The sequence below is a fragment of the Micrococcus sp. IITD107 genome, assembly GCF_041927415.1.
GTDB classification, from domain to species: domain Bacteria; phylum Actinomycetota; class Actinomycetes; order Actinomycetales; family Micrococcaceae; genus Citricoccus; species Citricoccus terreus.
The window spans coordinates 741215-931950 of record NZ_JBHFFN010000001.1 but is presented as its reverse complement, the minus strand read 5'-3'; the positions used below and the strand labels follow the sequence as shown (position 1 = coordinate 931950).

Sequence of the window (190736 nt, the reverse complement as noted above, 5' to 3'; positions counted from 1 at the left end):
GAGTGGAAACCAAACCGTAGGGCAGGTCAGCGTGTCAAGCAGGTGCGCGGCGATCAGCCAAGGGTGTCCGTGGCCGGGCGTAGCGTGGCTACGAGTGGACGCAATGGAGCGAGGGGTAGCAGATGAGCGCGAGCCAGTACCGGGGTCAGCTTGAACGGAAACGCAAGCAGCGGATCGAGGCAGAGAAGAAGGCCGGCGAGTATCGGACGAAAGAGTCCAAGAAACGTGCCGAGGCTGCCAAGGCCCGACAGTCCGCTTCAAAGACCAAGAGCGAGACGACTGCGAAGAGCAAGCTCCGCGAAGCTGATCGTAGAGACCAGGAAGCCGAAGCCGCAGGCAAGGAGGCCGGCCGGTTGCAGTCGAAGGCTGCCGGGCACTCGAAAGAGGAGTCAGCATTGCTGACCAAGCTGACGCGAGCCGAGCAGTCTGAGGCAGATGCCGCGGAGCGCCGCCGTAAACGCGAACAGCAGCAGGCGGACCGGCGGACTGCCGCCGATCGGGCAACGCTGGAGTCACGGATCAGTGGAACCGAATCAGCCGTCGACCAGGTTCTCCGCCAGCTTCCTACCCCCCAGCCGGAGAAACTTCGGGTCCTGATTCTCGGAGCATCCTCGGAAGGAGACCTCCGAGTGGGAAGGGAGCAGAAGCGCATCCGTGCGGCCGTCGAATCCGCTTTGAATCGCGATCAGATCGAACTCGACGTCCGTCCGGCGGCGACCACCCATGACCTCCTCGACGGAATTACCAAGTTCCGCCCTCACGTGGTGCACTTCTCAGGCCATAGCAACGAGGACCTCATCGTGTTCGAGGACGAGCAGGACGCACCGCACGGCGGCGTGATCGTCACGGCCCGCGCGTTTGCCAACGCCATCCGCGCCACCGATGATCCGCCGCTGCTGGTGCTATTGAACTCCTGCAAGTCCGCAGCCCAGATCGATGATCTGGTGGACCAGGTCGTGCCGTTCGCGATCGGCATGGCCGACAGCATCGACGATGCCGACGCGATCAACTACGCAGCCCAGTTCTACGCCGCAATTGCCAACGGGCAGTCGGTCAACTCCGCCCACCTGGCCGGACAGGTCCGTCTCGAACTCGACGGACTGGACAGTGCCGATCTGCCCACGCTGGCATGGGCCCCCGATGTCGACCCGACAACAACCATCCTCGTCAGGCCCACCGGCCCCGCCTAAACCTCACACAGGCCGGCACAGAGGCAACGCGGCGGCCGTAAAGGCCGCCGCCTGCTGACCAACGGGGGGCCTGGTCTCGCAAGAGGCTTGGATCGCTGCCTGTTCAATAGCCGCGACCGCGGCTTCCAGCTCGTCGACGGTAGGGGCAGAGACGCTGATGAGACCGGTGTAGCGCAGTACTCCGTGGCCTGCGGGGAGGTCGGCTTCCTGCTGGAGAACGTCTTGGTACTCGGCAGTGAGGGCGGCGTCCTCGATCTGGCCAATCTTCGCCCTCTGAGCGGCGTCGCTGATGTGCTCGACCTTCTTCTTACGGATGTCCCGGGCGGCTTGGTCCGAGCGCATCGGAGTGCACAGAAGCGAGAACGAGCGCTGGATGCCGGGGGACAGCAGTACCGGCGACAGGAATCCGGGATAGACCATCGAGCGGGGCCACTCACTGATCCACAGTGTCGTGTGGTGGGCGGAGTCGGTGCGCAGCCGTGTCCAGGACTCGTTGACTGCGACCGGGCCGGCGGTGGCGAGGTTCTGTCCCAGCTCGCCGTGGCGTTCGAGGGTGGCGGCGATCGCCGGGTCATAGGCACCGCGGAGGATGACGGCGATCTGCCCAGCGGTGAGCCATCTGGAGGGTGTGAGGTCGGCGGAGCGCAGAGCTGCAACGAGGGTGGACATCTCCTGGCGGGGTCAAGCCCCTCGTGATGGTGTAACGGTCTGATCCTTCGTGGGGTCAGGCGCTGAGGCCGAGGGTGAGTTCGGTGTCGGTGTCCACCTCGTCTCCGGTGTTGGTCACGGTGGTGAGGCGGCAGCGGGCCAGGACTTCCAGGCCGAGGTAGCGGCGGCCCTCGGCCCATTCGTCGGTCTGCTCAGCCAACACCGCACCCACTAGCCTGACGATCGCCGCACGGTTGGGGAAGATGCCCACCGCGTCGGTGCGACGCCGGATCTCCCGGTTGAGCCGTTCGGCCGGGTTGTTGGACCAGATCTGGGTCCAGACGTCCTTCGGGAACGTGGTGAAGGCCAGGATGTCCGCCCGGGCGGCGTCGAGGTGCTCAGCCACGGTGGGCAGCTTCTCGCTCACGTAGTCCAGGAGCCGGTCGAACTGGGCGTTGACGGCCGTGGCATCGGGCTGGTCGTAGACGCTGTGCAGCATAGCTTTCACGGCCGGCCACATGGACTTCGCCGGTGTTGCCCATCAGGTTCGCCGCGTAATGGGTGCGGCAGCGCTGCCACGTCGCTCCGGGCAGGTTCGCCGCGATGGCGTCCTTGAGTCCGGTGTGGGCGTCAGAAGTGACCAACCGGACCCCGGCCAGGCCGCGGGCGACCAGGTCGGCGAAGAACTCGTTCCAGGCCGCACCCGGTCTCGGAGGTGGTGACCCGGAGTCCGAGGACCTCGCGGTGGCCGTCAGCGTTGACCCCCGTGGCCAACAGCGCCACGGCGTTGACGACTCGCCCGCCCTGGCGGACCTTCATGCTCAGCGCGTCGGCGGCCACGAACGTGAACGGGCCGGCCTGGCCCAGGGGCCGGTGTCGGAAGGACTCGACCTGTTCGTCCAGTTCGGTGGCCATCCGGCTCACCTGGGATTTCGATAGGGCGTTGACGCCCAGGGTCTTGACCAGCTTGGGGGTACCGCCCGCTGCGATTATCGCGAAGCGTGCAGCGGGGGAGCCATCCGTCGGGTCGAGACCCCGGCCAGGTAGCAGTCCGCTACCACGGTGATCAGCGCCGACTCCGCTCTCTTCCTGCGTTCAAGTAGCCATTCCGGGAAGTACGTGCCCGATCTGAGCTTGGGGACGGCCACGTCCAGGGTGCCGACCCGGGTGTCCAGGTCCCGGTGCCGGTACCCGTTGCGCTGTGCCGTGCGGGAGGAGCTGGGCTTGCCCCATTCGGCGCCGACCACCGCGTCGGCATCAGCGGACAGCAAGGTGTTGATCATGGTCTGCAGCAGGTGGCGCATCATGTCCGGCGAGGCTTCGGACAGGGCTTCGCCGAGCAGGCCGGCAGGGTCGAGAATATGAGGAGCGGTCATCGTGATGACTCCATTCGAGGATTCTGTGGAAGGTTGACTCGAAGGATCACACGGTGGCCGCGTCCACGTCTGAGACGACATGCCCGACCACCGGGCGCTACACCACTATGCGGGACTCAACTGGTGGCTGCACCTCTTGGTGCTTCCGTTCATCTGGAACGCGCTGAAGTTCGCCTTCACCGGGCCCATCAGCCTCGCGCTGTTGATTCGTGTTCGCCTCAGGAAGGTCTCACGCGCACATGGTGCCGTGGATGTCGGCGCGGCTCAGTAGCCTGATCATCGCCACCGGTAAGATTGGCGAAGGATGTCAGCACTCAACTGAGGGAGGCGAGAGATGGCGCGCGCCGACCTGCTTCTGGACCTCGTTGAGGCCGAGCGTCACGGGGACCGTGATCGGTTCCGCACCCTCGTAGAAGCGGTGATCGCCGAAGAGCGTGCCAACCAGCACCACCTCGTTGCGGACCGTCTTTCTGAGCTGATCACCACGACCGGGCAAGGGCTAGTCCGCGATGATCGCGCCACTGCGATTCGCGACCTGGTTCACGAAGTCGTCCCCAGTCGTCGTCTCGATGACCTTGAACTCGCCCCCGTTCCACTGCGGGTCGTCACAGAATTGATTGAGGAGCAGAAGCGCGCTGAGCTGCTCCGCAGCTATGGGATTGAACCTCGCAACCGGCTCCTACTGTCCGGCCCCCCGGGCAATGGGAAGACCAGCGTCGCGGAGGCTATCGCTTCCGAACTGATGCTCCCCTTCTACGTGATTCGTTACGAAGGCGTCATGTCCAGCTTCCTCGGTGAGACAGCCGCCAGACTCGACAACGCCTTCGAATTTGCTCGCACGCGCCGATGCGTGCTGTTCTTCGACGAACTCGACACCATCGCAAAAGAGCGGTCAGATCAGCACGAGACGGGCGAGATCAAGCGCGTCGTGTCCACCTTGCTGCTCCAGATCGACCGGCTCCCTGCGCACGTACTCTTCGTTGGCGCGACCAACCACAGCGAGCTGCTCGACCGCGCCGCATGGAGGCGCTTCCAGATTCGGGCCGAACTCGAACCCCCGAGCCGCTCCGAAGCAACGCGGTTCCTCGAACGGCTCGCCGCCCGGCTCGGCGGTGACCTCGGATTCGCTCCGCGTACATTGGCAGACAAACTCGCTGGGGCCAGCTACTCCGAACTGGAAGAGTTTGCTCTCGACGTGCGCCGCCGAGCGGTGCTGGAACTGCCGGACAGCAACCTACGGCGGATTGTGCAAGAACGTCTTGAGCACAGGCGCGGTCAGGCCACTGCGTGACCGCGGAGCGCCGCCCGCTCCTGGCATTCGGTCCGCCAGTTGTAGCCGAACGGCCCACGCAGACCCCGCGAGACATGCCGCGCCTATCCAAACCCGGTGCGGGCAGGCAAGGAGAGCGGTTAGCGCCTCAATTCGGTGACCTGACCGCAGCATTTGATGCGGAGCGGGTGCGTCTCTCCGCGGAAACCCCTGACGAAGTGGATCCAGCACTGGTGGTTGTTTTCGACCTCGCAGGCGGCATCAAGGACTTCCGTAACGCGATCGACAAGATTGACGGTCTTGAGTTTCTGTCCGAGTTGCTGGGGGACCGATCCGATCCAGACGACGACTTCTACATGGCCGAACGGGAAGCGGGTCGCACGGATAAACCCGTTGCGCACTCCCTTTACCTCGTGATGTCGAGTGCCAAGGCGATCGAAGAACTTCTGAGATTGTTCGCCCTCTGGCAGCAAGATCCATCGGCCTCCTTCGTGCACGGCCTTGGCAAGTTCAAGTCGGCGTTTCAACAGTTGACCGCGATCCGACGATGGGGACCAGAGGATCGCATCCGTGAGACAGGGCTGCGCGAGCAGTGGCAGGAAACCCTCGACCTCGTCGGACAGTCCGTCAGCACGGTCATGGTGGAAATCGAACTCTGGTACCGACGCGACGCGGTCCAGCGCGTCAGCGCCCAGACTCATGTTGAACAAACCATCACTGCCAGCGGTGGACGAGTCATCGACGAATCACAGATCGGCGACATCGGCTATCACGCGGTGCTGGCGGAACTCCCTATCCAACAAGTTCAATCCGTGCTCAACAATGGCGCGGAATCCATCCGGCTGCTCTCAACCGACGAGGTCATGTTCGTCAGCCCGTTCACGCCCATGAGCGTCGCGCCCCCTACGCTCGAACCCGTCGCAAAAGTCCGACTCCCACCCGGAGACCGAGTGGATGGCCTGCCACGCATCGCGCTCCTTGACGGGCTCCCGTTCCCGAACCACGACGCTCTCGCAGGCAGACTGGTGGTCGATGACCCTGAAGGTCTTGCTGAAAGCTACCCGCTGTCATCACGCAATCACGGCACTGCGATGGCGTCTCTCATCGTGCAAGGCGACCTCTCCAGCGGCGGCGAACCTCTGGACCGCCCTTTGTACGTACGACCCATCATGCGGCCCCACGAGTTCGCCCCAGGGTACGAGCAGATCCTTCCCAACCGACTCCTCACCGACCTCCTACACCAGGCCGTCAAGCGCATTGTCGAGGGCGAAGGGGGAAGGGCAGCAGTCGCACCTAGCGTCCGAATCGTCAACCTCTCCATTGGTGCCCAAGCGAGAGCCCTCGTGAGGAGGATGAGCCCCGTCGGACGTCTGCTCGACTGGCTCGCCCACTCCTACAACCTGCTTTTTATCGTCAGCGCAGGCAACCACAGCGACCCGATTATCATCCCCGCCGCCACCCTTACGGATTCCGATGCCGCGCGGTCAGCGGCAACTCGTTCCGTCTACGACGCTGCGCTCCTGCGGGGCATCTTGCCCCCGGGCGACGCACTCAACGCACTCACCATTGGCGCTACTCACGAAGACGGACTCGGAGACATCGACGTGCCCGACACCGTCTGGGACATCACCCACCCAGGCGCGCCGGCTCACTACGGTGCGACAGGTCCCGGTGTCGATCGATCCGTCAAGCCGGACCTCCACCACACCGGCGGAAGGGTGCTCTACACCCGCCCGATCACCACGCCCGGTGACGAAACAGTGACCATCGAGCCGGCCCATACAGCGATCGCGGGCCCCGGCCTCCAAGTAGCCGCTCCCGGACGAGCTGGCGCGACCAATAACACCGTGTTTACGGTCGGCACCAGCAACGCCACCGCATTGGTGACGCGCGAGGCGAGTCGCCTGTTCGACATCCTGGAAGCAGGCGCACCCGACGCCCAGGACGCAGCATTGCCCGATCCGCAATACCACCCACTGCTTGTACGCGCCCTCCTTACCCACGCAAGCAACTGGGGTGACTGGGAACCGAGACTCCGCCGCGAACTCGGACTCAGCAATCACCTGGCCCGTCGGAGCCTGACGGCGCTTCTCGGATATGGGCGGCTCGACGCCAGCAGGCTCGGAACCGCCGCAACAAACAGAGCTGTACTCGTTGGCGGAGGACTGATCGCGCGGAACCAGCGCCACACGTACGACTTGCCTCTGCCGCCGTCCCTTCGGGCGCGAGCGGAGTGGCACCGCTTCACGATCACCCTCGCATACATGGTTCCGACCGTGGGTCAGCTCACAAGGTATCGAGGTGCCAAGGTCTACTTCGCGACACCCGATACCAGCCTCGCCGGCGGAGACCGAACGGACGCTGAGCACAACGCGGTTAGGCGGGGGAGTCTCCAGCACGAGATCGTCCAAGGGACTCGAACGATGGTCTTCGGCGACGGCGACGCGTTCCCCATCCACGTCGAATGCATGGACGATGCCCAAAGGCTCCGTGCAGGCAAGACCGTCCGCTACGCGCTCGTGGTCTCCGTTGAAACGGCCGAGGAAACTTCCACGACCATCCATGATGAGGTTCGCGCGCAGCTCCGACAGCGGATCTCTGATCGTACGCGCGAGAGAATTCAGGGGAATGGCTAGAGCAACGAGCGCTGTCCAGAGAGACGTAGAGCTCGCGCACGCGGTTGGAATGGTTAGGTCCTTCGGCGCCTTTGTCGTCGTTGGTGCAGGCTTGTCCGCCGGTGGCTACCCCATGACAGCGCAGCTCCCGCCTCTTATCTGGCAGGCAATCGAAGATGTTCCCGACGCTCTCGCGGAGTTGCGGGCACGCACGAGCGCCACAGGAAGCGCGAAAGAAATTCTGCCGTCAGACTCCGCGGCTCTTCAGGTGGGGTGGGAGCTTATTCGAGAGTTTCCTTCCGCCAGGCTGTCCTTTCAATCAGCCTTTGTTGCTCTCGATGCTGACCGAGAACCGTCGAGCGCTCACTTCGATATTGCTCGTCTCGTCAACACCGGACACGTCGAGGCGGTGGTCTCGTACAACTGGGATACCTGCCTCGAGCGGGCCCATGAGCGCATGTACGGAGTCGGATTGCCAGCCGGCCTTCTGCATAAGCCGCACGGGGATGCCGCTCATCCGGAAGGAAACTGGGTGCTTCCGGACGAGGACGGCCAAGTTCCCGCAGGGGTGCTTGACCGTGTCACAGAACTCTCGGATCGGCCGCGAACACTCATGGTGCTCGGCTACAGCGGCAGTGATGCGACTGTCGTCGAATCGTTGCTTGCACCGCTGGAAGAGCGATGGCCTGTTGTCCGCGTCGGACCGTCTGCCACCGGCGACGGAGCGATCGTGGGAAGCGCTGATTGGGCACTCGCGGGATTTGCTACAGCGCTTGCGCCTGTCGACCCGCTAAGAGGGTGGAAGTACGTCACGTTCCTCCGAAGTCGGAACTTTCTGGCGGCGCTGAGGGGAGAGCGTCTTCATCCGACAGATGTGGATGCGTGTCCTGAACTGCCGGCTGCTCCGCGACTCGCGGAGCGGTTGCTCGCGTCGCGGTTCGCGACCTTGTCTGGGTCTAGCGGTACGGGAAAATCTGTCACGGCATTCCACGCTGCTCGTCGGCTCAACCGCGAGGGATGGAAGGTTGTTGAACTGAAGCAGGCGGGCGTTGCTTCAACTGTCGATGTGGAAGAGTTCCGTCGTCTGAAAGGTCCCGTGCTTGCGGTGATCGACGACGCTCAAGCCATTGAGCGCGGGGTGGTCGCTGATTTTGAATCATCTGCGGATGACACGCACGCTGTCCTCTTGGTTTCCACAGAACGGCTGGAGACTCGGGACGATGAGACACTTCTCGCGGCCCAGGCGGTAAGAGTTCTCGATGAGTACTGCCGAGCCAATATCGACATGGTCGCCCCGTTGCTGACGCGACTTGACGACCGGGTGCGATGGTCCGTCTTCTCGGATACGCCCGAGCAACGTCTCGACCTCGCGGCGCGCACGGCTACAGAGCCATGGCTCTACATGTTCGTGGCGTCAGGTGGCGAGCGTCGTATTGTCGGTGCACTGGATCGGGCTGTTGAGGACGTTGATGCTGCCCTGGTGCTCGCGTTCATCTGCACAGCTCAGATGACGTCGAGAGACGCAGGCGTTACACGTGAGGAGCTTGCCTCTATGGCCGCGAAGCAGGCGAGCGCCCGCTTCGGTCCGGAGGGTGCACCGCAAGTGGATCGCATCGACCGGGCACTGTTGCTTCTGACTAACGAGAAACTCATCCGCGAACATGACGGCCGCGTCCGGGCCGCACACATCCGGATCGCTGAGCGGGCTTTGCAGAATCTCGGACAACGCGAAGCCGACGGGATCGGGGCCACAGTACGAGCGGGCGTTCGTGCAGCCCTGCTCGACAACCAAGTTGAAGTCGCGGGCAAGTTTTGGCTTTTTCGAGTATTCGATCGTATGGACGCCTACCGCTACCGGTGGGCCACCTCAATTCTCGATGAGGAGGTCTCCGAGAGTCTTCTCCGCCAGTGCCTCGCAGCGACGCCTGGTAGCGACCGCGGCGTCGCACTGAACCTCCTCTGGGCCTCCGAATGGCTGCTCAAACTGCCCGAATCAGCCGCCGATGAGCTTGCGAGCAGCATCATCCAGTGGCTTCCGTATGTGGCAGCCGAAGAAGTCAACGGCTACCGATGGATGTTGAGTGGGCTTCGTTCAAATCACGAAGCTGCTTACGAGAGAATTCGGGGCACCGCCGCGGCCAGAATGATTGCAAAACGGCTTTCTGTCGCGGGGACCCGCTGGTCGGCGATGGACTGGACCCACCTCATCCAAGAACTCTGCCCAGACTGGCGGAGCGGAAACCTCCTTGCCTGGAGCGACGAGTGTGATAGAGGCGTCGACCCAGATGCCCTCACACGTTGGCTGTCGGAGAGGGACTCGCGATCGCACCCGTTTGAGGTGTACGACCTCATCGACGCGCTCGCCTCCATCGCCCCTCGCACAGCCAGAACGGTCTTCGAGGCCTGCGCCGGTGAGATTCGGGACGCGATGGAACATGACCTCGCGGACGCGGCAAGTAACTTCTCAGACTGGATCTTCGGCACGATGATCCTCGTAGCCATGCTCGCCGATGCGCCATCCGCGCGCGATGACGATGATGACGAACGCGAGCCCCACGAGTCGGACGCCGCTCGCACCGCGTTCATGGAAGCTACCGAACCTGCGCTTCGTGAACTAGCCGCGACCGTTCTCGCAGAGATGCAGGCGGTTGACTGGACCGCCGCTGCTCTCTCGCTAGAACGCAAGAAGAAGTATCAACTCCACAACCTCGACCTGCTGCTCGCGTGGCTCTCGTACCTGTCGACAGATATTACGGACGAGATCGCCAGCAACTTGTCGACGGACTGGCTCTTGCGTGTCGTCGAAGAAGCTCGGGAGGAAGGATGGCCTGAAGGCCGTCCTTTCGGCGCGATCGAGCACATGCTCCACCACCTGAGCTGGGGAGAGCGGGGCAACGGCGTCGTTCGCGGGTTCCTCGAAGAGCATGAGGAGGACATTGAGCCGTTCCCTTCCGTGCTCGTGAGACAGTACCCAGACCTCGCGATACGTTCGATCCGCAGAGGCGTGCGCGTGGAGACTCACGCTCCAGCCGGCTCGGGATGGGGAGCACTCACCGCCGATCTAGGCGCTGTGGCAGGTATCGATCGGGACGCGGCAATCCAATGGCTTAGCCAAATGCGTGGCGACCTCGTGCCGGCGATTACGAAGCCTCAGAACCATGATCTGGCAGGGATAGCGCGATTCATTGCTCTCGCAGATGACCTGGACGCCGCTGTCCTCGACGCTGCCATCAGTCAGATCGACACTGCCGCTGCCGCAGACGTTTGGACGTCAAGATGGGCGGACGCACGCGCCCGTGTTCAGCCTCTCCTTGAACGCGTGTCGAAGACCACAGGTGATGCGGCAGGACTGGCCTTGTCCGTAACCAGCCATGAGTAGTGGACTCCGCAAGCGTCACTGATGGCAGGCTGATCGTCATGGCAGATCAAGACGCTCACTTCCGCGTCATGGATGAGGCGCTGAAACATTCCGAAGGTCGCGCCAAGGGTGGCGAACCCTGCGTCATCTGCGGTGTACCGATACCAGCAAGCGCCCACTGGGTTCAACGTGACAGACACGTGTGCTCGGGACGGTGCAACAGCCGGCTGCGCCGCAGGTACGGACGGGGCAGCGCGAGCATCGACGCCGAGGGGGTGGCAGCGGCGGTCGAAGCCTTCGGGCCCCGACCGAATCCGCGCACCAGCGGCCCTCGCGTGTTTCAAACCCGGCCGGACGCCGTCTTGCCTGAACTACCTATCGAATGGGAGGGATACGGCCCGCGCCCCGGTGACATGGTCGAGCGTTACGGCATCCTGACCCAATACCTCGTCCAGGACATGCCCGACAGCTACTTCACCTCGCGGGTCGTGATAGCCGTTGCCGAAAGCGGCGACATGTTTGTTGCCGGCGCCACCAGCGACGGCTACTACTCATCCTTGGTGATCGGGCCGCACGCCCCAGGAGGCGAGCGGCCCGAAGGGCAGTTGTTCAGCCACACTTTCCGAGTCAACGGCGTGCTGTGTGAATGGCGTCGCGAGCGCATTACGGACCTACAGCCCGACGGCGTGGACTACTTCTTCTGGGAGTGCTACGCCGCCGCCCCCGTCGATTCGCCGCACTATCCTGCGCCGATGCATTCGGCTCGCTACCGAGCGGAAATGGATCGTCGGCGCCGAGTCAGCAGCAACGCGGCCAAGCATGAGCGGAGGGCGCGGGAGGAAGCGGCCATCGAGCGATTCGACCCGTGGGAGGTGTACGAACGAGACCATTGGCTTTGCGGTATCTGCGGACAGGAGGTCGACCCCGAAGTGCTCCATCCCGACGCCATGAGCGCGAGCTTGGACCACGTCGTGCCGCTGTCGAGAGGCGGAGACCACACCCGAGACAATTCAGTGCTCGCTCACCTGATCTGCAACATCCGCAAGTCGGCTAGTTGAGATGACGAACGTGGCAGTCCCGCGGCCCGGAAGTGAAGTGGACCAATCAGGTGACCAACAGTCTGCAAACTGTGCAAAATATGACGCGCAGAGCATGCCGTGGAAGGTGAAACCCCAGGTCAGGTGGCCCGGGAGCCCCGCTCCTGGCACCTGGGGGTCAGGGGGTCGCAGGTTCAAATCCTGTCAGCCCGACGTAAAGGCCCAGGTGAGAGTAGGTTTCTCGCCTGGGCTTCATCACGTCCGGCGGTCGTATCTTGTGGTCCCCCTCTGGTCCCCTGGGGCGGTGTCGGACGGCCGCCTGCGGTTAGCCGGACCGCCTCGTCCGGCCTCTCTGTGGAAAAGGGGACCAGGAGAGTTCCGGGACCGAGAGCACACGATCGACCTCTCGTGTCATGGTGCGCGGTCCCCGGCCCGGTCGTTGAAGGAGCCGTCCCGGAAGAAGCCAGGACGAACCAGAGCAACTACGGCAGAGTGGAACTGCGACCACTGATGTCAAGCGTGCCGAACTCCGAGCCGTGTGGGGCCGGTTGGAGCGTCGACTGAGAGGTCGTCGCGACAAACGCCAACATGGACTTCGGGCACGAGACCTTCCACGTCGAGTTCGGAGAGAAGGACAATCGAGCAGCGAGCCTAAGCTGGTACCTCGATTCCGCAGTCCAGCTGTCGGATAGGAATCTCTACGGTCCGGCGTTCACCATCCCCCGAAGCGGTCTTGAACACGCAGCCTTCGACTGGTTGGTCTTTCTCGGCGACACGTATGAGGAGCGCATGCGTTCGGTTTCAGATGAGACCTGGGAAGAGTGGCAGCGGGATCGAGCGGGCGTGAGGAACGAACAGGTGACAACTGATCGTTAGTGCCGGGGGGCGCTGGCCCGATAGGTCAGGGCGAGCTTGTCGTATCTGGTGGCCAGGGCGCGCTATTGCTTGACTCGTTCGAAGCCGTTTTCGACGACGTGGCGTTTGGCGTACGCGGTGGGGTCGGTCTTGGGTGCGCGTCCTCCCTGGGCCCCGCGGCGTTTGCGGTTGGCTTGCTGGGCCGCGTCTGCTCGAGTCAGCAGCGCGCTCAGGACACGGTCACAGGTGCCGTCCCCGGCGAAGCGGCGGTGGCGTGTCCATACCGTCTGCCAGGGACCGAACTCACGTGGCAGGTCCCGCTACGCGATCCCGGACCGGTGCCGGTAGATGATCCCCTCCACCACCGTGCGGTGATCACGAAAACGTCTACCTCGCTTACCATCCGAGGTCGGCATGAACGGCTCGACCAGTTTCCAGTCGGCATCCGAAAGCGCCCTCATCCGCGACATGCTGGCTAAAATCGCGGGTCACCCCCCCACGCGATGGGGAGACACGCCCTAGCCCTGAGCCTCTCCGAGGCGCGCTTCGGGCGTGAGCTCGGCGCGGAGACCGCCGCCGGTCGCAGCCTGGGCAAGAGCGCGACCTAGCGCAGGTGCCTGCTTGAACAGATTGTGACCGGCCACAAAAAAGACAGAGCCTGCCTCCCACACGGCCACGCCGTCCTCACTCCACGGGAGGTCGGTCACCCAGCAATGAAGGAAGTCCCGCGGCTCTGGGTGGAGACCGGGCAGCGCCCGTGTCACGTATTCGCGTGCGCGTTCGTCCAACGATCGAATCGCCGCCGGGTCAATGAAAGTTCCGTCATCGCGGACGCCGACGGTGTCGCTGAGTCCGACCGAATAGCTGCTGTTGCCCGGTAGCGGCGTCGCGTAGACGCCGACTTCGCCATAGACGCCGCTGCTGTCCTGCAGGCAAGCGACTCGTGCCGGGGCGGCGGCTTTCACGTCGAAGGTCAGCCGGACGTGTGCGGCAAGGCGAACCGGCAGCGACAGGCCGACGCTGCGTGCCAGGCGGGCGGTTTCCCGGCCGGCGCACACGACCACCTTGGAGTAGACAGCCCGGTCGGTGACGCTGCGGACCTCGACCGTCCCGTCGGCGCGGGGATCGATGGAGATGACCTCACCGGTGGTGACCGCACCTGCCAGGGCACCCGTGAGTGCCGTGATCGCGGCGCGGGTGCGGATCGCGCCGCCCGACTCGTCGAGCACCGCCGGCCCCGAGTAGCCAGCGAGCAGCGGCATCCTCTGGGCGACCTCGGCCGCGTCGATCTCGTGCGCTTCCACGCCGCCGACCTGGTCGAGCACCCGCAGCCGCTCCAGGGCGCTGTCTCCGATCGCCAGGACACCGTCTGATGAGACCAGCTCGACGTCGAAGTGTTCGGCCCACTCATCCCATACGCCGCGGCTTTCGCGCGCGAAAGCAACGAGTCGCGGGTCGTCGTGGGCATGTCGGAAGATCCGCGACTCGCCTGCGGACTGACCCGTCCCAGGCAGACCAGCCTCGTACAAACGCACCGGCACGCCCTGCTCCCGAAGAGCGTACGCCGTCGACAGACCGACGATCCCGCCCCCGATCACTGCTACCTCGGGTGAACGCGTCGTGGCAACGCCGTCGTCAGTTCCTGTCATAGCGGTTCCTCGATCTGTTGGTGATGAGCGATAGGCCGCAAGAGAAAGGGTTGCTGCCACGACGTCAGCGGGCTGTGTAAGCCCGAAGTCCCCGCGCGCAGCGACCCCTCCTGTCTGGGCCAGTGCTCCCGTTCTGTGGTGTCAGGCGGGGAGTTTGGAGCCCAGTACGTCGAGCTTCTCGATCGTCGGTTCGGAGAACAACGTGCCGGTCTGCTCGCCGAGAGCTACCGCTACAGGGCCGGACAGGTGGGCGTCGCGTCCGGCGTCATCGGGGAACACGTCGAAGATCCCGAACGAGGTCGGCCCGAGGCGGAACGCGAACCACGCGGTGGTCGCCTGCTCGTCCGCAACAAGCGCACGGCCGCTGTCAAGGAACTCCTTCACGTCGTCCTCCTTCCCGGGCAACGCCTCAAACCTGACCAGCAATCCCTTGGTCACACTCATGACTTCTCCTCTTCCTTTGTCGGGGTGCCCGCGAGTTGGGACACGATCGCCTCGGAGAACGCCGGTAGGTCCTCCGGCGAGCGGCTGGTGATGAGATTCTTGTCGACCACCACGTCCTGGTCGACGACGTCGGCGCCGGCGTTGCGCAGGTCGGTGCGAATGCTCGGAAACGACGTCAGGGTGCGACCGGCGGCCACGCCAGCCTCGATCAACGTCCACGGCCCGTGACAGATCGCCGCCACTGGCTTGCCGCTCTCGACGAAGTCGCGGACGAAGGAAACGGCGTCCTTGTCGACCCGGAGCTGGTCGGGGTTCACCGTGCCGCCGGGAAGCAGCAGTGCGTCGTAGTCGCCCACCGAGGCGTCGGCGACCAGCCCGTCGACGATGAACGTGCCCGCTTCATCCAGGTCGTTCTTACGGGCCTTGATCTCGCCGTCGTGGATCGAGAGGACCTCGGTCTGAGCGCCCGCGCGGTCCAGTGCTTCGCGGGGTTGCTCGAGTTCAACGCGTTCGACTCCGTCGGCGGCGAGGATCGCGACCCTCTTGCCCTGAAGATCTGCTGCCATGTCAGTTCGCCCCCTTTCCGTTTGACATGCCGGGCTTGATGACGACCTCGGTCCAACCCTCGGACCTGGCGTCGAAGTTCCTGTAGGCGTCGGCAGCCTGATCCAGGGAGATCTCGTGGGAGACGATCCAGGACGGCTTCGCCTTGTCAGCCGCGATGAGGTCTCGCAGCCGGCGGTTGTACCTCTTGACCGGGGCCTGACCGTTGCCCATGGTCTGTCCCTTGAACCAGTGGGTGCCGAAGTCGATGGCCACCTTGCCCTGCTTGGCCAATTCGCCCTTGGCCCCCGGGTCCTGGGGCACGAACACGCCGACGGTGCCGATCCCGCCGGTGAACCGGACCGAGTTGATGAGCATGTTCAAGGTGGCAGCCGGATCTTCGTTGCCCTCAGGATCGTGGGCCTGGTATCCGACGCACTCGCAGCCGCGGTCGGCTCCGAGCCCCATGGTCTCGTCCAGCACAGCCTGCACGGGGTCGACCTTGGAGTCGTCGATGGCGATCGCTCCGATCTGCTCAGCCAGCGCGAGCCGGTCGGGGTGGCGATCTACCACCATCACCTTTGCGGCGCCCTTGATCGTCGCAGACAGGGCGGCCATCAGTCCCACGGGGCCGGCCCCGGCGATCACGACGCTGTCGCCCGGGATCACGCCGGCCATCTCGGTGGCGTGGTAGCCGGTGGGGAAGATGTCGGAGAGCATGACGTAGTCGTTCTCCTTGTCCTGCGCGTCTTCACCCAGGCGCAGCGCGTTGTGGTCGCCGAAGGGCACCCGGAGCAGTTCTGCCTGCCCGCCGCCGTACGGGCCCATTTCGGCGAAGCCGTAGGCCGCACCGGCGGCCGACGGGTCAGGTTGCGTCGTCAGGCAGTAGTTCGTGAGCCCTCGCTCGCAGTTCTTGCAGAACCCGCACGAGATGTTGAAGGGCAGCACGACCCGGTCGCCCACCTTGACCTTCTCTACTCCCTTGCCGATCTCCACCACCTCTCCCATGTTCTCGTGACCGAACGTCCGGCCCTTCTCGAAGGAGGTTCGCCCCTCGTACATGTGCAGGTCCGAGCCGCAGATGTTGGTCGTTGTCACCCTGACCAGCACATCGGTGGGCCGCTCGATCTTCGCGTCCGGAACATCCGTGACTGCGACATCGTGCGGTCCCTGATAGACCACAGCCTTCATGGTGAAACTCCAATAGTTGGTTGATGGTCTGACTTTCGAGACGGTACACCCTCCACCCACAACGAACGAGGGGGTCGTAGGTAAATCAGGCCGAACCCGGGGGCTAACCCGGACCGTTCACGACGCCGCGGAGTGATCGGCGCGTAGAAGCACGGCACGACGAAAGTGATCAAGAAGCAGGGGATAGGGGCAGACTGACGGCCGGAATCACGCAGAATCCGGTCTCGCGGGAGCAGTCTGGACGCCTGAGGGTCAAGGGGTCGCAGGTTCAATACCTGTCAGCCCGACCGCATGATGTCTCGTGGCATCGAAAAAGTCGGGCCTGCATTCCTGTAGGTTTAGCTGTTTTCATGGTGGCTCCATCTGGGCGCCCCGGTCAGTGGGCAGTCGCGTGTCGGGTGCGTCTGCGAGAGATCTGCGGCGCAGGACTTGACCCTCACACTGTGGCAGCTGGAACAAAGGACGCATGATGAAGATCGGAGACTTCGCCCGACTCGGTCAGGTGTCGGTTCGGATGCTGCGCCACTACGACGCGATCGGGCTGCTGCGGCCTGCGCACGTGGATGTGGGCACCGGCTACCGCTCCTACGATCCCGAGCAGCTCCACGCCCTCAACCGTCTCGTAGCTCTCAAGGACCTCGGCTTCACTCTCGAGCAGGTGCGTGAGCTGCTCGTCGACGACGTGGGTCCGCGCGAGTTGCGGGGCATGCTTCGCCTCAGACAGGTGGAGTTGGAGGCCGAGGAGCGCGCCGTCAGGACCAGGCTGGCGGCGGTTGAGTCGAGGCTCCGGATGATCGAGAAGGAGAACCACATGCCCACCGACTACGTCATCAAGTCCCAGCCCGCACTGCGGCTGATCGCCCGGACTGCGACGCTCGACCCAGACCGGATGGGCGAGGACATCGGCCCGATATTCGACGCCGTCGCTGATGCGATCGCCCATGCTCCGGGCGCATTGGAGACGCCCGTGGCGACTTACGCGCCCAGCGACGACGGCATGGACGTCGTGGTCGGCTACGCAACCAGCCTCAGCCAGGCACCTCAGGGCACCGAACTCGTCGACCTGCCAGCAGTGCAGGCCGTGTGCGGTGTGCACCTGGGACCGATGACGACCATCCATGAGAGCTGGCAGGAGATGCATCGCTGGATCGTGGACAACGGGTACGAGCCCGCCGGGTCATGCCGAGAGCTGTACGTCCGGGCCGAGGCCGAGGACCAAGCCGACTGGGTGACTGAGCTGCAGCAGCCGGTGTCTCGAAGCTGATTCCGCCGTGCCGCGTCCGCACAGCTGAGCATCGCGGGTGTGCTCAGCTGTGCGGACCGGCTAGGGCGTGTCTCCTAACCGTTTGAGCCACAGGGTGATCGCCCGCAGGACTGCCCCGCCGCGGTAGGCCAGGGCGAGCTTTTCGTACCGAGTGACTAGCGCCAACCCTGCCAGCCAGCCCCAGGCCAGCCACCACCAACACTTACAGGCGATTCAGCCGGATTCTCGGGCCCGTTCTCGCCTCCGAGCGTTTGCGACAGCGTCCTCCGTCAAGCGGGATCTTCATGGAATCTTCAAACACCAACACTTCATCCGGGCCGGGGGGTGAGCCTACGGTAGGTAGCACGGCGGGCCAGTTTCAGTCGGCTCGTTCTCTCGATCGGACCAACGAAGGAGTAAGCCATGACCCATCACGTGAGCTCGATGCTAGAGACCTACCCGAAGGACCTGGGAAATATCGATCGGCAGAAGCTGGCCGAGTGCATCGAGGCCTGTTTCGAGTGCGCCCAGACCTGTACGGCCTGCGCCGACGCCTGTCTGGCCGAGGACATGGTCGCCGAACTGCGCCAGTGCATCCGGTTCAACCTGGATTGCGCCGACATCTGTGAAACCACCGGCCGGGTGCTGTCCCGTCAGACCGGCAATAACGCCGAGACCACCCGGGCCTTGCTCGAGGCCTGCCGCACCGCCTGCAAGGCGTGCGCCGAGGAGTGCGAGAAGCACACCGACATGCACGAGCACTGCAAGGTGTGCGCCGAGGCCTGCCGGCGCTGCGAACAGGCCTGCGCCGAGTTGCTCGCCTCCATGGGCTGAGCACAACCCCGTCCGATGCCGGAACGCCGGTCAGGGCCAGCAGGCGTGGATAACGTGCTTCCGGACCTGACTGGCGCGCTGGTACAAGAGCATCCCCGCAGAAGGAGAACCCGACGTGTCAAAAACTGAACACGGCAGTGACCAGGGTGGTGATCGCGGCGGTGGTCATCAGGCGCCGCACCGCTCCCTGAAGATGTACTTGCGGTTCGCCGCGATGATCCTGACCGGCATGGTGGTCATGTATTGGACGATGTTCGCCGGTTCCTGGGAGTGGGGACATGTCCGTTGGAGTGAGAGCCGGCTGTTCATGGCCTTGACCATGGGCGGGGCCATGGGCCTGGTGATGCTGGCCTGGATGCTGAACATGTACCGGAACCCGAAGGCCAATATTGCTGTGGTGGCGGTCAGCGTATTGCTCCTTGGCGGTGGCATCGCCCTGGATCGCAGTCAGGCGACCGTGGACGACAGCGACTTCATGCGGGCGATGATCCCGCACCACTCACTGGCCATCACGAGGTCCGAGCGGGCCAGTATCGAAGACGTCAGGGTGTGCGAGCTGGCCGTGGAGATCAGCGAAGCCCAGCGGCGGGAAATCTTCGAGATGGACTGGCTGATCCAGGACATCCAAGACAACGGGATCGCCACGACCCCCGAACAGGCGCAAGCACGGCCCGTGCCTGACTACGAGGAGCCGGCCGAACGCCAGTGCCCCACCGACTGACGGATCCCCAGGGCGCACCCCCAGCAATGTCGGGATCCCGAGTTGGATGGACGTCCAACCGATGCGCCAGGACCCACACGGCCCCTTCCGCCAGGGTGGATGGAGCCGTGTGGGTCCTTTCAGTGCAACAGCGGCACGGGCAGAGCCGAGCGAGACGGGGCGGCGGCTCCCGTTTGAGACTTTCGAGCATTTGATGCATCTCGGCGATTTCGGCTTCCTGGGCGTCGATGACCTGTTCTGTCAGTGCCACCGCCTGGGGGTTCTGGCCGCTGTCGACCTCGTCCTGGGCCATATCGATAGCACCCTCGTGGTGGGCGGTCATCTGCTCCAGGTACAGCCGGGCCGCCTCGGTGCCCTGGGCCTGTTCGAGGGCGGCCATGTCCTGATCGGACATCATCCCGGACATCCCGCCGTGGTCCATGCCCTCCATCTCCCCCATCGGTTCCGCGTCCCAGGCGGTGAGCATGGCGTTCATGCGCTCGATCTCCGGACCCTGGGCATCAATGACCTGCTGGGCGAAGTCCGCGACGTCGGCCGGGATGTCGTCCTTGGCCAGCAGCATCTCGCTCATCTGCACGGCCTGCTCGTGGTGGGGGAGCATCATCTGGGCGAACATCACGTCCACGTCATTGTGCTCAGCCGAGATCTCCTCAGCCGAGCCGGTGGCCGTGGCGGACGGGGCCGCGGTGTCCGTGGCCGTGGAGGTGGCAGCAGCCGAGCTGGTGGCCGGGGCGGGCTCAGAGCCGGCGCCGTTGTCCTCGGAGCCGGTGCCGCACGCAGTCAGCGTCAGGGCGGAGGCTAGGGTCAGGGCGGCCAGGGTGGTGGTGTTGCGTTTCATCATGGTTCCTTCCGGTGGGGGTTTCGACAGGGGTCCGGGCCCGCGGTCAGCTGGTGGCGGTCGCGGGCTGGGGTGTGGTGTGCCGTTGCGGGCCGCTGGCCGGGGCCAGTCGGGCGGGGTCCAGGTCGATCCGACGTAGCAGTTGGGCGTTGAGGGCGACCACGATGGTGGAGGCGGACATCAGCACGGCCCCGACGGCCGGGGAGAGCACGAACCCGATGGGGGCGAGCACGCCGGCGGCCAGGGGTACGGAGACCAGGTTGTAGCCGGTGGCCCAGATGAGGTTCTGGATCATCTTGGTGTAACTGGTCCGGGAGAGCTCGATCATGGACAGCACAGCGCGTGGGTCGTTGCCGGCCAGGACGACGCCGGCCGATTCCATGGCCACGTCAGTGCCGGCCCCGATGGCGATGCCGACCTCGGCGCGGGCCAGGGCGGGGGCATCGTTGACACCGTCACCGACCATGGCCACGCGCAGCCCGCGCAACTACGCTCGGTGACCTTGGTGTCCTTATCCTTCGGCAGGACCTCGGCAAAGACCTCGTCGATGCCCAGGTCCGCGCCGACGGCCTCGGCGACCTGGCGGGCGTCGCCGGTGATCATCGCGACCTTCACAGGCGGGCGTGCAGGGCGGCCACGGCGGCCCGGGACTCGGGACGGACCCTGTCCTCTACGGCCACCGCCCCGATGACGGTGCGGTCGCGGACCACGTGCAGCACCCCGGCCCCCCGGTCGGCCCAGGCCCGGGTGTGGCCAGCGAGGGCCTCGGGGGTGTCCAGGGCGAGTTCGCGGAGCATGTTGGGTCCTCCTACGAGGACTTCGGATCCGTTGACGGTGGCCTTCACCCCGCGGCCGGTGGCGGACTGGAACCCGGTGCCGCGCAGTCCCAGTGCGGCGGCGCCGGAGTGGTCGGTGGCGGCGGTGACGATGGATCGGGCCACGGGGTGCTCGCTGTCGGCCTCAGCCGCGGCGGCGTAGGCCAGAAGCTGCGCCTCGGAGGTACTCGGGGCCGGTGCGGTGCCGGTGAGCACGTGTGCGCCCTCGGTCAGGGTGCCGGTCTTGTCGAACAGGACCACGTCGATGGTGCGCATCCGCTCCAGGGCCATCCGGTCCTTGATGAGCACCCCGGCCTTGGCTGCGCGTTCGGTGGAGATCGCGATGACCAGCGGGATCGCCAGGCCCAGGGCGTGCGGGCAGGCGATGACCAGCACGGTGACGGTGCGGGTGACGGCGTCGTCCGGCTGGTCGATGGCCACCCAGACGATGGCGGTGATGATGGCCGCGCCGAGGGCGAACCAGAACAGCAGCGCGGCGGCCCGGTCGGCCAGGGCCTGGGCGCGGGAGGAGGATTCCTGGGCGTCGGCGACCATCCGTTGGATGCCGGCCAGGGCGGTGTCGGCCCCGACTGCGGAGACGCGCACCCGCACGGTGTTGTCGGTGGTCACGGTCCCGGCCACTACTAGCTCGCCCACGGTGCGGGCCACGGCCCGGGACTCCCCGGTGATCATGGACTCGTCGAACTCGGCCGTTCCCTCGGTGAGGGTCCCGTCGGCCGGCACCCGGGCCCCGGAACGGACCAGGACCGTGTCCCCGACCGCCAGCTCGCCGATCGACACCGTGGTGGTGGTGCCCTCGGCGGTGATCTTTTCGGCTTCGTCGGGCAGCAGGGCGGCCAGGGCGTCCAGGGCGGAGGAGGCAGCGCCGAGGGCACGCATCTCCATCCAGTGGCCCAGCAGCATGATGACCACCAGCAGGGCCAGCTCCCACCAGAAGTCCAACATGAACCCGCCGAGACCTAAGGACGTGATCCACGAGGCCACGAAGGCCACCGTGATGGCCATGGCTATCAGCAGCATCATCCCGGGCTGCCGGGAGCGCAGCTCGGTCAGCCCTCCCTTCAGGAAGGGCATGCCGCCGTAGAAGTAGATCACGGTGCCTAGCACCGGGGCGATCCATTCAGAGCCCGGGAACTCGGGGGCCCGGTAGCCGAGCAGATCGGCGACCATGTGGCTGAAGACCACCACCGGGATCGACAGGGCCAGTGAGAGCCAAAACCGGTTCTTGAACATCGCCACCGAGTGCCCGGCATGCTCCCCGTGGTCATGGACCGCGTGGTCCTCATCCACCGCTGAGTGGGCGTGGTCGTGGGGCATGGCCTGACCGTGCGTGTCCTCATCCACGTGATGGCCATGATCGGCGTGCTGGCCAGGGCCGGCGTGATCCCGGTCTGGGTGGTCGTGGTCGGGGGTGTTCATGCTGTTCCTTCCGCACGGGCCCCTCACGCGGGGCCGGGTGTTCCGGTGGGTGGTCAGATGCTCGGTGTGTAGCCGGCGTCTTGGATGGCCGAGTGGACGGTATCGGAGCTCACCGGGCCGGTCACGGTGACGGTGGAGACTTCGCCGGCGACCAGGTCGACGTCCACCGCGGTCACCCCGTCCAGTGCGGAGATCTCCTCCAGGACCGAGGCGACGCAGTGCCCGCAGGTCATCCCCTCCACCCGGTACTCCGAGGCCCCGGCCGGGCGGGGGTCCCCGGCCGGGGCCTCTTGCTCGGCGCCGGAGTCGGGTGCGGGGGCGCAGCAAGCGCATCCGGTGGTGGCCATTGGTAGCGGGGTGCGGGTCGTGTTCTCCATGGGTGTTCTCCTCGGCGGATCGTGAGTGCGGCAGGAATCGGTGCTGCCCTTCCTCTCCTTGGTATATACCCCTGGGGGGTATATACCAAGTGTATGAGTCATCCTCCGGCGGTGTGTGTCCGTGGGCGGGGGATGTCGACGGTGAAGACCGCGCCTCGGCCCGGTCCTGCGGATACGGCGCTGAGGGTTCCGCCGTGGGCCTCGACCAGGGCGCGGGCGATGGCCAGGCCGATGCCGGAGCCACCGTGGTCGCGGTTCCGGGCGGTGTCGCCGCGGTAGAAGCGTTCGAAGATCTGCGGCAGGTGTTCGGCGCCGATCCCCTCGCCGGTGTCGGCGACCATCAGAGCCAGTCGCCCGGGGCGGTGGGCGGTGCCGCGCAGGGTGACGGTGCCGCCGGTTGGGGTGTGGCGTAGGGCGTTGGTGAGCAGGTTGCCCAGCACCTGGCCCATGCGTTGACGGTCCACCTCCACGGACCCGGCGCCGTCCCCGGCTTCCACCTCCAGGCCAACTCCCTTGGCGGTGAAGGCCCCGCGGTGGGCTTCGGCCACCTCGCCGAGCAGGTCCTGCACGGACTGTTCGATGCGGTTCAGGGTGAGATGCCCTTCCTGGGCGCGGGAGACGTCGCCGATGTCCTCAACCAGCCGGCCCAGGCGCCGTAGCTGTCCGGACATCAGCTCCGCGGTGAGCCTGTCCCAGGAGGTGACCCCGTCCTGGAGGGCGTCGACGTAGACGGTGAGCACCGAGACGGGGGTGCGCAGCTCGTGGGCCAAATCCGAGAGCATCCGCCGGCGGGTGATCTCGGTGCGCTGGAGCCGGGAGGCCATGGTGTTGAAGGCCCCGGCTACCGCGTCCATCTCGGTACCGGCCTCCAGAGGCGGGACCCGGGTGTCGTAGCTGCCACCGGCCATGGCCAGGGCCGCGGTGCTCAGTTGGTCCAGGGGACGACGGATGCGCCGGGCGCACCAGGCGCTGATCAGCAGCGCGCACGCCAGGGCGGTGCCCAAGGCCACCGCCAGGACGATGAGGTTGGCGTCTCGGTAGGCCTGCTCTGCGTGCAGCAGGGCGGCCGAGCCCTCGCTGCGCCCGGCCATGAGCAGATGGGTATGGAAGATCGGCGGTCCGGCCACCACCGCCACCGCCAGCGCAGCCAGCAGGCTGACGGCAACCACCAGCAGCTGAGCGGCCAGGAAGCGCGAGGCCAAGCCGTGGCCATGCCGCCGTCTCACCGGGCCACCATCCGGTAGCCGACCCCGCGGACGGTGTCGATATGGCGTCCCGGGTCCTCGTTGAGCTTGCGGCGCAGGTTCCCGATGTGTACGTCCACGAGCCGCTCGTCCCCGACCCAGGCCGGGTCCCACACGGTGTCGATGAGCTGGCGGCGGGTCATCACCTGCTGCGGACGGGCGGACAGGGCCGCCAGCAGGTCGAACTCGGTGCGCGTCAGCCCCACCGGCAACCCACCCACCCGAGCCTCGTGCGCGGCCAGGTCCACGACCAGGTCCCCGAACACCCGGGCAGGCTCGGCCGGGTATAGGCCGGTCCGCGGCCGGCGCAACACCGCGGCGACCCGGGCGACCATCTCGCGCACGCTGAAGGGCTTGGTGATGTAGTCATCGGCCCCGGCCCCAAGCCCGGCCAGTTTGTCCTCCTCGTCCCCGCGGGCGGTGAGCATCAGCACATAGCACTGGGAGAAGGAGCGCAGCCGGCGGCAGACCTCGATCCCGTCCAGTCCGGGCAGCCCCAAGTCCAGGACCACCACGTCTGGGTCATGGCCGCGGGCAGCTTCCAGGGCGTCGGGACCGGTGTGGGCGACCGTCGTGTCGTAGCCGGCGCGGGCCAGGTAGGTTGCCACCATTGCCGCCAGGGGCTTCTCGTCGTCCACGACCAACACCCGACCGGCCGGGAGGGTGGAATCAGTGCCAGGATCCATGCCTCCAGTGTCTCCCCACCATCCCGACCGGCACCCCGACACCGGCCCGTGCCAGGGGAATCTTCGCCAAACCTTCAAACCACCCGCCCCGGGTACGCTGACGCTCCGGGGGAGAATGGAGAGTCGATCCTTGCGATGTGGCGCGAGGCGGAAAGGAACCCGTGACCCTGACACGCAGACACCTGAGCGCTGGCGGCCTCGGCCTGCTCGGCTCCACCGCCCTGGTGGCATGCTCACCCACGATCCCGGACACCGGCAGCGTCGGCACAACCACCGGCGGTACCGCAGACGCCCTCGATCCGAAGGTCCGGCAGATGCTCGCCGCCCACGGCATCGAGGCCGCGACCGCCGAAGACGCCGTCGCCTCCCTGGACCGGGTATCCAAGCCGCGCCCCCTGGCCCTCACCGGTTCCGTCGGCTACGACCAGGTCGCCTTCGCCGACGACTCCGACCAGGTCACCGTCCCCCTCACTGGCGGGCAGTTCTACCTGTCCATGGCGCCCTACCGCACCCAGACACACGAGTGCTATTACCACAACCTCGGCGGGTGCCAGGGTGAGCTCGTCGACACCCCCGTCCACGTCACCGTGACCACCCATGCAGGCCAGAGCCTCCTCGACGAGGACACCACCACCGCTACCAACGGCTTCACCGGCTTCTGGATCCCTCGTGACCACACGGGCACTGTCACCGTCACCGCCGAAGGCACGACAGCCAGCACGCCCTTCGACTCCGGCCCCGACGGACCCACCTGCCTCACCACCCTGCACCTGGCCTGAACCACCGGACATCCACGCAAGCCAGCACCCACCGCTGAAAGGCCTTGAAAAGCTACAGCTTGCGCACAGTCATTCGAGGGCCGCTGTTGACTCCCAATGCCCCGTGAGACAAACCTGCCTTGACACTCACTGCTGATCAGCAGCATCAGACGTCGGCTGCGCGGATGCCAGGATTCGCGAGCACGAGATGCCACCTTGTGGACGCTAGGACTGTCCGTAAGGGGACGGCCTACGGCGGGAGTTCGGAGGTGCTGCCGAGGGCCATATGGGCAACGATGCGATGCCGTAAGAGGATCCCCATCTGACATTGGCTCACCGAAGCCTTGATGTCGCTTACTGCAGACAGCTGCTGGATATGAGCAGCTTGGCCGCAGGAGGTCGGGACCGATCAGCCTTCGGTTAAGTCGGCGCCCAGCTCGGCAGCGAGCCTGTCCAAGTCCTTGGATGCCGCCTGGTGCTCCAGGGCACCTGTCCCGCCCTCGCCGGCCTCGGTAATGTCGGCGACGAACCAATGCGCCGTGCCCACCACGGGTACGGGTGCGACGGCTGAATTTAGCAGCTCGCGGGCGCCCTGGATCAGGGATTGTCCTCGGACCACGCCATGACGATGGTCTCGCCACACTGACGCCCCACGAGTTGTTCACCGCCATCGATCATGAAAAAGTGATCTTCCCCGGAGAAGCCATCTGAGGGATCCGGGCAGTCGAAACGCTCGTCGACGGCCTCGAGCAGCTCATCCAGACTGCCCACAGGAGAAGCCAGCGGGGAGGATCGCGTCGACTCGGGGTTGGTAGACGTCGTCTCACTCGGGGTGGTGGGTGGGGACGGGGTTTCACCCGCACCTTGTCCGGCTTCGCTGCCACAGCCCGTCAGGACGATTCCAGCCGTCAACACCACCACCGCGCCACAAGCCGGAAGCGACCGCATCTTCACCGTCATTTGGGACCCCTCTGCTCGCCGTCTGGTTCCTTCACCCTATTGGCGCACGCGTTCGGCCAGAACCAGCCGCCACAAGGCCGTTCATTCGCCATGGTCTGCAGTTCTAGGCCTCTCAGCCAAGCCGTCATCTAGCTACTCCAGCAGGAGCGCGGCACGAGGTCCCGGGTTCCCGGTGGGGACGAGTCAGCTCCGGGCGGGCTGCCGCTGTTCGGCGCGGACACCGTCAATGCCAGGACTCCGCGCTCAGCCGTCAGCGCCCGATGACCCGCGCACATGACACCGCAGGTCTCCGAACGCTGTCCGGCGCTTCGTCCGGATCCTAAACTGGCCACGTCCCCCACCCCAGAGACACCAGAGGTCTGCCTTGTCCTCCCTCCCCACCGGCACCCCCACGTCCCGCACCCTCGGGGACCGCCTGCTCGGCGGCGTCGAGAAGTGGGGCAACCGCCTGCCGGATCCCCTGATCCTCTTTACCGGACTCTTCCTGATCGTCGCGGTGCTCTCCACCGTCCTCGGTGCCCTGGGCACCACGGTCACCGTGCCAGGTTCGGAGGAGGGCCCGGTCACGGTCAAACCGTTCTTCAGTGGTGAGGGCCTGTCCTGGTTCACCACCACGCTGGGGGAGAACTACATCGGCTTCCCGCCGCTGGTCAACGTGTTGCCCATCATCCTGGCGGTTGGCGTGGCCGAGGGATCCGGTCTGCTCGGCACCTCCATCCGGATGATGTTCGGCTCGGCTCCGCGCTGGCTGCTGCCCTACGCGGTGGCCTTCGTGGGCGTGATGGGCAACTTGATGAGCGACACCGCATTCGTCGTCATTCCGCCTCTGGCTGCGCTGGTCTTCGCCGCTGCGGGACGTCACCCCATGGCCGGCCTGCTGGGTGGATTCGCAGCCGCTGGCGCCGCCTTCTCCACCAACCTGCTGCCGTCCCCGATCGACGGCAACTTCGCCGGCATCACCACCAGTGTCATCGGAGCGTTGCCCTCGGACCTGGCCATCGACCCGGTCACCATCGTCTCCAACTACTGGATCAACATCGCCTCGTCGCTGGTCATCATCCTGGCCACCGGCCTGCTGATCGACCGCGTCCTGGAGCCCCGCCTGGAGCGCATGGGTGTCTCCCGCACGCGGGTGGACACCACAGACCTTCCCGACGACGGCTCCGTCACCTCGGGTGACCAGCCCGCCCCGAGCGGTGCCTCGCCGGGTGGAAAGACCACCGACGAGCAGCAGGACGTGGATGTGGAGGTCACGCCTCAGCAACGCCGTGCGGTCCGGTGGGCGATGATCGCCGGAGCGGTGTTCCTGGCTCTGGTCCTGGTCGCCGTGCTGCCTGCTGGCTCGGCCTGGCGGAACGAGGAGGGGGCGTTCCTGCCCCGCTCGCCCTTCATGAGCTCCATCGTGTTCCTGATCGTGGCGTTCTTCCTGCTCACCGGCATCGTCTACGGCAAGGTCGCCGGGACCATCCAGTCCGGGGGTGACGTCGGACGTCTGATGGGCGAGGGACTGAAAACGATGCTCACCTTCCTGGTGCTGGCCTTTGTGCTGGCACAGTTCCTGGCGCTGTTCACCTGGTCCAACCTGGGCACTGTGGCAGCGGTGAAGGGTGCCGAGGGGCTGGAGAGCATCGGGCTGACCGGTCCTGTGGTGATCCTGCTGTTCATCCTGCTCTGCGCGGGCGTGAACCTGATCATCACGTCCGGCACCTCCATGTGGGGACTGATGGCAGCCGTGTTCGTGCCGATGTTCGCTCTGATCGGCTTTGAGCCGGCCTTCGTCCAGGCGGCGTTCCGGATCGGTGACTCCTCGACCCAGATCATCACGCCGTTGAACCCGTATCTGATCGTCTTGCTGGGCATGGTGCGTCGCTACGAGCCGGCGGCGGGTCTGGGCACCCTGATCTCACGACTGCTTCCCTTCACCATCGTGTTCTTCATCGTCTGGACGGTGACGCTGGGAGTCTTCTACGCCTTCGACCTGCCGATCGGGCCGGGCAACGGCATCCACCTGGACTGACCAGGTGGATGCCGCCACGGATCACCAGCCCCGGAAACGGTAGCCCTGCTTGTTCCAGAACGAGTCGCCCCACGTGCGGGTGAGCTGAGTGGCACCGATGCCGCCGGTCTGCTCGATGGTGCGGAACCGCGTCTTGGTGCTGTCCGTCCAGCCGTTGAAGATGACCACGTGGCCGGCGGCACCGGCGCTGGCCGGATCGCCGAGGTTGCCGATGATGTCCCCTCGCTGCAGGCTGCTCTTGGCGATCGGGTAGAACTTGCTCGTCAGATTCCCGGTGTAGTAGCTCTGATCGCGCAGGTTGTAGGCCATGGCGATCATGCCGGAGCAGTCGGTGCGCCAGCGGTAGCCATCAGCATCCGGTCCGGCGGTGTAGTTGTACATCGAGTAGGGGATGCGCCGGTTCACCCAGTTCATGCCGCGGTCCAGGACGCGCTGCCGGGCGGTGCTGATGTCCGGCGCAGGAGCGCTGGTGGTGCATTCCTTCAGCCCCGTGGCGTCGGGGATCCGCACATAGGCGCGGGAGACGTAGCCGGTCCTGCCACCGTACGTGACCTTGCCCCAGTAGTGGGTGGAGTAGGTGCCGTTGACGGTCTGACCCGGAGTCTGGCATTGGACGGTGATCGCGGCGCCGGAGGGAATGGTGGCCAGCGCGGTGGTGCCGGTGTTGGTGCCGGACCGCACTGTCAGTGACGCGGTGGCGTATCCGGTGACCCCGGTGGTCGGGACGGGAGTGCTGGTGCTGCACGCACCCAGTCCGGTGGCGTCCGGTACCCGGATATAGGCGCGGGAGACGTAACCGGTCTTGCCGCCGTAGGTGACCTTGCCCCAATAGTGGGTCGAATAGGTGCCGTTGATGGTCTGACCGGCCGTCTGACACTGCACCGAGACGGCCACACCTGCCGGAATGGTGGTCAATGCGGTGGTGCTGGTGTTGGTCCCGGATCTGACCGTGACGGATGCCGTGGTGTAGCCGGTGGCAGCGGCGTGGGCGGCCGGAATGCCGAGCAGGCCGGCCCCGGTGATGGTGAGCAACGTGGTGGCTGAGGCCGCCGCGATGCGTCTGCGCAGGGTGGATCGAATGGTCATGAGAATTCCCGTTTCAGTTCAGAGCGACTGAGCTGCCGCTGATGATGATCGCCACCCATCCCCGAGTGATGATGTGCGTCACAGTAGACCCCTTGACCTGGAAGAGCCATAGCAGGGGCTCGATGACCTAGTGTTCTGCGCAGAAGGGGTTGGAATCGCGTGAGTTCACGGTTCGCTCCTGCTGACCACCGACGAGGAGAACCCAGATGAGCCACCAGGCCCCCGGTCCGAACGAGACCCCGAACAATCCCTACGGACAGACGCACGGACAGGACCCCAAAGGACAGGCCCCGCAGGGGTATCCCCAGCAGGGGTATGCTCCGGGCGGCTACCCCCAGGGCGGATACGGCCAGCCCCCGCAGCGGCCGGGAAACGGCTTCGGGGTGGCAGCACTGGTGGTGGGCATCATCGCCCTGCTGCTCGCCTGGATCCCTGTCATCAACATCGGGGCCATCGTGCTGGGCGTCATCGCCGTCATCCTGGGCATCCTGGGGCTGCGCAAGAAGTTCGCCGGCAAGGGCATGTCGATCGCCGGCATCGTCCTGGGTGCTCTGGCCATCATCGGATCGGTGATCGTGCTGATCGCCACGGCTGCCTTCGTGGGGCTGGTGGAGGAGGAGATCCAGCGGACTGAAGGTCAGGAGTTCTCGGTGGAGTACATCGCCACCGTCGACCAGGGCGAGGCGCAGGTGAGCTACGGAAGCGCTGGCGGCTCCTCCACGGAGTCCATCACGGGGGAGTGGACCGAGGAGGCCACGGTGACCGGGTTCAACCTGCTCTCGGTCACCGTCACCGGTGATGCCACGGCCGGGGAACAGCAGCTGGGCTGCGAGATCCGTGTCAACGGAGAGACCGTTGCGGAGGAGACCGGCACCAGCCTGGCAGCCTGCTCAGCGCCGACCCGCTGATCCGGCTGAGCCACCATGCCAGGCGTGCCCGTCCCCACCACCGGGGGCGGGCACGCTCGTGTGATCTGGGCGGATGCAGATCGCCGAATAAACACGGTGAACAGGGGTGTACCTCCGGGACGGCCAGGGACATGATCGGGGTGTCCCCGCAATGAGCGACCCACCCAGGAGCATCCCATGTCGTTGAAACTCTCCCCTGACCATGAGGCGATCGTCGCCCAGACCGCTGGCGTGGTCGCCGAGCATGCCGAAGAGATCACCAAGGTGTTCTACCCGGACATGTTCGAGGCTCACCCCGAACTGCTCAACGTCTTCAACCGGGCCAACCAGGCCATCGGCGAGCAGCCCAAGGCCCTGGCCGCCTCCGTAGTGGCCTTCGCCGTGCACCTGATCGACCCTGACGCTCCGGACTTCACCCCGGTGATGCAGCGCATCGCCCACAAGCACGTCTCCTTGGGCATCAAGGCACCCGAGTACCTGATCGTGGGCCGCTACCTGCTGGGCGCCGTCAAGAAGGTCCTGGGAGACGCCATCACCCCGGAGATCGCCGCCGCCTGGGACGAGGTGTACTGGCTCTTCGCCACCGCACTGATCGCGGAGGAGGCCAAGCTCTACGCCGCAGCCGGGACCGATCCTGAACAGCCGTGGCGTCAGTACCGCGTGGTGGAGCGGTTCGAGGAGTCCGACCACGTCTTCTCCCTGCTGCTGGCACCGGTCTCCGGGCAGGTCCCCGAGCACCGCACCGGTCAGTACGTGGCCATCGCCGTGGACCTGCCCGAGGGCATCCGTCAGCCGCGCCAGTACACCATCTCCTCCGGCCCGGGCGGGAACACGCTGCGCGTGACCATCAAGAAGGTCATCGGGGTGGACGGCAATCCGGACGGTCAGGTCTCCGGTTGGCTGCATGAGAACGCCCAACCCGGCACCGTGCTGGATGTCTCCCAGCCCGCCGGTGATGTGGTCCTGGACGACGGCGACACCCCGCTGGTGCTGGTCTCGGCCGGGATCGGCATCACTCCGGTGGCGGCCATCGTGGAGGATGTCTCCCGGCGCCAGCCGGACCGCACCGTGCGCCTGTTCCACGCGGACAAGTCCCACGCGGACCACGCCCTGTACCAGAGCCTGCGCCGCCAGGTCCTGTCCATGTCCGACGCCAAGGCCCAGAACTGGTATGAGAAGGACGCCGAGACCGCACCGACCCTGCACCCGGCCAGGTCCGGTTTCATGGACCTGGGGGATGTGGAGCTGCCACAGGAGGCCCAGGTGTTCATGTGCGGCTCCCTGCCGTTCATGCAGGCCGCCCGCACGTCCCTGATCAGGCAGGGCGTGCCCAGCGAGAACATCCACTACGAGGTGTTCGGTCCGGACCTGTGGGCCCAGCAGCCGGTGTGATCGGTGGGGTCAGCTGACCCCGTCCTCTCCGGTTCTTGCGAGCTGGGCGCGGTAGGCCTGCACCGCCTCCGCTCCCAGTTCGCTGTCCTGTGCTGAAGGGTCGACGCCGGCCGGCCGGGTCACGCGGGCAGCCTCGCCTCTGCGCCCCAGCACCAGCAGGCAACGCTCGCGCCCGACGAAGGGGTGGAGCCGACGCAGCTCCAGGGGCCCGCCGGCCTGATCCAGCTGTGCCTGCACCAGGCGGGCGTGGACCGAGCAGACCTCGGGTTCGTCTGAGTCCATCAGCGCCTCATAGATGCAGGGGCGCAGCCCGACGGTCAAGTCCTGTTCGTCGACGTGCGGCTCCATGCCGGCATCCTCGAGATGGTCGTAGAGGGCGTCCAGCTGGTGGACGGCCTCCACCCCCAGCGTGTGGCTGTGGTCCAGGTCCGGCTCCAGTCCGCGCAGGATCTCACCCCGTGCCCGGGCGTCCCTCAGCCGGCGCTCAGCAACCGGACTGTGCTCGCTCTGACGGACGGGGGACCAGCCCATGGGCGGGCGGCCCCGGCGGCCGGTCTCCACGGGCGCACTGGCCACCAAACCCTCCTGCTCCAAGATCCTGAGGTGGTCGCGGGCGGTGTTCACCGGCAATCCGGTCTCCTCGGCCAGGTCGTGGATCAGTCGCCCCGGGGCGCGCTGGACAGCGTGCAGCAGCAGCACGCGGCTGCGCTGGGTCAATCCTCGGTAGTCATCGACACGGCGTGGCACGGCGACCATTGTAGAAGGGCGCACTGAGCGTCAGCCTCACTGGGCCGGATAGGTGACCTGGCCGTCGTCGGGGTCCACCACCGCGCCTGGTGTCAGCTCAGCAGGCATCGCCCTGTCCACGCCCATCAGGTGCAGGACCGGATGTCCACGGGCCAGGAGGTGATCGGCGATGATCCGGCGGTGGCACCGCCACCACACCGCTTCCGAACACATGACCACTGCCCGTTGCCGGGTGCCCCATTCGATCAGCTCATCCAGACCCGTGCGGAACGGCTGAGAGAGGGTGTAGTCGGCGTAGTGGTGGAAGCTGCGGTTGTGCCAGAACCCATTGACCTCGGGTGGCACATCCGGGTCGCGGCCTCGCCGCCCACCCAGTGCCTCGGCACGACGGTAGGCGATGGACTGTTCGGGAAGGGAGACCGCCAGGGCGTCCTGGTTGAACTGGGGATAACGGTTCGAACCGGGCAGTCGGCGCACATCCACCACCAGCTCCACCTGCACTGAGTGGAGCATCTGGATGAACTCCTCCAGGGGATGTGTGGTGTGCCCGACCGTCAGGAACTGGGGCGGGGCCGGCTCAGTCATGGATTCGAGTCAGCGTGGAGCCCTTGTGCGCGGCGATGTGGTCGGTCCGGTCGCTGGCGATCTCGTACTGAGGATCCGTGGGAGAGGCGCGGTGGGTGTGGCCTTTGTAGTTGAAGTCGGCGGTATGGACCACGGTGACACGCCCCGAGACCCGGCCCGCCTCCGAGTTCCAGCAGACGTGGTCTCCGACGTCGAAGTGCTCGGCCATGGTGTGCTCCTGAGGGAGAAGGCCCGACGCGTTCAGCGTCCGGTGCCGTGGTCGGGCCCGTTCCATGGACCGACCACGGCACCTTCATTGGCTCACTGCCCGGCCAGGAAGTCAATCTCCTCGATGAGATCATCACGCGTGCCTGCGTCCGAGACGAAGCGCTCCACCCCGGCCTTCGCCCGGGTGTAGTCGCCCTCGTCCAAGGCATTCAGGATTTGACGCTGCTGGCCGGCGGGAAGATCGACGGCGACGATTCGATCACTGAGCGCCTCCACGCTGGTGACCACCGAGAAACGTGCATCATCCGAAGCCGTGCCGCCCGGACCAGTGACCGTGACCTGGAGGACATGCTCGCCCCACGAGAGATCAGCAGCCTGCAGGGCAGCCCCCTCGTCCACTGGTCGGCTATCGAGAGTGAAGGAGACGGACTGTGCATCCGTCCGGGAAGCAGCGATCACAATGTGACCAGCTCGATCGATCTCTGATCCGTTCTCGACGCCGGCCAGGTCGACCGTGGGCTCCGGTGCGGGTTCGGGGCCGACCAGAGACGATTGAGCTTCCTTCCATCCAATGAATGCACCGGCGCGGTCGGTCACGATGCCATCGACGCCCATCTCAGTCAGGGCAGCCCACTGAGCGGGGCTGTTGACGGTGTACGGCAGGACCGCAATGCCTGCCTCGTGCAGACGGTCGACCACCGCGGCTGTGAGACCGTTGGTCGAGGGGTTGTACATGGTGGCGCCCACCGACTGTGCCACTGCCACCGGGTCGGCATCCACAGCACCTCGCAGGACGCCACGGGGGATCTCCGGTGCGTACTCCTGGGCATATCGGACGGCGTCCAGGCTGAAGGATTCGATGACCACGCGCCGCTCCATACCGGCCTCACGGATCAGGTCGATCATGCGCTCGACTTCCTCTCGGGTCTCCGGTCCCTTGATCTCCAGCATCATGGTGCCGGAATTGCCCTTCATCGCCTCCAGCATCTGCTCAAAGGTGGGCACCGGTTCGTCCGCGAAGACGGGGTCCTTCCACGAACCGGCGTCCAGGCCCATCAGCACGCTGTGGAACAGCCTGGCGACATCGCCGGATCCATCAGTGGTGCGATCCACCGTCTGGTCGTGCATCAGGACGGGGACTCCGTCAGCTGTGGCGTGGACGTCCACTTCGAAGTACTCGGCCCCGGTCTTCATGGCGGCGACTTCGGAGAGCAGGGTGTTCTCTGGGAGAATCTCGGAGTAGCCGCGGTGCGCGACAGTCACCGGAAGCTCGTCGGGATCCAGGATGTAGTCGGCCGGTTCGAGCTCAGTGACGGTGATCTCATCGAAGCTGACCGTGGCGTTGTCTGCAGTCAGGCCCAACACGCCGTCAGCCGAGCGCCGGATCTGTCCAGAGAGCACACGGTGACCGTCGAAGTACCAGGTCGCCTTGGTGCCCTGCACCTCCACGGCGACGCGGACATCGCGACCCACGGAGGCATCGTGCGGCGCGGGAGCGGTGTAGGGGACGTTCCAGGCATCGGCAGCAGTCCGGTGAGCCAACTCAATCCCGTTGGCTGCCGTCGTGCCGCTGCGCATGGCCGCCTGCCACCAGGGCGAGGAACCGTCGGCCCCGATGTCCAAGGCCAGGGCGGTCCAACGCCCTGGATTGGCCACGGCCTCGAATCGAACTGTGGCCTCCAGTCGGTAGTTCTCCAGGTGGGGGCCGAAAGTCAGGCGATCGATGGAGCCGGCGGTCACGACCAACCGCCCATTCTCCACGCGCCACTGACCGTCGATGGGGGTCCATCCTGCGGGGATCTGACCGTCGTTGAAGTCCTCGGACAGCACCACGTCACCGGGCGCGGCGGTTGCAGACGGAGCGTCACTCAGCGGGACGATGACGGTCGATGCGAACAGGGCCAGCGCTCCGGCGCTCGCAGCGGCAAGGGTTCGAAAGCTGGAAGGGGTCATGAGGGTTCCTCTACTGAACGGGGCGAGGCCCGTGCCGCGCCCTCTACTTGGAGAGGTTCTCCTGGCTCCGTGACATCCGAGACGAGAACCGGTGAACCACCGATGGAGAGCAGCTGTACGCCAGGAATCTGTGTTGATTTTCACAGAACCCCCGGTTTCATTTGCAATTGTTCGGTGAGAGGAGGAAGGTTCTGCGGGTGAATCGTCAAGAACCGCCCACGATCGAGCCCGCAGCCGTCTCCGGTGCCGGGGCCACACCTCCGCGCGATGCACCCGAACCCGGAGAGCGTGACCTGAACCCGAGCGGCAAGACCTTCCTGGGACAGCCGCGCATGCTCGCGAGCCTGTTCAACGTGGAGATGTGGGAACGGTTCTCGTTCTATGGCATGCAGGGCATCCTGCTCATCTACATGTACTTCCAGACCACCGAGGGCGGCCTGGGCATCCCGGAGCCGGTCGCCGCCGGGATCGTGGGCGCCTACGGCGGCATGGTCTACGTGTTCTGCATCATCGGCGGCTGGACCTCCGACCGGCTGATCGGCTCCGAGCGGACCATGTACATCTCCGCCGTGCTGATCATGCTCGGACACATCGGCCTGGCGCTGGTCCCGGGCATTCCCGGCCTGATCATCGGCCTGGTCCTGGTGGCCCTGGGCTCGGGCGGACTGAAGGCCAACGTGGCCAACCTGGTCGGCAACCTCTACACCCGCGAGGACCCGCGGCGTGATGCCGGCTTCTCCATTTTCTACATGGGCGTGAACATCGGCGGCCTGCTCGGCCCGCTGCTCACCGGGTGGCTGCAGAAGGAGTGGGGCTTCCACTTCGGCTTCGGCCTGGCAGCGGTGGGCATGGCGATCGGTCTGATCCAGTACACGATCGCCCGCAAGAACATGCCCGAGTCCGTCCACGTCGTGCCCGACCCCCTGCCGCGCAGCCAGTACCCCACGTGGATCGGCATCGCCGTGGCAGCCCTGGCTGTGGTCGCCGTGCTGCTGCTCACGGGAGTGGTCAACGCCGCCAACCTGGCCGACGTCGTGGTCATCCTCTCCGCCGTGGCCGCCGCAGGCATCTTCATCCTGCTGCTCTCCTCCACCAAGGTGGACTCCGTGGAGCGCTCCCGCGTGTGGGCGTTCATCCCGCTGTTCATCGGTTCGGCGGCGTTCTTCGCCCTGTTCCAGCAGCAGTTCACCGTGGTGACCATCTACTCGGACACCCGTCTGGACCGGAACATCTTCGGCTGGGAGATGCCCATCCCGTGGGTGCAGTCCATCAACCCGGTGTACATCATCCTCTTCGCTCCGCTGTTCGCCCTGCTGTGGACCAAGCTGGGCAAGCGCCAGCCGAACACCCCGGTGAAGTTCGGCCTGGGCATCATCCTGATGGGCGCGGCGTTCCTGCTGTTCCTGCCGATGGTCTCCACCCCGTCCGTGCCGGTGATGTGGATCGCCCTGGTCCTGTTCTCGGCCACCATGGGCGAGCTGCTGGTGTCCCCGGTGGGTCTGTCCCTGTCCACCAAGCTGGCCCCGGCCGCGTTCCCGGTGATGATGGTGGCCCTGTACAACCTCTCCGTGGCGCTGGGCACCGCGCTGTCCGGGTCCCTGGCCGGGTACTACTCGCGTGAGACCGAGGCCGGCTACTTCGGGATCCTGGGTGCGGTGACGATCGGGATCGGCGTGGTCATGCTGCTGATCTCCAAGCCCGTCCACCGTGCGATGAAGGGCGTGGACTGACCACCTCACCACACCTGGCATGAACGATCCGGGACCCCTGTCCGGCTGACCGCCTGGCAGGGGTCCCGTGCATCTGCCGTGCAGGAGTACGCTCACCGGGTGAGCACCCATCCGGGCCAGATCACGACGACGACGCCACCTCGCCGCACCGCCGCCGAGCGAGCCCGCACCTTCCGCGGGATCCTGGTCAACACCGCCGTGGCGAATCTGACCACGAGCTATCTCTGGTTCTCCCTGACGTTCTGGATCTACCTCGAGACGCGCAATGTGATCGCCACCGGCGTGACCGGCGGGATCTACATGCTGCTGCTGGCCGGGTCCTCCATCAGCTTCGGAACGTTCGTGGACCGGACGCGGAAGCTGCGGGTGATGCAGTTCGCCGCCGCGTTCACGCTGGTGATGTTCCTGATCGCCGGGGCCCTGTGGCTGATCTCCCCGCAGGAGTCCATCTCCGCCCTGGACCAGCCCTGGTTCTGGGCGATGGCCGCCGCCATCCTGATCGGCGCGGTGGTGGAGAACATGCGCAACATCGCCCTGTCCACCACGGTCACCATCCTGATCGATCCCGATGACCGGGCGAAGGCGAACGGCCTGGTGGGCATGGTCCAGGGGATGGCGTTCATGGTCACCTCGGTGCTCTCTGGTCTCTCCATCGGCCTGCTGGGCATGGGTGCCACCGTGGCGATCGCCGTGGTGCTGACCGCCGCGGCGTTCGTGCACCTGCTGACCCTCTCCCTGCCGGAGGAGATCCGTCCCGCGCCTTCGGACTCCACCGGGGCGTTCGACCTCGCCGGGTCCTGGCGCGCCGTGGTGGCCGTGTCCGGGCTGTTCGCCCTGATCCTGTTCTCCACCTTCAACAACTTCATCGGCGGGATCTACATGGCCCTGATGGACCCCTATGGGCTGGAGATGTTCACCGTGGAGCAGTGGGGGATCGCCTTCGCGGTGGCCTCCACGGGGTTCATCGCCGGTGGCGCGGTGATCGCCAAGACCGGGCTGGGCCGCAATCCGCTGCGCACCATGCTGCTGGTGGTGATGGCCATGGGGCTGCTCGGCGCCCTGTTCACCATCCGGGAGTGGGCCTGGCTCTACCTGGTGGGGATCTGGCTGTACATGGCACTGTTCCCCGCGGTCGAGGCTGGCGAGCAGACCGTGATCCAGCGTGTGGTCCCCCTGGAGCGGCAGGGACGCGTGTTCGGCTTCGCCGGCGCGTTCGAGGCCTCGGCTGCTCCGATCACCGCCATCCTGATCGCCCCCGCCGCCGAGCTCTGGATCATCCCGTACGCCCGCTCCGAGGCCGGTGCCCAGGTGCTCGAGCCACTGCTGGGCACCGGCACCTCACGGGGGATCGCGCTGATCTTCCTGTGCGGCGGCATCCTGATGGTCATCGCCGCGGCGATGGCCTTCCTCACCCCGGTCTACCGCCGGGTCTCCGCCGAGTACGCCGAAGCCGCCCGTGCAGACAACCCTGTGTGAGGTGGACAACACCGGGATGATCGGACATCCTACGAAGGCGGGCGGCACAGTGGCCGTTCGCATTCTGCATGCCCCGCGAAAGGACATCCCGTGGACCTGACCAACTCCTCCGCCATCGTCACCGGGGGCGCCTCCGGACTGGGCGCCGCCACCGCAGGCCTGCTGGCCTCCCGTGGGGTGAAGGTCATCGCCCTGGACCTGCCCGCTGGGATCGAGAAGGCCCCTCAGGTCGAGGGCATCACCTATGCCCCTGCCGACGTGACGAATGAGGAGCAGGTGCGTGACGTCGTCGGGAAGGCTGTCCAGGCAGCGCCGCTGCGACTGGCCGTGAACTGCGCGGGGATCGCCACCGCCTCCCGGATCCTGAGCAAGAAGGGAACCCATGACCTCGGACTGTTCGCCAAGGTCATCCAGGTCAACCTGATCGGCACCTTCACCGTGCTCACCCTGGCCGCGGAGGCGATGGCGCAGCAGGAGCCGCTGGATGCCGACGGGCAGCGCGGACTGATCATCAACACGGCGTCGGTGGCAGCGTTCGAGGGGCAGATCGGGCAGGCCGCTTACGCCGCCTCCAAGGGAGGGGTGCACTCCCTGACCATCTCCGCTGCGCGGGACCTGGCCCAGTCCGGCATCCGTGTCAACACCATCGCCCCCGGGATCGTGGAGACCCCCATGATGGCCGGCATCACCGAGGAGTACCGCGAGCGGCTGGCACAGGACGTGCCGTTCCCGCAGCGTCTGGCCCAGCCCGCCGAGTATGCGCAGCTGGTGGAGATGATCGCCGCACACGACTACATCAACGGCACCACCATCCGGATGGACGGCGCACTGCGGATGGCCCCGCGCTGATGTCTGCGGAGACGGGAGCCGCAGGAACGGCCTACATCGTGGACGCTGTGCGCACCCCCGTGGGGCGGCGCGGCAAGGGACTGTCCCAGGTGCACCCGCTGGACCTGGCGGCGGCACCATTGCGCGAGCTCGTGGAGCGTGTGGGCGTGGACTCGGCGGAGTACGACGAGGTCATTCTGGGATGCATCGACCAGTTGGGTCCCCAGGCCATGGACATCGCCCGCAACGCCTGGCTGGCCGCGGGCCTGTCCGAGCAGGTTCCCGGCACCACGGTGGATCGCCAGTGCGGGTCCGGCCAGCAGGCCGTGCACTACGCCGCCCAGGCGGTGATGAGCGGGACCTCTGACCTGGTGGTGGCCGGGGGAGTGCAGTCCATGTCCGCCCTGCCGCTGAGCCACTCCAACGTGGCCGCCGCCGAATTCGGCTTCCCGGACCCGTTCACCGGATCACAGGGCTGGTCCCAGCGGTACGGGGACCAGGAGATCTCCCAGTTCCGGGGTGCCGAGATGATGGCCGAGCGGTGGGGGTTCAGCCGGGAGGACCTGGAGGCCTTCGCTGTCCGATCCCACGAACGGGCGCTCGCCGCCCAGGCCGAGGGGCGGTTCGACCGGGAGATCCTGCCCCTGGCCGGGCTCAGCGCCGATGAGGGACCACGGGCTCCGGACCTCGAGAAGATCCGTTCCCTGGCACCGATCGTCGAGGGCGGACTGCACACGGCGGCCACCGCCTCGCAGATGTCCGACGGAGCCGCAGCCCTGCTGATCGCCTCCGAGGCCGCCGTGGAACGGCATGGGCTGACCCCGCGCGCGCGCATCCATCACCTCTCCGCGCGTGGGGACGATCCGGTGATGATGCTCTCGGCCCCGATCCGCGCCACGCGCCATGCACTGGACCGGGCCGGGATGAGCCTGGAGCAGATGGACCTGATCGAGATCAACGAGGCCTTCGCCGCCGTGGTGCTGGCCTGGCAGTCCGAGCTGGGAGCTGACCCGGAGAAGGTCAACGTCAACGGCGGAGCGATCGCCCTGGGCCACCCCATCGGTGCGACCGGCGCCCGGCTGATGACCTCCCTGCTGCATGAGCTGGAGCGGCGGGATGCCCGGTGGGGACTGCAGACCATGTGCGAGGGCGGCGGTCAGGCCAACGTGACGATCATCGAGCGCCTCGACCGGGTCTCCTGATGCACCCGGCCATCCTCGCCTGGGCCGAGGCCGACCGCCGGCTGGACCTGGAGGCCATGCGCGAGCAGCTGGCCGAGGACGTGCAGCTGGACTCTCCGCTGACGGACGCCTTCACCTTCACCGGTCCGGACCAGGTGATGGCGGTGATGGAGTCGGCGTTCGAGCTGCTCGAGCAGATCGAGATCCACAAGCTCACCGGTGCTGCGCGGACCTACGCCCTGTACGGGACGAGTCGTCTGCGGGGCAGGAACCTCGAGGAGATCCAGTGGCTGGAACTGAGTCCAACGGGAAGGATCCAGAAGATCACCCTGTTCATCCGGCCCGTGCCCGCCGCTGTCTCCCTGCTGGCATTGATCGGACCGGAGCTGGCCCGTCGTGGCGTGCTCACGCGCAGAGCGACCGTGGCCTCTCGGGCTGCAGCACCGATCGCCTCGGTGCTGCGCGCTGTGGAGACCTCGGTCATGCCCCGTCTGCGCCGCCCCGGCGTCACGGGTGGGCCGCACCGGACGGACTGAACCGACGTGCTTGGCCGCTCAGGCCAGCCAGGCCCGCGCGGCCACGATAATCGCCTCGGCGCCGGCCTGCAGAGTCGGCCCGGGCTCCGGTGCGAAGTAGGGGGAGTGGTTCGCGGGAACCCGGCTCCTTCGGTGACCCGGCTGCGGCACACTCGCCCCGGACGATCCGATCGATGGCGGCCAGCACCTGGGCTTCGGTCTCCTCGCTGTACGTGCGCAGGTTCAGTTCCATCACGGCTCGGTCGGCGATGATGTTCGACTGCGTGCCGGCGATGATCTGACCGACCGTGACCACGGCGAACTCACCCGGAGGCAGCTCGCGGGAGACGATCGTCTGCAGTCGACCCACGATCGCCGCCGCCAGCACCACCGGATCCACCGTCAGGTGCGGTGCCGATCCGTGGCCGCCTTCACCGTGCACCGTGATCCTCAGGTTCGCCGCCGTGGAGTAGAACGGGCCGGGCCGCACGCCCAGCTGACCGGCGGGCAGAGCCAGCACATGCTGGGCGAAGGCGATGTCCGGACGGGGCGCCAGCTCCGTCAGCCCGGCGTCCACCATGGACTGCGCACCGGCGCCCTGCTCCTCGGCCGGCTGGAACAGGGCGATGAAGGTGCCCGCCCACTGATCGCGGTGGTCGGACATCCACTGTGCCGCCGAGATCAGGGCCGCCACGTGCACGTCATGCCCGCAGCCGTGCATCACGTGCACCTGCTCGCCACCAGGCCCCGCGGGCCGTCTGGGTGCTGGCGTAGTCCAGCCCGGTCTGCTCCTGCAGGGGCAGGGCGTCCATGTCCGCTCGGACCAGGACCACCGGTCCCTCACCCTGGGAGAGGACCCCCACCACGCCGGTGGTCCCCACGTTCTTGTGCACCTCGAACCCGGCCTCCCGCAACGCCTCCGCCGCGATCCCCGCTGTCCGGGTCTCCTGGTGGCTCAGCTCCGGGTGGGCGTGCAGGTCCTGATAGAGCTCCAGCTGGCGTTCAGCGAGCTCGGGAACGCCGGCCAGGGGAGTGCGGTCGGTGCGTGAGGAATCGTTCATGGAACTCACCCTAGAGACCACGGAACCCCTCGCTGGGACTGGCCGGCCGTCGTCGGGAAGGGAGAGACTGGATACATGGACGCACTCGACCTGCTCAACGACCTGGCCCAACGCCCCCTGGACGCCCTGGGGTACGTGCAGGACCGGTTGGATCCCCGCCGCCTGAACGCCCACCCGGGAGGACACCCGAACTCGCCGGCGTGGCTGCTCTGGCATGCCGCGCGGGAGATCGACGTCCAGGTGGCCCACCTCTCCGGACGAGACCAGGTGTGGACGGCCCAGGGGTTCGACGAGCGCTTCGGTCTGGAGGTGGACCCGGACGACCTCGGCTACGGCCACACCCCCGAGCAGTCACGCGCCGTCACCGTCTCCGAGGATGCCGCCGGTCTGCAGCTGCTGCAGGACCACCTGGCCGCCGTGGTGGCACATGCCCAGGAGTACATCGGAACCCTCAAGGAGACCGACCTGGACGAGGTCATCGACCGCAGCTGGGATCCACCGGTCACCCGGGGCGTGCGCCTGGTCAGCGTGTTCGACGACGCCGCCCAGCACGTGGGCCAGGTCGCCTATGTGATGGGGATGGGCAGGGGCGACTGAATGAGGGCAGGTCAGCTGTAGGCGGCGCGGTGGCGCAGGTGAGTCTGCGGCACTACGCTCAGAGCACGGCATCATCATGACGCGACGCCGTGGACCTGACCACGCCCTCCAGGAGGAACCATGACCTCGATCCCCGACCAGCTGCGCTACAGCTCCGAGCACGAGTGGATCAGCGCTCCGGATGCGGACGGCGTGGTGCGCGTGGGCATCACCGACTACGCCCAGGACGCCCTGGGGGACGTGGTCTACGTGGACCTGCCCGAGGTCGGGGCCGAGGTCACCGCGAACTCCGTGGTGGGCGAGATCGAGTCCACCAAGTCCGTGAGCGACATCTACGCCCCCGTCAGCGGCACCGTGCGCGCCCGCAACGAGGACCTGGACGGCGAGCCCGGTGTGGTCAACTCTGCGCCGTACGAGGCCGGATGGCTGCTGGAGATCACCCTGTCAGACCCGTCTGAGATGGACGGTCTGCTCGACGCCGCAGGCTACCGCGACCAGGTAGGCTAGTCGGGCCGACGCGCACGGGTTTTCGCCCCGGCGTGTCCCCTGCATCGGACGGGCTTCTGAGTCCGCCCACGAACACCTCGGAGGAGTCATGCCACAGGACGGAACCCCCCACCCGGGCGAGCAGCATCAGTGGGAGTCGGACCCGGCCACGGCGACCACCAGCATCGGCCTGCCTGACCTGGGCGATGCCCCGGTCGGCGAGCACCAGCTGGACGAGGACAACCGCGCCGCGGTCAACGCCCTGCCGATCGGCTCCGGGCTGCTGGTGGCACACGCCGGTCCCAACCAGGGAGCCCGGTTCCTGCTGGATCAGGACGTCACCACCGTGGGCCGGCACCCCAACGCCGACATCTTCCTGGACGATGTCACCGTCTCCCGGAAGCATGCCGAGTTCCGCCGCTCCGGCACCGGGTTCCTGGTCGCGGACGCCGGCTCGCTGAACGGCACCTACGTTAATCACGATCGAGTGGACTCCGTGGTCCTGCGTTCGGGCATGGAGGTCCAGATCGGCAAATTCCGCCTGACCTACTACGCCGGGACCCAGCACACCACTGCCTGACGGTCTCGGGTCCGCCCGTTCCGCCCGTCACTGTCCGCCCGTCGTCCACAGCTGAGGTTCACGTGGTCTCATCCGCTTCGTCCGCATCATCTGCATCGTCTGCCCGACTCCCTCTGGCCGCCGCCTCGGCCGCCGGGGGAGCCGGTCGGCGTGCCGTGATGAACATCGGCGAGGTCCTGGGCGAGCTGCAGCAGGACTTCCCCCAGGTGACCGCCTCCAAGATCCGGTTCCTGGAGGAGAAGGGGCTGGTCACTCCGCAGCGCACCGCCGCCGGGTACCGCAAATATACGGATGCCGACGTGGACCGGCTCCGGTTCATCCTCGCCCTGCAGCGGGACCAGTACCTGCCCCTGAAGGTCATCAAGGACTACCTGGACGCCGTGGACCGAGGGGAGCATCCGGAGTCCCTGCCGGGCGGGCTCACGCTCTCGCCCCGCTCGGTCTCGGACCAGCTCGCCCAGGAGATCGCCGGTCACATCCGTCCGCTGACCCGGGCCGAGCTGCAGGGCATCTCCGGAGCCGGCGGTGACCTGCTGGACTCCTTAGAGCAGTTCGGGATGATCCAGGCTGATGAGGACGGCCGTTATGGCGACCATGCCCTCAAAGCAGCGCGCGCCGCCGTCGTGCTCTCCTCCCACGGGCTGGAGCCGCGTCACCTGCGCCCCTTCCGTGCTGCGGCCGATCGAGAGATCGGCCTGGTGGAGCAGGCCACCGCAGCCATGGCCACCCGCCGCGATGCCGCAGCCCGCGCCCGCGTGGCCGAGGCAGCCCGTGAGATCAGCGAGGCCTGCCTGGGGCTGCACAGCGCCCTGGTGGGCGCCGCGATCGCCGACCTGGACACCTGACCGTCCGTCACCGACCACCTCAACCCTGCGGAGGCATCCATGAGTCTTCCCGACATCGAGATGACCGTGCTGGGCATCCGTGTGGAGCTGCCGGCCAACCAGCCGCTCGTGTTGCTGCAGGACCCGGGCGTGGGCACTGTGGTCCCCATCTGGATCGGCGCCCCGGAGGCCAGTGCGATCGCCCAGTGGCAGCAGGGCCTGATCCCGCCCCGACCCCTCACCCATGATCTGGTGCTGTCTGTCTTGGAGGGTGCCGGGACGAGCCTGGAGTCCGTGCGCATCACCTCGGTGGACGAGGCGGTCTTCCACGCCGAGCTGGTCCTGTCGAATGGCTCCCGCGTGGATGCCCGTGCCTCGGACGCCATCGCCTGTGCACTGCGGGCCCAGGTCCCGGTGCTCTGCGCTGCGGAGGTGCTCGAGTCCGCCGGAGTCGAGCTGGACGAGGATGGCGAGGAGGACGATGAGCCAGCCGTGACCGGGTCCGGTGCGCAGGCGACGGCGCCATCCGGCGCAGGATCTCCCGACGACGGCCCGGCCGGTGAGGCGTCGAGGCAGGCCCAGCCGGGCCCTAGGGATCGGCTGCAGGACCAGGAGCTGGACGAGTTCCGCAGGTTTCTCGAATCCGTGGATCCCGATGACTTCGCCGACGGTGAGAAGGGTCAGGGATGACGCGGTTCATCTCCCGAAGCGGAGCGACACGATGGATCCGTCGCCACTCAGGTCTTTGACCCAGGGCCTCCACGGGCCTACCGTCTGTGTCAGAGGTTCCACTCTGTCAGCCGGTTCGACTCGCACCGGCGGTCTCTGTGGTGCAGGTGAAAATCTGCTCCATGCGGTCCGCCAGAGCCATCTGACGACTTCCTTCCCCAGATGGAACCCCAGACCAGGAGGGTATCTGTGACACCCAAGGGAGAGTCCGGTCAGACGCCGGCTTCACCGCGTGAGATCGTGACGCGCCCGGGACAGGGAGTGCTGTTCACCGAAGATCTGCCGGTGCTCGACGAAGAGGCCGGCTACCGCGGACCTACGGCCTGCAAGGCCGCCGGGATCACCTACCGCCAGCTGGACTACTGGGCACGCACGGACCTGGTGGTTCCCACCGTCCGTGGCGCGAGCGGATCCGGTTCCCAGCGTCTCTACTCCTTCCGCGACATCCTGGTCCTGAAGGTCGTCAAGCGTCTGCTGGACACCGGAGTCTCCCTGCAGCAGATCCGCTCCGCCGTGGAGCATCTGCGTGAGCGCGGTGTCGAGGACCTGGCCCAGATCACCCTGATGAGTGACGGCGCGTCAGTGTACGAGTGCACGTCTGCCGATGAGGTGATCGACCTGGTCCAGGGTGGCCAGGGCGTCTTCGGCATCGCCGTGGGACGGGTCTGGCGCGAGGTCGAGGGCACACTCGCAGAACTGCCGAGCGAGCACATGCCCTCTGCAGAGGACTTCCCGGGAGACGAGCTCTCCGCTCGCCGCGCCCGGCGCCGCTCCGCCTCCTGAGTCAGGAGCCGCGGCGCGCGCTGCGGCGGTCGGTCTGCGGCCGGTGGATGGTGGCCAGCAGCTCATCGAACAACGCCGAGGACTGTGCCGCGGTCTCGCCCGGCCAGGCGTGGACAGGCCAGGCCGCACCCTGGATCTGCTGCCAGTTGCTCTGCTCCACCAGGTGGACGGGAAGCAGTCGATCGCCGAACATGCGCTCCATCTCGCCCAGTCGGAACTGATGCTCCGTACTGGAGGGGCGGACCCGGTTGGCCACCACTCCAGTGGCACGCACTCCTTGGGCATACTCCTTGCGGAACAGGTCGAGTGCGCGCAGGGTGCGCTCGGTCCCGGCCACCGAGAAGAGGCTCGGCTCCGCCACCAACAGCACATCGGAGGAGGCCGTCCAGGCCATGCGGGTGACGCCGTTCAGAGCCGGAGGGCAGTCGACGAGCACCAGCGCGTAGCGGGTCACCGTGTCCAGCAGGGAGGCCAAGCGGCGCAGCTCGCGCGGCCGGGTGGACGGACGCTCGAACAGCGAGGTGCGCGAGGAGCCGCGCACCACATCCAGCACACGCCCGGAGCCGGCCTCCGCACCACGAGGCTCAGGCCAGCCTGAGGGAACCACGTGCTCGGAGAGCGTGTAGCGGCGCGGATGGCTGAGCAGGGTGCCCAGATCCTGGACGCCGGACTCCTGTGACACTCCGAGTCCGGTGGTGGCGTCTCCATGCGGGTCCATGTCCACCACGAGGGTGGGGATGCCGGCGGCGCGTGCCGCGGAGGCCAGTCCCAGCGTCACCGACGTCTTGCCGACGCCGCCCTTGAGGCTGGAGATGGAGATGATCTGCACGGAGGATGATCCTGACTCTGGAGGGGTGACGGCCAGAGGCCATTCTACGGGGCCGAACGGACAGGCCAGCCTGTCAGACTCCGGTGCATCCGGGCGGGCCAGGCAGAGGGAGGCGCGACTGGCTGGAGGATCGATCGCGATCTCGGTGTCTGTGATCGATCTCATATGACCAGGATGTCGCGTGTGACACACTCGGAGATGATGGGAGCCACACAGGCGTGGCTCCTTCCCGTCATGCCCTTCACCCCACACCGGACGAAGGGACTGGACACGTCCGGTGGACACTCACCGGCGTCAAGGAGGCACTGTGACCACAGCCCAGGAAACGCCCCAGTCGGAGACCCCCGGGGGACAGCAAGAGAACGATGACCGCGGGCTCGGGCAGGGCATGTTCCGCAAGGTCCTGGTGGCCAATCGTGGTGAGATCGCAGTGCGAGCCTTCCGTGCCCTGTACGAGCTCGGCGCCAAGACGGTGGCCGTCTTTCCGTATGAGGACCGCAACTCCATCCATCGGCAGAAGGCGGACGAGGCCTATCGCATCGGTGAGAAGGGGCACCCGGTCCGGGCGTACCTGGATGTGGAGGAGATCATCCGGGTGGCGGTGGAGGCGGGGTGCGATGCCATCTACCCGGGATATGGATTCCTCTCAGAGAACGCCGGGCTGGCCCGTGCCGCGGCGGAGAAGGGGATCACCTTCGTCGGTCCGCCTTCGGATGTGCTGGAGCTGACCGGGAACAAGGTGGAGGCGCTCCGGGCCGCCAAGCGCGCGGGCATCCCCACGCTGAAGTCCTCCGAGCCCAGCGCGGACATCGACTGGTTGGTGGGAGAGGCCGAGAAGATCGGCTTCCCGATCTTCGTCAAGGCCGTGGCCGGGGGAGGCGGGCGTGGCATGCGCCGGGTCGAAGAGGCCTCAGCGCTGAAGGAGGCCCTCTCTGCGGCGATGCGGGAGGCTGAGACGGCCTTCGGTGATCCGACGGTGTTCCTGGAGCAGGCGGTGCTGCGGCCTCGCCACATCGAGGTCCAGATCCTGGCCGATGGGCAGGGCAATGTGGTGCACCTGTTCGAGCGCGACTGCTCCCTGCAGCGTCGTCATCAGAAGGTCGTGGAGATCGCTCCGGCCCCGAACCTGGATGATTCCATCCGGCAGGCGCTGTACCGGGATGCGGTGAAGTTCGCCCAGGAGATGGGTTATCAGAATGCCGGAACCGTGGAGTTCCTGGTGGACACCGCCGGTGAGCGTGCCGGTGAGCATGTGTTCATCGAGATGAATCCGCGCATCCAGGTCGAGCACACGGTGACCGAGGAGGTCACCGACATCGATCTGGTCTCGGCCCAGCTGCGCATCGCAGCAGGACAGTCCTTGGAGCAGATCGGGATCTCTCAGAACCGGCTGACCCTGCGTGGTGCTGCTCTGCAGTGCCGGATCACCACGGAGGATCCGGCCAACGGTTTCCGTCCGGACACCGGCACGGTCACGGCCTATCGGTCCGCTGGCGGTTCCGGGGTGCGTCTGGACGGCGGAACCGTGTACACCGGGGCGGAGATCAGCCCTCACTTCGACAGCATGCTGGTCAAGCTCACCTGCCGCGGCCGGGACTATCCGACGGCGGTGCGGAGGGCCCGCCGTGCGCTGGCGGAGTTCCGCATTCGCGGAGTGGCCACCAACATCCCGTTCCTGATGAACGTGCTGGACTCACCCGAGTTCATCGCCGCGGATGTGGCCACGGACTTCATCGATGCCCACCCGGAACTGGCCCAGGTCAACCGCAGTCAGGACCGCGGTTCTCGTGCCCTGCAGTATCTGGCCGATGTCACCGTCAACCAGCCCAACGGGCCCCGGGTGGAGGGAATCGATCCCCGAACCAAGCTGCCCCGGTACCCCGGGGACAAGACGGATGAGCCCGATCGCAGCCCCTTCGACGGCCCCTCCCAGGCCGCCCCGCCGGCAGGGTGGCGTCAGGTGCTGCTGGAGCAGGGCCCGGAGGGCTTCGCCCGCGCCCTGCGCGAGCAGACGGCTCTGGCCGTCACGGACACCACCTTCCGCGACGCCCACCAGTCGCTGCTGGCCACCCGCGTGCGCACCCGTGATCTGCTGGCCGCCGCACCGGCGGTGGCCCACACCCTGCCGGGACTGCTCTCGGTGGAGGCCTGGGGAGGGGCCACCTATGACGTGGCTCTGCGCTTCTTGGGCGAGGACCCGTGGGAGCGTTTGGAGCGCCTGCATGCCGAGCTGCCCAACATCCCGATCCAGATGCTGCTGCGCGGACGCAACACCGTGGGGTACACCCCCTACCCGGTCGAGGTCACCCAGGCCTTCGTCGAGGAGGCCGCCGCCACGGGGGTGGACATCTTCCGGATCTTCGACGCCCTGAACGACGTCTCTCAGATCACTCCGGCCATCGAGGCCGTCCGGTCCACGGGCACTGCGGTGGCGGAGGCCGCCCTGTGCTACACCGGGAATCTGCTGGACCCGGACGAGACCCTGTACACCCTGGACTACTACCTGGACCTGGCCCGGCAGATGGTGGACGCCGGTGCGCACGTGCTGGCGATTAAGGACATGGCCGGGCTGCTGCGTCCGCGTGCGGCGACCGAACTGGTCGGGGCACTGCGCGCCGAGTTCGACCTGCCGGTCCACCTGCACACCCATGACACGGCCGGAGGGCAGCTGGCCACCCTGCTGGCCGCCGCTGACGCCGGTGTGGATGCCGTGGACACCGCTGTGGCCTCGATGGCCGGCACCACCAGTCAGGTGCCGATGTCTGCCCTGGTCGCGGCACTGGAGCACACCGAGCGGGACACCGGACTGGGATTGGACGCCGCCGCGGGCCTGGAGCCGTACTGGGAGACCGTGCGCACCATCTACGCACCCTTTGAGTCCGGCCTGCCCGCCCCCACCGGACGGGTCTACCAGCACGAGATCCCGGGAGGGCAGCTCTCCAATCTGCGCCAGCAGGCCATCGCCCTGGGCCTGGGGGAGAAGTTCGAGGCGATCGAGCAGATGTATGCCGCCGCCAACCGGATGCTGGGCAACATCGTCAAGGTGACCCCCAGCTCCAAGGTGGTCGGCGACCTGGCCCTGCAGTTGGTGGGCATGGACGTGGACCCCGCCCAGTTCGAGGCCGAACCCCAGGACTTCGACTTGCCGGACTCGGTCATCGGATTCCTCTCCGGCGAACTGGGCGATCCTCCCGGCGGCTGGCCGGAGCCCTTCCGCTCCAAGGCCCTGCAGGGGCGCACCGTCAAGGTGGCCGAGCAGCAGATCGAGGATGAGGACCGGGCTGCGCTGACAGCGGCGGGACATGAACGTCGCTCCACGTTGAACCGACTGCTCTTCCCCGGGCCCACCCAGGACTTCGAGTCCAACCGTGAGGAGTACGGTGACACCTCCGTGCTCCACACCCGCGACTGGCTCTATGGACTGGTCCGTGGCCATGAGCACGTGATCTCGCTGGGCAAGGGCGTCCGCCTGCTCACCACCCTGCAGACCGTGAGCGAGCCGGACGAGAAGGGCATGCGCACCGTGATGGTGACCCTGAACGGGCAGGCCCGCCAGATCACCGTCCGAGATCGCTCCGTGGAGTCCACCGCACGCACGGCGGAGAAGGCCGACACCTCCCAGAAGGGCCAGATCCCTGCGCCCTTCGCCGGCGTCGTGACCGTCACCGTGTCCGAGGGGGACACCGTAGAGGCCGGACAGGCCATCGCCACCATCGAGGCGATGAAGATGGAGGCCTCCATCACCACCCCGGTGGCTGGCACCGTCTCCCGCGTGGTGCTCTCCGGGGCCACCGCCGTCGAGGGCGGTGACCTGCTGGCCGTCGTGGAGTGATCATGCACACTGCCGGATGAGGAGTGGGTGCCCACTAGGGTTGACCTATGAGCACCCACTCCTTCGATCTGGCGATCATCGGCTCCGGTTCCGGCAACTCTCTGGTCACTCCCCACTGGGACGACCGCCGGGTGGCGATCTTCGAGGCAGGGGTCTTCGGCGGCACCTGCTTGAACCGAGGCTGCATCCCCACCAAGATGTACGCCTACCCTGCACAGTTGGCCGCCTCACCGGCAGAGGCGGCTCGGCTGGGGGTGGACCTGCGCTACCAGGGAACGGACTGGACGGCGCTGCGCGACCGGATCTTCAGCCGGATCGACGCCATCTCCCGCGGTGGACGGACGTACCGGGCGGAGACCCTGGAGAACACCACCCTGTTCGAGGACGAGGTCCGCTTCGCTGACCAGCACACTCTGGTCACCGCCTCCGGCGAACGGATCCAGGCCGAACAGATCGTGGTCGCGGCAGGATCGCGTCCCCGCCTGCCCCAGGTGCCGGGCATCGAGCTGCCGCAGGTGCACACCTCGGACACGATCATGCGCATCGCCCGACTGCCAGAACGCCTGGTGGTCGTCGGCGGTGGGTACATCGCCGCCGAGTTCGCCTCGGTGTTCTCCGCACTGGGGACCACCGTCGTGCAGGTCAACCGCTCGGAGCGGCTGCTGCGCCATCATGATGAGACCATCTCCGAGCGGTTCACCCAGCAGGCCCGCAGTCAGTGGGAGCTCAAGACGGGGTGGGAGCTGGCCGGCGTGGAGGACGGCCCGGACGGGTGGGTCTCTGTGCAGTTCACCGGTCCCACGAACACCGGGTTCAGCGTAGACGCCGACGCCGTGCTGGTGGCCACCGGGCGGATCCCGAACAGTGACCGGCTGGACCCGGAGGCCGCCGCCCTGGACCTGCACGAGGACGGACGCCTGGTGGTGGATGAGTATCAGCGGATCCTCTCCGGCGGCGAGCCCGTCCCCGGGCTGTGGGCGCTGGGTGACATCTCCAGCCCATGGCAGCTCAAGCACGTGGCCAACCACGAACAGCGCCTGGTCTCCCACAATCTGGAGCACCCGGAGGACCTGCGGCGCAATGACCTCGGTCCGGTGCCCGCCGCGGTCTTCGCCCGGCCGGAAGTGGCCTCGGTGGGGCTGACCGAGGCTCAGGCCCTGGAGCAGTTCGGGGCTGACCGGATCACGGTGAAGGTCCAGGGCATGGGGGACGTCGCCTACGGGTGGGCCATGGAGGACAGCCAGGGTCTGTGCAAGATCATCGCCGACCGCCAGGACGGGACGCTGCTCGGCGCGCACCTGATCGGCCACGACGCCTCGAACCTGATCCAGCCCCTGGTCCAGGCGATGAGCTTCGGGCTGACCGCGCACCAGATGGCCCGCGGACAGTACTGGCCCCACCCGGCGCTGTCCGAGGTGGTCGAGAACGCCCTGCTGGGGCTGGCGGTTCCGGACAGCGGGCTGCTCTGAACCACCGGCACGACGACGGCCCCGCACCGATGGCCATCTGGTCACCGAGGCGGGGCCGTCCTGGTGGAGCGTGGAGCCCTCAGTCGCGGCTCACTGCGGCTTGGGCGCGCTGTAAATCTCCTCGACCAGGTCCTTGAAGTCCTCCATGACCACGTTGCGCTTGAGCTTGAGCGAGGGCGTCATCTGACCGGACTCCACGGTGAAGTCCACCGGCGCGATCCGGAAGGCGCGCACGGACTCGGCCTTGGACACGGACTGGTTGGCCTTGTCGATCACCGACTGCACGTGGTCCTTGACGGCCTGGTTCTCGGCCAGCTCCTCCACCGGGGTGTCCGCCGGGATCCCGTGCTGCTGCAACCATCCGCCGATCGTCTCGCCGTCCAGGGTGACCAGGGCCGCCACGAACGGTCGGTTGTCGCCGACCACCATGACCTGGGAGATGATGGCGTCGGCGCGGATCTGGTCCTCGAGCTGGGCCGGGGCCACGTTCTTGCCGCTGGCGGTGACGATCAGCTCCTTCTTGCGCCCGGTGATGGTCAGGAAACCGTCCTCGTCCAGCGAGCCGATGTCACCGGTGTGGAACCAGCCGTCCACGATCTCCTTCTCGGTGACGTCCGGACGGTTGTGATAGCCGCGCATCAGGCACACGCCGCGAGACAGGACCTCGCCGTCCTCGGCGATCTTGACGCCGTTGCCGGGAATGGGCCGACCCACCGTGCCGATCTTGACCTTGGAGGGGCTGTTCACGGTGACAGGGGCGGTGGTCTCGGTCAGTCCGTAGCCCTCCATGATGTCCACGCCGATGCCGCGGAAGAAGTGCCCCAGGCGCGCGCCCAGGGGGCCACCGCCGGAGACCGCGTGGGTGACCTTGCCGCCCATGGCCTCCCGGATCTTTCCGTAGAGCAGCTTCTCGAACAGAGCGTGCTTGAGCTTCAGACCCAGCGGGATCTTCCCGTCCTGCAGGGCAGTGGAGTAGTCGATGGCCGTCTGGGCGCCAGCTGCGAAGATCTTGCCCTTGCCGCCGGCCTCGGCCTTCATCATGGCCGAGTTGTAGACCTTCTCGAACACGCGCGGCACCGCCAGCAGGAAGGAGGGCTGGTAGGACTGCAGGTCCGGCACCAGCTGCTTCACATCCGCTGTGTGGCCCACCTTGGCACCGGCGGCGACCGAGAGGATGGCGATGAACCGGGCGAACACGTGCGCCAGCGGGATGAACAGCACGGTGCTCGAGCCCTGATGGATCGCCTTGTTCAGGTCGCTGTTGATGGTCTGCAGGCTCAGCTCCACGAAGTTGCCGTGGGTCAGCTCGCAGCCCTTGGGCTTGCCGGTGGTCCCGGAGGTGTAGATGATGGTGGCCAGGTCGTCCAGGCCGGCCTGGGCCCGGCGAGAGTCCATCTCGGCCTCATCCGGGCCGTTCTGGGCCTGCGCACGCAGGTCGTCCAGGCCGCCCTCGTCCATGCTCCAGGTGCCCAGCAGGGGCTCGAGCTTCTCCTGACGCACGGCGGTGTCCACGATCTTGCGGTGCCGGGGGTTCTCCAGGATGACCGCACGGACATCGGCATCGGAGACGATCCAGGCGACCTGGCTGGGGGAGGAGGTCTCATAGATCGGCACCGTCACGGCTCCGGCGTACCAGATCGCGAAGTCCATCAGTGTCCACTCGTAGCGCGTGGCGGCCATGATGCCCACGCGGTCGCCGACGTTGATGCCGATCGCGGCCAGACCTCGGGCCAGGGTCTTCACATCGGCCTGGAACTCCTCTGCGGAGACATCGGTCCACTCTCCCTCGGTGAGCTGACGGCCGAAGAGGGGACGGCGGCGGTCCTCCTGGACCTGAGTCTCCAACAGGTCGGTGATGTTCATGTCCCGGGGGACGTCCACCACAGGCGGGACGATGATTTCCTTCACGGTGCGGCTCCTCAGTCTGACGGTTGCCCAGGTCATGGCAGAGTGGATCTGCAGGCGCAGGAGGCCTGCTCGGCAGGGGGGTGCCGGGTTCACTCACACTACCTGGTCTGTTCCTACGGGTGTGTGCTGCACCACACTCTACTGGCCGGTAACTAGCGGTGCCACCGCGACGCACGGAAGTGATCACCCTGTGACCAGAACAGCGCCACCGCACGGACCGGGTCCCATCCCGGACCGTGGCATCGCCGCCGCGGCGATCGGGCTCGATGTCGGAGGGGGGTCCATCAAAGTCGGGGCCGTCCTGCAGGACGCGGCAGGCCGACTCCACGCCGCCCACCGCTGGCCAGGTCTGGAGCACCTGGAACCACGGCGGGTGGGTCATCGTTCCCTCGGGCTCTCCGACGCCACCGACCTCGACCAGCTGTGCTCCACCACAGCACAGCGGATGGCGGCTGAGCTGGAGCGCTGCATCCCCCCGGTTCCGATCGGGTGGGGAGTGGCGGCCGCCGCCTGGATCCGTCCCGACGACGGCCACAGCGTCTTCAGTCCCCACTTGACTGCGTGGCGGAATCACCCGGTGCGCGCAGCACTCACCACAGTGGTCACCTCCCAGCCCGGGCCACTGAGGACCGCCCCGGCTGTGGCGAATGACGCGGACGCCGCAGCCTGGGCCGAGGCACGGCTCGGAGCAGGGGCCGACCCGCTTCCGCACCACGGCACCAGGCCGAGTCGTCTGGTGTTCGTGGCCATCGGCACCGGAATCGGTGGCGCGCTGATCCGAGACGGCGTGCTGGAGACCGGTGCCCACGGCATGGCGGGGGAGTACGGCCACATGACTCTGGACCCCTCAGGTCCGCCGTGTGCCTGCGGCGGAGCCGGCTGCTGGGAGACACTGGTCTCGGCCTCAGCCCTGGCTCACCGAGCTGGACGCACCTCAGCTCGGTCCGTCCTCGATGATGCTCTCGCGGGTGACCGGCGGTGTGAAGAGGCCCTGGTTGAGACCGGCCGGTGGCTGGGCAGGGGACTGTCGGTGCTGACCGCGGCCCTGGACCCGGATCTGCTGGTGATCGGCGGCGGAGTCTCCGTGGGAGGCGAACTGCTGCTGGGGCCGGCTCGGACCGAACTGGAGCGTCTTCTTCCCGGTCGCCGTCACCGCAGCGCACCAGCCGTGGTGGGCGCCCGCCTGGGCAATGATGCCGGGTGGCTGGGAGCCGCCGGGCTGGCGTTCAGACCCGAGCGCCGTCGTCGGGACCCTGATCTCGGCGATCCCTCTCCTGCGGAAGGGTGAGGAACAGACCTGCCGCACCGGCCACGAAGACGGCGATCAGCACCCCGACCATCACGGCCGGCATGCCTCGCCAGAGGACCGACGCCAGCAGCAGCACGGCCGGTGCACCGGCCACGGCCACCATGCTCAGCACCACCGCAGGACGTCCCGACCCCAGTGCGGGGGGATCCGGCGGCACGAAGTCACCGGTGTCCTCTTCCACCGCATAGTCACGTGGTCCCCAGGAGCGCGGGGTCGGCACCGGGCCGGCCGCGGCTTCCGTGGAGTCATCCAGGGTGATCCCCGAGCTGCCCCTGGCGTCTTGCCAGGGGCCGAACCCTGCCACGATCTGCTCGAACTGGCGGTCCACCTCCTCCGGTGTGGGACCCTCCGGGCGCTCGCTCATGCTCTGGGCCCCTGGTCCGCGCGGTGCGCACGTGTGCCAAGCAGTCCGGCGATGAACCGCACGGACTCCTCGTGGATCAGCGGCGCATCCCAGTCCAGGGTGGCCACGTGGAAGGAGTTGTACAGCGGGCGCACCGTCAGCAGCCCGGGACTCAGGCCCTGGCCCAGAGCGGTGATGGAACGTGCGGGCACCACATGATCCGTCCGCGAGGCGAAGGCCAGGACGGGGGAGTCGATCCGGGGCAGGCCGCGCCGTACAGCGGCCTGGATCCGGCCTAGCTGCGCCACTGCGGCCACTGGTGTGCGGCGGTAGGCGTGCTCGCTCACACCGGGCCGGACCAGGTCATCGGCGATCGGGGCGACCGAACGCACCAGATGCTTCAGGGCCGGAGCCAGAGGCGCCAGCGGTGAGGCGAAGCGCAGGCCGGGATTGACCACCACCGCGGCGGTGACCGGTCGATGTGCGGCGGCATCCAGAGCCAGGGCGCCGCCCATGGAGAGTCCAGCCACCGCCACGTCCTCGTGGACACGCAGCAGTTCATCCACCGTGCTGCGCGCTGCGGTCCGCAGGTCCTCGGCGCTCACCGACTCCAGGTCCTCCCAGCGTGTCCCGTGACCGGGCAGCAGGGGGACCTCCACACGGGCTCCGGCCTCGGCCAGGGCCTGTGCCCAGGGAGCCACGGAGTGAGGGCCCGAGGTGAACCCGTGGAACAGGGCGACGGCGGCGCCGGCCAGCGGCATGCCAGCCTGGCCGCGCCGCTCGATCGGGGCGCCCGGGATGGAGAGTGGCTGTTGGCTGACAGGCATGGGCACAGCATAACGGGGTGCTCCGCGCGTGCACTGAAGTCCCTAGAATGTCCGTGGTCCGCCGCACGGACCGCCGCGCCCCCGCCTGAGAGGACTTCACCCGCCGTGTTCTACTGGTTCGCCAAGACCTTCGTGGTGGCACCTGTGACCCAACTGCTGTTCCGCCCCTGGGTGAAGGGGCTGGACAACATCCCCGAGCAGGGCGGGGCCATCCTGGCCAGCAACCATCTCTCGGTCTCCGACTCCATCTTCATGCCGGCCCAGCTCTCCCGTCAGGTGCACTTCCTGGCCAAGAAGGAGTACTTCACCGGCACCGGGGTCAAAGGAGCGCTCACCCGGAAGTTCTTCGAAGCCACCAACCAGCTGCCCATGGACCGTTCCGGCGGTACCGCCTCCCTGGCCTCGCTCCAGTCCGGCCTGGAGGTGCTGCAGGAGGGCGGTCTGCTCGGGATCTACCCGGAAGGCACCCGCAGCCCGGACGGGCGTCTCTACCGCGGCAAGCTGGGTGTGGCCAAGTTGGCCCTGGCAGCCCAGGTCCCGGTCATCCCCATCGCCATGATCGGCACGGACAAGGTCCAGCCGATCGGACGCACCATCCCCAACATCCGCCGCGTGGGCATGATCTTCGGTCAGCCGCTGGACTTCTCCGAGCACTACGGCAAGCTCGGTGACCGGTTCGTGGAACGCCAGGTCACTGACCAGGTGATGGAGGCCATCCGCCGGCTCTCCGGCCAGGAGTACGTGGACGTCTACGCCGCCACCGTGAAGAACGGGGGCGCCGGTGCGCCCACTGCCGTCGTCACCCCGCCGACCACGCCGCCGGCCACGGAGATGCCCGACGGCGACGCCGCGACTCCCAGCGCCGATGACCGGCCGTCGTCGTGACGGGTGTCACCTTCATGACGTGACCGGGCCGGTTCCGCGTCATGCGGGGGTCACGGGACACCCGGCACCTCGGCGATTCCGTAGCCTGGAGCGCATGATCTTCGACTTCACTGCAGACATCCAGGCCTTCGGCACCGCCACGTCCAACGGCGCCGCTGACTATCCCGGCCTGGACCAGTGGCGCGAGCTGCCCATCAGTCAGCAGCCGGCCTGGCAGGACCATCCGGCCTTCGACTCGGCCGTGGCCGAGCTCTCGGCCCTGCCCCCGCTGGTGTTCGCCGGCGAGGTGGATGTGCTGCGCCAGCGACTGGCCGCCGCCGCCAACGGTGAGGCCTTCCTGCTGCAGGGTGGGGACTGCGCCGAGACCTTCGCCGGGGCCACCGCCAACAAGATCAGTGCCCGGGTCAAGACCATCCTGCAGATGGCCGTGGTGCTCACCTACGGTGCCTCCCTGCCCGTGATCAAGATGGGCCGGATGGCCGGCCAGTTCGCCAAGCCCCGTTCCTCGGACACCGAGACCCGGGACGGCGTGAGCCTGCCCTCCTTCCGCGGGGAGATCGTCAACGGATTCGACTTCACCGAGGAGTCCCGCCGCCCCGATCCCCAGCGCATGGTCACCGCGTACCACACCTCCGCGGCCACCCTGAACCTGGTGCGCGCCTTCACCCAGGGCGGGTTCGCCGACCTGCGATCCGTGCACTCCTGGAACCAGGGCTTCACCCAGAACCCGGCTCACGTCCGCTACGAGGAGATGGCCGGGGAGATCGACCGGGCCGTGCGCTTCATGGATGCCGCCGGCGTGGACTTCGAGGCCCTGCGCCGCACCGAGTTCTTCGCCGCCCACGAGGCGCTGCTGCTGGACTACGAGCGGGCGCTGACCCGGCTGGACTCCCGCACCGGTCTGCCCTACTCCACCTCCGGCCACTTCCTGTGGATCGGAGAGCGTACCCGTGACCTGGACGGCGCCCACGTGGACTTCCTCTCCCGCGTGCGCAACCCGATCGGCGTGAAGCTGGGCCCCACCACCACGCCGGACGATGCCCTGGCCCTGATCGACAAGCTGGACCCCGAGCGTGAGGCGGGCCGACTGACCTTCATCTCGCGCATGGGCGCCGGGAAGATCCGCGAGGCCCTGCCGCCGCTGGTCGAAGCCGTCCGGGACTCCGGCGCCAAGGTGGTCTGGGTGACCGACCCCATGCACGGGAACACGGTCACCGCCCAGAACGGCTACAAGACCCGCCGCTTCGACGACGTCATGGACGAGGTCCGCGGCTTCTTCGAGGTCCACCGCGCGGCCGGGACCTTCCCGGGCGGACTGCACGTGGAGATGACCGGGGACGACGTGGCCGAGTGCCTGGGCGGATCCGATCCGGTGGACGAGGCGGCCTTCGCCGACCGTTACGAGTCGCTGTGCGACCCCCGGTTGAACCACCAGCAGTCCCTGGAGATGGCGTTCCTGGTCACTGAGGCGCTCTCCCACCCGGAGCGCTCAGCCCGCTGACGGAGTCCGTGCCGCCCGGCATCCACCGGGCGGCACGGCGGCGGGTCGGTCTGGACGGCTGTGCTCGGTCAGAAGACCAACAGGTGCACGGTGGAGCCCTCTTCGGCCTCCGTGCCGGCATCCGGGTTCTGCGACCGCACCCGGGATCCGTCACCGAAGACATCGCCCAGGATGGTGGTCTCCTCCACCTGGAAGCCAGCATCCTCCAGCAGCTGACGCGCCTGCTCCAGGTCCAGGTCAGTCAGATCAGGCACCTCGACCAGGCGCGGTCCCAGGGACTCGCTCACCTGGACCGTCTCGCCCGGGCGCAGCTGGCCCTCGGCCGGATCCTGCGCGCTGATCCGGCCAGCCTGCACCTCGGTGGAATGCTCCGAGCCGGCCACCTCCAGATCCAGTCCCAGCTGCTCCAGGGCCTGAGTGGCCTGGTCCACGGTCAGACCGGTCAGGTCGGGGACGGTCACCGGCTCGGGGCCGTCCGAGAGGACCACGGTGACCCGATGGTCCCGGCGCAGCTCGGCGCCCGGGGCGGGATCCTGATCGAGCACGAGTCCTTCGTCCACGGTGTCCGAGTGGGCGTGGGTGACGGCTCCGAGCCGCACCCCTGCTGAGCGGAGCCGTTGACCCGCCTGCTGCTGTGTCATCCCGGAGACATCCGGGACGGCGAACAGCTCAGGCCCCTGAGAGAGGGTCACCACCACTGTGGTCAAGCGGCGGACCTCCGTGCCGGCCACCGGGTCGGTCTCGATCACGCTGTCCTCGGCGACGAGATCGTGATGCGCTGCGGTGAGGGTGTAGCCCACCCCGAGGTCCTCCAGCTGCTGGACGGCGGAGACTCGGCTGTGCCCAGCGACATCCGGCACCGTCACGATCCCGCCGGGGCCGGAGCCGAAGTACCATCCCAGCAGAGACAGCAGGGCCGCGAGGATCAGCAGCACGGCTCCCCAGATCCACCACCGCCGAGGCGGGGTCCGGCCCAGGTCCTCCGTGGGGGTCCGCGCCGCCCGAGCCGCCTGGCGTCTCTGCTGCCGCGGTGTGGGAACCCGGTCCGCCCGACCGGTGGCAATGGGCAGCAGCGGCCCTGCGGGCGCACTGTCCTGGGTGCCGTCACCAGTGGCCTCGATGGGTGCGGACCGCGGGCTGTGCTCCGGACGCGCGGGCAGTGGCACGGTCCGTCCGTTCGGCTCCGCTGCAGGCCGAGGGATGGTCGTGGTGGTCTCAGGGTCCAGGGCGACGGTGGAATGCACACCGATCACCTCGGTCTGATCCGGGCCGAAGGCCTCGGTGCGGTCAGGGTCGTCGACCTCATCGAGGTCGTCATCGTCGCGGGGGTGAACCGGTGACGCGCCCAGGGCGACTGTGGTCGCCTCGCCGGCGGGGCCGTCGTCGGGAATCCCCGGAGAGGCCGGTGCGGTGGCGAGCACCGCACCCTCGAAGTCCAGGTCCTCATCGGCCAGGGCCATCCGGATCTGACGCAGCTCGGTGAGCAGAGCACCGGCATCCGCCGGTCGGTCCTGGGGCTCCTGGGCGGTGCACCACAGGACCAGCTCATCCAGATCCTCGGCCAGTCCTGGTGCGACCTCAGACGGCGCCGGGACCTGATCGTTGATGTGCTGGTAGGCCACCTGGATGGGGGAGGCGCCAGTGAAGGGCTGGCGCCCAGTGAGCATCTCGTAGAGCATGATGCCCACCGCATAGATGTCCGAGCGTTCATCCGCCGGAGAGCCCTTGACCAGCTCCGGGGAGATGTAGGCGACCGTTCCCACCAGGGTGGCGCCGGTGCCGGTGTGGTGCGTGGCCGCGCGGGCCAGGCCGAAGTCAGCGACTTTGATCCGGCCGTCCCGGGAGACCAGCACGTTCTCCGGCTTCATGTCCCGGTGCACGAGGCCGGCCGCATGGGCCGCCGCCAGTCCGTCCACGATCGCGTCCAGGTAGGCCAAGGCGATCCGAGGCGTCAGGGCCCCCTGCCGCTGGAGCACCGTGCGCAGGGTGTAGCCGGGCACATACTCCATGGCCAGGTAGGCGATCTCACTGTCCGAGCCGTCCGCGCGGTCCACACCCTGGTCCAGGACGTTGACCACATGCGGGTGCGAGAGCCGGGCGGCGGTCTTGGCCTCCAGTTCGAACCGGGCCACCAGTGCGGGGTCCTCGGCCAGGTGGGGGTAGAGCACCTTCAGTGCGACCTCACGGTCCAGGCGCAGGTCCACGGCGCGGTACACCGTGGACATGCCGCCACGGGCCAGCCGGGCGCGCACATCGTACCGTCCGTCCAGGACGGAACCGATCAGGGGGTCGGTCCGGTGTTCACTCACCGTTCCAGGGTAGACGGGCCGTCACGGCTGGACGGGGAGGCCGAACCGTCAGAACTGCTGCATGTAGCGCTTGACCTTGGCCACGTACTGCCGGGTGTCCGGGTACATGCCGTGGCGGCGCACGCCGGCCGCACCCTGGTAGTAGGAGGCGATGCCGATGTCCATGTTCGGGCTGGTGCGCTGCAGATGACGGATGATGGCCACCCCGGCGGTGACGTTGTCCTGGGGATCGAGCAGATTCAGCTTCCGCCCGACCATCTGGGAGGCCCATTCGCCCGAGGAGGGGATGACCTGCATGGTGCCGATCGCGTTGGCGGGGGAGACCGAGGCATGGTTCAGGCTGGACTCGGCCATGGCGTGTCCCAGCGCCAGCCGGGGGTCCACGCCCATCTTGCGCGCGGTGTCCCGGATCAGGGCCACGGTCTGTGCCCGCGATGGGATGGGGGAGTCCAGCAGGGCGCGCTTGTTCTGATTCGCCGAGGCGACCACATGGTCCGGATACCGGTAGTGGAGGAACGTGCTGGGGACCAGCTGCTCCTTCTGGGGCTTGCTCTTCGGCTTCGCGGACGAGGTGGAGGAGGCGCGTTCCACGGATGCTCCGCCGGAGAGTCGCAGCACCGTGCCCGGGTGGATGATCGCGGACCGCTTCAGACCGTTGGCCGAGAGTAGGTCCTGCAGGCGCATCCCGTGCCGAGAGGCGATGCCGGAGAGGGTGTCGCCGCGCTTGATCGTGTACGTGGCGGGCGCGGCGGCCTGAGGCGAGCGGGTCGTGGCGGCGGCTGCCTTGGCCGGAGAGGCCGCGGCCAGCTTCAGGACCTGGCCGGGACGGATCAGCGAGCTGCGGCCCAGGTCGTTGGCCGACTGCAGGGTCGCGACGCTGACGCCGTGCCGAGCGGCGATGTGCGACAGGGTGTCGCCCGCGCGCACCGTATGGGTCTTGACGGCGGCCTGGGTCGGCGCGGCGGCCGGCCTGCTCCGGTCGGTCTTCGTGGAGCCGCGGGTGGGCGCCGGCTCGGCCAGCTTCAGGACCTGACCGGGGTGGATGATCGAGGTCCGCTTCAGGCCGTTGGCCTTCATCAGGGTGCTCAGGCTCACGTCGGTCCGCAGGGCGATGTGCGAGAGGGTGTCCCCGCGTCGGACGGTGTACGTGGCTCCGCTGCGGGCCGTCGGCACGGGGAGCGCGGACAGGGCTCGCGGAGCGGACAGCTGCGAGGGGATGGAGCCACTGGTGTGGATGGTGTTCGAAGCCACGGTCCGGGGGGCCTGCGGTGCAGCCGCTGCCGGACCCGCCATGACAGCGGAGCCCAGGACGACCAGGGACAGGGTCGATCCGGCGACGGCCGTGGTGAGCAGGCGCGATGCACCCTGGGCGTGGTCAGTCATGTGGTTCCTCTGCGATGGGCGTCACTGTGTGGCTCGACCTGCTGTGGTCCCCGGCCCGCAGGGCTGATCCGGATCGGCGGATGATAACGGGGCATAACCCGGATTCTCCGCCGACACACACTGACTGTGATGTAAATGTGACGTAGGAGAACCTACCGGAGAGTTCGTCGCCATGCTCAGTCGGAAGATAACGATAAGGTCACAATCGGCGCGTCACGCGGCGTGTTGTCGTCATAGGATGCCGTGGGTGCCAGCTGGGCGGACGTCTGTCCGGAATCCTGCCGTGATCGATCTGTGACCGGTGAACATTATGGGTCGGTAGGCTGGAGGCGTGAGTCCTGAACAGAGCAGCGCAGCCGAACCAGTCCATCGAACCGCCGGTCCGGAGGGGGCGGAGACGCCTCTGGCCGACCTGGTCGGAGAGTGGGTCACTTTCCCGGACGTCGCCGAGCGGTGGGACATGCCTGTGACCCGGGTGCACAACCTGGTCGGGGACAGGAGGCTGTTGGCGGCGCGGATCGACGACGTCCGCTCCATCCCCGCCCTCCTGCTCGGCGAGGCAGGGCCCCTGGAGTCGTTGCGGGGAACGGCAATGGTCCTGCAGGACGCCGGGTTCACCGATGAGCAGGCTATCCGGTGGCTCTTCACCCCGGATGACACGCTTCCCGGCCGACCCATCGATGCCCTGAGGGACGGGCGCAAGACCGAGATCCGCCGCCGGGCCTCAGCCCTGGGCTGGTAGTCGCGTCTGCCCCTCGTCGCGGCGGTCAGTGCTGACGGCTCAGGATCCGCTGGGCCAGGTCGCTGAGTCCGTCGTGCACGGTGACAGGGACCTGCAGTTCCGACAGGGCCACCACGGCCTGGCCCCCGAGGTCGCTCACCTCCGCCTCCACGCGTGCGCGCGCACCGCTGTGCTCCAGGAGCTCCTGAAGCCGCGCGACCTGGTCGGCGCTGAGCTGTGGATCACCGAGCCGCGCATCGAGTTCGGCACCCTCGTCGGGGGAGAGCAGTTCCATGGCGTGGGCCACGAGTTCGGTGCGCTTGCCCTCCCGGAGATCATCCCCGGCCGGCTTGCCGGTCACCGCCGGGTCGCCGAACACTCCCAGCAGGTCGTCCTGCAGCTGGAAGGCCTCCCCCAGAGGAAGGGAGAAGGCATCATAGGCGCCCAGCAGTGCCGGCTCAGCGCCGGCGAGGATCCCGCCGAGGGCCAAAGGGTGCACGGTGGAGTAGTGGGCGGACTTGAACCGCAGGACCGTCCTGGCCCGATCCAGCGCGACCTGCGGATCCTGCGAGGGGATCTCCACTTCATCCAGCACATCCAGGTACTGGCCCACCATGACCTCGAACCGCATGGTGTTGAACCGGTCCCGTGCTGCAGGCCCGGTGCCCACGCTCTCGGCGGCCGCAGCGAAGAGCTCCTCGCTCAGGGCCAGGCAGAGGTCTCCGGTCAGGATGGCCGCGGCCACACCGAAGTGGGCGGGGTCCTGGCGCCAGCCTGAACGGCGATGCAGAGACTCGAAGGATCGGTGCACGCTCGGAGCGCCGCGGCGGGTGTCCGAGCGGTCCACCACGTCGTCGTGGATCAGTGCCGCCGCCTGGAACAACTCCAGTGCCACGGCCGCATCGAGGATCCCGGGATGATCGGGCTCGCCGCCGGCTCCCTGCCAGCCCCACCAGCACAGCAACGCCCTCATCCGCTTGCCGCCGGCCGAGAGCCGGGCGATGGACTCGACCATGGGCCGGGCTGAGGAGGAGATCGTCTCAGCTCGCTGCAGATGAACGTCGAGGACTTCCGCCAGGCGCCGTCCGACCGCCTCGACGAAGACGGCATCGGATGAGGTGCTCTGGGACTGCAGGGGGACGGGCACTGGTCTCCTCAGAGGTGGGGTGTACGTTGCCTCCAGCGTAGGCGAGACGCGCACGGTCGCCCACGAGTGTCCGGAGCGGGGCCCGGCGACGGCGCGGGGTCCTAGTCTGGACAGATGCACGACGACGGCCACTCACCTCACGGGGCGGCGCACCCGTCCTGGGGCGCGGTGATCCTGCACGTGGACATGGACGCCTTCTTCCTCTCCGTGGAGCTGCTGGAGCACCCCGACCTGCGGGGGCGCCCGTCGCTGGTCGCGCACCGGGGCGGCCGATCCGTGGTGCTCTCGGCCTCCTATGAGGCGCGGGAGTCAGGGATCCGCTCGGCCATGCCGTTGGCCCACGCTCTGGCCCGGTGCCCCGGTGTGGAGGTGATCGAGCCTGATCACCGGAAGTACACGGCGGCGTCAGCCCGGGTGATGGAGGTCTTCTCCGAGGTCACTCCCTGGGTGGAGCAGCTGAGCATCGACGAGGCCTTCCTCGATGTCAGCGGAGCGAGGCGACGGCTGGGACCACCCGCCCGGATCGGTGCGATGATCCGCGCCGAGGTGCGTCGGCGGACAGGGCTTCCGTGCACGGTCGGTGCCGCACAGACCAAGTCAGTGGCCAAGATCGCCTCCACACGCGGCAAGCCCGATGGGCTGCTGATCGTCCCTCCCGCGCGCACCCAGGAGTTCCTGGACCCGCTGCCGGTCTCCGCCCTGTGGGGGGTCGGACCGGTGTTGGAACGGCGATTGATCGATGCCGGGCTAACGCACGTGGGACAGATCGCCAGACAGGATCCTGCTCGCATGCGACGATGGCTGGGCCGCCAAGGGCCGGCCCTCGTGGAGCTGGCCCGCGGGATCGACCCCCGGCCGGTGACCCCTGACCACGAGACCAAGTCGATCGGGGTGGAACGGACCTTCGAGACGGACGTGACCGAGCCCGATGAGCTGCACCGAGCCCTGCTGGGTCTGGCCGATGAGTGCGCGAGGCGCCTGCGCCGAGCGGGGCTGCGCGCCGGGGGAGTCGCCCTGAAGGTCAAGGCACCGGACCTGAGTGTGCGGACACGCGCAGCCACGCTGTCCGCCACGGCGGACACCGCCGGTCGCCTCGCTGAGGCCGGGCAGCAGGCCCTGGATGAGCTGCTTCGCTCTCGCCGGCATCCCGTGAGGCTGCTGGGCATCCGAGCGGAACGGCTCGCCGCGGACACCGAGCCGTTCCAGGCCAGCCTCCTCGACGATGATGAGGCCGGCGGTGCCGCGGCCTGGAGTGATGCTGAGCGGGTGGCCGATGACATCCGGCGTCGTTTTCCCGGGGCGGCTGTGCGGCCGGCCAGCCTGTTGGGACATGAACTCCCAGAGCGCCCGCGTGATCTGTGACCTCAGCCGCCCCACCCGTCTGGCGGCACCTGCCTCAGGCCCGTATCCTGGAGGTCCGGGTCCACAGAGGAGGCAGCCATGCCATTGTCTGATCGGGAGCAGAAGCTCCTGGAGCAGCTGGAGCAGCAGCTGAGCGCGGATGACCCGCGCTTCGCCAGCAGCATGAGTGAGACGGGACGTGCTGGCTTCTCCACGCGCCACCTCGTCTTCGGTGCCGTCGTGGCCGTGGTCGGTCTCGGCGTCCTGCTCTGGGGTGTCTCCGCTCAGCTGATCTGGCTCGGGCTCATCGGGATGGCCGTCACTGCCACCGGGATCTATGTCGCCACCACTCGTCCCCGCGCTCAGCGGAACCCCGACTCCACGGACGGACCGGCGCGCCAGCCTGCCGGAGCACCGCGGTCCAGCTCCTTCATGGACGGACTGGAGCAGAAATGGGACGAACGGCGTCGGCAGGAGCCCTGACCCCAGGGAGCGGTGACGATTCCGGCGCTGCTCACCACTGGTTGAAACCACTGAACAAGGCCTCGCTTCGGCGGGGCCTTCGTCATGTCTGGATCCTGTCCCGGGACGGCCCTCCTGCGCCTCCACATTCCTCCCTCCACCTCACTCCACCCTCGTCTCCGCCCGCCGAGATGAGGGTGTCTGCGCTGCGACGCACCTGACTCACGGTGGCCCTGATGTCGCGGACAGGTCAAGGTCCCCACCTGCCCTCCACTGTCCTCCACCCCTGCTCTGCCCTGTGATTTCGGGGGAGTGTGGGCACTCCCTCTGCCACGCGTGCCGGCCGTGGTGTTGACGGTGGAGGGAAGTGGGGTAATGTGGAGGACAGCAGAGGACGCTGGTGCAGCGGAGAGGTGCGGGACTCCTCTCAGAGAGTGAAGGCAGGTGGGCCCATGTTCTTGGGCACCTACACGCCGAAGCTCGACGAGAAGGCCCGGCTGATCCTTCCCGCCAAGTTCCGTGACGAACTGGCCGACGGGCTGGTCCTGACACGAGGACAGGAGCGGTGCATCTATGTCTTCAGCGCACGTGAGTTCGAGAGGGTTCACGAGCAGATGAGGTCGGCACCGCTGTCCTCACGCCAGGCACGGGACTACATCCGCGTCTTCCTCTCCGGTGCCTCCGACGAGACGCCGGACAAGCAGGGGCGGATCACCATCCCGGCTCCGCTGCGCAGCTATGCGGGGCTGGACCGAGAGGTGACGGTGATCGGAGCCGGCACACGAGCAGAGATCTGGGACTCAGTGGCCTGGAACTCGTACCTCGAGGAGCAGGAGAACTCGTTCTCCGAGACCGATGAGGATGTCATCCCCGGCATCTTCTGAAATCAAGCCCCTCATAACTGAACAGCACGGACCTTTGAATGAGACCTCCAGCCGCACCGTGGCCGGACCTGACCCGACTTCCCCCGGGCCAGGCACGGACACACCGCGCGGATGGGGATCTGATCCAAGGGTCCTCTGCTTTCCAGGCCCTCACGTCCCTGCCGTCGACCCACCACCCACACTGCCCACACCGCCTCAGGAGCGCGAGATGACGAGCGAACGTCCCACTGCAGACCGCCACGTGCCGGTCATGCTCGAGCGCGTCCTGGACCTGATGGCACCCGGGCTGGAAGCAGCGCGGGCGGCAGGTCGGACACCCGTGGCCCTGGACGGGACGCTCGGCATGGGCGGTCACACGGAGGCGATCCTGCGACGCCACCCGGACACGATCGTGGTCGGGATCGACAGGGACACCCAGGCGCTGCGCCTGGCCACCGAACGACTCAGCTGGGCAGGGGACCGGCTCCGGACCTGGCACGGCACCTATGACGAGGTGTCCGAAGCCCTGGCCGACGCCGGGGTGGAGGGCGTCGACGCAGCCCTCTACGACCTCGGTGTCTCCTCCTATCAACTGGACGAACGTGAACGAGGGTTCGCCTACTCCTACGATGCTCCACTGGACATGCGGATGGACCCCACTGCAGAGCTGACCGCCGAGACCGTGGTCAACACCTATCCCGAAGCCGAACTGCGCCGGATCATCCGCAGCTGGGGCGAGGAGAAGTTCGCAGGACGGATCGCCGCGGCCATCGTCCGGTCCCGGGCAGAGGAGGCGTTCTCGAGCACGGGACGGCTGGTCGAGGTCATCCGTGGTGCGGTCCCGGCTGCCGCCGGCAAGAGCGGCGGGCACCCTGCGAAGCGGACCTTCCAGGCCCTGCGCATCGAGGTCAATGAAGAGCTGGATGTGCTCGAACGGGCGCTTCCGGAGGTGATGTCCCGGCTGAATGTGGGAGGTCGCCTGGTGGTGATGAGCTACCACTCGCTCGAAGATCGCATCACCAAGAGGCAGATGACGGCCTTGGCCATTTCGACGGCGCCCCCCGGTTTTCCGATCGAGCTGGAGGAGCACGCGCCGGTGGTCAAGATGCTCACGCGCGGCGTGGACAAGCCCACACAACACGAAATCGAAGAAAACCCTCGCGCCTCTTCGGCAAAAGTGCGTGCGCTTGAGAAGATCAGAACATCACCAAGGAGCTCAGCATGACCGCACAGCCACATCGCCCTGCCATGCAGCAGCCGAACCTGACCGACGGCAGCGCCGCCCGTCAGCTGACACCGGCTGCTCCTTGGCGACCCGCAGCACCGTCCGAGTCGGGCAGCTCCACGCGTCGTCGCACGCCGCTGTCCGTGGTGCCCGCTCCGCTGCCGAAGACCGGCCGGGGCTTCATCGCCCTGTGCGCCATGATGCTGATCGCAGCTCTGGGCGTGGTGCTGGCGGTGAACATCACCGTCTCCAACCGGCAGTACGATCTGGTGACCCTGCGCGCTGAGCACACGGACCTGACACAGACCAATGAGCGGCTGACCCAGCAGGCCGAACACCTGGCGGCGCCGCAGAATCTGGCGGCCCAGGCCTCGAGCCTGGGCATGGTGATGCCAGGGGACATCGCAGCGATCGATCTGGGCACCGGCGCGGTGACCGGACAGGCCACCGCCGCTGATGCTGAGAACAAGCCCACGGACTTCGTGGCAGCACCCTCGGTGCCGCATGGTCCGAACCAGGCGGGAGCTGAGCCGGACGAGAAGCCCACCGCTCAGGACGAGGCCGCGACGCCGGCTCCTGCTGAACCGGAGTTCGACCCGGCCGAGCTCAACGGCGGCAGCATCCCGGCTCCTCAGCTCCAGACTCCGGGCCGCTGAAGCCTGAGCCGGCAGCGCGGAACCCCCTCCTGACATCCCCTCCAGACCCGGAAGGACGCCCTCTATGGCCCACGCCCCCGTCGCCAGTGACGCGCTGCATCTGAGTGCTCGTCGACTGCGTGTGGGGGTGGCGGTGGCCCTGGTGCTCCTGCTGATCCTGGGCCTGCGCCTGGTGTTCGTGCAGGGCGTGGACGCGGCCGGTCATGCGCAGAAGGCGATGGACGAGCGGCTGCGTTCGATCACTCTGACCCCAGACCGGGGGTCCATCCTGGACCGGGAAGGCCGGGTCCTGGCCTCGTCCGTCCAGCGATACGACCTGGTGGTGGACCAGCGACTGGTGACGGAGGAGTACAAGCGCTGGAACCGCGAGACGAACAGCCAGCAGGTGGTCCGACTGGACGATGACGTGGCCACGCTCGCCCCGATCCTCTCGATGGACCCGGATGAGCTGAAGCAGCGTCTGGTGGGGGAGCGGCCCTACCGCGTGGTGCTGCGAGGAGTCACGCCGGAGGTGAAGAACCGGGCCATGGAGGTGCGCGTCCCCGGACTGCTGGCCGAACCGGTGGCTGAACGGTCCTATCCCAACGGTGCCGTGGCCGGGAACATCCTGGGCTTCATCAGTGATGACGGTCAGCCGCTGGAGGGACTCGAGGTCAGCCAGGACGAGCAGCTGGCTGGTACGCCCGGCACGCGCACCTATGAGATCGGTCGAGATGGCATCCGCATCCCCAACGCCGAGTTCTCTGAGACGCCGGCTGTGGACGGCAAGGACATCCGGCTGACGATCGACCAGGATGTGCAGTGGTTCGCGCAGGAGGCGATCGCCACCAAGGCCGCTCAGTACGATGCGGCCTGGGCGAACGTCGTGGTCCAGGACGTCAAGACCGGCGAGATCCTGGCGATGGCGGACAACCAGACGGTGGACCCGTCCAACCCTCAGGGGACCGACTCCCTCTTCTGGCGTCCGACCTCGTTCACCCAGTCCTATGAGCCCGGCTCCACCGGCAAGGTCGCGACCTTCGCCACGGCCCTGGAGAAGGGCGGTGTGAAGCCCCTGGACGAGTACTCCGTGCCGAACAAGCAGGAGTTCGAGGGACACATCATCAACGATTCCCTGCCGCATGCCACCTACGACATGACCACGGCGGGGATCTTCACCCGTTCCTACAACACCGGCACCGTCCAGGTGGCCAACTCGGTGGACACCGCCACCCGTTTCGACTTCATGGAGAAACTGGGATTCGGCCAGCCGATCGACATCGGGCTGCCCGGAGGCAACCAGGGCATCCTGGCCCCGCCGGATCAGTGGGACGGACGGCAGAAGTACACCACCATGTTCGGGCAGGGGTACACCGTGACCAGCCTGCACACCGCCCAGATGTTCCAGACCGTGGCCAACGGTGGAGTGAAGATGCAGCCGCGACTGATCGACTCCTATATCGACGCCGACGGGATCGAGCACCGCGCCGACTCGGGCGAGGGGACCCGGGTCTACTCCGAGCAGACCTCGCAGGAGATGCTCAAGCTCATGGAGGGCGTGGTCCAGGAGGGCACCGGCGGAGACGCCAGGATTCCGGGCTACCGAGTCGGCGGCAAGACCGGAACCGGCCAGGCCGCAGGAGCGGGTGGCTATGACGGGCACACCACCTCCTTCACCGCAGTGGCACCGCTGGACGATCCCCGGTTCGTGGTCTCCGTGGCGGTGCATCGGCCGCAGGGCTACTGGCGGGACTGGAAGGTCACGGACACCGCAGGACAGGTGATGGGGTACCTGCTGAACAAGTACAACGTGCCCCCAACGGACGCCGTGCCGCAGCACTACGATGTCTTCACCGAGGAACCACAGAAGCGACCGTGGTGACAGCCTCTTGCCCCCACGACGCCCAGGACCACACATGACCACACATCTGAGCCCCGCCGACCAGGATGCCGCGTTCCGACCAAAGCGGACCGCCGCGCTGCCCTGGGACACGCTGCTCCGGGCATTGGAAAGCCAGGGCCAGGGAGCCCTGGTGGCCCGCGGCGGCTCCTCCGGAACCGGCCCGTCGGGGATCTCCATGGACTCGCGCACGGTGCGTGCCGGCGACCTGTACGTGGGCGTTCCGGGCGCGCGCCGTCACGGCGCCGAGTTCGCCGCGCAGGTCGTGGAACAGGGGGCCGTCGGTGTGCTCACCGATGAGGCCGGCGCCGCGTGGTGTGCGGATCTGCCAGAAGGCACCGTCGTGCTGATCGTGCGGGACGTGCGTGACGCCGTCGGGCCTGCCGCCGGAGCGATCTACCGGGGAGTGGAGGACGCAGCGGGGCCTCGGCTGATGGGCCTGACCGGAACCAACGGCAAGACGACCACCAGCTGCTTCCTCACCGCGCTGCTGCGGGAGCTGGGAGAGCGCACCGGGCTGATCGGGACCATCGAGATCCGGGCCGGCGAACGGACCGTCCCCTCCACCCTGACGACTCCTGAAGCCACACAGCTGCACGCCCTGATGGGGCTGATGCGGCAGGAACAGGTGGACACGGCGGTGATGGAGGTCTCCTCGCACGCGGTGAGCTACCGCCGGATCTCCGGCCTGCACTACCGGGTGGCCGGTTTCACCAATCTCAGTCAGGACCATCTGGACCTGCATGGGTCCATGGAGGACTACTTCCAGGCCAAAGCCGGACTCTTCCAGGCCGAGCGCACGGACCGGGCGGTCATCACCCTGGACGGGGGCCCCGAGGCCAGCTGGGGTCGCCGGATGGCGCAGGCGGCCACCTGCGAGGTCTCCACCCTGAGCCTGGGGCCGGTCGCCGAACACGACTCCTCCGACGGCAGTGTGGACCCCGGTGCCGACTGGGCCGTGCAGGAGCTCATGCCCGAGGCGTTGGGCCACCGCTTCACCCTGGTCCACCAGCCCACCGGACGACGCTTCCCCGCCTCGACCGGACTGCCCGGACGGTTCAATGTGGCCAACGCCGCTCTGGCGGCCTGCATGGTCCTGGAGGGGGCGCCCCAGGACTGGGACAGGATCGGCCAGGTGCTGGATGTTCCCGTGGGCCACGGCCCCTTCGCCACCGCCGTGCCCGGCCGGATGGAGGTCGTGGGGCACTCCCCGGCGGCCATCGTGGACTTCGCACACAACCCGGACGGCATGGTCCGTGCCCTGGACTCTGTGCGTGAAGCTCGCCGGGCAGCGGGCAACACCGAGGGACGGACCATCATCGTCTTCGGCGCCACCGGTGACCGCGACGCGACCAAACGCCCCCTGATGGGCCAGATCGCCGCTGAGTGGGCCGACGTCGTGATCGTCACCGATGACGACCCCCATTCGGAGGACCCTGGGGTGATCCGCGCCGATGTGCTGGAGGGCGTGCGGGCGGCTGCCGCGCGGGCCGGACAGGACGGCCGCTCCGTGCAGGTGCACGAGTCCGCGCCGCGCCCGACGGCGATCGAGCTGGCCGTGAGCCTGGCCACGCCCCAGGACACCGTCCTGCTGGCCGGCCGTGGCCACGAGACCTCCCAGGACTTCAACGGGACACGGGTCGAGTTGGATGACCGGGTGGCGCTGCGCGAGGCCCTGCACCGCCATGGACACCCGTTCCTCACCGGTTCCTCATCTGCAGAGCGGTAAAGTCAGTGCGGTCATGATCGAACTCAGCGCAGCCGACATCGCCTCGGCCACCGGCGGAACAGTCACCGCCACCGTCTCCCCGGACACGGTGGTCCACAGTGCGACCACCGATTCACGAGAGATCACCTCCGGGGCCCTGTTCATCGCCAAGCCGGGTGAGCAGGCCGACGGCCATGACTTCATCCCTGCGGCCCGCAGTGCCGGAGCCCGGCTGATCCTGGCCGAGCGGGAGACCACGGACACCTCCGGCACGGTCGATCCTGCCGTGATCGTGGCCGACGTCGTGGTGGCCATGGGGGCTCTGGCCGCTGAGATCGTGCGACGGATCCGTGCGCATTCGCCCACCACGGTCATCGGGATCACCGGCTCTGCCGGAAAGACCACCACCAAGGACCTGCTGGCGGCGCTGCTGAGCACCCAGGGTCCCACCGTGGCGCCCATCGGCTCCTACAACGGGGAGGTCGGCGTACCTCTGACCGTCTTCGGAGCCGATCTGGACACGCGCTATCTCGTGGTGGAGATGGGCGCTGACCACGTGGGCAACATCGAGTACCTGTGCCAGATGGTCCAGCCGGACATCGGCGTGGTCCTGATGGTCGGCACCGCGCACGCCGGAAGCTTCGGGGGAGTGGAGAACATCGCCCGCACCAAGGGCGAGCTGGTGGAGGCGCTGACGTCCACGGGAGTGGCCGTGCTGAACCGGGACGACTCTCGCGTGCGGCTGATGGCCGAACGCACCCAGGCCCCCGTGGCATGGTTCTCCACGGATCCCGGTGCCTTCGCCGGCATCGACCAGGCGCTGCAGGACGGATCAGCCGCCTTCTCCGCCCTGGCCGAGGACCTGACGACCTCCCAGATGGGCGAGCCCGACTTCACCCTGCGCATCGGCCAGGGCACGCACGCCGAGGGTCATCACGTGGTCTCAGGGCTGATCGGCTCTCACCACGCCTCCAACCTGGTGGCGGCCGCAGCGGCAGCCCACGCCGCCGGCATGGACCCGCAGCAGATCGCCGCCACCCTGCACGGTCTGGGCGCGGTGAGCCGTCACCGGATGGAGCGATGCGATCGTCCGGACGGCGTGACCATCATCAACGACGCCTACAACGCCAACCCCGAGTCCATGCGCGCCGCCCTCCAGACGCTGGCCATCCTGGGACGCTCGACCGGACGCCGCACCGTCGCCGTGCTGGGTGAGATGCTGGAGCTGGGCGAGCAACGGATCCGGGAGCACACCCTGATCGGGGAGACCGTGGTCCGGCTGAACATCGACCAGCTGCTGGTGGTCGGAGACGGCGCACGCCCGCTCTTCGTCGGTGCCGTGAACGAAGGCTCGTGGGGTGCGGAGGCCGAGCATGTCTCCACCCTGGATGAGGCCGAGTCCCTGTTGGCCGACCGCCTGCAGCCCGGTGACATCGTGCTGGTGAAGTCCTCGAACGGGGTGGGGCTGAGGTGGCTGGGCGATCGTCTGGCGGCTGCCGGCCACGCCGCGTCCACTCCGGCCCCGGGCCCCGCAGCGTCCGACCACCAAGACCCCTCGGGGATGCAGAAGGAGCAGGTTCGATGATCGGAGTGCTGATCGGCAGCCTGCTCGGGCTGCTCATCACAGTGGCGGGCACGCCCCTGTTCATCAAGGTCCTGGTCAAGCGAGGCTACGGCCAGTTCGTGCGCGACGACGGTCCCACCACGCACAAGACCAAACGTGGCACCCCCACCATGGGCGGGGCGGTCATCGTCTTCGCGCTGATTGTGGCGTACTTCCTGACGCACTGGATCCTGAGCCTGATGGGACTGGACAACGCCGGCCCCACGGCCTCGGGCATGATCCTGCTCTTCCTCACTGCGGGCATGGGCCTGGTGGGCTTCATCGACGACTTCACCAAGATCTCCAAGCAGCAGTCCCTGGGCCTGACCGCCTGGGCGAAGATCGTGCTGCAGGGCGTGGTGGGCATCTCCTTCGCCGTCCTGGCGTTGAACTTCCCCAACGAGAGGGGCCTGACGCCGGCCTCCACGGCGATCTCCGTGGTCCGGGACACCAGTCTCGACCTGGCGTTCGCTGGACCGCTGCTCGGTGCCATCCTGTTCGTGGTCTGGTCCAACCTGATCACCACGGCCACCACCAATGCCGTCAACCTCACCGACGGTCTGGACGGCCTGGCCACCGGTGCCACCGCCATGGTGACCGGTGCGTACGTGCTGATGACCATCTTCCAGGCCAACCAGTCCTGCCGGGTGCTGCCTGGCACGGAGGGGTGCTACGAGGTGCGCGATCCCATGGACCTGGCCATGCTCGCCGCGATCCTCACCGGTGCGCTGGCCGGCTTCCTGTGGTGGAACACCTCCCCGGCGAAGATCTTCATGGGAGACACCGGGTCCCTGGCCCTCGGCGGCGCCCTGGCGGGCCTGGCGATCCTCTCCCGGACCGAGCTGCTCCTGGTCATCCTGGCCGGACTGATGGTCGTCATCGCGGCCTCGGTGATCATCCAGGTGGGCTTCTTCAAGCTCTCCGGCGGCAGGCGGGTGTTCCTGATGGCGCCGCTGCAGCACCACTTCGAGCTCAAGGGGTGGGCGGAGGTCACCGTCGTCGTGCGGTTCTGGCTGATCGGCCTGCTGTGCGTGAGCGTCGGCGTCGCCCTGTTCTACGGCGAGTGGGTGCTGGGCCGATGACCACGTCCACACCGATCGACGCACGTCTGGCCACCCTGACCACCTGGGATGCCGACTGGTCCGGCCTGCGGGTCGTGGTCACCGGCATCGGCGTCTCCGGTTTCGCCATCGCCGACACCCTGGCCGAGCTCGGGGCCGAGATCGTGGTGGTGGACGGCGCGGACACCGAGCAGAACCGGGCCAAGGCGGACACGCTGCGGATCGTGGGGGTGCGCGAGGTGCGGCTGGGTGGCCAGCACGTCCAGTCACTTCCCGACGTCGGCGGCGCACCTGCCGAGCTGGTGGTCACCTCCCAGGGATGGAGACCGGACCAGCCGCTGCTGGTCGCCGCCGGGCAGGCGGGAATCCCGGTGTGGGGCGAGGTCGAGCTGGCCTGGCGGGTGCGTGAACGGTCCGGACGCAGGACCGCGGACTGGCTGTGCATCACAGGCACCAACGGCAAGACGACCACCGTGGGGATGGTCGAGTCCATGCTGCTGGCCGCCGGTCAGCGGGCGATCGCCTGCGGCAATGTGGGCATGCCCCTGTTGGACGCCATCCGCGACCCGGAGGGCTTCGACACCCTGGCGATCGAGCTGGCCAGCTTCCAGCTGCACTGGACCCATCACATGGAGCCGGCGGCCTCCGTCGTGCTGAACGTGGCCGAGGATCATGTGGACTGGCACGGGTCGTTCGAGGCGTACTGGGCGGACAAGGCCAAGATCTACGAGAACACCCGTCTGGCGTGCATCTTCAATGAGCAGCAGGAGCTGACCATGCGGATGGTCGAGCAGGCCGATGTCCAGGAGGGATGCCGAGCGGTCTCCTTCTCCACCCAGACTCCGGGGCTGTCCTCCCTGGGTGTCGTGGATGACCTGCTGGTGGATCGTGCCTTCCTGGACGAACGGCGCCATCAGGCCCTGGAACTGGGATCCCTGCAGGACCTGGGACCGATCGCCCCGCAGCATCTGGTGGCCAATGCCCTGGCCGCCGCCGCGCTGGTGCGGGCCATCGGCGTCTCACCGGAAGCTGTGCGGGACGGTCTGCGCGCGTACCGTCCAGGCGACCACCGCATCCAGCTGGTGGCCCGGGCCGAGGACGTGATGTGGATCAACGACTCCAAGGCGACCAACCCCCATGCCGCCGATGCCTCGCTGTCCTCGTTCAAGGACGTGATCTGGATCGCCGGAGGGCTGCCCAAGGGCGTCACCTATGACGAGCTGGTGCAGTCCCATCGGGACCGGCTGCGCGCGGTGGTGCTGATCGGCGCCGACTCCAGCGAGCTCGCAGGAGCGTTGCGGCGACACGCGCCGGACCTCCCGGTCCTCGGCCCGGGCGTGGGCGAGACTGGTAGCGGCCTCACGGACGGGCACCAGGCCATGGAGCTGGCCGTCCGCGCGGCCGACTCCGTGGCTCGATCCGGAGACGTGGTGCTGATGGCGCCGGCTGCCGCGTCCATGGACCAGTTCACGTCCTATGCCGATCGCGGCACTGCCTTCATCCACGCCGTCGCCCGCCTCATGGACTCCAAGGGGCTGGGCAGCTAAGGAGCCCGTCCATGGTGACCACCCCACATCGGCCCTCGAGCCGCACCCGGGGACCAGCCAGGGCCGGAGGATCCTCCAGCGTCGCCCCGCCGCCGCTGCTGCGCCGGATCTGGGCATGGATCGAGGGCAGCGCCGCCTCCTCCACCTCCTACTTCCTGGTGCTGGGCTGCACGCTGGCGCTGACCGTGATCGGGCTGGTCATGGTGCTGTCCTCCTCATCGGTGGAGAACATCGGCACCCGCGCCGGCTCGTACGACCTGTTCATCAAACAGGGGATCTTCGCCTGTGGCGGCATCGCCCTGATGTTCATCGTCTCTCGATTCCGACCTCACCAGCTCAAGGCCCTGGCCTGGCCGGCACTGGGTCTGGCCATCATCCTGCTGCTGCTGGTGTTCACGCCCCTGGGCAAGGAGGTGGGCGGCAACCGGAACTGGATCGAGATCGGCGGTCAGACCGCCCAGCCCTCAGAAGCGGCCAAGCTGGCCCTGTGCCTGTGGTCGGCGGCCGTGCTGGAGCGCAAGGCCAGACTGGTCGGCAAACTCCAGCACAGTCTGGTGCCGGTGGTCTTCCCCGGCGGGGCCGTCGTCGTCGCGCTGATCCTGCTGGGACGTGACCTGGGCACCTCCCTGGTGATCATGCTCATCCTGGCCGTGGCACTGTTCCTGGCCGGAACCAAGTTGACCTACTTCGCCATCGCCGGTGGCGTGGCCGTCGTCGGGGTGGTGATCCTGGCCCTGGCTTCCGGCAACCGCAACACCCGCATCCTGGCCTGGCTCGGCCAGAACTGCGATGCCCCCTCGGACCCGTGCTATCAGTCGGACCACGGGATGTATGCCCTGGCCTCCGGCGGCTGGTGGGGGGTGGGCCTGGGCCAGTCACGCCAGAAGTGGAGCTACATCCCCGAAGCCGAGAACGACTTCATCTTCACCATCCTGGGGGAGGAGCTGGGCCTGCTGGGCGCTCTGCTCGTGCTGGCGCTGTTCGCCGGACTGGCGGTGGGCATGTTCCGGGTGGCGCGCCGTGCGGACTCGCTGTTCGTGCGGATCTGCACGGGCACCATCATGGCGTGGATCATCGGCCAGGCCTTCGTCAACATCGCCATGGTCACCGGGCTGCTCCCGGTGATCGGCATCCCGCTGCCGTTCATCTCCTATGGTGGATCCGCGCTCACCCTGGTGCTGCTGGCCATGGGTGTGGTGCTGTCCTTCGCCCGGGAGGAGAGGCGTGCGATCCTGGCACGGACGGGACAGCCTCCAGCCCCGACTCCAGCCGACCCCGCCGCCAAGCCCATGGGAGCCACGTCATGACCGCAGCCACAGGTGCCACCGCCTCGCCCGCGGGAGTCCTCAGGGTGGTGCTGGCCGGTGGCGGGACCGCCGGTCACATCAGCCCCATGTTGGCCATCGCCGAGGCCCTGCGCCACCAGGACGGGGACGGCCCGGTGCACTGCACCATGGTCGGCACCGCCTCCGGGATGGAGACTCGATTGGTCCCCGCCGCCGGGTACGAGCTGGACCTGATCGACCGTGTGCCGCTGCCTCGGCGCCCCACCATGGACCTGGTCAGGCTGCCGGGCAGGATGCGCCGGGCCATCCGCGCCGCCGGAGAGATCCTGGACCGCCGGCAGGCAGACGTGGTCGTGGGCGTGGGCGGGTACGTCTCCACACCGGTCTACCTGGCGGCCGCCCGCCGGGGCGTGCCCGTGGTGATCCATGAGGCCAACGCCCGGCCGGGACTGGCCAACCGGGTCGGTGCCCGGCGTGCCGCCTTCGTGGCCACCGCCTTCCAGGAGACCGTGCTGCCCAAGGCCCAGTGGGTCGGGATGCCCATGCGCACCCAGATCTCCTCCCTGGACCGGGCCGTGGCACAGCTGCCGGCGCGCCAGGCGCTGGGGCTGGATCCGGACCTGACCACCCTGGTGGTGACCGGCGGGTCATCGGGCGCGTTGAACATCAACCGGACGGTGACCCAGGCGCTGCCGGCACTGCTGGAGGCAGGGATCCAGGTGCTGCACCTCACCGGACGGGACAAGCCGGTCCTGGATTCCCAGGGCGAGCTGCTCACCGCTGCGGGATACCACCAGCGCGAGTACCTGGACGGCATGGAACTGGCCTACGCCGCCGCCGACCTGATCGTGGCCCGCGCCGGCGCCGGGACGGTCTGCGAGGTGGCCGCCGTGGGCCTGCCCTCAGTGCTGGTCCCGTTGCCGATCGGCAACGGCGAGCAGGCCCTGAATGCCCGCGGACTGGTGGCCGCCGGGGGAGCACTGACCGTGCGAGACGAGTCCTTCACCGCAGACTGGGTCCGCACCCAGCTGGTTCCGCTGCTCTCCGAGCCTGAGCGTCTGCTGCGCATGGCCGACGCCGCGGCCTCCTTGGGAGTGCGGGACGCCGATCAGACCATGGCCCGCCTCGTGACCGAGGCAGCAGGAGGCAAGAGATGACGACCGCACACACCACCCTGTCCGGGGAGCTCCTCAGCCTGGGGCGTGTCCACTTCCTGGGCATCGGAGGCGTCGGTGTCTCCGGCATCGCGCGGATCCTGCTGGAGCAGGGTGTCCCGGTGTCCGGGACTGACGCCAAGGACCTGCCGGTGATGCATCAGCTCGCTGACGAAGGTGCCACCGTGTTCGTGGGATACGACGCCGCCCATCTGGAAGCCGCCGGGCAGGTGGACACGGTCATCGCCTCCTCGGTGGCCGGACCGGGGAATCCGGAGTACGACGAGGCGGTCCGCCTGGGCATCCCCGTCCTGCATCGCTCTCAGGGCCTGGCCGCGGCCATGGCCGGTCATCGGGTGCTCGCCGTGGCCGGGACACACGGCAAGACGACCACCTCGTCCATGGCGGCGATGGCCTTCACCCGGGCCGGAGCCGAGCCCACCTTCGCGGTCGGTGCGGCCGTCGCCGGTCTCGGCACGAACGCCCGTGCCGGGGCAGGGGAGTGGTTCATCGCTGAGGCGGATGAGTCCGACGGCACCCTGCTGAACTATCGCCCCGAGGTCGCGATCGTGACCAATGTGGAGGCCGACCACCTGGACTTCTACGGTTCCGAAGAGGCCGTCCATCAGGTCTTCCGCGACTTCTCCCTGCTGCTGCCGCCCACGGGCACCCTCGTGGTCTGCACGGATGACGCCGGCGGACGTCACCTGGCCGAGTGGATCGCAGCGGAGCGCCAGGCCGGCCGCCCGGCGCCGCAGGTGGTGACCTACGGCTCGCCATCCCTCTCCCTGGAGGCGGACGTGATGCTGGAGGCCAGCGCCTCCGCTGTCCAGGACACCGGACCCGGCCAGCGGGCGCGGTTCCGGTTGCAGGACGGTCGGACTCTGGACCTGGACCTGGCCGTGCCTGGCCAGCACAACGCCTTGAACGCCCTGGCCGTCCTGGCGGCCGGACAGGCGGCTGGGCTGCCTGCTGAGCAGGTCGCCGCCGGCCTGGAGGCGTTCCGAGGCACCGCACGCCGTTTCGAGCACCGTGGCGGTGCCGGCGGCGTCCGTGTCTTCGACGACTACGCGCATCACCCCACCGAGGTGGCGGCCGCCGTCGCCGCGGCCCGGACCGTCGCCGGAGAGCACCGAGTCCTGGTCATGTTCCAGCCACATCTGTTCTCCCGGACCCGGGACTTCGCCGAGGGCTTCGCCCAGGCGCTCTCGGCGGCTGACATGGTGCGGGTGCTCCCGATCTACGCCGCACGTGAGCAGCCGATGGCCGGTGTGGACGCCACCCTGATCACCGACCGGATCGATCCCGCGGTGGACGGCTCCGGGGCGGTGGCAGAGGACACCGCCCGGGGCGTGCGTGATCTCGTCGAGGCCGCGCAGCCCGGTGACGTCATCCTGACCATGGGTGCCGGAGACGTCACCGCTCAGGGGCCGGTGCTGGTGGATCTGCTGCGTCAGCGCGTCACCGAGGACGACCGTGGTCGGTGAGCGCCCTGGCTCCAGCGGGACGGCTGAGTCCACCGACTCGTCGGAGTCGACAGACTCCGACGGGCAGGTGTTGGAGTTCCCGGAGACCGATCACCGGCAGCGGCTGCGCCGCCGACGTATCGGACTGATCACCGGGATCAGCGCTGCCGTGCTGCTGGGCATCCTGGTGGCGGTGCTGTACTTCTCTCCTCTGCTGGCCCTGCGCACCATCCAGGTGAGCGGGACCGATCTGCTGCCGCGGGCCCAGGCAGAGCGGCTGCTCCAGCCTTTGATCGGTCGCCCTCTGCCGCAGGTGGGCACTCGTGAGGTGGAGGAGCTGCTGGCCCAGGAGGCGGCAGTGGACCAGGTGCGGGTGCAGGCCCAGCCTCCGTCCGGGATCGCCGTGAAGATCACCGAGCATGTCCCGGTGGCGGTCGTCCCGCGTGGCCAGCAGGCCACCCTCTACTCCGCCTCGGGCCAGGCCCTGGCCGAGGCGAGCCGGGATGAGGCCGAGTCACGGGGACTGCCCGTGGTCTCCTCGGTGAACGACGTGCAGAACCCCGAGGTGTTCAGTGCGATCACCCAGGTCCTGGGCTCGCTGCCGGCAGACATCCGAGGCCAGATGGTCTCGGCATCGGCCTCCACCGTGGATTCGGTGCGGTTGACCCTGGACGATGACCGCACGGTGCTCTGGGGCAATGCGGAGGAGTCCGAAGCCAAGGTGGCCGTGCTGCGTGCTCTGATGAAGGCCGAAGCCGATGCCGAGGCCCCGGCGGATGAGTTCGACGTCTCGATTCCCGATCAGCCGGTCACCCGCTGATCGGAGGGGTGCACACCGGTGTGTCCCGGCGACACGCGGTGGTGGTCTTTGCGTGATCTCGGTGTGGGCCATAACGTTTCTACAGAGCGTTCAACTTGACATAACACTAACCTTCAACCTGAGGGTTAGACCAGTTTGAACCAGACCGTCCAGCACACCGAACAAGGGACAGACAACGTGGCAGCACCTCAGAACTACCTGGCCGTGATCAAGGTCGTCGGCATCGGCGGCGGCGGCGTCAACGCCGTGAACCGAATGATCGACGTCGGACTGCGCGGCGTGGAGTTCATCGCGATCAACACCGACGCCCAGGCACTGCTGATGAGTGATGCCGACGTCAAGCTGGACGTGGGCCGCGAGCTGACCCGTGGACTGGGTGCCGGCGCCAACCCTGAGGTCGGCCGCCAGGCCGCTGAGGATCACGCCGAGGAGATCGAGGAGGTCCTGCGCGGAGCGGACATGGTCTTCGTGACGGCCGGCGAGGGCGGCGGCACTGGTACCGGCGGCGCACCCGTGGTGGCCCGCATCGCCCGTTCGCTCGGCGCACTGACCATCGGTGTGGTGACCCGCCCGTTCACCTTCGAGGGACGCCGTCGCGCCACCTCGGCTGAGAACGGCATCGACGCGCTGCGCGATGAGGTCGACACCCTGATCGTGATCCCGAATGACCGACTGCTCTCCATCTCGGATCGCAACGTCTCCGTTCTGGACGCCTTCCGCTCGGCTGACCAGGTCCTGCTCTCGGGTGTCCAGGGCATCACCGACCTGATCACCACTCCGGGCCTGATCAACCTGGACTTCGCCGACGTGAAGTCCGTGATGCAGGGTGCCGGCTCGGCCCTGATGGGCATCGGCTCGGCCCAGGGTGAGGACCGTGCGGTCAAAGCCGCTGAGCTGGCGATCGCCTCCCCGCTGCTGGAGGCCTCGATCGACGGCGCGCACGGCGTGCTGCTCTCCATCCAGGGCGGCTCGGACCTGGGCCTGTTCGAGATCAACGAGGCCGCCCGCCTGGTCCAGGAGGTCGCCCACCCCGAGGCCAACATCATCTTCGGCGCTGTGATCGACGACGCCCTGGGCGACGAGGCGCGCGTGACCGTCATCGCCGCCGGCTTCGACCAGGTCGACGCCACCTCGGCGCCCGCCCAGGGATCCCAGGGCTCGCAGCGCCAGAACACCCCGCTGCCGGGATCTCTGCCGGTCAACGACCAGCAGAGCCAGCAGCGGTCTTCCCAGGGGCAGGACCACGGGTACGGGCAGGGTTCCTCCGCGCCTCAAGCAGCCCCGGTGGAGCAGTCCGGCTACCGCCAGGAGCCTGCCCAGCAGGACTTGCCCACCGTGGTCGAGCCCGAGTCCCACGGCTCCGGCCGTGACGACCTGGACGTCCCCGACTTCCTGAAGTGAGCGCCTGATCCCGGTGGTCTTCAGCACCCGTGTGCAGGTCTCGCCGGGCCTGCAGGTGGGCTTCACCACGACGGCGGCCGGGAACCTGGCCTTCCACGTCACCGGTGAGGTCGTCGGGCCCGGCGAACCTGCCCAGGATCCTGCATCCCTGGACCCCGAGGCCCAGGCGCGACTGCGCGATCAGGTGGCCGGCCGCCGTCGGGCCCTGGATGAGGTGATGGGCGTGCCAGCTGGCCGGACCGAATACCTGGACCAGGTGCACTCGGCCCGGGTGGTTCCTGCACGAGGCCGGGGATGGGACGCCGTCGGCTCGGCGCCGGTCCAGGCGGACGCCCAGGTCAGCCCGGCCGGACTGGACCCGTTGGCCATCATGGTGGCCGACTGCCTCCCGGTGGTGTTCGTCTCGCAGCGCGCCGGCGCATCGGAGCGGTCCGACCAGTGGGACGGACCCACCGCTGTGGCGCACGCGGGACGCCGTGGTCTGTTGGACGGCGTGCTGGAGGCCACCGTCGAGCAGATGCATGCGGCGGGCGCCAGTCGTGAGCCGGGGCGGATCCAGGCCTGGATCGGCCCGGCGATCTGCGGCCGGTGCTACGAGGTCCCGGAACGGATGTTCCAGGAGTCGGTCAGGGCACTGCCGCAGGTCGCGGCACAGACGTCCTGGGGAACCCCTGCGCTGGACCTGCCCGCCGGTGCTGAACACGCGCTCTCCTCGCTCGGGGTGCGCGTGCATCGGACCGGGGAGTGCACCCGTGAGGACGAACGCTTCTATTCGCATCGCCGGGCGCCCGGAGCCGGGCGCCTGGCAGGGCTGGTCTGGAGGACCGAGACATGACCGCGTCGACAGAGCAGCCGCGGGTCGATCCAGCCCGCCGAGAGGAGCTGGGGCGGCGTCTGGCCGTCGTGCAGGAGCGTGTGGATGAGGCGTGCCGGGCGGCCGGACGGCAGGATCGCCCCGAGCTGATCGTGGTCACCAAGTTCCACCCGGCCCAGGATGTGCGCCTGCTGGCCGAGCTCGGGGTGCGAGCGGTGGGGGAGAACCGCGACCAGGAGGCGCGGGCCAAGGCTGCCGAGGTGGCCGACCAGGACCTGGACTGGCACTTCATCGGACAGCTGCAGACCAACAAGGCCAAGTATGTGGTGCGCTACGCCTCCGCCGTCCACTCCGTGGACCGCGGCGACCTCGTGGACGCACTGGACTGTGCGATGGGTCGGGAGCAGGCCAAGCGGCGGGATCAGGATGAGCCGGAACGGGCACCCCTGGACTGCCTGATCCAGGTGGACCTGGACCGGCGACCGGCCGAGGAGCGGCCTGCCGGGATCGGGGCCCGCGGCGGCGCTCAGCCGACTGACGTCGCCGCACTGGCGGAGCGGATCGCCGGCTCCGAGCAGCTGCGGCTGCGTGGTGTGATGGCTGTGGCACCCCTGGGGCAGGACCCGGCCCCGGCCTTCGCCGAACTGGCCGAGATCTCCCGCCGGATCCGTCAGGACCATCCTGATGCCGCGTGGATCTCCGCGGGGATGAGCGCCGATCTGGAGCAGGCGATCGCCGCAGGGGCGACACACCTGCGGATCGGCACTGATGTCCTGGGACCGCGTCCAGCGGTGGGTTAACCTCGAAGATGACCGTGGGGCATCTGCTCCACCGGCTCAGCAGTCGGCCCGAAGACCCGGGCAACGTCCACATGGTGAGGAATTTCGATGGCTGGTGCACTCAAGAAGACGATGATCTATCTCGGTCTCGCTGACGGCGACGATCAGTATGAGATGGATCAGCGTGCCGACACGCGGAACGCACGTGAGGAGCGAGAGGCCCCGTCCTACGAGCGTGCCCCGGAGCCGCGTACTGAGCGGGCTGTCGAGGCAGAGCGCGCCGACCGCTCGGTCGGGTCCCGTGCGGTCAGCACCCGGCCCGCTGCCGAGGAGCGCGAGTACCGCGCCCCGGTCACCCCCATCAAGCGTGCAGCCCAGGGGCGGGACGACGCCTCCGCCGTGCGCCAGATCACCACGGTGCACCCGCGCTCCTACAACGACGCCAAGCTGATCGGTGAGTCCTTCCGCAGCGGGATCCCGGTGATCATGAACGTCACCGACATGGGCGAGGCCGACGCCAAGCGTCTGGTCGACTTCTCCGCCGGGCTGGTCTTCGGCCTGCACGGCTCCATCGAGCGCGTCACCAACAAGGTGTTCCTGCTCACCCCGGTCAACGTCCAGGTGCTCGGTGACGACACCGCCCTGGGCGAGGACCAGGCCTCCTTCTTCAACCAGAGCTGATCGCCGCCCCGCCGCCTGGCTCGGCCCTCACCCCGGGCCAGCGGCGTGGAGACGACTGACGTGGACAGGCTGACGTGACACTCCTCTTCTCCCTCATCTACCTGGCCTTGGCGCTCGTCCAGTACCTCCTGGTGCTGCGCATCGTGCTGGATGTGGTCCAGTCCTTCGCGCGCTCCTGGCGCCCCCAGGGACTGGTGCTGGTGATCGCCTCGGCCGTCTACACGCTGACCGACCCGGCACTGCGCTGGCTGCGCTCCAAGATCCCGCCGGTCAACCTGGGGGGCATCGGCCTCGACGTGGCGTTCCTCGTCCTGTTCCTGGCCGTGGTCATCCTCAAGTCCGTGGCTCGAGGCCTCGCCATCTGACCGTCTGAACGCCCCAGAACACCCGGTTCCCGACTCCGGAAGCGCCGGCGGCCAGTGGTAGCCTGAAACCCAGAATGTCCACCGTGCAGCAGAGCTGCCTGTGGACGACGACCGACCTGCCACCATGTGGTGACAGGACCAACGCAGATCACGACGATGGGGTGACCACATGGCTCTCACGCCTGAGGATGTTGTCAACAAGCGATTCCAGCCGACGAAGTTCCGTGAGGGATACGACCAGGACGAGGTCGATGACTTCCTGGACGAGATCGTGGTGGAGCTGCGCCGTCTGAACCAGGAGAACGACGAGCTGCGTCGCAAGGTGGCCCAGCTCCAGGACGGTGGCGCCTCCGAGACTGCCGTGCCGGCACCGGTCTCCGCTGACGGACAGGACCTGTCCGTCGTCGAGGCGGACGAGGACGCCACCACGGCCATCCCCGCCGAGCCCGTCTCCGCAGACCACGCCGAGGACGAGGGCACCCGAGCCACTTCGGAGATCCAGGACGACGAGCTCCGCGCCGAGGACGAGACCGCCACCCCGGCTGCCTTCGCTGAGACCGACTCTGAGGTCCAGGCACCCGTCGAGGCCACGTCCTCCCAGCCGGTCATCACCGAGTCCTCCCAGTCGGCCGCCGCCGTGCTGGCCATGGCCCAGCGCCTGCATGACGAGTACGTGGCCGAGGGCCAGCGGAAGCGCGATGAGATCATCGCCGAGGCTCAGACTGAGGCCACCGGCCTGGTCAACGACGCTCAGGAGACCTCGCGCAAGACACTGGCTGAGCTGGAGGAGAAGAAGACCGTCCTGGAGCGCACGGTCGATCAGCTGCAGGGCTTCGAGCGGGACTACCGTTCGCGTCTGAAGGCCTACATCGAGGGCCAGCTGCGCGATCTGGACAGCCAGACCACCATCCAGGAGGAGACGGCCGTCGAGAAGGCCTGATCATCCTCATCTGACACTGCGCCGATTCGGCGCGACCCTGGCACGGGGCCGACCACGGTGAGCACTGTGGCCGGCCCCGCGTCGTCACCGCCCCAGCGAAACGTGAGCCTCCGCCACCGTGCCATCCACTGCTGCCGCCCCTGATCCACACCGCCCCTCGGCGGACCCGCATGAGCCGGTCCCTGCCGCGCTGCCGCAGTGCAGGCGCCGGTGGGCCTGGTTGGCCGTCCTGGTCCTCGTGCTGGGCTATGCCGCTGACCAGCTGACCAAGTGGTGGGTCGAATCGACCATGGAGCTGGGGCAGATCACCGATGTCCTGCCGCCGCTGCTGCGTTGGCACTACATCCTGAACCCGGGGGCGGCCTTCTCGATCGGTGAGGAGCACACCTGGGTCTTCACCATCATCCAGGCCGTGGTGGCCGTGGTGGTGATCGTGCAGATCATCCGCGTCCGCTCCGCCGTCTGGGCGGTGGCTCTCGGCGGTCTGCTCGGCGGCGTGCTGGGCAACCTCACGGACCGGCTGTTCCGGCCCCCGGGGTTCGCGGTGGGCCATGTGGTGGACTTCATCGCCCTGCCGAACTTCGCCATCTTCAATATCGCCGACTCGTTGATCGTCTGCTCGATCATCGGGATCGTGCTGTTGATGTTCACGGGCCGTCGACCTGACGGGACCCGTGAGCAGGATCATCAGGACGGGGCCGAACCTCCTGCCCAGCCTCAGCGTGCCGGTGACCATGACGCCTGAGCCGGGGGTCGTCGTCGTGCCCGTGCCGGAGGAGGAGGCGGGCAGGCGCGTGGACGCGGTGCTGGCCGGTGCGCTCGGCGTCTCTCGGACGGTGGCCGCGCAGTGGTGCGCGGAGGGGCATGTGACCGAGCGGGCCACCACCGGTCGGCGCGCTGAGCGGATCGTGGCGAAGTCCGCCAAGGTGAGTGCCGGGAGCGAACTGGTGGTCCACGTGCCGGAGACGGCTGACCCTCTGGAAGTGAAGGTGGAGATCGTGCAGGACCTCGACATCCTGGCTGATGACCCGGACTATGTGGTGGTGGACAAGCCGGTGGGTGTCGCCGCCCACCCCTCGCCGGGCTGGGTGGGGCCCACCGTGGTGGGCGGTCTGGCCGGTCTGGGCTACCGCATCTCCACCTCGGGTGCACCGGAGCGCCAGGGGATCGTGCACCGTCTGGACGTGGGCACCTCCGGGATCATGGTGGTGGCCAAGACCGAGCGGGCCTACACGGTCCTGAAGGACGCCTTCCGGGACCGGACGCCGAAGAAGACCTACCATGCGGTGGTCCAGGGGCTGCCGGATCCGCTGGACGGGACCATCGACGCTCCCATCGGACGGCATCCCGGGCATGACTGGCGCTTCGCGGTGATCGAGGGCGGCCGCGACTCGATCACCCACTACCGCACCGTGGAGGCGTTCGGACGCGCCACCCTGGTGGACGTCACGCTGGAGACCGGACGCACCCACCAGATCCGCGTGCACTTCTCCGCCCTGCGCCACCCCTGTGCCGGCGATCTGACCTACGGTGCGGACCCGCGGCTGGCCTCCGAGCTGGGGCTGACCCGGCAGTGGCTGCATGCGCACCGACTCGGCTTCCCGCACCCGGTCACGGGTGAGTGGGTGGAGTACCAGAGCGAGTATCCGGATGACCTGCGCTACGCCTTGAGCGTGTTGCGCGGGGAGTGACTAGGGTGTCCTGGCAGGCGGGGCGAGGGCGCGCCTGCCAGGCGGGCACGAGACGAAGGACAGGCATCAGGTGACCACGACGACGGCCGGTACAGGGACAGCGAACGGCAAGGGAAAGGGCTTCGCTCACCTTCACACCCACACCGAGTACTCCATGCTGGACGGTGCGGCCAAGCTTACCGAGCTGTTCGCCGAGGCCGAGCGGCTGGGCATGGACTCCATGGCCATCACCGACCACGGCTACCTCTTCGGTGCGTTCGACTTCTGGAAGAAGGCCACGGACGCCGGGATCAAGCCGATCATCGGGCTCGAGGCGTACCTGGCCCCGGGGCATCAGCACCGCACGGACAAGACCAAGGTCCGCTGGGGCGAGCAGCATCAGAAGGGCGACGACGTCTCCGGCGGCGGTGCCATCACGCACATGACGCTGCTGTCCAAGAACAACACGGGCATGCACAACCTGTTCCGAGCCGCCTCAATCGCCTCTCTGGACTCGGCCTACGCCAAATGGCCGCGCATCGACCGCGAGCTGCTCTCCACCTATTCGGAGGGACTGATCGGCACCACCGGCTGCCCGTCCGGCGAGATCCAGACCCGACTGCGGCTCGGGCAGTACAACGAGGCCCGCGAGGCCGCCGCCGAGTTCAAGGACATCTTCGGGGCCGGGAACTTCTACTGCGAGCTGATGCAGCACGGGCTGGACCTGGAGAAGCGGGTCATCACCGACCTGCTCAAGCTGGCCAAGGACCTGGACCTGCCGCTGGTGGCCACCAACGACCTGCATTACACGCACGAGCACGACGCCAAACCACACGAGGCGCTGTTGGCGATCCAGTCCGGATCGACCCTGCTGGAGCCCACCTACGACCAGGGCGGTTCCCGGTTCGCCTTCTCCGGCACGGAGTACTACCTGAAGTCCCCGCAGCAGATGCGCTCCCTGTTCTCCGAGCTGTCTGAGGCCTGCGACAACACCCTGGTGATCGCCGAGCAGTGCGAGGTCTCCTTCAACACCTCGGCAAACTACATGCCCAAGTTCCCCTGCCCGCCGGGGGAGGACGAGACCAGCTGGCTGATCAAGGAGGTCACCACCGGTCTGGCCGGGCGGTACCCGAACGGCGTTCCGGACCATGTGCGCAAGCAGGCCGACTATGAGCTCGAGGTCATCATCTCCATGGGCTTCCCCGGGTACTTCCTGGTGGTGGCCGACTTCATCAACTGGGCCAAGGACCACGGCATCCGCGTGGGCCCGGGACGTGGCTCCGGCGCCGGTTCCATGGTGGCCTATGCTCTGAAGATCACCGAGCTGGACCCCCTGGAGCACGGGCTGATCTTCGAGCGGTTCCTCAACCCGGACCGTGTCTCCATGCCCGACTTCGACGTCGACTTCGATGATCGCCGCCGCTCGGAGGTGATCGACTACGTCACCGAGAAGTACGGGGACGAGCGCGTGGCGATGATCGTCACCTACGGGACCATCAAGACCAAGCAGGCCCTGAAGGATTCGGCCCGTGTGATGGGCAAGCCCTTCTCCATGGGGGAGACGCTGACCAAGGCGCTGCCGCCGGCGGTGATGGCCAAGGACATTCCGCTCAAGGACATCGAGGACAAGGATGCGCCGCGTTACGGCGAGGCCGGGGAGTTCCGGGAGCTCGTCGCCTCGGATCCGGAGTCCGCGAAGGTCTTCGAGACGGCGAAGGGCATCGAGGGCCTGAAGCGTCAGTGGGGCGTGCACGCCGCCGGCGTGATCATGTCCTCCGAGCCGATCATCGACGTCATCCCCATCATGCGGCGCCTGCAGGACGGCCAGGTCATCACCCAGTTCGACTACCCCACGGCCGAGGGGCTCGGACTGATCAAGATGGACTTCCTGGGGCTGCGGAACCTCACCATCATCTCCGACGCCCTGGAGAACATCACCGCCAACCAGGGGATCACCCTGGACCTGGAAGGGCTGAACTTCGACGATGCGGAGTCCTATGCCCTCCTGGCCCGGGGCGACACCCTGGGCGTGTTCCAGCTGGACGGCGGCCCCATGCGGTCGCTGCTGAAGATGATGAAGCCGGACAACTTCGAGGACATCTCGGCGACCATCGCGCTTTACCGGCCCGGACCCATGGGTGCCAATTCCCACACCAACTACGCCCTGCGCAAGAACGGCCAGCAGGAGATCACCCCGATTCACCCGGAGCTGGAGGAGCCGCTGCGAGAGATCCTGGACACCACCTACGGCCTGATCGTCTATCAGGAGCAGGTGATGGCGATCGCCCAGAAGGTCGCCGGCTACTCGCTGGGCCAGGCGGACATCCTGCGCCGGGCGATGGGCAAGAAGAAGAAGTCCGAGCTGGACAAGCAGTATGAGGCCTTCCACCAGGGCATGATCGACCGCGGCTACTCTGAGGCCGCCGTCAAGGCGCTGTGGGACATCCTGCTGCCGTTCTCGGACTACGCCTTCAACAAGGCGCACTCGGCCGCCTATGGTCTGGTCTCCTATTGGACGGCCTACCTCAAGGCGCACTACCCGGCGGAGTACATGGCCGCACTGCTCACCTCCGTGGGTGACGACAAGGACAAGATGGCCATGTACCTCAACGAGTGCCGGCACATGGGCATCACCGTGTTGCCTCCGGACGTCAACGAATCGTCGTTGTTCTTCACCCCGGTGGGCAAGGACATCCGTTTCGGCATGGCGGCAGTGCGCAATGTGGGCACCAACGTGGTCACCGCCATGGTGGGCGCCCGTGAGGAGAAGGGGGACTTCACCTCCTTCCAGGACTTCTTCAAGAAGGTCCCCGCCGTGGTGTGCAACAAGCGCACCATCGAGTCGATGATCAAGGCCGGTGCCTTCGACTCGCTGGGCTATCCCCGCCGTGCGCTGCTGGCCATCCACGAGGAAGCGGTGGATGCCACGGTGGTGCAGAAGCGGCAGGAGGCGAACAACCAGTTCGACTTCTTCTCGCTGCTGGACGCCGAAGGCGACGGTGCGGCTGACGCCGGCCTGGGCATCGAGGTTCCGGACCTTCCGGAGTGGGAGAAGAAGGACAAGCTGGGTTTCGAGCGGGAGATGCTCGGGCTGTACGTCTCGGACCACCCGCTGCAGGGACTGGGTGGCATCCTGGACCAGCATGCGGACCACTCGATCACCAGCATCCTCTCCGACGACGGCGCTCCGGACGGCTCCATGGTCACCATTGCCGGACTGATCACCTCGCTGCAGCGGCGCATCGCCAAGAACTCCGGCAACGCCTATGCGCGCTGTGAGATCGAGGACCTCGCCGCCTCGATGGAAGTCATGTTCTTCGGTCAGGTCTACGGGCCGATCGCCACGCTTCTGGCTGAGGACCTGGTGGTGGCGGTGCGTGGCCGGGTCCAGCGGCGCGACGACGGCTCGGTCACCCTCAACGCCCAGGAGCTGACCATACCGGATCTCTCCGACGGTCTGACCGGGCCGGTGACCCTGACCCTGCCCTCGTTCAAGGCCACCGAGGCGATGGTCACCGAGCTGGGCAATGTGCTCAAGGTCCACCCGGGGACCACCGAGGTGCGGATGAAGCTGACCAAGAACCGCTCGGTGGAGATCCTCCAGCTCTCGCCCGAGTTCCGGGTCAACCCGAATCCGGCCCTGTTCGGTGACCTCAAGGTGCTCCTGGGCCCCTCCTGTCTCGACTGAAGAAGTGCTGGCGGCGAACCACAAGATGTAGTTGGATTTCGGTTGTGGTGACGCCATATGTGGGGTTAGGATGAATCCACGTCCTCGATCCGACAGCAGGAAGGCAACGGCACATCCCATGCACTGTCCGTTCTGCCGTCACGAGGACTCCCGCGTCGTCGACTCCCGCTCGATGGACGACGGTTCGGCCATCCGCCGGCGCCGTCAGTGCCAGTCCTGTGGGAAGCGGTTCACCACCATGGAGACCACGTCACTGACCGTGGTGAAGCGCTCCGGGGTGGCAGAGCCCTTCGACCGGACCAAGATCATCAACGGTGTGCGCAAGGCCTGCCAGGGCCGGCCCGTCACCGGAGACGATCTGGCCATGTTGGCGCAAGAGGTCGAAGAGGTCATCCGCGCCGCCGGCAACGCCGAGGTGGACGCCCACGAGGTGGGTCTGGCCATCCTGGATCCGCTGCGTCGGCTCGACCAGGTCGCGTACCTGCGGTTCGCCTCGGTCTATCAGGACTTCGAGAACCTGAAGGACTTCGAGAAGGCGATCGAGGAGCTGCGCACCTCGGACGGCAAGGCCACACGGCCGGAGGCGCTGCAGCCTCGACTGTTCACCCGCTAGGTGAACCGCCCCGTGACGGGGCCCCACAGCTGCCGGTGGCGGCTCCGGAGGGGAAGCCGGAGCCGCCCCCGGCCACCACCCTCAGCAGCCCGTTCCGCCGACCAGATCAGGCATTCGACTCGGCCGCATACAGCGCGGCCCCCACGATCCCGGCGTTGTTGCGCAGCTCGGCCGGCACGATCGGGGTGCGCAGGTTCAGCAGCGGCAGGAAGTCGTCCGGCCGCTTGGAGATGCCGCCACCCACGATGAACAGGTCCGGCGAGAAGATCCGCTCCACGTAGGAGAAGTAGCGCTGCAGACGCTCCGCGTACGCGGGCCAGTCCAGCCCCTCGCGTTCGCGGGCCGAGGCCGAAGCGCGCTTCTCGGCCATCACGCCGTCCAGCTCCAGTGACCCCAGCTCGAAGTTCGGGACCAGGATCCCGTCATGCACCATCGCCGCGCCGATCCCGGTCCCCAGCGTGATGGTCAGCACCGATCCGGCCACACCCCTGCCCGCGCCGAACCGTGATTCGGCCAGGCCGGCCGCGTCGGCGTCGTTGATGACCCGGACCGGACGGCCCAGGTGATCGCTGAAGAGCCCCTGGACGTCCGTGCCGATCCAGGACGGGTCGATGTTGTTGGCCGAGAGGCACACGCCGTGCTGGATGATCGAGGGGAAGCAGACGCCCACCGCGGCGTCCGGCGAGGGTGCACCCTTGCGGGAATCCAGTTCAGCGGCGATCGACTCCAGGGTCTGGGACACCGATTCCGGCAGCGCTGGCTGCGGCGTGGGGATGCGGAAGCGGTCGCCCTTGAGCTGACCGCTCTTGGGGTGATCGCCCACGCGGACGATCCCACCCTTCATGCCGGTGCCACCGATGTCGATGCCCATGATCTTGCGGTAGGCGCCGTCCTGGCCGGTGACCTGATGCTGTCCGGCGGCGTGAGCTCCGGGCTGCTCGGTCTGGGCTGCTCGGTCTGCGGTGACGTGGTCCATGGGATCTCCGGTCTTGAAGGGCTGGGGGTGTGCAGGTGTGAGGCGAGGGGAGGTCAGGGCAGCGTGAGGATGTCTGCGCCGTCCTCGGTGACCACCAGGGTGTGCTCGAACTGGGCGGTGCGGGTTCGGTCCCGTGTGGTGACGGTCCAGCCGTCGTCCCACTGGTCCCAGGCGATCCCACCGAGGGTGATCATCGGCTCGATGGTGAACACCATGCCCGGCACCATCAGTCGGTCGTGCGCGGGTGCGGCGTCGTAGTGGGGGATGACCAGGCCGGAGTGGAACTCCACGCCCACTCCATGCCCGATGAAGTCGCGCACCACGCCGTAGCCGAACCGCTTGGCGTAGGACTCGATCGCCCGGCCGATCACATTGATCTGGCGCCCGGGCTTGACCGCCTTGATCCCGCGCATCATCGCCTCGTGGGTGCGCTCGATCAGCAGGGCCGACTCCTCATCCACCGTGCCGACCGGGAAGGTCATGTTGTGGTCGCCGTGGTGCCCGTCCAGGTAGGCGGTGATGTCCAGGTTGATGATGTCCCCGTCCTCCAGCACGGTGGAGTCAGGGATGCCGTGGCAGATGACCTCATTGAGGCTGGTGCAGATCGACTTGGGGAACTCGCGGTACCCCAGGCAGGACGGGTAGGCGCCATGGTCCACCAGGAACTCGTGGGCGATCCGGTCCAGCTCGGCAGTGGTGACCCCGGGACCGATGTGCTTCGCGGTCTCCTGCATGGCCTGGGCCGCCAGGCGTCCGGCCGCCCGGATCTTCTCGATCCCCTCGGCGTCATACACATCCGAGGCGTTGCCCTCATTCGCGGTCTTCTTCCCCACGTACTCCGGACGCTGGATGTGGGCCGGCACCGGCAGGAGGGGCCCGACGACGCCCGGCGCCAGAGTGCCCAGGGGAGCCTTGGATCCGGGCTCACCCGGGGCAGGGCCGGCAGGACGGGGTGCATTGTGGCTGGAGGTGACGGCGGTGTTCGACGCAGCGGGGGACATGACTCGATCCTATCGCCAGGCACGGACCCGTTCGGTCCTCCGCGCCGGGGTCTAGCATGGCGTCATGAGCGAGTACTGGTTCAACGTGAACACCAAACAGATCGAAGAGGGACCGCAGTCTGACTGGTCTCAGCTGCTGGGGCCCTACGCCACCCGGGAGGAGGCCCAGTCCGCGCTGGCCAAGGTCCAGGCGAACAACGACAAGTGGGACGACTCCGACGCGCAGGACGCGAACTGGGACAACAACCCCACCAACGACACCGACTGAGACCCACCTCAGAGAGCGGCAGGCCCGGGCACCCCTGAGGGTGCCCGGGCCTGTGTGTCAGAGCGTGGGTCTCAGGACTCGAAGCCGTGCGCCGGAGCCGGGAACGTGCCGGACCGGACCTCCTGCACATAGGAGGTGACGGCGTCGTGCACCACGGACCGAAGGTCCGCATACTGCTTGACGAACCGCGGCATCTTTCCGGACCGCAGGCCCAACATGTCCTGCCACACCAGCACCTGTCCGGTGGTGGCGTTGCCCGCGCCGATCCCGATGGTGGGGACTCGCAGTGCCTCGTCCACCTGCCGGGCCACCTCGGAGGGGACCATCTCCATCAGCACGCAGAAGGCACCGGCGTCCTGTAGGGCGGTGGCCTCCTGGATCATCCGAGCGGCGGCATCATCCCCGCGTCCCTGGACCCGGTAGCCGCCCAGGACGTTCTCGGACTGGGGAGTGAAGCCGATGTGGGCCATCACGGGGACGCCGGCTGCCGTCATCATCCGGATGTGCTCGGCGTAGCGCGAACCCCCCTCCATCTTCACCGCATGGACACCGGCCTCCTTGATCAGACGGATGGCCGAGGCCGTGCCCTGCTCCGGGGAGAGCTCATAGGAGCCGAAGGGCAGATCGCACACCACCATGGCGTGCTGGGCGGCCCGGACCACAGAGGAGGCGAAGACGATCATCTCGTCCAGGGTGATGGGCAGGGTGGTGGCATGCCCCATCACGTTGTTGGCCGCGGAGTCGCCGACCAGAATGGTCTCGATCCCGGCCTGATCGAAGATCTGGGCCATCTGGAAGTCGTAGGCGGTGAGCATGGCGAAATGCCTGCCTTCGTCCTTGGCCTGCTGGAGGTGGACGGTCCGGTACCGGGACGGTGCCTTCGGGGTGCCGTAGGGCGCGGTCTCATTCTCAGCCATGGTGCGGAGTCTACCGGCGGGGCCGTGGCCGTCTCCCAGAGGTCCGGGAGGGTCGGTGAAGCTAGAGTGGAATCCATGCCGAACCGGACTGACCGGCGTCCGGCACCGCGATCCCACAGGAGGCCGTCGTCACCATGGACCGTCAACAGGAATTCGTCCTGCGCACCATCGAGGATCGGGATGTGCGCTTCGTCCGCCTCTGGTTCACGGACGTCACCGGGACCCTGAAGTCCGTGGCCCTGGCGCCGGCCGAGGTCGAGGGCGCCTTCACCGAGGGGCTGGGGTTCGACGGCTCCTCGATCGACGGCTTCACCCGCATCTTCGAATCGGACATGCTGCTGCAGCCGGATCCCTCCACCTTCCAGATCCTGCCGTGGCGGGGTGAGGACGAGCCGACCTCGCGGATGTTCTGTGACGTGATGACCCCGGACGGGGAGCCCTCCGCCTCGGATCCCCGCTACATCCTGCGTCGCCAGCTCAACAGGGCGGCGGACATGGGCTTCACCTGCTACACCCACCCGGAGAACGAGTTCTACCTGCTGCGCTCCGAGCAGCTGGGCGCGGACGGCAAGCCCGTCCCGGTGGACCAGGCCGGCTACTTCGATCACGTCCCGGGCGGCGTGGCCCAGGACTTCCGCCGCCATGTGGTGAGCATGCTGGAGTCGATCGGGATCTCGGTGGAGTTCAGTCACCATGAGAACGGCCCGGGCCAGAACGAGATCGTGCTGCGCTACGCGGACGCGCTGCAGACAGCGGACAACATCATGACCTTCCGCACGGTGGTCAAGGAGGTGGCCCAGCTGCAGGGCAGCTACGCCACGTTCATGCCCAAGCCGTTCGGCGAGCACCCGGGGTCGGGCATGCACACCCACTTCTCGCTGTTCGAAGGGGACTCCAACGCGTTCTACGACCCCGCCGCTGAGTACCGCCTCTCCACCACGGCCCGTCGGTTCGTGGCCGGCCTGCTCAAGCACTCCCCGGAGATCACCGCGATCACCCACCAGTTCGTCAACTCCTACAAGCGGCTGTGGGGCGGTGGCGAGGCACCGGCCTATGTCTCCTGGGGCCACAACAACCGCTCCGCGCTGGTCCGGGTCCCGCTGTACAAGCCGGACAAGGCCGGCTCGGCCCGCGTGGAGTACCGCGGGATCGACGCCTCGGCCAACCCCTATCTGACCTACGCCGTGCTGCTCGCGGCAGGCCTGAAGGGGATCGAGGAGGAGTACGAGCTGCCCGAGGCCGCCGCTGAGGACATCAGCGCGCTGACCAACACCGAACGCCGAGCCCTCGGCCATGATCCGCTCCCCGGCACTCTGCATGATGCTCTTCGGCTGATGGAGGAGTCCGAGTTCGTGGCCGGTGTCCTGGGCGAGCAGGCGTTCGAGAACTATCTGCGCAACAAGCGCCAGGAATGGGACGAGTACCGCGTGGAGGTCACTCCCTACGAGCTGCGGCGCTACCTGGGCATCCTGTGACCGGCCCGGGCCGCTCCGAGGAGTCAGGACAGGCCGCACCGAGCCGCCGCGCTCTGGTGGCGGCCGGATTCGGTGAGGTCGAACGGGCCGGCAGACTGCTGGAGTCCCCGGAGCTGGCCTCGGTCCCGGCCGAGGAGATGGCGCGGATCCTCGCCGACGCGCCGAACCCGGACCAGGCCCTGATCCTGCTGATCAGGTTGATCGAGCGGGCACCGTCTGCGGCCACGGCGTTGCAGGAGCCTGATACCGCCCGGCGTCTGGTGCGATTGCTGGGATCCTCCGAAGCCCTGGGCGAGTTCCTGATCCGCCGGACCGAGCACATCGACCTGGTGCTGGACCCTGCCGGGGCGGCCACCACCGCACCGGTGCTGGGCCCGCAACGCTGGGAGGCGGACACCGACGGGCTGCGTCGGCTGCTGCTCGAATCCGTGGGAGCCGACCCGGATCAGACACCGCCGGTCGCCTCGCTGCGGGGCAAGGACGCGGCCACCGCACTGCGGGTGGCCTACCGGCGGCAGCTGACCGCCATCGCCCTGCAGGACCTGGAGGCCGAGGAGCCTGCGGACGCCCAGCCTCGGGTCTCGCTCTGGCTGGCGGACCTGGCAGGGGCGGCGATCGAGGCGAGCCTGGCCGTGGCCCGGGCCGAGGCGGTGGAGCAGCACGGTGAGGATGCGCTGCAGGTGCAGCTGGCCATCATCGGGATGGGCAAATGCGGGGCTCGGGAGCTGAACTACATCTCCGACGTGGACGTGATCTTCGCCCACAGCACCACTCTGGACGACGAGCGGCGGGCTGCGCAGATCGCGGGGGAACTGGCCTCCGGCATCTCACGGGTGATCTCCGCAGCCGCCCCGGAACAGGGACTATGGGAGGTGGACGCCAATCTGCGCCCCGAGGGCAAGGACGGGGCCCTGTCCCGCACCGTGGACTCCCACGCCGAGTACTACCGCCGGTGGGCGCACAGCTGGGAGTTCCAGGCACTGCTGAAGGCACGACCCATCGCCGGCGATCCAGACGTGGGCCGGGAGTACCTGGAGACCATCTGGCCTCTGGTCTGGACCAGCTCCGAGCGCGAGGGCTTCGTGGAGTCGGTGCAGGCCATGCGTCGTCGGGTCATGGAGAACATCTCCCACAAGGAACGGGACCGGGAGATCAAACTCGGCTCCGGGGGGCTGCGGGACGTGGAGTTCACCGCCCAGCTGCTGCAGCTGGTGCACGGACGCGCTGACGAGTCCGTGCGGGTCCGCGGCACCCTGGAGGCACTGCATGCGCTGCAGGAGGCCTCCTACATCAGCCGTCGGGACGGGGATGCCTTCGCCGGCCACTATCGGTACCTGCGTCTGCTGGAGCACCGGATCCAGATGGTGCACATGCGCCGGACCCATCTGATGCCGCACAAGACGGAGGCCCTGCGGGTCCTGGCCCGGGCCATGCGGGGTCCCGGTGCCACCGGGCCGGTCAACGCCGAGGGCCTGGTGGAGGCCTGGAACCGCACCCGCCGCGACGTCCGGGCCCTGCACGAGCAGATCTTCTACCGGCCGCTGCTCTCCACCACGGCTGTCCTCTCGGCCGACGACGTCCGGCTCAGCGCAGAAGCCGTCCAGGAACGACTGGCGGCTCTGGGCTATCTGGACCCGAAAGGTGCCATCCGCCACATCGAGGCCCTCACCGCCGGGGTCTCCCGCAGGGCGGCGCTGCAGCGCCAGCTCCTTCCGGTCATGTTGGGCTGGCTGGCCAACGGACCAGATCCCGACGGCGGCCTCCTCGCCTTCCGCAGGCTCTCCGAGTCCCTGGGGTCCTCGCCCTGGTTCCTGGGCATGCTGCGCGATTCATCGGCAGCGGCCGAGCGCCTGTGCCAGGTCCTGTCCTCATCGCGGTACATCAGCGACATGTTGGAGCACCTGCCGGAGGCCGCCGCCTGGCTGGGCAGCGACAAGGACCTGGCGCCGCGCTCCTTCGAGACGCAGTGGACCGAGATCCAGTCGAAGATGAACCGCCATCCCTCAGCCGATGAGGCCATGCGCCTGATCCGGCTCATCCGTCAGCGCGAGATCCTGCGCACCGCGATCGCCGATGCCTCCGGCCTGCTGGACCAGGAGGCGGTCGGCGCGGCGCTGTCCGACGCCGACCAGGCCGCTGTCCTGGGGGCGCTGCACGTGGCGGAGAAGGATCTGGGGCCAGACCAGGAGGAGATCACCGATCTGCTCGTGGTGGCCATGGGCCGGCAGGGCGGCCGCGAGATCGGGTACGGATCCGACATGGATGTCATGTTCGTCCACAGGCCCCACGAGGGAGCCGACCCGGATGAGGCCCAGCGCCAGGCGGTGGAGCTGGCCAAACGCATCAGCGCACTGCTCAAGCAGCCATGCCGGCCCGCGGTGCTGGGCGAGCGTCCGCTGGAGATCGACGCCGACCTGCGCCCCGAGGGCAAGAAGGGCCCCCTGGCCCGGTCCATGGAGTCCTACCGTGAGTACTACCGCCGATGGGCGGAGATCTGGGAGGTCCAGGCTCTGCTGCGTGCCCGCCCGGTGGCCGGTGACGACGACCTTGCCGAAGAGTTCACCGCCTGGGCTGACACGGTCCGCTATGCGGCGGATCCGGGACCTGGTCCGATCCGGGAGATCCGCAGGATCAAGGCACGTGTGGAGGCCGAGCGACTTCCCCGCGGGGCCGATCCTGCACGGCACGTGAAGCTGGGCCGGGGCGGACTCTCGGATGTGGAGTGGCTGGTCCAGACCCTTCAGCTGCGCCACGCCCACGAGCACGCCGCCCTGCGCACCACCTCGACGCTGGAGGCGCTCAAAGCCCTGGTCCACGCCGGGCTCCTTCCAGCGCAGGACGCCGAGGTGCTGCACCGTGCGTGGAGCCTGGCCACCCGCATCAGGGCCGGGAACATGGTCTGGTCCGGCAAGCCGTCCGATGTCGTTCCCACCAAGCGCGGTGACCTGGAGGCGGTGGCTCGCTGGTGCGGGTATGAGCCGGGCCAGGCCTCACGCTTCGAAGAGGACTACCTGCGCACCACCCGCCAGGCGCGGCACCTGTTCGAGAAGCACTTCTACGGGCTGTAGACGGTCAGCGGCGGATGACGTGCTCGCCCAGCAGTTCCAGCGTCCGCCGCCGCGCCGAGAGGTCAGGGGCGGCGTTGGTGACGATCAGCTCATCGGCCTGGACTCGCTCACGGAAGGCGTCCAGATACTCCCGAACGGTGTCCACGGTGCCCACCGCGGTGTACTTGCTCATGGACATGACCTGTTCTCCGGCGGGGGAGTGCATCAGCATGGTGACCTCATCCTCGGTGAGATCACGGCCGCGACCGAGCATCTGCCGGATCCGCAGCCGCTGAGAGAGCTCCAACTGGCGGTGGGCCTCCTCGTCCGTGTCTGCGGCGATCACGTTCAGGGCGGCGATGAAGTGCGGCTCGGTCAGGGCCCCGTCCTCACCGGTCGGTTCGAAGGACTCCCGGTAGACACGTGCGGCGTGCTCGAGCATCTGGGGTGCGAAGTGCGAGGCGAAGGAGTAGCCCAGACCCAGGGCGGCGGCCAGCTGTGCACCGTACTGGGAGGAGCCCAGGATGTAGAGCGGCACGTTCGTTCCCGTGCCCGGGTAGGCGTCCACACCCGGAATGAGCGAGTTGCCGGTGAGGTATCCCTGCAGCTCCTTGACGTCTCGCGGGAATGTGTCCGCGGCAGAGGGCTCGCGCCGCAGGGCCATCATGGTGCGCTGATCGGTGCCGGGCGCCCGGCCCAGTCCCAGGTCGATGCGGCCAGGATGGAGCTCTGCCAGGGTGCCGAACTGTTCGGCGATCACCAGAGGTGAGTGGTTGGGCAGCATGATCCCTCCGGCGCCGAGCCGGATGGACTCGGTGTGGGCGGCCACATGGGCCAGCAGCACCGAGGTGGCCGAGGAGGCGATGGTGGGGAAGTTGTGGTGCTCGGCGAACCAGATCCGCTCGAATCCCTCACGCTCGGCCAACTGGGCCAGCTCCACGCTCTGGGCGACCGCCTCAGACACCGCTTGACCGGGACGGACCACGGCCAGGTCCAGGATCGAGACCGGATAGCTCATGCACACACCTTCATTCCCCGCGCCACCGGCGCGGACTCGTCATCGTCCTGGAGTACAGCGGAGACCACGCGGTGACTATTCCCTGACGAGGCTGACAGAGCCCCACACACGCCAGCGGCACCCAGGCGACCGGTGAAGGTCGGCTGGGTGCCGTCGTCGTGATGCTCGGTCCTCGGCTCAGGTCTCCCGGAGCTGGCGACCGCAGATCAGCAGCTGTAGTACAGCTCGAACTCGTAGGGGTTCGGGCGGATGGACAGCGGCAGGATCTCCACCTCGCGCTTGTACTCGATCCAGGCCTGGATCAGGTCCTCGGTGAAGACGTCTCCGGCCAGCAGGAACTCGTGGTCCTCCTCCAGAGCCTCCAGCGCCTCGTCCAGGGAACCCGGGGCCTTCTGGATGTCCTTGGCCTCCTCGGCGGGCAGCTCGTAGAGGTCCTTGTCGATCGGCTCGGCGGGCTCGATGCGATTGCGGATGCCGTCCAGGCCAGCCATCAGCTGGGCGGCGAAGGCCAGGTAGGGGTTGGCCGAGGCGTCCGGGGCGCGGAACTCCAGGCGCTTGGCCTTGGGGTTGGACCCGGTGATGGGGATGCGGATGGCGGCCGAGCGGTTGCCCTGGGAGTAGACCATGTTGACCGGGGCCTCGAAGCCCTTGACCAGGCGACGGTAGGAGTTCACCGTGGGGTTGGTGAAGGCCAGGATGGCCGAGGCGTGCTTGAGCAGGCCGCCGATGTACCAGCGGGCGGTGTCCGAGAGGTTGGCGTAGCCCTTCTCGTCGTAGAACAGCGGTTCCCCGCCGTTCCACAGGGACTGGTGGCAGTGCATGCCCGAGCCGTTGTCGCCGAAGACTGGCTTGGGCATGAAGGTCGCTGACTTGCCGAAGGCCTCGGCCACACCCTTGACGATGTACTTGAACTTCAGCAGGTCGTCGGCCGAGTGGGTCAGGGTGTTGAAGCGGTAGTTGATCTCGGCCTGACCGGCGGCGCCGACCTCGTGGTGGGAGCGCTCCACGTCGAGCCCGGCCTCGTCCAGGGCCACGCAGATCGCGTCACGCAGATCGGCCTGCTTGTCCACGGGGGAGACCGGGAAGTAGCCGCCCTTGACCGGGGTCTTGTGGCCCAGGTTGCCGCCCTCGTCCTGACGGGCGGAGTTCCACCAGGCCTCCTCGGAGTCCACCGAGTAGAAGGAGCGCTGCGGGGTGGACTCGTAGCGGACGTCGTCGAAGATGAAGAACTCGGCCTCAGGGGCGAAGAACGCGGTGTCGGCGATGCCGGTGGAGGCCAGGTACTCCTCAGCACGCTGGGCGACGCCGCGCGGGTCACGGTGGTACGGCTCGCCGGTGCGCGGGTTGACGATCGAGAAGTTCATGCAGAGGGTCTTCTCCACCCGGAACGGATCGATGTAGGCGGTGGCCACATCCGGGATGAGCTGCATGTCCGACTCGGCGATGCCCTGGAAGCCGCGAATGGAGGAGCCGTCGAAGAGCTGACCGTCCTTGAAGAAGTCCTCATCCACCGTCTTGGCGGGGACGTTGAAGTGCTGCTGCACGCCGGGCAGGTCGGTGAAGCGGACGTCGACGAAGACGACGTCCTCCTCCTTGATGTAAGCGAGGACTTCTTCGGGAGATGAGAACATCGTGGCTCCTTGCCGTGTTGCCAAAGGGGTGAACGGTTGACCCCAGCCTATCGGTGCCCCATGAGACGGCCGTGACGGCCGTGTTTCGGGCGTGTAACGAGCCCGGTGCCGGTGCCGCTGTTCCAGCGGAATGGCGGCCGGGGCCGTCGGTAGAGTGGATGGGTGGCCAAGAAGACTTCCTCACCGGGTGACCCGGCAGATCGTTCACGTCCCGACGACGGCCGGCAGGATCGCGTGATCACGCGCCGCGATCTGGCCAGCTGGGTGGACGGGCCTCCGCAGCGTGGGGGCGATGGATGGCGCGGGCAGCGACTGGGTCTGCCTGCACAGGGACCCACCTCGATGCCCGGCACCGGACGACGCATCCTGGCACTGCTGATCGACTGGGCCGCGGCACTGGTGATCTCCAATGTCTGGTTCCAGAATGCCCCGCTGGCCACGCTGGTGATCTTCGCCGCCATGCAGGTGCTGCTGCTGGGCACCCTGGGCACCACGTTGGGCAAGCGGATCGTCGGCATCCAGGTGGTGCGGGTCGGTGGCGCCTGGGCCGGGCCGGTGAAGGCCCTGATCCGCACGGTGATGCTGTGCCTGGTGGTGCCCCCGCTGATGGTGGACGCCGACGGCCGCGGCGCGCACGAACGGCTGGCCAGAACGGTGCAGATCCGCATGTGATCTCCGTCTGCAGCCTCACGCCGTGACTCGGCCGAACATGAGTCTGCCCCGGAGCGATGTGCTCCGGGGCAGACTCGTGATGGTGCAGGTGGATCAGCGACCGCGCATGGACTTGCGGTCCGGACGTGCGCGGTAGGGGTCGATCCCCTGAGGGATGGGCAGCTTGCTGGATCCCAGCGCGGAGATGCGCTTGTCCACGGCCTGGACCTCCTGCTTGGTCAGCTTCTTGGGCAGTCGCTTCAGCGTGGAGGAGACCTCGTGCAGTGCGACCTGACCGTCGCCGTTGCCGGTGTGGATGACCTCGATCGGCACGTTGGGCAGGAAGCGCGCCATCTTCTTGCGCTCCTTCTCCACGAGCTGCCGAACCCGCTGAGTGGGGCCCTCGGTCACCAGGACCACGCCGGGTCGTCCCACGGCACGGAAGACGGCATCCTGGGTCTTGGGGTGCACCGCGACCGGCTGCTCGGGGATGATCCATCCGCGACGCAGGGTGGACAGGGCGGCGCCGGCAGCTCCCGGGCGACCCTCGATCTGAGCGAAGGCGGCCTTCTCTGCCTTGCGGTTCATCACCAGCACGGCTGCCAGGAGGCCGAAGGGGATGGAGATCAGCAGCCAGGTGATCCAGTTGTTCAGCAGCAGGCCGATGATCAGGCCCACAGCCACGGACCCGAGGAAGGCCAGCACCATCCACAGCACGACCTTGGGGTCATGCGCACGAGTCATGGTGAAGACCTGCTTGAGCTGTTTGAACACGCCCGGCTTCTTGGTCGCCTTCTTCTTCGCGCGCTTCTCATCCCGGGTGGCCTGGGCGGTCGCCTTCTGATCGGCGCGGGCTTGCCGCTGAGCGGCCTTGACGGCCTTGAGCTTCTCGCGGGTGGAGGAGCCGTTTGCGGAGGAGCCGGAGGGGCGTGCGGAGGAGGGCGCGGTGGGCTGACCGGAGCCAGCCGGTGTCTTCTTGGATGAGGCCATAGTGGGTCCAGTCTACCGACCGGCGAGCAGGGTGGCGGCCTCCTGCCGCGTGGTGCCGGAGTTCTCCAGGTGGGCCAGCTGGTCGGGGATCGGACGGCCCTTCCGCCGCATGGCTGTGGCCCAGAGCCGTCCGGCGCGGTAGGACGAGCGCACGAGGGGACCGGCCATCACGCCAAGGAAGCCGATCTGCTCGGCCTCCTCGGACAGCTCCACGAACTCCTCGGGGCGCACCCACCGGTCCACCGGATGGTGTCTCTCGGTGGGTCGCAGGTACTGGGTGATGGTGAGCAGATCGCACCCGGCGTCATGCAGGTCCCGCATGGCCTGGCTGATCTCCGCCCGCTCCTCGCCCATGCCCAGGATCAGGTTGGACTTGGTGATCATCCCGGCGTCCCGCCCCTGACGGATCACGTCCAGAGACCGTTCGTACCGGAACGCGGGACGGATGGCCTTGAAGATCCGCGGAACGGTCTCGACATTGTGGGCGAAGACCTCCGGCTGCGCGTCGATCACCTGTCCCACGAGCTCGGGGACCGCATTGAAGTCGGGGATCAGGATCTCCACGCCGGTCCCGGGGTTCACGGCGTGGATCTGGCGGATCGTCTCCGCGTACAGCCAGGCCCCGCCGTCGGTCAGGTCGTCGCGGGCCACGCCGGTCACGGTCGCATACCGCAGGTCCATCTGCTGGACGGACCGGGCGACCTTCAGTGGCTCGGCCCGGTCCAGCGGGGCCGGCCGGCCGGTGTCGATCTGGCAGAAGTCGCACCGCCGAGTGCAGTCGGAGCCGCCGATCAGGAACGTGGCCTCGCGGTCCTCCCAGCATTCGAAGATGTTGGGGCATCCGGCCTCTTCGCAGACGGTGTGCAGCCCGGAGGACTTCACCGTCCGCTTCAGCTCGGCGAACTCCGGGCCCATCTGCACCTTCGCCTTCATCCAGGCCGGCTTGCGCTCCACGGGCGTCTGGGAGTTGCGCTGCTCGATGCGCAGCAGGCGGCGGCCGTCGGGCGAAGCGGTCACAGGGCGGTTCCTTCCAGGAGGGGTGTCAGGACGAGGGAGTCCTCGTCCAGGGGCTGGGTCACCGGTGCCAGGTAGGCCGGCGCCAGCGCCGAGAAGTGGCGCCGGACATCCGGGAGGATGTCGGCGGGCGCGACGGTCCTGCGGATCTCCCGGGTGAGAGTGGTGGAGCCGGCGTCGCGGATGCCGCAGGCCGTGATGGGCGTGTACGGCTCCAGGGAATTGGAGCAGTTCAGGGCGAAGCCGTGCATCGTCACCCCGTGGGTGACCCGCAGTCCCACGGCGGCGATCTTCTCGTCCCGGGGCCGCCGGGCGTCCGCTCGCAGCCAGACCCCGGAGCGGCCCTCCACGCGGACGGCCTGGACGCCATGGTCGGCGAGGCTGAGGATGATGACCTCCTCCAGGAACCAGACGTAGTCCTTCACCTCGGCAGGATGGGCCAGTGCCACCACCGGGTAGCAGACCAGCTGTCCTGGGCCATGCCACGTCAGCTGTCCGCCGCGGTCCACCGGCACCACGTCGGAGCCGTCGTCCGGGAGGTCCTCGGGTCGGGTGCGGCGCCCGGCCGTGTAGACGGAGGTGTGTTCCAGGAACAGGACGGCACCAGGGCTGCGCTGGGCGACGACGTCGGCATGAAGACGCTGCTGCAGGTCCCATGTCTGCCGGTAGTCGACCGTGTCCGGAGACAGTCCCAGGACGCGGTGGACCGGCAGAGAGTCTGTGGGCATGCGCACACTGTAACCCACCCGCCGGACCTGTGGACAACCGACGACGTCGCGCGACGTCCTCGCCCAGGATGGAGCCAGGACACGGACCCACCGACCAGGCAGGAGACCTTCCATGCTGCACGCCGACTCGAGGCTCCACGGCCCGTCCGATGGGGCACTGCCCCCCTCCGCCGAGGCTGTGCCGCCGGTGGTCCCGGGCTACCGGGTGGAGCGCGAGCTGGGACGGGGCGGGGCGTCACGCGTCTGGCTGGTCCACCCGCAGAACGGCGGGCCGGCGCGGGCCCTGAAGGTCCCCGATCATGAGGTGGCGGCCAGCCTGGACGCGCTGGACCACGAGATGCGCGCCATCGGCGAGCTGCGGCATGATCACCTGGTCCGGCCGCGGGGCGTGGTCCAGACCGATCAGGGTCCCGGGCTGCTGAGCGAGTATCAGCCCGGCGGGTCACTGGGAGCCCTGGTGCGGGCGGTCGGTCCGCTGCCCGTGGGCCAGGTGGTGACCACACTGGTGCCGATCGCACAGGCCCTGGAGGCACTGCATGGGCGCGGAGTCGTGCATGCCGACGTCTCGCCCGGCAACGTCCTGTACTCCGTGGACGGACGGCCGTCGCTGGGCGACCTGGGGTGTGCACGGCTGCTCGGGGGTGCCGCCCGGCCCGGTGGGACCCCGGGCTTCCAGGCCCCCGAGACCCGGCTGGACACCCGCACCGGACCCGCGGCGGACGTGTACTCGCTGGCTGCCGTGGGGTGGTACGCCTTGACCGGGCGAGCCCCGGTGATCACCCACGCGCGAGCTCCGCTGTCTCTGACGCTGCCGGAGATCTCCTCCGAGGTGGTGGCCCTGTTGGAAGCCGGGTTGAGCATGGATCCACAGGACCGGCCCACGGCGGCTCAGTTCGCCACGGCCTGTTATGACTGGGCCACACCGGAACCGGTGGATCTCTTCGGCGCGGCGCACCCCTCTGTCGCCATGGAACTGCCCACCCGCCGCCCCGCTTCGACAGCCAGCGGCTCGTCTCGGTGGCGAGGTCAAGCGCGCTCGAGGCGGCGCGCGCTGGTGGCAGTGACCGCCGTGGCCGCGATGAGCACCGGTGCCATGATCTGGACGATGCAGCAGGACAGCGGACCAGGCGCAGGATCCGGCCAGGTCCGGTCGGCCGAGACGCGGACGACTCCGAGCGCGACACGTCCCCCGGCCGAGGCGACCCATCACAACGCACCGTCGGCGGTCCCCGCACCTGCCGTGAGCGACGATCCTGCCGAGGAGGCAGTGGACCTGTTGGCGGACGATGAGGTGACCCAGGCCGTTCGTGGGCTGGGCCCGGCCCGAAGCAGGGCCCTGGTGGACCAGGACGCGGGCCAGGTCCGGAGGTACACCGTGGAGGGATCAGAAGCCCAGGAGCAGGACCTGGCACTGGTCGCCGAACTCACCGACCGTGACCTGCGCTATGAAGGACTGGAGCTCACCGTCCAGGCGGTGGGTCCGGCCACGGAGATCGACTCGGTGGATCCGAGCCCGGTGCGTGTCCCCGTGGAGCTCGAGATCGCTCCGTACACCACTCATGCTCTCGGAGAGGAGGCACCCCTGGCGGAACAGGCCACGACGGTCACCGAGAGAGTGGATCTGGAGATGGTGCGGACCTCCCAGGGATGGAGACTGAACCGGATTCTGGCCGCGGGTGCCTGACTAGGATGTTCCCATGCGAGCCTCGTACCTGCGCTACCCGCACGTCCACGGCGACTCCGTCGTGTTCGTGGCCCACAACGATCTCTGGACGGTGGACTGGAGTGGCGGCATGGCTCAGCGTCGGACCGGAATGAACCTGCCGGCCCAGTATCCACGCTTCAGCGCCGATGGCAGCCACCTGATCTGGACGGTGGTCCAGGGGTCCAGCCCCGAGGCCGTCACCGCGGCCGTGGACGGGTCAGGGTACCGTCAGCTGACCTGGTGGGGTGCCCTGGGCACGCGCACCCGAGGCTTCACGCCCTCGGGCCGTCCCGTGGTCACCGGATCCCATGCCGACGCGGACTTCCGCATGACCTGGGCATGGGCTCTGCCACCGGAGGGCGGACAGGCGCAACGGCTTCCCTACGGCCCGGTGTCGGGTCTGGCCTGGGACACCCGTTCCGCCCCGGGCAGCGACCGGCATCCGCTGGTGGTCTGCTCTGCACAGAACGGGGAACCGGCGTTCTGGAAGCGGTACCGCGGAGGGGCTGCCGGAAAGCTCTGGATCGATCCCGACGGCGAGGAGACCTTCCACCGACTCGTGCCGGAACTGGACGGCAACATCTCGGACCCGTGCTGGTCCGACGGTCGCGTGTGCTTCCTCTCCGACCACGAGGGCCACGGCAACGTCTATTCGGTCCGCCCTGACGGCACGGACCTGCGGCGGCACACCGACCATGAGGGGTTCTATGCCCGGCACCTCTCCTCGGACGGGCACCGACTGGTCTACCAGCGCTCGGGCCGGCTGTATGGGATCGACGGCGCCGGACAGAGGCAGGACGGGTCCTGGGCCGAGGCCGAACGCATCCAGGTGGACCTGGGCGTGCTGGGGCATCATCTGCGCGAGCAGCCCTATGACGGGACCAGTCGTCTGGCCAGCGCTGTGCCCGACTACACGGGATCGGCCTCGGCTGTGGAGAACCGAGGCGCCGTCCACCTGCTACTGCACGGGCAGGGACCTGCTCGCGCCATCGAGTCCGACTCGGACGTGCGTGCCCGACTGCCCCGCCTGCCTGGCGACCAGTACTGCGCCTTCATCTCCGATCGCACCGGTGAGGACGCGGTCCATCTGGTGCCCCTGCACACCGCGCACGATCAGCCGAACACGGGAGAGGACGCCACCGCCCACGTGCTCTCCTCAGCAGCCGGTGAGATGGCCGACCCCGGCGAGCCGCGCCGCTTCGACCTTCCCTCGGGCAGTCGTGTCTCGTTGATGGAGGATTCCCTGGATGGCCGGTTCCTGGCGGTCTCGACCTACCTGGGTGTGCTGATCCTGATCGACCTCGAATCCGGGGAGCAGCACCAGATCCAGGACACCCCATACGGGTCCATCACGGATCTGGCCTTCTCCACCGACTCCCAGTGGCTGGCCTGGGCCGAGCCGGTGGGGGCCGATGAGGCACGGTCCCGGATCATGATGGTCCGCACCACGGACCCCGGCGCCGGCACCGTGGAGGTGACCGACGGTCGGTTCCGCGACCATTCGCCCTCCTTCACCCCGGACGGCAAGTTCCTGGCCTTCCTCTCCGAACGCAGCTTCGACCCGGTCTATGACACCCAGGGGTTCGACCTGTCCTTCCCCGCCTCCACCAAGCCCTTCCTGGTGGCCCTGGACGACGACACCCCGTCTCCTTTCGGCCCCTGGACCTTCGGCACCGAGCAGGCCACGGGACGCGCACCGGGCAGCACCGTCCCCCTGGCGGGACAGCCCAAGCCGGTGGTCGGTCTTCCCGAAGCCGGGCCGGTGGCACCTCAGCAGCGCCAATCCGCTGGAACCGTGGTGGACATCGAGGGATTGAGTCAGCGGCTCGTGCCCGTTCCCGTGGTCCAGGGTCGCTACACGACCTTGACCTCGGTGGACGGTGGCCTGCTGTGGCTGGCCGACGCCTCGATCGGCTCGACCGGTGATGGGCGCTCTTCCTCGAGCGCGCCGTCGGAAGGGTTCCGACTGGAGTACTTCTCCTTCCAGGACCGCAGCACCACGGTGCTGGTGGACCGTCTGGACCGGTACCGGGCCTCTGGAGACCGCAAGCGGGTGGTCTGCATCAACGGATCCTCTGCCTGGTGCGTGCCCTCGAACCGACGGACCTCCTCCTCCAACGCCGACCACCAGAGCCTGGACCTGGGGCGGATCAGGATCACTCGGGACCCGCTGGCCGCGTGGCGCCAGGCCCTGACCGAGACGTGGCGGCTGGCCCGGGACTTCTTCTGGACCGAGGACATGGCCGGCATCGACTGGGACGGGGTCCTCCAGCGGTACCTGCCCGTCCTGGAGGCGCTGGCCACGGACGATGACTTCATGGACATCCTGCGGTGCCTGCAGGGCGAACTGGGGACCTCGCACGCCTACGTCACCCCCTGGGCCACCCAGGAGCCTCGGGCCGGCTACCAGGGGCGGCTGGGTGCCGACCTGGTGGTCGACGACGGCCGGTGGCGGATCGCTCGGATCCTTCCGGGCGAGTCCTCGGATCCCCGGGCGAGGTCGCCGTTGACGGCTCCCGGAGCGGCAGCCTCGGCCGGTGAGGTTCTGCTGGAGATCGACGGTCAGACCGTCGACGCCCAGAACCCTCCAGATCGCCTCCTGGCCCACGCCGGTGAGCGCATCGTCGAGCTGACGCTGGAGGCCAGGGACGGGACTCGGCGACGCATCGCCGTCGTCCCCATCCGCACGGAAGGCCGACTGCGGTATCAGCACTGGGTGAACGTGAATCGTTCCTGGGTGCACGGGGTGACCCAAGGCAGGATCGGCTACCTGAACATCCCGGACATGGTGGCCACCGGGTGGGCGCAGCTGCACCGTGACCTGGATGCCGAGACGGCACAGGAGGGGCTGATCGTGGATGTCCGTCGGAACACCGGCGGACACACCTCGCAGCTGGTGGTCGAGCTGCTCTCCCGCACCATCACCGCCTGGTATCAGACCCGCGGCAAGGAGACGACTGCCTACCCGGCCAATGCCCCGCGAGGACCCCTGGTGCTGCTGGCCGACGAGTTCGCCGGCTCCGACGGCGACATCATCACCCAGGTGGCCAAGCTCAAGGGCTTCGCCACGGTGGTGGGCACCCGGACCTGGGGAGGCGTGGTCGGCATCGACAACCTCTTCCGGCTCTCCGACGGCACCAAGATCACCCAGCCCCGCTACCGGACCTGGTTCACCGGCGGTGTGGGCTACCAGGTGGAGAACCGGGGCGTGGAGCCGGACATCGAGGTCGTCTGCCCGCCGCACGCGTGGGGGGCCGGGGAGGATCCTCAGCTGCGCCGGGCCGTGGAGGTGCTGCTGGACCAACTCGCCCAGACCCCTCCGGCCACGGCGCCGGAGCGGGAGGGATATCCGAACCTGGCTGCTCCGCCGCTGCCGCCGCGGGACGGCTGAGCCGCCCAGCCGCACCGCATCAGCACAAGGGGCCGACCGGATGATTCCGGTCGGCCCCTTCCGGGTCCTGCTGAAGGCGTTGAGTGCGGGCTGCCTCAGCCCGTCAGATCAGGAGTAGTCGCGCCAGAGGACGGCCACGAGCAGGTTCGCCAGGCCCATGCCGCCCACAGCGTGGGCCAGACCGGTGGGCACCGGCTCGCCCTTGTTCTCCTTGCGCCGCCCCAGCAGGGCGGCCACCAGGACGATCAGCCCGATGACGAGCTTCACCGCGATCTTCAGATGGTTCGGGCTGCCGTTGATCTCGGCCAGGACCACCAGGATCAGTCCGGAGAGGATCATCCCCAACGAACCCCACCACTGGGAGAGCGTGACGGTGGGGCTGCGGAAGTGAGCCAGCCAGCCCCCCACGATAGCGGCCACCGAGATCAGGTGGACCGCCACCATGAGGGCGACAAGGACCTCCATCAGAGACCGAGCTCGTTGCCGAACTCGCCCTCTTCCAGACGGGCCTTGACGGTCTGCAGGAAGCGACCGGCGTCGGCACCGTCCACCAGGCGGTGGTCATAGGTCAGGCACAGGTACATCATGTGACGGATGGCGATGATGTCATTGCCGTCGGCATCGGTCATCACCATCGGACGCTTGGTGATGGTGCCGGTGCCCAGGATGGCCACCTGCGGCTGGTTGATGATCGGGGTGTCGAACAGCGCCCCGACCGAACCGATGTTGGTGATCGAGAAGGTCCCGCCGGAGAGCTCGTCCGGAGAGATCTTGTTGGTCCTGGCACGGTCGGCCAGGTCAGCGATCTTCCCCGCGATGCCGGAGAGGTTCAGGGAGCCGGCGTCGGAGATCACCGGGACGAGCAGACCCTTGTCGGTGTCCACGGCGATCGCCAGGTCCTCCGAGGAGTGGTAGGTGATCTCCGAGGTCTCACCGTTGTACGAGGCGTTGAGCTTCGGGTGCTGCTTCAGGGCCTCGGCCACCGCCTGGGCGATGAACGGCAGGTAGGTCAGCTTCACGCCGTTCTTCTGCTCGAAGGCCGACTTGGCCTTGCCGCGCAGAGCGACGATGCGGGTCATGTCGATCTCGTGCACCTGGGTCAGCTGCGTGGACGTGTCCAGAGACTCGCGCATGCGCTTGGCGATGACCTGGCGGATCCGCGGAGCCTTCTCCGTGGTTCCACGCTTGGCCGGATCCACCGAGCTGGCCGGAGCCTGGGCAGCGGACGTCGAGGCGGCCGGTGCGGCCTTCTCCTCAGCGGCCGGTTCGGAGGCCGAACCCTGCTTCTCCACAGCGGCCAAGACGTCCTGCTTGCGGATCCGCCCGCCGACGCCGGTGCCCTCCAGAGTGGACAGGTCCACACCGTGCTGGTGGGCCAGGCGGCGCACCAGGGGAGTGACGTAACCGTCAGCGGAGGCAGCGCCACCGGAGGACTTCTCAGCGGAGTCGGCCCTCGGCTCATCCTTCTTCGCCGGCTTCTCCTCGGTCTTCTCAGCCTTCTGCTCAGACTTCTCGGCCGGCTTGTCCTCGGTCTTCTCCGGCTTCTCCTCGGAGGCCGGCTCCGACGTCTCCTCGGACTTCTCGGGCTTGTCCTCGGACTTCTCCGTGGAACCGCCGGCGGAACCGGAGCCGACCAGGGCCAGGATGGCGCCGACCTCGACGGTCTCGTCCTCCTCGACCTTGATCTCCAGCAGCTTGCCGGCCACCGGAGACGGGATCTCGGTGTCGACCTTGTCGGTGGAGACCTCCAGCAGAGGCTCGTCGACCTCGACGTCGTCGCCGACCTCCTTGAGCCAACGAGTGACGGTGCCTTCGGTGACGGACTCGCCGAGCGCGGGCAGGGTCACCTCGGAGGCGTCTCCGGAGCCACGCTCCTCCTGGTCCTCTGCGGCGACCTGCTCGGAGGAGACCTCCTCGCCGGCGGTGTCGTCGTCCCCGGTGGACTCGTCGTCGCTCGCGCCGGAGTCCTTGTTCTCCTCTTCGGCAGCGGCATCCTCGTCGTCGCCGTCGGAGCTCTCATCGGAGGTTCCCTCGCCGTCGCCGATCTTGGCCAGCGGAGCGCCGACCTCGACGGTCTCGTCCTCCTGCACCAGGATCTCCTGGAGCACACCGGCCACAGGGGAGGGGATCTCGGTGTCGACCTTGTCGGTGGAGACCTCCACCAACGGCTCGTCGACGGCGACCTCCTCGCCGACCTCCTTGAGCCAACGGGTGACGGTGCCTTCGGTGACGGACTCGCCGAGTGCCGGCAGGTTCACGGTTTCAGACATGGTGTCCGGTTCTCCTTCATGCGTGCCGACTGCTGGGCCGGCGTGAGGTGTGGGTGCGGCGCGGTCCCGTGACGGGACGGGCCGATGATGCGTAGGGGTCAGCCGTGCAGGGGGTGGCCGTTCAGGGCCATGGCGGCCTCGCCCAGAGACTCGTTCTGGGTGGGGTGGGCATGGATGAACGTGGCGACGTCCTCCGGGTAGGCCTCCCAGTTCACGATCAGCTGGGCCTCACCGATCTGCTCGGAGATGCGCTTGCCGATGCCGTGCACGCCGACGATGGGCCCGTCCTTCTGGCGCACCATCTTGATGATGCCGCCGGTGCCCAGGATCGAGGACTTGCCGTTGCCGGCCAGGTTGTACTCTGCGACCTCGATGGCGTCCTCGCCGAACTCCTCCTTGGCCTTGGTCTCGGAGTAGCCCACGGACATGATCTCCGGATCGGTGAAGGTCACCTTCGGGATGTTCACGTCCTCGACGATCAGCGGGTTGTTCCCGGCGATCTCCTCGGCCACGAAGATGCCCTGCTGGTAGCCGCGGTGGGCCAGCTGCAGGCCGGGGACGATGTCTCCCACGGCGTAGATGTTGCCCACACCGGTGTGCAGACGCTCGTCGGTGATGACGAACCCGCGGTCCAGGGTGATGCCCTGCTCCTCGTAGCCCAGGCCCTCGGTCACGGGGCCGCGGCCCACGGCGACCAGGCAGACCTCGGCGGTGAACTCCTTGCCGTCGGCCAGGGTGACCTTGACGCCGTCGCCGGTCTCTTCGACCTTCTCGAAGAAGGTGCCGAGGTTGGTCTTGATGCCGCGCTTCTTGAACTCGCGCTCCAGGACCTTGATGATCGCCGGATCCTCATTGGGAACCAGGTGGTCCAGGCCCTCAATGATGGTGACGTCCACACCGAAGGAGTTCCACGCGGAGGCGAACTCGGAACCGATCACGCCGCCACCCAGGATGATGGCCGACTTCGGGGTGTAGTCCAGCTCCAGGGCCTCGGTGGAGGTCATGATCTTGCCGCCGATCGGCAGGCCGAAGGTCTTGGACTGCGAGCCGGAGGCCAGGACGATGTTCTTGCCGCTGTAGCGGGTGCCGTCCACCTCGATCTCGTTCTGGGAGACGAGCTTGCCCTCGCCCTCGATGACCTGGACCTTCTTCATCTTCATCAGACCGGTCAGGCCCTTGAACTTGCCGGCGACGATCCCGTCCTTGTAGGACTTCACGGCGGCCATGTCCACCTCCTCGAAGGTGGTCTTCACGCCGTACTTCTCGCTGTTGCGGGCGTCGTCGGCCAGCTCAGCGGCGTGCAGGTAGGCCTTGGTGGGGATGCAGCCCCAGTGCAGGCAGGTGCCGCCGAGCTTGGCCTTCTCCACCAGACCGACGGTCATGCCGTACTGCACCGCGCGCAGGGCCGCGGCGTAACCGGCGGATCCACCTCCGAGGACGAGTACGTCGAATTCCTGGGCGTTTGCCTTTTCGGACACAGTGTGCTCCTCAATCATCAAGGGACCGGGATCTCCTGACGTCCCCGTGTTCTCAGGTACGCCGGGCACATGATCAGTGTCCGGCGCGCCGCGGTGGTGCCTCGTGGTTCACCTTAGCCGCCTGCGGCGAACGGCTGCCACTTGTTCGCGCGAGATTGCGCCGGTGTCAGCGGCGGTCCCGACGGCGGCCGGTCGCCTTCTGGGAGGCGGGTTCGGCGGCCGCGGTGCTCACCCCGGCGCGGCCCTCGAGGAACTGCACGAGGGTGCGCACCATTACGCCGGTGGCGTCCTTGGGGGTGTAGCCCCACGGGGCGGACTCGTTGAAGGACGGGCCGGCGATGTCCAGGTGCGCCCAGGGGGTGGGAGCGGCCTTGGCCTCGGCGGCGTCACGGCCGGCGTCCACGAAGTCGCGCAGGAACGCGGCGGCCGCCATCATCCCGCCGAAGCGGTCGCCCACATTGGAGATGTCGGCGATCGAGGAGTCCAGGGACTTGCGCATGTTCTCCGGGATCGGCATGGCCCAGGCGGTCTCACCGGCGGCATCGGCCGAGCGGACCACCTCGTCACGCAGGTCCTCGGTGCCCATCACGCCGGTGGTCCGGGTGCCCAGGGCGATCATCTGCGCACCGGTGAGCGTGGCGATGTCGATCACGGCGTCCGGGGCCTCATTGGTGGCAGCCACCAGGCCGTCGGCCATCACCAGGCGGCCCTCGGCGTCGGTGTTCATCACCTCGACGGTCTTGCCGCCGAAGATGGTGATGACGTCCGAGGGACGGGTGGCGGTACCGGAGGGCATGTTCTCGGCCAGGCACAGCCAGCCGGTGACCTTGATCGGCAGCTGCAGCTCGGCGGCGGCGGTGATGACCGAGGCCACGGTGGCGGCGCCGGTCATGTCCGACTTCATGGTCATCATCGAGGCCGGGGGCTTCAGCGAGATGCCGCCGGAGTCGAAGGTGATGCCCTTGCCGACCAGGGCGATGTGGGCGGCGTTCTTGGACTTGGCGGGGGAGTACTCCACCTTGACCAGCCGCGGGGGACGGGAGGAGCCCTTGCCGACGTTCAGGATGCCCCCGAATCCCTCCTTCTCCAGCTTCTTCTCATCCCAGACGGTCACCTTCAGGGAGTGCTGGCCCGCGGCGGCTGACACGGTCTCGGCGAAGGAGGCCGGGAAGAGGTGGGACGGCGGGGTGTTGACGAGGTCACGGGTGGCTCGCACGGCGCGTCCGAGCACGGCGGCCCGGTCGAGAACGGGCTTGACCGCCTTCTGCTTCAGGTCGCTGACGATCTCGATCTGCTGCACCGGGGCCTTCTTGCGGGCCTTCTCCTGAGCCGGTGCGGAACGGAACCCGGTGAAGGAGTACGCACCGTAGGAGGCGCCCTCGGCCACCGCGCCCAGCTGCTCAGGCGAGTCGGCCGGCAGAGCCAGTGCGGCCGTCGTCGTGCCGGCCAGGTGGCGAATGGCGGCACCGGCTGCCCGGCGCAGGGCCTCGGCGGAGACACCCGATCCGGCCTCACCGGTCAGTGAGCCCACACCGGTCAGCACCAGGACGGAGTCCATCCCGGGGATGCGCACGACCTCATCGGCAGCGCCGGTGACCCCCAGGGCCTCGAGCGAGTCGGCCAGGGCACGGGCGGCGGAATCCGCCAGCGGATTGGGCAGCAGGACCGGTCCGTCCTCGGTGGAGGCCACGGCCACCACGAGCGCCTGGGCGGAGCTGCGGCGCAGATCGGAGCCGATGGCCGTGAGCTGGGGGCTGAAGTCTGAGATCACGTGGAGTTCTTCCCGTCGTCGTCGGTGAGCGGTGGGCGCTGGAAGGCGGCAGGGTGGTGGCTGGTTCCACGCGCCGCCCCGATCCTATCGGCAGCGCCCTGTGTGGAATAACGGTCCGCGAGTCGGCGTTGTTCCCAGGTACCGTCTTGGGACCGCCTCGTCGGAAGGGATGACGCCATGCAGGACCCCACCTCTCTGTTCACCCTGGCACCGGCCGGGCAGGACCTGATCGCCAGCGGGATCGGCGACGCCTCTCCGGTGCGTGGCCTGGGCATGCTGGCCGTGTTCAACGGACATCTGGATGCCGGGCACCTGGCTGGCCAGGTCCGGGAGACGCTGCTGGAGACGTTGGAGCACCGGCTCCTGGCCACCTTCGACGCCGACCAGCTGCTGGACTACCGCGCCCGCCGCCCGGTCATCTCCTTCGACGGTGAACGCTTCCACGACTACCAGCAGCCCTCCTTGGAGCTGCACCTGGTCTCGGATCTGCTTGGCCGTCCCTTCCTGCTGCTCTCCGGCCCGGAGCCGGATTTCCAGTGGGAGCGCTTCGTCTCCTCGGTGATGTTCCTGGTGGAGCAGTTGGACGTGAAGCTGGTGGCCCTGGTGGACGCGGTGCCCATGCCCGTCCCGCACACCCGTCCCCTGGGCGTGACCGCGCACGGCAACAGGGAGGACCTGGTGCGGGGGCTCTCCACCTGGAGCCCCCAGGCCCGGATGGTCTCCGGTGTGGCACAGCTGCTTGAGCTGCGGCTGGACGAACAGCGCCGAGGAGCCACCGGGTACACCCTGCACGTTCCTCACTATGTGGCCGATGCGTCCTACCCGCAGGCGGCGGTGGCGGCCCTGGAGTATGTGGGCGCCGCCATGGAGCTGATGCTGCCCACCGACGAGCTGCGCGAGCGCGGACGTGAGGTGGACCGTGAACTGGACCGCCAGACCCAGGGATCGGGTGAGATCACGGCCATGGTCGAGGGGCTGGAGCGCAACTTCGACCAGCACGCCTCGACCGCCAGCCGGTCGCTGCTGGTCCGTCCGGGTGAGGAGATCCCGGATGCGGAGGAGCTCGGTGCAGCCGTGGAGGACTACCTGAGCAGCCAGCCGCGGCATGCCCTGGAGCCGGGCGAGTCCACGGCCTCGGAGTCAGGACAGGACCAGCCCGACGACGGCGCCGCGCCGGACGATCCCGCCTCACCTGGACCTGGCCTCACCTGACGTTCGGGGGGCGGTCCACACTGCCCGGAACCGCTGGGCAGGGTTCGGCTCCTGCACAGCAGACCGGTCAGCAGGAGCCGCCCACAGTCAGGCAGGCGGCGATGGCCGGTCAGAGCCGTCCCGGTCAGTCTGAGAGGCATGGAGAACTCATCGCCTGCCACCGCATCCCGTCCCGTCGAGCCCCCGCTGGTCCGCGCCTCCGAGCCCGCCGACCTGCTCAGCTACATCGATCATTCCCTGGGCTTCCGACCGCGTTCGAGCTGCGTCGGCCTGACCCGGCGCGGCACGAGCATCGGAGCGATGGTCCGGCTGGATCTGCCGGTCGCTCTGCAGGAGGGGCGGGTCGATCCACAGCACTATGCAGAGCTGATCGCCGGATACCTGTCCCAGGACGTCCAGGCCACGGACACGCTGATCTTCGTGTTCAAGGAACGGGTGCATCCGGAGGCAGCCGGCCCCGAACCGGTGCAGGATCCGATCAGCGGGGCCGATGGAGCGCTGGTGGCCGCGCTCGGGGACGCGCTGGCTGACCGCGGTCTGCCCCTGCGTGAGACCTGGCTCGTGGACCACGGCTGCCTGTGGCACCTGGACTGCCCTGACCCGGCGTCCTGCCCTCCGCACGGCGGGTCGGTCTCGCGCAGCGAGGTCAGCGCCGTCAACGCCACCTTCATCGTGCAGGGGTCGGTGGTGGAATCCGGTCCGGAAGCGGCTCGGATGCCCGTCCCCACCGAGAGGCCGTCCCTGGCCTTGGTCGCCGCACTGGAGCGGGCCGCCGTCGGGGTGGACGATTCGGACTACGTGGCGGCCTGGATGCAGCGGTGGGAACGCGTGCTCGACGGGTCGGCGGGTGCGCTCTCGGACTGGTCCCGGGCGGAGCTGGTCGAGCTGGTCGCGGGACTGGCCCAGGTGTGTCTGCGTGACGGGCTGCTGGCCTCGTCGGCGTTCACCCTCCAACGGGCCGTCTCCGGTGGAGAGTTCATCCGTGCCCTTCCTCGGGGAACCAGCGCACGGATGGGCTGCACGCCTTCGGAAGCCAGCGGAGTCCTCTACGTCTCGGCGATGCTGGCGGACACGGTGCGAGCACCGGACTGGGACCGGATGGACCGGCTGCGCGAGGCCTGCCGGGACCTGCTTCCGCTCGCCGCCGGTGAGACGGCTTCGGCCCTGCAGTGCCTGGCGGCGTGGGTGGACTGGTGCCGGGGGCGGGGATCCTGGGCCGGAGCCGTGGTGGACCAGTGCCGGGCACGTGATCCGTACTACAGCATGGCCGAGCTGCTTGAGCAGCTGCTGGACCAGGGGCATCTGGCCGGGTGGGCCGCACGAGAGGAGATCGCCTGGCGTCGTCGCAGGCCCTGAACGTCTCCAAGTGGCATAATCGTGCCGGTCCGGCTCCGAACCCGGGGCCGGGCCGCACACCGTCGGGAACAATTCACGACTCGGTGTGGTTGACCGAGGAAAGACCCTGCTGTCAGCGGGGTGCGGAACGGCCGGTGCAGCATGCGCCGAAACGGTCCGCGCCCAACATCGCTGACTTGACAGGGTCATCGTGGTGTTGACCGTCAGGGCGTCGCCGACGTCCGAACGAAAGGCTCTGAGTGACTACAGCTTCCAAGACGACCAGTACGCGGACCGCCGCAGCGACCTCGGACGCTGTGGCCGCGGAGGAGAAGGCCGCGCCGGCGAAGAAGACGACCGCCAAGGCCACGGCGTCACGGACCGCTGCGACCAAGAAGACCGCCACCGCGAAGACACCGGCGAAGAAGACCACGGCGAAGAAGACCGCCGGGACCCGGGCCAAGAAGAGCGCAGACCCGGTGGCCGAGGTGGCTGCCGAGGAGGCGCAGCTGCAGGCCCAGGAGGCCGAGCTGGCCGAGGACACCGATGGTGAGACCACTGCCCAGGATGAGGGCATGAAGGACGACAAGGGCGTCAAGGGGCAGAAGGCCTCGGATGCCAAGGGCGAGGACGACGAGGAGTCGTCCGGTGCTGGCTTCGTGGTGTCAGACTCCGAGGACGACGCGCCGGTCCAGCAGGTCGTCTCTGCCGGAGCCACGGCTGACCCCGTCAAGGACTACCTGAAGCAGATCGGCAAGGTCGCCCTGCTCAATGCGGAGCAGGAGGTGGATCTGGCGCTGCGCATCGAGGCCGGCCTGTATGCCGAGCACAAGATGAAGGAGAAGCCGATCAAGGACGCCCGGCTCCGCCGGGACATGGAACTGGTGATCGCGGACGGGCGCCGTGCCAAGAACCACCTGCTCGAGGCCAACCTGCGTCTGGTCGTCTCCCTGGCCAAGCGGTACACCGGCCGCGGCATGCTGTTCCTGGACCTGATCCAGGAGGGCAACCTGGGCCTGATCCGCGCGGTGGAGAAGTTCGACTACACCAAGGGATTCAAGTTCTCCACCTACGCCACCTGGTGGATCCGGCAGGCCATCACCCGCGCCATGGCCGACCAGGCGCGTACCATCCGCATCCCGGTCCACATGGTCGAGGTCATCAACAAGCTGGCCCGCGTCCAGCGTCAGATGCTCCAGGACCTGGGCCGCGAGCCCACTCCGGAGGAGCTGGCCAAGGAGCTGGACATGACCCCGGAGAAGGTGGTCGAGGTCCAGAAGTACGGCCGCGAGCCCATCTCCCTCCACACGCCCCTGGGCGAGGACGGCGACTCCGAGTTCGGCGACCTCATCGAGGACTCCGAGGCCGTGGTCCCGGCAGACGCCGTCAGCTTCACGCTGCTGCAGGAGCAGCTGCATTCGGTGCTGGACACCCTCTCCGAGCGTGAGGCAGGCGTGGTGGCGATGCGCTTCGGCCTGACCGACGGCCAGCCGAAGACGCTGGACGAGATCGGCAAGGTCTACGGCGTCACGCGTGAGCGGATCCGACAGATCGAGTCCAAGACGATGTCCAAGCTGCGTCACCCCTCCCGCTCGCAGGTGCTGCGGGACTACCTGGACTGAGTCGGACAGCGCCCCAGAACGGCCCCGCACCCTCACGGTGCGGGGCCGTTCTGTGTCCACCGGCGGTTCCCCCGGGCTCGTCGGGCACCTCCCGTAATGTGGTCCGCATCACAGCGCATCGCTCGAGGGCAGGACATTCCATGACGACGTTCGACCACTCCGCTCCGTCCCGGCGATCGCGCTGGTTCGCCGCTGTGGGCCCGGTCGCGGCTCTGATGGCCGGGGCCGCACCGGTTCAGGCCACCGGAACAGAGGGATCCTCCGGCGCGGAGTCCTCGCCAGCGCAGATCGTGGTCCTGGGAGACTCCTATTCGTCCGGCAACGGAGCAGGGGCCTACTCCGACCGGCCCTGCATGCGCTCGGATCTGGCCTACGGGCCGGTGGCCGCTCGGCAGCTGGGGGCCGAGATCACCATGGCCGCCTGCGGCGGAGGCGTGCTGGCCGATCTCTCCCAGCCGCGCCATCTGAGGTGGGAGACGTCCCGCACACGCAGCTATTGGCTGCCACGCAGCTCGTATCCCACGGTGGCGGACCAGTCCGCTGAATGGCAGCGGCGGGTGGAGGTAGAGGGGCTCTGCCGCAGTGCACCTGAGGACCGGTTCTATGAGTACCGGAGGGTGGCTCCGGCGCCGGCTGGGAGCATCTATACGGCCACGGCGGCCTGTCATCTGTGGGCCCACTCGCAGATCGCCTCGGTCTCGGATCAGACCGACCATGTCTTCCTCACGATCGGCGGCAACGACGGCGGCTTCGTGGACATCGTGGTCCAGTGCTTCGTGCTGCGCGAGGCGATCGGGTGCGAGCGGTCGCTCTCCGTGGCTGAGGGACGACTGGGGACCATCCAGGACGGACTGGCCGCGGCGCTGCGGGACATCGACCGTGCCTCGTCCGGCACGGCCACCATCCACCTGGTCGCCTACCCGATGCTCATCAACCGAGACAGCTACACCCTTCCCGAGGGGCCGGCCGGATGGTATGACGCCGGAGCTGAGCTCAACCGGATCCAGCAGGACTACACGGCGCTGCAGCGGGAGACGGTGGAGCGGCTCAATGCCGAGACGGGGTCGGAGCGATTCCGGCTGGTGGACCCCACCGTCACCTTCGAGGGGCGGGGCCTGGACCCGCGCATCGGGGCCAGCCAGCATCACTCCTGGATCGTCCCGCCGTTCTCCAGCCTGGACATCCCCGGGTTCATGCACCCCACAGCCACCGGACACTCGCAACAGGCGCCGCTGCTGGTCACCTCGGTCCTGGAGAGCACGACGACGGCCGGCTGAGTCGGCCAGGGCCCGCAGACAGACGAGGACCCGTCACCACCTGGTGACGGGTCCTCGATGGAGCTGAGTTGGGCGGCGGCGATCAGGCGTCCACCGGCTCCTTCTCATGGAGCTTGGCGGTCTCGTCCTGCCAGACCGTGGTCTGAGGGCGCAGGGTGTCCTCCACTGCGCGAGCGTGGTGGCCGCAGAACAGCAGCTCGCCTCCGACGTTCAGCACAGCGCGCACATAGGCCTGTGCTCCGCAGCGGTCGCAGCGGTCAGCGCCGGTCAGTGCCGGCGGGTCGATCGTGGCGGTGGTGGTCATGGCTGGCCTCCTCTTCTGGTGCCCCTGATCCTGGGGTCGGCCAGTCGTGGCCGCAGGATCGGTGTTGCGTACACCTATGCAACCACCTTCTGTCGGGTTTTGTTCTCCAGAGACCCTCCGCGTGGCGCGGTTTCGCTTCCCGCGTACCCCATCGCGGGTCAATCCGAGTCCAGCGGCGGCCAGTCGCCAGGGAAAGCGGCAGCCGCGCGGATACCCTGAAGGACGGTCCCATCCGTCCATCCAGCAGAGGAAGACATCGTGTCCCGCAGCAGTGAGTACAACGCCCGTCATCTGTCGGTGCTGGAAGGGCTGGAGGCGGTCCGGAAGCGACCGGGCATGTACATCGGCTCCACGGACTCCCGGGGTCTGATGCACTGTCTCTGGGAGATCATCGACAACTCGGTGGATGAGGCCCTGGCCGGCTATGGGCAGTCGATCGACATCACCCTGCATGCCAACGGGGCCGTGGAGGTCGAGGACAACGGACGCGGCATCCCGGTGGACATCGAGCCCCGCACCGGCCTGTCCGGTGTCGAGGTGGTCTTCACCAAACTGCATGCTGGCGGCAAGTTCGGCGGCGGCTCCTATGCGGCCTCCGGCGGCCTGCACGGCGTGGGCGCCTCGGTGGTCAACGCCCTGTCCTCCCGTCTGGACGTCCAGGTCTTCCGGGGCGGCAAGATCCATCAGATGTCGTTCCGCCGTGGAGAGCCGGGTCGCTTCACGGACTCCGGATCCACCCACCGCCCAGATGCCCCCTTCGAACCCTCCACGGACATCTCGCCGATGGACGTGGTCGGCAAGGCCAAGCGCGGTCAGACCGGAACCCGCGTGCGGTATTGGGCCGATGAACAGATCTTCACGCCTGATGCGAAGTTCTCCTACACCGAGCTGCAGGGCCGGGCTCGGCAGACGGCATTCCTGGTGCCCGGACTGCGCATCAGCATCCGGGACGAGCGGCGTCTGCCCGGCACCCCCGGCGCAGACGGTCCTGTGGAAGAGGTCTTCCAGTACGACGGCGGCATCTCTGAGTTCGCTGAGCACCTGTCCTCCGCCAGCCCGGTGACCGATGTCTGGCGCCTGCAGGGCACCGGATCGTTCTCCGAGCGTGTCCCGGTGCTCGGCGACGACGGTCGGACCGCGATGGAGGATGTGGAGCGCGAGTGCGAGGTGGACATCGCCCTGCGCTGGGACGTCGGATACGACACCACCTTCCGGTCCTTCGTCAACATCATCGCCACACCCAAGGGAGGAACCCATCAGTCCGGGTTCGAGCAGGCTCTGCTCAAGACCTTCCGCAAGACGGTGGAGGCCAACGCGCGCAAGCTCAAGGCCGGCAACGACAAGCTCGAGAAGGACGATGTCCTCGCCGGGCTCACCGCCGTGCTGACCGTCCGACTGGCCGAACCGCAGTTCGAGGGACAGACCAAGGAGGTGCTGGGCACTCCGGCGGTCCGCGCGATCGTGGCCAAGGTGGTGGAGAAGGAGCTCACCGCACTGTTCGCGTCCTCGAAGCGGCAGGACAAGACCCAGACCTCCCAGCTGTTGGAGAAGGTCGTGGCGGAGATGAAGTCTCGGATCTCCGCGCGGACACACAAGGAGAACCAGCGGCGCAAGAACGCCTTGGAGACCTCCACCATGCCGACCAAGCTGGCCGACTGCCGGACCAATGACGTGGCCAGCTCCGAGCTGTTCATCGTGGAGGGCGACTCTGCACTCGGCACCGCCAAGCTGGCCCGGTCCTCGGACTTCCAAGCGCTGCTGCCCATCCGCGGCAAGATCCTCAACGTGCAGAAGGCCTCGGTGGGCGACATGCTCTCCAACGCCGAGTGCGCCGCGCTGATCCAGGTGATCGGTGGGGGAGCGGGACGCAGCTTCGATCTGGAGGCCGCCCGGTATGGCAAGGTCATCCTGATGACGGATGCCGACGTCGACGGCGCTCACATCCGCACCCTGCTGCTGACCCTGTTCTTCCGGTACATGCGGCCCATGGTGGAGGCCGGACGGGTGTATGCCGCGGTGCCGCCCCTGCATCGGGTGGAGGTGGTCACGCGCGGCTCGGGCGCCAATGAAGTGGTCTACACCTATTCCGAGAACGAGCTGCACACCCTGCTGGCGCAGCTGGAGAAGGACGGACGCAGCTACAAGGAGCCGATCCAGCGCTACAAGGGCCTGGGTGAGATGGATGCCGACCAGCTCTCCGAGACCACCATGGATCCTCGACACCGCACGCTGCGCCGGGTCAACATCTCCGAGGTGGAGCGTGCCGAGCAGATCTTCGACCTGCTCATGGGCTCCGAGGTCGCCCCTCGCAAGCAGTTCATCATCTCCGGTGCCGATGATCTGGACCGCGACCGGATCGATGCCTGACCGGCGGCGGACTCAGCCCAGGTCCGTGATGATCATCTCGGCCAGCCGCTGGGAGGACTGAGGGTTCTGCCCCGAGTAGAGGGTGCCGTCCACCACCACGTGAGGACGGAAGGGCAGCAGCCCCTTCTCGTAGCGAACGCCGATCTGCTCGAGCCGGTCCTGCAGCAGCCACGAGGCCTTCCAGGCGAAAGGATTGACCCGTTCCTCCAGGTTGGACAGTGCCGTGATGTGTCGGCCGGTGAACGGGGAGCGGCCCTGCTGGTCTGCCGTGGCCAAGACGGCTGCGGGGGCATGGCAGAGCAGGGCGATCGGCCGGGCGGACTCCAGACGCTGGCGCAGCAGCTCGCCACTGGCACGGTCCACCGCCAGGTCCTCCATCGGACCGTGGCCGCCGGGGTAGAACACCATGTCCGGTGACATCGGATCCACCTCATGCAGATCCGCAGGAGAGGCCAGGACCGGTTCGAGCGCGGCCAGCTGGGACCGCAGTCGGCGCGTGGTCGAGGGCAGTCCGCCGGACAGACCCAGGCTGAGCTCATCGACCACAGGTGGAACGGCACCGGGTGTGGCGACCAGCACCTCGAAGCCGGCGTCACGGAACGCGGTGTACGGGACCACGAACTCCTCGGCCCAGAATCCGGTGGGGTGCTGGGTGCCGTCAGCCAGGGTCCAGTGACGGGCGGCGCTCAGCGCCATGACGACAGTGGTCATATCAGGTGCTCCTCAGGTGGGGTGTGATGTGAGGCGATGCCCGCTCATTCTGCCCTGAGGTTCACACCGAACGGTAGTGGTCGGCCAGTCGCTCGAGGCCTTCGTCGACGCTGACGCGGGGCGTCCAGTCCAGAACCTCCCGCGTGCGCCGCTGGTCGAACCAGTGAGCGGTGGAGAGCTGCTCGGCCAGGAACCGGGTCAAGGGCGGCTCGTCACCGCTGCGGCCCAGGTCGGCCCATTCCCAGATCCGTTCGATCACCGCACCGGCGGAAGTCGCCACGCGGGCAGGAATCCGCAGGCGGGGTGCCGGTGCGCCGCCGGCGCGGGCCATCTCCCGGATCAGCTCGCCGATGGCCCGCGGTTCGCCGTTGGTGACCACCAGTGCCTCTCCATGTACCCGATCCACCGCCTCCACGGCTCGCAGCACGGCATCCACCGCGTTCTCCGTGTAGAGGGTGTCCACCAGGGCGGCCCCTGGACCGAGAAGGGGCATCCTGCCCTGACGGGCGCGGTCGACGATCCGATCCGTCAGCTGAGTGTCTCCGGGCCCCCACATCAGATGCGGGCGCAGGACCAGGACCCGGAAGTCCTCCGCGTCCGCAGCCAGGGCGAGCAGTTCTGCCTGCGCCTTGGTGCGTGCATAGTGGCCTCGGGCATGGTCCGGATCCGCAGGCCCGGCCCCCTCGCCCACGATCGAGGTCCCTGCGTGCGCCACGGAGGGGGAGGAGATGTGCACCATCCGCTCCACTCCGGCCTCCTGGGCCGCTTCCACGACGTTGCGGGTGCCCTGGACATTGACCTGCTCGTACTGTTCGGCAGGACCGGAGACGGAGACCTTGGCCGCCACATGCACCAGGGTGTCCCGTCCTGCCATCGCCTGGCGCACGGTCTCCGCGGACGTCACGGAGCCCTGGACATCACGGGCACCGGTGACCCCGGAGGGGCGCCGCTGCAGGGTCACCACGTCATGGCCGGCCTCCACCAGGCGGCCGGCCACTCCGGCGCCGAGCAGCCCGGACGCTCCGGTGACCAGGACCTTCAACGGCTTCGGTGTCATGGTCGACCGACTTTCCCGCCGGACAGGATGCGCTCGGCCCATCCGGCCAATCGCGTCCGGTCGATCTTGGACTGGTGGCGGATGTCCACCGGGACGGTGTCCGTGACCAGCACGGCCGAGACCGGCACCGGGGCGGCGGCCGAACGGACCTGACGGGTCAGCTCGGCATCGGCCAGCCCGGGACGCGGGGAGCGGACTCCGGGCACCGGTGAGGGTTCGACGACGGCCACCACCGCCTGGGTGCCCACCGGCCCGACGCCCACGACGGCGGCCCGATGCACGCCCGCAAGAGCGTCGATGCGTGCTTCCGGCCCGCCCGGGGCGACCGGGCCATCGGGCGAGGTGACCACATGCTGGAGGCGACCTTCGATCCAGAGCCGACCGTCGTCGTCGAGGTGACCCACATCCTGAGTGCGATGCCAGTCCCGGTCCGGGGTGGAGTCACGCTTGGACCGCGCGTCCGTGAGCCACAGTCGGTCATACCCGGCCTTCATATGCGGCGCTGAGACGACGACCTCGCCCAGGACGCCGAACGCCTCCGGGCCCTCGAGCAGGGTGTCCGAGGAGGTGCCGTCGGCGCGCAGGGGGGCGATGGCCACGCGCACGGGACCCACCGGCAGCCCCACGCAGACACCGTCCTGGTCAGAGTCGGCCGAGGTGACCTGCTCGATCGTGTCCCGATCGATGTCGGTGAGCAGCAGCGACTCGGTCATCCCGTACGGGGAGTGGATCTGTGCCGAGGGGAAGACCTGGGCGACCTGGGCCATCAGGACCGGATGCACCGGTGCGCCGGCGGAGAGCACCAGGTCCACGCGGGCGAGGGTGGAGCGCTGGGCATCGTCCAGCGACTCGGCGGTGGCCACCACATTGCGCAGCGCGGCCGGTGAGGCGAAGACGATCGTGGCGCCGGCGGCGTCGGCGGCCGCGGCCACCGCCTGGGCGGTCAGGCTCGCCGGCTCCGTGACGGACATGTCCGGCGTGGCCGAGGTGGCCCCGATGGCCGGTCCGAGCAGGGCGAACGGAGCGAAGCCGGCCAGCAGGGAGGACCCGGGGCGGACGTCGAAGACATCGCGCAGCAGGGCGGCCAGGGCTGCCAGACGGCCATGCGTGTACATCACACCCTTGGCCGGACCGGTGGATCCGGAGGTGAACAGGATGGCCGCTGGATCAGACGGAGACGGAGCCGGACCGGTGAAGCGCTCTGCGGCATGGCGGTCCATCATCGAATAGATCGAGTCCTCGACCCGGAGCCCGGATGCCACCACGGCGGAATGCGTGCGCACAGAGATCCGGCGGCCGGGCCAGGACTGCACGCGGGCCACACTGAGGCCGGGCAGCTCACCGATGATCCACTGGGGGCGGGCCGCTCGGACGGCTCGGGTCATCCCGGCCACTCCCAGACCGGCATCGGCCACCACTCCGACGGCGCCCAGTCGCAGGCATGCGTAGAGGATCGCAGTCAGGTCCCGCCCGGGTGGGACCATCAGGGAGACACGGTCCCCGGGACGGACGCCGATCTCCTGCAGCCCGCAGGCCACGGAGTCCACGACGGAGGCCAAGCGCTCCCAGGTGACCTCGCCAGGGTGCGTCCCGGCCAGATCCACCACCGCGAGCGTGTCCTGGTCACGCCACTCGTCCAGGAATGACCACAGGGGCCGCTGGTCGTCCGACCAGGAGGACGGGGCCCGGTCTGCGGCGGGTGACGGCTGGACGCGATCCATCTCGGTGGGCACAGCCCGCTCGAGCCAGAGCAGGATCGGTTCGGCGATGTCCACGTCCTCGGGCAGCAGATGCCCGGCTGTCTCGAAGCGGTGCAGATCCGCCTGCGGGAGGCGTTCCAGCAGGTCCGCCAGATACCGGTCCAGGAACACCGGATCCTTCGGTCCCCACAGGATCAGGGCCGGCGTGGACTCGCGTCCCAGCAGGGCCAGGTCCGAGGAGACCCGTTGCAGTTCGGCATGGGAACCGTGCTCCGGGCCCACGGGGATGTCCGCCACGAATCCGCCGATCCCGCCACGACGCTCCGCCGCGCCGGCCGCCGTGCCCGGTGCGGCATCGGCCGTGTACGGAGCATGGAAGGCGGCCTTGACATCAGGGGACAGAGACGGGTGGCCCAGGGCCGTGGTAGTGCGGAGGAAAGCGTCGGTGACCACGGTGGAACCGGGCAGCAGAGGGCCAGCCAGCGCCGCGCGCAGGGGTGCAGGCAACGGGTCCTCTGACCGCTGATGGACGGCGGTGTTCAGGGTCATGACGGCCGAGACCAGGTCCCGGTTCCGCCCGGCCCAGCCCAGGGACACGACGCCGCCCCAGTCGTGTCCCAGCGTGACGATCCGGTGGCCCTGGCGAGCCTGGACATCCAGGCCCAGCTCCCGCACCACCGCATCCAGATCCGCGATGCGCCCGGTGAGGGTGCGGTAGCCCAGCGCCGTGCTCGGCTGACCGGACTCCTCGGCGGTGGCCGGAACGGGCAGACCGGGGTGGGCCAACCGCTCCGAGCAGCCCATGTCCAACTGGTCCAGTGCCACCACGCGCCAGACCTGCCGGGCGCCGGTTCGCTGTCCGGCGCGGACCGTCGCCGCAGCGACAGAACGCCACAGATAGGACCAGGTGGGGTTGCCGTGGACGGCCAGGATGGTGCCGGTGGGACTGACGCCAGCGGCCTCGAGAACCGGTCCGGTGTCCAGCACGTGGAAGGTCCGCTCGCCGTCCACGGTCTGGGCTGTGACGAGTCGGCTCCACGCCGGATCGAGACCCGGCAGCGCGGAGTGGTCAGGGATGAAGGCAGGGGCGGCGGGCAGTCTCACCAGTCGATCTCCAGCATGGCGGTGTTCAGTCCGGAACCGACGCCCAGGCAGAGCACACGGTCGCCGCGCTGGAGCGAATCGGCCTCACGGGCCAGGGTGATGGGAAGGGATGCGGGGCCCACATTGCCCAGGACGGGGAAGGTGGTGGGGATCCGTTCGCGGTCGATGCCGGCGGCCTCGATGATCGAGTCGGTGTGCAGCTGGGAGACCTGATGGGTGATGTACCGGTCCATCTGGCCCCAGTTCCAGTCCTCCGGGACCTCGTTCCAGGCGTCCATGACGAGCTCGAGGCCGTCCTTGAGCAGGGCGGTGGAGTCGGTGAACATGCCCTCGTGGTCGCCCACGCACAGGTCATGGTGGTCGGTGCCTGCGCGGGTGATGCCGCGACGGATCCGGTGTCCTTCCGGGTGCAGGTCGGAGCGGCCGATCACCGCAGCGGCTGCGCCGGAGCCCAGGGTGAGGGAGGCGAACTGCTCCATGAAGTTGCTGCGGTCCACGGACTCGGCGTGCAGATTGGCCAGTGTCGCCCGTTGGACCTTCACCGAGTCCTCCCCGGCCACCACCACGGCGTAGTCGATCTGCCCGGCGTCGATCATGGTCGCGGCCAGGGACATGCCGTTGACGAAGGCCAGGCAGGCGTTGGTGATGTCGAAGTTCGTGGCCGAGGTCGGCAGGCCCATCTCGTGGTGGATCCTCACGGCCACGGAGGGCTCCAGGGTCTGGCGGGTCACCGAGGTGTTGACCAGCAGCCCGACGGCGGAGGCATCCACGCCGGCCTGCTCCAGGGCTGCTCGGCCCGCTTCTGCGGCACCGCGCTGGAACTGATCCGGCTCCTCCCAGTTGCGCCGTTCATGCACGCCGGCCACCCGCTGCAGCAGGCCTCGGGGCAGCTTGAGCCGCGTGAGCACCTCCACCAGCTCGTCGTCGATCTGGTCAGAGGTGACCGTGACGGGGGCCACGACCTCGGTGACCGAGAGCAGAGAGGCGTTGGTGTGACGGAAGATCGCGTTGCCTTGCACTATGTGGCCTGGTCCGTTCCTGAAAGGGGTGTGGGGGGACGGCGGTCACGACCGCCGAAGATCCAGCCTAGCGAATCTCCCAGAGTGCAGCGCGTTCGGAGTGGCTCAGGGGCTCAGGAGCACGATCGGCGGCAGCAACGCCAGGGTGCCGGCCGCCAGGACGACACCGAACCGCTGCCAGGCGGGAAGGGGGTCGACGGGGGAGAGGAGACGATAGAGACGCAGGGTGATCGGCACGGAGGCGGCCGATGATGCGGCGGCATCGGTGTCGGTGGTCGGCGGGGGTTCCGTACCGGTTCGAGCCAGGGCCGAGACGAGCACCTCGCGGCGATGCTCCCGCAGGGCAGAGTCGTCGGCGAGCATCTCCGTCAGGCCACTCACGGCGCGCCGGGCGACCTGTGTGGTGGGCAACCAGGGAAAGGCCCGATGCCAGGCCTCGAAGGCCAGCCGAAGCAGGTCGTGCCGCTGGCGCACATGCGCCCGTTCGTGGGCCACCACCGCGCGGACCTCATCCGCGGTCAGCTGCTCCAGCAGGCCATGGGAGACCACGGTCACCGCGCCGGTGAGGCCAGGCAGGCAGTACGCCACCGGGGTCTGGTGGGGAAGCACTCTCGTGGGGGAGCCGCCGATGAGCCCATCGAGCCGACGTGGACGTCCTGGGGCGGCGAGCAGGTCGACCAGCTGGCGGTGTCGGCGGCGCTCCGTCAGGGTGCGCACGCCGGTCACGCCCAGGGTCAGCAGCAGGTGAGCGGTCAGCACGAGCGCCAGCGTCACGGCGGCGATCCGGGCCGGTGCCAGATCGTCCGTGCCGAGTCGGTGGAGCCAGTCTCCGGTGACCAGTGCCTGGACGGCACTGGGCACCGCCGTCTGCAGGCTGCTGCCGTACGGGGCCAGCCCCCAGGCCAACGGCGTTCCGATCATCGCCAGCCCGCCGGCCAGCGCCACGGCCTGCCAGAGCACCATGGCGGTTGCGGGCGCCCGGCGCACCCAACGAGCCCTGCCCAGCAGCACGGGCACCGGCCAGGCCAGCAGCAGCGCGAGCACGGCCAGGATCAGGGCGGTCATCGGCTCAGTCTAGGTGGGTGGGCCCCGCTCGACTGAGGTCCTGGTCAGCGCGAGAGCAGGCGGCGCAGCGCGGCGGTCTCATCGGCACTGATGCCACCGATGAACCGTGCCAGGACGGCCTCTCGGTCCGGAGCTGACCCCAGGACCTCATGGAGCAGGCCGGCCGTGTGCTCCTCACGGCTGGCCAGGGGTGCATACCGATGAGGTCGCCGATCTCCCTCGCGCCGGACGAGACCCTTCTTCTCCAGACGGGAGAGGACGGTGAGGACGGTGGTCACAGCCAGCGGCCTGGCGGTCTGCGCGCCGTGCTCGGCCAGCGCGTCCCGCACTTCGGTGGCGGTCAGGGACACGCTGCGATCCCACAGCAGATCCATCACCGAGCGTTCCAGCTCGCCCAGTCCCATGGTGCCCCCTTCGACATCCGGCGGAGGCGGTGCCTCACGGCCGGGATCACGGTCTTCAACGGTGTGCGACGCCCCGGCTGCGGTGATCTCACTCACGTTCACCGCAGGGGGGCGACTCGGATTCTACAGGACGTAGAAAACGGGGCTACGCTGGAGTCATCCGGCGGAACAGAGCTGTTCCCCAGCCGGCCTCGCACCGCCCTGGACAGGGCGATCGGGTCCGGTCTGCCCTGGCCCGCCGCCGTCTCATTGGTTGCTGCCCGTGCGCGTCCGGGCAGCCCTGCGGAAAGAGGGCATCCACTGTGGATCCTTTGGACATCGCCCGGTGGCAGTTCGGCATCACCACCGTCTATCACTTCATGATGGTCCCGTTGACCATCGGCCTGGGCATGGTGCTCGTCTACATGCAGACGAAGTGGCACCGCACCGGTCAGGAGCAGTACCTGCGGATGACCAAGTTCTGGGGCAAGCTCTTCCTGATCAACTTCATCATGGGCGTGGCCACGGGCATCGTCCAGGAGTTCCAGTTCGGGATGGCCTGGTCCGAATACTCCCGGTTCGTCGGTGATGTGTTCGGTGCTCCGCTGGCCATGGAGGCGCTGATCGCCTTCTTCCTGGAGTCCGTCTTCCTGGGCATCTGGATCTTCGGCTGGAACAGGATCAACCCTCGGATCCACCTGGCGGCGCTCTGGGCGGCTGTGATCGGCTCGGTCTTCTCCGCCTACTTCATCCTGGCCGCCAACTCCTGGATGCAGCATCCGGTGGGAGTGGAGATGGTGGATGGCCGCCCGGTGATGACGGACATCTGGGCCGTGCTGACCAACAACACGCTGATCGTGCACTTCCCCCACACCATCTTCGGCGCCGTGTCCGTGGCGGGAGCCTTCCTGCTCGGCATCTCCTGGTACCACTTGTGGAAGCGACGGACGGACGGGATCGACACCGTCGCCGCTGACGGCACCGTCACGGTGGGCACCACCGGATCCAAGGGACGCGATGAGAAGGACCATGCGGTCTGGATCACCTCCCTGCGGTGGGGCGCCTGGGTGGCGGTCGTCGGCTTCCTGGGGACCGCCTTCAGCGGCCATGCCCAGGCACAGCTGATGATCCAGCAGCAGCCGATGAAGATGGCCGCCGCTGAGGCGGCCTGTCACGACGGCACCGCGTTCTCCATTCTCTCCGTGGCCAATCCGCGCACCGAGGGTGCCACCACCTGCGATGACGTGGTGGGCGTGTTCGAGGTGCCCGGACTGCTCTCGTTCCTGGCGCACAACGACTTCACCACGGACGTGAAGGGTGTGAACACCCTGATCCCGGAGTACCAGGAGATGTACGGCACCCACCTGCCCGACGACCCGATGTACGGAGAGCGGGCAGGCATGGAGATCGACTACCTGCCGGTGATGGAGGTGACCTACTGGGGCTTCCGCATCATGATCACCTTCGGCGGTCTGGCCGCCCTGGCCGCGGCGATCGCCTTGTGGGTCACCCGCAAGGGCACCGTTCCGGCCAGCCGGCCCCTGATGCGCTTGGCGGTGTTCGGCATCCTGGCCCCGTTCGGCGCCAACGCCGCCGGCTGGATCTTCACCGAGATGGGACGTCAGCCCTTCGTGGTGGTGCCCAACCCCGATCCCACGGGCATCGACCAGGTGTGGATGTACACGGCGGCCGCCGTCTCCCCGGGCGTCTCCGGTGGGGAGATCCTGTTCTCCCTGGTGGCCCTGACGCTGATCTACGCCGTGCTGATGGTGGTGGAGGTCATCCTGCTCACGCGGTACGTCAAGGGTGGCGTGCCCGCGGGCATGCCGGAGCTCACCGCAGACGAGCACTCCGACGACCACCACGACGGACCTGGCGGCAGCGGCCGACGAGAGGACTCCGATGTCCTCGCGTTCGCCTACTGACCCGGCAGCCCGAGAACACGTGAGAGACAGAGAGACAGGTCACCGACATGGACGTCCTCCCCACCCTGTGGTTCATCCTGATCGCCGTGCTCTGGACCGGATACCTCCTGCTGGAGGGATTCGACCTGGGCGTCGGCATGCTCATGAAGGTCTGGGCACGCAACGAATCCCAGCGCCGGGTGCTGCTCAACACGATCGGCCCCGTGTGGGACGGCAACGAGGTGTGGCTGCTCACCGCTGGTGGCGCCACCTTCGCCGCCTTCCCGCTCTGGTACGCCTCGCTGTTCTCCGCGCTCTACGTCCCGTTGACCATCGCCCTGCTGGCGCTGATCCTGCGTGCAGTCTCGATCGAGTACCGAGGCAAGGCACTCACCCAGCGAGGACGTGCCACTTGGGACTGGTGCCTGGCCGGCGGGTCCGCTGTGGCCGCGTTCTGCGTGGGTGCCATGCTCGCCCTGACCTCCACCGGGCTGCCGCTGAACGCCAACGGGGACCGCGTGGGCGGACCGTTCGTCTGGCTCAACGGCTACGCGGTGCTGGGCGGACTGGCCGTGGTGGGCTTCGCCCTGGCAATGGGGTGGGCCTTCCTGGGACTGAAGACCGACGGCGCCCCGCGCGAGGCCTCACACCGTCACCTCTCGCGCTGGCTGGGTCTGTACCTGGTCCCGCTGGCCCTGTGGGCTGTCCTGGTCCTGGTCCAGAACCCGAAGGCGGCGCCGTGGATCGCACTGGCGGTGGCCGTCGTCGGGATGGTGGTGGCCTGGGTGATGGCCACTCGCCGCCGCGAGGGATACTCGTTCATCTTCCTGGCCGTCTTCCTGGCGGCCGGGGTGACGGCGATCTTCACCGCGATGTACCCGAACGTGCTGCCCTCGACCCTGGATCCGGCGTTCAACCTCACCGTGCAGAGCGCGTCCTCCTCCGACTACACGCTGGGGGTGATGACCTGGGTGGCGGTCATCTTCGTGCCGATCGTGCTGGCATATCAGGGATGGACGTACTGGGTGTTCCGCAGGCGGCTGCAGGAGACCCACATCCCTGAGTCACACGTGGTGACCCCGGTCTGAGCGCCAGATGAGACCCGAGCTGCCCACCTCCCGGCGAGGACGGTCGGCGGTGGCCATGCTGACCCTGCTGGCCGGCGTCAAGGCCGTGGGCTGGGTGCTGCTGGCCACGAGTCTGGCACGCGGCGTGGCGCACCTGGCCTCCGTGCTTCCGGCACCGCAGAGTCAGAACCTGGTGGGGCTGCTGTTCCGCCCGGATCCGTCCGCCTTCGACCCTGCACGGTACGGCCTGACCGCCTGGGCCGGCAGTGCGGAGGCGAGCCTCACCGTGGTCCTCGGGGCGCTCGGAGTCATCGCTCGCGCCCTGGCAGTCTGGGGCCAGCAGGTGATGGCCCGGCGGGCGGCGCTGGGCGCCAAGGAGGAACTGCGGCTGGCCCTGGTCAGACGTCGACTGGACTCGGCGGGCACCGGGGCTGACCGGGCCGGGGCCGATGCGGTGCTGGCCAGCACCGGGCTGGACGGCATGGATGACTGGTTCACCCAGTACCTGCCCGCACTGACCACGGCCGCCGTGGTGCCGCTGGCTCTGGGCGTGTGGATCCTGGCGCACGACTGGGTCTCGGCACTGATCCTGGTGCTGACGATCCCGCTGATCCCGCTGTTCATGGTGCTGATCGGCCGGTACACCGAGGACCGGGTGGAGCAGGCCGCCGACGGACTGGACCGGCTCTCCGACCACCTGCTGGAGCTGGCACGCGGGCTGCCGGTCCTGGTGGGGCTGCGCCGTGCCGGGACCCAGCGTCAGGCGTTGGCCGAGGTCTCCGAGCGCTACCGCACCACCACGATGACCACCCTGCGGACCGCGTTCATGTCCGGCTTCGCCCTGGAGCTGATCAGCACCCTCTCCGTGGCGGTGGTGGCCGTGTTCATCGGGGTCCGTCTGGTCTACGGCGAGCTGGACCTCTACACCGGCCTGCTGGTGCTGACCCTGGCCCCGGAGGTGTATCTGCCGTTCCGGGACATCGGGGCCGCGCACCACGCCTCCGAGGACGGGGTGGAGGCCATGCGCCGGGCACGGGCGGAGGCTGACCGTCCGGTCCCGGACCCGTTCGCCGCCCTCGAGCCAGCCGAGGAGGCGCCCTCCGTCCCCGTCGGACCGATCCACCTGCACCAGGTGACCATCGCCTACCGGGACGCGGACGGAGCACCCCTGCCGGCCGTCGTCGGGGCCGCCACTGAGGCCGGACAAGGGGGACTGGACCTGAGGCTGGAGCCCGGACTGACCGTGCTCGCGGGAGCCTCGGGCACCGGCAAGTCCACGCTGGTGGGAGCCCTGGCCGGCGTGCTGCGGGATGATGTCGCCGCCTTCAGCGGGAGCGTGTATGGACTGCGTGGCCGCCCTGTGGCCTGGCTGGGGCAGCACCCGGCCTTCAGCGAATCCACGGTGCGGGCCGAGCTGGAGCTGTATGCTCGCGCGGCCGGGGCGCAGACCGCCGAGCTGGCGGAGATCATCCGGCACGCGCTCACCGCCAGCGCCCTGCCGGACCTGCTGACACGCCGTCCAGACGATCTGAGCCCGGGCGAACGCCGCAGGCTCGGGCTGGCCCGGGTGCTGACCCGGCTGATGGCCTCTGCCAGAGACGAGTCCCGACGACGTCCGGCCGGGCCAGCGCCGCGCTGGCTGGTGGCGCTGGACGAGCCCACGGCCCATCTGGACCCGGGCAGCGCCGCACGGGTGCGCGCCACGCTGGTGGAGCTGGCGGCCGGTCGGCTGCCGGACGGTCGGCGGCTGGAGACGATCGTGGTGGCGGCCTCGCATGACCGTCTGCTGCACGGGCGGGCGGCTGTGGTGGTGGACGCCACCGGGCGCACCGCTGCCGGGCGGGCAGGCCTGGAGCCGCCATCGGACGGACCTACTCCGGTGGAGGCTCCAGAGCGGCCGAGTCGGGACACTGAGCCGTCCCCGGCCCGGCTGGCGTGGCGGGACCTGCTGTCCCTGCTGCCGGTGACCGATCGTCGCTTCCTGTCCGGTGTGGCGTGGTCGGTGGCCGCCACGCTCTCGGCGGCCCTGCTCGCCGCGCTCTCCGGATGGCTGATCGTGCAGGCGTCCTACCAGCCCCCGGTGCTCTTCCTGCTCTCCGTGATCGTGATGGTGCGGTTCTTCGGCATCGGTCGGGCGCTGTTCCGCTACCTGGACCGGCTGGCCACGCACGACGCCGTGCTCGGCTGGGCCAACCGGGTGCGGCTGCGTCTCTGGGATGCCCTGGGCTCCCGGGCCGCGCTGTGGGGACGGCTCACCCGGTCCGGGGGTGCTCTGTCCCTGCTGATCGCCGATGTGGACGAGCTGCGCGATGCGGTGCCCCGGGTGATCGTCCCGCTGCCTGCCGCGCTGGTCAGCTGGGCCGTGACCGTGGGCGTGGTGGCCGTGATGGCACCCACCGCGTGGTGGCCGGCCGTGGTGGCCGGGCTGGTGGGGTTCACCGTCATTCCGGTCACCGTCTGGCTGGCCGACCGGCGCACGTCCGGGGAGCTGGTGGACCACCGCACGGGTGTGCTGCGCCGTACATCGGCCCTGTTCGCGGCCGCCACCGATCTGGCCGCCAACGGCGCCGCCGGACTGGCCGCTGAGCGGTTCGCCGCTGCGGACGCGCAGGCGTCCAGGCCGCTGCGCCGGTCAGCTGCCGCCGCCGGACTGGGGCAGGCGCTGGTGGTCGCCGTCTCCGGGTGGGCCGCCGTGCAGTCGATGCTCGTCTGCATCCAGCACGGGGTCACCGCGCCGATCACCGCGCTCGTGGTGTTCCTCATGCTCGCGCTGGCCGAGCCGCTGGGGCTGTTCGTCACCGCGGTACAGCAGGGGGCGGTGCTGCGGCGCCAGCTGGCCAAGACCGGGCCGTTCCTGACCTCGACCGGCTCGGCGGACCAGGCGAGCAGCTGGGTTCGGGTGGACGGCGCGGGGCTCAGCGTCATCGAGGCCGAACTGGACCAGGTCTCGGCGCGGTACCCCGGCACCGGCGCCGATGTGTTCACCGGGGCGAACCTGCTGGCCCAGCGAGGCGAGCTGGCCGTGGTCACCGGGCCGTCCGGGTCCGGCAAGTCCACCCTGCTGGCCGTGCTGCTGGGATTCCTGCGGCCTCGCACGGGGACCTACACGCTGCGGACCGGTCCGGACACGGAAGCGGCCCACCGGTTTGCTGCGGGTGCTCGGCATCCTCTGCAGTGGGTGGCCTGGTGCCCCCAGGACGCCGCGCTCTTCGACTCCGCGCTCCGCTCGAACCTGGCCCTCTCCCGTGACCCCCAGGACCGCCCGGGGGAGGAGGAGATGGTGCAGGTGCTGCGCACCGTGGGGCTGGGGCCCTGGCTGGATGCCGCACCCCACGGACTGGACACCCGCGTGGGTCCGGCGGGGCATCGTCTCTCCGGGGGCCAGCGGCAGCGGGTGGCGGTGGCCAGAGCGCTCCTGGCCCGGGCCGACGTCGTGCTCCTGGATGAGCCCACCGCGCACCTGGGCGAGGACGAGGCGGAGGCGCTCATGCAGGACCTGGCCGCGGCGCTGCAGGGTGTCACGACCGTCCTGGTCACCCACGACCGCCGATTCATCAGACTCGGCACACACCACCTGGACCTGGGTGCGGCACCGTCTGCTTGACCTGTCCGCCTCAGTCCTGCGCGTCTGACCCGTCGGTGTCAGAGATCTCCGGAGCGGGGGAGGAGCCCAGACCCACGGCCTCGATGAGCTGGTCCATGCCGACTCCCGATCCGTCTCGGGCGCCGAACTCGATCGGCAGGGCACGGGCGACTCCGCCGGAGGAGGCTCCGAGTGCGGGCAGGGGACCGGACCAGGCCAGGGACAGCTGTGTCTCGCCCTTGAGGAGGCGATGGGCACGCACGCCCCCGGTGGCCCGACCCTTCGCCGGATACTCGTCCAGGGGAGTGACCTTCACCGATCCGGGCACGGTGCCGGGCAGCGTCTGCTCACCCTCGGTCACGGTCACGACGACGGCCCGCTGGCTGTCCGGGGCCTCGGCACCGACCGCGGTGGCGGGGACAGCGGCGAAGGAGATGACCTCATCATCAGCGGCGACCTTCAACCCGGCCATGCCTCCAGCGGCACGGCCCTGAGGACGCACCAGCGAGGCCGCATAGCGCAGCAGTTGCCCACGGCGGGTGATGAAGACCAGTTGATCCTCCTCTGCGGCGGGTCCGGCACCCACCACGGCGTCCCCGTCCTTGAGCGTGATCGACTCGAGATCGTCACGGTGCAGCGGCCAGTCAGGGCTGACCCGCTTGACCACGCCTCGCCGGGTGCCCAGCGCCAGGACGGCGTTCAGGGGGACCAGCCCCACGAGGGTCTCACCGCGGTGCAGGGTGAGGAAGTCCTTCACCTTGACCCCGGCGGTCAGGTTCGGCGTGGCGGAGGGATCGGGCAGGGCGGGGACGTCCACCACCTGGATGCGGTGGATCCGTCCCGAGGAGGTCAGTGCACCGATCTCGCCGCGCGCGGTGGTGGGCACGATCGAGCGGTAGGCGTCATGGCGTTGCCGGCGTCCGCCGGGCTGGATCGGGGTGGCGTCGGCGGTGCGGGCCAGCTGGCTGGAGGTGGAGAGCAGCACGAAGCACGGGGTGTCGGCCACCAGCAGATCGGCGGCTGTCCCGCGTGATCCGGCGGTCCGGGCGGCGGGGGCCGCTGCCACGGCCGGGGCCAGGTTCTCGGACTCCAGCAGCACGGTGCGCCGGTCCGTTCCGTGCTCGTCGGCCACGGTGGCCAGCTCGTCGGAGACCACCTGACGCAGCAGCGCGTCCGAGGCCAGGATCGCCTCGAGCTCGGCGATCGCCTTCCTCAGCTCGTCCTGTTCGGCCTCCAGCTCGATCCGGGAGAACTTGGTGAGCTGGCGCAGTCGCAGCTCCAGGATGTGATTGGCCTGGATCTCCGTGAGGTCGAAGACGGCCATGAGCCGTTCCCGAGCGGCCGCGGCATCGTCCGAGGAGCGGATGATCTCGATGACCTCGTCGATGTCCACCAGGGCCAGCAGCAGCCCCTCGACCAGATGCAGCCGGTCCTTCTTCCGTCCCAGGCGGTAGACCGTGCGGCGCCGGACCACATCCAGCCGGTGGTCCACGTAGACCGTCAGCAGGTCACGGAGCCCCAGCGTGCGCGGCTGGCCGTCCACCAAAGCCACATTGTTGATGCCGAAGGACTCCTCCAACGGAGTGAACCGGTACAGCTGGGTCAGGACCGCCTGCGGGTTGAACCCTGACTTGAGCTCGATCTGCAGCTTCAGCCCATGCTTGCGGTCGGTCAAATCCAGCACATCGGCGATCCCAGTGAGCTTCTTGGCGTTGACCGCATCCTTGATCTTCTCGATCACCTTCTCCGGCCCCACGCCGTAGGGCAGCTCGGTCACCACAATCCCGGTCTTGCGCGCCGTGACCTGCTCCACCGTGCTGGTGGCCCGCATCTTGAAGCTGCCCCGTCCGGTGGCATAGGCGTCACGGATGCCGTCCAGGCCCACGATCCGACCACCCGTGGGCAGATCCGGTCCGGGGACGAAGCGCATCAGCTCCTCCAGGGAGGCCTCCGGCTCGGTCAGCAGATGCCGAGCGGCGGCGATCACCTCGCGCAGGTTGTGCGGGGCCATGTTGGTGGCCATGCCCACGGCGATCCCCGAGGCCCCGTTGACCAACAGGTTCGGGAAGGCCGCGGGCAGCACCGAGGGCTGCATGAACTGGTTGTCGTAGTTCGGCACGAAGTCGACGACGTCCTCGTCCAGGCTGCCGGTCATCGCCAAGGCGGCCGGGGCCATCCTGGCCTCGGTGTAGCGCGGAGCCGCAGGGCCGTCGTCGAGGGAGCCGAAGTTGCCGTGGCCGTCCACCAGTGGCAGCCGCAGGGAGAAGGACTGGGCCAGACGGACCATGGCATCGTAGATGGCGGAGTCGCCGTGAGGATGGAGCTTGCCCATCACCTCGCCCACCACACGAGCGGACTTGACGTGGCCTCGGTTCGGGCGCAGCCCCATCTGGCCCATCATGAACAGGATGCGCCGTTGGACCGGCTTCAGTCCGTCCCGGGCATCCGGCAGTGCCCGTGAGTAGATCACCGAGTAGGCGTACTCCAGGAACGAGGCCTCCATCTCCGCGGAGACATCGATGTCCACGATGTTCTCCTGCTCCAGCGGGATCGTCTGCGGAGCCGGGCCGTCGGAACGAGAGCGGGAGGTCTTGGAGGTGCGGGCCATGGGGGAGGGACGTGTCCTTCGTGCTGATCGTGCTGATCGTGCTGACCAGGATGGATGCGCGCAGTCCGTGCACGGGCCTGCGGAGATGTCTAGGCTGATCATATGGGCGAATCCACGCGAACCTCTGAATATCCGGCCCACTGGGAAGCCGATGTCGTGCTGCGTGACGGCAGCACGGCGCATCTGCGTCCCATCCGCCCGGACGACGCCGAGGAGCTCGCCCGGATGCACCGGCAGCAGTCGCAGACCTCGATCTATCTGCGCTTCTTCACCTACAAGTCCTCGTTGAGCTCCAAGGAGCTGCAGCGGTTCACCCAGGTCGACCATCGCGACCGGGTGGCGCTGATCGTCCTGCGCGGTGGCGAGATCATCGGCGTGGGACGTTATGACCGGCTCGATGATCCGCTCGAGGCCGAGGTGGCCTTCAACATCGCCGACTCCCAGCAGGGCAGGGGGCTGGGCTCGATCCTGATGGAGCACCTGGCGGTGGCCGCCCGCGAGAACGGGATCCGCCGGTTCTCCGCCGAGGTGCTGCCGGAGAACCGCAAGATGCTCTCGGTGTTCCAGGAGTCCGGCTTCGAGATCTCGCGGCGATTCGATGACGGAGTGGTCGCTGTCGAGTTCTCCATCGATCCCACGGCCAAGGTCCGCGCTGTGATGGAGTCCCGTGAGCACCGCGCTGAGGCCAAGTCGGTCTCCGAGCTACTGGCACCGGAGTCGGTGGCGGTGATCGGAGCCAGCCGCGAATGGGGCTCGGTGGGCTATGCCCTCTTGGAGAATCTGATCGAGGGCGGTTTCACCGGGCCCGTCTACGGGATCAACCGTGATGCCCTGGAACTGGCCGGCATGATCTCCCGGGCCTCGTTGGACGAAGTCCCGGGTGAGGTGGAGCTGGCCGTGGTGGCCGTGCCGGTGGATGAGATCCCGCAGGTCATCCAGGACTGCGCGCGCAAGGGCGTCAAGGGGATGCTGGTGGTCACCACCGGATTCGCTGATGCCGGACCAGAGGGGCTGGCCCGCCAGCGTGAGCTGGTGCGTGAGGCGCGGGCCAACGGCATGAGAGTGATCGGACCGGCCTCGGCCGGGCTGGTCAACACGGACCCTGCGGTCTCGCTCAACGCCTCCGTGGCGCCGTTCCTGCCCCTGCGCGGTTCGGTGGGGCTGTTTTCGCAGTCCGCCGCCGTGGGCGCCACTCTCTTCGCCGCCGCCCATCGGCGGGGGATCGGCGTCTCTTCGATGATCTCGGCCGGCAACCGTGCCGACGTCTCCGGCAATGACGCCATGCAGTACTTCGAGGACGACGACTCCACCACCGCCGTCGGCCTCTACCTGGAGTCCTTCGGCAACCCCCGCAAGTTCTCCCGCATCGCCCGTCGGCTCTCGCGCACCAAGCCGGTGGTGGTGGCCCGCTCCGATGTGATGGGTCGGCGACTTCCCCCCGGGCACGAGACCCGCACCACGCAGGCACCGGCAGGTGCCGTGGACTCGATGCTCGAGCAGACCGGGGTGATCCAGGTGGACAACCACGACGCCCTGATGGACCTGATCCAGGCGGTGTCCTGCCAGCCCCTGCCCCGAGGGCGCCGTGTCGGAGTGGTCGGCAACTCCCCGGCGCTGAACCGCGTGGTGGCCGATGCCGCTGAACGGCACGGGCTCACGGTCGTGCAGACCGTGGAGGTGGAGGGCATGGACGCCGAACACACCACCTCCGACGCCGAGGCCGCGTTGGACCGAGCGGTGCGCAGCGCCGTCGCCCAGTGCGACGAGTCCTCCGTGGACGCCCTGCTGGTGGTCACCCAGGCGGGCATGCAGCAGAACCCGGGGGACGCCGTCGAGCTGGCCCGCTGTGTGGAGCAGGCGGCGCGCGACTCGCAGATCCCGGTGCTCGCCTCCTTCACGGGCGTGCTGGATCCCACGTTCCAGTCCGCTACGGTGGTCGGCGCCGGTCCCGCTGAGCAGCCCGGGGGGCTGCAGCGAGGACTGCCGGTGTTCTCCAGCCCGGAGCAGGCGGCCCGAGTGCTCAGCCAGCTGGTGGACTATGTCACCTGGCGCAGTGCCGAGGCAGGAGTCCCCGCCGAGCCCACCGGCATCGACCGTCGCCGGGCGGAGGACCTGATCCAGGGCTGGGCTGGCCGGGCCGACGGCGCCGAACTGGTGCGGCTCTCGGCCCAGGAGACCGAGGAGCTGCTGGCCTGCTACGGAATCTCCGTGCTGCCCTCGGCGCGTTTCACCAGCGCAGACGAGGCCGTTGCCGCGGCAGACCGGCTGGGCTGGCCGGTGGCCGTCAAGGCCGTGGACTCGTATGTGCGGCACCGTCTGGACCTGGGTGGTGTGCGCCTGAACATCGTGGACGCCGACTCGCTGCGGCGCAATGTCGAGCGGATGCGTCAGGTGCTCGAGCCCTACGGCAATCCTGACCTGGAGGTCCAGTCCATGGCCCCGTCTGGCCAGGGCTGCACCATCACGGCGCTGGAGGATCCGCTGCTGGGGCCGGTGGTCTCGTTCGGCATCGCCGGGGATGCCGTGGACCTGCTCGACGACTGGGTGCACCGGGTGCCGCCGTTGAACGACCAGGACATCCAGCGCATGGTGCGGGCCCCCCGGGCAGCGGCGAAGCTGTTCGGCCACGGTGGGCTCCCGGACGTGGACACGGCGGCCTTGGAGGACCTGCTGGCGCGCACCGCCGCGCTGAAGGACGATCACCCCCAGGTGGCTCGCATCCGCTTCAATCCGGTGCTGGCCTCAGCGCAGGGTGTGACCGTGCTGTCTGCCGAGATCGATGTGGCCAACGCCGCCCAGCGCACCGACTCGGCCCGGCGGGCCATGCGGGACTGATCTGAGCCGGTGCCGAGTCGGTCCACGGCACACCACCCGCCGTGGACCGACGGATACGATGGAGGGCATGACTCCACTGCGCAGGAACCCTGGATCCGGGCCCCAGGCGGGCGGCACCACCTTGGGTGAAGCCCTGGAACGGGCGGGGTTCTACCCCGAGCTGGTGGCCGACACCCTGGACGAGGTCCTGGACGGACGCACCGTCTCCACCCACTTGGTGCATGTGGACACCCATTTCGACTACGACGAGATCCACCGGCACATCACGGTGCTCGCCCTGGCCGACGATGTGCTGGCCGCCCTGCACCTGGACGACCACGCCCTGGACGAAGGGGGCCACCACATGATGGCCCAGGTCTCCACCGAGGTCATCCCCGTGCGCAGGATCGACTCGGTGGTGACCACCACTGTCCATCCGCGCCCCGAGCAGTACCGCCGCGGTGACCCGGTGGCTGAGGTGACCCTGGCCGTCACGTGGGCCGGTGGCCAGCGCATCGACCTGGGGCCGGCTGCCTGCGGGGATCCCCACTGCGAGGCAGACCACGGCTACACGGGGACCAGCTCACGAGAGGACCTCGTGCTCCGCGTGGCCGCCGAGGCTGAGGGACAGGCGGCCGTGGACGCTGCCGTGTCCTTCGCCCGCGCCCTGCGTCGATCCACCGTGGAGTGGTCCGGACGGTGAGCGCCCCGGACCGACCCGCCGGACCGGACTACCGTGGACGCAGCCTGAGCCAGGTCCTGCCGTCGGCTGCCGCCAGCCTCGGCCTTCCCGGGTGGACCAACGCGTTAGGCCTGCCCGCGTCCCGCCGGGTGGCGGTGGTGATGGTGGACGGACTGGGCAGTGCACACCTGAAGCGCTTCGCAGGACACGCCCCGTTCCTGAAGTCGGCTCAGAGCCAGCAGGCCAGTCTCGTGCTGAGCGCCGCCTATCCCACGACGACGGCCGCCTCACTCTCCAGCCTGGGCACCGGCTTGGAGCCGGGCCAGCACGGGCTGGTGGGCTACGACGTCCTGGACCCGGAGCGGAATGTGGTCATCAACCAGCTCGGCGGCTGGGATCGGACCACCGCCCCCCTCGCCTGGCAGCCACACCCCACGGTCTTCGAACAGCTCGCCGAGTGCGACACTGAGGCTGAGGCGGTCACGGTGTCCCTGCCCAAGTTCCGTGGCTCTGCTCTGACGGAGGCCTCACTGCGGGGCTCGCGGTTCGTGGAGGGCGGCACCCTGCATGCCCGGTTCCAGCAGGCCCGGCAGGAGCTGTCCACCGGGCCGGCCAAGCTGGTCTACCTCTACCTCAACGAACTCGACCGGGCCGGACACCGTCATGGCACCGGCTCACCGGACTGGCTGTACGCCCTCGAAGAGATCGACGCCGCCCTGCGCCGACTCTCCCACCAGGTGCCCGCAGACACCCTGGTGCTGGTGACGGGGGACCACGGCATGGTGGATGTCCCTGAGTCCGGGCGGATCGACTACTCCACGGACCCGGGACTGATCGACGGCGTGGAGCACACGGCCGGGGAACCACGACTGGTCCAGCTGCACTTCGCCGCCGATGCCTCTGTCCGGGTACGGGAGGCCACTCTGAGCCGCTGGCGTGCGGAGCATGGCAGGACCTCGTGGATCCTCACGCGCGAGGAGGCCGTGGCCGCTGGGTGGTTCGGCAGGGTGTCCGATCAGGTGATGCCTCGCATCGGTGACGTGCTGATCGCCCCGTTCGAGCAGCAGGCTCTCTTCGACGGGCGACGGGCCACGCAGAGCGCCTTCGAGATGATCGGACACCATGGATCCCCTACACGGGCCGAACGAGAGGTCCCGCTGCTGACCGTCCACACACCGCGAAGCTGAGCGTGGACTGAGGACTTCCATCCGTCAGTCGTTCTTGCGTCCGAAGACGATCTCATCCCAGCTGGGCACGGTCGCCCGCTTCTGGCGACCACGGCGGCGCCCGCCCTTGCCGGTCTCCGGGTCCGGATCGCCTGAGGAGTCCGTCTCAGACTCGCGGTGGGTCTCGGGACCAGAGTCCTCCTGGTCGGTCGAGGAGGACTCCAGCGCGTCGGTCTGGCCGGCGATCTGTCCGTTGCGTCCGTGGCGGTCATGACGGCCACCGCCGCGAGCGTTGCGCGCGCTGCGCTCCTGGACCCACTCCTCATCGTCCTCCTCGTCCTGGGGACCGACGACCCGGCGGGTCGGGAAGTCCAGGGGAAGCGGAAGGTGCCCGGAATCTTCGTCGTGGTCCTCGGAGGCCGAGTGGTCCTCGAGCCCCTCGTCCTCGAAGAGAGCGTCAGCAGAGGACGGGGCCGGGCCATCGGTGTCCTCGTCCTGTCCGGCCACGCGCAGTCGCGGCCGCTCGGACTGCTCGGACGTCGGCCGTTCGTCGCGGGTGAGCATCAGAGCCAGTTCATCGTCGCCCTCTTCGTCGGCACCCAGACGCTGACCTCGGCGGGCGCGCAGGACATCGAGCAGCTCGTCCTGGGAGTCGGCATCCACCGCCGGCCGCGGTCCGCGGGAGGCCGGTGCCGGGAACGGGCTGGGGGAGGGGACGTCCTCCTCCTCGACGTTGAACGGACGATCGCCCACGGCAGCCAGGCGGCGACCGCCGAAGGGACCGTCCAGCGGGTCCAGCTCGGAGAGCACCTGCGCCCACCGGTTGCGGTTGTCCAGGTGGCTGCTGGCAGGGCGGAAGGACCAGACAGCCGGGGGCTGGTCGCCCACGGACGCGTCCAGGCCCTCCGTGGAGAAGTCGGCCACCACGGTCCACGTGCCGTCATGTCCGCGCCAGGCGTCCCAGCGCAGGGTAGAGGAGTCCATCCCCATGGCGGAGATCCGGTGGCTGACCATCTCACCCAGGGTGGCGGGCTCGTCACCGAAGGCGGAGCGGTACAGGTCATGGCCGGGCTGAGGGCTGGCGACCTCCACGCGACGGGCCAGCTGAGCGGTCCAGTCACGCTCGGCCAGCACGGGGCCCTCATACTTGCGCACCCGATCCAGGTCCAGTCCGAACTCGCTGGCCACCTGCTCGGCGCTGGCTCCCGCCCGGATGCGGGCCTGGATGTCCTTCGGGGCGAGCACACCGGTGGCGGCGTCGGCCGCCTGCGCGGAGGGCCGTCCGATGGGACGCATGGCCGCTGATCGCAGGGACTCGTTGACAGGGAGGGAGAACTCCTCGCCGGCATCGTTGCTCAACAGCAGGTTCTCGCCGTCCTCCTGGACACCTACGAGCCGAAGCTGCTGCATGTTCGTCCTCCACGGGGTCGACGGCGGGTCTGAATGGTCCTTCGGCCGGTCCCGCGGTGCTGGATCGCCAGACGCACTGGAGGCAGAAGGGGAATGTCCCTACCGAACTCTGCCACGATTCGCCCCACGACGCACCATGACTCACCACGAGGCACCCGGGCCCCCGGGCGGCTGTTCGCTGAGGGCGATTTGGCGATTCTCTGCCGATACGGAACAATCTCACCGACGCGGGCACCGGGGTGACCGCCTGGACCCAGGGTCCGGGCACTGGTAGGAACGGACTCCCGTGGCGAGTTCTGCAGGGGGCGCCGGGGCGCTGACCTGCACGTCTGAGCGGTACTTGACGCCGTCCTCGCCGAGTGTCCCCCGAACATCCTGACCACGGGCCGGAGCTGATCCGGCCAGATCGAGCGGAGCGTGAAGACACCTCATGGCCACTGATTACGACGCCCCACGCAAGACAGACGACGACGTCAGCGAGGACTCGATCGAGGAGCTGAAGTCGCGCCGCACCGACACCCAGTCGGCTGTGGTGGACGAGGATGAGACCGAGGCCGCGGAAGGCTTCGAGCTGCCCGGTGCCGATCTCTCCGATGAAGAACTGATGGTTCGCGTGCTGCCCGCGCAGGCCGACGAGTTCACCTGCGGCACCTGCTTCCTGGTGCGCCACCGCTCTCAGGTGGCCAAGGAGAAGGACGGCATGCTGCACTGCACCGACTGCATGGGCTGAACCAGCCCGCACTGCACGGCCCCGTCGGATCCTGACGGGCGTCGGCCCGGCGACTGGCCCGTGAGGGGTCAGGCCAGGTCGCCGTCCTCAGCGTCTGGCGGGGCCGTCGTCGTCTCCGGGGCCGGGACGTGCATCGCACCGCCCAGGACGTCGACCAGCTGCTCGGGACGCCGGGTGCTGGTGAGCCAGTAGGGGGTGCGGTCGCGCTCATCGGTGATCTGGATGCGCACCACCGGGTCCACCCACCCGCGGATGCAGAGGTAGGCCAGGCCGTGCAGGGATGGTCCGCGCTGTTCGGTGGCGGCGTCCCGCCGGTATCCGGTGACCCGTCCCACATGCTCGCGTTCGATGGTGGCCCGTCCCACGCGCAGGAGCCGCTGGGTGACCTCGATCCGGGGCGTGGAGACGATCAGCAGGATCGCCAGCACCAGGAACATCACCACCGCCGCCGTGATGCCGGTGGTCAGGCTGATCGGCACGAACACCAGGATGGCCAGGGAGGAGACCATCAGCGCCACCAGCCAGATCCACCACGCAGGGGTCAGCCGCTCCTCGTACAGCACCGTGTCAGCGGCTGGGCCGGAACGGGCGGTCGGGGACTGAGGGGACGGCTGTGCGGTGGGGGAGGACGGGCTCTGGTGCATGGTCTCTACTGTTCCATATCCGGCCTGCCTCCGGGTCTGTGCATCGGTGCTCCTTCGGCGGTGTCCGGTACAGTGCGGACCGGAGCGCCCGGGTCCTGCGGGTTCAGGACAGTCCACCCGCGCCCGCTGCTGACCCCGGAGAGGACAGAGGACACCGTGATCGATCGCCCCACCGTGGCCGTGACCCTGCTGGACGAGGGGATCGAGCCGCCGTCCTATGCCCTGCCCGGTGATGCCGGAGCGGATCTGCGGACCACCCAGGACGTGGTCCTGGAGCCGGGGGAGCGCGCCCTGGTGCCCACCGGGGTGGCGATCGCGCTGCCGGAGGGCTATGTCGGCCTGGTCCACCCGCGCTCAGGTCTGGCCGTGCGCCACGGGCTGACCCTGGTCAACTCTCCCGGCACCATCGACGCCGGCTACCGGGGCGAGATCAAGGTCCCGCTGCTGAACACCGACCGCACCGAGCCGATCCGCCTGCAGCGCGGGGACCGGATCGCCCAGCTGGTCATCCAACAGGTGGCGCACGCTCGCTTCGAGCTGGTCCAGGATCTGCCGGACTCTGAGCGGGGGGCGCAGGGCTTCGGGTCCACCGGCGGATTCGGCACGGCGACCGCGGCGGATTCAGAGTCCCCAGCCCACTGACATACCCTGGATCGGGCCAGGCACCACAGAACAGGTAGGCAACAGCATGCTCTTCGGACGCAATCGCAACGTGAAGGTCGAGACCGTCGTCCTTCCGGAGGAACTCCAGGACCCCCGGGACCGTGAGGCCACGGTCCCTGCACAGCCGGACTCCGACGCCGGCTCCCTCGCCGCCGAGGGCGGCGGCCCCTTCGACATCAGCGAGCGCAATCCGGCCCAGGGGTACATGGACGTGGGATCCCTGCGGATCCCCATGGTCGAGGGCCTCCAGGTGCGCTTGGACGTGGAGGACTCCACCCAGCGCCTGATCGCCGTGACGCTGACCCTGGGGGCCTCGACCATGCAGATCCAGGCCTTCGCCGCTCCGCGCAGCGCCGGGCTCTGGGACGAGATCCGCGGTGAGATCGTGGCCTCGGTGGGCAAGAACGCGGGGGCAGAGGCCGGAGAGCGGCAGGGCCCCTTCGGCACCGAGGTGCTGGCCCGCATCCCCGCTCAGCTGCCGGACGGCAAGCCTGGATGGCGCGTGGCACGGTTCATCGGTGTGGACGGTCCGCGCTGGTTCCTGCGTGCCGTCGTCGGGGGCGAGGCCGCCTACCAGGAGCAGGCGGCGGAGCCGCTGAACCGGATCTTCTCCCACGTGGTGGTGGACCGGGGGAACACTCCGCTGCCTCCGCGCGACCTGCTGCCCCTGCACCCGCCGGCCGGCCTGCGACGGGTGGATCCCACCACGGGCCGCCCCGCGAACCTGAAGGATCAGGGACAGACCCCGGGCCCCACGCGGCCGCCGGAGCGTGGCCCTGAGATCACCGAGGTCGGCTGAGTGCCCTCCGCGCCGTCCACTGTCCGGGCCAGCGCCAGGGTGGTGGAGCAGGTCGGATTCGTGGAGTCGGTGACCCGCCCCGGCCACGGGGTGGCACCACGGTTCACGGCCGAGCTGGCCACCGCAGAGCCGGCCCCGGGACAGATCTCCTCGACCGGACGGCGGCTCCGGCTGGTCTGGATCGGTCAACGGGTGGTGCCGGGCATCCTTCCTGGCCGTCGCCTGCGGATCCGCGGCTTCGTCTCCGATCAGGACGGCATGGCCACCGTCTACAACCCCCGTTTCGACCTGTTGCCGAAGGTGCTCCGTGACGGATCAACAGCCTCCTCCCCCCGCCCACGAGCCGGAGGGCTCGCACGCCACCGCGGCCTCCTCGGCATCCGAGGGCGGCTCGTCCACCGGCCAGTGGGATCAGACCCTGAGATCGATCGGCTCCTCGGCCAGCACGCGTGAGGACGGCACCCTGGATGTGCTGGCCACGATCGGCGGCTGGCGTGGGCTGATCGAATCGGTGCTGCCCTCTGCGGTGTTCCTCGTCGTCTTCACCTTCACCGGGCAGCTGTGGGGCGCGGGGATCGGAGCCGTGGCCGTGGCGGCCGTGTTCAGCGTGCTGCGGCTCGTGCAGCGGCAGAGCCCGGTCCAGGCCCTGGCGGGGCTGGCCGCCGTCGCCCTGTGCGTGGTGGTGGCCCTGAACACCGGCGAGGCCAAGGACTTCTATGTCTGGGGCTTCATCACCAACGCCGTCTACATCCTGGTCATGGGCATCTCGGTAGTCGTTGGGTGGCCGCTGATGGGGGTGCTCTTCGGACTCATCCGCGGTGAGGGCCTGGAATGGCGTCAGGTGGCATCACGTCGGCGTCGCTACAGTGTGGCGACCTGGTTCGTGGTGGCCGCCCTGGCCCTGCGCCTGATCGTCCAGGTGCCGTTGTACCTCAGTGACAATCTCGTGGCCCTGGGCACCACCCGGCTGGCCATGGGCCTGCCGCTCTACGGTCTGGCCCTGTGGATGGCGTGGCTGGTCTCCGCCCCGGCGGGGCAGTCACCTGCCGACGAACAGCGGATGGAGCACCCCGACCGCCACCGGTGATCCACCGCGGCGCGGCACCGGGCCAGCTGGTCAGTCCGATCTCGGATCGCCGCCCGGTTCCACGGCGACGTCTCGGCCCTCCATGGCCGGGGCCCGCGTGGCGGTGTCCCGGCGGCTGCGGCGCGCTGAGCGTGCCCGGCGCACCTCCTCGGGGACGAGCATCTCCCGCAGCCGACCCTCGGCCTCCACGGTGGTGAGGAAGAAGACCTCGTCGCCGACCTCCATCACATCGTCCTGATGAGGCGTGATCGGCCGGGCGTCCCGGATGACCGCCACCACGGCGGCGTCCTCCGGCCAGGAGACCGAGCCGATGCGTCGGCCCTCGGTCCAGTGTCCGTCGGGGACGGTGAACTCCACCATGCTGCTCTGTCCGGACCGCAGCGTCAGCAGCCGGACCACGTCGCCGGTCTCCACGGCCTCCTCCACGAGCGCTGTCATGATGCGCGGCGTGGACACCGCCACGTCCACGCCCCAGGCGTCGTCGAAGAGCCAGTCGTTCTTGGGGTTGTTGACCCGGGCCACGGTCCGGCCCACGCCGAACTCGGCCTTAGCCAGCAGAGAGACCACCAGATTGGCCTTGTCATCCCCGGTGGCCGCCACCAGCACATCGGCGGTGGCCAGCTGCGCCTCACGCAGGACCGAGAGCTCACAGGCATCCCCGACCAGCCACTTGGCGCCGCGCAGCCCCGCCCGGGCCACCACCTCCGGGGTGATGTCCACGAGCAGCACCTCATGGCCGTTCTCCAGCAGCTCCCGTGCGATCGAGGACCCCACGGATCCGGCTCCTGTGATGATGACTCTCATCGAGCCCCTCCGTCCTGGACCTGCTGAGGCGACCGGCCGTCGTCGTCGTCCGTCTGGGCGTCCGGCCCCCGGGCGAGCACCCGTTCGGCCTCGGCTCGATCGGTGACCGCGATCATGGCATGCACGATGTCCCCGTGCTGGTAGAGCATCTCGGCTGTGGGCACCACGCCTTCGCCGAACCGGGTGACGAGGCAGACCCGGATGCCGGCCGCCTCCTCCACCTCGGTGAGCGGATGTCCCACCCAGGAGGGGGAGAGGCGGACCTCGGCCATCAGTGCCTGGCCGGAGGCGTCCCTGAAGTCCCCGGCCAGGGCCTGCTCAGGCAGGATCCGGCGCAGCACCTGGTCGGTGGACCAGCGCACGGCGGCGACGGTGGGGATGCCCAGCCGCTGGAAGACCTCCGCCCGGCCGGGGTCGTAGATGCGCGCCACCACATGCTCCACTCCGAAGGTCTCCCGGGCGACCCGGGCGGCGATGATGTTGGAGTTGTCCCCGGAGGAGACGGCCGCGAAGGCGTAGGCGTCCTGGATGCGCGCACGGGTCAGGGCATCCCGATCGAAGCCGACGCCGGTGACGCGCTGACCGCTGAAGTGGCGGCCCAGTCGACGGAAGGCCTGCTCGTCCTGGTCCACCACGGCCACCGAGTGTCCGCCGTCCTCGAGGGTGAGGGCGAGCGAGGAGCCGACCCGGCCGCAGCCCATGATCACGAAGTGCGCCATCTCTTCGGACACCGTCCTCTCTGCACATCCCGGCAGCGGCGCGGGGTGCCGTCGGGGGATCTGCGGTCCCAGTGTGCCACGAGAGGAGTACCGTGGACGCGTGCCACGGCTCCTGGAATCCGCCCGCCGCCTGCTGGTGGGCCGACCCTTCGACACCGCACGGCTGCGTCGCCGCCCGCTGGGCCGGGGGACCGCCCTGCCGGTGTACTCCGCCAATGCCTTCTCCTCCACCGCCTACGCCCCGGACGAGATCCTGATGACCCTGGCGCTGGGTGGGGTGGCCCTGTTGGCACTCGGACCTCAGATCGGCCTGGCCGTGGTGGCGGTGATGCTGCTGATCGTGCTCTCCTACCGGGTCTCCGTGCGCGCCTACCCGCGGGGAGGGGACTACCAGATCGCCTCCTCCAACCTGGGTCCGCGGGCCGGGGTGACGGTGGCCGCCGCCATGATGCTGGACCTGGTGTTCACGGTGGCGGTGTCCGTGGCGGCGCTGGCCCAGTACCTGATCGCTCTGGTCCCTGGGCTGGCCGGACGCGAGCTGTGGATCGCCCTGGGTGCTGTCCTGGTGCTGGCACTGTCCAATGTGCGCGGCGCCGGTCGCGGCCGGCGGATCACGGCGGTCCTGGTCTATCTCTTCCTGGCCGGGATGCTCGCTCTGCTGGCGACCGGACTGGTCCAGGAGAACCGGGGCACGCTCTCCCCGGCGGCGTCCGCGGGGCTGACCGCCGTGCCGGATCCGGCCTTCGCCACCGGGGTCGGCGCCCTGGCCATGGGCGTGCTGGTGCTGCGGGCCTTCTCCTCCGGTTCGGCGTTGGTCACGGGCGTGGAGGTCCCGGCCTCCAACGTGGCCTCGATGGCCCAGCCCCGGATCCGCACGGCCCGCTTCGTGATGCTGGTGATGGGGCTGCTCACCGCCGTGATGACCTTCGGGGTGATGCACCTGGCCGCGGGAACGGGGGTGGTGGTGACCCTGGAAGCGGACTCGCTGCGGCAGGCGGACGGCGGCTCCCTGCCCTCGGACTACGTGCAGCACCCGGTGCTGGCCCAGCTGGCCCGCGCCGTGTTCGGGGAGGGGACCGTTCCGTCCATCCTGTTGATCTCCGTGGTGGTGGCGCTGCTGGGGATCGCCGGTCAGTCCGCGTTCAGCTCGTTTCCGGACCTGGTCTCCCGGCTGGCCACGGACGGCTACCTGCCGCGGCAGCTGGCCACCCGCGGGGACCGGCTGACCTTCACGCGCAGCATCCTGCTGCTGGCGTTGGCCGCGCTGATCCTGGTGGTCGTCTTCCGTGCGCAGACCGCCCTGCTGGTCCAGCTCTACGTGATCGGCGTGTTCCTGGCCTTCACGCTCTCCCAGCTGGGCATGGTCCGGCACTGGCGCCGCACCCTGGTCACCACGGCGGGGCGGCAGGCCCGCACCGCGGTCCGGACCCGGCTGGTGGTGAGCACGGTGGGCTTCGCCGTCACGGCCCTGGTGGCGATCGTGGTGCTGACCACCCGATTCGTCCAGGGCGCCTGGGTGGCGCTGCTGGCGATCGGCCTCCTTGTGCTGGTCATGACCCGAGTGCGCGGTCACTACCAGGAGGTCTCCGCCGAGCTGGCGCTGACACCGGATCAGGACGCCCGGGCCCTGCCCTCCCGCGTCCACGCGCTGATCCTGGTCTCCACGGTGCACCGCCCCACGCTGCGGGCCCTGGCATACGCGCGGGCCTCCCGACCGTCCACCCTGCAGGCTGTGGTGGTGGACCTGGACGCCGAACGGACCGAGGAGCTGCTCGCTGAGTGGGACCGACTCCAGGTGGAGGTCCCGGTCACGGTCCTGGCCTCGCCCTATCGGGAGATGATCGCCCCGCTGATCCGGCACCTGCGGGCCCTGCGCCGCACCTCGCCCCGAGACCTGGTGGTGGTCTACATCCCCGAGTACGTGGTGGCACCGGGGTGGCACACCCTGCTGCACAACCGCACGGCGGCCCGGATCAAGCAGCGGCTGCACCGCGAGCCGGGGGTCATGGTGGCCTCGGTGCCCTGGCAGCTCCAGGAGGCCCTGGAGGACCTGGGGCACGACGACGCCCCGAGGCTCCACGAGGCATCTCACCCTGAGCGCGGGGCGGCAGGGCAGTAGAGTCGGGACCACGGCACCGCCACACCCCGTCGCCGGACCGTCACGACCGTCAGGAGTCCATTGCCATGACCGCCCACTCCTCATCCGGTGCGTCAGCTCAGACCGCTCCTGAGCTGATCGAGGTCGAGGTCGGCCCCATGGCCCACGGAGGCCATTGTGTGGCCCGGCATGAGGGCCGTGTGGTGTTCGTGCGTCATGCCATTCCGGGCGAAATCGTCCGGGTGCTGATCACCGACGCGGGGGAGAAGGCCCGGTTCTGGCGGGGGGACGTGGTGGAGGTCCTGCGCCCCTCGGAGTTCCGGCGGACCCACCAGTGGAAGCTCGCCGACTCGCTGCGGGCCCACGCCGCTGGACGACACCCGGTGGGCGGCGCGGAGTACGGCCACATCGTGCTGCCGCACCAGCGCCGGCTCAAGGCCCAGGTCTTCCGGGACACCCTGCAGCGGATCGCCGGTCTGACTTTCGAGGTGCATGTGAGTGGAGCCGACGGGGATGACCCCACCGGCCTGCACTGGCGGACCCGCAACGCCTTCGCCGTCACCCCGGCCGGACGGCTCTCCATGCATGTCCACCGGTCCTCCATCCTGGTGCCGGTGCGCAACATGCCCCTGGGCGTGCATCGGCTGGATGAGCTGAAGCTGTGGGACCTGAACTTCACCGGCATCGAGCGCGTGGAGGTGGCCACACCGGCGGGCTCGGACGAGGCCCTGGTGGTGCTCACTCCCACCGAGCAGACCGTTCAGGACATTCCGGCCCTGTCCGGTCGGATGCATCAGCAGACCTCGCGCCTGCCGGCAGGGACCTCAGTGGTGCTGCTGGTGCCCGGGCCGCGTCGCCAGGACAGCCCGGAGATCGTGCGCTTGCGCGGACGGACCTGGGTGCAGGAGACGGTCGAGTCCACCCACGCGGGGCGCAAGGACTTCCGGATCACCGCGGACGGCTTCTGGCAGGTGCACCGGCGTGCTCCAGCGCTGCTGGTGGACCATGTCCTGGCCGCCGCCCAGCCCTCCGCCGGTCAGACGGTGGCGGACCTCTACGGCGGTGCGGGACTGTTCTCGGCCTTCCTGGCCGAGGCCGTGGGGCCAGACGGGACGGTGCTGTCGGTCGAGGCCTCTCCGGGTGCCAGCCGAGATGCCCGGCGCAATCTCCACGCCGCCCCGCCGGCGGTGGTGCAGAACGGCACCACGGACCGTGTCCTGGCCGGCTGGCTGCGGGACCGGAACGCCTCCCTGGACGAGGGCGGGCTCGGCGGCCGCCGGCTGGACACGGTGGTGCTGGATCCCCCGCGTGCCGGCGCCGGACAGCGGGTGGTCGAGCAGATCCACCAGCTCTCGCCGGGACGGGTGGTCTACGTCTCCTGCGATCCGGCCTCGTTCGCACGGGACCTGGGCCAGTTCACCCAGCTGGGCTGGCGCACCACGGGCCTGGAGGTGCTGGACCTCTACCCGGACACCCACCACATGGAGTCGGTGGCCGTGCTGGAGCGCGTGGAGCAGTGACCGGCCGTGATGCACGGAACACCGGCGCGCTCTGCGGCTAGGATGGATCCGAAGCCCGCTGTGTGAGAGAGAGCAGGCTGCCACATCGCCGTGACATCGCCCGGCACTGGGCGGGAAGAGGAGTCCCCGTGACTACTGTTGACAGCTTCGGCTCCAAGGGCGTCCTTGACGTCCAGGGTGCTGAGTACGAGATCTTCCGACTCAAGGCGGTGGACGGCTATGAGAAGCTGCCGTACTCGCTGAAGGTCCTGCTGGAGAACCTGCTGCGCACCGAGGACGGCGCCAACGTCACCTCCGAGCAGATCAAGGCCCTGGCCTCCTGGAACCCGGATGCCGAGCCGGACACCGAGATCCAGTTCACCCCGGCCCGCGTGATCATGCAGGACTTCACCGGTGTTCCCTGCATCGTGGACCTGGCCACCATGCGTGAGGCCATCGAGGACCTGGGCGGGGACCCCAAGCGCGTGAACCCGCTGGCTCCGGCCGAGCTGGTCATCGACCACTCCGTCCAGATCGACTCCTTCGGCAACGATCAGGCGATCGAGCGGAACATGGAGATCGAGTACCAGCGCAACGGTGAGCGCTACCAGTTCCTGCGCTGGGGCCAGACCGCGTTCGATGACTTCAAGGTCGTCCCCCCGGGCATGGGCATCGTGCACCAGGTCAACATCGAGAACCTGGCCCGCACCGTGATGACCCGTGCGGTCGACGGCGTGCTGCGTGCCTACCCGGACTCCTGCGTCGGCACCGACTCCCACACCACCATGGTCAACGGCCTGGGCGTGCTGGGCTGGGGCGTGGGCGGCATCGAGGCCGAGGCCGCCATGCTGGGCCAGCCCGTCTCCATGTTGATCCCGCGCGTGGTCGGCTTCAAGCTGACCGGCTCCATCCCCGCCGGCGCCACCGCCACCGACGTGGTGCTGACCATCACCGAGATGTTGCGCAACCACGGTGTGGTGGGCAAGTTCGTGGAGTTCTACGGCGAGGGCGTGGGCTCGGTGCCGCTGGCCAACCGTGCCACCATCGGCAACATGTCCCCGGAGTTCGGCTCCACCGCGGCCATGTTCCCCATCGACGACGTCACCCTGGACTACCTGCGCCTGACCGGCCGCTCCGAGGAGAACATCGCCCTGGTGGAGGCCTACACCAAGGAGCAGGGCATGTGGCATGACCCCTCCTCCGAGGTGAAGTACTCCGAGTACCTCGAGCTGGACCTGTCCACCGTGGTGCCCTCGATCTCCGGCCCCAAGCGTCCGCAGGACCGCATCGAGCTGACTGACTCCAAGGAGCAGTTCCGCAAGGACATCCACCACTACGCCACCGAGGACGAGGCCGGCGAGGGCCGTCCGTCCAAGTCGGTGCCGGTGTCCATGGAGGACGGCCGCCAGTTCGAGCTGGACCACGGTGCGGTCTCGATCGCCTCGATCACCTCCTGCACCAACACCTCCAACCCCTCGGTGATGATGGCCGCCGCCGTGCTGGCCCGCAACGCCGTGGAGAAGGGCCTGACCTCCAAGCCGTGGGTCAAGACCTCCGTGGCCCCGGGCTCCAAGGTCGTGACCGACTACTACGAGAAGTCCGGCCTGATCCCGTCGCTGGAGGCCCTGGGCTTCCACATCGTCGGCTACGGCTGCACCACCTGCATCGGCAACTCCGGTCCGCTGGAGTCCGAGATCTCCCAGGCCATCCAGGACAACGACCTGTCCGTGACCTCGGTGCTCTCCGGCAACCGCAACTTCGAGGGCCGGATCAACCCGGACGTGAAGATGAACTACCTGGCCTCCCCGCCGCTGGTGGTGGCCTACGCCCTGGCCGGAACCATGGACTTCGACTTCGAGAACGATCCGCTGGGTCAGGACTCCGAGGGCAAGGACATCTTCCTCAAGGACATCTGGCCGGACCCCACCGAGGTCCAGGAGATCATCGACGCCTCGATCGACACCGAGATGTTCACCAAGGAGTACTCGACCATCTTCGACGGTGACGAGCGCTGGCGCTCCCTGGACACCCCCGAGGGCGACACCTTCGAGTGGGATCCGAACTCCACCTACGTCCGCAAGCCCCCGTACTTCGAGGGCATCCAGGTTCAGCCCGAGCCGGTCCAGGACATCACCGGTGCACGTGTGCTGCTGAAGCTGGGCGACTCGGTCACCACCGACCACATCTCCCCGGCCGGCTCGTTCAAGTCGGACACCCCGGCGGGCAAGTACCTGCTGGAGAACGGTGTGGAGCGCAAGGACTTCAACTCGTACGGCTCCCGCCGTGGCAACCACGAGGTGATGATCCGCGGCACCTTCGCCAACATCCGCATCAAGAACCAGCTGCTGGACGGCGTGGAGGGCGGCTTCACCCGTGACTTCACCCAGGAGGGCGCACCGCAGGCCTACGTCTACGACGCCTCCCAGAACTACCAGGCCGCCGGCACCCCGCTGGTCGTCCTGGCCGGCAAGGAGTACGGCTCCGGGTCCTCCCGTGACTGGGCGGCCAAGGGCACCGCACTGCTGGGCGTCAAGGCCGTGATCGCCGAGTCCTTCGAGCGCATCCACCGCTCGAACCTGATCGGCATGGGTGTGCTGCCACTGCAGTTCCCCCAGGGCGAGTCCGCGGACTCGCTGGGCCTGACCGGGACCGAGACCTTCGAGATCTCCGGGATCACCGTCCTGAACGACGGCTCCACCCCGAAGACCGTGAAGGTCACCGCCCAGGGCGAGGACGGCAAGAGCACGGAGTTCGACGCGGTCGTGCGCATCGACACCCCGGCTGAGGCCGACTACTACCGCAACGGCGGCATCCTGCAGTACGTGCTCCGTCAGATCTCCGCCAAGTGAGGCAGCGGGGACCCTGAGTCCTCGCAGCTGATCTGACCGCACCCGACGACGGCCGGTGACCTTTCCAGCGATAGGTCACCGGCCGTCGTCGTGGTCCTGCCTGGTCCCGGGATCCCCAGGTGGGGGCACCGTGCGCGGTAGGCTGGAGCGAACGAACGCCGCGGCGGCATCCGGTCCACCCGGACGCCTGACCGGCGGCACACCCCATCCCACAGCAGAGAGGACCGCACGCCCGTGGGCCTTCTGGAGACCATCAGCTCACCCCAGGACCTCTCCCGCCTGACCGACGACCAGATGGCGCGGCTGGCTGAGGAGATCCGCAGCTTCCTGATCACCAACGTCTCGCGCACCGGCGGGCACCTCGGACCCAACCTGGGCGTGGTGGAGCTGACGCTGGCGATCCACCGGGTCTTCGACTCCCCCCGGGACGGGGTCATCTTCGACACCGGTCACCAGTCCTACGTGCACAAGCTGATCACCGGGCGGCAGGACTTCTCCACGCTGCGCCAGCAGGGCGGGCTCTCCGGCTACGGGGACCGCGCCGAGTCGGTGCATGACATCGTGGAGTCCTCCCACGCCTCCAGCTCGCTCTCCTGGGCGGATGGGATCTCCCGGGCCTGGAAGCTGCGCGGTGAAGGGGACCGGTTCGTGGTCGCCGTGATCGGGGACGGCGCCCTGACCGGCGGCATGGCCTGGGAGGCCGTGAACAACATCGCCGCCGACCGGGACCGCCGCGTGGTGATCGTGGTCAATGACAACGGCCGCTCCTATGCCCCCACTGTGGGCGGGCTGGCCAATCAGCTCTCCGGGCTGCGCCGGGTGTTCCTGGACAAGCTGCGCACGCACCGCAACTACGAGGACACCCTGGACTGGTGGAAGTCGCGGCTGCAGACCGGGGGAGTGGCCGGGCGGTTCATGTACCGCTCCCTGCACGCCACCAAGAAGGGCATCAAGGACTGGTGGGCGCCGCAGGGCCTGTTCGAGGACCTGGGCATGAAGTACATCGGCCCCATCAACGGGCACGACCAGGCCGAGCTGGAGGAAGCCCTCCAGGACGCTCGGAACTATGCCGGTCCGGTGATCGTGCACGCCATGACGGAGAAGGGGCACGGCTACGGTCCCGCCGTGGCGCATGTGGACGACCAGTTCCACGCGATCGGGCAGATCGACCCGGAAACCGGCGAGCCGGTGGCCTTCTCGTCCGGTCCGTCCTGGACCAGTGTCTTTGGCGAGGAGATCCTGGCGATCGCCGACGAGCGGGAGGACGTGGTGGCGATCACCGCCGCCATGCAGATCCCCGTGGGCCTGGGCGCCATGGCGGCCAAGCACCCCTCCCGGGTGTATGACGTGGGCATCGCCGAGCAGCACGCCGTCACCTCCGCCGCCGGCATGGCCTTCGGCGGCCTGCACCCCGTGGTGGCCATCTACGCCACCTTCCTCAACCGTGCCTTCGACCAGGTCCTGATGGATGTGGGCCTGCACCGGGCCGGCGTCACCTTCGTGCTGGATCGGGCCGGTGTCACCGGTCCCGACGGCCCCAGTCACCACGGCATGTGGGACCTGGCGCTGCTGCAGTCCGTCCCGTCCCTGCGCATCGCCGCACCCCGTGACGCCGAGCGGCTGCGCGAAGAGCTGCGGGAAGCGGTGTCCGTGGAGGACGCGCCCACCGTGGTGCGGTTCTCCAAGGGCTCTGTGGGCCCGGAGATCGCTGCACTGGAGCGGCTCCAGGACGGCACCGATGTGCTGGTGCGTCTGGGTGCGGCCTCGGAGGAGCCCGGCGCCGAACGCGATGTGCTGGTGGTCGCCGTCGGGACCATGGCCGAGCTCGGACTGGACGTGGCAGCGCGCCTGGCGGACCAGGGCGTCACCGCCACCGTGGTGGACCCCAGGTGGGTGCTGCCGGTGCAGGAGAGCGTGATCGATCTGGCGCGCGACCATCGCCTCGTCGTCTGTCTGGAGGACGGGGTGAAGGCCGGTGGAGTGGGGTCCCGGATCCGCCAGGAGATGCGCGCCCGTGGCGTGGACACTGCCCTGAACGAGGTCGGACTGCCCGTGGAGTTCCTGGCCCACGGGTCCCGTGACCAGATCCTGGAGCGCACCGGCCTGACCGCTCGTCAGATCGCCCAGGACACTCTGGCGCAGGTGCTGGGCACCAAGGTCCCGTTCGCCCGTCCGCTGCCCGAGGGACAGGGTCACGGCCAGGACACCAGCACCGGTCAGTTCCCGACGACGAAGGGTCGCCCATGAGCATCGTCCGCACCTACCGACGCACTGAGCAGGACGGCGGGCAGCGCCGCCTGGAGTATCGCGAAGCCTGGTTCGTGCCGGGGGAGGACGGCCCGGGTGAGTTCGTGGTGCACCACGGGCGCGTGGGCACCACCGGCACCACTGCCGCCGAACCCGTGGCGGAGGCCCAGGACGGAGAGGAGCTGCTGGCCACGTTCGCCGCGCAGTGCCAGGCTGACGGATTCGCTCCGCTGGAGCAGGACCAGCTGGCCCGGGTGGAGGTCACCTACCGGTTCAAGGGCACCGAGCCCACCACGGTGGAGACCTCACTGGTGGAGCGTCTGCGAGCAGAGCTGACCAATCAACTAGCCTGGCGGGGACTGGGTGAGGTCGTGCAGGTGCGCACCGAGAGCGGACAGGCTGTGCTGGAGGTCGAGACCCCGCATGCGGCCAAGGCGCAGGCGGAGATCCCCGCCGCCGCCAAGCACGCCGGGGTGCAGGCCTCGCGGGTGGCCGCCGCCACCCTCCGCTCCTGATCAGAACGACTTCGTGAGAGGACCCTTCCTGTGGACTATCGTCGCCTGGGCCGTTCCGGCCTGACCGTTTCCGTCGTCGGACTGGGCTGCAACAACCTGGGCCGCCCGGGAACCGCCACCCTGGAGCAGGAGGGGACGGACGCCGTCGTGCATGCCGCGCTGGACGCTGGCGTGACCCTGTTCGACGTGGCGGACATGTACGGCGCCCAGCCTGGCCTGAGCGAGGAACGCCTCGGCCGTGCCCTGGGCACGCGCCGCGACGAGGTGGTGCTGGCCACCAAGTTCGGGATGGACATGCAGGGCGTCAACGGCAACGACCATGGGGCTCGCGGCTCCCGCCGCTACATCGTCCGCGCGGTGGAGGCCTCGTTGCGCCGCCTGGGGACGGACTGGATCGATCTCTACCAGTTCCACACCCCGGACCCGCAGACGCCGATCGAGGAGACGCTCTCGGCGCTGGACGACCTGGTGCGGTCGGGCAAGGTCCGGTACATCGGGCACTCCAACCGGTCCGGCTGGCAGATCGCCGAGGCCGAGTTCGTGGCGCGGGAGCAGGGCACCGAACGCTTCATCTCCGCCCAGAACCACTACAACCTGATGGACCGGCGGGCCGAGCTGGAGGTGCTGCCAGCCTCCCGTGCCTACGGGCTGGGCGTGCTGCCCTATTTCCCGCTGGCCAACGGCATGCTCACCGGCAAGTACTCCTCCGGGCAGGCGCCGGAGGGATCCCGCCTCTCCCACACCCGGCAGTCCATGGTGGAGAACGCCGACCTGGACCAGCTGAAGGCCTTCGGCGACTTCGCCCGGGAACGAGGTCTGACTGAGCTGCAGGTCGCCTTCTCCTGGCTCGCCGCCCAGGAGCCGGTGTCCTCGGTGATCGCCGGGGCCACGCGCCCGGAGCAGATCCGCCAGAACGCCGAGGCCGTGTGCTGGGTGCCCATTGACCAGGAGCGTGCTGAGCTGGACGAGATCTTCGCCCCGGCTCAGAAGGTGGCACTGTTCTGACCATGGCCGACCAGATCCCCGTGGCGGGGCAGATCGGGCTGTGGGTCCTCTCGGCGGTCCTGCTGGGGCTGCTCATGACCGCCCTGGTGTCCCTGATGCGCTCACCGCTGGATGAACACCGGCGCCTGCCGTGGCTGCTGACCCTGTTCATCCTGCCGGGGATCGGCCCGGCCATCTGGCTGTGGTGGCGCTGGTGGTACTACCCACGCCGGCTGGCCGAGACCCCGGAGTGGGATCCCAACCGGCGGGAGAGCATCGTCAACGCCCCACGTCGACCCCGGCCCTGAGCTCAGAGGGTGACGGTGATCCAGTCACCGTCCACCGCTGCGGTGAACTCGGTCAGTGGCTTGCGGGCCGGGCCGCCGTAGGGCACTCCCGTGGTGACATCGAAGTGGGAGCCGTGGCAGGGGCAGGCGAAGGTCGGTTCCCCCTGACGCTCTCCCAGCCCGACCGTGCAGCCCTGATGCGTGCACACGGCCGAATACGCGTGGACCGTCTGCTCGGCAGAGCGGTGGATCAGGAGAATGCGGCCGCGCAGCTGCACCGACGCCGAATTGCCCACGGGCAGCTCGGCGGTCTCGATCGCCCGGGTGGGAGTGCCTCCCACATGGTGGGAGGGGGCGTTCTGCTCGTTCCGAATGGCGTCGGTGCAGCCGGAGAGCCCGACAGCGGCCACACCGGCGGCTCCGATCAGGGCCCCCCGCTCCAGGAAGGTCCGCCGTGTGGGGCCGCACCCGCCACAGCATGAGGTGTCCTCCGGGGACGGGACGCGGTCAGGGGCAGAGGAGCGATCGGAGGAGGTCATCCCCCCATTATCCGGGGTCGATGCCGTCCCCGGCGAATCCAGGCCTGCGCGTGGCGGCACCGTGGCGTTCAGGACAGAATGGATCAGACACCCGAGACGGAACAGGAGGGCGCATGGAGCGCTGGGAGACGATGTACTTCGAGGGTCGGCGGGCGGGCTTCCTGCTCCGTTCCGTGCAGGACGGAGTGCTGACCACCCGCACAGCCTTCGGCGGGGCGCGGCCCGGGGAGCATCGTGCGGGGCCGGCAGAGCGATTCCTCTCCGAGTCCACGATCACCCTCTCCGCGGGGGCCACTGTCCAGGGATGGCGCGCCTGCACCTTCCAGGACTCCTCGGCGACCCAGCGGGTGAGCGTGGACCGAGAGCGCGCCGGCCTGGACCGGGACGCCCTGCCCAGCTACGGAGAATGGATGCTGCTGCAGCAGCTGGCTGCGCAGGGGACGTCCGGGGCGGAGTACATCCGGCTCGAGGAGTCCCAGTTCTTCACCGGGACCCTGGCACCCTCGCCCGCCCGGATGGTCCGCCGTGGTGCCGAGCCGGTCCAGCGGCCCGACGGGCAGACGCTGGTGGCGGACAGGGTGGAGGTTCTCAGCCACGGACTGGTGCTCGCCACCCACTGGCTGGCCGGAGAGCAGGTGGTGATGAGCGACTGGGGCGGTCCAGCCGTGTCCGTCCCGGTGGACTCCCTGGCCCAGGCGCTGGAGGGGATGGACGACAACATGACGGCCTTCGCCCTGCGCGGCTTCGGCTTCTGAGGCCAGGCCGAATGCCGGACGGGCCCGGCCACACAGTGTGCGTGGCTGGGCCCGTCTCTGCAGGGCGGGCTGCGGTGTCTCAGGTGTGGAAGCGGCGGCCGTTGACTCGCTCTGAGGCTCCGACCTCGTCCAGGTACGGGGTGATCCCGCCCAGGTGCAGCGGCCACCCAGCGCCCAGGATCATGCACAGGTCGATGTCCTCGGCATCGGCCACCACGCCCTCGTCGAGCATCAGGCCGATCTCTTCGGCCAGGGCGTCCTGGACGCGGACCAGCAGCTCCTCGGAGGTCTGGGGAGCGTCCCCGAACTCCATCAGTGCCAGAGTCTGCTCCGGGATGGTCTTCGAGCCGTCCTCAGCCCAGATCCCCTTCACCCGGTGGTCCACCAGGGCCTGTAGGTTCTGGGAGACCGGGAAGCGCTCATCTCCGAAGGAGGCGTTCAAGGACTCGGTGACATGCTGGGCCACCGGCACGCCCACCATGGCCAGCAGGGTGAACGGCGTCATCGGCAGCGCCATCGGATCCAGGGCATGGTCGGCCACCTCGGCCGGCGTGCCCTGGTCGAAGGAGTTCTGGATCTCACCCATCTGACGCAGCAGGATCCGGTTGACCACGAACGCCGTGGCGTCCTGGACCAGCACGGCGGTCTTGCCCAGGGTCTTGGCCGTGTCGAAGGCCGTGGCCAGCACCTCGTCGGTGGTCCGCGGGCCCCGGACGATCTCCAGCAGGGGCATCACGGCCACCGGATTGAAGAAGTGGAACCCGACCATGCGCTCGGGGTGCTGGAGCACCGAGGCCATCTCGGTGACCGAGAGCGAGGAGGTGTTGGTGGCCAGGATGCACTCGGGAGAGACGATCGCCTCGAGCTCGCTCAGGACCTGCTTCTTGATGCCCATCTCCTCGAAGACGGCCTCGATGACGAAGTCGGCGTCGGCGTAGACGTCCTTGGAGACGGAGCCGGAGACCAGTCCCTTCAGGCCCTCCGCCATCTCGGACTTCAGCCGGCCCTTGGACACCAGCTTGTCCACCTGCTCGTGGACGGAGGAGACCCCGCGGTCCACGCGCTCCTGATCGATGTCGGTCATCACCACGGGCACCTGGAGGCGCTGGGCGAACAACAGGGCCAGCTGGCCGGCCATCAGCCCGGCGCCGACCACGCCCACCTTGCGGACCGGCCGGGCCAAGTCCGCCGAGGGCGCGCCCGCCGGATTCTTGGAACGCTTCTGCACCACGTCCAGGAATGCATAGACGGTGTGATGGAACTCAGGGGTCTGCATCAGATCCGCCAGAGCGTCGCATTCGGCCTGCGCGGACTCCTCACGGGTGCGGTGCTGGCCCTGGGCGAACACCTCCAGGGCCCGAGCCGGCGCGGGGACATGCCCACCGGTCTTGGCCTGCACGATCCTCTCGGCCTTCTGCACCGCGCGGCCCCAGGCCTCCTCGGAGGTGTCCCGGCTGCGGTGCCGCTCGATCTGCTCCAGGGCCTGCGCGTCGCCGGCCACCACCTGGGCGGCCCAGTCCACCGAAGCCTGGACGAAGGCGGTGGTGTCGGCGGGATCCTGTCCGGCGTCCAGCAGCGCGTCGGCCAGGCCCAGCTCGTAGGCAGCGGCGCCCTTGAGGGTGCGGTTGCCGTTGAGGGGGTTCTCGAAGATCAGGGTGGCGGCAGCCTCCGGTCCGATCAGCCGCGGGGACTTCCACACGCCGCCCCAGCCCGGGATCAGCCCCAGGTGGGTCTCCGGCAGCCCGAGCCCAGCGGCAGCGGTGGAGATGGTGCGGTACTGGCAGGCCAGAGCGATCTCCAGCCCACCGCCCAGGGCCATGCCGTTGATGAAGGCGAAGGAGGGGACCGGGAAGTCCGTGAGGGTGTTGTACACCTCGTGTCCCAGCTCGGCCATCAGCTGACCGTGCTCATGGCGGGTCAGGCGCTTGATGGAACCCAGGTCGGCGCCGGCCACCAGGAAGCCGGGCTTGCCCACGATCGCCACGGCGGCGATCTGGCCGTCTCGAGCGCGCTGGGCCTGCACGTCCAGGACCTCGCCGATGCCGATCAGGGAGTTCGGGCCCAGCGTGGTGGGCCGGCGCGGTCCCGCGTGGTTGTCCAGGGTCAGCAGCGCCAGGGTTCCTCTGTCGCCGGGGAGGTCGAGGTCGGTCACCTCAGCGCGGGTAATCACCTCGTCGGGGAACAGTGCGGCCAGTTCGTGGAAGCGGTCGAAACGATCTGCAGTGGTCATGACACTCCTGAGCGGGGGTTCGGTGGTCTCGCCCCGAATGTTACCGGCCAGTAACAGGTCGCTCAAGGAGTGCGGACCCTCGGCGGTTCACTCGGCCGGATCGGGATCCAGCAGGGCGACGGTGATGATGGGGGCGGTGATCCTGACCTGCCACGGGCGGGCCCCGAGGGCGGTGAGCGCAGCGGCCACGGTGTCTGGGTCGATCGGGGACGGCGGTCGCCAGCAGACCCGCCGCAGGGTGTCCGGAGTCAGCAGGTTCTCGGTGGGGATCGTCAGCTCGTCCGCGCGCCGGCCGATCCAGGCCTTGGCCGTCTTCAGGCGACGGTCCGCGAGGGGGTCACGGTCCTTCCAGGCGCGCGGGGGCGGCGGTCCGTCCTGGGGCAGGTGCAGAGCAGGCAGGCCCCCGGGCTCCCGTGCAGCCTGCTGCCCGTCCTTGATGGCCCGCAGCCAACGCGGAGCCTCGCGGCCGGCGGCCCGACCGTGGAAGCCCTGGGTCTTGAGCAGGTCGGGGACGGTCTGCGGCTGCGCGGCCGCCGCCGCCACGATCGCCGAATCAGGGATGAGGCGCCCAGGGGCAGTGTCCCTGCTCTGAGCCAGCGTCTCCCGGGCGTTCCACAGTTCACGGACCACCGCCAGCTGCTGGGGGCGGCGCAGCTTGTGCATCCCGGAAGTGCGCCGCCACGGATCCTGCCGAGGGCCGGGCAGGGGAGCGGTGCGGACGGCCTCGAACTCCTCCTGGGCCCAGTCCATCTTCCCCTGCTCCTCCAGCAGGCCGATGATCGCCTCACGCAGCTCCACCAGCAGTTCCACGTCCAGGGCGGCGTAGGTCAGCCAGTCCTGCGGCAGAGGGCGCTGGGACCAGTCGGCGGCAGAGTGCTCCTTGGCCAGGGTCACGCCCAGCAGGGACTCGAGCATGGCGGCCAACCCGACGCGGGGCAGCCCGGCGATCCGGCCAGCCAGTTCGGTGTCGAACAGGCGGTCCGGCCACAGCCCCAGTTCGGACAGGCACGGAAGGTCCTGCGTGGCTGCGTGGAGAATCCACTCGACCCCGGAGAGGGCCTCCTGGATCACCGTCAGGTCCTCGAACTCCTCGGGATCGATCAACCAGATCCCGGCACCCTCGCGCTTGATCTGGACGAGGAAGGCCCGCTGGCCGTAGCGGAAGCCCGAGGCGCGCTCGGCGTCGATTGCCACCGGGCCGGTCCCGTGGGCCAGCAGGTCTGCGCAGCGATCCAGCTCCTGAGCTGTGGTGGTCAGGAACGGAAGCCCGCCGGCGGGCTCGGTGATCAGGCGCGGCTCAGAGATCGGGGCCTGATCGGGGCCGTCGTCGAGGCCAGCAGTGGTGACGGGTGCCGGTTCGGTCTCAGCGGTGATGTCAGTTCCTCCTGATGCGGGGCAGTGGGGTGACGCCCTCCGGCACGGGAGGCAATCCGGCGAAGGCGCAGACCATGTCTGACCAGGCCTCCAGATGAGCCGTCGAATCGGGGCCCGCCGGGGTCCAGGAGGCACGCAGCTCGATGTCGATCGTGTCCGGGCGACCCGCCAGTCCACCGAAGCTCTCCGAGAGCACGCGCGTGGCCGTGCCGCCAGCTTCGCTGTACTGGGCCCGGTGGCTCTCCAGTGCCTCCACCAGCCAGGTCCAGGCCACCGCCCCGACCATGGGATCGTTGCCGAGGTCGGCCTCCAGAGAGGCGCGGATGTAGGTGACCACGCGGAAGGTGCCGTTCCAGACGGCTGAGCCGGCGGGATCGTGCAGCAGGATGAACCGACCGGTGGCCAGTTCCTGGGCCGGGGCGTCGTCCTCGCCGGGAGGATGGTCGTGGACCTCGGCCGCCAGGGCCACTGCATAGGGGGCCAGACGGCTCGGGGCCGGGATCTCCTCGAGGGTGACCTCACGCCGGGATCGGGCGCGCCGCAGTCCGCTCAGCGCGGACCGGAAGTCTCCGGGGAGGCGCTGCAGCTCGGCGGGGTGGTGGCCTATCACAGTCACGGACACCACGGTAGATCCGGTGCGGCCACCGGCGTCGGCACCACGCCGTCAGCGCGCTGAGGCCAGGGCCTCCTGCAGAGCGAGCGCGAAGCCGGTGACATCGTCCGCAGTGGTGTCCCAGGAGGTCATCCACCGGACCTCTCCAGTGGATCGGTCCCAGTCGTAGAACGGGAACTGCGCGCGGACGCGATCGGCCACGGCGGGGTCCAGCACGGCGAAGACGGTGTTGGCCTCGGGGCGTTGGGTGAGGCGCACGCCGTCCAACGGCTCCACTGCTGCGGCCAGCAGGGCGGCCATGGCATTGGCGTGACGGGCTGAGCGCAGCCACAGGCCGTCCTCCAGCAGTGCGACCAGCTGCGCGGAGATGAAGCGCATCTTGGAGGCCAGCTGCATGGAGGCCTTGCGCAGATGCTCCACCGCCAGTCCGGACGTGGTGGCGGTCTGCCCCCGGCCGGTGCCGCCGCCGATCACCGCATCCGGATTCAGCACGATCACCGCTTCGGCTCCCAGGGCACCGTTCTTGGTGCCCCCGAAGGAGACCAGGTCCACGCCGGCATCCGTGGTGAAGGCACGCAGGGGCACCTCCAGGGCGGCCGCAGCGTTGGCCAGCCGGGCCCCGTCCATAAGCACGCCCAGGCCCAGTCCATGGGCGTGGTCACTCAGGGCCCGGATCTCCTCCGGCGTGTAGACGGTGCCCAGCTCGGTCACCTGGGCGATCTCGACGACGGCCGGCTGGGCCCGGTGGACGAATCCGAAGCCGTGAGCCTGGCGGTCCACGAGTTCCGGGGTGAGCTTGCCGTCAGGAGTGGGCACCGTGAACAGCTTGGTCCGGCCGACCCGCTCCGGCGCCCCGCCCTCGTCCTGGTGGATGTGTGCGGACTCGGCGCAGATCACCGCGCCCCACGGCGGGAGCATGGCCTGCAGAGCCACCACATTGGCTCCCGTGCCGTTGAACACAGGATGGACCGCGGCCCGCTCGCCGAACTCCTGGGTCACCAGCTGTTGCAGACGCGCGGTCCAGGAGTCCCCGCCGTAGGCCGGCTCATGTCCGACGTTGGCGCGGGCCAAGGCCTGCAGCACCTCGAGGTGGACGCCGGCATAGTTGTCCGAGGCGAAGCCACGCCGGGAGACGCCCTCGGACACGGTGTCCGCGCTCATGCGCCCGCTGCAGGGTCGGCGGGCTGCAGGGTCAGGGAGATCGAGTTGATGCAGTACCGCAGATCGGTGGGGGTGTCATAGCCCTCGCCCTGGAAGACATGTCCCATGTGCGAGCCGCAGCTTCGGCAGCGCACCTCGATCCGCTCCATGCCCATGCTCATGTCTCGGATGTACTCCACCCGGTCCTCGGCCAGGGGGGCGAAGAAGGACGGCCACCCGCAGTGCGAGTCGAACTTCTGCTGGGACCGGAACAGCTCGGTGCCGCAGGCCCGGCAGGAGTAGACGCCTTCGGTGTGGGTGTCCCAGTACTCGCCGGTGTAGGGGCGCTCGGTGCCGGCCTGGCGCAGCACATGGAACTCCTCCGGGGTGAGACGCTCGCGCCACTGGTCATCGGTGACCTGCCCCACCTGAGGCGAGGGGCCGTCGTCGTGGTGGTCCGTGGCAGTGGCCGGCTGGTCTGGGGTCTGGGGACTCTGATGATCGCTCACACCCCCATAACACCACGGGCAGGGCAGCCATTCCGAGCCCTGCGCCACGCCGGACCCGCCGAGTGGACGGGGTGGGCAGGTCGGTGGTGACAATGGAGCATGAGCTCGCGCGCCGCCACCTCCTCCGGACTGTCCCCGCTCCGTGCCGCTGTGACCCAGCGGATCGGCAGGGGGGTGCAGAAGGCGGCCCCCACCGTGAAGTGGTCCTCCTTGGCCGCCGGCGCCGGCGTGGTGGCCGGGTCCCTGGCGGCCGGGGCTGTCTCCGGTCTGGCCGGCGTGTTCGCGCGCACCGTGGTGACCCCGGTCAAGACCCCGGCGGAGGATCTGGAGATCCTGGCGGTGGTGCACGGTGAGACCGGTCAGGAGATCATCCTGCCGGCCACGGAGGAGACCACAGTGCCCGGCACCTACTCCCTGGTGTTCGACGGCGGTGCCTCCGTGGCACGGATCGGCGCGGTGACCTCGTTCGACCCGCGGGACGGCACCGTGCAGCGCCAGGTGGAGCAGGTCTACTCCGGAGACATCACCCGCGCGGTGCGGGGACGGTGGACCGGATTCGTCTACCCCGATCCGCGCGCGGCGGGGTATGAGACCGAGGACGTGAAGATCCCGGTGGAGAACGGCTCCGCACCGGCCTGGCTGGTGCGCCCGGAGCCGCTCAAGGACGGCTCCCGACGACGGCCCGGCGAGGGCGCCTGGGCGGTGATGGTTCACGGGCGGGGCACCAAGCGCACCGAGGGGATCCGCGCGGTGAGCACGGCGCGGTCCCTGGGCATGACCTCGCTGATGATCTCCTACCGCAACGACGGTGATGCCCCGGCCGCGCCGGACGGACGGTACGGCCTCGGCACCACTGAATGGCAGGACGTGGAGGCCGCGGTGGCCTATGCCCTGGACCAGGGGGCCACCGAGGTGGTCCTGTTCGGCTGGTCCATGGGCGGGGCCGTCTGCCTGCAGCTGGTGGACCGCTCCGAGCTGGCCGCCACCGCGGTGGCCGCCATGGTGCTGGACGGGCCGGTCATCAACTGGATCGACGTGCTGGCCCACCAGGCCAAGGCCAACCGACTCCCGGAGGCGTCCGGAAAGCTCGGGCAGTGGCTGATGTCCAACAAGGCCGGTCGCTGGGCCACCGGGCTGGCCGCCCCGGTGGACCTGAAGGCGATGAACTGGGTGGCACGCGCCGAACAGCTGCGCGTGCCCACCCTGATCCTGCACTCCGAGGACGACGACTTCGTGCCCCTGGGCCCCTCCGTGGAACTGGCCGCCAAGGCACCTCAGCTGGTCTCCTTCGTCCGGTTCCGTCAGGCCAGGCACACGCGGGAATGGAACGTGGACCCGGAGAAGTGGCACCGGGCGGTGAGCATCTGGCTCTCCGCCGTGCTCACCTCGCCCCGGCCCGGGGTGCCGCAGCTGACGTCTTGACTCAGGCCAGCCCGCGCCGCTCCAGCAGCGGCTGCGGCTCCGGGTCCCGCCCACGGAAGGCACGGTAGGACTCCATGGGGTCCCGCGTGTTGCCCCGGGCCAGCAGCTCGGCCCGGAAGCGGTCGCCGTTCTCCCGGGTCAGCCCGCCGTTCTCCTGGAACCACTGCACGGTGTCCGCGTCCATCACCTCGGACCAGATGTAGGAGTAGTAGCCCGCGGCGTATCCGCCGGAGAAGATGTGCTTGAAGTAGCTGGAGCGGTAGCGCGGCGCCACCAGCTGCGGGTCCAGACCGCCCGCAGTGAGCTGCTCGGCCTCGAACGCCAACGGGTCCGCCACCGTCTCGCCGGGGCGCAGCGCGTGCCAGGCCAGGTCCAGGAGGGCCGCACCCAGGTACTCGGTGGTGGAGAAGCCCTCGCCCCAGAGCGAGGCGGCCTGGAGCGACTCCAGCGCCGCAGGATCCAACGGCTCTCCGGTGTCCACGTGACGGGCGTAGGCCTGGACGATCTGCGGCCACTGGATCCACATCTCGTTGACCTGCGAGGGGAACTCCACGAAGTCCCGGGGGACCGAGGTGCCGGAGAGGGTGGCATAGCGGGCCTCCGCCAGCAGCCCGTGCAGGGCATGGCCGAACTCATGGAACAGGGTGGTCACCTGGTCCAGGGTCAGCAGAGTGGGCTCACCGGCGGGAGGATGGGGGATGTTGAGATTGTTGACCACCACGGGCCGTTCGTCCAGTTCCGTGGAGCGCTCCCGGATGGGGTTCATCCACGCACCGCCGGACTTGGTGGGACGGGTGTAGAAGTCACCCAGGAACAGTCCCAGTCCGGTGCCGTCGGCGTCGAAGACCTCCCAGACGCGCACATCGGGGTGGTATCCGGCCAGATCGGTGCGTTCCCGGAAGGTGATGCCGTACAGAGCTGTGGCGGCGGCGAACACGCCCTGGGTCAGGGTGCGGTCCAGCTCGAAGTAGGGCCGCAGGGCGCCGGCGTCCACGGCGTAGTCCTCGCGCTCCACCTGCGCGGAGTAGTAGGGCCAGTCCCAGGGCTGGATCGGGTGACCGGCCAGCTGCTCCAGTCGTTCCCGTTCGCGTCGGGCGTTGGCGGTGGCGGCGGGGACCAGCCGACCCAGCAGCTCCTGGACCGCCGGCAGGTCCGGGGCGGTGCGGTCCTGCAGGGCGTAGTCCGCCCAGGTGGGGTAGCCCAGCAGTCCGGCCTTCTCCGCGCGCAGCGCGGCCTGCTCGGCGGCGATGTCCAGCACGTAGTGCTCTCCGGGCTCGGTGCCGCGCGCCCAGGCGGCCTCATGGACCCGCTGGCGGGTGTCTCGATCCTCCAGCTGCTCCAGCCAGGGCTGGGAGGTGAACATCGAGAGCGTGAGGAGGTGGCCGTCGTCGTGCCCTGCCTCCGCTGCTGCGTCCGCCGCGGCGGCGCGGTCGGAATCGCTCAGTCCGGCCAGCTGGGCGGGGTCGGTGATCAGGACGGCGCGCGCCGCGTTCTCGGCGACCATCCGACGGTTGTACTGGGCACCGAGCACCGCCAGGCGCTCGTTGATCTGCTCCAGTCGGGCCTTGGCCGGTGCGTCCAGGCCGGCTCCGCGCAGGATGAACTCCTGCAGGACCACCTCGGCCAGCCGGGCGTCCTCCCCGGTCAGCGCAGTGCGGTCCACGGCCGAAAGGCGCGCGAAGAGCCGTTCGTTGAGGTAGATCGCGTCCTCGTGGGCCGAACGCACGGGCTCGAGCTCCTCATGGATCTGCTGACGGGCCTCAGTGCCGTCCGCAGGGACGAGCGTGTAGAAGACCATCTCCACCCAGCGGCGCAGCTGGCCCGAGCGCTCCAGCGCCAGGAAGGTGTTCTCGAAGGTGGGCTCTGAGGTGTCCGCGGCGATCGCCTCGAGCTCCTCACGGTGCAGCGCCACGGCGTGACGGAAGGCCGGAGCGAAGTGCTCGTCCCGGAGGGCCGCGAAGTCCGGCAGGCCGTAGGGGAGATCGGACGGGGTCAGGAGCGGGTTCTCGGCCAGGGCGGGGTCAGTCACAGTCATGGACAGCAACTGTTTCACATTCTGTGCGGCCAGGGGAGTGCCGCGCCGGGATCGGCCGGTAGACTCGGGCGCGGACTTTCTGCAGAGCCGGACGCAGTGGCACCACCAGCTGCACAGCCGGACGACCACCAGCACTCGGCCGGACGCCTCACGGGCTCGGCCTCGAGAGGAGAGCACATGGCAGGGCATTCCAAGTGGGCCACCACCAAGCACAAGAAGGCCGCCCTGGACGCCAAGCGCGCCAAGGCCTTCGCCAAGTACATCAAGGGGATCGAAGTGGCTGCCCGCGCCGGCGGTGCCGACCTCTCCGGCAACCCCGCACTGGACCTGGCGGTGACCAAGGCCAAGAAGCAGTCGGTGCCCAACGACAACATCGAGCGGGCCATCAAGCGTGGCGCCGGCCTGACCGGTGAGGTCATCGACTACACCGAGATCATGTACGAGGTCCGAGGACCCAACGGCTCCGCACTGATGGTGGAGTGCCTGACCGACAACAAGAACCGCGCCGCCTCCGAGGTCCGGGTGGCCGTCACCCGCAACGGCGGCACGATCGCCGACCCCGGTTCGGTGGCCTACCTGTTCGCTCGCACCGGTGTGGTCCGCCTGCCTGCCGAGGGCAACACCGAGGATGACATCCTGATGGCCGTGCTGGACGCCGGTGCCGAGGAGGTCGTGCAGTCGGGGGACAGCTTCGAGGTGCTGTGCGACCCCTCCGACCTGCAGGCCGTTGCTGCCGCGCTGGATGAGGCCGGCATCCACTACGACACCGACGAGGCCGAGTTCGTGGCCTCCATGAAGGTCGAGCTGGACCTGGACGGAGCCAAGAAGTTCATCCGTCTGGAGGAGGCCCTGGAGGAACTGGACGACGTCCAGTCGGTCTATTCCAACGTGGAGATCCCCGCCGAGGTCATCGAGCAGCTGGACGAGGACTGATCTCGACCGTGGACACGGGCGGGGGCGTCGGCGACCGCACGGCTCGAGGTGAGCCCACCGCACTGCGGGTGATCGGGGTGGACCCCGGGCTGACCCGCTGCGGCATCGCCGTGGTGGATGTGACGGCTCGACGCACGGCCACGCTGGTGGACGTCACGGTGGTCGGCACCCCGGCGGACCACACCCTGGACGCACGGCTGCTGGAGATCGATGCCGCCATCACGCGCATGCTGCAGCTGCATCGGCCGGACCATCTGGCGGTGGAACGCGTCTTCGCGCAGAACAACACCCCTACGGTGGTCGGCACGGCGCAGGCCTCCGGTGTCGTGATCGCCGCCGCCGCCCGGGCTGGCATCCCGGTGGCCCTGCACACGCCTTCGGAGGTGAAGGCGGCCGTGACCGGCAACGGCAACGCCGGCAAGGAGCAGGTCACCTCCATGGTGACGCGGATCCTGCGCCTGGACGCCCCGCCCCGTCCGGCCGATGCCGCGGACGCCATCGCCCTGGCCATCACCCATGCCTGGCGCGGGGGTCTGATGGGCCGAGGCCTGGAGACCGCCTCCCTCACCAGCCCGGCACGCCCCTCCAGGTTCCCGACGACGCCCGGCGCCTCCCGCGGTCAGGGTGGCGGGATGACGGCGGCCCAGAAGGCCTGGCTGGCCGCCGAGAAGAAGGCGGCGGGCGGGCGGCGCCCTGGAGGGCGTGGCGGTGCCTGAGTGCTCCGGAACACGCGCTAGGGTGGACGCGTACCTCGTAGATGTGTTCGAATCCTCTCGCGCTCGGAGCTGCCTGTGATCTCCTCCCTGACCGGCACGGTGGACCATGTGGGTCTGCATCAGGCCGTCCTCAATGTCTCCGGCGTGGGGATGCTCGTCCACGCCACCCCGCACACCCTGGCCGGACTGCGTCTGGGGGAGACCGGCACCGTGCACACCTCCCTGGTGGTGCGTGAGGACTCCCTGACTCTCTACGGCTTCGGCACGCCGGATGAGCGTGAGGTGTTCGAGGTGTTGCTGGGCGTCTCCGGGATCGGCCCGCGGCTGGCGCTGGCCGTGCTGGCGGTGCACACCCCGGAGGCGGTGCGCGTGGCCGCATCCGGCGGGGATGACAAGGCGTTCACCAAGGTCCCCGGCATCGGTCCCAAGGGAGCGCGGCGGATGATCCTGGAACTGGCGGACAAGCTGGTCCCCACCGGTACGGAGGAGTCCGGCTCCGGCCCTGCCGCGGCCACCCCCGCTGCGGCGCCCTGGACCGATCAGGTGCTCGAGGCCCTCACGGGTCTGGGCTGGTCGGAGAAGGACGCCGAGAAGGCCGTCACCTCCACCCTGGCTCACCAGCCCGAGCTCGAGGAGTCCGGGGATGTGGGCGCCGTCCTGCGAGCCACGCTGCGGCATCTCGGTCAGGGCCAGACCGCGCGGAGCGGGCGGTAGTCGGTGTCCATGTCACCCGAGGAGCGGATGGTCGCCCCCGGCGCCGAGGCCGAGGAGCGTGAACTCGAGGCGGCCCTGCGCCCCAGGACCCTGGACGACTTCGTCGGCCAGCACCGGGTCCGCGAACAGCTCTCCCTGGTCCTGGAGGCCGCCCGCCTGCGCGGCAAGACCGCCGATCACGTCCTGCTCTCCGGCCCGCCGGGCCTGGGCAAGACCACGCTGTCGATGATCATCGCCGCGGAGATGAACGCGCCCCTGCGCATCTCCTCCGGACCGGCCATTCAGCATGCCGGTGACCTGGCCGCCATCCTCTCCTCCCTGACCGAGGGGGAGGTGCTCTTCCTGGATGAGATCCACCGGATGTCCCGTCCGGCCGAGGAGATGCTCTACATGGCCATGGAGGACTTCCGCGTGGACATCGTGGTCGGCAAGGGCGCCGGAGCCACCTCGATTCCGTTGGAGATCCCGCCGTTCACCCTGGTTGGGGCCACCACGCGCGCCGGTCTGCTGCCGGGTCCCCTCAGGGACCGGTTCGGCTTCACCGGTCACCTGGAGTTCTACAGCAGCGCAGAGCTGGAGCTGGTGCTGCGTCGCTCGGCCCTGCTGCTGGACCTGGCGCTGAACTCGGCGGCGTTCGCTGAGATCGCCACCCGCTCCCGGGGCACTCCGCGCATCGCCAACCGGCTGCTGCGCCGGGTGCGGGACTGGGCTCTGGTCAAGGGCCTGGACCAGGTGGACGCCCGCGCCGCCTCCGCAGCCCTGGACATGTATGAGGTGGACGCGCGCGGCCTGGATCGTCTGGACCGCGGCGTGCTCCAGGCGCTGTGCACCAAGTTCGGCGGCGGCCCGGTGGGCCTGTCCACCCTGGCCATCGCCGTGGGCGAGGAGGTCGAGACCGTGGAGACCGTCGCCGAGCCGTACCTGGTGCGGGAGGGACTGCTGGGACGCACGCCGCGCGGGCGCATCGCCATGCCGGCCGCCTGGGAGCACCTGGGACTCCAGCCCCCGCCCGAGGCTCCCGGGGCCGCCTTCTGGACGGTCGCCGCCGGCGCCGCGCAGGAGGCTGGAGGCTCTGGTCTGCCCGACGACGACCCCACGGACACGCTCTTCTCCCCGTGACCTGGGGCCGAGCGAGCGCCCGGCGTGTGGCTCGGACCACACGCGGCAGGCTCATGTTCCGCTCAGTCACAGGTTCAGCCCCTAGACTGACCCAGTTGACCTGTGCCCCGAACCTGAATGTGGTGTCTCCTTCATGCCTCTGAGCGTCTTCGACCTCGCCCCGACCGCCTCCGTCCTCGCCCAGAACGGCCAGCAGGCCGCTCCGGGCTTCGATCCGTTCCTGCTGATCATGCTGGCGCTGTTCGGCCTGATGATCTTCTTCATGTTCCGCAAGAGCAAGAAGGTCCAGCAGCAGCAGCAGGAGATGCGCTCCACCGTCGCCCCCGGCGTCGAGGTGATGACCTCCATGGGCCTGTTCGGTCGTGTCGTCTCCGTGGACCAGGAGGAGAACAAGGTCGTCCTGGAGCTCTCGCCGGGCAACACCGCCACCGTGCACATGCAGGCCATCGGCCAGGTCATCGATCCGGTGAGCACTGAGGCCGCCGCCCAGGCAGAGGGCTTCGAGGCCCCGGCCTACGAGCAGGGCAGCGACTATGACCTCAACGGTGAGTCGACGCGCCCGGCCGGTGACCCCACCGACCCCCGCGGTCCCATCGACCCACAGGACCCCCGCCCGGACACCGGTCGCCCTCAGGCCTGACCTCCCTGCGGCCGGGGCACCCCGGCGCCTGATGACACTCCGCTGAACGAAAGCCGTCCTCTCCATGTCTGACAAGACCCCCCGAGGTCGGGCCAAGCGCACCCTGTGGTGGCTGCTGGCCCTGACCCTCGCCCTCACCGCTGCCCTCGGCGTCGGCGTGGCCACCGGCCAGACCGATGGCGCCCCCAAGCTCGCACTGGATCTGGAGGGCGGCACGCAGATGGTCCTGGCGCCCCAGGTCAGTGGTGGTCAGCAGGCCACGGAGGAGCAGCTGGGCCAAGCGGTGGAGATCATCCGTCAGCGCGTGGACGGCTCCGGTGTCTCCGAGGCAGAGATCGCCACGCAGGGCGGCAGCAATGTCGTCGTCTCCCTGCCGGGCATCCCCGATGAGCGGACGCGGCAGCTGATCCAGGCCTCCGCGGACATGGAGTTCCGCTCCGTGCTCTCGATCGCCGGCGGTGATCCTGTGCCGGAGGAGGAGCGGACCGCGCTGGAGGACTTCCCCCAGCCCGAGGGCGAACCGGCCAACGGCTCCGACCCGGCCTGGATCACTCCCGAGCTGGCCGCCGAGTTCGAGGCCATGGACTGCGCGGCCGAACTGGCGAACCCCAATCGTGAGCCGAAGCCGGCTGATCAGGGGACCGTGGCCTGCCAGCCTGCCGATGAAGAGCGGGGCATGCCGGCCATCAAGTACCTGTTGGGACCGGTGGAGGTCAAGGGCACCGAGATCGCCGACGCCGACTACGGGATGACCCAGTCGCCGACCGGCGTCTCCACCAACCAGTGGGCCGTCAATCTGTCCTTCACGAACGAGGGCACCGAGAAGTTCCGCGATGTCACCACCCGACTGACCCCCTTCGCCGACGGTGACCCGCGCAAGCAGTTCGCCGTCCTGCTGGACGGTGCGGTCATCACGGCACCTCAGTCCAATGCCGTCATCACCGACGGACGCGCACAGATCACCGGCAGCTTCACCGAGCTGACCGCCCAGGGGCTGGCCGAGCAGCTCAGCTACGGCGCGCTGCCGATCAGCTTCGAGATCCAGTCCGAGCAGCAGATCTCGGCCACGCTGGGCTCCGACCAGCTGCGCATGGGACTGATCGCCGGACTGATCGGCCTGATCCTGGTGGCGGTCTACTCCTTCTTCCAGTACCGCGTGCTGGGACTGGTCACCATCGCCTCCCTGGTGGTGGCCGGCGTCCTGACCTACCTGGCGATCGTGCTGCTGGGCTGGTCGGACAACTACCGACTCTCCCTGGCCGGCATCGCCGGCATCATCGTGGCCATCGGCCTGACCGCCGACTCGTTCATCGTCTACTTCGAACGCATCAAGGACGAGCTGCGGTCCGGACAGAGCCTGGAGGCGGCCGTGGAGCTGGGCTGGGCCCGCGCCAAGCGGACGATCACCGCCTCCAAGGCCGTGAACCTGCTGGCCGCCGTCGTGCTCTACTTCGTGGCCGTGGGCAACGTCCGCGGCTTCGCCTTCACCCTCGGCCTGACCGCCGTGGCTGACCTGATCGTGATCTTCATGTTCACCCACCCGGTGATGCGCCTGCTGGCTCAGACCCGGTTCTTCGGCGGCGGCCACCGCTGGTCCGGACTGGATCCGTCGCTGCTGGGCGTGGAGCCGCTCTACAAGGGCGCCGGCCAGGTCCGTGCCTTCCGTCCTCGGGCCGCGGCAGCGGCCAACGGGGCCGGCGCCAACGGCGGCGGCAAGGCGGCTCGCCGCAGTGCCAGATCCGCCAAGGAGGCCGAGCGCCGCCAGACCATCGCTGAGCGTCGGCGCGCCGAACGGCAGGAGCAGCTGGCCGGAACCCCGGTGGGCGAGGCCCTGAGCTCCCGCCCTGGCTCATCCACCACCCTCAGCCCGGCCGAGGCCGATCAGGCCGGCCGCCGCCCCCGCGGCGGCAGCCACGCCGCCGGCCCTGACACCATCCGCACCCAGGACGGGGAGGACTCCAAGTGACGTCACTGGCACAGTGGGGCAACGAGCTCTACACCGGAAAGCGCTCCTACCCGTTCGTCCAGAAGTGGAAGCTGTGGTTCGCCATCGCCGCCCTGCTGCTGCTGGTCAGCGGCGGCCTGACGATGATGCGCGGCGGATTCAATCTGGGCATCGAGTTCCGTGGCGGATCCGAGTTCACCGTCTCCGGAGTGGAGAACACCGATCCGTCCTTGGGGCAGGCCGCCATGTCCGAGGCCGCGCCTGAGTCCGAGTCCACGGTGACCAACATCGCCCCCGGCACCATGCGGGTCCAGACCGAGCAGCTGGACGACACCCAGACCCTGGCCGTGGGCGACCGCCTCCAGCAGGCCTACGGGGTGGGCGAGGACCAGGTCACCTCCAACTTCATCGGCCCCACCTGGGGAGAGGCCGTCTCACAGCAGGCGCTGTTGGGCCTGATCATCTTCGTGGTCCTGGTGGCCCTGTTGATGGCTGTGTACTTCCGGACCTGGAAGATGTCCCTGGCCGCCGTGATCGGCCTGCTCTATGTGGTGGCCCTCTCGGCCGGGATCTACGGTGCCGTGGGCTTCGAGATCACGCCCTCGGCCATCATCGGGTTCCTGACGATCCTCTCCTACGCCCTGTATGACACGGTGGTGGTGTTCGACAAGATCAGAGAGAACACGGAGACCTCCCTGGAGGACTCCCGCCGCACCTTCGCTGAGAACGTCAACCTGGCCATCAACCAGACCCTGGTCCGCTCCATCAACACCTCCATGGTGGGCGTGCTTCCGGTGGGCTCCATCCTGTTCATCGGCGTGTTCCTGCTGGGCGCCGGTACCCTGCGTGACATCGCGCTGGCCCTGTTCGTGGGCATCATCGTGGGCACCCTGGCCACCCTGTTCATCCAGGCCCCGCTGTACGCGCTGCTGCGCCGCAACGAACCGTCCATCCAGGCCCACGACCGCAAGGTCCTGGACCAGCGCGTGGGCGAGGAGCCGGCCGAGTACGCCGCGACCTTCGAGACCGAGCTGGAGGAGAAGGAGGCCGCTGCCGCACGCAAGCCCGGCGCGGACCTGGAGGAGCGTCCGGCGCACTAAGCTGGAGTGCATCCTCCTCGCGGACTCTCCGTGAGCACGGATGACCATGGCAGCGGACCTCGGCCCGCGGGAAGGACAGCGGTGACAGCGAACCCTGCTCAGCCCGAAGGAACCAGCGCGCCCGGCCCCGCCGGCTCACGCCAGGAGACCGGTCCCGACGACGTCGCAACCGCCCCAGCAGGGGAGGCGGCTCCCAGCCCGGTGGGCAGTGCGTCCACGGCAGGTGTGGGCACCGTCGTCTCGCGGCGTCCGCGCGGTCGTCTGGCCCGGCTGACCGGTCGTCACGTCACGGCCTACTCGCCGATCCTGGAACCGCTGATCCGCACCCTGAAGGTCCGGCAACCCAAGGAGGACCTGGACCTGATCATCCGGGCCTACGAGGTGGCCGAGGCCTGCCACGCCGGTCAGCGGCGCAAGAGCGGGGACCCGTACATCACCCATCCGGTGGCCGTGGCGACCATCCTGGCCGAACTGGGCCTGTCCGGGAACACGTTGGCCGCCGCCCTGCTGCATGACACGGTGGAGGACACCAGCTACTCCCTGGACCAGCTGCGCAAGGACTTCGGCGAGGAGGCCGCCCACCTGGTGGACGGCGTGACCAAGCTGGACAAGGTCAAGTTCGGGGACGCCGCCCAGGCCGAGACCGTGCGCAAGATGGTCGTGGCCATGGCCCAGGACGTACGGGTGCTGCTGATCAAGCTCGCCGACCGCCTGCACAATGCCCGGACCTGGAGGTACGTCTCCCCGGAGTCCAGCGCCCGGAAGGCCAAGGAGACCCTGGAGATCTACGCTCCACTGGCCCACCGGCTGGGTATGAACACCATCAAGTGGGAGCTGGAGGACCTCTCTTTCGCCGCCCTGCATCCCAAGGTGTACGCCGAGATCGTGCGACTGGTGGGGGAGCGCACCCCGGAGCGGGAGAAGAACCTCACCGGACTGCGCGGTGAGATCGAGCGTCAGCTGCGGGAAGCCCGGATCAAGGCCGTGGTCACCGGCCGGCCCAAGCACTATTACTCCGTGTATCAGAAGATGATCGTGCGGGGCAAGGACTTCGACGAGATCCACGATCTGATCGGCGTGCGCGTGCTGGTCGACTCGGTGCGGGACTGCTATGGCGCGTTGGGTGTGCTGCACTCCACCTGGAGTCCGCTGCCGGGGCGGTTCAAGGACTACATCGCCATGCCCAAGCTGAACATGTACCAGTCGCTGCACACCACGGTGATCGGTCCGGGCGGCAAGCCGGTGGAGATCCAGCTGCGCACCCACGAGATGCACCGGCGTGCCGAGTACGGCGTGGCCGCGCACTGGAAGTACAAGAACCAGGCGCAGACCGGTGAGGGCGGTGCTGCCGGCACCGTGGAGGGCACCCCGGCCTGGCTGCGCTCGGTCATGGACTGGCAGAAGGACACCAAGGACCCGAACGAGTTCCTGCAGTCGCTGCGCACCGAGATCGACGCCGCTGAGGTCTTCGTCTTCACCCCCAAGGGGGAGGTGATGGCCTTGCCGGCCGGCTCCACGCCGGTGGACTTCGCCTATGCCGTGCACACCGAGGTGGGTCACCGCACCATCGGGGCCCGCGTGAACGGCAAGCTGGTGCCCCTCAACAGCGAGCTGGCCCACGGCGACTGGGTGGAGGTCTTCACCTCCAAGACCGAAGGGGCCGGCCCCAGCCAGGACTGGATGAACTTCGTGCGCAGCCCTCGAGCGCGCAACAAGATCCGGCAGTGGTTCTCCAAGGAGCGCCGTGAGGAGTCGATCGAGAAGGGCAAGGAGCAGCTGACCCGTCAGCTGCGGCGGATGAACCTGCCCCTGCACCGGCTGATGAGCGCGGAGGCACTCGGCGAGGTCGCCACCGTCCTGAGCCTGCCGGATGTCCCGGGTCTGTATGCGGCCATCGGTGACGGAAACGTCTCGGCGCAGAACGTGATGGAGCACCTGGAGGCACTGACCGAACCGGTCGAGTCCGAGCCGAGCCTGGACACCGTGCCGATCACGCAGGTCTCCCGGGCGCCGCGCCATTCCGACTCCGGCGTGGTGGTCCAGGGCTCGGCCGATGTCATGGTCAAGCTGGCCCGGTGCTGCACGCCCGTGCCGCCGGATGAGATCGTGGGCTTCGTCACCCGCGGATCGGGTGTCTCGGTGCACCGCGCGGACTGCTCCAATGTGGGTCCGCTGACCCAGGAGCCCGAGCGCATGGTCGAGGTCTCCTGGGCCCCCACCCAGTCCTCCGTGTTCCTGGTGGAGATCCAGGTGGAGGCCCTGGACCGCAAGTCACTGCTCTCGGACGTGACCCGGGTGCTGGCCGAGCACCACGTGAACATCCTCTCGGCTTCGGTGAACACCTCCCGGAGCCGGGTGGCGATCAGCAAGTTCGTCTTCGAGCTCGGAGACCCGAAGTTCCTGAGCCACGTGCTCTCCTCAGTGCGCCGGATCGACGGCGTGTACGACGTCTACCGCACCTCGGGGCGGCAGCAGCACCGAGAGTCCCGCTGAGCACCGTTCCGGTCAGACCGTGACCACGGTGCGCTCCAGGACCGCCTCGAGCCGTTCGCGGGCCTGGAGCATGCCCGGTAACCTGCGCCGGCGTTCGAATCGCGCACGCAGCGCGGCGGGGTGAGTGCATCCGGCGAGGCGCTGCACGGTGTGCTCCAGAGCCAAGTCCACGCTGCCGTCGGCGCTGTCCCGCAGCAGGTCCTCCAACGTCCGGTCGGGAGTCGTGCACCGCAGTCCGTGCAGGATCTGGACGTCCTCCTGTGCCTCAGCGGTGTGACCTGCCGGGGCGGCGACGTCGAGCTGACGCAGGACCAGGGGCAGGGCCACGGCCAGGGCAGGTGGACGGTGGAAGTGGCTGACGGCCGCCTCCAGCCGTGTGGGTGCCGTCCCGCCGACGTGGACCCACGCTGCAGTCCTGCCCACGGCACACCAGTGGCCCGCCAGCACGGGGGCGGCGATCTGCAGCACCGCTGCGGCCCGCAGGGCGGCGTCGGCCGGAGTGGCCGCTGAGCGGTAGAGGCCTCCGAGCAGAGGCCGGACCATGCCTGTCTGGGCCATCAGCTGCAGCTCGGGCGCGGTGAACGGGCGGCCGGGGACCAGCAGTGCGTGGTCGGTCGCGGGGTCGTCAGTGGGGTGCACTCCTCCAGGGTGGCAGAGACAGCTGTGGCCCGGCACGGGGCCGGGCCACAGCTGTGGACAACCTCTCCGTAGGGGAGGCTGCACCGGGAGAGTCAGCTCTGGGAGGCCTGGAGCATCTCCAGCCACTGACGCCGTGCGTCCAGGGCCTCCTGGGCCTGGGTGATCTTCTTCTGATCACCCTGGGCCTGGGCCTGCTCCAGGTCCTTCTCCAGTCCGGCGATCGTCTCCTGCAGCTGGCTCACCGCCGAGCTGGTCCGAGCCTGGGTCTCCGGATTGGTCTTCTGCCAGTGCTCGTCCTCGGCCTGCTTCAGCGCCTCCTCGAGCTTGCGGAATCCCGACTCCATGCGGGAGATGTCCTTGCGGGGGACCCGCCCTGCGTCCTCCCAGCGGCCACGGAGGTCATTGAGCGCTGCACGGCCGGCCTTGAGGTCGGTGAACGGCAGCAGCTTCTGGCCCTCGGCGAGGATCTGCTCCTTGACCTTCAGGTTGTCCCCGTACTCCCGGTCGATCTCGTCGTTGGCGGCCTTCCGAGCGGCGAAGAACGTGTCCTGGGCACCCCGGAAGCGGGCCCACAGGGCGTCGTCCTCCTTGCGTGAGGCCCGTGGCGCGGCCTTCCACTCATCCATCAGGTCACGGTAGGCCGCCGTGGTGGGGCCCCAGTCCGTGGAGCTGGAGAGCTTCTCGGCGCGCGCGATCAGCTTCTCCTTGACCGACTTGGCCTCGGCATTGGTGGCATCCAGCTGGGAGAAGAAGGCGCGGCGGTGCTTGTCGAAGGTGGTTCGGGCGGCACGGAAGCGCTTCCACAGTCCGTCCTCGACCGACTTGCCCAGACGAGGACCGGCCTTCTGGGCGGCCTTCCACTGATCGAACAGCTCGGCCATGCGTGCGCTGGCCTGCTTCCACTGGACCTGGTGAGGGTCCTTGGCAGCCCAGTCCTCCGCCTCAGCGACGATGCCCTCACGGACAGCCAGCTGCTCAGCCTGCGCGGCCTCCAGCGCTGCCTTGTCAGCGGTGCGACGCTCGTCCAAGGTGTCCTGCAGGGCGGCGAGTCGGTCCCGGAGCGTGGGCAGATCGCCCACCATGCCGCGGGCCTCGACCGTATCCTGCAGGTGGTCCAGGGTCTTCTGGATCTCCCCGGCCGGAGCTCCGGCGGCAACGCGCTGCTCCAGCAGCATGGTCTGGGAGACGACGTCGTCGTACTTGCGCACGAAGTAGGCCAGGGCCTCCTGCTCGGTGGCGTCCGGGTACTGCCCGACCTGGACCTCCTCACCGTTGTCCAGCAGGGTCACATGGCCGTCCTCGCTGACCCGGGCGAACTGGGCGGCCTCCTCCAACGGCGTGGAGTAGGCCGGGGCGACCAGGGGAGCGGCGGCGGGCTTGGCCCCACTCTTGCCAGCCCCCTTGGCGCCGGAGCCGCCGGGGCGCTGGGCCAGCTTGGGCAGAGACGCCGGAGACGGGGCACCGGGCGTGGGCGGCTGGGGGACCGCGGCAGGCTTGGGTGCAGAGGGCGCCGCCGGTGCGGCCGTGGGCTCCTCTGCCGTGGGCGCGGCTTCGGCCTCCGGTGCCTGCTCAGCTGCCGGAGTGCCCTGCTGAGCCTGGTCCTGCGGCTGGTCCTCTCCGGCGGCGGCCGCCGGAGCTTCGGTGCTCTCCACCGACTCCAGCACCGCTGCGGTCTCGGCCTCGGCCGCAGGAAGGTCGGTCTGGTCGGCCGGTGCGGGGACGGGCATGTCCTCGGCGGGGGTGGTGGGCTGGTCGTCGGGCTGCTGACTGGTGGTCACCGCTGGAACTCTCTTTCGGTGCCCTGCACCGACCCCAGGACTGGGTGCGCGCAGGGGGCACGGACACGATCACGGCCAGCCTACCGGCACGGATGCACCGGTGGGACGGATCTGACGCACCGCGGTCACCTGGACGGGAACGCCGAGCCGAAGGACGGGCGACCTAGAATGTGAAGGCGTGTGGCCGTCGTCGGGACGGGCCTGTCTGTGGGGCTCCTTCTGATCACGGGTGTCCACGCGTGTCACGTCCTGTCCCTGAACCGATGAGAAGGTCTCCCATGTCCCGCAAGGCATCCCTGTCCGGCTTCCACGAGTGGCTCCCCGCGGAGCGGATCGTGGAGCAGCATGTGCTGGACATCCTGCGGCGGACCTTCGAGCTGCACGGTTTCAGCTCGATCGAGACCCGCGCGGTGGAGACCCTGGGACAGCTGCTGCGCAAGGGGGAGATCGACAAGGAGGTCTACGCGGTCTCCCGGCTCCAGGAGGACCAGACAGCCCAGTCAGGCGCGGAGGCCAAGGATCCCAACGACCCCAAGCGACTGGCCCTGCACTTCGACCTGACCGTGCCCTTCGCCCGCTACGTGGTGGAGAACGCCGGCCACCTGGCCTTCCCGTTCCGCCGCTACCAGATCCAGAAGGTCTGGCGCGGTGAACGTCCTCAGGAGGGGCGGGCCCGGGAGTTCACGCAGGCGGACATCGACGTGGTGGGTGACGGCACCCTGCCGTTCCGGTACGACGTGGACGTGGCCCTGGTGATCGCCGAGGCCCTGGGCGCCCTGCCGATCGGGGACTTCACGCTGCGGATCAACAACCGCAAGCTCGCCGAGGGCTTCTACCGGGGGATCGGGCTGGAGGACACCGCCGGGGTGCTGCGCTCCATCGACAAGCTGGAGAAGGTCGGCGCCGAGCGCGTGGCCGAGCTGCTCCAGGAGGAGCTCGGCGCCACCGCCGAGCAGGCCGCCCAAGCCCTGGCGCTGGCGCAGATCCGGACCGAGGACACCTCCTTCGTGGAGCAGGTCCGCGCGCTCGGTGTGGAGCACGAGCTGCTGGAGGTGGGGCTGGCCGAGCTGACCGAGGTGATCGGTGAGCTGCACCGCCGCGCCCCCGGACGTGCGGTGGCCGACCTGTCGATCGCCCGCGGCCTGGACTACTACACCGGGACGGTCTACGAGACGGTGCTCACCGGACACGAGCAGCTGGGCTCGATCTGCTCCGGCGGCCGGTACGACGCGCTGGCGTCCAAGGGCAACCGCGTGTTCCCGGGCGTGGGCCTGTCCATCGGTGTCACCCGACTGGTGATGCGCATGCTCTCCCAGCAGATGGCCACTGCCAGCCGCTCCGTGCCCACCGCCGTCTACGTGACCCTGGCCAACGAGGACTCCTGGAGCGCCGCGCAGGACACCGCCCAGCTGCTGCGCGCACGCGGGGTCGCAGCCGAGGTGGCCGTGTCCGCCGAGAAGTTCGGCAAGCAGATCAAGTACGCCGACCGCCGTGGGATCCCCTTCGTCTGGTTCTCTGAGGTCGGTGAGGACGGTGCGCTGACCCACCAGGTCAAGGACATCCGTTCCGGCGAGCAGGTGGACGCTGACCCGGAGACCTGGACCCCGCCGGCGGCGGACCTCGTCCCGCAGGTGGTGCAGGCCTGACAGGCCTGACGGCGGCCACCTCCATCCTCAGCCGCCGGGCTCACTGGACAGGGTGAGGGCGGGGTCATCCAGGTCACCGAGCAGACGCTCGACCGACCACGGCCCGGCCCACCAGGCCCACGGCGAACACGGTCAGCATGGTCAACACCGAGACCGGGGGCAGCGTGACGGCCAGCAGCACGCACAGCGCCAGCCCCACCAGGTTGAACCACCGGGGCCCGGCGATCACCCGCTCCTGCAGCGTGCTCGCGGCCAGGTTGGACACCGCGTAGTACACCAGCACACCGAAGGAGCTGAACCCCACCACGGTGAGGATGTCTGTGGCCAGCACCAGTCCGATCACCACCACGCCCGTCACCACCTGGGCCACCCACGGCACCGAGGTCCGCTCGTCCACCCGGGCCAACGGCCGCGGCAGATCGCCCTCACGCGCCATGGCCAACGCTGTGCGGGAGATCCCCGCCACCAGGTTCAACATGGACCCCAGGCTCGCCAGCGCGGCTCCCACCACGGCCAGCCAGACCCACCCCGACCCGAGGGTCGCCTCCACGGCGTCCCGCACGGGGGCAGGCGACCCCGCCAGTCCTTCGGCCCCCAGCACCTGCAGCAGCGCCACAGCCAGCACCACATAGAGCACCAGGGTGAAGCCCAGCGCGCTCATCACGGCACGGGGGATCGACCGCCGCGGGTCCACCACCTCCTCGCCCAGCGTGGCGATCCGGGCGTACCCGGCGAAGGCGAAGAACAGCAGCCCCGCCCCCTGGACCACGCCCCACAGCGAGCCGGGCTGGGAGGTGCCGGCCGTCGTCGGGAACTGCTGCGGTGAGCCGCTGAAGGCGGCGATGATCACCACCACCAGGATCAGCACCACCGGGACCACGATCGCCATGGTGGCCTGGGCGGTGCGGGTGATGCCCAGCAGATTCACCCCGGTGATCACCACGACGGCGGCCACCGCCACCCAGCGCGGCGTCCAGTCGGTGCTGGGGTCACCCGGTGCCACATAGAGGGCGAAGGTGTAGGCCATGGCGGCCACGGAGGCGGACTTGCCGGTCACGAACCCCCAGCCGGCGATGAACCCTGCCGTGTCATTGAGCTGTCTGCGGCCGAAGGTGTACGCCCCGCCCGAGGTGGGGTGGACTGCGGCCAGCTGCGCGGTGGACGTGGCATTGGCCCAGGCGGTGAGCCCGGCCAGCGCCAGGGCGGCCAACAACCATGCCCCAGCGTGCGCGGCGGCCAGGCCGAGGGCGGAGAACACCCCGGCGCCCACCATGGAGCCGACGCCGATCACGATCGCCTGCGGCAGGGTCAGCCTGCGGGCCAAGGACGGTGTGGCAGACATGGCGGACTCCTTGCGGACGGAGGGACGTGCGGACCGGTCAGGGTGCGGGACGCACTAGACTCGACGGCGAACCCGATCTCTATCACACCGAACCGACGTCCACGTGAACCGTCTGCCACCGCGCCTGCGCGCGGGCTGGAGAGCACCACGATCGGACGGGAAGGACCTCTGTGCTGCGCACACATCAGCTGGGCGACCTCAACGCCTCGCTCATCGGACAGACCGTCACCGTCACCGGCTGGGTGGCCCGCCGGCGTGACCACGGCGGCGTGGCCTTCGTGGACCTGCGCGACGCCTCCGGCTTCGCCCAGGTGGTGGTGCGGGACGAGAAGGACTTCGATCCGCTGCGCAACGAGTACGTCCTGCAGGTCACCGGCACCGTGGAGCGCCGCCCGGAGGGCAACGAGAACCCGAACCTGCCCTCCGGCGAGATCGAGCTGATCACCGAGACCGTGACCGTGCTCAACACCGCCGCTCCGCTGCCGTTTCAGATCGACGAGCACGTGGAGGTCGGCGAGGAGGCGCGCCTGCGTCACCGCTACCTGGACCTGCGCCGCCCGGACCCGGCCCGTATCATGCGCCTGCGCTCGGACGTGAACCGGACCGCTCGCGAGCTGCTGCACGGCGAGGGGTTCATGGAGGTGGAGACCCCCACCCTGACCCGCTCCACCCCTGAAGGTGCCCGTGACTTCCTGGTCCCGGCCCGCCTGGCCCCGGGCTCCTGGTACGCCCTGCCGCAGTCGCCCCAGCTGTTCAAGCAGCTGCTCCAGGTCGGTGGCGTGGAGAAGTACTACCAGATCGCCCGCTGCTACCGGGATGAGGACTTCCGCGCCGACCGCCAGCCGGAGTTCACCCAGCTGGACATCGAGGCCTCCTTCGTGGAGCAGGACGATGTGATCGAGCTCGGCGAGAAGATCGTCAAGGCCGTGTGGTCTCTGGTGGGCGTGGACGTCCCCACGCCCATCCGCCGGATGACCTACCACGAGGCCATGCAGAAGTACGGCTCGGACAAGCCCGATCTGCGCTTCGGCCTGGAGCTGACCGAGCTGACCGAGTACTTCCAGGACACCCCGTTCCGGGTGTTCCAGGCGCCCTACGTGGGTGCCGTGGTCATGCCCGGCGGTGCCTCGCAGGCCCGCCGCACCCTGGACGCCTGGCAGGAATGGGCCAAGCAGCGCGGCGCCAAGGGGCTGGCCTACGTGCTCATCCAGGAGGACGGGTCCCTCACCGGACCCGTGGCCAAGAACATCTCCGACCAGGAGAAGGCCGGACTGGCCCAGGCCGTGGGCGCACAGCCCGGCGACTGCGTCTTCTTCGCCGCCGGCGAGGCCAAGGCCTCTCGTGCGCTGCTGGGTGCCGCCCGCGTGGAGATCGGACACCGAGTCGGCCTGATCAAGGACGCCGGACCGGATGTCCCCGCCTCCGAGGCCGACTGGGCCTTCGTGTGGGTGGTGGACGCACCCATGTTCGAACCGGCCGCTGACGCTGTGGCCTCCGGTGACGTGGCCGTGGGCGCCGGCGCCTGGACCGCCGTGCACCACGCCTTCACCTCGCCCAAGCCCGAGTTCGCCGAGACCTTCGACACCGACCCCGGATCCGCCCTGGCCTACGCCTATGACATCGTGTGCAACGGCAACGAGATCGGCGGCGGCTCCATCCGCATCCACCGCCAGGAGATGCAGGAGCGCGTCTTCCAGGTGATGGGACTGTCCGAGGAGGAGGCCCACGAGAAGTTCGGCTTCCTGCTGGAGGGCTTCAAGTACGGCGCCCCGCCGCACGGCGGCATCGCCTTCGGCTGGGACCGGGTGGTGGCCCTGCTCGCCGGGACCGAGTCCATCCGCGAGGTCATCGCCTTCCCCAAGACCGGCAACGGCTACGATCCGCTCACCGCCGCCCCCGCTCCGATCACCCCGCAGCAGCGCAAGGAGGCCGGGGTGGACGCCAAGCCGGAGCCGAAGGCCCCTGCGGAGAAGTGCTCTGAGTCGAAGGCCTCTGACGCCGCCGAGCAGAAGTAGCGCCGTGGGCGGGGGACGCCGGTGCGCGGCAGCGGTCGGTGTGCTCGCCGGGCTCCTCCTGACCGGCTGCACACCGGTACCGAGCCCGGACCCCACGCCCACCACCGCTGCCTCACCCACGGATCGACCAC

The 190736-nt window shown here is 68.6% G+C and carries 152 protein-coding genes and 4 pseudogenes; 94 read left to right on the top strand and 62 right to left on the bottom strand.

Going from position 1 to position 190736, the window contains the following annotated elements; genetic code table 11:
• Positions 1–122: 122 nt before the first annotated feature.
• Positions 123–1190: a hypothetical protein gene (locus tag ACEXHE_RS04320; protein WP_374784823.1), complete on the top strand. Its 1068-nt coding sequence runs from the start codon at positions 123–125 to the stop codon at positions 1188–1190.
• Positions 1191–1193: 3 nt separating this feature from the next.
• Here ACEXHE_RS04320 and ACEXHE_RS04315 read toward each other — a convergent pair.
• Positions 1194–1868 (bottom strand): annotated as a pseudogene (locus ACEXHE_RS04315) (SCO6880 family protein); the annotation flags it as partial.
• A 46-nt stretch (positions 1869–1914) separates the two neighbouring features.
• Positions 1915–3214, bottom strand: a pseudogene (locus ACEXHE_RS04310) (IS256 family transposase).
• 334 nt (positions 3215–3548) lie between these two features.
• On the opposite strand from ACEXHE_RS04310, the gene ACEXHE_RS04305 reads away from it, so the two are divergent.
• From ACEXHE_RS04305 to ACEXHE_RS04285, 5 genes are all read left to right on the top strand, one after another.
• Positions 3549–4505, top strand: coding sequence for an AAA family ATPase (locus ACEXHE_RS04305; RefSeq protein ID WP_374784822.1), 957 nt, complete (start codon positions 3549–3551; stop codon positions 4503–4505).
• Positions 4502–7120: a S8 family peptidase gene (locus tag ACEXHE_RS04300; protein ID WP_374784821.1), complete on the top strand. Its 2619-nt coding sequence runs from the start codon at positions 4502–4504 to the stop codon at positions 7118–7120. Before ACEXHE_RS04305 ends, ACEXHE_RS04300 begins: the two co-directional genes overlap by 4 nt.
• Positions 7047–10478, top strand: coding sequence for a hypothetical protein (locus ACEXHE_RS04295; RefSeq protein WP_374784820.1), 3432 nt, complete (start codon positions 7047–7049; stop codon positions 10476–10478). Before ACEXHE_RS04300 ends, ACEXHE_RS04295 begins: the two co-directional genes overlap by 74 nt.
• Positions 10479–10516: 38 nt before the next feature.
• A complete protein-coding gene (locus ACEXHE_RS04290; protein ID WP_374784819.1) occupies positions 10517–11515 on the top strand; it encodes an HNH endonuclease in 999 nt (332 codons plus the stop codon).
• A gap of 567 nt (positions 11516–12082) precedes the next feature.
• Positions 12083–12370 (top strand): hypothetical protein, encoded by a 288-nt coding sequence (locus ACEXHE_RS04285; protein ID WP_374784818.1) that lies wholly within the window; start codon positions 12083–12085, stop codon positions 12368–12370.
• A gap of 299 nt (positions 12371–12669) precedes the next feature.
• On the opposite strand, the gene ACEXHE_RS04280 is transcribed toward ACEXHE_RS04285, so the two are convergent.
• The 5 genes from ACEXHE_RS04280 to ACEXHE_RS04260 form a co-directional block, all read right to left on the bottom strand.
• Positions 12670–12810, bottom strand: a complete 141-nt coding sequence (locus tag ACEXHE_RS04280) for a transposase (RefSeq protein ID WP_374784817.1) — start codon at positions 12808–12810, stop codon at positions 12670–12672.
• A 57-nt stretch (positions 12811–12867) separates the two neighbouring features.
• Positions 12868–13998: an NAD(P)/FAD-dependent oxidoreductase gene (locus ACEXHE_RS04275; RefSeq protein ID WP_374784816.1), complete on the bottom strand. Its 1131-nt coding sequence runs from the start codon at positions 13996–13998 to the stop codon at positions 12868–12870.
• Positions 13999–14139: 141 nt separating this feature from the next.
• Positions 14140–14442 carry a putative quinol monooxygenase gene (locus ACEXHE_RS04270; protein WP_374784815.1) on the bottom strand — a complete coding sequence of 101 codons (303 nt, stop codon included), beginning with the start codon at positions 14440–14442 and terminating at the stop codon, positions 14140–14142.
• Positions 14439–15008 (bottom strand): type 1 glutamine amidotransferase domain-containing protein, encoded by a 570-nt coding sequence (locus ACEXHE_RS04265; protein WP_374784814.1) that lies wholly within the window; start codon positions 15006–15008, stop codon positions 14439–14441. Before ACEXHE_RS04265 ends, ACEXHE_RS04270 begins: the two co-directional genes overlap by 4 nt.
• Before the next feature lies 1 nt (position 15009).
• Positions 15010–16176, bottom strand: coding sequence for a glutathione-independent formaldehyde dehydrogenase (locus ACEXHE_RS04260; RefSeq protein ID WP_374784813.1), 1167 nt, complete (start codon positions 16174–16176; stop codon positions 15010–15012).
• A 466-nt stretch (positions 16177–16642) separates the two neighbouring features.
• On the opposite strand from ACEXHE_RS04260, the gene ACEXHE_RS04255 reads away from it, so the two are divergent.
• The 3 genes from ACEXHE_RS04255 to ACEXHE_RS04245 all read left to right on the top strand — a co-directional run bounded on the left by ACEXHE_RS04255 (position 16643) and on the right by ACEXHE_RS04245 (position 18974).
• Entirely contained in the window at positions 16643–17440 is a 798-nt protein-coding gene (locus ACEXHE_RS04255) for a MerR family transcriptional regulator (RefSeq protein WP_374784812.1), read from the top strand.
• 402 nt (positions 17441–17842) lie between these two features.
• On the top strand, positions 17843–18253 hold the full coding sequence (locus ACEXHE_RS04250; protein WP_374784811.1) for a four-helix bundle copper-binding protein: 411 nt from the start codon (positions 17843–17845) through the stop codon (positions 18251–18253).
• Between the two features lie 115 nt (positions 18254–18368).
• Positions 18369–18974, top strand: a complete 606-nt coding sequence (locus ACEXHE_RS04245) for a DUF305 domain-containing protein (protein WP_374784810.1) — start codon at positions 18369–18371, stop codon at positions 18972–18974.
• 175 nt (positions 18975–19149) lie between these two features.
• On the opposite strand, the pseudogene ACEXHE_RS04240 reads toward ACEXHE_RS04245, so the two are convergent.
• The 5 genes and pseudogenes from ACEXHE_RS04240 to ACEXHE_RS04220 all read right to left on the bottom strand — a co-directional run.
• Positions 19150–19812 (bottom strand): annotated as a pseudogene (locus ACEXHE_RS04240) (DUF305 domain-containing protein); the annotation flags it as partial.
• Positions 19813–19858: 46 nt separating this feature from the next.
• Positions 19859–22067: pseudogene (locus ACEXHE_RS04235) on the bottom strand (copper-translocating P-type ATPase).
• 53 nt (positions 22068–22120) lie between these two features.
• Complete coding sequence (locus ACEXHE_RS04230) at positions 22121–22444, bottom strand: heavy-metal-associated domain-containing protein (RefSeq protein ID WP_374784809.1); 324 nt, start codon at positions 22442–22444, stop codon at positions 22121–22123.
• A 98-nt stretch (positions 22445–22542) separates the two neighbouring features.
• Positions 22543–23670: an ATP-binding protein gene (locus ACEXHE_RS04225; protein ID WP_374784808.1), complete on the bottom strand. Its 1128-nt coding sequence runs from the start codon at positions 23668–23670 to the stop codon at positions 22543–22545.
• Positions 23667–24374 carry a response regulator gene (locus ACEXHE_RS04220; RefSeq protein ID WP_374784807.1) on the bottom strand — a complete coding sequence of 236 codons (708 nt, stop codon included), beginning with the start codon at positions 24372–24374 and terminating at the stop codon, positions 23667–23669. Before ACEXHE_RS04220 ends, ACEXHE_RS04225 begins: the two co-directional genes overlap by 4 nt.
• Positions 24375–24535: 161 nt before the next feature.
• Between ACEXHE_RS04220 and ACEXHE_RS04215 the strand changes: the two genes are divergently transcribed.
• Positions 24536–25153 (top strand): CueP family metal-binding protein, encoded by a 618-nt coding sequence (locus ACEXHE_RS04215; RefSeq protein ID WP_374784806.1) that lies wholly within the window; start codon positions 24536–24538, stop codon positions 25151–25153.
• A gap of 388 nt (positions 25154–25541) precedes the next feature.
• Here the strand turns inward: ACEXHE_RS04215 and ACEXHE_RS04210 are convergent, their stop codons facing one another.
• Together ACEXHE_RS04210 and ACEXHE_RS04205 are read right to left on the bottom strand one after the other, a co-directional pair.
• A complete protein-coding gene (locus ACEXHE_RS04210; protein ID WP_374784805.1) occupies positions 25542–25751 on the bottom strand; it encodes a hypothetical protein in 210 nt (69 codons plus the stop codon).
• Positions 25730–26092 (bottom strand): hypothetical protein, encoded by a 363-nt coding sequence (locus ACEXHE_RS04205; RefSeq protein ID WP_374784804.1) that lies wholly within the window; start codon positions 26090–26092, stop codon positions 25730–25732. The genes ACEXHE_RS04210 and ACEXHE_RS04205 overlap by 22 nt, the downstream gene beginning before the upstream one ends.
• A gap of 364 nt (positions 26093–26456) precedes the next feature.
• On the opposite strand from ACEXHE_RS04205, the gene ACEXHE_RS04200 reads away from it, so the two are divergent.
• On the top strand, positions 26457–28109 hold the full coding sequence (locus tag ACEXHE_RS04200; protein WP_374784803.1) for an AbgT family transporter: 1653 nt from the start codon (positions 26457–26459) through the stop codon (positions 28107–28109).
• 21 nt (positions 28110–28130) lie between these two features.
• On the opposite strand, the gene ACEXHE_RS04195 is transcribed toward ACEXHE_RS04200, so the two are convergent.
• A complete protein-coding gene (locus ACEXHE_RS04195; protein ID WP_374784802.1) occupies positions 28131–29195 on the bottom strand; it encodes an SH3 domain-containing protein in 1065 nt (354 codons plus the stop codon).
• 206 nt (positions 29196–29401) lie between these two features.
• Between ACEXHE_RS04195 and ACEXHE_RS04190 the strand changes: the two genes are divergently transcribed.
• The gene (locus tag ACEXHE_RS04190; RefSeq protein ID WP_374784801.1) at positions 29402–30103 is read left to right on the top strand and encodes a DUF4190 domain-containing protein; all 702 of its coding nucleotides are present in this window, start codon (positions 29402–29404) and stop codon (positions 30101–30103) included.
• A gap of 177 nt (positions 30104–30280) precedes the next feature.
• The gene (locus ACEXHE_RS04185) at positions 30281–31495 is read left to right on the top strand and encodes a globin domain-containing protein (protein ID WP_374784800.1); all 1215 of its coding nucleotides are present in this window, start codon (positions 30281–30283) and stop codon (positions 31493–31495) included.
• 9 nt (positions 31496–31504) lie between these two features.
• Here ACEXHE_RS04185 and ACEXHE_RS04180 read toward each other — a convergent pair whose 3' ends face one another.
• The 4 genes from ACEXHE_RS04180 to ACEXHE_RS04165 all read right to left on the bottom strand — a co-directional run bounded on the left by ACEXHE_RS04180 (position 31505) and on the right by ACEXHE_RS04165 (position 34987).
• Positions 31505–32242 (bottom strand): ArsR family transcriptional regulator, encoded by a 738-nt coding sequence (locus tag ACEXHE_RS04180; protein WP_285179662.1) that lies wholly within the window; start codon positions 32240–32242, stop codon positions 31505–31507.
• A gap of 36 nt (positions 32243–32278) precedes the next feature.
• Complete coding sequence (locus tag ACEXHE_RS04175) at positions 32279–32827, bottom strand: DUF488 family protein (RefSeq protein WP_374784799.1); 549 nt, start codon at positions 32825–32827, stop codon at positions 32279–32281.
• Positions 32820–33035, bottom strand: coding sequence for a DUF2945 domain-containing protein (locus tag ACEXHE_RS04170; RefSeq protein WP_374784798.1), 216 nt, complete (start codon positions 33033–33035; stop codon positions 32820–32822). The genes ACEXHE_RS04175 and ACEXHE_RS04170 overlap by 8 nt, the downstream gene beginning before the upstream one ends.
• A 92-nt stretch (positions 33036–33127) precedes the next feature.
• Positions 33128–34987, bottom strand: a complete 1860-nt coding sequence (locus tag ACEXHE_RS04165) for a glycerophosphodiester phosphodiesterase (RefSeq protein WP_374784797.1) — start codon at positions 34985–34987, stop codon at positions 33128–33130.
• Between the two features lie 197 nt (positions 34988–35184).
• Here ACEXHE_RS04165 and ACEXHE_RS04160 point away from each other — a divergent pair, with 197 nt between their 5' ends.
• From ACEXHE_RS04160 to ACEXHE_RS04140, 5 genes are all read left to right on the top strand, one after another.
• On the top strand, positions 35185–36717 hold the full coding sequence (locus ACEXHE_RS04160) for a peptide MFS transporter (RefSeq protein ID WP_374784796.1): 1533 nt from the start codon (positions 35185–35187) through the stop codon (positions 36715–36717).
• Positions 36718–36816: 99 nt separating this feature from the next.
• On the top strand, positions 36817–38193 hold the full coding sequence (locus tag ACEXHE_RS04155; protein WP_374784795.1) for an MFS transporter: 1377 nt from the start codon (positions 36817–36819) through the stop codon (positions 38191–38193).
• A 90-nt stretch (positions 38194–38283) separates the two neighbouring features.
• The gene (locus ACEXHE_RS04150) at positions 38284–39042 is read left to right on the top strand and encodes an SDR family NAD(P)-dependent oxidoreductase (RefSeq protein WP_374784794.1); all 759 of its coding nucleotides are present in this window, start codon (positions 38284–38286) and stop codon (positions 39040–39042) included.
• On the top strand, positions 39042–40223 hold the full coding sequence (locus ACEXHE_RS04145) for an acetyl-CoA C-acetyltransferase (RefSeq protein ID WP_374784793.1): 1182 nt from the start codon (positions 39042–39044) through the stop codon (positions 40221–40223). The genes ACEXHE_RS04150 and ACEXHE_RS04145 overlap by 1 nt, the downstream gene beginning before the upstream one ends.
• The gene (locus ACEXHE_RS04140) at positions 40223–40738 is read left to right on the top strand and encodes a hypothetical protein (protein WP_374784792.1); all 516 of its coding nucleotides are present in this window, start codon (positions 40223–40225) and stop codon (positions 40736–40738) included. The genes ACEXHE_RS04145 and ACEXHE_RS04140 overlap by 1 nt, the downstream gene beginning before the upstream one ends.
• Here the strand turns inward: ACEXHE_RS04140 and ACEXHE_RS04135 are convergent.
• Positions 40710–41438 (bottom strand): amidohydrolase, encoded by a 729-nt coding sequence (locus ACEXHE_RS04135; RefSeq protein ID WP_374784860.1) that lies wholly within the window; start codon positions 41436–41438, stop codon positions 40710–40712. The genes ACEXHE_RS04140 and ACEXHE_RS04135 overlap by 29 nt on opposite strands.
• Complete coding sequence (locus tag ACEXHE_RS04130; protein ID WP_374784791.1) at positions 41419–41778, bottom strand: hypothetical protein; 360 nt, start codon at positions 41776–41778, stop codon at positions 41419–41421. Before ACEXHE_RS04130 ends, ACEXHE_RS04135 begins: the two co-directional genes overlap by 20 nt.
• A gap of 75 nt (positions 41779–41853) precedes the next feature.
• Here ACEXHE_RS04130 and ACEXHE_RS04125 point away from each other — a divergent pair, with 75 nt between their 5' ends.
• The 6 genes from ACEXHE_RS04125 (at position 41854) to ACEXHE_RS04100 (ending at position 45777) form a co-directional block, all read left to right on the top strand.
• The gene (locus tag ACEXHE_RS04125) at positions 41854–42375 is read left to right on the top strand and encodes a DUF664 domain-containing protein (RefSeq protein ID WP_374784790.1); all 522 of its coding nucleotides are present in this window, start codon (positions 41854–41856) and stop codon (positions 42373–42375) included.
• Positions 42376–42495: 120 nt separating this feature from the next.
• Positions 42496–42882, top strand: coding sequence for a glycine cleavage system protein GcvH (gene gcvH / locus ACEXHE_RS04120; RefSeq protein WP_091696509.1), 387 nt, complete (start codon positions 42496–42498; stop codon positions 42880–42882).
• An 88-nt stretch (positions 42883–42970) separates the two neighbouring features.
• Positions 42971–43441 carry an FHA domain-containing protein gene (locus ACEXHE_RS04115; RefSeq protein WP_091696507.1) on the top strand — a complete coding sequence of 157 codons (471 nt, stop codon included), beginning with the start codon at positions 42971–42973 and terminating at the stop codon, positions 43439–43441.
• Positions 43442–43599: 158 nt separating this feature from the next.
• Complete coding sequence (locus ACEXHE_RS04110; protein ID WP_091696504.1) at positions 43600–44286, top strand: MerR family transcriptional regulator; 687 nt, start codon at positions 43600–43602, stop codon at positions 44284–44286.
• 39 nt (positions 44287–44325) lie between these two features.
• On the top strand, positions 44326–44955 hold the full coding sequence (locus ACEXHE_RS04105) for a bifunctional nuclease family protein (RefSeq protein WP_091696502.1): 630 nt from the start codon (positions 44326–44328) through the stop codon (positions 44953–44955).
• Positions 44956–45183: 228 nt separating this feature from the next.
• Complete coding sequence (locus ACEXHE_RS04100) at positions 45184–45777, top strand: MerR family transcriptional regulator (protein ID WP_277244746.1); 594 nt, start codon at positions 45184–45186, stop codon at positions 45775–45777.
• Position 45778: 1 nt separating this feature from the next.
• On the opposite strand, the gene ACEXHE_RS04095 is transcribed toward ACEXHE_RS04100, so the two are convergent.
• The gene (locus tag ACEXHE_RS04095; protein ID WP_374784789.1) at positions 45779–46606 is read right to left on the bottom strand and encodes a ParA family protein; all 828 of its coding nucleotides are present in this window, start codon (positions 46604–46606) and stop codon (positions 45779–45781) included.
• 388 nt (positions 46607–46994) lie between these two features.
• Between ACEXHE_RS04095 and ACEXHE_RS04090 the strand changes: the two genes are divergently transcribed.
• On the top strand, positions 46995–50438 hold the full coding sequence (locus ACEXHE_RS04090) for a pyruvate carboxylase (RefSeq protein ID WP_374784859.1): 3444 nt from the start codon (positions 46995–46997) through the stop codon (positions 50436–50438).
• A gap of 47 nt (positions 50439–50485) precedes the next feature.
• Positions 50486–51907 (top strand): mycothione reductase, encoded by a 1422-nt coding sequence (locus tag ACEXHE_RS04085; protein WP_374784788.1) that lies wholly within the window; start codon positions 50486–50488, stop codon positions 51905–51907.
• 90 nt (positions 51908–51997) lie between these two features.
• Here ACEXHE_RS04085 and ACEXHE_RS04080 read toward each other — a convergent pair whose 3' ends face one another.
• On the bottom strand, positions 51998–53815 hold the full coding sequence (locus ACEXHE_RS04080) for an AMP-dependent synthetase/ligase (RefSeq protein ID WP_374784787.1): 1818 nt from the start codon (positions 53813–53815) through the stop codon (positions 51998–52000).
• 190 nt (positions 53816–54005) lie between these two features.
• Here ACEXHE_RS04080 and ACEXHE_RS04075 point away from each other — a divergent pair, with 190 nt between their 5' ends.
• A complete protein-coding gene (locus ACEXHE_RS04075) occupies positions 54006–55103 on the top strand; it encodes an ROK family protein (protein WP_374784786.1) in 1098 nt (365 codons plus the stop codon).
• Here the strand turns inward: ACEXHE_RS04075 and ACEXHE_RS04070 are convergent.
• Positions 55042–55488, bottom strand: coding sequence for a hypothetical protein (locus ACEXHE_RS04070; protein ID WP_374784785.1), 447 nt, complete (start codon positions 55486–55488; stop codon positions 55042–55044). The two genes, ACEXHE_RS04075 and ACEXHE_RS04070, sit on opposite strands and share 62 nt — an antisense overlap.
• Positions 55485–56294, bottom strand: coding sequence for an alpha/beta hydrolase (locus ACEXHE_RS04065; RefSeq protein ID WP_374784784.1), 810 nt, complete (start codon positions 56292–56294; stop codon positions 55485–55487). The genes ACEXHE_RS04070 and ACEXHE_RS04065 overlap by 4 nt, the downstream gene beginning before the upstream one ends.
• Positions 56295–56399: 105 nt before the next feature.
• On the opposite strand from ACEXHE_RS04065, the gene ACEXHE_RS04060 reads away from it, so the two are divergent.
• Entirely contained in the window at positions 56400–57179 is a 780-nt protein-coding gene (locus ACEXHE_RS04060) for a lysophospholipid acyltransferase family protein (protein ID WP_374784783.1), read from the top strand.
• Between the two features lie 94 nt (positions 57180–57273).
• Positions 57274–58680, top strand: coding sequence for a class II 3-deoxy-7-phosphoheptulonate synthase (locus ACEXHE_RS04055; protein ID WP_374784782.1), 1407 nt, complete (start codon positions 57274–57276; stop codon positions 58678–58680).
• A gap of 68 nt (positions 58681–58748) precedes the next feature.
• Here ACEXHE_RS04055 and ACEXHE_RS04050 read toward each other — a convergent pair whose 3' ends face one another.
• Together ACEXHE_RS04050 and ACEXHE_RS04045 are read right to left on the bottom strand one after the other, a co-directional pair.
• Positions 58749–60989 carry a PASTA domain-containing protein gene (locus ACEXHE_RS04050; protein WP_374784781.1) on the bottom strand — a complete coding sequence of 747 codons (2241 nt, stop codon included), beginning with the start codon at positions 60987–60989 and terminating at the stop codon, positions 58749–58751.
• Positions 60990–61037: 48 nt separating this feature from the next.
• A complete protein-coding gene (locus ACEXHE_RS04045; protein ID WP_374784780.1) occupies positions 61038–62372 on the bottom strand; it encodes a LysM peptidoglycan-binding domain-containing protein in 1335 nt (444 codons plus the stop codon).
• 403 nt (positions 62373–62775) lie between these two features.
• On the opposite strand from ACEXHE_RS04045, the gene ACEXHE_RS04040 reads away from it, so the two are divergent.
• Positions 62776–63114 carry an Rv2175c family DNA-binding protein gene (locus ACEXHE_RS04040; protein ID WP_260061820.1) on the top strand — a complete coding sequence of 113 codons (339 nt, stop codon included), beginning with the start codon at positions 62776–62778 and terminating at the stop codon, positions 63112–63114.
• Between the two features lie 25 nt (positions 63115–63139).
• Here ACEXHE_RS04040 and ACEXHE_RS04035 read toward each other — a convergent pair whose 3' ends face one another.
• Positions 63140–64240: a polyprenyl synthetase family protein gene (locus ACEXHE_RS04035; RefSeq protein WP_374784779.1), complete on the bottom strand. Its 1101-nt coding sequence runs from the start codon at positions 64238–64240 to the stop codon at positions 63140–63142.
• Positions 64241–64354: 114 nt separating this feature from the next.
• Here ACEXHE_RS04035 and dinB point away from each other — a divergent pair, with 114 nt between their 5' ends.
• The 24 genes from dinB (at position 64355) to nrdR (ending at position 92262) form a co-directional block, all read left to right on the top strand.
• The gene (gene dinB / locus ACEXHE_RS04030) at positions 64355–65602 is read left to right on the top strand and encodes a DNA polymerase IV (RefSeq protein WP_374784778.1); all 1248 of its coding nucleotides are present in this window, start codon (positions 64355–64357) and stop codon (positions 65600–65602) included.
• 78 nt (positions 65603–65680) lie between these two features.
• Positions 65681–66064: a DUF3040 domain-containing protein gene (locus ACEXHE_RS04025; RefSeq protein WP_374784777.1), complete on the top strand. Its 384-nt coding sequence runs from the start codon at positions 65681–65683 to the stop codon at positions 66062–66064.
• Positions 66065–66495: 431 nt separating this feature from the next.
• Positions 66496–66927, top strand: a complete 432-nt coding sequence (gene mraZ / locus ACEXHE_RS04020) for a division/cell wall cluster transcriptional repressor MraZ (protein WP_260061792.1) — start codon at positions 66496–66498, stop codon at positions 66925–66927.
• A 208-nt stretch (positions 66928–67135) separates the two neighbouring features.
• Entirely contained in the window at positions 67136–68131 is a 996-nt protein-coding gene (gene rsmH, locus ACEXHE_RS04015; RefSeq protein WP_374784776.1) for a 16S rRNA (cytosine(1402)-N(4))-methyltransferase RsmH, read from the top strand.
• On the top strand, positions 68128–68787 hold the full coding sequence (locus tag ACEXHE_RS04010; protein ID WP_143109438.1) for a septum formation initiator family protein: 660 nt from the start codon (positions 68128–68130) through the stop codon (positions 68785–68787). Before rsmH ends, ACEXHE_RS04010 begins: the two co-directional genes overlap by 4 nt.
• Before the next feature lie 64 nt (positions 68788–68851).
• A complete protein-coding gene (locus ACEXHE_RS04005; protein ID WP_374784775.1) occupies positions 68852–70648 on the top strand; it encodes a peptidoglycan D,D-transpeptidase FtsI family protein in 1797 nt (598 codons plus the stop codon).
• A gap of 34 nt (positions 70649–70682) precedes the next feature.
• Positions 70683–72395, top strand: coding sequence for a Mur ligase family protein (locus ACEXHE_RS04000; RefSeq protein ID WP_374784774.1), 1713 nt, complete (start codon positions 70683–70685; stop codon positions 72393–72395).
• Between the two features lie 13 nt (positions 72396–72408).
• A complete protein-coding gene (gene murF / locus ACEXHE_RS03995; RefSeq protein ID WP_374784773.1) occupies positions 72409–73959 on the top strand; it encodes a UDP-N-acetylmuramoyl-tripeptide--D-alanyl-D-alanine ligase in 1551 nt (516 codons plus the stop codon).
• The gene (gene mraY, locus ACEXHE_RS03990; RefSeq protein ID WP_260061797.1) at positions 73956–75059 is read left to right on the top strand and encodes a phospho-N-acetylmuramoyl-pentapeptide-transferase; all 1104 of its coding nucleotides are present in this window, start codon (positions 73956–73958) and stop codon (positions 75057–75059) included. Before murF ends, mraY begins: the two co-directional genes overlap by 4 nt.
• Positions 75056–76585, top strand: a complete 1530-nt coding sequence (murD, locus tag ACEXHE_RS03985) for a UDP-N-acetylmuramoyl-L-alanine--D-glutamate ligase (RefSeq protein ID WP_374784772.1) — start codon at positions 75056–75058, stop codon at positions 76583–76585. The genes mraY and murD overlap by 4 nt, the downstream gene beginning before the upstream one ends.
• Positions 76586–76596: 11 nt before the next feature.
• On the top strand, positions 76597–77892 hold the full coding sequence (ftsW, locus tag ACEXHE_RS03980; RefSeq protein ID WP_374784771.1) for a putative lipid II flippase FtsW: 1296 nt from the start codon (positions 76597–76599) through the stop codon (positions 77890–77892).
• Complete coding sequence (murG, locus tag ACEXHE_RS03975) at positions 77889–79028, top strand: undecaprenyldiphospho-muramoylpentapeptide beta-N-acetylglucosaminyltransferase (protein WP_374784770.1); 1140 nt, start codon at positions 77889–77891, stop codon at positions 79026–79028. The genes ftsW and murG overlap by 4 nt, the downstream gene beginning before the upstream one ends.
• The gene (murC, locus tag ACEXHE_RS03970) at positions 79025–80512 is read left to right on the top strand and encodes a UDP-N-acetylmuramate--L-alanine ligase (protein ID WP_374784769.1); all 1488 of its coding nucleotides are present in this window, start codon (positions 79025–79027) and stop codon (positions 80510–80512) included. Before murG ends, murC begins: the two co-directional genes overlap by 4 nt.
• Positions 80502–81311 (top strand): cell division protein FtsQ/DivIB, encoded by an 810-nt coding sequence (locus ACEXHE_RS03965; RefSeq protein ID WP_374784768.1) that lies wholly within the window; start codon positions 80502–80504, stop codon positions 81309–81311. Before murC ends, ACEXHE_RS03965 begins: the two co-directional genes overlap by 11 nt.
• A gap of 177 nt (positions 81312–81488) precedes the next feature.
• Positions 81489–82712 (top strand): cell division protein FtsZ, encoded by a 1224-nt coding sequence (gene ftsZ, locus ACEXHE_RS03960; protein WP_091696712.1) that lies wholly within the window; start codon positions 81489–81491, stop codon positions 82710–82712.
• 13 nt (positions 82713–82725) lie between these two features.
• Positions 82726–83547, top strand: coding sequence for a polyphenol oxidase family protein (locus tag ACEXHE_RS03955; protein ID WP_374784767.1), 822 nt, complete (start codon positions 82726–82728; stop codon positions 83545–83547).
• A complete protein-coding gene (locus ACEXHE_RS03950) occupies positions 83544–84326 on the top strand; it encodes a YggS family pyridoxal phosphate-dependent enzyme (protein WP_374784766.1) in 783 nt (260 codons plus the stop codon). The genes ACEXHE_RS03955 and ACEXHE_RS03950 overlap by 4 nt, the downstream gene beginning before the upstream one ends.
• Positions 84327–84413: 87 nt before the next feature.
• Positions 84414–84986 carry a cell division protein SepF gene (locus ACEXHE_RS03945; protein ID WP_374784765.1) on the top strand — a complete coding sequence of 191 codons (573 nt, stop codon included), beginning with the start codon at positions 84414–84416 and terminating at the stop codon, positions 84984–84986.
• 74 nt (positions 84987–85060) lie between these two features.
• Positions 85061–85351 carry a YggT family protein gene (locus ACEXHE_RS03940; protein WP_356966623.1) on the top strand — a complete coding sequence of 97 codons (291 nt, stop codon included), beginning with the start codon at positions 85061–85063 and terminating at the stop codon, positions 85349–85351.
• 169 nt (positions 85352–85520) lie between these two features.
• Entirely contained in the window at positions 85521–86291 is a 771-nt protein-coding gene (locus ACEXHE_RS03935) for a DivIVA domain-containing protein (protein WP_374784764.1), read from the top strand.
• Between the two features lie 118 nt (positions 86292–86409).
• Entirely contained in the window at positions 86410–87036 is a 627-nt protein-coding gene (lspA, locus tag ACEXHE_RS03930) for a signal peptidase II (RefSeq protein ID WP_374784763.1), read from the top strand.
• Positions 87026–87982, top strand: a complete 957-nt coding sequence (locus ACEXHE_RS03925) for an RluA family pseudouridine synthase (protein ID WP_374784858.1) — start codon at positions 87026–87028, stop codon at positions 87980–87982. Before lspA ends, ACEXHE_RS03925 begins: the two co-directional genes overlap by 11 nt.
• Before the next feature lie 154 nt (positions 87983–88136).
• Entirely contained in the window at positions 88137–91649 is a 3513-nt protein-coding gene (gene dnaE / locus ACEXHE_RS03920) for a DNA polymerase III subunit alpha (RefSeq protein ID WP_374784857.1), read from the top strand.
• A 118-nt stretch (positions 91650–91767) separates the two neighbouring features.
• Positions 91768–92262 (top strand): transcriptional regulator NrdR, encoded by a 495-nt coding sequence (nrdR, locus tag ACEXHE_RS03915; RefSeq protein WP_260061812.1) that lies wholly within the window; start codon positions 91768–91770, stop codon positions 92260–92262.
• Positions 92263–92368: 106 nt separating this feature from the next.
• Here the strand turns inward: nrdR and ppgK are convergent, their stop codons facing one another.
• Together ppgK and map are read right to left on the bottom strand one after the other, a co-directional pair.
• Positions 92369–93133 carry a polyphosphate--glucose phosphotransferase gene (gene ppgK / locus ACEXHE_RS03910; protein WP_091696707.1) on the bottom strand — a complete coding sequence of 255 codons (765 nt, stop codon included), beginning with the start codon at positions 93131–93133 and terminating at the stop codon, positions 92369–92371.
• Positions 93134–93291: 158 nt separating this feature from the next.
• On the bottom strand, positions 93292–94239 hold the full coding sequence (gene map / locus ACEXHE_RS03905) for a type I methionyl aminopeptidase (RefSeq protein WP_285180104.1): 948 nt from the start codon (positions 94237–94239) through the stop codon (positions 93292–93294).
• Positions 94240–94303: 64 nt separating this feature from the next.
• Here map and ACEXHE_RS03900 point away from each other — a divergent pair, with 64 nt between their 5' ends.
• Positions 94304–94507 (top strand): SPOR domain-containing protein, encoded by a 204-nt coding sequence (locus ACEXHE_RS03900; RefSeq protein WP_374784762.1) that lies wholly within the window; start codon positions 94304–94306, stop codon positions 94505–94507.
• A gap of 71 nt (positions 94508–94578) precedes the next feature.
• On the opposite strand, the gene panB is transcribed toward ACEXHE_RS03900, so the two are convergent.
• Positions 94579–95424 carry a 3-methyl-2-oxobutanoate hydroxymethyltransferase gene (gene panB / locus ACEXHE_RS03895; RefSeq protein WP_374784761.1) on the bottom strand — a complete coding sequence of 282 codons (846 nt, stop codon included), beginning with the start codon at positions 95422–95424 and terminating at the stop codon, positions 94579–94581.
• Positions 95425–95558: 134 nt separating this feature from the next.
• Between panB and glnA (ACEXHE_RS03890) the strand changes: the two genes are divergently transcribed.
• Both glnA (ACEXHE_RS03890) and ACEXHE_RS03885 read left to right on the top strand, forming a co-directional pair.
• Entirely contained in the window at positions 95559–96899 is a 1341-nt protein-coding gene (gene glnA, locus ACEXHE_RS03890; RefSeq protein WP_374784760.1) for a type I glutamate--ammonia ligase, read from the top strand.
• Entirely contained in the window at positions 96836–99967 is a 3132-nt protein-coding gene (locus ACEXHE_RS03885; RefSeq protein ID WP_374784759.1) for a bifunctional [glutamine synthetase] adenylyltransferase/[glutamine synthetase]-adenylyl-L-tyrosine phosphorylase, read from the top strand. The genes glnA (ACEXHE_RS03890) and ACEXHE_RS03885 overlap by 64 nt, the downstream gene beginning before the upstream one ends.
• Before the next feature lie 4 nt (positions 99968–99971).
• On the opposite strand, the gene ACEXHE_RS03880 is transcribed toward ACEXHE_RS03885, so the two are convergent.
• Both ACEXHE_RS03880 and glnA (ACEXHE_RS03875) read right to left on the bottom strand, forming a co-directional pair.
• A complete protein-coding gene (locus tag ACEXHE_RS03880) occupies positions 99972–100964 on the bottom strand; it encodes an LLM class flavin-dependent oxidoreductase (RefSeq protein ID WP_091696405.1) in 993 nt (330 codons plus the stop codon).
• Between the two features lie 206 nt (positions 100965–101170).
• A complete protein-coding gene (glnA, locus tag ACEXHE_RS03875; protein WP_374784758.1) occupies positions 101171–102595 on the bottom strand; it encodes a type I glutamate--ammonia ligase in 1425 nt (474 codons plus the stop codon).
• A gap of 162 nt (positions 102596–102757) precedes the next feature.
• Between glnA (ACEXHE_RS03875) and ACEXHE_RS03870 the strand changes: the two genes are divergently transcribed.
• Positions 102758–103267, top strand: coding sequence for an RDD family protein (locus ACEXHE_RS03870; protein ID WP_374784757.1), 510 nt, complete (start codon positions 102758–102760; stop codon positions 103265–103267).
• Positions 103268–103360: 93 nt separating this feature from the next.
• Here the strand turns inward: ACEXHE_RS03870 and ACEXHE_RS03865 are convergent, their stop codons facing one another.
• From ACEXHE_RS03865 to lipB, 3 genes are read right to left on the bottom strand one after another with little or no spacing between them, the layout of a single operon-like run.
• Positions 103361–104236 (bottom strand): DUF4191 domain-containing protein, encoded by an 876-nt coding sequence (locus tag ACEXHE_RS03865; protein WP_260061851.1) that lies wholly within the window; start codon positions 104234–104236, stop codon positions 103361–103363.
• A gap of 12 nt (positions 104237–104248) precedes the next feature.
• A complete protein-coding gene (gene lipA, locus ACEXHE_RS03860) occupies positions 104249–105253 on the bottom strand; it encodes a lipoyl synthase (RefSeq protein ID WP_374784756.1) in 1005 nt (334 codons plus the stop codon).
• Positions 105250–105978 (bottom strand): lipoyl(octanoyl) transferase LipB, encoded by a 729-nt coding sequence (gene lipB, locus ACEXHE_RS03855; protein ID WP_374784755.1) that lies wholly within the window; start codon positions 105976–105978, stop codon positions 105250–105252. The genes lipA and lipB overlap by 4 nt, the downstream gene beginning before the upstream one ends.
• Before the next feature lie 112 nt (positions 105979–106090).
• Here lipB and ACEXHE_RS03850 point away from each other — a divergent pair, with 112 nt between their 5' ends.
• Positions 106091–107662, top strand: a complete 1572-nt coding sequence (locus ACEXHE_RS03850) for a protein kinase (protein WP_374784754.1) — start codon at positions 106091–106093, stop codon at positions 107660–107662.
• Between the two features lie 13 nt (positions 107663–107675).
• Entirely contained in the window at positions 107676–111074 is a 3399-nt protein-coding gene (locus ACEXHE_RS03845) for a S41 family peptidase (RefSeq protein ID WP_374784753.1), read from the top strand.
• 108 nt (positions 111075–111182) lie between these two features.
• On the opposite strand, the gene ACEXHE_RS03840 is transcribed toward ACEXHE_RS03845, so the two are convergent.
• The 4 genes from ACEXHE_RS03840 to ACEXHE_RS03825 form a co-directional block, all read right to left on the bottom strand.
• On the bottom strand, positions 111183–111539 hold the full coding sequence (locus tag ACEXHE_RS03840) for a hypothetical protein (protein WP_091696389.1): 357 nt from the start codon (positions 111537–111539) through the stop codon (positions 111183–111185).
• Positions 111539–113344: a 2-oxoglutarate dehydrogenase, E2 component, dihydrolipoamide succinyltransferase gene (gene sucB, locus ACEXHE_RS03835; protein WP_374784752.1), complete on the bottom strand. Its 1806-nt coding sequence runs from the start codon at positions 113342–113344 to the stop codon at positions 111539–111541. The genes ACEXHE_RS03840 and sucB overlap by 1 nt, the downstream gene beginning before the upstream one ends.
• Before the next feature lie 98 nt (positions 113345–113442).
• Positions 113443–114822, bottom strand: a complete 1380-nt coding sequence (gene lpdA / locus ACEXHE_RS03830; RefSeq protein WP_277245877.1) for a dihydrolipoyl dehydrogenase — start codon at positions 114820–114822, stop codon at positions 113443–113445.
• A gap of 166 nt (positions 114823–114988) precedes the next feature.
• The gene (locus tag ACEXHE_RS03825; RefSeq protein ID WP_374784751.1) at positions 114989–116593 is read right to left on the bottom strand and encodes a leucyl aminopeptidase; all 1605 of its coding nucleotides are present in this window, start codon (positions 116591–116593) and stop codon (positions 114989–114991) included.
• A gap of 177 nt (positions 116594–116770) precedes the next feature.
• Between ACEXHE_RS03825 and ACEXHE_RS03820 the strand changes: the two genes are divergently transcribed.
• The 4 genes from ACEXHE_RS03820 (at position 116771) to ACEXHE_RS03805 (ending at position 122039) form a co-directional block, all read left to right on the top strand.
• Complete coding sequence (locus ACEXHE_RS03820) at positions 116771–117805, top strand: proteasome assembly chaperone family protein (RefSeq protein ID WP_277245875.1); 1035 nt, start codon at positions 116771–116773, stop codon at positions 117803–117805.
• Positions 117806–117943: 138 nt separating this feature from the next.
• A complete protein-coding gene (locus ACEXHE_RS03815) occupies positions 117944–119161 on the top strand; it encodes a DUF4192 family protein (RefSeq protein ID WP_374784750.1) in 1218 nt (405 codons plus the stop codon).
• Between the two features lie 239 nt (positions 119162–119400).
• Positions 119401–120762 carry an RNA polymerase sigma factor gene (locus tag ACEXHE_RS03810; protein WP_374784749.1) on the top strand — a complete coding sequence of 454 codons (1362 nt, stop codon included), beginning with the start codon at positions 119401–119403 and terminating at the stop codon, positions 120760–120762.
• 140 nt (positions 120763–120902) lie between these two features.
• Complete coding sequence (locus ACEXHE_RS03805) at positions 120903–122039, top strand: SGNH/GDSL hydrolase family protein (protein ID WP_374784748.1); 1137 nt, start codon at positions 120903–120905, stop codon at positions 122037–122039.
• A gap of 82 nt (positions 122040–122121) precedes the next feature.
• Here the strand turns inward: ACEXHE_RS03805 and ACEXHE_RS03800 are convergent, their stop codons facing one another.
• Entirely contained in the window at positions 122122–122343 is a 222-nt protein-coding gene (locus ACEXHE_RS03800; protein ID WP_091696374.1) for a hypothetical protein, read from the bottom strand.
• 258 nt (positions 122344–122601) lie between these two features.
• On the opposite strand from ACEXHE_RS03800, the gene ACEXHE_RS03795 reads away from it, so the two are divergent.
• The gene (locus tag ACEXHE_RS03795; RefSeq protein ID WP_091696371.1) at positions 122602–124710 is read left to right on the top strand and encodes a type IIA DNA topoisomerase subunit B; all 2109 of its coding nucleotides are present in this window, start codon (positions 122602–122604) and stop codon (positions 124708–124710) included.
• Positions 124711–124722: 12 nt separating this feature from the next.
• Here ACEXHE_RS03795 and ACEXHE_RS03790 read toward each other — a convergent pair whose 3' ends face one another.
• From ACEXHE_RS03790 to ACEXHE_RS03765, 6 genes are all read right to left on the bottom strand, one after another.
• The gene (locus ACEXHE_RS03790) at positions 124723–125421 is read right to left on the bottom strand and encodes a type 1 glutamine amidotransferase domain-containing protein (protein ID WP_374784747.1); all 699 of its coding nucleotides are present in this window, start codon (positions 125419–125421) and stop codon (positions 124723–124725) included.
• Between the two features lie 61 nt (positions 125422–125482).
• Positions 125483–126478 (bottom strand): NAD(P)-dependent oxidoreductase, encoded by a 996-nt coding sequence (locus ACEXHE_RS03785; RefSeq protein WP_260061841.1) that lies wholly within the window; start codon positions 126476–126478, stop codon positions 125483–125485.
• Positions 126475–129282, bottom strand: coding sequence for an alpha/beta fold hydrolase (locus ACEXHE_RS03780; protein WP_374784746.1), 2808 nt, complete (start codon positions 129280–129282; stop codon positions 126475–126477). The genes ACEXHE_RS03785 and ACEXHE_RS03780 overlap by 4 nt, the downstream gene beginning before the upstream one ends.
• Positions 129279–130301, bottom strand: a complete 1023-nt coding sequence (locus tag ACEXHE_RS03775) for a 3-oxoacyl-ACP synthase III (protein WP_260061839.1) — start codon at positions 130299–130301, stop codon at positions 129279–129281. Before ACEXHE_RS03775 ends, ACEXHE_RS03780 begins: the two co-directional genes overlap by 4 nt.
• A gap of 105 nt (positions 130302–130406) precedes the next feature.
• A complete protein-coding gene (locus tag ACEXHE_RS03770) occupies positions 130407–131366 on the bottom strand; it encodes a M56 family metallopeptidase (RefSeq protein ID WP_374784745.1) in 960 nt (319 codons plus the stop codon).
• Between the two features lie 44 nt (positions 131367–131410).
• Positions 131411–131770: a BlaI/MecI/CopY family transcriptional regulator gene (locus ACEXHE_RS03765; RefSeq protein WP_374784856.1), complete on the bottom strand. Its 360-nt coding sequence runs from the start codon at positions 131768–131770 to the stop codon at positions 131411–131413.
• A gap of 302 nt (positions 131771–132072) precedes the next feature.
• On the opposite strand from ACEXHE_RS03765, the gene ACEXHE_RS03760 reads away from it, so the two are divergent.
• The 3 genes from ACEXHE_RS03760 to cydC are packed head-to-tail and all read left to right on the top strand — an operon-like array spanning position 132073 to position 138324.
• The gene (locus ACEXHE_RS03760) at positions 132073–133674 is read left to right on the top strand and encodes a cytochrome ubiquinol oxidase subunit I (RefSeq protein ID WP_374784744.1); all 1602 of its coding nucleotides are present in this window, start codon (positions 132073–132075) and stop codon (positions 133672–133674) included.
• Between the two features lie 47 nt (positions 133675–133721).
• On the top strand, positions 133722–134741 hold the full coding sequence (gene cydB, locus ACEXHE_RS03755) for a cytochrome d ubiquinol oxidase subunit II (protein ID WP_091696352.1): 1020 nt from the start codon (positions 133722–133724) through the stop codon (positions 134739–134741).
• Positions 134742–134796: 55 nt separating this feature from the next.
• Positions 134797–138324 (top strand): thiol reductant ABC exporter subunit CydC, encoded by a 3528-nt coding sequence (cydC, locus tag ACEXHE_RS03750; protein WP_374784855.1) that lies wholly within the window; start codon positions 134797–134799, stop codon positions 138322–138324.
• 10 nt (positions 138325–138334) lie between these two features.
• Here cydC and ACEXHE_RS03745 read toward each other — a convergent pair whose 3' ends face one another.
• A complete protein-coding gene (locus ACEXHE_RS03745) occupies positions 138335–140911 on the bottom strand; it encodes a DNA topoisomerase (ATP-hydrolyzing) subunit A (protein ID WP_374784743.1) in 2577 nt (858 codons plus the stop codon).
• Positions 140912–141013: 102 nt separating this feature from the next.
• On the opposite strand from ACEXHE_RS03745, the gene ACEXHE_RS03740 reads away from it, so the two are divergent.
• The 3 genes from ACEXHE_RS03740 (at position 141014) to ACEXHE_RS03730 (ending at position 145594) form a co-directional block, all read left to right on the top strand.
• Positions 141014–143746, top strand: a complete 2733-nt coding sequence (locus ACEXHE_RS03740; protein ID WP_374784742.1) for a GNAT family N-acetyltransferase — start codon at positions 141014–141016, stop codon at positions 143744–143746.
• Between the two features lie 67 nt (positions 143747–143813).
• The gene (locus ACEXHE_RS03735; protein WP_091696700.1) at positions 143814–144428 is read left to right on the top strand and encodes a DUF5998 family protein; all 615 of its coding nucleotides are present in this window, start codon (positions 143814–143816) and stop codon (positions 144426–144428) included.
• Complete coding sequence (locus ACEXHE_RS03730) at positions 144425–145594, top strand: alkaline phosphatase family protein (RefSeq protein ID WP_374784741.1); 1170 nt, start codon at positions 144425–144427, stop codon at positions 145592–145594. Before ACEXHE_RS03735 ends, ACEXHE_RS03730 begins: the two co-directional genes overlap by 4 nt.
• Before the next feature lie 24 nt (positions 145595–145618).
• Here the strand turns inward: ACEXHE_RS03730 and sepH are convergent, their stop codons facing one another.
• Complete coding sequence (gene sepH, locus ACEXHE_RS03725; RefSeq protein ID WP_374784740.1) at positions 145619–146983, bottom strand: septation protein SepH; 1365 nt, start codon at positions 146981–146983, stop codon at positions 145619–145621.
• A gap of 430 nt (positions 146984–147413) precedes the next feature.
• Here sepH and ACEXHE_RS03720 point away from each other — a divergent pair, with 430 nt between their 5' ends.
• Positions 147414–147713, top strand: coding sequence for a DUF4193 domain-containing protein (locus tag ACEXHE_RS03720; RefSeq protein ID WP_091696340.1), 300 nt, complete (start codon positions 147414–147416; stop codon positions 147711–147713).
• 68 nt (positions 147714–147781) lie between these two features.
• Here ACEXHE_RS03720 and ACEXHE_RS03715 read toward each other — a convergent pair whose 3' ends face one another.
• Positions 147782–148357, bottom strand: a complete 576-nt coding sequence (locus ACEXHE_RS03715) for a DUF3093 domain-containing protein (RefSeq protein WP_356966559.1) — start codon at positions 148355–148357, stop codon at positions 147782–147784.
• A 156-nt stretch (positions 148358–148513) separates the two neighbouring features.
• On the opposite strand from ACEXHE_RS03715, the gene dut reads away from it, so the two are divergent.
• The 3 genes from dut (at position 148514) to ACEXHE_RS03700 (ending at position 150906) form a co-directional block, all read left to right on the top strand.
• Positions 148514–148999 carry a dUTP diphosphatase gene (gene dut, locus ACEXHE_RS03710; RefSeq protein WP_285178666.1) on the top strand — a complete coding sequence of 162 codons (486 nt, stop codon included), beginning with the start codon at positions 148514–148516 and terminating at the stop codon, positions 148997–148999.
• Between the two features lie 46 nt (positions 149000–149045).
• Positions 149046–149819 carry a DUF3710 domain-containing protein gene (locus ACEXHE_RS03705; RefSeq protein WP_374784739.1) on the top strand — a complete coding sequence of 258 codons (774 nt, stop codon included), beginning with the start codon at positions 149046–149048 and terminating at the stop codon, positions 149817–149819.
• Positions 149820–150126: 307 nt separating this feature from the next.
• Entirely contained in the window at positions 150127–150906 is a 780-nt protein-coding gene (locus tag ACEXHE_RS03700; protein ID WP_374784738.1) for a DUF3159 domain-containing protein, read from the top strand.
• A 30-nt stretch (positions 150907–150936) separates the two neighbouring features.
• Here the strand turns inward: ACEXHE_RS03700 and ACEXHE_RS03695 are convergent, their stop codons facing one another.
• Together ACEXHE_RS03695 and ACEXHE_RS03690 are read right to left on the bottom strand one after the other, a co-directional pair.
• Complete coding sequence (locus ACEXHE_RS03695) at positions 150937–151710, bottom strand: potassium channel family protein (RefSeq protein WP_374784737.1); 774 nt, start codon at positions 151708–151710, stop codon at positions 150937–150939.
• Positions 151707–152429, bottom strand: a complete 723-nt coding sequence (locus ACEXHE_RS03690; RefSeq protein ID WP_091696695.1) for a TrkA family potassium uptake protein — start codon at positions 152427–152429, stop codon at positions 151707–151709. Before ACEXHE_RS03690 ends, ACEXHE_RS03695 begins: the two co-directional genes overlap by 4 nt.
• A gap of 100 nt (positions 152430–152529) precedes the next feature.
• Between ACEXHE_RS03690 and ACEXHE_RS03685 the strand changes: the two genes are divergently transcribed.
• The 7 genes from ACEXHE_RS03685 to ACEXHE_RS03655 all read left to right on the top strand — a co-directional run bounded on the left by ACEXHE_RS03685 (position 152530) and on the right by ACEXHE_RS03655 (position 162929).
• The gene (locus ACEXHE_RS03685; RefSeq protein ID WP_374784736.1) at positions 152530–154548 is read left to right on the top strand and encodes an APC family permease; all 2019 of its coding nucleotides are present in this window, start codon (positions 152530–152532) and stop codon (positions 154546–154548) included.
• Positions 154549–154613: 65 nt separating this feature from the next.
• Positions 154614–156047: a TRAM domain-containing protein gene (locus tag ACEXHE_RS03680; protein WP_356966551.1), complete on the top strand. Its 1434-nt coding sequence runs from the start codon at positions 154614–154616 to the stop codon at positions 156045–156047.
• A gap of 128 nt (positions 156048–156175) precedes the next feature.
• Entirely contained in the window at positions 156176–158875 is a 2700-nt protein-coding gene (gene acnA / locus ACEXHE_RS03675; RefSeq protein ID WP_374784735.1) for an aconitate hydratase AcnA, read from the top strand.
• A 234-nt stretch (positions 158876–159109) separates the two neighbouring features.
• Positions 159110–161122 (top strand): 1-deoxy-D-xylulose-5-phosphate synthase, encoded by a 2013-nt coding sequence (gene dxs, locus ACEXHE_RS03670; RefSeq protein ID WP_374784734.1) that lies wholly within the window; start codon positions 159110–159112, stop codon positions 161120–161122.
• Positions 161119–161637 (top strand): hypothetical protein, encoded by a 519-nt coding sequence (locus ACEXHE_RS03665; RefSeq protein WP_091696318.1) that lies wholly within the window; start codon positions 161119–161121, stop codon positions 161635–161637. Before dxs ends, ACEXHE_RS03665 begins: the two co-directional genes overlap by 4 nt.
• Before the next feature lie 30 nt (positions 161638–161667).
• Positions 161668–162642, top strand: coding sequence for an aldo/keto reductase (locus ACEXHE_RS03660; RefSeq protein WP_356966545.1), 975 nt, complete (start codon positions 161668–161670; stop codon positions 162640–162642).
• Positions 162643–162644: 2 nt separating this feature from the next.
• Positions 162645–162929: a hypothetical protein gene (locus ACEXHE_RS03655; protein ID WP_356966543.1), complete on the top strand. Its 285-nt coding sequence runs from the start codon at positions 162645–162647 to the stop codon at positions 162927–162929.
• A gap of 2 nt (positions 162930–162931) precedes the next feature.
• Here ACEXHE_RS03655 and ACEXHE_RS03650 read toward each other — a convergent pair whose 3' ends face one another.
• Entirely contained in the window at positions 162932–163447 is a 516-nt protein-coding gene (locus ACEXHE_RS03650; RefSeq protein WP_218154319.1) for a ubiquinol-cytochrome c reductase iron-sulfur subunit, read from the bottom strand.
• 113 nt (positions 163448–163560) lie between these two features.
• Here ACEXHE_RS03650 and ACEXHE_RS03645 point away from each other — a divergent pair, with 113 nt between their 5' ends.
• Positions 163561–164202: a hypothetical protein gene (locus tag ACEXHE_RS03645; protein ID WP_091696310.1), complete on the top strand. Its 642-nt coding sequence runs from the start codon at positions 163561–163563 to the stop codon at positions 164200–164202.
• A 79-nt stretch (positions 164203–164281) separates the two neighbouring features.
• On the opposite strand, the gene ACEXHE_RS03640 is transcribed toward ACEXHE_RS03645, so the two are convergent.
• From ACEXHE_RS03640 to msrB, 5 genes are all read right to left on the bottom strand, one after another.
• Positions 164282–166432, bottom strand: coding sequence for a 3-hydroxyacyl-CoA dehydrogenase NAD-binding domain-containing protein (locus ACEXHE_RS03640; RefSeq protein WP_374784733.1), 2151 nt, complete (start codon positions 166430–166432; stop codon positions 164282–164284).
• Between the two features lie 87 nt (positions 166433–166519).
• Positions 166520–167806 carry an HRDC domain-containing protein gene (locus ACEXHE_RS03635; protein WP_374784854.1) on the bottom strand — a complete coding sequence of 429 codons (1287 nt, stop codon included), beginning with the start codon at positions 167804–167806 and terminating at the stop codon, positions 166520–166522.
• 1 nt (position 167807) lies between these two features.
• The gene (locus tag ACEXHE_RS03630) at positions 167808–168422 is read right to left on the bottom strand and encodes a DUF3000 domain-containing protein (RefSeq protein ID WP_091696687.1); all 615 of its coding nucleotides are present in this window, start codon (positions 168420–168422) and stop codon (positions 167808–167810) included.
• Positions 168423–168470: 48 nt separating this feature from the next.
• Positions 168471–169580 (bottom strand): threonine aldolase family protein, encoded by a 1110-nt coding sequence (locus tag ACEXHE_RS03625; protein ID WP_374784732.1) that lies wholly within the window; start codon positions 169578–169580, stop codon positions 168471–168473.
• On the bottom strand, positions 169577–170068 hold the full coding sequence (gene msrB / locus ACEXHE_RS03620; protein ID WP_374784731.1) for a peptide-methionine (R)-S-oxide reductase MsrB: 492 nt from the start codon (positions 170066–170068) through the stop codon (positions 169577–169579). Before msrB ends, ACEXHE_RS03625 begins: the two co-directional genes overlap by 4 nt.
• A gap of 99 nt (positions 170069–170167) precedes the next feature.
• Between msrB and ACEXHE_RS03615 the strand changes: the two genes are divergently transcribed.
• Positions 170168–171490 carry an alpha/beta fold hydrolase gene (locus ACEXHE_RS03615; RefSeq protein WP_356966537.1) on the top strand — a complete coding sequence of 441 codons (1323 nt, stop codon included), beginning with the start codon at positions 170168–170170 and terminating at the stop codon, positions 171488–171490.
• A gap of 1 nt (position 171491) precedes the next feature.
• Here the strand turns inward: ACEXHE_RS03615 and ACEXHE_RS03610 are convergent, their stop codons facing one another.
• The gene (locus ACEXHE_RS03610; protein ID WP_374784730.1) at positions 171492–173525 is read right to left on the bottom strand and encodes a M3 family metallopeptidase; all 2034 of its coding nucleotides are present in this window, start codon (positions 173523–173525) and stop codon (positions 171492–171494) included.
• Positions 173526–173702: 177 nt separating this feature from the next.
• On the opposite strand from ACEXHE_RS03610, the gene ACEXHE_RS03605 reads away from it, so the two are divergent.
• The 8 genes from ACEXHE_RS03605 (at position 173703) to ACEXHE_RS03570 (ending at position 183185) form a co-directional block, all read left to right on the top strand.
• Positions 173703–174458: a YebC/PmpR family DNA-binding transcriptional regulator gene (locus ACEXHE_RS03605; RefSeq protein ID WP_277245377.1), complete on the top strand. Its 756-nt coding sequence runs from the start codon at positions 173703–173705 to the stop codon at positions 174456–174458.
• 8 nt (positions 174459–174466) lie between these two features.
• On the top strand, positions 174467–175174 hold the full coding sequence (gene ruvC, locus ACEXHE_RS03600) for a crossover junction endodeoxyribonuclease RuvC (protein WP_260062594.1): 708 nt from the start codon (positions 174467–174469) through the stop codon (positions 175172–175174).
• 75 nt (positions 175175–175249) lie between these two features.
• On the top strand, positions 175250–175888 hold the full coding sequence (gene ruvA / locus ACEXHE_RS03595) for a Holliday junction branch migration protein RuvA (protein WP_285178683.1): 639 nt from the start codon (positions 175250–175252) through the stop codon (positions 175886–175888).
• A 9-nt stretch (positions 175889–175897) separates the two neighbouring features.
• Positions 175898–177007 carry a Holliday junction branch migration DNA helicase RuvB gene (gene ruvB, locus ACEXHE_RS03590; RefSeq protein ID WP_356966528.1) on the top strand — a complete coding sequence of 370 codons (1110 nt, stop codon included), beginning with the start codon at positions 175898–175900 and terminating at the stop codon, positions 177005–177007.
• Positions 177008–177140: 133 nt separating this feature from the next.
• Positions 177141–177647 carry a preprotein translocase subunit YajC gene (gene yajC / locus ACEXHE_RS03585; RefSeq protein ID WP_356966526.1) on the top strand — a complete coding sequence of 169 codons (507 nt, stop codon included), beginning with the start codon at positions 177141–177143 and terminating at the stop codon, positions 177645–177647.
• 64 nt (positions 177648–177711) lie between these two features.
• Positions 177712–179613 (top strand): protein translocase subunit SecD, encoded by a 1902-nt coding sequence (gene secD, locus ACEXHE_RS03580; RefSeq protein ID WP_374784729.1) that lies wholly within the window; start codon positions 177712–177714, stop codon positions 179611–179613.
• The gene (gene secF, locus ACEXHE_RS03575; RefSeq protein WP_374784728.1) at positions 179610–180692 is read left to right on the top strand and encodes a protein translocase subunit SecF; all 1083 of its coding nucleotides are present in this window, start codon (positions 179610–179612) and stop codon (positions 180690–180692) included. The genes secD and secF overlap by 4 nt, the downstream gene beginning before the upstream one ends.
• A gap of 81 nt (positions 180693–180773) precedes the next feature.
• On the top strand, positions 180774–183185 hold the full coding sequence (locus ACEXHE_RS03570; protein WP_374784727.1) for a RelA/SpoT family protein: 2412 nt from the start codon (positions 180774–180776) through the stop codon (positions 183183–183185).
• A 12-nt stretch (positions 183186–183197) separates the two neighbouring features.
• Here the strand turns inward: ACEXHE_RS03570 and ACEXHE_RS03565 are convergent, their stop codons facing one another.
• The gene (locus ACEXHE_RS03565; RefSeq protein ID WP_374784726.1) at positions 183198–183824 is read right to left on the bottom strand and encodes a hypothetical protein; all 627 of its coding nucleotides are present in this window, start codon (positions 183822–183824) and stop codon (positions 183198–183200) included.
• Between the two features lie 92 nt (positions 183825–183916).
• Positions 183917–185602, bottom strand: a complete 1686-nt coding sequence (locus ACEXHE_RS03560; RefSeq protein ID WP_374784725.1) for a DUF349 domain-containing protein — start codon at positions 185600–185602, stop codon at positions 183917–183919.
• A gap of 278 nt (positions 185603–185880) precedes the next feature.
• Here ACEXHE_RS03560 and hisS point away from each other — a divergent pair, with 278 nt between their 5' ends.
• Positions 185881–187248 carry a histidine--tRNA ligase gene (gene hisS / locus ACEXHE_RS03555; protein WP_374784724.1) on the top strand — a complete coding sequence of 456 codons (1368 nt, stop codon included), beginning with the start codon at positions 185881–185883 and terminating at the stop codon, positions 187246–187248.
• Between the two features lie 73 nt (positions 187249–187321).
• On the opposite strand, the gene ACEXHE_RS03550 is transcribed toward hisS, so the two are convergent.
• Complete coding sequence (locus tag ACEXHE_RS03550) at positions 187322–188590, bottom strand: APC family permease (RefSeq protein ID WP_374784723.1); 1269 nt, start codon at positions 188588–188590, stop codon at positions 187322–187324.
• 170 nt (positions 188591–188760) lie between these two features.
• On the opposite strand from ACEXHE_RS03550, the gene aspS reads away from it, so the two are divergent.
• Positions 188761–190605 (top strand): aspartate--tRNA ligase, encoded by a 1845-nt coding sequence (gene aspS, locus ACEXHE_RS03545; protein ID WP_374784722.1) that lies wholly within the window; start codon positions 188761–188763, stop codon positions 190603–190605.
• The last annotated feature ends 131 nt before the right edge of the window (positions 190606–190736 follow it).

Excerpts from the sequence above, each read along its gene's own strand:
- ACEXHE_RS04320 (WP_374784823.1), top strand. The coding sequence starts at position 123 with ATGAGCGCGAGCCAGTACCGGGGTCAGCTTGAACGGAAACGCAAGCAG.
- ACEXHE_RS04305 (WP_374784822.1), top strand. The coding sequence starts at position 3,549 with ATGGCGCGCGCCGACCTGCTTCTGGACCTCGTTGAGGCCGAGCGTCAC.
- ACEXHE_RS04295 (WP_374784820.1), top strand. The coding sequence starts at position 7,047 with ATGATGAGGTTCGCGCGCAGCTCCGACAGCGGATCTCTGATCGTACGC.
- ACEXHE_RS04290 (WP_374784819.1), top strand. The coding sequence starts at position 10,517 with ATGGCAGATCAAGACGCTCACTTCCGCGTCATGGATGAGGCGCTGAAA.
- ACEXHE_RS04285 (WP_374784818.1), top strand. The coding sequence starts at position 12,083 with ATGGACTTCGGGCACGAGACCTTCCACGTCGAGTTCGGAGAGAAGGAC.
- ACEXHE_RS04280 (WP_374784817.1), bottom strand. The coding sequence starts at position 12,810 with ATGAGGGCGCTTTCGGATGCCGACTGGAAACTGGTCGAGCCGTTCATG.
- ACEXHE_RS04275 (WP_374784816.1), bottom strand. The coding sequence starts at position 13,998 with ATGACAGGAACTGACGACGGCGTTGCCACGACGCGTTCACCCGAGGTA.
- ACEXHE_RS04270 (WP_374784815.1), bottom strand. The coding sequence starts at position 14,442 with ATGAGTGTGACCAAGGGATTGCTGGTCAGGTTTGAGGCGTTGCCCGGG.
- ACEXHE_RS04265 (WP_374784814.1), bottom strand. The coding sequence starts at position 15,008 with ATGGCAGCAGATCTTCAGGGCAAGAGGGTCGCGATCCTCGCCGCCGAC.
- ACEXHE_RS04260 (WP_374784813.1), bottom strand. The coding sequence starts at position 16,176 with ATGAAGGCTGTGGTCTATCAGGGACCGCACGATGTCGCAGTCACGGAT.
- ACEXHE_RS04255 (WP_374784812.1), top strand. The coding sequence starts at position 16,643 with ATGATGAAGATCGGAGACTTCGCCCGACTCGGTCAGGTGTCGGTTCGG.
- ACEXHE_RS04250 (WP_374784811.1), top strand. The coding sequence starts at position 17,843 with ATGACCCATCACGTGAGCTCGATGCTAGAGACCTACCCGAAGGACCTG.
- ACEXHE_RS04230 (WP_374784809.1), bottom strand. The coding sequence starts at position 22,444 with ATGGAGAACACGACCCGCACCCCGCTACCAATGGCCACCACCGGATGC.
- ACEXHE_RS04220 (WP_374784807.1), bottom strand. The coding sequence starts at position 24,374 with ATGGATCCTGGCACTGATTCCACCCTCCCGGCCGGTCGGGTGTTGGTC.
- ACEXHE_RS04205 (WP_374784804.1), bottom strand. The coding sequence starts at position 26,092 with ATGACGGTGAAGATGCGGTCGCTTCCGGCTTGTGGCGCGGTGGTGGTG.
- ACEXHE_RS04195 (WP_374784802.1), bottom strand. The coding sequence starts at position 29,195 with ATGACCATTCGATCCACCCTGCGCAGACGCATCGCGGCGGCCTCAGCC.
- ACEXHE_RS04190 (WP_374784801.1), top strand. The coding sequence starts at position 29,402 with ATGAGCCACCAGGCCCCCGGTCCGAACGAGACCCCGAACAATCCCTAC.
- ACEXHE_RS04185 (WP_374784800.1), top strand. The coding sequence starts at position 30,281 with ATGTCGTTGAAACTCTCCCCTGACCATGAGGCGATCGTCGCCCAGACC.
- ACEXHE_RS04175 (WP_374784799.1), bottom strand. The coding sequence starts at position 32,827 with ATGACTGAGCCGGCCCCGCCCCAGTTCCTGACGGTCGGGCACACCACA.
- ACEXHE_RS04170 (WP_374784798.1), bottom strand. The coding sequence starts at position 33,035 with ATGGCCGAGCACTTCGACGTCGGAGACCACGTCTGCTGGAACTCGGAG.
- ACEXHE_RS04165 (WP_374784797.1), bottom strand. The coding sequence starts at position 34,987 with ATGACCCCTTCCAGCTTTCGAACCCTTGCCGCTGCGAGCGCCGGAGCG.
- ACEXHE_RS04145 (WP_374784793.1), top strand. The coding sequence starts at position 39,042 with ATGTCTGCGGAGACGGGAGCCGCAGGAACGGCCTACATCGTGGACGCT.
- ACEXHE_RS04140 (WP_374784792.1), top strand. The coding sequence starts at position 40,223 with ATGCACCCGGCCATCCTCGCCTGGGCCGAGGCCGACCGCCGGCTGGAC.
- ACEXHE_RS04135 (WP_374784860.1), bottom strand. The coding sequence starts at position 41,438 with ATGCACGGCTGCGGGCATGACGTGCACGTGGCGGCCCTGATCTCGGCG.
- ACEXHE_RS04130 (WP_374784791.1), bottom strand. The coding sequence starts at position 41,778 with ATGAACGATTCCTCACGCACCGACCGCACTCCCCTGGCCGGCGTTCCC.
- ACEXHE_RS04125 (WP_374784790.1), top strand. The coding sequence starts at position 41,854 with ATGGACGCACTCGACCTGCTCAACGACCTGGCCCAACGCCCCCTGGAC.
- gcvH (WP_091696509.1), top strand. The coding sequence starts at position 42,496 with ATGACCTCGATCCCCGACCAGCTGCGCTACAGCTCCGAGCACGAGTGG.
- ACEXHE_RS04115 (WP_091696507.1), top strand. The coding sequence starts at position 42,971 with ATGCCACAGGACGGAACCCCCCACCCGGGCGAGCAGCATCAGTGGGAG.
- ACEXHE_RS04110 (WP_091696504.1), top strand. The coding sequence starts at position 43,600 with ATGAACATCGGCGAGGTCCTGGGCGAGCTGCAGCAGGACTTCCCCCAG.
- ACEXHE_RS04105 (WP_091696502.1), top strand. The coding sequence starts at position 44,326 with ATGAGTCTTCCCGACATCGAGATGACCGTGCTGGGCATCCGTGTGGAG.
- ACEXHE_RS04090 (WP_374784859.1), top strand. The coding sequence starts at position 46,995 with ATGTTCCGCAAGGTCCTGGTGGCCAATCGTGGTGAGATCGCAGTGCGA.
- ACEXHE_RS04085 (WP_374784788.1), top strand. The coding sequence starts at position 50,486 with ATGAGCACCCACTCCTTCGATCTGGCGATCATCGGCTCCGGTTCCGGC.
- ACEXHE_RS04070 (WP_374784785.1), bottom strand. The coding sequence starts at position 55,488 with ATGAGCGAGCGCCCGGAGGGTCCCACACCGGAGGAGGTGGACCGCCAG.
- ACEXHE_RS04065 (WP_374784784.1), bottom strand. The coding sequence starts at position 56,294 with ATGCCTGTCAGCCAACAGCCACTCTCCATCCCGGGCGCCCCGATCGAG.
- ACEXHE_RS04055 (WP_374784782.1), top strand. The coding sequence starts at position 57,274 with ATGATCTTCGACTTCACTGCAGACATCCAGGCCTTCGGCACCGCCACG.
- ACEXHE_RS04045 (WP_374784780.1), bottom strand. The coding sequence starts at position 62,372 with ATGACTGACCACGCCCAGGGTGCATCGCGCCTGCTCACCACGGCCGTC.
- dinB (WP_374784778.1), top strand. The coding sequence starts at position 64,355 with ATGCACGACGACGGCCACTCACCTCACGGGGCGGCGCACCCGTCCTGG.
- ACEXHE_RS04025 (WP_374784777.1), top strand. The coding sequence starts at position 65,681 with ATGCCATTGTCTGATCGGGAGCAGAAGCTCCTGGAGCAGCTGGAGCAG.
- mraZ (WP_260061792.1), top strand. The coding sequence starts at position 66,496 with ATGTTCTTGGGCACCTACACGCCGAAGCTCGACGAGAAGGCCCGGCTG.
- rsmH (WP_374784776.1), top strand. The coding sequence starts at position 67,136 with ATGACGAGCGAACGTCCCACTGCAGACCGCCACGTGCCGGTCATGCTC.
- ACEXHE_RS04010 (WP_143109438.1), top strand. The coding sequence starts at position 68,128 with ATGACCGCACAGCCACATCGCCCTGCCATGCAGCAGCCGAACCTGACC.
- ACEXHE_RS04005 (WP_374784775.1), top strand. The coding sequence starts at position 68,852 with ATGGCCCACGCCCCCGTCGCCAGTGACGCGCTGCATCTGAGTGCTCGT.
- ACEXHE_RS04000 (WP_374784774.1), top strand. The coding sequence starts at position 70,683 with ATGACCACACATCTGAGCCCCGCCGACCAGGATGCCGCGTTCCGACCA.
- murF (WP_374784773.1), top strand. The coding sequence starts at position 72,409 with ATGATCGAACTCAGCGCAGCCGACATCGCCTCGGCCACCGGCGGAACA.
- mraY (WP_260061797.1), top strand. The coding sequence starts at position 73,956 with ATGATCGGAGTGCTGATCGGCAGCCTGCTCGGGCTGCTCATCACAGTG.
- murD (WP_374784772.1), top strand. The coding sequence starts at position 75,056 with ATGACCACGTCCACACCGATCGACGCACGTCTGGCCACCCTGACCACC.
- ftsW (WP_374784771.1), top strand. The coding sequence starts at position 76,597 with ATGGTGACCACCCCACATCGGCCCTCGAGCCGCACCCGGGGACCAGCC.
- murG (WP_374784770.1), top strand. The coding sequence starts at position 77,889 with ATGACCGCAGCCACAGGTGCCACCGCCTCGCCCGCGGGAGTCCTCAGG.
- murC (WP_374784769.1), top strand. The coding sequence starts at position 79,025 with ATGACGACCGCACACACCACCCTGTCCGGGGAGCTCCTCAGCCTGGGG.
- ACEXHE_RS03950 (WP_374784766.1), top strand. The coding sequence starts at position 83,544 with ATGACCGCGTCGACAGAGCAGCCGCGGGTCGATCCAGCCCGCCGAGAG.
- ACEXHE_RS03945 (WP_374784765.1), top strand. The coding sequence starts at position 84,414 with ATGGCTGGTGCACTCAAGAAGACGATGATCTATCTCGGTCTCGCTGAC.
- ACEXHE_RS03935 (WP_374784764.1), top strand. The coding sequence starts at position 85,521 with ATGGCTCTCACGCCTGAGGATGTTGTCAACAAGCGATTCCAGCCGACG.
- ACEXHE_RS03925 (WP_374784858.1), top strand. The coding sequence starts at position 87,026 with ATGACGCCTGAGCCGGGGGTCGTCGTCGTGCCCGTGCCGGAGGAGGAG.
- dnaE (WP_374784857.1), top strand. The coding sequence starts at position 88,137 with ATGCTGGACGGTGCGGCCAAGCTTACCGAGCTGTTCGCCGAGGCCGAG.
- nrdR (WP_260061812.1), top strand. The coding sequence starts at position 91,768 with ATGCACTGTCCGTTCTGCCGTCACGAGGACTCCCGCGTCGTCGACTCC.
- ppgK (WP_091696707.1), bottom strand. The coding sequence starts at position 93,133 with ATGGGCATCGACATCGGTGGCACCGGCATGAAGGGTGGGATCGTCCGC.
- map (WP_285180104.1), bottom strand. The coding sequence starts at position 94,239 with ATGTCCCCCGCTGCGTCGAACACCGCCGTCACCTCCAGCCACAATGCA.
- ACEXHE_RS03900 (WP_374784762.1), top strand. The coding sequence starts at position 94,304 with ATGAGCGAGTACTGGTTCAACGTGAACACCAAACAGATCGAAGAGGGA.
- panB (WP_374784761.1), bottom strand. The coding sequence starts at position 95,424 with ATGGCTGAGAATGAGACCGCGCCCTACGGCACCCCGAAGGCACCGTCC.
- glnA (WP_374784760.1), top strand. The coding sequence starts at position 95,559 with ATGGACCGTCAACAGGAATTCGTCCTGCGCACCATCGAGGATCGGGAT.
- ACEXHE_RS03885 (WP_374784759.1), top strand. The coding sequence starts at position 96,836 with ATGGGACGAGTACCGCGTGGAGGTCACTCCCTACGAGCTGCGGCGCTA.
- ACEXHE_RS03880 (WP_091696405.1), bottom strand. The coding sequence starts at position 100,964 with ATGAGCTATCCGGTCTCGATCCTGGACCTGGCCGTGGTCCGTCCCGGT.
- glnA (WP_374784758.1), bottom strand. The coding sequence starts at position 102,595 with ATGTTCTCATCTCCCGAAGAAGTCCTCGCTTACATCAAGGAGGAGGAC.
- ACEXHE_RS03865 (WP_260061851.1), bottom strand. The coding sequence starts at position 104,236 with ATGGCCTCATCCAAGAAGACACCGGCTGGCTCCGGTCAGCCCACCGCG.
- lipB (WP_374784755.1), bottom strand. The coding sequence starts at position 105,978 with ATGCCCACAGACTCTCTGCCGGTCCACCGCGTCCTGGGACTGTCTCCG.
- ACEXHE_RS03850 (WP_374784754.1), top strand. The coding sequence starts at position 106,091 with ATGCTGCACGCCGACTCGAGGCTCCACGGCCCGTCCGATGGGGCACTG.
- ACEXHE_RS03845 (WP_374784753.1), top strand. The coding sequence starts at position 107,676 with ATGCGAGCCTCGTACCTGCGCTACCCGCACGTCCACGGCGACTCCGTC.
- ACEXHE_RS03840 (WP_091696389.1), bottom strand. The coding sequence starts at position 111,539 with ATGGAGGTCCTTGTCGCCCTCATGGTGGCGGTCCACCTGATCTCGGTG.
- sucB (WP_374784752.1), bottom strand. The coding sequence starts at position 113,344 with ATGTCTGAAACCGTGAACCTGCCGGCACTCGGCGAGTCCGTCACCGAA.
- ACEXHE_RS03820 (WP_277245875.1), top strand. The coding sequence starts at position 116,771 with ATGCAGGACCCCACCTCTCTGTTCACCCTGGCACCGGCCGGGCAGGAC.
- ACEXHE_RS03815 (WP_374784750.1), top strand. The coding sequence starts at position 117,944 with ATGGAGAACTCATCGCCTGCCACCGCATCCCGTCCCGTCGAGCCCCCG.
- ACEXHE_RS03805 (WP_374784748.1), top strand. The coding sequence starts at position 120,903 with ATGACGACGTTCGACCACTCCGCTCCGTCCCGGCGATCGCGCTGGTTC.
- ACEXHE_RS03800 (WP_091696374.1), bottom strand. The coding sequence starts at position 122,343 with ATGACCACCACCGCCACGATCGACCCGCCGGCACTGACCGGCGCTGAC.
- ACEXHE_RS03790 (WP_374784747.1), bottom strand. The coding sequence starts at position 125,421 with ATGACCACTGTCGTCATGGCGCTGAGCGCCGCCCGTCACTGGACCCTG.
- ACEXHE_RS03785 (WP_260061841.1), bottom strand. The coding sequence starts at position 126,478 with ATGACACCGAAGCCGTTGAAGGTCCTGGTCACCGGAGCGTCCGGGCTG.
- ACEXHE_RS03770 (WP_374784745.1), bottom strand. The coding sequence starts at position 131,366 with ATGACCGCCCTGATCCTGGCCGTGCTCGCGCTGCTGCTGGCCTGGCCG.
- ACEXHE_RS03765 (WP_374784856.1), bottom strand. The coding sequence starts at position 131,770 with ATGGGACTGGGCGAGCTGGAACGCTCGGTGATGGATCTGCTGTGGGAT.
- cydB (WP_091696352.1), top strand. The coding sequence starts at position 133,722 with ATGGACGTCCTCCCCACCCTGTGGTTCATCCTGATCGCCGTGCTCTGG.
- cydC (WP_374784855.1), top strand. The coding sequence starts at position 134,797 with ATGCTGACCCTGCTGGCCGGCGTCAAGGCCGTGGGCTGGGTGCTGCTG.
- ACEXHE_RS03745 (WP_374784743.1), bottom strand. The coding sequence starts at position 140,911 with ATGGCCCGCACCTCCAAGACCTCCCGCTCTCGTTCCGACGGCCCGGCT.
- ACEXHE_RS03740 (WP_374784742.1), top strand. The coding sequence starts at position 141,014 with ATGGGCGAATCCACGCGAACCTCTGAATATCCGGCCCACTGGGAAGCC.
- ACEXHE_RS03735 (WP_091696700.1), top strand. The coding sequence starts at position 143,814 with ATGACTCCACTGCGCAGGAACCCTGGATCCGGGCCCCAGGCGGGCGGC.
- sepH (WP_374784740.1), bottom strand. The coding sequence starts at position 146,983 with ATGCAGCAGCTTCGGCTCGTAGGTGTCCAGGAGGACGGCGAGAACCTG.
- ACEXHE_RS03720 (WP_091696340.1), top strand. The coding sequence starts at position 147,414 with ATGGCCACTGATTACGACGCCCCACGCAAGACAGACGACGACGTCAGC.
- ACEXHE_RS03715 (WP_356966559.1), bottom strand. The coding sequence starts at position 148,357 with ATGCACCAGAGCCCGTCCTCCCCCACCGCACAGCCGTCCCCTCAGTCC.
- ACEXHE_RS03705 (WP_374784739.1), top strand. The coding sequence starts at position 149,046 with ATGCTCTTCGGACGCAATCGCAACGTGAAGGTCGAGACCGTCGTCCTT.
- ACEXHE_RS03695 (WP_374784737.1), bottom strand. The coding sequence starts at position 151,710 with ATGAGAGTCATCATCACAGGAGCCGGATCCGTGGGGTCCTCGATCGCA.
- ACEXHE_RS03690 (WP_091696695.1), bottom strand. The coding sequence starts at position 152,429 with ATGGCGCACTTCGTGATCATGGGCTGCGGCCGGGTCGGCTCCTCGCTC.
- ACEXHE_RS03680 (WP_356966551.1), top strand. The coding sequence starts at position 154,614 with ATGACCGCCCACTCCTCATCCGGTGCGTCAGCTCAGACCGCTCCTGAG.
- ACEXHE_RS03665 (WP_091696318.1), top strand. The coding sequence starts at position 161,119 with ATGAGCATCGTCCGCACCTACCGACGCACTGAGCAGGACGGCGGGCAG.
- ACEXHE_RS03655 (WP_356966543.1), top strand. The coding sequence starts at position 162,645 with ATGGCCGACCAGATCCCCGTGGCGGGGCAGATCGGGCTGTGGGTCCTC.
- ACEXHE_RS03650 (WP_218154319.1), bottom strand. The coding sequence starts at position 163,447 with ATGACCTCCTCCGATCGCTCCTCTGCCCCTGACCGCGTCCCGTCCCCG.
- ACEXHE_RS03645 (WP_091696310.1), top strand. The coding sequence starts at position 163,561 with ATGGAGCGCTGGGAGACGATGTACTTCGAGGGTCGGCGGGCGGGCTTC.
- ACEXHE_RS03640 (WP_374784733.1), bottom strand. The coding sequence starts at position 166,432 with ATGACCACTGCAGATCGTTTCGACCGCTTCCACGAACTGGCCGCACTG.
- ACEXHE_RS03625 (WP_374784732.1), bottom strand. The coding sequence starts at position 169,580 with ATGAGCGCGGACACCGTGTCCGAGGGCGTCTCCCGGCGTGGCTTCGCC.
- ACEXHE_RS03615 (WP_356966537.1), top strand. The coding sequence starts at position 170,168 with ATGAGCTCGCGCGCCGCCACCTCCTCCGGACTGTCCCCGCTCCGTGCC.
- ACEXHE_RS03610 (WP_374784730.1), bottom strand. The coding sequence starts at position 173,525 with ATGACTGTGACTGACCCCGCCCTGGCCGAGAACCCGCTCCTGACCCCG.
- ACEXHE_RS03605 (WP_277245377.1), top strand. The coding sequence starts at position 173,703 with ATGGCAGGGCATTCCAAGTGGGCCACCACCAAGCACAAGAAGGCCGCC.
- ruvB (WP_356966528.1), top strand. The coding sequence starts at position 175,898 with ATGTCACCCGAGGAGCGGATGGTCGCCCCCGGCGCCGAGGCCGAGGAG.
- yajC (WP_356966526.1), top strand. The coding sequence starts at position 177,141 with ATGCCTCTGAGCGTCTTCGACCTCGCCCCGACCGCCTCCGTCCTCGCC.
- secD (WP_374784729.1), top strand. The coding sequence starts at position 177,712 with ATGTCTGACAAGACCCCCCGAGGTCGGGCCAAGCGCACCCTGTGGTGG.
- hisS (WP_374784724.1), top strand. The coding sequence starts at position 185,881 with ATGTCCCGCAAGGCATCCCTGTCCGGCTTCCACGAGTGGCTCCCCGCG.
- ACEXHE_RS03550 (WP_374784723.1), bottom strand. The coding sequence starts at position 188,590 with ATGTCTGCCACACCGTCCTTGGCCCGCAGGCTGACCCTGCCGCAGGCG.